The organism is Bacillus sp. UNC69MF, from assembly GCF_000746035.1.
GTDB classification, from domain to species: Bacteria; Bacillota; Bacilli; order Bacillales; family Bacillaceae; genus Bacillus; species Bacillus velezensis.
This window is the reverse complement of sequence record NZ_JQKM01000007.1, coordinates 1-169,219: the sequence shown is the minus strand read 5'-3', so window position 1 is coordinate 169,219 and position 169,219 is coordinate 1. Positions and strand designations below refer to the sequence as shown.

Annotated in this window: 151 protein-coding genes, 5 tRNA genes, 1 rRNA gene, 2 pseudogenes and 1 other annotated feature; of the genes and pseudogenes, 51 read left to right on the top strand and 108 right to left on the bottom strand. The window is 47.1% G+C overall.

What is annotated here, in order from left to right; all coding sequences use genetic code 11:
- Positions 1–8,109 (bottom strand): surfactin non-ribosomal peptide synthetase SrfAA (srfAA, locus tag BR62_RS0107295; protein ID WP_032870280.1); only part of this gene is annotated, 8,109 nt, incomplete at its 3' end.
- Positions 8,110–8,700: 591 nt separating this feature from the next.
- Positions 8,701–9,063, bottom strand: coding sequence for a transcriptional activator HxlR (locus BR62_RS0107285; RefSeq protein ID WP_012116770.1), 363 nt, complete (start codon positions 9,061–9,063; stop codon positions 8,701–8,703).
- 231 nt (positions 9,064–9,294) lie between these two features.
- Between BR62_RS0107285 and hxlA the strand changes: the two genes are divergently transcribed.
- From hxlA to BR62_RS0107265, 4 genes are all read left to right on the top strand, one after another.
- Positions 9,295–9,930, top strand: coding sequence for a 3-hexulose-6-phosphate synthase (gene hxlA, locus BR62_RS0107280; RefSeq protein ID WP_015239130.1), 636 nt, complete (start codon positions 9,295–9,297; stop codon positions 9,928–9,930).
- Positions 9,927–10,484: a 6-phospho-3-hexuloisomerase gene (gene hxlB, locus BR62_RS0107275; RefSeq protein WP_007409354.1), complete on the top strand. Its 558-nt coding sequence runs from the start codon at positions 9,927–9,929 to the stop codon at positions 10,482–10,484. Before hxlA ends, hxlB begins: the two co-directional genes overlap by 4 nt.
- A 358-nt stretch (positions 10,485–10,842) precedes the next feature.
- Positions 10,843–11,280, top strand: coding sequence for a NucA/NucB deoxyribonuclease domain-containing protein (locus BR62_RS0107270; protein WP_003156588.1), 438 nt, complete (start codon positions 10,843–10,845; stop codon positions 11,278–11,280).
- A gap of 20 nt (positions 11,281–11,300) precedes the next feature.
- Positions 11,301–11,699 carry a competence protein ComJ gene (locus tag BR62_RS0107265; protein ID WP_020955304.1) on the top strand — a complete coding sequence of 133 codons (399 nt, stop codon included), beginning with the start codon at positions 11,301–11,303 and terminating at the stop codon, positions 11,697–11,699.
- Positions 11,700–11,739: 40 nt separating this feature from the next.
- On the opposite strand, the gene BR62_RS0107260 is transcribed toward BR62_RS0107265, so the two are convergent.
- The 6 genes from BR62_RS0107260 to BR62_RS0107235 all read right to left on the bottom strand — a co-directional run bounded on the left by BR62_RS0107260 (position 11,740) and on the right by BR62_RS0107235 (position 17,921).
- Complete coding sequence (locus tag BR62_RS0107260) at positions 11,740–13,176, bottom strand: glycoside hydrolase family 1 protein (protein WP_007409356.1); 1,437 nt, start codon at positions 13,174–13,176, stop codon at positions 11,740–11,742.
- A gap of 103 nt (positions 13,177–13,279) precedes the next feature.
- Positions 13,280–13,558 carry a YckD family protein gene (locus BR62_RS0107255; RefSeq protein ID WP_263612330.1) on the bottom strand — a complete coding sequence of 93 codons (279 nt, stop codon included), beginning with the start codon at positions 13,556–13,558 and terminating at the stop codon, positions 13,280–13,282.
- A 116-nt stretch (positions 13,559–13,674) separates the two neighbouring features.
- A complete protein-coding gene (locus BR62_RS0107250) occupies positions 13,675–14,109 on the bottom strand; it encodes an RDD family protein (RefSeq protein WP_032870277.1) in 435 nt (144 codons plus the stop codon).
- A gap of 14 nt (positions 14,110–14,123) precedes the next feature.
- A complete protein-coding gene (locus BR62_RS0107245) occupies positions 14,124–15,260 on the bottom strand; it encodes a zinc-dependent alcohol dehydrogenase (protein WP_015239125.1) in 1,137 nt (378 codons plus the stop codon).
- 64 nt (positions 15,261–15,324) lie between these two features.
- A complete protein-coding gene (locus tag BR62_RS0107240) occupies positions 15,325–16,527 on the bottom strand; it encodes a GTP-binding protein (protein ID WP_032870274.1) in 1,203 nt (400 codons plus the stop codon).
- A 188-nt stretch (positions 16,528–16,715) separates the two neighbouring features.
- Positions 16,716–17,921, bottom strand: a complete 1,206-nt coding sequence (locus BR62_RS0107235) for an MFS transporter (RefSeq protein WP_014416869.1) — start codon at positions 17,919–17,921, stop codon at positions 16,716–16,718.
- 180 nt (positions 17,922–18,101) lie between these two features.
- Between BR62_RS0107235 and nirB the strand changes: the two genes are divergently transcribed.
- The 5 genes from nirB (at position 18,102) to cobA (ending at position 26,936) form a co-directional block, all read left to right on the top strand.
- Positions 18,102–20,429: a nitrite reductase large subunit NirB gene (gene nirB / locus BR62_RS0107230; protein WP_032870271.1), complete on the top strand. Its 2,328-nt coding sequence runs from the start codon at positions 18,102–18,104 to the stop codon at positions 20,427–20,429.
- A complete protein-coding gene (nasC, locus tag BR62_RS0107225) occupies positions 20,422–22,554 on the top strand; it encodes an assimilatory nitrate reductase catalytic subunit NasC (protein ID WP_032870269.1) in 2,133 nt (710 codons plus the stop codon). Before nirB ends, nasC begins: the two co-directional genes overlap by 8 nt.
- A gap of 119 nt (positions 22,555–22,673) precedes the next feature.
- Positions 22,674–25,091, top strand: a complete 2,418-nt coding sequence (gene nasD, locus BR62_RS0107220; protein WP_015239121.1) for an NADPH-nitrite reductase — start codon at positions 22,674–22,676, stop codon at positions 25,089–25,091.
- 20 nt (positions 25,092–25,111) lie between these two features.
- Entirely contained in the window at positions 25,112–25,432 is a 321-nt protein-coding gene (gene nirD / locus BR62_RS0107215) for a nitrite reductase small subunit NirD (protein WP_007409365.1), read from the top strand.
- A gap of 64 nt (positions 25,433–25,496) precedes the next feature.
- Complete coding sequence (gene cobA / locus BR62_RS0107210; RefSeq protein ID WP_032870267.1) at positions 25,497–26,936, top strand: uroporphyrinogen-III C-methyltransferase; 1,440 nt, start codon at positions 25,497–25,499, stop codon at positions 26,934–26,936.
- 55 nt (positions 26,937–26,991) lie between these two features.
- Here cobA and BR62_RS0107205 read toward each other — a convergent pair whose 3' ends face one another.
- The 9 genes from BR62_RS0107205 to BR62_RS0107165 form a co-directional block, all read right to left on the bottom strand.
- Complete coding sequence (locus tag BR62_RS0107205; RefSeq protein WP_032870266.1) at positions 26,992–28,002, bottom strand: NAD(P)/FAD-dependent oxidoreductase; 1,011 nt, start codon at positions 28,000–28,002, stop codon at positions 26,992–26,994.
- A 197-nt stretch (positions 28,003–28,199) separates the two neighbouring features.
- The gene (locus BR62_RS0107200) at positions 28,200–29,435 is read right to left on the bottom strand and encodes a proline utilization transcriptional regulator PutR (RefSeq protein ID WP_015416772.1); all 1,236 of its coding nucleotides are present in this window, start codon (positions 29,433–29,435) and stop codon (positions 28,200–28,202) included.
- Between the two features lie 157 nt (positions 29,436–29,592).
- Entirely contained in the window at positions 29,593–31,047 is a 1,455-nt protein-coding gene (gene putP, locus BR62_RS0107195; protein ID WP_015239118.1) for a sodium/proline symporter PutP, read from the bottom strand.
- 91 nt (positions 31,048–31,138) lie between these two features.
- Positions 31,139–32,686 (bottom strand): L-glutamate gamma-semialdehyde dehydrogenase, encoded by a 1,548-nt coding sequence (pruA, locus tag BR62_RS0107190; RefSeq protein WP_011996302.1) that lies wholly within the window; start codon positions 32,684–32,686, stop codon positions 31,139–31,141.
- A 17-nt stretch (positions 32,687–32,703) separates the two neighbouring features.
- Positions 32,704–33,615: a proline dehydrogenase family protein gene (locus BR62_RS0107185; RefSeq protein WP_087920787.1), complete on the bottom strand. Its 912-nt coding sequence runs from the start codon at positions 33,613–33,615 to the stop codon at positions 32,704–32,706.
- Between the two features lie 187 nt (positions 33,616–33,802).
- Positions 33,803–34,588, bottom strand: coding sequence for a nucleotidyltransferase domain-containing protein (locus BR62_RS0107180; RefSeq protein ID WP_032870264.1), 786 nt, complete (start codon positions 34,586–34,588; stop codon positions 33,803–33,805).
- A gap of 65 nt (positions 34,589–34,653) precedes the next feature.
- Positions 34,654–35,610 (bottom strand): cephalosporin C deacetylase, encoded by a 957-nt coding sequence (gene cah, locus BR62_RS0107175; RefSeq protein ID WP_007409374.1) that lies wholly within the window; start codon positions 35,608–35,610, stop codon positions 34,654–34,656.
- Between the two features lie 140 nt (positions 35,611–35,750).
- Positions 35,751–36,311 (bottom strand): shikimate kinase, encoded by a 561-nt coding sequence (locus BR62_RS0107170; RefSeq protein WP_003156609.1) that lies wholly within the window; start codon positions 36,309–36,311, stop codon positions 35,751–35,753.
- Between the two features lie 125 nt (positions 36,312–36,436).
- The gene (locus BR62_RS0107165) at positions 36,437–37,747 is read right to left on the bottom strand and encodes an MFS transporter (protein WP_032870261.1); all 1,311 of its coding nucleotides are present in this window, start codon (positions 37,745–37,747) and stop codon (positions 36,437–36,439) included.
- 219 nt (positions 37,748–37,966) lie between these two features.
- Here BR62_RS0107165 and BR62_RS0107160 point away from each other — a divergent pair, with 219 nt between their 5' ends.
- The 3 genes from BR62_RS0107160 (at position 37,967) to BR62_RS0107150 (ending at position 39,867) form a co-directional block, all read left to right on the top strand.
- Positions 37,967–38,755, top strand: a complete 789-nt coding sequence (locus BR62_RS0107160) for a sugar phosphate isomerase/epimerase family protein (RefSeq protein ID WP_032870259.1) — start codon at positions 37,967–37,969, stop codon at positions 38,753–38,755.
- Between the two features lie 54 nt (positions 38,756–38,809).
- Complete coding sequence (gene tmrB, locus BR62_RS0107155) at positions 38,810–39,403, top strand: tunicamycin resistance ATP-binding TmrB (RefSeq protein ID WP_007409063.1); 594 nt, start codon at positions 38,810–38,812, stop codon at positions 39,401–39,403.
- 179 nt (positions 39,404–39,582) lie between these two features.
- Positions 39,583–39,867: an antimicrobial peptide LCI gene (locus BR62_RS0107150; RefSeq protein WP_032870257.1), complete on the top strand. Its 285-nt coding sequence runs from the start codon at positions 39,583–39,585 to the stop codon at positions 39,865–39,867.
- Between the two features lie 50 nt (positions 39,868–39,917).
- Here BR62_RS0107150 and nadE read toward each other — a convergent pair whose 3' ends face one another.
- Together nadE and BR62_RS0107140 are read right to left on the bottom strand one after the other, a co-directional pair.
- Complete coding sequence (gene nadE / locus BR62_RS0107145) at positions 39,918–40,736, bottom strand: ammonia-dependent NAD(+) synthetase (RefSeq protein WP_007409061.1); 819 nt, start codon at positions 40,734–40,736, stop codon at positions 39,918–39,920.
- Between the two features lie 134 nt (positions 40,737–40,870).
- A complete protein-coding gene (locus BR62_RS0107140; RefSeq protein WP_011996295.1) occupies positions 40,871–41,467 on the bottom strand; it encodes a DUF1989 domain-containing protein in 597 nt (198 codons plus the stop codon).
- A 124-nt stretch (positions 41,468–41,591) separates the two neighbouring features.
- Between BR62_RS0107140 and BR62_RS0107135 the strand changes: the two genes are divergently transcribed.
- Positions 41,592–42,920 carry an amino acid permease gene (locus BR62_RS0107135; protein WP_032870255.1) on the top strand — a complete coding sequence of 443 codons (1,329 nt, stop codon included), beginning with the start codon at positions 41,592–41,594 and terminating at the stop codon, positions 42,918–42,920.
- 1 nt (position 42,921) lies between these two features.
- Here the strand turns inward: BR62_RS0107135 and BR62_RS0107130 are convergent, their stop codons facing one another.
- From BR62_RS0107130 to BR62_RS0107120, 3 genes are all read right to left on the bottom strand, one after another.
- Complete coding sequence (locus BR62_RS0107130; RefSeq protein WP_032870252.1) at positions 42,922–43,683, bottom strand: YqcI/YcgG family protein; 762 nt, start codon at positions 43,681–43,683, stop codon at positions 42,922–42,924.
- Positions 43,684–43,747: 64 nt separating this feature from the next.
- Positions 43,748–44,377 carry a LysE family translocator gene (locus BR62_RS0107125; RefSeq protein ID WP_007409057.1) on the bottom strand — a complete coding sequence of 210 codons (630 nt, stop codon included), beginning with the start codon at positions 44,375–44,377 and terminating at the stop codon, positions 43,748–43,750.
- A 63-nt stretch (positions 44,378–44,440) separates the two neighbouring features.
- Positions 44,441–44,902, bottom strand: a complete 462-nt coding sequence (locus BR62_RS0107120) for a MarR family transcriptional regulator (protein ID WP_003156626.1) — start codon at positions 44,900–44,902, stop codon at positions 44,441–44,443.
- Between the two features lie 113 nt (positions 44,903–45,015).
- On the opposite strand from BR62_RS0107120, the gene BR62_RS0107115 reads away from it, so the two are divergent.
- Positions 45,016–46,548 (top strand): MDR family MFS transporter, encoded by a 1,533-nt coding sequence (locus tag BR62_RS0107115; protein ID WP_003156627.1) that lies wholly within the window; start codon positions 45,016–45,018, stop codon positions 46,546–46,548.
- A gap of 41 nt (positions 46,549–46,589) precedes the next feature.
- Here the strand turns inward: BR62_RS0107115 and BR62_RS0107110 are convergent, their stop codons facing one another.
- From BR62_RS0107110 to BR62_RS0107095, 4 genes are all read right to left on the bottom strand, one after another.
- Entirely contained in the window at positions 46,590–47,543 is a 954-nt protein-coding gene (locus BR62_RS0107110; RefSeq protein WP_020955286.1) for an L-lactate dehydrogenase, read from the bottom strand.
- A gap of 270 nt (positions 47,544–47,813) precedes the next feature.
- On the bottom strand, positions 47,814–49,793 hold the full coding sequence (amyE, locus tag BR62_RS0107105; protein ID WP_032870250.1) for an alpha-amylase: 1,980 nt from the start codon (positions 49,791–49,793) through the stop codon (positions 47,814–47,816).
- 229 nt (positions 49,794–50,022) lie between these two features.
- Positions 50,023–50,511: a DUF6773 family protein gene (locus BR62_RS0107100; RefSeq protein WP_007409054.1), complete on the bottom strand. Its 489-nt coding sequence runs from the start codon at positions 50,509–50,511 to the stop codon at positions 50,023–50,025.
- A gap of 91 nt (positions 50,512–50,602) precedes the next feature.
- Positions 50,603–52,036 carry a YfcC family protein gene (locus BR62_RS0107095; protein WP_007409053.1) on the bottom strand — a complete coding sequence of 478 codons (1,434 nt, stop codon included), beginning with the start codon at positions 52,034–52,036 and terminating at the stop codon, positions 50,603–50,605.
- Positions 52,037–52,169: 133 nt separating this feature from the next.
- On the opposite strand from BR62_RS0107095, the gene BR62_RS0107090 reads away from it, so the two are divergent.
- On the top strand, positions 52,170–53,291 hold the full coding sequence (locus BR62_RS0107090) for a M20 peptidase aminoacylase family protein (RefSeq protein ID WP_007409052.1): 1,122 nt from the start codon (positions 52,170–52,172) through the stop codon (positions 53,289–53,291).
- A 34-nt stretch (positions 53,292–53,325) separates the two neighbouring features.
- Here BR62_RS0107090 and BR62_RS0107085 read toward each other — a convergent pair whose 3' ends face one another.
- The 10 genes from BR62_RS0107085 to BR62_RS0107040 form a co-directional block, all read right to left on the bottom strand.
- Positions 53,326–54,207, bottom strand: a complete 882-nt coding sequence (locus BR62_RS0107085) for a glycine betaine ABC transporter substrate-binding protein (RefSeq protein ID WP_007409051.1) — start codon at positions 54,205–54,207, stop codon at positions 53,326–53,328.
- Positions 54,207–55,055 (bottom strand): glycine/proline betaine ABC transporter permease subunit OpuAB, encoded by an 849-nt coding sequence (opuAB, locus tag BR62_RS0107080; RefSeq protein WP_003156639.1) that lies wholly within the window; start codon positions 55,053–55,055, stop codon positions 54,207–54,209. Before opuAB ends, BR62_RS0107085 begins: the two co-directional genes overlap by 1 nt.
- Positions 55,056–56,312, bottom strand: coding sequence for a glycine/proline betaine ABC transporter ATP-binding protein OpuAA (gene opuAA, locus BR62_RS0107075; RefSeq protein WP_003156640.1), 1,257 nt, complete (start codon positions 56,310–56,312; stop codon positions 55,056–55,058).
- Between the two features lie 381 nt (positions 56,313–56,693).
- The gene (locus BR62_RS0107070; RefSeq protein ID WP_007409050.1) at positions 56,694–57,896 is read right to left on the bottom strand and encodes an MFS transporter; all 1,203 of its coding nucleotides are present in this window, start codon (positions 57,894–57,896) and stop codon (positions 56,694–56,696) included.
- Between the two features lie 115 nt (positions 57,897–58,011).
- Positions 58,012–59,100, bottom strand: coding sequence for a toxic anion resistance protein (locus BR62_RS0107065; RefSeq protein ID WP_007409049.1), 1,089 nt, complete (start codon positions 59,098–59,100; stop codon positions 58,012–58,014).
- Positions 59,101–59,106: 6 nt separating this feature from the next.
- Complete coding sequence (locus BR62_RS0107060) at positions 59,107–60,729, bottom strand: YceG family protein (protein ID WP_025284191.1); 1,623 nt, start codon at positions 60,727–60,729, stop codon at positions 59,107–59,109.
- A gap of 69 nt (positions 60,730–60,798) precedes the next feature.
- A complete protein-coding gene (locus BR62_RS0107055) occupies positions 60,799–61,572 on the bottom strand; it encodes a TerC family protein (protein ID WP_003156644.1) in 774 nt (257 codons plus the stop codon).
- A gap of 38 nt (positions 61,573–61,610) precedes the next feature.
- The gene (locus BR62_RS0107050) at positions 61,611–62,189 is read right to left on the bottom strand and encodes a TerD family protein (protein WP_003156645.1); all 579 of its coding nucleotides are present in this window, start codon (positions 62,187–62,189) and stop codon (positions 61,611–61,613) included.
- Between the two features lie 32 nt (positions 62,190–62,221).
- Positions 62,222–62,803 (bottom strand): TerD family protein, encoded by a 582-nt coding sequence (locus BR62_RS0107045; protein ID WP_007409047.1) that lies wholly within the window; start codon positions 62,801–62,803, stop codon positions 62,222–62,224.
- Positions 62,804–62,826: 23 nt separating this feature from the next.
- Complete coding sequence (locus BR62_RS0107040) at positions 62,827–63,423, bottom strand: TerD family protein (RefSeq protein WP_015239102.1); 597 nt, start codon at positions 63,421–63,423, stop codon at positions 62,827–62,829.
- 275 nt (positions 63,424–63,698) lie between these two features.
- Here BR62_RS0107040 and BR62_RS0107035 point away from each other — a divergent pair, with 275 nt between their 5' ends.
- Complete coding sequence (locus BR62_RS0107035; protein ID WP_029973930.1) at positions 63,699–64,694, top strand: LLM class flavin-dependent oxidoreductase; 996 nt, start codon at positions 63,699–63,701, stop codon at positions 64,692–64,694.
- Positions 64,695–64,738: 44 nt separating this feature from the next.
- Here BR62_RS0107035 and BR62_RS0107030 read toward each other — a convergent pair whose 3' ends face one another.
- The 6 genes from BR62_RS0107030 to BR62_RS0107005 all read right to left on the bottom strand — a co-directional run bounded on the left by BR62_RS0107030 (position 64,739) and on the right by BR62_RS0107005 (position 71,209).
- Positions 64,739–65,578, bottom strand: coding sequence for a metal ABC transporter permease (locus tag BR62_RS0107030; RefSeq protein WP_007409044.1), 840 nt, complete (start codon positions 65,576–65,578; stop codon positions 64,739–64,741).
- Entirely contained in the window at positions 65,536–66,231 is a 696-nt protein-coding gene (locus BR62_RS0107025; protein ID WP_003156655.1) for a metal ABC transporter ATP-binding protein, read from the bottom strand. Before BR62_RS0107025 ends, BR62_RS0107030 begins: the two co-directional genes overlap by 43 nt.
- A gap of 54 nt (positions 66,232–66,285) precedes the next feature.
- Positions 66,286–67,245 (bottom strand): metal ABC transporter substrate-binding protein, encoded by a 960-nt coding sequence (locus BR62_RS0107020; protein WP_032867360.1) that lies wholly within the window; start codon positions 67,243–67,245, stop codon positions 66,286–66,288.
- 185 nt (positions 67,246–67,430) lie between these two features.
- A complete protein-coding gene (locus tag BR62_RS0107015) occupies positions 67,431–69,110 on the bottom strand; it encodes a glycoside hydrolase family 13 protein (RefSeq protein WP_032870246.1) in 1,680 nt (559 codons plus the stop codon).
- Between the two features lie 82 nt (positions 69,111–69,192).
- Positions 69,193–69,972 carry a glucose 1-dehydrogenase gene (locus BR62_RS0107010; RefSeq protein WP_020955275.1) on the bottom strand — a complete coding sequence of 260 codons (780 nt, stop codon included), beginning with the start codon at positions 69,970–69,972 and terminating at the stop codon, positions 69,193–69,195.
- 115 nt (positions 69,973–70,087) lie between these two features.
- Positions 70,088–71,209 carry a response regulator aspartate phosphatase gene (locus BR62_RS0107005; protein WP_007409040.1) on the bottom strand — a complete coding sequence of 374 codons (1,122 nt, stop codon included), beginning with the start codon at positions 71,207–71,209 and terminating at the stop codon, positions 70,088–70,090.
- 109 nt (positions 71,210–71,318) lie between these two features.
- Between BR62_RS0107005 and BR62_RS0107000 the strand changes: the two genes are divergently transcribed.
- Positions 71,319–71,822 carry a M15 family metallopeptidase gene (locus tag BR62_RS0107000; protein WP_007409039.1) on the top strand — a complete coding sequence of 168 codons (504 nt, stop codon included), beginning with the start codon at positions 71,319–71,321 and terminating at the stop codon, positions 71,820–71,822.
- On the opposite strand, the gene BR62_RS0106995 is transcribed toward BR62_RS0107000, so the two are convergent.
- Entirely contained in the window at positions 71,819–73,177 is a 1,359-nt protein-coding gene (locus BR62_RS0106995) for a YcdB/YcdC domain-containing protein (protein WP_015239098.1), read from the bottom strand. The two genes, BR62_RS0107000 and BR62_RS0106995, sit on opposite strands and share 4 nt — an antisense overlap.
- Before the next feature lie 200 nt (positions 73,178–73,377).
- A complete protein-coding gene (locus tag BR62_RS0106990) occupies positions 73,378–74,778 on the bottom strand; it encodes a YcdB/YcdC domain-containing protein (protein ID WP_032870244.1) in 1,401 nt (466 codons plus the stop codon).
- A 126-nt stretch (positions 74,779–74,904) separates the two neighbouring features.
- Between BR62_RS0106990 and BR62_RS0106985 the strand changes: the two genes are divergently transcribed.
- Complete coding sequence (locus BR62_RS0106985; RefSeq protein WP_032870241.1) at positions 74,905–75,900, top strand: DUF5105 domain-containing protein; 996 nt, start codon at positions 74,905–74,907, stop codon at positions 75,898–75,900.
- Positions 75,901–75,943: 43 nt separating this feature from the next.
- On the opposite strand, the gene BR62_RS0106980 is transcribed toward BR62_RS0106985, so the two are convergent.
- From BR62_RS0106980 to BR62_RS0106965, 4 genes are all read right to left on the bottom strand, one after another.
- Positions 75,944–76,876, bottom strand: coding sequence for an aldo/keto reductase (locus BR62_RS0106980; RefSeq protein ID WP_007409035.1), 933 nt, complete (start codon positions 76,874–76,876; stop codon positions 75,944–75,946).
- A gap of 130 nt (positions 76,877–77,006) precedes the next feature.
- Positions 77,007–78,077: a helix-turn-helix domain-containing protein gene (locus BR62_RS0106975; protein ID WP_032870239.1), complete on the bottom strand. Its 1,071-nt coding sequence runs from the start codon at positions 78,075–78,077 to the stop codon at positions 77,007–77,009.
- 136 nt (positions 78,078–78,213) lie between these two features.
- Positions 78,214–78,858, bottom strand: coding sequence for a lipase EstA (locus tag BR62_RS0106970; RefSeq protein WP_007409033.1), 645 nt, complete (start codon positions 78,856–78,858; stop codon positions 78,214–78,216).
- 196 nt (positions 78,859–79,054) lie between these two features.
- On the bottom strand, positions 79,055–80,170 hold the full coding sequence (locus BR62_RS0106965; protein WP_020955272.1) for a type II asparaginase: 1,116 nt from the start codon (positions 80,168–80,170) through the stop codon (positions 79,055–79,057).
- A gap of 177 nt (positions 80,171–80,347) precedes the next feature.
- Here BR62_RS0106965 and BR62_RS0106960 point away from each other — a divergent pair, with 177 nt between their 5' ends.
- Together BR62_RS0106960 and lmr(B) are read left to right on the top strand one after the other, a co-directional pair.
- On the top strand, positions 80,348–80,914 hold the full coding sequence (locus BR62_RS0106960; protein ID WP_007409030.1) for a transcriptional regulator LmrA: 567 nt from the start codon (positions 80,348–80,350) through the stop codon (positions 80,912–80,914).
- A gap of 36 nt (positions 80,915–80,950) precedes the next feature.
- On the top strand, positions 80,951–82,390 hold the full coding sequence (gene lmr(B), locus BR62_RS0106955) for a lincomycin efflux MFS transporter Lmr(B) (RefSeq protein WP_032870238.1): 1,440 nt from the start codon (positions 80,951–80,953) through the stop codon (positions 82,388–82,390).
- Between the two features lie 35 nt (positions 82,391–82,425).
- Here the strand turns inward: lmr(B) and BR62_RS0106950 are convergent, their stop codons facing one another.
- Entirely contained in the window at positions 82,426–83,553 is a 1,128-nt protein-coding gene (locus BR62_RS0106950) for an aminotransferase class V-fold PLP-dependent enzyme (protein WP_032870237.1), read from the bottom strand.
- Between the two features lie 71 nt (positions 83,554–83,624).
- Between BR62_RS0106950 and pcp the strand changes: the two genes are divergently transcribed.
- Complete coding sequence (gene pcp / locus BR62_RS0106945; RefSeq protein ID WP_007409027.1) at positions 83,625–84,272, top strand: pyroglutamyl-peptidase I; 648 nt, start codon at positions 83,625–83,627, stop codon at positions 84,270–84,272.
- Here the strand turns inward: pcp and tatC are convergent.
- The 4 genes from tatC to BR62_RS0106925 form a co-directional block, all read right to left on the bottom strand.
- The gene (tatC, locus tag BR62_RS0106940) at positions 84,269–84,994 is read right to left on the bottom strand and encodes a twin-arginine translocase subunit TatC (RefSeq protein WP_032870236.1); all 726 of its coding nucleotides are present in this window, start codon (positions 84,992–84,994) and stop codon (positions 84,269–84,271) included. The two genes, pcp and tatC, sit on opposite strands and share 4 nt — an antisense overlap.
- A 61-nt stretch (positions 84,995–85,055) precedes the next feature.
- A complete protein-coding gene (locus BR62_RS0106935; protein WP_003156681.1) occupies positions 85,056–85,253 on the bottom strand; it encodes a twin-arginine translocase TatA/TatE family subunit in 198 nt (65 codons plus the stop codon).
- A gap of 12 nt (positions 85,254–85,265) precedes the next feature.
- Positions 85,266–87,017 carry an alkaline phosphatase D family protein gene (locus tag BR62_RS0106930; RefSeq protein WP_032870235.1) on the bottom strand — a complete coding sequence of 584 codons (1,752 nt, stop codon included), beginning with the start codon at positions 87,015–87,017 and terminating at the stop codon, positions 85,266–85,268.
- Positions 87,018–87,280: 263 nt separating this feature from the next.
- Positions 87,281–87,709: a cell wall hydrolase gene (locus BR62_RS0106925; RefSeq protein WP_011996267.1), complete on the bottom strand. Its 429-nt coding sequence runs from the start codon at positions 87,707–87,709 to the stop codon at positions 87,281–87,283.
- A 153-nt stretch (positions 87,710–87,862) separates the two neighbouring features.
- Between BR62_RS0106925 and BR62_RS0106920 the strand changes: the two genes are divergently transcribed.
- On the top strand, positions 87,863–88,246 hold the full coding sequence (locus BR62_RS0106920; RefSeq protein WP_003156684.1) for a DUF2512 family protein: 384 nt from the start codon (positions 87,863–87,865) through the stop codon (positions 88,244–88,246).
- Between the two features lie 63 nt (positions 88,247–88,309).
- Here the strand turns inward: BR62_RS0106920 and BR62_RS0106915 are convergent, their stop codons facing one another.
- The 4 genes from BR62_RS0106915 to BR62_RS0106900 all read right to left on the bottom strand — a co-directional run bounded on the left by BR62_RS0106915 (position 88,310) and on the right by BR62_RS0106900 (position 90,926).
- Positions 88,310–88,648 (bottom strand): thioredoxin family protein, encoded by a 339-nt coding sequence (locus BR62_RS0106915; RefSeq protein ID WP_007409022.1) that lies wholly within the window; start codon positions 88,646–88,648, stop codon positions 88,310–88,312.
- Between the two features lie 178 nt (positions 88,649–88,826).
- A complete protein-coding gene (locus tag BR62_RS0106910; protein WP_032870233.1) occupies positions 88,827–89,216 on the bottom strand; it encodes a DoxX family protein in 390 nt (129 codons plus the stop codon).
- A gap of 126 nt (positions 89,217–89,342) precedes the next feature.
- Positions 89,343–90,281, bottom strand: a complete 939-nt coding sequence (locus BR62_RS0106905) for a ring-cleaving dioxygenase (protein WP_032870231.1) — start codon at positions 90,279–90,281, stop codon at positions 89,343–89,345.
- Positions 90,282–90,305: 24 nt separating this feature from the next.
- Positions 90,306–90,926 carry a nitroreductase family protein gene (locus BR62_RS0106900; RefSeq protein ID WP_007409019.1) on the bottom strand — a complete coding sequence of 207 codons (621 nt, stop codon included), beginning with the start codon at positions 90,924–90,926 and terminating at the stop codon, positions 90,306–90,308.
- Between the two features lie 428 nt (positions 90,927–91,354).
- Here BR62_RS0106900 and BR62_RS0106895 point away from each other — a divergent pair, with 428 nt between their 5' ends.
- Positions 91,355–92,248: a cation diffusion facilitator family transporter gene (locus tag BR62_RS0106895; protein ID WP_015239086.1), complete on the top strand. Its 894-nt coding sequence runs from the start codon at positions 91,355–91,357 to the stop codon at positions 92,246–92,248.
- Positions 92,249–92,392: 144 nt separating this feature from the next.
- On the opposite strand, the pseudogene BR62_RS19830 reads toward BR62_RS0106895, so the two are convergent.
- The 5 genes and pseudogenes from BR62_RS19830 to BR62_RS0106870 all read right to left on the bottom strand — a co-directional run.
- A pseudogene (locus BR62_RS19830) lies at positions 92,393–92,587 on the bottom strand (IS5/IS1182 family transposase); the annotation flags it as partial.
- A gap of 114 nt (positions 92,588–92,701) precedes the next feature.
- Positions 92,702–92,866, bottom strand: a complete 165-nt coding sequence (locus tag BR62_RS0106885; RefSeq protein WP_007409016.1) for a tryptophan RNA-binding attenuator protein inhibitory protein — start codon at positions 92,864–92,866, stop codon at positions 92,702–92,704.
- An 86-nt stretch (positions 92,867–92,952) separates the two neighbouring features.
- Positions 92,953–93,203: a binding site (T-box leader), on the bottom strand.
- Positions 93,204–93,251: 48 nt separating this feature from the next.
- Positions 93,252–93,547 (bottom strand): annotated as a pseudogene (locus BR62_RS0106880) (phosphotransferase); the annotation flags it as partial.
- Positions 93,548–93,555: 8 nt separating this feature from the next.
- The gene (locus tag BR62_RS0106875) at positions 93,556–94,503 is read right to left on the bottom strand and encodes a glutamine utilization two-component system response regulator GlnL (RefSeq protein WP_007409014.1); all 948 of its coding nucleotides are present in this window, start codon (positions 94,501–94,503) and stop codon (positions 93,556–93,558) included.
- 1 nt (position 94,504) lies between these two features.
- Complete coding sequence (locus tag BR62_RS0106870; RefSeq protein WP_032870225.1) at positions 94,505–95,797, bottom strand: two-component system sensor histidine kinase GlnK; 1,293 nt, start codon at positions 95,795–95,797, stop codon at positions 94,505–94,507.
- Between the two features lie 243 nt (positions 95,798–96,040).
- Here BR62_RS0106870 and BR62_RS0106865 point away from each other — a divergent pair, with 243 nt between their 5' ends.
- The 4 genes from BR62_RS0106865 (at position 96,041) to BR62_RS0106850 (ending at position 101,065) form a co-directional block, all read left to right on the top strand.
- A complete protein-coding gene (locus BR62_RS0106865) occupies positions 96,041–97,024 on the top strand; it encodes a glutaminase (RefSeq protein ID WP_007409011.1) in 984 nt (327 codons plus the stop codon).
- Between the two features lie 24 nt (positions 97,025–97,048).
- Positions 97,049–98,485 (top strand): alanine/glycine:cation symporter family protein, encoded by a 1,437-nt coding sequence (locus tag BR62_RS0106860; protein ID WP_032870223.1) that lies wholly within the window; start codon positions 97,049–97,051, stop codon positions 98,483–98,485.
- Between the two features lie 115 nt (positions 98,486–98,600).
- Positions 98,601–99,548: a homocysteine S-methyltransferase gene (gene mmuM, locus BR62_RS0106855; protein ID WP_032870222.1), complete on the top strand. Its 948-nt coding sequence runs from the start codon at positions 98,601–98,603 to the stop codon at positions 99,546–99,548.
- Positions 99,549–99,661: 113 nt separating this feature from the next.
- A complete protein-coding gene (locus BR62_RS0106850; RefSeq protein WP_162782339.1) occupies positions 99,662–101,065 on the top strand; it encodes an amino acid permease in 1,404 nt (467 codons plus the stop codon).
- A gap of 40 nt (positions 101,066–101,105) precedes the next feature.
- Here the strand turns inward: BR62_RS0106850 and BR62_RS0106845 are convergent, their stop codons facing one another.
- Positions 101,106–102,173, bottom strand: coding sequence for a branched-chain amino acid aminotransferase (locus BR62_RS0106845; RefSeq protein WP_032870220.1), 1,068 nt, complete (start codon positions 102,171–102,173; stop codon positions 101,106–101,108).
- Positions 102,174–102,542: 369 nt separating this feature from the next.
- Here BR62_RS0106845 and gltP point away from each other — a divergent pair, with 369 nt between their 5' ends.
- Positions 102,543–103,793 (top strand): glutamate-aspartate/proton symporter GltP, encoded by a 1,251-nt coding sequence (gene gltP, locus BR62_RS0106840; protein WP_007409006.1) that lies wholly within the window; start codon positions 102,543–102,545, stop codon positions 103,791–103,793.
- Between the two features lie 36 nt (positions 103,794–103,829).
- Here the strand turns inward: gltP and trhO are convergent, their stop codons facing one another.
- The 9 genes from trhO to BR62_RS0106795 form a co-directional block, all read right to left on the bottom strand.
- Positions 103,830–104,798, bottom strand: a complete 969-nt coding sequence (trhO, locus tag BR62_RS0106835; RefSeq protein ID WP_007409005.1) for an oxygen-dependent tRNA uridine(34) hydroxylase TrhO — start codon at positions 104,796–104,798, stop codon at positions 103,830–103,832.
- A gap of 104 nt (positions 104,799–104,902) precedes the next feature.
- Positions 104,903–105,178 (bottom strand): hypothetical protein, encoded by a 276-nt coding sequence (locus BR62_RS0106830; protein WP_007409004.1) that lies wholly within the window; start codon positions 105,176–105,178, stop codon positions 104,903–104,905.
- A 42-nt stretch (positions 105,179–105,220) separates the two neighbouring features.
- The gene (locus BR62_RS0106825; RefSeq protein ID WP_007409003.1) at positions 105,221–106,036 is read right to left on the bottom strand and encodes a phosphatidylserine decarboxylase; all 816 of its coding nucleotides are present in this window, start codon (positions 106,034–106,036) and stop codon (positions 105,221–105,223) included.
- Positions 106,029–106,517, bottom strand: a complete 489-nt coding sequence (locus tag BR62_RS0106820; RefSeq protein ID WP_003156711.1) for a DedA family protein — start codon at positions 106,515–106,517, stop codon at positions 106,029–106,031. The genes BR62_RS0106825 and BR62_RS0106820 overlap by 8 nt, the downstream gene beginning before the upstream one ends.
- Positions 106,508–107,041 carry a CDP-diacylglycerol--serine O-phosphatidyltransferase gene (gene pssA, locus BR62_RS0106815; protein WP_007409002.1) on the bottom strand — a complete coding sequence of 178 codons (534 nt, stop codon included), beginning with the start codon at positions 107,039–107,041 and terminating at the stop codon, positions 106,508–106,510. Before pssA ends, BR62_RS0106820 begins: the two co-directional genes overlap by 10 nt.
- A 476-nt stretch (positions 107,042–107,517) precedes the next feature.
- Positions 107,518–108,672, bottom strand: coding sequence for a phosphoribosylglycinamide formyltransferase 2 (gene purT / locus BR62_RS0106810; protein WP_032870218.1), 1,155 nt, complete (start codon positions 108,670–108,672; stop codon positions 107,518–107,520).
- 80 nt (positions 108,673–108,752) lie between these two features.
- Positions 108,753–109,823, bottom strand: coding sequence for an iron-containing alcohol dehydrogenase family protein (locus BR62_RS0106805; RefSeq protein ID WP_007409000.1), 1,071 nt, complete (start codon positions 109,821–109,823; stop codon positions 108,753–108,755).
- 71 nt (positions 109,824–109,894) lie between these two features.
- A complete protein-coding gene (locus tag BR62_RS0106800) occupies positions 109,895–110,365 on the bottom strand; it encodes a helix-turn-helix transcriptional regulator (protein ID WP_003156718.1) in 471 nt (156 codons plus the stop codon).
- 264 nt (positions 110,366–110,629) lie between these two features.
- Positions 110,630–111,073 carry a Ser-Thr-rich GPI-anchored membrane family protein gene (locus BR62_RS0106795; protein WP_007408999.1) on the bottom strand — a complete coding sequence of 148 codons (444 nt, stop codon included), beginning with the start codon at positions 111,071–111,073 and terminating at the stop codon, positions 110,630–110,632.
- A 373-nt stretch (positions 111,074–111,446) separates the two neighbouring features.
- Between BR62_RS0106795 and BR62_RS0106790 the strand changes: the two genes are divergently transcribed.
- The 3 genes from BR62_RS0106790 to hpaB all read left to right on the top strand — a co-directional run bounded on the left by BR62_RS0106790 (position 111,447) and on the right by hpaB (position 115,714).
- On the top strand, positions 111,447–113,621 hold the full coding sequence (locus BR62_RS0106790; protein WP_032870217.1) for a glycoside hydrolase domain-containing protein: 2,175 nt from the start codon (positions 111,447–111,449) through the stop codon (positions 113,619–113,621).
- Positions 113,622–113,693: 72 nt separating this feature from the next.
- A complete protein-coding gene (locus BR62_RS0106785; RefSeq protein WP_032870215.1) occupies positions 113,694–114,119 on the top strand; it encodes a hypothetical protein in 426 nt (141 codons plus the stop codon).
- A 149-nt stretch (positions 114,120–114,268) separates the two neighbouring features.
- Complete coding sequence (gene hpaB, locus BR62_RS0106780; protein WP_015239074.1) at positions 114,269–115,714, top strand: 4-hydroxyphenylacetate 3-monooxygenase, oxygenase component; 1,446 nt, start codon at positions 114,269–114,271, stop codon at positions 115,712–115,714.
- Positions 115,715–115,769: 55 nt separating this feature from the next.
- On the opposite strand, the gene BR62_RS0106775 is transcribed toward hpaB, so the two are convergent.
- Positions 115,770–116,012, bottom strand: coding sequence for a DUF2651 family protein (locus BR62_RS0106775; protein WP_007408994.1), 243 nt, complete (start codon positions 116,010–116,012; stop codon positions 115,770–115,772).
- A gap of 334 nt (positions 116,013–116,346) precedes the next feature.
- On the opposite strand from BR62_RS0106775, the gene glpT reads away from it, so the two are divergent.
- Both glpT and BR62_RS0106765 read left to right on the top strand, forming a co-directional pair.
- Entirely contained in the window at positions 116,347–117,681 is a 1,335-nt protein-coding gene (gene glpT / locus BR62_RS0106770) for a glycerol-3-phosphate transporter (protein ID WP_003156725.1), read from the top strand.
- Between the two features lie 95 nt (positions 117,682–117,776).
- On the top strand, positions 117,777–118,664 hold the full coding sequence (locus BR62_RS0106765; protein ID WP_015416714.1) for a glycerophosphodiester phosphodiesterase: 888 nt from the start codon (positions 117,777–117,779) through the stop codon (positions 118,662–118,664).
- 179 nt (positions 118,665–118,843) lie between these two features.
- On the opposite strand, the gene BR62_RS0106760 is transcribed toward BR62_RS0106765, so the two are convergent.
- From BR62_RS0106760 to BR62_RS0106745, 4 genes are all read right to left on the bottom strand, one after another.
- Positions 118,844–119,092 carry a DUF2651 family protein gene (locus BR62_RS0106760; RefSeq protein WP_032870213.1) on the bottom strand — a complete coding sequence of 83 codons (249 nt, stop codon included), beginning with the start codon at positions 119,090–119,092 and terminating at the stop codon, positions 118,844–118,846.
- A gap of 76 nt (positions 119,093–119,168) precedes the next feature.
- Positions 119,169–120,371: a hypothetical protein gene (locus tag BR62_RS0106755; RefSeq protein ID WP_032870210.1), complete on the bottom strand. Its 1,203-nt coding sequence runs from the start codon at positions 120,369–120,371 to the stop codon at positions 119,169–119,171.
- 61 nt (positions 120,372–120,432) lie between these two features.
- On the bottom strand, positions 120,433–121,059 hold the full coding sequence (locus BR62_RS0106750) for a hypothetical protein (protein WP_231559578.1): 627 nt from the start codon (positions 121,057–121,059) through the stop codon (positions 120,433–120,435).
- A gap of 447 nt (positions 121,060–121,506) precedes the next feature.
- Positions 121,507–123,126, bottom strand: a complete 1,620-nt coding sequence (locus tag BR62_RS0106745) for an APC family permease (RefSeq protein WP_015239073.1) — start codon at positions 123,124–123,126, stop codon at positions 121,507–121,509.
- A gap of 185 nt (positions 123,127–123,311) precedes the next feature.
- On the opposite strand from BR62_RS0106745, the gene BR62_RS0106740 reads away from it, so the two are divergent.
- Positions 123,312–123,572 carry a hypothetical protein gene (locus tag BR62_RS0106740; protein ID WP_003156732.1) on the top strand — a complete coding sequence of 87 codons (261 nt, stop codon included), beginning with the start codon at positions 123,312–123,314 and terminating at the stop codon, positions 123,570–123,572.
- 45 nt (positions 123,573–123,617) lie between these two features.
- Here BR62_RS0106740 and BR62_RS0106735 read toward each other — a convergent pair whose 3' ends face one another.
- The 12 genes from BR62_RS0106735 to BR62_RS0106680 all read right to left on the bottom strand — a co-directional run bounded on the left by BR62_RS0106735 (position 123,618) and on the right by BR62_RS0106680 (position 133,782).
- Complete coding sequence (locus BR62_RS0106735; RefSeq protein WP_032870205.1) at positions 123,618–124,316, bottom strand: YqeB family protein; 699 nt, start codon at positions 124,314–124,316, stop codon at positions 123,618–123,620.
- A gap of 109 nt (positions 124,317–124,425) precedes the next feature.
- Entirely contained in the window at positions 124,426–124,674 is a 249-nt protein-coding gene (locus BR62_RS0106730) for a sigma-G-dependent sporulation-specific acid-soluble spore protein CsgA (protein ID WP_031378862.1), read from the bottom strand.
- 80 nt (positions 124,675–124,754) lie between these two features.
- Complete coding sequence (locus BR62_RS0106725; protein WP_032870202.1) at positions 124,755–125,237, bottom strand: DUF4879 domain-containing protein; 483 nt, start codon at positions 125,235–125,237, stop codon at positions 124,755–124,757.
- 103 nt (positions 125,238–125,340) lie between these two features.
- A complete protein-coding gene (locus BR62_RS0106720) occupies positions 125,341–125,520 on the bottom strand; it encodes a hypothetical protein (protein ID WP_032865246.1) in 180 nt (59 codons plus the stop codon).
- Between the two features lie 13 nt (positions 125,521–125,533).
- Positions 125,534–126,676, bottom strand: a complete 1,143-nt coding sequence (locus BR62_RS0106715; RefSeq protein WP_020955253.1) for an ABC transporter permease — start codon at positions 126,674–126,676, stop codon at positions 125,534–125,536.
- Positions 126,673–127,860, bottom strand: coding sequence for an ABC transporter permease (locus tag BR62_RS0106710; RefSeq protein ID WP_032870199.1), 1,188 nt, complete (start codon positions 127,858–127,860; stop codon positions 126,673–126,675). The genes BR62_RS0106715 and BR62_RS0106710 overlap by 4 nt, the downstream gene beginning before the upstream one ends.
- Positions 127,861–127,868: 8 nt before the next feature.
- A complete protein-coding gene (locus tag BR62_RS0106705; RefSeq protein ID WP_032870197.1) occupies positions 127,869–128,804 on the bottom strand; it encodes an ABC transporter ATP-binding protein in 936 nt (311 codons plus the stop codon).
- A 141-nt stretch (positions 128,805–128,945) separates the two neighbouring features.
- The gene (locus BR62_RS0106700) at positions 128,946–129,590 is read right to left on the bottom strand and encodes a response regulator transcription factor (protein WP_032870195.1); all 645 of its coding nucleotides are present in this window, start codon (positions 129,588–129,590) and stop codon (positions 128,946–128,948) included.
- Between the two features lie 4 nt (positions 129,591–129,594).
- Complete coding sequence (locus BR62_RS0106695) at positions 129,595–130,725, bottom strand: sensor histidine kinase (RefSeq protein WP_032870194.1); 1,131 nt, start codon at positions 130,723–130,725, stop codon at positions 129,595–129,597.
- Positions 130,726–130,735: 10 nt separating this feature from the next.
- Positions 130,736–131,449, bottom strand: a complete 714-nt coding sequence (locus tag BR62_RS0106690; protein ID WP_007408981.1) for a YjjG family noncanonical pyrimidine nucleotidase — start codon at positions 131,447–131,449, stop codon at positions 130,736–130,738.
- 91 nt (positions 131,450–131,540) lie between these two features.
- Positions 131,541–132,926, bottom strand: coding sequence for an amino acid permease (locus BR62_RS0106685; protein ID WP_015416703.1), 1,386 nt, complete (start codon positions 132,924–132,926; stop codon positions 131,541–131,543).
- Between the two features lie 424 nt (positions 132,927–133,350).
- A complete protein-coding gene (locus BR62_RS0106680) occupies positions 133,351–133,782 on the bottom strand; it encodes a MarR family winged helix-turn-helix transcriptional regulator (protein ID WP_011996235.1) in 432 nt (143 codons plus the stop codon).
- 195 nt (positions 133,783–133,977) lie between these two features.
- On the opposite strand from BR62_RS0106680, the gene BR62_RS0106675 reads away from it, so the two are divergent.
- From BR62_RS0106675 to BR62_RS0106665, 3 genes are all read left to right on the top strand, one after another.
- The gene (locus BR62_RS0106675) at positions 133,978–134,382 is read left to right on the top strand and encodes a CidA/LrgA family holin-like protein (protein ID WP_032870192.1); all 405 of its coding nucleotides are present in this window, start codon (positions 133,978–133,980) and stop codon (positions 134,380–134,382) included.
- Positions 134,352–135,044 carry an LrgB family protein gene (locus BR62_RS0106670; protein WP_032870190.1) on the top strand — a complete coding sequence of 231 codons (693 nt, stop codon included), beginning with the start codon at positions 134,352–134,354 and terminating at the stop codon, positions 135,042–135,044. The genes BR62_RS0106675 and BR62_RS0106670 overlap by 31 nt, the downstream gene beginning before the upstream one ends.
- A 110-nt stretch (positions 135,045–135,154) precedes the next feature.
- On the top strand, positions 135,155–136,000 hold the full coding sequence (locus BR62_RS0106665) for an aldo/keto reductase (RefSeq protein ID WP_081111618.1): 846 nt from the start codon (positions 135,155–135,157) through the stop codon (positions 135,998–136,000).
- Between the two features lie 52 nt (positions 136,001–136,052).
- Here the strand turns inward: BR62_RS0106665 and BR62_RS0106660 are convergent, their stop codons facing one another.
- Positions 136,053–137,219, bottom strand: coding sequence for a DUF4885 family protein (locus BR62_RS0106660; protein ID WP_032870188.1), 1,167 nt, complete (start codon positions 137,217–137,219; stop codon positions 136,053–136,055).
- Between the two features lie 101 nt (positions 137,220–137,320).
- Between BR62_RS0106660 and BR62_RS0106655 the strand changes: the two genes are divergently transcribed.
- A complete protein-coding gene (locus BR62_RS0106655) occupies positions 137,321–138,235 on the top strand; it encodes a hypothetical protein (protein WP_050498176.1) in 915 nt (304 codons plus the stop codon).
- A 175-nt stretch (positions 138,236–138,410) separates the two neighbouring features.
- On the opposite strand, the gene BR62_RS0106650 is transcribed toward BR62_RS0106655, so the two are convergent.
- From BR62_RS0106650 to BR62_RS0106595, 12 genes are all read right to left on the bottom strand, one after another.
- Positions 138,411–139,310: a hypothetical protein gene (locus tag BR62_RS0106650; RefSeq protein ID WP_032870186.1), complete on the bottom strand. Its 900-nt coding sequence runs from the start codon at positions 139,308–139,310 to the stop codon at positions 138,411–138,413.
- Between the two features lie 697 nt (positions 139,311–140,007).
- Complete coding sequence (glmS, locus tag BR62_RS0106645; protein ID WP_007609074.1) at positions 140,008–141,810, bottom strand: glutamine--fructose-6-phosphate transaminase (isomerizing); 1,803 nt, start codon at positions 141,808–141,810, stop codon at positions 140,008–140,010.
- Between the two features lie 431 nt (positions 141,811–142,241).
- Positions 142,242–143,588 (bottom strand): phosphoglucosamine mutase, encoded by a 1,347-nt coding sequence (gene glmM / locus BR62_RS0106640; RefSeq protein ID WP_007408011.1) that lies wholly within the window; start codon positions 143,586–143,588, stop codon positions 142,242–142,244.
- 17 nt (positions 143,589–143,605) lie between these two features.
- Entirely contained in the window at positions 143,606–145,045 is a 1,440-nt protein-coding gene (locus tag BR62_RS0106635) for a CdaR family protein (protein WP_021495334.1), read from the bottom strand.
- Positions 145,038–145,859, bottom strand: coding sequence for a diadenylate cyclase CdaA (gene cdaA / locus BR62_RS0106630; protein ID WP_003156763.1), 822 nt, complete (start codon positions 145,857–145,859; stop codon positions 145,038–145,040). The genes BR62_RS0106635 and cdaA overlap by 8 nt, the downstream gene beginning before the upstream one ends.
- A gap of 166 nt (positions 145,860–146,025) precedes the next feature.
- Positions 146,026–146,652 carry an anti-sigma-W factor RsiW gene (rsiW, locus tag BR62_RS0106625; RefSeq protein WP_007408013.1) on the bottom strand — a complete coding sequence of 209 codons (627 nt, stop codon included), beginning with the start codon at positions 146,650–146,652 and terminating at the stop codon, positions 146,026–146,028.
- 13 nt (positions 146,653–146,665) lie between these two features.
- Entirely contained in the window at positions 146,666–147,229 is a 564-nt protein-coding gene (sigW, locus tag BR62_RS0106620) for an RNA polymerase sigma factor SigW (RefSeq protein WP_003156766.1), read from the bottom strand.
- 230 nt (positions 147,230–147,459) lie between these two features.
- Positions 147,460–147,531, bottom strand: a tRNA-Gln gene (locus BR62_RS0106615).
- A 4-nt stretch (positions 147,532–147,535) separates the two neighbouring features.
- Positions 147,536–147,620, bottom strand: a tRNA-Tyr gene (locus tag BR62_RS0106610).
- Positions 147,621–147,639: 19 nt separating this feature from the next.
- A tRNA-Thr gene (locus BR62_RS0106605) sits at positions 147,640–147,712 on the bottom strand.
- Positions 147,713–147,717: 5 nt separating this feature from the next.
- Positions 147,718–147,793, bottom strand: a tRNA-Val gene (locus tag BR62_RS0106600).
- A gap of 3 nt (positions 147,794–147,796) precedes the next feature.
- Positions 147,797–147,868 (bottom strand) — tRNA-Glu (locus BR62_RS0106595).
- A 180-nt stretch (positions 147,869–148,048) separates the two neighbouring features.
- Here BR62_RS0106595 and BR62_RS0106590 point away from each other — a divergent pair.
- The 12 genes from BR62_RS0106590 to BR62_RS0106535 all read left to right on the top strand — a co-directional run bounded on the left by BR62_RS0106590 (position 148,049) and on the right by BR62_RS0106535 (position 161,608).
- Positions 148,049–148,501 (top strand): 2-thiouracil desulfurase family protein, encoded by a 453-nt coding sequence (locus BR62_RS0106590; protein ID WP_007408014.1) that lies wholly within the window; start codon positions 148,049–148,051, stop codon positions 148,499–148,501.
- Positions 148,502–148,519: 18 nt separating this feature from the next.
- Entirely contained in the window at positions 148,520–148,996 is a 477-nt protein-coding gene (locus BR62_RS0106585; RefSeq protein ID WP_015239057.1) for a GNAT family N-acetyltransferase, read from the top strand.
- A 99-nt stretch (positions 148,997–149,095) separates the two neighbouring features.
- Entirely contained in the window at positions 149,096–150,025 is a 930-nt protein-coding gene (murQ, locus tag BR62_RS0106580; protein ID WP_032870183.1) for an N-acetylmuramic acid 6-phosphate etherase, read from the top strand.
- Between the two features lie 128 nt (positions 150,026–150,153).
- Positions 150,154–151,521 carry a PTS transporter subunit EIIC gene (locus BR62_RS0106575; RefSeq protein ID WP_032870181.1) on the top strand — a complete coding sequence of 456 codons (1,368 nt, stop codon included), beginning with the start codon at positions 150,154–150,156 and terminating at the stop codon, positions 151,519–151,521.
- An 18-nt stretch (positions 151,522–151,539) separates the two neighbouring features.
- Positions 151,540–152,823: a penicillin binding protein PBP4B gene (pbp4b, locus tag BR62_RS0106570; RefSeq protein ID WP_032867250.1), complete on the top strand. Its 1,284-nt coding sequence runs from the start codon at positions 151,540–151,542 to the stop codon at positions 152,821–152,823.
- Between the two features lie 46 nt (positions 152,824–152,869).
- On the top strand, positions 152,870–154,783 hold the full coding sequence (locus tag BR62_RS0106565; RefSeq protein WP_032870178.1) for a glycoside hydrolase family 3 protein: 1,914 nt from the start codon (positions 152,870–152,872) through the stop codon (positions 154,781–154,783).
- A 15-nt stretch (positions 154,784–154,798) separates the two neighbouring features.
- On the top strand, positions 154,799–156,043 hold the full coding sequence (locus BR62_RS0106560) for an exo-beta-N-acetylmuramidase NamZ family protein (protein WP_032870176.1): 1,245 nt from the start codon (positions 154,799–154,801) through the stop codon (positions 156,041–156,043).
- A gap of 137 nt (positions 156,044–156,180) precedes the next feature.
- Positions 156,181–157,776, top strand: coding sequence for a bacillibactin transport transcriptional regulator Btr (gene btr / locus BR62_RS0106555; protein ID WP_015239053.1), 1,596 nt, complete (start codon positions 156,181–156,183; stop codon positions 157,774–157,776).
- 87 nt (positions 157,777–157,863) lie between these two features.
- On the top strand, positions 157,864–158,820 hold the full coding sequence (locus BR62_RS0106550; RefSeq protein WP_003156778.1) for an ABC transporter substrate-binding protein: 957 nt from the start codon (positions 157,864–157,866) through the stop codon (positions 158,818–158,820).
- A 19-nt stretch (positions 158,821–158,839) separates the two neighbouring features.
- Positions 158,840–159,847 (top strand): FecCD family ABC transporter permease, encoded by a 1,008-nt coding sequence (locus tag BR62_RS0106545; protein WP_007408022.1) that lies wholly within the window; start codon positions 158,840–158,842, stop codon positions 159,845–159,847.
- 1 nt (position 159,848) lies between these two features.
- Complete coding sequence (feuC, locus tag BR62_RS0106540; RefSeq protein ID WP_032870282.1) at positions 159,849–160,859, top strand: iron ABC transporter permease FeuC; 1,011 nt, start codon at positions 159,849–159,851, stop codon at positions 160,857–160,859.
- A complete protein-coding gene (locus BR62_RS0106535) occupies positions 160,856–161,608 on the top strand; it encodes an alpha/beta hydrolase (protein ID WP_032870174.1) in 753 nt (250 codons plus the stop codon). Before feuC ends, BR62_RS0106535 begins: the two co-directional genes overlap by 4 nt.
- Here the strand turns inward: BR62_RS0106535 and BR62_RS0106530 are convergent.
- From BR62_RS0106530 to BR62_RS0106510, 5 genes are all read right to left on the bottom strand, one after another.
- Positions 161,597–162,538, bottom strand: a complete 942-nt coding sequence (locus BR62_RS0106530) for a bile acid:sodium symporter family protein (protein WP_094031904.1) — start codon at positions 162,536–162,538, stop codon at positions 161,597–161,599. The two genes, BR62_RS0106535 and BR62_RS0106530, sit on opposite strands and share 12 nt — an antisense overlap.
- Positions 162,539–162,688: 150 nt before the next feature.
- Entirely contained in the window at positions 162,689–164,122 is a 1,434-nt protein-coding gene (locus tag BR62_RS0106525; protein ID WP_014720647.1) for a SulP family inorganic anion transporter, read from the bottom strand.
- 231 nt (positions 164,123–164,353) lie between these two features.
- Positions 164,354–165,400: a zinc-dependent alcohol dehydrogenase gene (locus BR62_RS0106520; RefSeq protein ID WP_032870171.1), complete on the bottom strand. Its 1,047-nt coding sequence runs from the start codon at positions 165,398–165,400 to the stop codon at positions 164,354–164,356.
- Positions 165,375–166,325, bottom strand: coding sequence for an inositol monophosphatase family protein (locus BR62_RS0106515; RefSeq protein ID WP_032870169.1), 951 nt, complete (start codon positions 166,323–166,325; stop codon positions 165,375–165,377). The genes BR62_RS0106520 and BR62_RS0106515 overlap by 26 nt, the downstream gene beginning before the upstream one ends.
- Positions 166,322–167,590, bottom strand: coding sequence for an aspartate aminotransferase family protein (locus BR62_RS0106510; RefSeq protein ID WP_007408029.1), 1,269 nt, complete (start codon positions 167,588–167,590; stop codon positions 166,322–166,324). Before BR62_RS0106510 ends, BR62_RS0106515 begins: the two co-directional genes overlap by 4 nt.
- Positions 167,591–167,818: 228 nt before the next feature.
- Between BR62_RS0106510 and BR62_RS0106505 the strand changes: the two genes are divergently transcribed.
- Positions 167,819–169,030, top strand: coding sequence for an MFS transporter (locus BR62_RS0106505; RefSeq protein WP_170919562.1), 1,212 nt, complete (start codon positions 167,819–167,821; stop codon positions 169,028–169,030).
- A gap of 95 nt (positions 169,031–169,125) precedes the next feature.
- Here the strand turns inward: BR62_RS0106505 and rrf are convergent.
- Positions 169,126–169,219: ribosomal RNA gene (gene rrf, locus BR62_RS18885) — 5S ribosomal RNA — on the bottom strand; the annotation flags it as partial.

The following is a 169,219-nucleotide window of genomic DNA, read 5'->3' as shown; positions in this document are numbered from 1 at the left end:
GGTCGTTCCTGACGTGTAAATCATATAAGCGAGATGATCCGCCGTTGTTTCCGTCTGCGGGTTCGCTTCATCGTTTTCATCAAGCGGCAGGCTCAAAATGGAGCGGCTGCCGTCAAGCAGGATCGTTTCTCCGTTGTAGCTGTCCGGCACGCCCAGCGCTTCCTGTGTGAGAAGAAGCTTGGCGCCGCTGTCCTGCAGAATGTAGCTGATGCGCTCTTCCGGGTAGTCGGGATCAATCGGCACAAATGCCGCGCCCGCTTTCAGGACGCCGAGTACGCCCGCGGCCATTTCCAAGGACGGTTTCGTCAAAATGCCGACACGTTCGTCAGCCGTGACGCCGCAGTCCATGAGAATGCGCGCGATCCGGTTCGCCCTTGCGTTCAGCTCGCCGTACGTCCATTTCGCGCCGTTGTATGCCGCGGCCGGCCGGTTCGCGTAGCGGGCGGCCGTATCTTCAAAGAGACGGTGAACCGTTTTGTCCCGCGGCACAGAAATTGTTTTTCCCTTCCATGCGTTGAGGAGAGCTTGTTTTTCTGTTTTATTCACCAATGAAAGCCCAGAAAGCTTCGCAGCCGGATTTTCCGCTGCGGCTTCTAACAGTTGAAGCCAGTAATGCTTCCATGTCTCTGCCGTTTCCGGTTTAAACAGCGCGGTGTTATATTCAAGCACAAACGTTAAAGCTTCGTCTGTGTCCTCAGCCGTCATTGTCAGGTCAAACTTGGCTGTTTTTCTGTCAAACGGATGGTGCTTCAGCTCAATTCCTTCCATGACCAGATCTTCCGCATTTGCATTTTGCATTGAGAATACCGCATCAAACAGCGGATTTCTGCTCGTATCACGCTGCACCTCAACCTTTTGCAGAAGGTCTTCAAGCGGATAATCCTGCGCGTCAAATGCATGTAAAGCGGTTTGTTTTACTTCTTTAAGATAGTCCGTGAACGTTTTGTCCGCTTCCGGATACGTACGAAGCGCGAGTGTATTCACAAAAACACCGATGACGTTTGCGAGATCCGCATGTGACCGTCCCGCAACCGGCGAGCCGACAATGATGTCATGCTGTCCGCTCAGTTTTGATAGAAAGGCGCTGTATGTCGCCAGCAGCACCATGTACATGGTAGAATCCGTTTGTTTCGCAAGACTGCGAAGAGCCGACGTCTGTTCCTCAGTCAGAGAAAAGACCAGCTTGTCTCCTTCAAAGGTTTGCACGGCCGGACGGCTGTAATCAGCCGGCAGCGTCAATACCGGAAGCTCGCCGTCAAGCTCCCGAAGCCAATGCTCCTCCTGCTTGCGGTACTGCTCTGATTGAATAAATTTCTGCTGCCATACCGCATAGTCTTTATAATGAATCCGCAGCGGCTCAAGCGTTTCGCCGCCATACAAGCGGGACAGTTCATCTATCAGCACGCCGACTGAAGCGCCGTCCGAAATGATATGGTGCATGTCAAACAGCAGCAGGTGGTCATGTTCAGCCAGCTTGACCAGTCCCGTTCTGACGAGAGGAAGCTGATCCAGGCGGAACGGCCGGATAAAGCTCTGAATAATCCGTTCAGCATCTTCTTCAGAGGCTTCATAATATTCCATGTCGATATCAGCTTCCGTCCATATGCGCTGAACCGTTTCCCCATCCTTTATGTCAAATGTCGTTCTGAAGGCTTCATGGCGTTCTGTCAGCTGTTTCATGACGGATTTCAGCTTTTCTGCATCAAGCTTTCCTTTTAAGCGGAGCACAGACGGCATGTTATAGCTTGTTTCAGCGCCTTCCAGCTGCTGAAGCACGAACATCCGCTTCTGCGGTGAAGAAACCGGATACGTTTCCCGCTCGGCCGCCGGTGCGATGCTCTCAGCCGCCTTCCGCTCAGCCCCTTCAATCAGCTGCGCCAGCCCCGCGGCCGTCGGAGAAGTGAACAGATCCTTTAAGGTAAGCTGCGCGCCGAATGTCTTCTGGATAAGGGCCAGCAGTTTCATCCCCGCTAACGAGTGGCCCCCGATCTCAAAGAACTGGTCATGGACGCCGACCCGCTCCATTTGCAGCACCTCAGCCCAAATATCCGCCAGTTTTTGTTCTGTTTCATTGCGCGGCGCCGTATATGACACGGCATTCGCTGCGGTCACATCCGGCATCGGCAGCGCCCGCCTGTCGATTTTTCCGTTCCCTGTAAGAGGCAGTTCATCCAATTGAATAAAGACGGACGGAATCATATAAGCCGGAAGATCCTTCGCCGTATGCTCCCTGAGCTCCCGGGAAGAGATTTCCCTGAGGCCGACAACATACGCGCAAAGAAGTTTGTCACCCGCGCCCTGATCCACAGCGAGCACAATGCATTCCTGAATCTGGTCATGACTTTGAAGCTGATGCTCAATTTCGCCAAGCTCAATTCGCTGACCGCGGATTTTCACCTGATGGTCGATACGTCCGATAAACTCGATATCGCCATTCGGAAGCCATCTGGCCAAGTCGCCCGTTTTATACATCCGTTCACCTTCCTTAAACGGATGCTTTACAAATTTTTCTTCCGTCAGTTCAGGACGGTTGTAGTAGCCTTCTACGAGACCTTCCCCGCTGACGCACAGCTCTCCCGCGATACCCGCCGGCTGAATGCGTCCGGCTGAGTTCATGATGAAGACTTCCGTATTGCTGACCGGTTTCCCGATCGGAACGGAGAGCGTATCCTCTTCAATGACATCCACCGGATGGTATGTCGCAAACACCGTGCTTTCCGACGGACCGTACATATGAAGCAGTCTTCCTTTTCCGACTGCCGCAAGCGCCTTTTTGACATGTTCTACAGACGCTCTTTCGCCCCCGAACATGATTTTCCGAAGCGTCGTCAGACAGGACGGCTCCATATCAACAAGCAGGTGGAACAGGGCCGTCGTAATCATCAGAATGCTGACGTTCTCCCGTTTGATCACACGGGACAGGCGTGACATATCCAGCACGGTATCTTTCGGGACGATCACAAGCTTTGCACCGTTTAACAGCGAACCGAACATATCAAACATAAAAGCGTCAAAAACGTAGTTTGACAGACCGAGCACTGTGTCCTCTTCAGAAACAGTCAAATAGTTCGTGTTTTTTACCGTCCGCAAAATGTTGGCATGTGTGACGATGTTTCCTTTCGGCGTTCCCGTCGTGCCTGATGTATAAGTGAGATTGGCAATCGTTTTGGAATCAAACGGCAATGCTGGATTGTGAGAGTCCTTTTCATAGCTCGCCTCATCATCAGCAAGCACAATGACGCCTTGAAAACCGGCCTTTTCCGCAAGCGGCTTGAGGCTTTGCTGAGTCAGGAGCACATTCGCCCTGCTGTCGCGGAAGAAATGCTGAATCCGCTGAACCGGATGCTCAGGATCAATCGGCACATAGGCGGACCCCGCTTTTAACACAGCCATAATGGAAACAATCATATCCATTGACCGTTCACACAGAACAGCCGCGGTTTTTCCGCCGCCTCCGACCGAAAGAATATGCCGCGCAAGCATGTTGGCGCGTTCATTCAGCTGCTGATACGACAGGGTTTCCCCTTCGAACTGTAGAGCCGTCCGGTCAGGGTTCTTTCGGACTTGTTCTTCAAAGATCTGCACGATCGTTTGATCTTTCGGGTATACCGTGCGTTCCGGGTTGAACCGCTGTAACTGATTCAAAGCCTCCCGTTCAGAAAGCAGATCATATTCGCTGATTTTCGCATCCGGCTGAGCTGCCGCGCTCTCCAGCAGACGGACATAGTGCGCAAGCATGCGATCCGCAGTTGAGCGCTTAAACAGCTTCGTGCAATAATCCAAATCAAGCGCAATGCCTTCCGCTGTTTCCCGAGCCTGCATGGTCAGGTCGAATTTGGCGATATTGAAGTTTGTTTCATGAAGAGACAGCGTCAGATTACCGATCTCCGCAATTCCGTCCGAAGCATTTTGCAGACTGAACATCGTGTCAAATATCGGATGCCTGCTCATGTCCCGGGGCACGTTCAGTTCCTCGGTCAGCCACTCAAACGGATAATCCTGATGAGAAAACGCATCCAGCACCTGCTTGCGCACATGACCTAACAAGCCGGCAAATGTCTGATCCTGCTTCACGGAGCTTCGCAGCGCAAGAGTGTTGACAAACATCCCGATAAGCCCCTCGGTATCGGAGTGATTTCTTCCCGCTGACGGTGTTCCCACGATGATGTCTTCCTGTCCCGAATACTTAGAAAGCAGCGTATAGTATGCTGATAACAGCACCATGTAAAGGGTGGCTCCGTTTTTCTCGGCAAGCTTCTGCAGCCGTTCCCGCAGCATTTTCGGCAGCTTGGCGGACACGCGGTCACCTTCAAAGCTTTGCACTTGCGGCCGCGGATAATCAGGGAGCAGCTGAAGCACCGGCAGTTCGCCGCTGAAGACTTCTTTCCAGTACGCCCGCTCCTTTTTGTAGCCTTCTTTCGCCCGTTCCGCCTGCCATACGGCATAATCTTTATATTGAATGCGCAATTCAGGCAGCTGATTTCCGCCGTAGATGTCAGCCAGTTCCTTCAGCATGATGGAAATAGACACCCCGTCAGAAATCAGGTGATGCATATCAAACAGCAGCAGATGGTGATTGTGACCGAGCGTTTGCAGGCCGATTCTGAACAGCGGCGCCTCTGATAAATCAAAACGGCGCACAAAGTCCTTCATGACCTGTTCATTCGTTCTTCCGCGCGCTTCGATCATTTCAATATGAAACGGAACATGCTCGCCAATCACTTGTCTCGGCGTGCCGTCCTCTGATTGAAACGATGTTCTGAGCGCTTCATGCCTGCTGATTAAGGCAGAAAATGCACGCTCAAGCTTTTCACGGTCTAAAGCGCCCTCAATCATGGCCGCAGCCGGCATGTTATATCCGACTCCCGCGTCTTCAAATTGGCTTGCGATATAAGTCCGCTGCTGAGCGAGCGAAAGCGGATAGCTCGCCTGCTTCTCAGCCGGCTCAATTGCACTGAATGCCGGTCCTTCGTTTCGGTTTTCCGCATAATCGGCAAGCGCCGCAATCGTCGGATGCTCAAACAAGTATTGCAGCGGAATTTCAACGCCCATTTGCTTATGAATTTTCGTCAGAAGCGTCATTGCCTTTAATGAATGACCGCCTGACTCGAAGAAATGATCATAAATGCCCGCCTTGTCCATTCCGAGAACTTCCTGCCAGATGACGGCAAGTGTTTCCTCCGTTTCATTTCTTGGCGCGGCATATTCAGATGAGCTGACAGCCTGCACATCAAGCGCAAACAGCTTTTTGCGGTCCGCCTTCCCGCTCGGCGTGAGCGGAATTTCGTCCGTTTTTGTAAAGTAAGCGGGCACCATGTAATCAGGAAGGTGCTTGGACACATACTCCCTGTACTCGGCAGGGTGAAATTCGGTTCCTTTTTCCTGAACGATATATGCGCAGACATCTAAGCTGCCCTGCTGATCCGGCCGTGCCAGCACGACGGCCTGCGCCGCGCCCGGGGCTTTTCTGAGCACCGTTTCAATTTCTCCCAGCTCAATGCGGTAGCCGCGGACTTTCACCTGATCATCTTCACGGCCGATATATTCGATCGTCCCGTCCGGCAGCCAGCGCGCCATATCACCCGTGCGGTACATGCGGCCGCTTCCGTTAAACGGGTCCTGCAAAAACTTCTCTGCGGTCAAATCCGGAAGATTTAAATAGCCGCGGCCTACACCGTCACCCGCGATATACAGCTCACCGGCCGTGCCGTCGGGCTGAAGCCGCTGGTGCTTATCCAATATATACAGACGGGCGTTGCCGAGCGGTTTTCCGATCGGAACGTACGCCGCCTGTTGATTCATTCCGTTATCCGCTGACATCTGATGCACGGACGCATCTACGCACGTTTCTGTCGGCCCGTAGACATTCGTCAGACGCGGCGTCCTGCCCGATTGATGAAAGAGCGTCATCAGCTGTTCAGCAACAGCGGCGGACAGACCCTCTCCCCCAATGAGCATGTGGCGCAATTCAATTCCGCTGACATCTCCCGCCGCAACCATCATCTGCAGATGCGCAGGAGTTCCGTCAGTGGCTTCAATCCGGTTTTGACGATAATAGTCCAGCAGTGCCGAGCCATTCGTTACAGTCGTTTTCGGCACGATATAAAGCGTCTGTCCCAAAAGAAGCGAGGCAAAAATCTGTTTGACGGACGCATCAAAATGAAACGGAGCCAAAAGCGCCATTCTTAATGTCTGCTCACCGCATTGATAAATCTCCTGCTGCAGTGATTGCACCAGATGATGAACTTGCCGGTGCTCAATCATCACGCCTTTCGGCCGCCCCGTTGTACCTGACGTGTAGATGATGTAAGCCAGCCGGTCTGATTGTGTGCTGACACCGTCCGCAGCCGTCTCATACTGAACAGCCTCGTCAAAATCAATCCGTTCGGCATCCGTTGCAGGCGCCTGTATTCCGGCCTCCGTCAGAACAGCCTTCGCTCCGCTGTCCTCCAAAATGTACTGAATCCGATCCGCCGGAAAGTCAGGATCTATCGGCACATAGGCGCCGCCCGCTTTCAAAATTCCTAATATTGCCGCAATGACACGCTCAGAACGGCCAAGCAGCACCGCGACAGGAGAATCGGCTGATATCCCGGCTTGAAGAAGGCGTCCGGCGATACGGCCTGACTGTTCATGCAATGTGCGATAGGACAATGTTCGGCCTTCATACACAACCGCGGGTTTGTCAGACAGTGACTTCACTTTCTCTTCAAACAGCCCCGGTATCGTCATCTCTCCGCGGTAATTCACCGGATTGCCGGAGGCCCGTTTCAGCAGCCGCTCTTTCTCGGATTCAGAAAGAAGAGTAAGTTCATCAATTATGCGATCAGGAGATGAAATCGCATCTTCAATCAGCGTGATCAAACGTTCAGAAACAGATTCAATCTCTTCCCCCTTGAAAATGTCGCTGCGATAGTCAAAATCAATCGTCAATTTCCCGGTGTCCCATCGTTCCTTCACATGAATTGAAATATCATTTGTACCGCTTCCGCTGAAAATAGGGTCTGTCAGGAAGGACAGATTCTCTTTTTTCTGCCACTGCATCACCTGGTACTCCAGAGCCACCGTAAACAATCTGCTCAGCGAACTTTTCGAAGCGCGCAAATCATTGACAAGCAGGTTATACGGATACTTTTGGTGGCGGAGAATTTTCATCAGATCCTTCATCCGGCCTTTAACGAATTCCAAGAACGACTGTCCTCCGTCAACACTTGTCCGCACAGGCACCGTAGATACGAACATCCCGAGCATCTGCTTTTCTTTCGCATTCGTCCGGTTTCCCATAAACGTACCCGTGACAACGTCATCCCGGCCGGTCACTTTGTAGAGATAAGTGATCAGAGCTGACTGGAACAGAGATAGTACGCTGACTTTATGCTCCTCGCAGAATGAATGAATGCGGCCATATAAGTCGTGAGGAATTTCTTGAGAAAACCGTTTCGCATCAAGACCCGCATCTGCCTGGCTCCGTTTCAGGGACACAAGCTCCGGCACGGTCTCAAACTGCCCGTTCCAAAAATCCCGATCCTTTTTAAACCGCTTCGACTGCACATATTCCTGCTCTGTCAGCACGTGCTCGATAAAAGAAGGAATCTCCGTCTGTTCCTCACTTGTCCCGCCTGAAAGCTCCAAATAAATATCAGTAATCGCATTGCCCAGAATCGTCATGGAAATCCCGTCTGAAATAATGTGATGCACATTAGCGTAAAACCAGACCTCATTTTCACTGATCGTGTGCACGGAAAAACGGAATAAATCCTGATCATATAACGCCAGAGGCTTGCCAGCTTCTTCACGCCCCCATTTTGACAGCTCGTCCGCAGAGCAGCCGGCTTGCCTGATATCTGTGTGCCCGATAGAGAGCGGACGGTATTCGCTCACATATTGAACGGGCTCCCCCTCATCATCAAGCCGCAGACGGATTCTCATCGATTCATACCGCCGGACGAATTCCTGTATCGCTTTCTCAACGTAATGAGCCTGTACGCCGTCTTCAGAAATGAGTTTCCCGAACCCAGCAAGATTTGAAATACTTGTGTTCGGATAGAATTTTTCTGTATACCAGATACGTTTTTGAGCATTTGTTAAAGGATAAAAAGTTATTTCCATATGTGTGCGCCTCCCCTTTTTAAGATAAAGATGTCAATTCTCCCTTAGAAACAGCCTCCCTCTATGTCCCTAACTCATTCTCAAGCCAAAAGAACCACTTACCTCTAAAAACGATCCCGATTCAATCACCGCCGAAATCCGTCATCCGTTCACCCGCGCAGTCCGAAATGCGGCATCAAATTTATGAGAAATCAAGACAAAAAGCCATTGATTGTAAGCACGAAAGGTTTACCTATTTCTGCATGTATTTCTATATATCTACTTACGTTCACTTTATATGAAAATATTGTTTTTATCACCGAAAAATGGGTGAAAAGTTTCATGCGGCACACCGAAAAAAATTCCGACAAATCCAGAGGGTATTTTGCGGCATCCCGCAATTTATTTTCAAAAATATTATTTACGTAAAATTAAAAATCTTTAAACTATAATGAAAACCTGTCGAATATCCAGTTATGGCAGAATGAAAAAAATTTACGTACGTAAGCTGACCCGGAAAAAACAGCGCAAGAACCGAAACAGACGGTCCGAATGTTCGCAATATGATTTCATTAAACCGCAAAAAAAGCACTCTATTTTACATAGAGCACTTCAAAAAGATTCCTTTATTGCAGTTTTATCAATGTTGATTAATTCCATATAATCTTTTCCCCACTTATACATGGCGTCCAGAATCGGCATAAGGCTTTCTCCTTGCGCCGTTAAAGAATACTCCACTTTCGGAGGGACGACAGGGTAAACTTCCCTGTGAACGATCAGATCCTGCTCCAGCTCCCTGAGCTGATTCACAAGAATTTTGTGCGTAATATCCGGAATTAAAGCTTTCAGCTCATTAAACCGCTTCGTCCCTTCTTTTCCCAAGTGCCACATAATCAGCATTTTCCACTTCCCGCCTATCACGGCAAGCGTCAATTCCTTTTCGCAATTAAACGTTTTCTTATCCATTCGGCTCACGGGCCATTCTCCTTCCTCTTACTTTTTGTACGGTCATCATCTATTCATACACGCTTACTTTTTCACACAACTTTCATCAGTTTATACTACCACGCAGTTTTGCTGAAACAAAGCGCATTGCCTGCGGGGACAGTATCCTCAAAGTAACTATTAGACTTCAAAGTGCGTACTTCTCAACATGCGGGGCACTCTATAGAATGAAAATACATAAAAAAGAGGAGTGGATATAAAGTGGAATTACAGCTGGCATTAGACTTAGTGAATATCCCGGAAGCAATTGAACTTGTGAAAGAGGTCGAACCATATATAGATGTTGTAGAAATCGGCACTCCCGTTGTCATTAATGAAGGACTGAAAGCCGTGCAGGAAATGAAAACAGCCTTTCCTCACTTGAAAGTGCTTGCCGATCTTAAAATCATGGATGCAGGCGGTTACGAGATTATGAAAGCGGCAGAAGCGGGAGCCGACATCATCACCGTTTTAGGAGCGACAGACGACTCAACAATCAAAGGGGCGGTTGCCGAAGCAAAAAAACAGCAGAAAAAAATTCTCGTCGACATGATTAACGTAAAAAACCTTGAAACACGGGCAAAAGAAATTGACCAGCTCGGTGTTGATTATATTTGTGTTCACACAGGTTATGATCTTCAAGCAGAAGGAAAAAATTCATTCGAGGAACTGACGGCGATTAAAAAAGCGGTCAAGAGCGCTAAAACCGCAATTGCCGGAGGCATTAAACTTGATACGCTTCCTGAAGCCATCAAACAAAACCCAGATTTAATCATTGTCGGCGGAGGCATTACGGGAGCTGACAATAAAGCGGATGCTGCTGCTAAAATGAAACAGCTGATCACACAAGGATCATGAAAACGACTGAATACTTACATGAAATACTAAATGAAATATCCCGCACCGCAGCATTAATATCCGACAGTGAAGCTGACAAGCTTGCGGATCAGATTTTATCGGCAGATCAAATCTTCACGTCCGGAGCGGGACGTTCCGGCTTTATGGCTAAAGCGTTCGCCATGAGGATGATGCACATCGGTCTGAACGCTTACATCGTCGGTGAGACGCTTACCCCTCCCCTCCAAGAAGGCGGTCTCGTCATCATCGGCTCAGGCTCAGGCGAAACAAAAAGTCTGCTTCATACGGCTGAAAAAGCCAAAAGCCTTAACGGCATCATCACTGCATTAACGATTAACCCCGACTCAAGTCTCGGCAAACTTGCGGATCTTACAATAACGATTCCCGGCTCTCCTAAGGAAGAGACCGGCGGAGACAGAAAGACGATTCAGCCGATGGGTTCTTTATTCGAACAAACTCTTCTGCTGTTTTACGATGCGGTTATTCTAAAAATCATGGAGAAAAAAGAATTGAATTCAGCAGACATGTTTACAAAGCATGCGAATCTGGAATGATTTGCTGACGGCCTTCTTATCAGATGGCCGTCTTTTTATCGTCCTGTTGCGCACGGTGACAAGACGGCCAAGTTTTTCGGGTCGGACACTCGCAGACAAAGATATCCTGCGGTGAGCTTATCGCTATAATAATTCAATTGACGATACACCCGCAACTATTCATTTCTGAATAGGGAAACGGCAAAAAACACTTTCTGATCGAATTTTTAATGAATAAAGTTGATTTGTGCGGATGGTTTTACAGATATTCAGCTGAATTGCGGCTGAGAAATATATTTTAACAGCTTTACAGCCGGCCGATTCTGCTTTATTCTTGGACCAGCTTTACAGCAATTAAAACTGGAGGTGATTGATACTCTTGAAAACATTAAAAGCACTGCTGCTTGTTCTTATCATCATTGCCGGAGCAGTCGCGGCCCTGATCAAGGGTGATCTTTTCTCAGATAACGAGCAGACCGTTCAGAAGAGTGATTACGACAAAGTAATCTTATTTCCGTCCGATCGATATCCGGAAACAGCAAAGCATATTAAGGACGCGATAAAAGAAGGACATTCCAGCATATGCACCATTGACAGAGACGGAGTACATAAGCGGCGTGAGCAATCTCTTAAACATGTGCCCGTCAAAACGGGATACGATAGGGATGAATGGCCGATGGCGGTTTGTAAACAGGGCGGAAATAATGCCTCCGTAGAATATATTTCTCCGGCAGACAACCGCGGAGCCGGCTCTTGGGTCGGACACCAGCTTACCAATGATCCCGACGGAACGAGAGTATTATTTAAAATCAAGTAAAAAACAGGAGGAACAGCGCATTGAATAAATCATGGAAACCGCAAGAACTGGCCATTTCTTATCATCAATTTACAATCTTCCAAAAAGATTCAGAACCGCCTGTTATCGATTGGACCGATGAAGCCATTGAAAAAGGATATGCGGAAGCTGACGGAGCTGTTTCATTTGAGGCAAGGAGAAATACGAGGGCATTTATCGTCCTCAGGCTTAACACAAGTGAACCGGTACCATCCTATGAGAAAAAAGCGACTGTTCCCTTTGAGGCTGTAAAAGATGGAATTGAGATTGAAAGCGTGATGTCAAAGCGGCTTTTCTTTCATATTCCGAAAGGCCGATACAGCCTTACCTGTTATTCAGTGCCTGCCGAAATATCCGATCTTCATGCGGATACGTATATTATTGATGCAGCCGCAATGTAAAAGAAAGCCCTGAGAGAATCTTATTTCTCTCAGGGAACTTTTATAAACTTTTACCGTTTGTTTCAATTACATTCTGGTACCAATAAAAACTTTTTTTCCTGATCCGTTTCAAATCCTTTTCATCTTCTTCATCTCGATTGATATAGACAAAACCGTAGCGTTTTTGATAGCCGTTCAGCCAGCTTAACAGATCCGTGAATGACCAGCTGCAGTAGCCGATGAGATGAACTCCGTCACTAATGGCCTCTCTGCACTGTTCAAGATGGGAGCGTAAATAGTCAATTCTGTAATCATCCTGAATTGAGCCGTCTTCTTCTATTTTATCGAATTCCCCCAGCCCGTTTTCTGTTATAAAAACCGGCAGCTCATAGCGGCTCGTTATACGCCGGAGGCCGATGCGCAGACCTATCGGGTCAATCGTCCAATCCCAATTACTCGTCACGAGGTTAGGATTCTTTTTCGTTTTAAACAGCCCCGGTATACCAGTATCCTGGTTTGTCCCTTTCTGACCAGTCGTGTTCATTTTCCCCTCCGATACACCGTCAAGAGGATTTCTTTCGTACGTAATCGTCTGATAATAATTAACACCGATAAAATCCGGCTTGCCTTTTGCAAGCAATTCCATATCCCCGGCTTCAATGGCGGGCGCCCAGCCCTTTTCCTTTAAATAATTGAAAGGAATTTGCGGATAAGTCCCCCGGCAATACATATCAAGCCACCAATGATTCATAAATTCCTCTGCGTTTTCAAATGCAGTTATGTCTTCAGGATGACTTGTAAGCGGATAAGCCGGTGAATAAGCGAAGCTCGGGCCGATCATGCCGCCAGGAACATATTGTCTGAAGGATTCAATCGCTTTGGCATTAGCTAAAAATGCGATATGATTGGCTTCATAAAATCGTTTTCTGTCCTTTACGCCGGGCGGATGTGCAGCTGTAATAAACCCGTTATGAAAATTATAATTCTGCTCATTTAACGTGACCCAGTATTTCACCTTGCCGGCAAATCTTTTGTATAACGCAATGCAGTAATTATTAAAATCATCAATAATTTTTCTTGATTCAAAGCCGCCGTATTCATCCATCAGCGCCTGAGGCAAGTCCCAATGATAAAGAGTCAGCACCGGCTCAATATCGTTAGAAATCAATTCATCGATCAGGTCTTCGTAAAATGCGATCCCTGATTCGTTGATTTCCCCTCTGCCATTCGGAAAAATTCTCGGCCAGCTGACAGAAAAGCGGTAAGCTTTCAAACCCATTTCTGCCATCAAGGCGATATCTTCTTTATAACGCTCATAATGGCCGACTGCTGTATCGCCATTTGAGCCTTTAAACGTTTTACCCGGTATTTTCGTGAATAAGTCCCATACTGAAGGTCCTTTACCGTCTTTATTCCAGGCTCCTTCAACCTGATAGGCAGCCGAGGCTGACCCCCATAGAAATGTATCAGGGAACAGGCCCTGTTTTTTATGTATCATGTGTCTCATCCTCCTGATGCGTATGATATTGATATCATACGTTATGAAACGCGTTTCAGAGCAATCCCGATAAAAACAAAAAAGCATCCGGCTTGCCGGATGCTTAAGAATGATGATGCCGCTTTTCCAATTTATGAGGCGGAGGCTTCGGGACAAACCCATTTTGTTTCATCATGTTAAAGCGCCTGTCCATATGCTGTTTAATATGTTCTGCTTTTTCTTTCGGCAGGACCCCGTACTCAACATATTTGGATATGACATGTTTTCGTTTTTCGAGCACTTCTTTTTCAAGTGATTCAATTTCTTTTTTCTGCTGTTCCGTGAGTGACATGGTTGAAGGCATTTTTGTTCCGGCGGCGTGTGCCGGCATTGTGAAAACCATTGTTGTAATGAAAAACGCAGCTAAAGACAATGCAGCTTTTTTCATGACTCTTTCCTCCTTTAACGTTTGTTATATGTTGCTCCCTCATCCATTTTTTATGCAAAAAAAGAGCGAAATTATTCGCTCTTTTCAATCGATTCGTCCGGCAGCGCGTATGTGACATACGTTCCCGCTACAAAATCGTGGATTGACCGTCTGTCTTCTCTCATTCCGACCATGAATACGCTCACGATCACGCCGATTCCAAACGTCACCCCATATATCAGGCCGCCCACAAGCACTCTCAAAATCATAGTGAGAAAGCCTACCTGAGTGCCGTCTTTTTTGACGATGCGGATACCGCAGATCTTTTTGCCGATAACATAACCGTTCCAGTATACAGGGAGCAAAATAGCATAAAGAGTCAAAATGATGCTGATCATTGTGCTCTCATTCGGATCTTTTCCTGTTGCCAGCATAAAAATAATCGCCAAAGGCACTGAAGTAATTAAATAGTCGAGTACCACGGCTCCCAATCTGATCCAAAATCCCGCCGGTCTGTAAATATTCATCGTGTTTCTCCTCGCTATGGCTTTAAAATCACTTTAATGTTGCCATCTTCTTTTTTGTCAAATATATCATATGCAGCAGGAGCTTCCGCAAGACTCATTTTGTGTGTAATGATATCCGTCGGATCAATTTCATTTTGTTCGATCATTTGATACAGCATCGGCATCAGATGAATAACGGGTGCCTGGCCCATTTTCAAAGAAACGTTGCGTGTGAAAAAATCACCGAGCGGAAAGCCGTCCGCTTCAGTAATGTATGCGCCCGTGAGCTGCACGGTTCCGAACTTTTTAACGGCTTCTGATGCTGTAAGAATCGGACTGATCGTTCCGAACTGATTCGGTTTTTGCTCTGCTTTTTCTTTTGAAAGCGGCGTGCCGTCCATTCCGACACAATCAATCACTACATCCGCGCCCCCTGACGTTTGTTCATGCAGCAGTTTCCCGATCTCATCATGTTCTGAAAAATTGAAGGTCTCTGCTCCGTTTATGCGTCTCGCATGTTCAAGGCGGTGCGGGACTTGATCAACTGCGATAACCCGTTTAGCTCCTTTTTTCCACGCGAATTTTTGCGCCATTAAGCCGATCGGACCTGATCCCAGAATCACGACTGTATCTCCTTTTTTCACTCCGCTGTGCTGGACGCTCCAAAAGGCGGTCGGCATGACATCTGACAGAAACAGCACCTGCTCATCTTCAAGCTCACTGTCTGCCGGAACCAGAAAAGAAGAGAAATCAGCATAAGGAACACGTAAATATTCAGCCTGCCCGCCGGGATAATTACCGTTAAACTCCGAAAAACCGAATAAGCCGCCGGCATCTGTATGAGGATTTGGATTAGATTCATCACACTGGCTTTCCATCTGGTGCTTGCAATAATGACATTCTCCGCAGCCGATGTTAAAAGGAATCACGACCCGGTCGCCTTTTTTCAGCTTTTTGACTTGACTGCCCGTTTCTTCAACGATTCCCATCGGCTCATGCCCGACGATATAACCCGGATCGGCGGGTATTCCGTTTTTATATAAATGAAGGTCTGAACCGCATATCCCGGTTGCGGTGATTCGAACGATGACATCTCTCTCATCTTGAATGGCGGGTGCCGGGACTTCTTTCACTTCCATATGTTCTTTTCCTTGGTATGTCAGTGCTTTCACACTTGGTCAGCTCCTTTTTCATCACTCCTTCCCTTTTCACCTGCTTCTAAACTTGGCCGGTATGTTATTCGGCCCGCTGAATATCCCATTGAAAAGGATCTTCAAGCTGCGACCAATCGGAATCAAACTCAGACGGCGTGAGCAGGCACTGATCCAATTCCTTTGTAATGGCTGCTTCATCTAAATCTGTTCCGATAAACACCAGGTTCGTATGGCGATCTCCGAATTGGTCGTCCCAATCTTCCAGAATCTCCGGTTCCTGCTGTTTGATCTGCTCCTGCTCAAGTTTCGGCATTGCCGCCACCCAATAAGAAACAGGCTCAATCGAAACCGCCGGACCCGCCTGAGACATCAGCAGCGCAAGGCTGTTGCGGGTTGCACACCAAGCAATTCCTTTTGCGCGCACAATGCTGTCAGGCATTGATTGATGCAGCCAGCTGTCAAAACGAGCGGTATGAAACGGCAGACGCCGCGAGTACACAAACGAAGTGATGCCGTACTCTTCCGTTTCGGGAGTGTGCTCTTCATGACCTGCCGTCAGTTCCTTTATCCATCCTGCTGATGAACTCGCTTCCTCAAACTCAAATAAACCGGTATTCAATATGTATTCGGCGGGCACTTCTCCGCGGACGGACCGGATCAGTCTGGCGCGGGGCTGTAATGCGCGAAGGACCGTTTCCAGCTGTTCAAGCTCTTTTTCGCCCACCATGTCGCATTTATTTAAAATGAGTACATCACAAAACTCGATTTGGTCAATTAATAAATCGGCAATCACCCGCTCATCCTCTTCTCCTACCGCTTCCTTCCGGTCAAGAAGGCTGTCACCGGACTGGAAATCATGCCAGAAGCGGTTTGCATCCACCACGGTCACCATTGTGTCCAGCCTGCAGAATGTTGTCAGATCAATGCCCATTTCTTCATCTATATAAGAAAATGTCTGGGCAACGGGAATCGGTTCGCTGATCCCTGTTGATTCAATCACAATATAATCAAATCTGCCGTCTTTCGCGAGTTTCTCAACTTCGACTAATAAATCTTCACGCAGCGTGCAGCAGATACAGCCGTTGGATAATTCTACGAGTTTCTCATCCGTCCTTGACAAGCCGCCTCCCTGCTTCACCAAGCCCGCGTCTATATTTACTTCGCTCATGTCATTGACGATGACGGCAATTTTTAAACCGTTGCGGTTTTGTAAAATATGATTCAAAACGGTCGTCTTTCCGGCACCAAGATAGCCGCTCAATACTGTAACCGGAATTTTTTTCATAAAATAGCCCCCTGACAAAATAGAATGATTACGATTTATACCCCGCACCTGCCTTATTATCACCATGATGTACATTATTATAAATCGTAATCGTTACTATTTATTCTGATGTATTCTCCGTTTAAAATCAAGTGAAAAATAATCAATCATAAAAAAGACACGCTGTCATACGTGTCTTCCGCCCAAACTTAAACATCCGCAGGACTGTTTTCAGTGCCATAGCTTTTTCTCCAAAAATAGCCTGCGGCCAGAACAAGCACAAATGCGAGCAATGCGATACATGAAAAAGAGATAAAACCGATCGCATAAGTTCCCGTCATCTGCTTCAATGATCCTAAAATATTCGGAAGGAAAAAACCCCCTATGCCGCCGGCTGCTCCGACGATTCCCGTCACCATTCCGATTTCTTTTGCAAAGTGCTGAGGGACAAGCTGAAATACCGCTCCGTTGCCCATACCGAGCGCCATCATTCCGATAAACAGCAGAACGATCACCGTTGAAAGCGGAGGCAGGCTGCTGACTCCCGCCATACACAGAGCCGCGATGACAAACAGTACAGCCAGAACTTTCGCACCTCCCGCACGGTCTGAAATCCAGCCTCCTGCAGGGCGAAAAAAACTGCCCGCTGCGACACATATTGTGACGAAATCACCGGCATGGATTTTTGACAATTGATATTGATCAACGAAAAAAATCGCCAAAAAACTTGATAATCCCACAAAACCTCCGAAAGTGACGCCGTACAGAAGACAGAAACACCATGTTTCCTTCTGCCTGAACACGTGAAGGTAGTTTTTAAGCGGCTGCGGTGCGGGCTGTGCAGGAGAGTCCTTCGCCATGACGATAAACAGTATAAAAACGATCATCAACGGAAGAAGCGCAATTCCCATTACACTGTGCCACCCAAACTGTTCCGCAAGGCGGGGACCGAACAATGTCGCAAACAAAGTGCCGCTGTTGCCGGCACCTGCTATCCCCATCGCAAGCCCCTGCAAGTGAGGCGGATACCACCGGCTCGCCATCGGAAGCGCAACAGCAAAACTTGCGCCCGCTACGCCCAGCAGAATGCCGATCGCATACAGCTCAGTCAAAGAACGGCCGCCGAATGCCCCCCAAAGCAGCGGGATCATCGTGATCAGCATCCCGATCACGGCTGTTTTCTTCGGCCCGATCCTGTCCGTTAACACACCTAAAATGATCCGAAACACAGATCCTGATAAGATCGGCAGAGCCACGACAAACCCTTTTTCAAAAGAAGATAACCCGAAATCCTGAGAAATATAAACGCCGAGCGCCCCCAGCATTACCCAAATCATAAAACTCACATCAAAATATAAGAAGGAACAGAGCAGAGTGAGCGGATGACCGCTTGTTTTTAATTCCGACAGCTTCATAACATTCTCCTTTCCGGTCTTCTATCATTTCAAATTGCTGAATCAAGAATATATGACCGGCATTCACCGGAAAAGACATGTGTAAGATAATGCGACACATTTAATGCGTTAATCAGGCAATGTGCCATAATTTCTCATAGAGAAGCAATCTTACAGGCAGCTGCAAAGGAGGTTTGGCGAATGAAGAAACAACGATTAATTGCAGCAGGGAACGGAATGGCCGGAATCCGCTGTATTGAGCACATTTTAAAGATGAACCGTGACATGTTTGAGATTGTCATTTTCGGAAGCGAACCTCATCCCAATTACAATCGCATTCTCTTATCCTCCGTTTTACAAGGTGAGGTTTCGCTTGATGACATTACGCTGAATAGCCGCGAATGGTACGAAAAAAACGGAATTACGCTTTACACGGGAGAAACGGTTGTACACATTGATACAGAACGGCAGGTTGTCACAACGGATCGGAAGCGCAGCATGACTTACGATCAAATCATCCTTGCAACGGGCTCCTCTCCTTATATTCTCCCCATACCCGGAGCAGATAAAGAAGGTGTGTACGGCTTTCGGACAATAGAAGACTGCCAATCCCTTATCAATGCGGCCGGCCGGTATCAAAAGGCGGCGGTCATCGGCGCCGGTTTATTAGGTCTTGAAGCGGCCGTCGGCTTACGGCAGCTCGGCATGGACGTCAGCGTCATTCACCACTCTTCCGCCATTATGCAAAAACAGCTTGATCAAACGGCATCCCGCCTGCTGCAGAAAGAGCTGGAACGAAAAGGCTTAGTCTTTCTTTTAGAGAAAGGCACGGCATCCATTACAGGGAACTCACGGGCGGAAGGCATTCGTTTCAAAGACGGTTCTTCCATAGAAGCAGACCTGATTGTCATGGCCGCCGGTGTGAGGCCCAATATCCGATTGGCTCCATCTGCCGGACTTTCAGTGAACAGAGGAATCATCGTCAATCAATTCATGCAGACGAACAAACCGAATGTGTATGCCGTCGGTGAATGCGCGGAGCATGACGGGATTGTATACGGATTGGCGCCGCCGCTTTATGAACAGGGAAAAGTGCTCGCGCAGCATCTATGCGGCGTCCCGTGCGAAGGGTTTCAAGGCTTTGCACAATCTGCAGCCTTAAAAATAGCCGGTATTGATGTATGGTCGGCAGGAAAGGTGCACGAGGATGAGCACACAGCCGGCATATTGTTCCATGATGAGCATGCAGGCATCTACAAAAAAGCGCTCTTTGAGGACGATAAACCGGCCGGCTTTATTTTATTCGGGGACACGCGCGGTAAACAGCGGCTTCTCGACAGTCTTGTGAAGCAAAGAGATATTTCCATCGTGAAAAAACAGCTCATGGAACCGGATCAAGGCGGTATATCCTTTGAATCCATGCCTCCCCATGAAACCATTTGCCAATGCAGCTCAGTGACCAAGGGCTCCATTGAAGAAGCGGTGAACAAATATGGCTTAAAAACCGCGGAGGAAGTGAAGCACATGACAAAAGCGTCCGGATCTTGCGGAGGATGCAGGCCGCTCGTTGAAGACTTGCTGAAGTATATGGCAAGCGATGATTACACAAAACCCTCCCGCCAGCCTTCGTTTTGCGGCTGCACCGATTTGACAGAAGAAGAAGTCATCGCCGAACTTCGGCGCCGTCCGTTCACTGATGCCGCCGAGGTGATGGAAGTGATCGGCTGGAAAACAGAAAACGGCTGCCGCATTTGTATTCCGGCGCTTCACTATTACTTGAAAAGGACGCGGCCTGATTTTATGCAGTTCAATGAAATATCGGCAGAAGAGACATGCACCCTGATTCCGCAAATGTACGGCGGACTGACAAGTGCGGCAGAGCTCAAAAACATCGCAGACGTCATCGAAGCATACGGCATCCCCGAGGTTTCGATGACTGACAGTCACCGGCTGAGGCTTTCCGGAATAAGGCCAAATGACCTTGCAAGCATCAGAAAAGCACTGAACATGCCGGTTTTCTCCCCCCGGCACCGCTGGACGATGCAAATCAAAGCATGTACGTGCGGACAGCATCGCTCCTTTCAAGAGCTGGCAAGCAGGATTGAACGAGATACCGACACGCTTGCCGTACCCGCTTATGTATCCGTCAGCTTGTCATGTGAAAACAATTGCACCGATGCTTACATTCAGGATATCGGCGCGCTTCAGACACAAACTTGCTGGGAGATTTATATCGGGGGCGTCCGCGGAAAACAAGCCCGCGCCGGCAGCCTTTTTTGTGTGACGGATAACGAAGACAGTACCGCCGCTATGATGAAAGGCCTTATTCAATATTATCGCGAAACGGCTCACTACAACGAAGCGATTTATCAATGGGTTGACAGACTCGGCCTCGTCCATATCAGAGAAATGCTGTTTGAAGAAGATATGCGGACACAGCTTCTGAAAAATCTCCGTTCAGACATATCCCTGCTGCAAAACCTGTCTGCCGGGAAAACGCCATACGAAAGGATGAAGCTTTTTGACTGAACCGATGCTCCGTTATTTCCGTGACAAACTGCAAGATATTCAATCGGAAAAAACATATGAGACGCAATGCCCGTTCTGCAGCATGCAATGCAAAATGCAGCTTACGGAACAAACCTTCGCGGCACGGAAGAAATACACTGCAATCGGCATTGATAATCCGACGACACATGGCCGTTTATGTACAAAAGGCATGAATGCCCATCAGCATGCCGTGCACTCTTCCCGCATTACACGCCCCCTGCTTAAAAAAAACGGTGAATTTGTGCCTGTCTCTTGGGCTGAAGCACTGAATCGCATAAAGGAACAAATCAATCTGATCCAAACCGAACACGGCAATGATGCGATGGCCGTCTATGGGAGCGCCTCAATTACAAATGAAGAAGCCTATCTGCTTGGAAAGTTCGCACGGGTCGGCTTACAGACGAAATACATCGATTACAACGGGCGGCTCTGTATGTCTGCCGCAGCAACGGCGGCCGGCCAGACATTCGGCGCGGACAGGGGCCTGACGAATCCATTATCGGACATTCCGCATACACGTGTCATCATCCTGGCAGGCACCAATATCGCCGAATGCCAGCCGACGATCATGCCGTATTTTGATAAAGCGAAAGAAAACGGGGCTTACATTATCGCCATTGATCCCCGGGAAACGGCGACGACCAAAATAGCCGATCTTCACCTGAAAATCAAGCCCGGTACAGACGCCGCCTTGGCAAACGGACTCGTCAAAATCTGCATTGACGAACAGCTTACAGACAAAGACTTTATCCGCACACGAACAAACGGATTCGATAAGCTCAAACGGCATACCGACGCTTTGGATCTGAAAGAGATCTCCGAGCAGACAAGTGTTCCTTTGGAGCATATACGAAAGGCCGCCGTGAAGTTTGCCAAGGAAACATCCGGCATGCTGTTTACAGCGCGGGGGATCGAACAGCAGACTGACGGTACCGCGGCAGTGAAAGCTTTCTTAAATATGGTGCTGATCACGGGAAAAATCGGCAAGCCCTTCTCAGGTTACGGGGCGATTACCGGTCAAGGCAACGGACAAGGCGCGAGAGAACACGGCCAAAAAGCGGATCAGCTTCCGGGCTACCGTTCTATCGAAATTGAAGAACACCGGGCGCATATTGCGAAGGTGTGGGGGATTCATCAGGATGAGCTGCCGCGAAAAGGCGTCTCAGCCTATGAAATGATAGAAAAAATAGATAGCGGCGACATCAAAGGATTGTTTCTCATGTGTTCCAATCCGGCTGTTTCCGGCCCAAATGCGAATTTCGTCAAGCAGGCAATCAAGAAACTGAGATTTTTTGTCGCAGTTGACTTATTTATTTCTGAGACCGCGGCATTCGCGGATGTGATTTTACCCGCCTCCTCTTATTTGGAAGACGAAGGCACGATGACAAATGTAGAAGGCCGCGTGACATTAAGAGAAGCGAGCCGCACCTGTCCCGGAGAAGCGAAACATGATTGGCAGATCATCTGTGACATTGCCTCGGCTCTTGGTAAAGGGCATTATTTTCCCTATACCTCGTCGGAGGAAATCTTTAACGAACTGAGAGAAGCGAGCCGCGGCGGAATTGCTGATTACGCAGGCATCACCTATGACAGGCTCAGGCGGGAAGGCGGCATTCAGTGGCCATGTCCTGAAGCGGATCACCCCGGAACCGGGCGATTGTTTGAGCACTCATTTGCCCATCCCGATCACAGAGCTGAATTAAGCGTGATTCCAAATGAACCGGCCGTCCCGAAAGAGAAACCGAGCGCCGGCTATCCGCTTTATTTAACCACAGGAAGGGTGATGTCTCATTACTTAACGGGTGTCCAAACGAGAAAAAGCTCTGCCTTGGCTGCAAGACATTTCGAATCCTTTGTGGAAATCCACCCAAAAACGGCGGCCGACTATCATATCGAAGACCGTGTTCTCGTGAAAGTAGAATCCCCCCGGGGCAGCATCACGGTCCGGAGCAGATGGTCGGAGAAAGTACGAAAAGACACGTTGTTTGTTCCCATCCATTGGTCTGACACGCAAAACGTCAACGATTTAATTGGTGAAGCCTTGGACCCGGACTGTAAAATGCCCGGTTTTAAGATGTGCGCGGTACGAATCAGCCCTATATAATTTTTCATAAAATTTTTAGATTTTTTAGTATTTTTTGTTACATTTCATAACATGCATCTTAAATATTTGTTTTTGCTGTGCTACGCTAAAAAAAACAAAGATAAGGAGCGGATCATCTGATGGGAAAAAAACAGCTAGTTCTTGTTGGAAATGGAATGGCCGGGGTAAGAGCGATTGAAGAAATACTGCGTGTTTCAAAAGACGAATTCGAGATTACAATATTCGGGGCCGAACCTCATCCCAACTATAACCGAATCCTTCTGTCAAAAGTGCTGCAAGGCGATACCGACATTCAAGACATTACGTTAAACGATTGGAACTGGTACAAAGAAAACAACATTCAGCTGTATACCGGTGAAACAGTCATCAAAGTCGACACGGAAAACAAAACCGTCATCACCGATGCAGACAGAATCCAGCCTTACGATGAACTCATCCTGGCGACAGGCTCTGTCCCTTTTATCCTTCCGATTCCGGGCGCAGACAAACAAGGCGTCACGGCATTCCGGGATATAAAAGATACAGACACGATGCTCGCCGCGTCAAAACAATATAAAAAAGCAGCCGTCATCGGCGGAGGACTGCTTGGTTTGGAAGCCGCACGCGGACTGCTGAATCTCGGAATGGACGTGTCTGTCATCCACCTCGCCCCATTCCTGATGGAGCGCCAGCTTGACGCAGCGGCGGGACGCCTGCTGCAAAACGAATTAGAAAAACAAGGCATGACCTTTTTCCTTGAAAAGCAAACCGAAGAAATTCTCGGTACTGACCGTGTCGAAGGCGTACGCTTCAAAGACGGCACAAGCATCGAAGCTGACCTGGTCGTCATGGCGGTCGGCATCCGCCCGAATACACAGCTTGGCACAGAAAGCGGCATTCCGGTAAACCGCGGAATCATTGTCAACGATTATATGCAGACTGACATTCCGCACATTTACGCGGTCGGTGAATGTGCCGAGCACCGCGGAATCGCATACGGTCTTGTGGCGCCGCTCTATGAACAGGCAAAAGTGCTGGCCAAACATATTTGCGGCATTGACACAAAACCGTATGAAGGCTCCGTTCTCTCCACTCAATTAAAGGTATCAGGCGTCGAAGTCTTCTCTGCCGGTGACTTTAACGAATCAGAGGACAAAAAAGCGATTAAAGTGTTCGATGAGCAGGACGGCATTTATAAAAAAATCGTCCTGAGGGGCAATCAAATTGTCGGCGCTGTTTTGTTCGGCGACAGCAGCGAGGGCGGCCGCCTGTTTTCTATGATTCAAAAAGAAGCCGATATCTCCGAAACTTCCAAAATATCAATCTTACAGCCTCTTGATCAGGAAGCAGGCGCAAGCATGACCGCGGCGATGAGCGACGATGAAATCATCTGCGGATGCAACGGCGTTTCAAAAGGCGCGATTATTCAAGCCATTCAGGAAAAAGGCTGCACATCTACGGACGAAATCAAAGCATGCACCGGGGCATCCCGTTCCTGCGGAGGCTGTAAACCGCTCGTGGAAGACATTCTTCAATATACACTGGGCTCAGAATTTGACGCGTCCGCGCAAAAAGAAGCGATTTGCGGCTGCACATCACTGTCGAGAGATGAAGTCGTAGAAGAAATCAAAGCCAAAGGGCTGTCCCATACAAGAGAAATCATGAACGTGCTCGGTTGGAAAACGCCGGAGGGATGCTCCAAATGCCGTCCTGCCCTCAACTACTACTTAGGCATGATTAATCCGGCTACATACGAGGATGACAGAACATCCCGTTTTGTGAACGAACGGATGCACGCCAATATTCAAAAAGACGGAACATACTCAGTCGTTCCCCGGATGTACGGCGGCGTGACCAACTCTCAGGATCTCCGCAAGATCGCCGATGTCGTCGACAAATATGAGATCCCGCTCGTTAAAATGACAGGCGGCCAGCGAATTGATCTCATCGGCGTCAAAAAAGAAGACCTGCCGAAAGTATGGGCCGAGCTTGATATGCCGTCAGGCTACGCGTACGGAAAAACACTCCGCACGGTAAAAACGTGCGTAGGCGAACAATTCTGCCGCTTCGGCACGCAAGACTCCATGGCACTGGGCATTGCGCTTGAGAAAAAATTCGAAGGGCTCAATACGCCTCATAAGGTCAAAATGGCCGTGTCCGCCTGCCCTCGGAACTGTGCGGAATCAGGCATTAAGGACCTTGGCGTTGTCGGCATCGACGGAGGCTGGGAGCTTTATGTCGGCGGAAACGGCGGAACCCATTTGCGCGCCGGTGATTTGCTGATGAAAGTAAAAACGAATGAAGAAGTCTTAGAATATGCGGGGGCTTACCTTCAGTACTACAGAGAAACGGCAAACTATCTGGAGCGGACATCCGCATGGCTTGAGCGCGTCAGTTTATCTCATGTCCAATCCGTATTAAACGATCCGGAAAAACGGCAGGAGCTCAACGACAGAATGAATGAGACACTCTCTGTCCACAAAGACCCGTGGCAATACTTCCTTAAAGATAAAAAAGCATCTAAAGATCTATTCGAAAATGTCGTCACGACTTCATAAAACATTAAGGGGGAACGGACATGGTTAATAAAGATATGACAAAGGTTTGCATAGGCAAAGTAAACGAATTACCCGAGGAGTTAGGAAAAACCGTATATATAGAAGATAAAGAGCTTGCCGTATTTAAACTTTCTGACGGGAGCGTCCGCGCCGTCGAAAACCGCTGTCCCCATAAAGGGGGCGTCTTGGCTGAAGGCATCGTCAGCGGAGAATACGTCTTCTGCCCGATGCATGACTGGAAAATCTCCTTAGAAGACGGAAAAGTCCAAGAGCCGGATCATGGCTGTGTCAAAACATACGAAACACTGATCGAAGGAGAGAATGTATACCTCCTGTATTGATCAGACCGGATCACTTTTTCAAGTGGTCCTTCATTTTTTAAATTGCTGAAGGGATGACGCCATCATGAAAAACGGAATCGTATATTTTGTCGGTGCCGGACCAGGAGACCCGGGGCTGATCACCGTAAAAGGAAAACAGGCTCTGGAGAAAGCGGATATTATTTTGTATGACCGGCTCGCAAACCCAAAGTTTCTTGAGTATGCCTCACCGGACTGCCGGTTCATTTATTGCGGAAAGCTGCCCGACCGCCATTTTATGAAACAGTCTGAGATAAATGCCCTGCTGATTGAAAAAGCGGCGGAGGGCTACACCGTAGTCCGCTTGAAAGGCGGAGACCCAAGTGTGTTCGGCAGAGTCGGCGAAGAAGCAGAGGCGCTTCATCAGCACGGCATCCGCTACGAAATGGTGCCCGGCATCACCTCGGGAATCGCAGCGCCGCTGTATGCGGGAGTCCCCGTCACCCATCGTGATTTCGCTTCGTCCTTCGCGATGATCACCGCTCATGATACATCATTGCATGGCAGGCCGAATCTCGACTGGGAAGGGCTTGCCCGAAGCGTTCAAACGCTTGTGTTTTATATGGGCGTTAAAAATCTGTCATTTATATGCCGTAAGCTTACGGAGTACGGAAAATCCCCTTCCGTCCCCGTACTCGTCATTCAATGGGGGACGTGGGGGCGGCAGCGGAGCGTTAAAGGAACGCTTCAGGATATCCATGAAAAAGTTCAAAGCCAAAACATCACCAACCCTGCCATTATCGTCATCGGTGATATTGTCAATTTTCAAACACACAGCTGGTTTGAAAGCAAACCGTTCATCGGGCGGCATATCATGGTTGTCACTCATGGCGATGAAGAACATACATTGACAGACAAGCTGCGCGAGTATGGCGCCGATGTTATTGAGTGGCCGAAGCGGATCGTTAAAAAAATGCCCGCAAACGAAAATATCCTGAAACAGATCAGCACCTTTGAACAACTATTTTTCACATCACGCCTTGCGGTATGCGAATTCTTTGACACACTGGCTTTCAAGCAGATCGACATCCGCCGGGTGACCGCAAGCCTGAATGCAGCGACTGAGGCCGCAAAGACGGAACTGACAAAACGGGGCTTTCTCCTATCCGAATGTCAAATTGATTCTCCGCATTCACTCATTGTAGGAAGCCGTCAAGCAGCAGAAAACTTGTCAGACTCAAAATCATGCCCGTTTTATATCACCCATGAACATATCGCAGATGAGCGGTTCACTTCCATGATCGAACGCACGATCAGCGAGTCTCCTCTGCAAATGATTATCTGTATGGGCAAAGAATCCGCTCAGCATTTGATCAGCGCCGGAAAACAAATCGGCATATCACCGGATCCGTCAGCAAACCGCCCTCCCGTCATCTGCATGGGCGAAGACGTCCCCGCCGGCTGCGGGTTTACCGCCGTGAAAAATCAGGAACAGTTATTTGCGTTTATACGAAATGAAATGAAAGACATGCTCGTTCACAGCTGATACGCCGGAATGCTTTTCTGACCCCCCAGACTCAACATCGGGGGTCAGCCCTTTTTTATTGTGTCACCAATTTTTTATGGTGAGTCGAATACATCGCCATCTGATCCGCCTGCGGGTCCAAATAGGCTTTGGCGCTGTTCACGGCGGTCGGCCCCTCCGTGAAACCGCCGGCAATTAACCTTAGCTTGCTTTCATAATGGGCGGCGTCACCGGCGACAAACACGCCCGGAAGATTCGTCCGCATATGTCTGTCAGCTTTAATCCTGCCTTCTTCAATCTCAAGCCCCCAGTCCTTCATCGGACCGAGATCAATTTTAAACCCGTGGTTGATAATGAGCTCATCAAGCTTGATGACTTCAGAAAGTCCGGACTCAGTTTGGCAAATGGTAGCGCTCTCGATCCGTTCTCCGGTGCCGTTGAGATGCTTCAGACAATACGGCGCAAGCACCCGCACGGAAGACCGCTTCATTTTCGCGACGCTGCTTTCCAAACCGCCGAACTCCTCCCTGCGGTGCAAGACGGTAACAGACGCCGCAATCGGTTCCAGCTCATTCGCCCAGTCAACCGCGGTATCTCCCCCTCCGGAAATCACGACATGCTTATCTCGAAACGCATCAAGCTTCTCCACCTTATAATGAAGGTTCTTTCCCGAATAACGGCTCGCATCCGCGCTGTCAAGTTCATTGACCTCAAGCGTCCCCATGCCGACGGCCAAAATCACCGTGCGCGTATAGTGCTTTTCCCCTTTGGAACTTTCCAGCACAATGGTTCCGTCTTCCAGCCGTTCAAATCCGGTCACCCGCTGATTCAACACGATATCCGGCTTAAATGTCGCAGCCTGTTCCTTCAGCTGCTTAATCAGCTGTTCTCCGGCAATCCCGGGTATTCCGCCGATATCACGGATGATTTTTTCAGGGAAAAACATAGACACTTTCCCTCCGAGCCGCGGCAAAAACTCGATCACTTTCGTTTTCAGCTCGCGCATCCCGCAATAAAAAGCCGCAAACAGGCCGATCGGGCCTCCGCCTATAATCGTGACGTCATACACCTCATGATTTTCCGCCATCGTTCTGCCTCCCGTTTATATCTATACTTCAAACATTTTTAATTGAGAATCAATATCAATGAAAGTATAACACATATTGAGGAGAAGTGTTTATTCATTTCTCTCTTGCGGAAAAGGAGTGATTCAGAAGTGAGGTTCTGAGATTGATAAGCGGGAAGGTATTAAAACTGAAACCAGTACGGCGACTGGTTTCTTTTTTATCTCTTTTTCATCAGCATGATATCGAGATACAGCTGGCACCTTGTCCTGAAGTCGTTTAAATTAATTGATGTCATGTCAAGAATCTGTTTGATACGGTAGTTCAATGTGTTTTGATGAATAAAAAGCTGTTCTGCGGCTGGTTTTGTTTTGCAGTTATTGAGGAGATAGATTTCTAACGTTTTCAGCAGTTCGGTACTGCTTTCTCTGTCTTTGGCTTTTAATAACGCTAAATCTTCGTTTACATATTCCAGTGAGGCGTTTTTTTCTTCGATGCTTTCAAGATAGCGGTAAATCCCGAGCTTACTGTATTCGTACGGGATATTTTCCTGGTTTCCGGTAATTTCGGCGGCCTTTATGACTTCAAGGGCCTCTATATAACTTTTGCCAAGCTTCAGGATGCTGCTGTATTCATTGCCGATTCCGATATAGATGGGAGTGGGGATCTTCTGAAAGTGAAAATGAGTCAGCAGTTTGTGGATAAATTCAGATGCTGCCGAAGTGCCGGAGCTTTTTTGCGAGAAGCTTGCGACGACGATGACAATATTGGAATCAATGGTTAAGACGTGACTGACTTTATCCCGCAAATTCAAGTACGATTTGATGTTTTCCTTCACATCTTCGACTGCCTCCCCATCCCCATTTGCGGCGTGCAGGACGACTACCGAAAAAACCGACGGCAGCACGGCGTTCATCTTTTCCGCTTCCCGCCTGAACTCCTTTTCAGAGGAGAATTGCTGAAAGATCGCCCGTTTCACCAGGTCTTCCGCTCTCTCTTCTTTTTCCTGTTTCAGCCGGTTCGTTTTATAGATGATTTTTCCGACATGGAATGAAGTTTCATATAAAAAATCGAGCTCCTCGTCCGTCAAGTTTCGGTCGAGCTCCTGAATCCAGATGTAGCCCATCACTTCGCCTTTATGTTTTGCGCTTACAACCACTCTCTGATTCAGTCCGATACTGTCTATTTTTTCGACACGGAACGGTTCAGGAACGGTTTTCAGCTTTTCGATCACCCCGTCCTTCAGAAACCTTTCAAAAATCTGCACGGGGCATTTTTTTGAAAATATCGTCTGCTGGTTGGCGGAGTCGAAGTGATTAATGTAATAAGAATTATAGGCAAGCAAAAAGAAATCCGCGCTTTCCAGAATAACGGGCTTCTGCAATTCATAACTGATGAAATCAATTAATTTATCAATGTCCGTAAATGAAAAAACTCTCTCTAAAAGCTCTTCCATACCTATTTCTCCTATGCTCTTTTTATCTTTATCATACTCTGCGGGGTGACTTTTTGTATAGAAAAAAATTCACATATTCCCAAAACGGCATAATCCGGAATTCTGTATCGTGAAAAGAGGAAAAAGGGCGGTCCCTTCTTCCTCTCGTTCCTTGCTTTTATTGAGAAAGTGTATCACGGTACTCATGAAACTGATCTGTGACATCTTTTGACGGAGCCTGTGTCAATAAGCTGACGACAAATACAGCGGCAAGGCTTACAGCAAAGCCCGGAATGATTTCGTACAAAAAGTCTGAAAGACCGGCATTCGCCCAAATGATTACGGTAATCGCTCCCGCAATCATGCCGGCGAGTGCCCCCCATTTCGTCATCCGTTTCCAAAATAAACTGAGCAGTACGACCGGCCCGAATGAAGCGCCGAATCCCGCCCATGCATAGCTGACAAGACCAAGTATCGTGTTGTTTTTCTCCCAGGCGAGCACCAAAGCGATGATTGACACCGCAAGCACTGCCATTCTCCCCAGAAATACGAGTTCCTTATCAGAAGCCGAACGCCTGAACATGGACTTATACAAGTCCTCCACTAAAGAACTGGACGTAACGAGCAGCTGAGACGAAATCGTACTCATAATGGCCGCTAAAATCGCAGAAATGAGAAATCCCGTAATAATCGGGTGGAACAGAATGTTGCCGAGCTGAATAAAAATGGTTTCCGGATCAGCCAGCTTCAGTCCGTTCTGGTGGTAATACGCGATTCCCGCAAGACCCGTAAACAGCGCGCCTAGTGCAGACAAAATCATCCATCCCATTCCGATCCGTCTGGCTCGTTTGATTTCTTTCACAGACGTGATCGCCATAAAGCGCACAATAATATGCGGCTGCCCGAAATAGCCGAGCCCCCACGCAAATAAAGAAATAATGCCAAGGACGGTCGTCCCTTTGAACATGTTAAACAGTTCCGGGTTGACGGAACGGATATCGGCAACGGTTTCCCCCGGGCCGCCCGTATGGAAAATCGTCACAATCGGCACAAGAATAAGCGCCACAAACATAATGATCCCTTGAACAAAGTCCGTCCAGCTTACCGCCAAAAAGCCCCCGAACAAGGTGTAGGCGACAACGACGCCTGTCACGACCCACAGTCCCGTGTGGTAATTCAACCCTAAAATGCTGTTGAATAAGACACCTCCGGATACCATGCCGGATGATACGTAAAATGTGAAAAAGACGAGAATGACAAGACCCGAAAACAGTCTGAGAAGCTTCGTATGATCACCGAAACGGTTTTCAAGGAAACCCGGAATGGTGATGGAATTCCCCGCTTTTTCGGTATACGTTCTCAGTCTCGGCGCCACGAAAAGCCAGTTCGCCCACGCCCCGAGCACAAGCCCGAGCACAATCCAAGCGCCGCTTAATCCTGTCGAGAACATAGCACCCGGAAGCCCCATCAAGAGCCATCCGCTCATATCCGCCGCTCCCGCGCTGAGCGCTGTGACGGCAGGGCCTAAAGAACGTCCCCCGAGCATGTAATCCGTCAGATTTGACGTTCGTCTGTAGGCGAAATAACCGATAAACAGCATACCCGCCATATAAATACAAATGGAAATAATCAACTGAATGTTTGCTATGGCATTTCCTCCTCCGCTTTATATGTTTATGGTGAAATGGACACCCCCCGCGAGGAGGATGCCCATTCAGTCCCTCTTAAAACATTTCACTGATTGTTTTCGCCTGCATGTGGAGGGCCAAATAATCCGGGCCGCCCGCTTTTGAATCAGTGCCGGACATTTTGAAGCCTCCGAACGGATGGTAGCCGACAATCGCTCCCGTACAATTGCGGTTGAAGTACAGGTTGCCGACATGGAATTCCTGTTTCGCCCGTTCAATATGTTTGCGGTTATTTGTAATGACCGCGCCTGTCAAACCGTATTCAGTATTGTTGGCCACTTCTAAAGCTTCATCAAAGTTTGACACTTTAGAAAACGCCACGACAGGTCCGAAAATTTCTTCCTGCATGAGTCTGGCTTTCGGATCAAGGTCAGCGAAGATCGTCGGCTTGATAAAGTAGCCTTTTGAATCATCTCCGGTGCCGCCGCTTACTAAACGGCCTTCTTCTTTTCCGATTTCAATGTAGCTCATGATCTTGTCGTAAGAACCTTGGTCAATGACAGGCCCCATATAAACATCTGCACTGTCAGGTTTAGCAGTTACTTTTGATTCCGTAATTTCAATGACACGCTCTAATACTTGATCATACACTTTTTCATGGACAACTGCACGTGAACCTGCAGAACATTTTTGTCCCGCGAAGCCGAATGCTGATGTAAAGATGGATTGAGCCGCCAATTCAATGTCCGCATCTTCGTCAACGACAACCGTATCTTTACCGCCCATTTCTGCAATGACGCGTTTCAGATGCTGCTGGCCCGGCTGCACTTTCGCCGCGCGTTCGAAAATTCTCGTACCGACTTCACGTGATCCTGTAAATGTGATAAGGCTTGTTTTCGGATGGTCAACAAGATAATCGCCTACTTCTGCTCCGCTTCCCGGCACAAAGTTGACTACGCCTTTTGGCAATCCGGACTCTTCAAGCACCTCAACAAATTTTGCTGCAATAACAGGTGTAGCACTCGCAGGTTTTAGAACCACTGTGTTTCCAGTAACGATCGGCGCCACTGTTGTTCCTGCCATGATCGCAAACAAGAAGTTCCACGGCGGAATAACAACTGTCACTCCAGTCGGCGTGTACACATATTGGTTTTTCTCGCCCTCACGGCTGTTGACCGGTTTGCCTTTTGCCAGTTCGATCATTTGGCGTGCATAATACTCCATGAAGTCAATCGCTTCAGCCGTATCTGCATCAGCTTCGTTCCAAGGTTTTCCCGCTTCCTTGACGAGCAGGGCGGAGAATTCGTGCTTTCTGCGGCGGACTTTGGCAGCTGCGCGGAACAAAACGGCCGCTCTTTCTTCAGGGGATGTGTATCTCCACTCTTCGAACGCTTTCGCAGCAGCTTCAATCGCTTGCTCAGCGTGCTCCTGGGACGCCTTTGACACTTTTCCGACGACTTCTTCTTTATCAGCCGGATTGATTGAAACGATTTTCGCTTCCGTCTCTACCTTTTCACCGTTGATGACGAGCGGATAATCTTTTCCCAGATACTCATTTACCGTCGCAAGCGCTTTCTTAAATTCTTCAACGTTCGATTGATCTTGGAAATTCGTGAATGGTTCGTGTTTATAAGGTGTAGTCATTGTCATCTCTCCCTTTTTTACTTCTTAGTCATTCCTTTAAAGGCGAATGCGATGTTTGAGGGGCGTTCAGCGAGCCGTCTCATGAAATAGCCGTACCAGTCATCCCCGTAAGGCAGGTAGACTCTCATGCGGTATCCTTCTTCCACCAGGCTGAGCTGGGTTTGCGAGCGCATGCCGTACAGCATCTGAAACTCAAAACGGTCGTTTGGAATGCCGTGCTCTTTGGCAAGCTGTTTTGTAAACTCGATCATTTTGTCATCATGCGTGGCAACTGCCGTATAATGTCCTTTTAAAAGCTGTTTGCGGATGAGTCTTTTATAATTTTCATCGACGTCGCTTTTTTCAGGATAGGCCACCTTTTCCGATTCTTTATAGGCCCCTTTGACAAGCCGCAGAAACGGATTCAGCGGGCTGAGGTCATCAAGATCCTTCTCCGTTCTGTACAGATAGGCCTGCACCACGGTGCTTACATATTCATACCGGCTTCGGAAGTCTTTAAAGATATCCAGCGTCTTCTGGCATCTCGTTTCATCTTCCATGTCAATCGTCACCATGACTTTATGTTTTTCAGCCGTCTGGAGGATTTTCGTCATATTTTCATAGACGAGATCGAGATCTATATCAAGACCTAAAGACGTCATTTTTAATGACACTTGGGAATTCAGCTGTTCATCAGCGATTAAGGCGATGGTCTGCATGCACTCCTCGGTGCGTTCTTTCGCGACATCACCGCTGTTGACAAATTCCCCCAAATGATCGACAGTAACTGACAGCCCCTGGCTGTTCAAATGTCGGATTGTCGGGATAGAACTGCGGAAATCCATTCCTCCGATGATTTTGCCGGCTGCCACACGGCTTCCCCAGCTTCGCGCCATCTTATTGAGAAAGCTGCTCTTGGATAAAAATAAGAAAAAATCTCTTGTAATCACTTCCAACCTTAACACCCCGCAATCTAAGAAGTATTTGTATGAGTCTATTGTAAATGGACAAAACATCCTCTCACAATATTCTAAAAATACAAAGATTCTGATAAATTTTTGTGGTTTTACCACAATCAGCTTCTTAGATAGCAGGCGGATTATGCCGAAAAAAGGCGGACGGAAATGACGGCAATCGTCAATTTCCGCCTTTTTCCCCCCACGCCTCTTCGACGGTCTGAATCAATAGCCGATTCAGTTCCTCCGTTATGTCAGGTTTCGGCGTTTTGATCGTTTTGACATAGTGCCCGATGCGTTCTATTTCTTCTTCTATAAATGCATGAATGATCGTATTTCTCGGTTCCGGAGCCAGCTCCTGACCGCTTTTTTTCCTTGTAAGCAGTGTATTGATTTCAGAAATGAGCGCTTCATCCGTCAATAAGGCATCGGCCAGTACGGGAAATGACATCGGCGGTACGGAGCCGAACGTTTCAATCCAACTGCAGGCAAGGAGAGGACGCAGAACATAAAAATACTTTTTAATCTTCACTTCACTGCCCCGCAATTCCGTTTTTTCATTCCGTTTTGCCATATTGAGATAATGATAGATGCCGGCTTCAGGCGAAAAGGCGCGGATTTTCAGTTTTCGAAGCTTTTCAGCCGCTGAGAAAGCTTCATAATAGATCATCTCAGAAGAGAGCCATTCCAAAAGAGGCGGATTTGATTTTTTAAAAAGCCGCAGCGCTTTTCTCAGTTCCCAGCCGCTGATGTCAAGCATTTCATGAATCGGCTCTTCTATGACATCCCTATGCAGTTCGATCGAAAAGTACCATTCTTTTTTCGGCACATAGAGAAACCGTACATCGTAGTCGCTGTCGCTTGACGGAAATCCCCATGCGCGGCTCCCTGATTCTACGGCGTAAAGCACCTTGACGCCGTGCTGTGCTTCAATTCGTTTTAATTCTTCGATGATCCTTTGTTCCATCTGTATCCGTCCTTTTCCGTGATCATTCCTGAAAAAAGCCCAAGTACTTGGGCTTTTCGCTATCGTCAGCCTTTCAGATGCGCTTTCAGAAAGGCCAGCTTTTCCGTATGGAAAGAAGGTATGTATTCATGTCCGAAATACCGGTAAACCTTCAATTCTTTTTCCGTTTCCAGATGATTGTACGCAGCAAACACCGTCGACGGCGGAGTCACGCGGTCAATCAGCCCGATGGACATGAGCACCGGAACTTTTACGCGGTCCGCCAGATTCATGATATCAAAATAGGCCAGTGTATTCATCGCGGCCTTCTCCGTTTCAGGGCTGCCGTTCTTTCTGAAAAAGGAGTTAATCTCAAGATACGGCTCATCAAGAGCGACATCAATGGCCCGCTCAAAATTGCTTAAATAAGGATAATCGGCCGCAACCGCTCTCGGAATGTCAGATAGTGCCGCCGCGGCGATTGAAAGCCCGCCTCCCTGGCTCCCGCCGATGACGGCGATCCTCGTTTCATCCACTTCATCAAAGCCGCTGATGACTTCCAAAGCCCGGACGGCGTCTAAGTACACGCCGCGGTAATAATATGTATCTTTATCTAAAATCCCTTTCGTCATCCAGCCGGGAACGTGTCCGTGCGGTGAGACGCTTGTATCTGTGCTGCTGTGCTGGCCGCGGACAAGCATGCCGAACGCGGCATATCCGTGAAGCGCCCAATTTACGATGTCATGTATATCCCCGTCATAGCTCGCATTATAGCCGTGATATTTCACGATGGCCGGATGCGGTCCTTGCCGGTCGGGAACGGCGTACCATCCCTCAATTTCCGCCTTGCCGAAGCTTCGGTATGTCAGCCGGAATACTTTCACGCCGTCAGCCGGGTAGCTTTCAGCCTTCAATTCAGGCTTTGCCTCTTCCTTTGCAAGCTCATGTAATGATGATGCCCAAAAATCCGAAAAGTCATGAGGAGCGGTTTTATTTGGTTTATAGGTTTGCAGTTGGTCGAGCGGCAAGTCGTATAATTGCATATCCGATTATTCTCCTTTGTTTTATAAGATTTAATTTTCTGACTCTATCTTAACACGATTTTACACTCATTTTCTAAACATTTTAATAAACGTTTGTTTAAAAACAAAAAAGCCGTGCGCTCACAGCGTCACGGCTCTTTTTACATCGGCTGATACAAGTCCCAGCCGATTTTTAACGTTTCTACGATATAATCGGCTATTTCTTCTGGTTCCAGATTATCCGTCGCCACTTTTGAATTATGTTTATCATAGATGCTTTGGCGCTCGTTAAAGAGCTGCTGCATTTCATCCATGGAACGGTTATGCAGAACGGGACGGCTTTCAATCAGCAGATCAGCCCGCTGCTTCCAATTCTCCCATGATAAATCAAGATGGAGCACGAGGCAGTTTTCAAGGCAGCACTGTCTGATTTCCTCTTGTTTAAACGAACCGCCCCCAAGCGACACGATCTTGAATTTCGTATTGCGGCAGATATCTAATATATAGTCCTTTTCAGTCTGACGGAAAAAGGCTTCACCTTTTTTCTCAAACATTTCAGGGATGGACATATTGAAATCTTTCTCAATCTGCAAATCAATATCAATAAAGTCTCTGTATAGTTTCTTAGCGACCAGCTGGCCGATTGTTGTCTTTCCGACACCCATGAATCCGATCAGTACGATATTTCTTTCTCTTACGGGAATGGCACGTTTTGCGTTCATCTTCGGCGAAATCCTCCTAAGAAATGAAAAAGTTATGTTTATTATATGATAACTCAATATTGAAATATAGAGATAATGCAATGAAAGAAAACCCATCCTTTATAAGAAGAGATGAGTTTTTCTTTCTATCGGAGCGTAATGCGTTCCACCTTTCCGACAATGAAAATATAAGAAAATGCCCCGATAAATGCGACAGCGCCGACAAACAGAATCGCTCCGTTATATGAACCGGTCGCAGAAACGATAAACCCGATGATAAGCGGGGTGATAATACCGGCCATATTGGCGAAAAAGCTAAAGACGCCCCCTGCCAATCCGATTGTTTCGCTTGGCGCGACCTCACTCAGCATCGTCCAGGATATATTGGACATGCCCTGCGCAAAAGAAGCAATGGATAAGATCGTCAAAACCGCGGGAGCAGAATCCGTAACATTCGCAAGCACGATGGAGCCTGTCAGCAGAAGACCGAGGATGACGGGCGTTTTCCGGGCAACGTTCACCGACACCCCCCGTTTCATCATGCCGTCAGACCAAAATCCGCCGAACAATACGCCGAAAAAAGCGGCGATATACGGGATTGATGCGGCGAAGCCGACTTTTAAGAAAGCCATGTGCTTTGCCTCCGCCAGATAAGTCGGAAACCATGTCAAAAAGAAGAACAGCGTGGAGGCTACGGCGAATTGGCCGATATACAATCCGACAAGCTTGCGGTATTTTAGAAGCTGGACGAAATCCGCCCACGATATCCTGCCGGCTGAATCAGACACCTCAGTCAGTCCGCCGCCTTCTTTAATATAATCAAGCTCCTCACGATTCACTTTCCGATACCCGTTCGGCTCGTGATACATTTTAAACCAGAAAATGGAGAAAACAATTCCGAGCACCCCTGAGGAAATAAATACGGCGCGCCAGTCAAATGCCGTTAACACCCAGAATAAAACCGGTGTGGCAAACGCCAGCCCGACATATTCCCCCGCCGTATAAACACCCGTCGCAAAGGCGCGTTCCCGCCTTGGAAACCATGTCGTGACAATCCGGTTGTTTGCCGGAAACGCCGGCGATTCAGCTATGCCGATGAGCAGGCGGCAGCCGAATAGAAACCCGAAACTTGTCGCAAAAGCTTGTACTCCGGTAAAAACCGACCACACAAATAAAGAAATTCCGTATGTCCGTTTTGACCCGAATTTATCCAAAATGAGCCCGCCTGGAATCTGCATCCCCGTATAGGTCCAGCTGAACGCAGAAAAAACGATGCCCAAAAGCGCGGGGCTTAGGTTCAGCGAATGTTGAATGGATGGGCCGACAATAGATACACTGGCTCGGTCTATATAATTAATCGCAGTGATAAAAAACAAAAGAACCAATATCACATAACGAGCGCGAGTCGGTTTATTGCGGACGGGACTGAAGGCCCTCAGCTCCGTTTCTTTTTTCAATGGCTTCTCCCCCCTTACTCGAATGAAATTAATTGTACAACACTTCGGTTAATTATTTAATACTTTGACGCAAAAAAGCGTTAAACAATTTGTGTGCCGCACTGACCTGATGCAGACACACCCCGCTTATAAAAAAGTGTCTGCCCTTTTCACCTGTTTATCCGTATCGCACCCGGGGAAAAAGTACACATATGATAGACAGTTACGGGAGGATTACCGATGAAACTGAGTTTTTGCACGACAGGATTTAAGAAAAAGCATATTTTCGACACCATTTCTTTCGCGAAGGAGCACTCCTTTGAGGGAATCGAACTGTGGTACGGACACGCTAAACAATATATAGAGGAAATCGGCCCGCTCGACAGGCTTTATCAGCAGCTTCAGGAGGAAGGCATCAGGGTGCCTGCCGTCAGTTTGTACACTGACTTCGCCACTCAGGATGAAAGGCAGGCGTTAAAGGATGTTCAAAGGGCATTAAGCGCGGCACGACAGCTGCACAGTCCCTTGATCAGAGTCTTTGCCGGCAATCTTCCTTCGCACCGGACGTCACCGGAAAAGTGGCAACGTGCGGTTGATCAATTTCAGCAGGCGGCACGGCTCGCAGATGACTATGAAGTCGATATCGGGCTTGAGATTCATTACGATACGTACGCGGATACATCGGAGGCGGCGCTGGCATTTTTGGAGGATGTCGGACATCCGCGGGTCCGCACCATTTTTGACGGCTCCAACCTACATGTCAATCACGTTGACCAAATGTCCGCTTTGGAAAAACTGTATCATACCGTCAGCCACATTCATCTGAAAAACTATCACTGGGATTTTGCCAACTGGTATCTCAGCAAGCCAACTCCGATTTTTCAAGGAGATATCGATCAAAAAGCATTTTTAAAAGAGCTGATGAACAGACAATATGACGGTTTTGTTTCTCTTGAGTATTTTGGAGAACATGCCTTTACGCATATAAAGGAATCGCTCCGCGAATATACGTCTGTTTTTTCCCGCTGACTCTTCGATCGAAGGGTCTTTTTTTGTATCATATAAAAAAAGGGGGATATCATGATGATCATTTGGATAAATGGGGCTTTCGGTTCCGGAAAAACACAAACAGCGTTTGAACTGCACAGAAGACTGAAACCGTCTTACATATATGATCCTGAAAAGATGGGGTTTGCGATGCGTTCGATGATACCGCCGGATATCGCTGAAGATGACTTTCAAAGCTACCCTCTGTGGCGGGAATTCAATTACAGCATGCTTTCCTATTTGTCAGATACATATCAGGGCATCATCATTGTGCCCATGACCATTACGAACGATCAATACTTCCATGACATTATCAGCAGGCTGAGACAGGATGGCCGGACCATTCACCACTTTACTCTGCTGGCTTCAAAGGAAACATTGCTGAAACGCCTGCGCACCAGAGCGGAAGGAAAAAACTCCTGGGCCGCAAAACAAATCGACCGCTGCATCAACAGCCTGTCTGATAGCCTCTTCACAGAACATCTCCATACAGACCAAATGTCTATTCAGCAGGTCGCAGAAACGATCGCTGCCCAAGCAAATCTGCCTCTTGAGCCTGATTCGAGAGGAAGCCTTCGAAGATTCACCGACAGATTGATGGTGAAGCTGAATCATATCCGTATCAAATAAAAAAATGTTTTGAAAACATGTCCCTGATCCATGCAAATGGATCAATAAATAAAAAGCCCCTCTGAAGGGATGTTTTTTCAAATTAAGAAAAAAATTTTAGAAATAAAGAAGGAATTTTATGGATAATTATCTAATTATTAACACCGTAACACATTTCATTTGAAAAGGGAGTGCTCGAAATGAAATTCAAAAAAGTGTTAACCGGTTCTGCGCTGTCTCTTGCCTTACTGATGTCTGCCGCTCCTGCCTTTGCCGCATCACCAACAGCATCCGCATCCGCGGAAAATAGCCCAATCTCAACGAAAGCAGATGCCGGCATTAATGCCATCAAACTCGTTCAAAGCCCTAACGGCAACTTCGCTGCTTCTTTCGTTTTAGATGGAATAAAATGGATTTTCAAAAGCAAATACTATGACAGCAGCAAAGGGTATTGGGTAGGGATTTATGAAAGTGTAGATAAATAAAAATGAGATAAACAAAAAACCTCCCTTTCAAAAGGGAGGTTTTTTTCATTCTATTTCCACCAATCATCAAACATTGATGCCGGCACCTGGCGCTTATGCTCCGTACTGAGATAGCGTTTTTCCAGCGCCTCAATCACTTCGGAAGATACGTCCTTGCCTTCTAAATAATCATCAATGTCATTGTATGTGATGCCGAGTTCGGTCTCATCAGTCTGCTGCGGTTTTTCATCGAGCAGATCGGCCGTCGGTAATTTCAAATACAGGCGTTCCGGCGCGCCGAGCTCTTCTAATAAACGTCTGCCCTGGCGTTTCGTTAATCCGGTCAGCGGCAGCAGATCAGCTCCGCCGTCACCGTATTTCGTGAAGAAACCGGTCACCGCCTCGGCCGCATGGTCGGTTCCGATGACAAGCAGCCCCTCTTGTCCGCCGATGGCATATTGAGCGATCATTCTCATTCTGGCCTTTACATTTCCTTTGTTAAAGTCAGACAGCTGATCGCCCGTGTCTTTCTTATACTGATCAGCGAACGCGCTGACAGCGGACTTAATATCAAATGTCCATGATTTATCAGGTTTAATGAATTTGAGCGCCAATTGGGCGTCATCCTCATCCTGCTGTGTGCCGTGCGGAAGACGGACGGCGATAAATTCAGCGTTTCCGCCTTCTTCTCTGATGCTTTCAGCCGCCAATTGGGCGAGGCGTCCCGCAAGCGTGGAATCCTGCCCCCCGCTGATGCCGAGCACAAAGCCTTTGGCACCTGTTTTTTTCAAATATTGTTTCAGAAAGTTCACTCTGTCCTCAATTTCTTGTTTCGGATCAATTGAGGGCTTTACATGGAGATCATTCATAATTTGTTTCTGGATGCTCATCCCAATCACTCCTCCTGCATTGTTTCTTTATGATCCATTTCCCGTTCATGCTGAAAATGAATCATGCCACTATGTACGACTCTCTGTTAAATATAGCACAGGTGCAGATTTTAAGTGAATCAAATACACCGGGATCAGCTGATTTCCACCCGCAGCGCCGTGATGCTGTCTCCGTTGCATTTTCCTTTTTCAATCGGACAGGATGAAAACGCGACGACGAGATCCATTTCCGCACGGAGCCGTACATAATCACCCGCGTCAGAAAGAGGCGTTTCGACTGATAAGTTCCCCTTCTCATCGAGCACCGTGTTCATAAAGATGGCAAATGGGTAATGCATATGCGGCCGCGGCACCCCGAACGGTTCAAGCGCCCCGCTCATATTGTCATAGCACGTATCCTGGAGCTCGTCTTTATGCTTTCCGTATAAAAGCCTGTTCATATCCGGACGGCAGGCGGGAAGCAGCAGGTCATGCTTGCCGACTGTATCCTCAATCAGCGTCAGCATCGGCTTGTATAAATTCGAATAAATATGATCACCCGTTTTTACATGAATGGACTGGTTGGCATCAATCGTCGCGCCCTGATCAAGATGTTCATAAAAGTCCTTGGCATGATACGCCGTAAAATCAGCCACCTGCTGCCCTTCCACATCGACTACTTTTATAATCTGCCCTTTGTGAACCTTCAGGCCGAGCCCTTTTTTCGGCGGTACGATAAATTGCTGTGTCATCAGACTGCTCCTTTTTTTCTTCTATTATGAACTCCGGCCGTTTGTTTCATGTAAAGCAATTTATTGGATGTATATTCCCCTTCTGACGGCTGCAATCTAAGCTTTGATAAAGGGGTTGAACTTCATGGGTAAATCACAGGACCAGCCTAAAGGGAATCTCGCTTGGTGGCAGCTCTCCTTAATCGGCGTCGGCTGCACAATCGGGACGGGCTTTTTTCTCGGGTCCAGCATCGCTATTGTCAAAAGCGGATATTCCGCGCTGATCTCATTTCTTATTGCCGGGCTTGGCACCTATTTTGTCTTTGAGCAGCTCGCGAAGCTTTCGGCCAAACAGCCCGAAAAGGGGTCTTTTTGCGCTTATGCGAGAAAGGCTTTCGGCACTTGGGCCGGTTTCAGCAACGGATGGGTGTACTGGTCGTCCGAGATGCTGATCACTGGAAGCCAGCTGACAGCGATCTCGCTGTTTACAAAGCATTGGTTTCCGAATGTGCCGCTGTGGATTTTCGCCTCCATCTATGCGGTGCTCGGTCTTTTGATTATATTTACGGGGCTGTCCGTTTTTCAAAAAACGGAAAATGTGCTCGCTGTTGTCAAGACGGCGGCGATTTTTATGTTTATCGTGATCGCCATATTGGCGCTGTGCGGTATATTTTCTCATAAACCGGATGTGCAGGTGCCGAACGAATCAAAGGATTTGTTCCCGCACGGAGCGATGGGGTTATGGACGGGACTGATTTATGCGTTTTACGCCTTCGGAGGAATTGAAGTCTTGGGGCTGATGACCGTACACTTGAAAAAACCGGAGGAAGCCTCAAAATCAGGCCGGCTGATGCTTGCCGTTCTTGCGGTGATTTACGTCATTTCTCTCGGCCTGGCGCTGCTGTTAGTGCCGCTGGGCAAATTCACCGAACAGGACAGCCCGTTTATTACATCGCTGAAGGGTTTTCATTTAGATATCATTCTTGATATTTTTAACGGGATTTTTATTATTGCGGGATTTTCCACGCTCGTCGCCTCGCTGTTTGCCGTGACGACATTGCTTTGTACGATGGCAGATGACGGAGATGCGCCGAAATGCTTCAGATTAAAGGAAAACAAAAAAATCTGCTGGCCTGCGCTCGGATTGACGTTTGCCGGACTCATCGTCTCCATCATCCTGTCATTGGTGCTGCCGAAAAATATATATGAACACATGACAACCGCGGCGGGCCTGATGCTTCTTTATACGTGGCTGTTCATTTTGTTCTCGGGCAAGAAACTGCTTGAAACGACAAAGATGGGAACCGTACAGATTGTTATCGCCCTTGTGCTGATTGTCGCGGCCGTCTCCGGGACGCTGCTTGAGAAATCGAGCCGGCCCGGTTTTCTGGTCAGCCTTTGTTTTCTCGCCGTCATTGCGATCGTGACATGGATCGTACAAAAAAAGCAGGGGCACAGCCCTGCCGGATCATAGCTTATTTCGTCGGTTTAAACAGTCTCTTCAAATAAGAAAAGGGACACTTTGACACTTGCGTCTCATCATCACGGAGGAAATATTGCTTCCATTCTAAATTGTCTTTTCCTCCGTACCACCCCAATCGGGGATGAAGAGGGGCTTCATCATACGCCTCTAAGCGTTTTCTGATCAGCCGGCTCATGTTTCGTCCGAACGCGGTTGAATCATTTAATCCTTCGAAAACCCATCTCGGCTGAAACGCCAGCATAAAAAACGGGAAGCTTCTGCTTTGTCTCGCTTCATGCGCAGGCGTCGCGCACAGAATAAAATACGGCTCGCCGTCAAAGCAGAACTCCCATTTATAATGTTCAGGGTCTTCCGGCATGTCTTCCGGCCAGTCATTCGGGTCGCAGCCGCTCAGCCGGTTTAAAAAAGACCAGAACAGCTCTTCATACGCCTCAACGGAATAATGCTCAGCTAAATCCTCAGGCGTATCAAAAATCACAAGCAGCGACGCGTATCTTCCGGTATCCCTTGAGATCTTTCCGTACTCGGACAGCAGCATCCCCACTTCCTCCGGGGTTCCCTCTTCGCGGGGGTCACCCGCAAAGGATATCCGGAGCTGATCTGTCAAAAATCCCTGACGTCCCGGAATGCACGGAAACGCGTCCGCTTTATCGCCTACTTTTTCTGATAGAAGCTCAAAAGCGACTCTCTGCCAATTTGGCAGATCCAATAACTTTTCCTCAAGGCAACTTTTTGTGTACAGCCCGCTTGCCATCGGCCCACCTCCAGTATCGTCATGATACGTTATGATGGAGATAGGCGATGGGTGACTCTTCTATTTATGAGATGAGCATTTGAATCCCCTGCCATCCGAAATAAAACCCGAAAACGATCAAAGACACACCCGCCGCTCCCGTCAGCCAGCGGAGCGCTTTTTCATGAAGGAGATTTCTGAAAGTGCTCGCGGCGACCGCCATGCAGAAATCCCAGATCAAAATGCCGAGAAGAATGCCGGAGCTGTAAATCAAAAGCTGATTTGCATCGAAGGATTCAGCGGTTTTAGCGAGAATGCTCCCGTATATGCCGAGCCAGAATAAAATACTCAGCGGATTGGAAAGAGAAATAAAAAATCCCGCGCCGAATGTTTTGTAAAAAGCCGGTTTTCCTTTTCCGCTTCTGACATTCATGGCTTCCCTTATATTTTTTAACGTTTCGACTCCCGTATAGGTCAGCACAAAAAAACCGAAGAGCCACAAAAACGTTTTAACGAAAGGCGCCGTCAAAAATTGAGACAGCCCGAAATAGATCAGAATCATATACAGCCCGTCCGCGGCCATGGCGCCAAGACCGAAAATCCATGCATGCCAAAAGCCGTTTTTGATGCCTTTGTCAATTTGCGCCGCATTGACCGGTCCGACAGGTGCTGACAATGACAGCCCGAGAACGATGTAGCTTAAAAAGATGTTCATTGGCTTCCCCCTCATTCATGCAACTTGTACAAGTTATTCATGAATGGGCCGTGCTATGATATATTATTTTAATTTCTCAAGCTCGTCTTCCATCATGTCCGTCGCTTTTCCTAAAAAATCGAATATCAGCCGCAGTTCTTCTTCTTTATATTGTCGGCAAAGGCTGATCGTGGACTGGGATAAGGAGCTGAACAATTGCTTCACATTCGCCTTTCCGGCTGTCAGCGGCACGATAATCACCCGACGTTTGTCTTCGGGGTCTTTTTTCCTCATGACATATCCCGCTTTTTCGAGCCGGTCAATGAGCGCCGTTACCGAACCTGTGCTGAGGCCGGTTTTTTTCCCAAGCTCGCCTGCGGTCATCGGGCCTGCTTCATTTAAGATATCAGCTGATTTTAAATCGGTCGGAAACAGACCGAGAGATTGAGCGGCCGCCTGATGAAAAAGGATCGTCCTTGTGGCCATCTTCCGGAATAACTGTATCGCGGTTTCCTCCGTCTCGCTCCTGGTATTTCTTGTTGACAACTGACAGGCCTCCCTATAAAATCAATTTATCTTGACGATCAAGATAATTTTCGGCAAATCTAATATGATCATAGCAAATTTAATGATCAAAAGTAAGTATGGGAGGAAAAAGCATGGAACAAACAGCCGCTAAGGACGCCTCGACGAAGTTTGTCGTCATCGGTCTTTTACTGGGCATTTTAATGTCGGCTATGGATAATACAATCGTTGCCACTGCGATGGGAAATATCGTGGCGGACCTCGGAAGTTTCGATAAGTTCGCGTGGGTGACGGCATCATACATGGTAGCCGTTATGGCCGGTATGCCGATTTACGGAAAACTGTCCGATATGTACGGACGCAAGCGTTTCTTTTTATTCGGTCTTATTCTTTTCTTAATCGGATCTGCATTATGCGGAATCGCCCAAACAATGGATCAGCTCATTATTTACCGCGTCATTCAGGGAATCGGCGGAGGCGCGCTGATGCCGATCGCCTTCACGATCATTTTTGATTTATTTCCGCCGGAAAAACGCGGAAAAATGTCGGGCATGTTCGGTGCCGTTTTCGGCCTGTCCAGCGTTCTCGGGCCGCTTTTAGGCGCGCTCATTACCGACTCCATCAGCTGGCACTGGGTGTTTTACATCAACGTGCCGATCGGTATTTTATCATTGTTTTTCATTCTTCGTTATTATAAAGAATCCCTTGAACACAAGAAGCAGAAAATCGACTGGGCCGGCGCAATCACGCTGGTGGTTTCCATTGTCGGTCTGATGTTCGCTCTTGAGCTCGGCGGAAAAACATATGATTGGAACTCCGTGCAGATCATCGGTCTGTTCGCTGTGTTCGCCGTGTTCTTTATCGCCTTTTTTATTGTGGAAAGAAAAGCGGAAGAACCGATTATCTCATTTTGGATGTTTAAAAACCGTTTATTTGCTACGGCACAGATTCTAGCGTTCCTTTACGGAGCCACGTTCGTCATTTTAGCGGTGTTTATCCCGATCTTCGTTCAGGCTGTGTACGGAAGCACCGCGACAAGCGCGGGCTTTATTTTGACGCCGATGATGATCGGTTCTGTTATCGGAAGTATGATCGGCGGAATTTTCCAGACAAAAGTGCGGTTCCGCAATTTAATGCTGATTTCCGTGGTCGCTTTCTTTATCGGAATGCTGCTGCTTTCCAATATGACACCGGATACGGCGCGTACGATGCTGACGGTATTCATGCTGATCTCCGGATTCGGCGTCGGCTTCAACTTCTCACTGCTGCCGGCTGCGTCCATGAACGATCTGGAGCCGCGTTACCGCGGAAGCGCCAACTCAACAAACTCGTTTTTGAGATCATTCGGTATGACGCTCGGTGTGACGATTTTCGGAACCATCCAGACGAATGTGTTTACTAACAAGCTCACAGATTCATTCAGCGGCATGAAAGGAGCGGGCGGCGCGATGCAGAACATCGGAAATCCGCAGGAGATTTTCCAGGCCGGCACGCGCGCTCATATTCCGCCGCACATTCTGGATCGCATTATTGACGCCATGTCGCAAAGCATCACATATGTATTTACGCTTGCGCTGGCGCCGATCGTCATTGCGGCCGTTACCATTTTGTTTATGGGAAAAGCGAGAGTAAAAACCTCTCAGGAAATGGCGAAAAAAGCGAATTAAAAAAAGCAGTACATGGCGTTTGTCATGTACTGCTTTTTTGTTTACTCTGCGAAATGCGGAGCGAGAATATCTTTCAGCACGTTTGCGCTGCGGCTGAATTGAGCCTGTTCTGTTTCATTCAGCTCAAGTTCCGTCACACCTGCAATGCCGTTCCGATTGACGACGGCCGGAACGCCGATAAAGACGTCGTTTACACCGTATTGGCCGTCCAGATATGTGCTGACGGTTAAAATGCTGTTTTCATTACGCAAAATCGCTTTTGTGATACGGGCGAGGCTCATCGCCACTCCGTAATATGTCGCGCCTTTTTTCTCGATAATATGGTAGGCCGCGTTTTTCACATCGTCAACAATCTGATCCAGCTCGTCCTGCTTGTAAGCTGTATTTTTCTCCAGCAATTGCTGCACCGGCACTCCGCCGATATTGGCGTGACTCCATACAGGAAGCTCGGTATCGCCGTGCTCGCCGATAATGTGGGCGTGTACGTTTTGCGGAGCGGCTCCGAAGTATTCACTCAGCATATAACGGAATCGCGCAGAATCCAGTGTCGTGCCGCTGCCGATAACGCGTTCTTTCGGCAGCCCGCTGAATGTCCATGTCGCATAAGTGAGAATGTCGACCGGGTTTGTGGCAACGAGGAAGATGCCGTCAAATCCGCTTGCCATTACTTCACCGACAATGCTTTTAAAAATGGCGAGATTTTTTTCGACCAGCTCAAGTCTCGTTTCGCCCGGTTTTTGATTGGCCCCTGCACAGATGCACACGATATCGGCATCCTTGCAATCCTCATATGTGCCGTAAGACGTTTTGACCGGATGAGGCGCAAATGCCTTTCCGTGATTTAAATCCATGACATCTCCCATGGCTTTTTCTCTATTTACATCAATGATCACAAGCTCATCTGTGATCCCTTGGTTAATTAACGCAAATGCATAACTGCTTCCAACAAAACCTGCTCCGATTAATGCTACTTTGTTCACTCGTTCGTTCATCATATATGCTCATCCTCCAGTGTTTCGTGGTGTCTGTTTTTATCTTGTGAAGTATTTCACATTTATATTGTGCAATACTTCACAAACTTTTGCAAGAGAAAAGTTTGATTTTTGGACAAAAAAATATCGGTGATGGTTTCCGGATTGTTGACAACATCCTAAAACGGAACCGTTTTAGGATGCTGTCATATTTTCAGCGTGATTGAAGACGCGCTGTCCCTTTCCCAGAAGCGGGGGTTTGCCGGCACGCTGATGTGATGATGGCCCTATCCATTAATGCGGAAGATAACCGTTTAAACCGGAGTTGTTATACAAACCATTCTGCACATAATCAAAGCCGGGCTGGTTCTGTCCGGGCACTTGGGCGCTGCCATTGTTAAAAATCACTTTGGCGTTGGCCGTATCCGCATTCTCAGGCAGCGTCAGCGTGTACATTCCATCTGCATTCTTAGTCATGGCTTTCCCCGGCCACGATCCGGTTAATTCTATGGCCCTGCCTCCATCATGTTTATAGATATAAGCATTTACCTGGCCCCACTGGTCCGGATTTTGATAGCCAATGATGTTGGTTTGGGACGGGTCTTTTTTGACAAACGTGTATTCTTGGGTTCTCGCTGCACCCTCGCCGTTCGTTCCGGTTAATTTGATGTTGTATGTCGTGCCGATTGGATCTCCTTTCCCGATCGTTAGTCGGTCTCCATCCTTAAATGCTGTCTGCTGCCCATTATTGATTTGGTAAACGGCTTTTGTTGTTTTCGCATTTGCACGCAGGGTGACCGTCAGCTGATCATTGAAAGAATGGACTGCCCCCGTTTGGTAATTCTCAAGAAAGACATGAGGCGCATTTCCAATGTTGTCAGGATAAAGAACAGCCGCGGATCTGGCATTGATCGTACCTGTCAGTTTGCCGTTCGCTACTTGAAATGAACCGGCGCCGGCCCTATTATCATACCTGCCGTCAGGTAATTTCGCTGAAGTATTGATGGTGACAGAAGACGATCCTGCATTTGCCAGCACAACGCCTTTTGAGCCGCGCTGATTCATAAAGATTTGGTTGTTCCCATTCGGATTCGAGAGTTCCTCGGGCTGCCCGGCCATTACATTGTGAAATTGATTGACCGCAGTGATCGCCTGATCTTTAAATAAGGCGCTCCCGCGATCTCCTATTTGACTTTTTCCGGGAAATCTTACACCATTTCCTCCGCCCTCAGGTCTGGAAAAGAAAAGAGGCGTGCTTCCTGAGCGGGAACCAATCACTGCCCAGCCTAAACGAATATCGTCCTCACTCATCCATGTGGACTCTTCATCATCATTGGCATACGTATCATGTGATTCCACCCATGTGACTAACTTGTCCGCAGACACGTCAGATGCATAATGGGAGATATTCGACACACTCAGATTACGGTTCTTTAAAGCGGATCTGATGGAATGCCCGTAGTTAGAAGCCGTCACATTCATATAATTCGCATAAGCTGTATCTCTGGACGCGCTGTCTTGCAGGATTTCTCCGTATTGGAACTCCGCTGATGTATTTGCGATATTCGGCCAAAATTGGCTGCCGTAATTCCCATCATCCGGAAGCTCTATATGCTTGGCGGCATCATAGCGGAACCCGTCTGCTCCGTCATTCAATGCTCTTTCCAAGAAACGTTTCAGATATGCCTGCACCTCAGTATTCTGTGTATTCCAATCATACAGCCCAAGCAATGAATTTTGAGTGACGTCCCATCGATCCGACCAATTTTTAATTTGTGTGTTTCCATGGGTCCAGTTTGGAATACGCTTAATCTCGTCAGAAATCGCGCCATAATCGCTGGTAGTATGATTGATAACCGCATCGACAATGACTTTTACGCCATATTTTTCCGCGGCTGCACACATGTCCTTAAATTCTTGTTCAGTGCCTAAGTAACGGTTGCCGATTTGGTACGATGTCGGCTGATACAGCCAGTACCAGTTCCTCATGCTTTTATCTCCTTGGTTCCCTTCCTTTACTTGGTTAATCGGAGACGTCTGAATGGCTGCATAGCCCGCATCACGAATATCTTTCATATTTTGTGTTAACGTATTGAACGACCAATTCCATGCATGAAGGATGGTCCCGTTTTTGACCGATGACGCGGTCACCTTATTCGATTTGTTTGCAGTTTCAGCGTTTGCAGCCGCCGGGCCTGACAAAACCAAATAAAACAGCAATAAAAATCCGGCGAATAACGGCAGTAAAGAGGTTTTGAATCGTTTTTCAAACATTTTTGACACTCCTTATTTGATTTTTGAAGACTGACTGCGGAGTCAAAAATTCCTCTTACTCTTTCTTCAGCTCCTTTCAACTGTTGTGAAGACTGGAGAATTCTGTTAACGCTTACATTTCAACTTATCACACACTCTCTATCAAAGCAACGTGACAGAGTGAATTCAAATCTATATTCCTATCAATTAAAAAGACTTCCCGCTTTCAAACAAAAAAAGAAACCACCTGTCAAGATGATTTCTTTTTTATTTCTTTTATCGCTCTTCTGTAAGACAGCTTCACAATGACATACCGAAGCAGAAACAGAATGCCTCCGCAGACGATAAAAAGAAAGATCATTTTCAGCCAAGCAAAGAATGTATGGGGAAACCCCCTGTCGTACATCGTAATCGCCGCTACCGCAAAAGTGACCGCAATTGAATCTATCCGCTGCTGCTTCACCCGCTTTTGCAGTTCTTCTTTGGTGTCTATTCTCGGCATGAGCATTCCCGACGCCCCCGCCCTGATGCAATAATAAACAATTATAATGAAGAAAACCGCCAAGCTTCCGGCCCATTCCCTAAACGGACAGTTCAGAACAAGTCCGCGTACGATGATGTCAAGCAAAGACAGTGTGCCCACAAGCATTCCGACTTCTGACCAAATCATTCGTTCTTTCTCTTTCACACTCTCACTCTTTCCATTCACGTTTGAAAGTCCGTTCCGACGCTGATTCATGACTTCCTCCCGTACTATTAAGAATGGCTTACAACTCCCATTATATCTTGCCGATTCATAATGATAAACCGAAATATCATTGACAAAAATGTTAATAAGGACCCCAATTGATCAGGACGCCTATGCAGATAAACACGAGACCGATGACAAACCAAATCAGCGCCAGCGGAATCATGAAGCGAAGCCACTTTACGTACGGAATGCCGCTGGCAGCCAGTACGGCCATCAGCACACCGGAAGTCGGATTGACACAGTTTACGACGCCTTCTCCGAGCATGACCGCTTCAACCGCGACCTGTCTCGTGATGCCCATCAGATCGGCAAGCGGCGCCAAGATCGGAATAAATACGACCGCCTCCCCTGAGCCCGACGAAATCAGAAAATGAAGCAGGGCGCTGGAAATATACATTCCGATTGCGCCTGCCATCGGGCTGAAACCGTGCAGCAGTGACGCAAGTCCATTGACTACCGTATCAAGCAGCTTTCCATGTTCCAGGATAACGGAAATGCTTCTCGCCATTCCGACGATCAGCGCACCGTAAACGAGCCCCTGACAGCCTGTAATAAACGTTTTTGCGATATCATTTGCCGCCATTCCCGCAATCAGGCCGGACACGATTGAGATAAAAATGAACACGGCGGCCATCTCAGAATCAGACCAGCCAAGAGTAAGCGCGCCGTATAAAAAGCCGGCAAGCGACAAAGCCGCAACAGCCAGAATCAATTTATGGCGGACGGTAAACGGGACATGCTTGTCCTCCGGCTCAGAAACCTGCGGGAATGAACCTGCCGCCGGAAACCAATCGTTCCCCAGCAGACTGGCGTCCTTTGCTTTTCTGAGTTTTCTCGTATACCGATAAATATATAAAATAGATGATAACAGAAAACAAATGTAGACGGCAATCCGCAGGCCGATACCGGAAAACAGCGGCAGCTCCGCGATGCTTTGTGATAACCCGAGCGGTGAAGGTGATAAAATCGTCGCGTTAAACCCGGCATAGCAGCCGATATAAATGACGGCCGCTCCGGCCACGGCGTCCCATTTCAGCGAGCGGGCGACGATCAGGCCGATCGGAATAAAACCGATCACGGAATTAACGACGATGCCGGTTGTGCCGAGGATCGAAAATAGAGATCCGACAATCGCAATAAACAGCAGCTGTTTTGTGCGGAACGTACTGATGACATTACTGATCAATCCATTGATGGCGCCCGTTTTCTCCAAAATCGCAATGGTGCCGCCCGTAAACAGGATTAAAAAAATAATCGGCGCGGAACTTGTCATCCCTTCCTGAATCGCGGTAAAAAAAGCGATCGGGCTGACAGGAGACCGGTCTAAAGAATGATAGCTTCCCGGGACGGCGGACGTCACACTGCCCTTTGTCACCCTGTCAAATTCCCCCGCGGGAACGATGTACGACGCTATCGCGCATAGTAAAGCGACAATGAACAGCAGCACATAAGCATCAGGCATCACAAACAATTTCTTCTTTTTCAATACAGGTTCGGCCTTCGGCACAGCCATAACATCACCATCCCGCTTTAAATTTATAAACTATTCAGAAAATACAGATATGTGCTATATTATATACAGACCGATTGCCTGTTTTCAATATCAAAAATAAAAAACAGACAGCTTTTGAAGGAGGACTTACGGCATGAACAGACTCACAGCGCATGAAAAGCAAGTCATTATGGATATTTTTGACCACCTGCACGCCAATCCCGAAGTAAGCTGGAAAGAATATCAAACAACTGAATATCTGACTGAAAAACTGAAAGAGGCCGGCTGCCGAACCCGCACGTTTGATGATTGTACCGGTGTTGTCGGCGAAATCGGAGAAGGCTCGCCCGTTGTGGCTGTCCGGGCGGATATTGACGCGCTGTGGCAGGAAGTGGACGGTGTCTTTCAGGCGAACCATTCATGCGGACATGATTCACATATGACGATGGCGCTCGGCACGATGATGCTTTTAAAGAGTCAGCCGAAACTTCCGAAGGGCACCATCCGCTTTATTTTTCAGCCGGCTGAAGAAAAAGGAGGCGGAGCGCTGAAAATGATTGAAAAAGGCGTACTTGATGATGTTAATTTCTTATACGGCGTGCACGTGCGCCCCGTACAGGAAACGGCAAACGGCCGATGCGCACCGTCCATTCTGCATGGCTCAAGCCAGCATATAGAAGGCCTGATTATCGGAGAAGAAGCCCACGGCGCGAGACCGCATCTCGGCCTTAACAGTATCGAAATCGCCGCCCTTCTCGTCCAAAAACTCAGCTTCATTCATCTTGATCCCGGCATCCCGCATTCCGTGAAGATGACAAAGCTTCAGGCAGGCGGTGAGAGTTCCAATATCATTCCGGGAAAAGCATCGTTCAGCCTTGATCTCCGCGCACAAACCAATGCCGCCATGGAGAAATTAACCGCCGAAACCGAAAGAGCCTGTGAGGCGGCGGCTGCCGCATTCGGCGCAAAAATCGAACTGCAAAAAGAACACAGCCTCCCGGCAGCCGAGCGAAACAAGGAGGCGGAAGCCATCATGGCATCTGCGATAAGCGGCATTCTCGGAGAAGAACATGTGGATGAACCTCTTGTGACAACCGGAGGAGAGGATTTTCACTTTTACGGGTTAAAGGTGCCGAACTTAAAAACGACGATGCTCGGCCTAGGATGCGGTCTGCAGCCGGGGCTTCACCATCCCCAAATGACATTTGACCGAAGCGCCATCTTTACAGGCGTTGAGATATTAACGGCTGCCGTCCTCAAATCGTTTGAAGCATAAAAAAAGCAGCCCGTTACAGGGCTGCTTTTCTTCGTTATTTCTTCAAATCTTCAATTGAATTGACGTTTTTCATATACTGAGGAACGACCAGACCCATCTTGACGCCTGTCAGACTCGTTCCTACATCTTCATATTTGCCTTTATATTTAGACGCATATGCCTTATGGGTATTCGGAAGCCAAGCAGACAATGACGCATCCGCGCTGCCTGTCGCAATCGCAGTCCACATCGGTCCTGCCTCCACTTGCGTCAGCTTCACGTCATAGCCGAGGTCTTGAAATACTTTTCCGATTACATTCGTACTTGCGATTTCACTGTCCCATGCCACATAAGCCAGGTTAATTTTATCCCCTTTAACTTTATGGGCGCCTTTTGTCCATTGAGCCACTTGGTCTTTGTGTTTTTTCACATATTCAGCAGCGGCTTTGGCCGGCTTTTCGCCTTCTTCAACGGCAATCATGACTTCTCCCATATCGTCCTGCGTCCATTTGAACTGGCTGAGAACTTTGGCCGCGTTAGGCTGTTCCTTACTGAAGCCGGTTCTTGTAATTGTATGAATCTGCTCGGCAGTTCCGTACGTTTTTTTCGGATCATCAAGGAACTTCAGCTTGTATCTGGAGAACATCCAGTGCGGCGTCCAGCCCGTTACGATGATCGGCTTTTTCCGGTCATATGATTTCTTCAATGTCGCCGTCATGGCGGCACTTGACGCCGTGACGACATTCCAGTCTTTCAATCCGTAATCCTTCACGGCCTCATCCGTCAGGGCCATGATCCCCGATCCCGGATCAATACCGATAATGGTTTTGTTCACCTGGTCCGCAGCCGTTGCCTTACCATCAGTCTGCGAACCGCAGGCAGCCAAAGAAAGAGCCAGCGCAGCGGTAACGCCGACACCGATGATTTTCTTAAGCATCAGGCATTCCCCCTGCTCTTCTTCTTCACTTTAATGTTTTGCGTGATACGGTCGAGTGTAATCGCTACGATAACGATCGCGATACCCGCTTCCACTCCGACACCGGTTTTCAACTGTGTCACGGCGCTGTATACTTCAGAACCGAGACCCGGCGCACCGACCATGGCCGCGATAACGACCATTGACAAAGCAAGCATGATGCTTTGGTTAATACCGGCAAGAATTGTTTTTGTGGCAAGCGGAAGCTGCACCTTGAACAGACGCTGAGACGTCGTTGAACCGAATGCTTCCGTCGCTTCGATCAAATCAGCCGGAACTTGTTTAATACCGAGAACCGTCATGCGGATCGTCGGAGGCATCGCGAAAATAACAGATGCCACGACGCCTGGCACAACCCCGATATTAAAGAAGAAAATTGCAGGCAGCAGATATACGAAAGCCGGCATGGTCTGCATTAAATCCAGAATCGGTGTAACAATGCGGCGGACCGTTTCTTTCTGAGACGCCCATATGCCGATCGGAACCCCGATAATAATGGAAATCAAAACAGATGTGACGACAAGCGCCAACGTTTGCAGCATCGGCGACCAATAGCCCAAATAATCAATAACAAGGAATCCGATTAACGTAAAGAGTGCAATTCCTCTCGTACTGATCCACCAAGCGAGAGCTGCAAAAATAACAGTCAATAAAATAGACGGGATGAAACCCAAACCGCTCACAATCGCGTTTACGAAAGCGGCCAAACCGTTTGAGATTCCGTCAAAGAAACCCCCGAACGTCATGGTAAGCCAGTCAACAAACCGGTCAACGATATCTGCTAACGGAATTCTAGGCAATCTGTCCATTTACTTCACCCCCTGAACAGAAGAATCCTGAGCTTGTTCAGCAGAATCTTCAACATTTATATAATCGTTATTTCCTGAAAGCGCGCCGATTAATGCGCCTTTTACGACAATGCCTTTCATGCGGTCCTTATCATCCGTGACGGCGATCGGAATATTCGCATCAGACACGACATCGAAAATTTCCGTCAAGTATGTGCTTTCATGCACAGTCGTAAATTCAGTATTTAAAATATCCTGAAGCGATAAGTCGGATTCCACCGCTTTTTTCGCATCCGCCGCGTGAATGACGCCGAGAAGCTGTTTCTGTTTATCAACGGCGTAAATAGAAGAAATACCGAGATTCTTCATGAGCTGCAGCGCTACACGAGGCCCTTTGTCAATCCGCACGGTTTCAGCGCGCTTCATGATGTGACCCGCTGTCAGAACTTTGGATAAATCAACGTCCTCAACGAATTTCTCAACGTATTCATTGGACGGGCTCATCAGAATTTCTTCAGGCGTCCCGATCTGAACGATGTTACCATCTTTCATCAGCACGATTCTGTCGCCGATGCGCAATGCTTCATCAAGATCATGCGTGATAAAGATGATCGTCTTGCCGACAGAGTCATGAAGGTCTAAAAGCTCATCCTGCATGTCTTTGCGGATCAGCGGATCAAGCGCACTGAAAGCTTCATCCATCAGAAGAATGTCAGGATCATTCGTCAATGCGCGCGCAAGTCCGACACGCTGCTGCATTCCTCCGCTGAGCTGATCAGGGAATTGGTGTTCAAAGCCTTCAAGACCGACAAGTTTAAGCGAATCAAGCGCTTTTTGCTCACGCTCTTTTTTGTCGACGCCTTGGAGCTCCAAACCGTATTCCGTATTTTCAAGAATCGTTCTGTGCGGAAACAGTGCAAATTTTTGAAAGACCATGCTGATTTTTTTCCGGCGCACTTCCCGGAGCTGGTCTTTTGACATATTTGTTATCATGTCACCATCAATATAAATATTTCCGGCAGTCGGTTCAATAAGCCGGTTTAACAGCCGAACTAAAGTTGATTTACCGCTCCCCGATAGACCCATGATGACAAATATCTCCCCATCATATACATCAAAGTTTGCTTGATTGACACCAACGGTTGATCCGGTAGCTTTCAGGATCTCTTTTTTGTTTTTTCCGCTGGACAGCATCTGAATGGCTTTTTTTGTCTGTTTTCCGAAAACCTTAGATACATTTTCGACTTTTATCTTAATTGGTTTCTCATCCAAATTCATATTTTCCCTCCATTATAAGCAATCTTTAATACCGTAACACGTTTGTAATAAGTCAAACAAACATCATAATCCCTTTTATTTTGTATCATTACTTTAAAAACATCCCTGTGTCTTATTTTCCTCTGGTATGCTTCTAAATACTCTCTAATCCTCCTTATTGAGGATAAATTATAAAGGAAATCGGGCTTTTATCAGGCTTGAGAACGTTTCCATCGAATGTGCTGCAAACTGATTTCCTATCCTTTTTTTACAAATACAAGAATTTTTTTGCGACATTGTCCCGGAAAAAGAAGTTTTCGCCTCCTGAAAATAAGGAATATTAAGGAAAAATATAGGTCTGCCAACAGACAGCTCACTAAAAAAAGCACCCCAAAAGGGTGCTCATTGCGCAAGCTCTGTCTGTTTCGTTTCTTTTCCGAGAATAAGAATGGTGATGACGGCAATCAGGATGGCTGCACAAAAGACGGCGAAAATCACTGTAAACGAAACGTTCCGGGCTGCAAGCGATCCGACGAGAAGCGGACCGAAAATGCCGCCGATTCTGCCGACGGCCGCCGTTGTGCCGGAACCGGTCGCACGAATCGCCGCAGGATACTGCTCCGGTGTATAGGCGTAAAGCACGCCCCATGCGCCGAGATTGAAGAAGGACAGCAGCATGCCCGCTGTGAGCAGCATGGCCAATGAATCCGCGGCACCGAAGAAATAAGCGCTGCCCGCCGTTCCGAGCAAATAGATGACTAAGATGGTCTTCCGCCCCGCTTTTTCGATCAGCCACGCCGCAGAGAAATATCCGGGAAGCTGGGCAAGTGTCATCAGAAGGACGTATTCGAAGCTCTCAATCATGCTGTAGCCTTTCATCAGCATCACGCTCGGCAGCCATAAAAACATGCCGTAATATGAAAAGACGACGCAGAACCAAACGACAGACAGCAGCACCGTCGGCCGGATATACGGTTTCGTCCAGACACTTCCCGCCTGCCCGCGTATGCTTTTTTTCTGCGGCAATGCCTGATGCGCCGGTGATTCCGGAAGGCTTCTCCGCAAGTACAGCGCATAAAATGCGGCCAGCGCCGTTAAGAGCAGCGCGGCCTGCCAGCCGAATGACGGTATGACAAAGTAGGAAATCACCGCCGCAAGAAGCCAGCCCGCGGCCCAAAAGCTCTCAAGCAGCACGATGATCCGTCCCCGCTTTTCGGGAGGGGACGCTTCTGACACGAGCGTCGAGGCGACAGGCAGTTCCCCGCCAAGCCCCATTCCGATCAGAAAACGCAATATGAGAAAAACCGTCAATCCCGTTGCGAAAGCGGATATGCCGCTTCCGACAGAAAAGAATAACAGCGTGATCATAAACACTTTTTTCCGGCCGATCCTGTCGGCCAGCATTCCGAATACAAAGGCGCCCGCTGCCATACCGATGGAATTGACGCTTCCGATCCATTTCATTTGATCGGGTGTTAAATTCCAATCAGTGTGAAGCGCGGCGATAATAAACGATAAAATTCCGACATCCATCGCATCAAACAGCCAGCCCATTCCGGCAATCGCCAGAAGTTTTCGCGGAGTGACGGCAGGTTGTTTATTCATAAGCAGCACCTCAAATCGAAAATGATTACCGTATAAGTTTACACCTGTCTTTACACATTGTCATTATCTTTTTTCGCAAAAAAATCCCGCTTGCCGTAAGCAAGCGGGGTGTGTGTTAATTCTTTAAGACTGCGGTTTTAATATTATCCTGAAGCTGTTGAATCCGTTTCGCGCCGTCTTCTCTGATACGTCTGTTCTCTTCCTCGATCTGTTTCGTTTCCTGCATACCGCTGACAATCGTATTCCAAGACGTTTCAATCGTCTCAATGTCAATGCTCGGACGGCCTGCCATACGGGCAATTTCCACGCTTTGATTTGAGATATTTTCAGCGTTTCGCTTCAGCATTTCATTCGTGCGGCGGTCCAGCTCGCTCATTGAATCAGCCACAAGCTTTTGCCGTTTGACTGTGACAGCCTGAATGATGCCGTTTTTGAAAATCGGAATCGTAATGACGAAAGCGGAATTGATTTTCCCGATGAGCTTCGTATTTCCGCGCTGAAGGAGGCGGATCTGCGGCGCCGTTTGCAGCGCCACCATCCGCGCCATATCTAAATCATAGACACGTTCCTCAAGCGCCTGAAGCCCGTCACGCAGCGTATCAAGCTGCATTTGCGCAAGCTGGTTTCCGCCGGCCGCTTTTTCTTCATAAGAAGGAATGAGCGCCTGCATTTCCTCAAGCTTCATCTGCCCGGCAACGACATACTTTTCAAGCTCCATGTAGTAGTTAATGTTGTTTTCATACATCTCTTCAAGCGTATGGTTCGTCTTTGCCATTTCATCTTTGTATTTTGAAATTTCGACGTGGATTTTTTCAATTTCTCCGCCCAGGGTGCGGTACTTTTGAAAAATCTTTTCAATCATGCTGTTGCCGCGTTTGAACATTTTAGCGAGAAATCCTTTTGGTTCATCGAAATCATTTTTGTCAAAACGGTCCATGATTTTTCCGAGCTGCGTCAGCATTGTGCCTGAATCCGTGACACTTGTTGTTTTCATCATATTTAAGATGCGGTCGGAGAACTTCGAGATTTCAACTGCCGGTTCTTTTCCGTACTCAAGCAGCTCCATTTGGTTTTTCACGTCAATCTGCTGTGAAATGCGCTGCACCTCAGGGTCTTGGCGCAGCTGCACCCTGATGTCATCTGCTTTTTGTTCAGAAATCTCTTCATTTTTATCAAGAACAAGCGGATTTTGATTTTCTGTCATGTTTATTTACTCTCCCTGCTTTTGCGTAATGGTTCTAAACAGCTTTCTTACGAGTGACGGCTCCTTATATTCCTGCCGAAATACCATGTCCTCCAGCCAATGGACATCAAATTGGCTTTCTTCAATATAATGCTCAATGTCTTGATGCCCCGGCGGATTATACAAGATGATATCGACGCCGAATTTATTTAAAAACAACAGAGCGGCGGCGTCAGAACGTGTGAGTTCGCCATTTTGTTCCGTATGATATAAAACGAGTTTCGGAACGGTTTGGGCGTAATCAAACGTCTGAATCAATTGCAGCAGCGAAGCGGGCAGGTTCGTCGCCTGGCGGAACAAATAGATTGCGGCATCCCTTGCCTGCTCCCCGGGCAAAGCCTTCAGCCCTGGGTTTCTGCACATGTCAGAAATCACATTGGCGATGGCGTTCTGCACGCCTGACGGGAGATGCTTGTACTGCCAGATGTTGCTTCTTTTCAGCCTGTCCGCGTCAATCGCTCCTTCTTCGTTCAAAACCTGACTGTAGTGATACTGGTAGTTGGCTTTCAGCTCTTCCGTAAACGGAAAACTGCGGATCATGTGTGTCTCCTGATAGTCTGCGGCGGTATGGAGTCTATTCCAATATTCTTTCGTATCTTTGGAAACCCCCATCACTTTCGCAAAAAGGTTCGGAACGGCCACCCGCTCCCTGTCCGCTTTAAATTGCGGCCGGATAAACGCCCGCTCCTTCGCAATGAGAAATAACTCATCATACGTCGTTTTTAATGTCACGGACTGCGGGGTATGATCCCTGAACTGCCAAGGCTTATACATCATAGATTCCTCATGGTTCAGCACATGCTCAATTTCTTTCGTTGACCGGTAGGCCGTCGTGGACGTTCTGTCCGGCTTTTCTTTCGGGAATGGCTCAAGGCCGCCTGTTGCGGGGAGCTTTATCACAAAGCTGAGTTCCTCATCCGGATCAATCAAGCTGAACGGATCTTCCGCAGCCGGATGAAACAATAGGACGTCACAGCCGATCAGCATGAGATAATAGAGAAAATAAAGCTGGCTTTTGGTAGCGTCTCCATACCACACCACCTTCGGCATCTCACGCTCTATATCGGCTTGTTCGAGCCATGGATTCAGGTGGTTCAGCGAAAACTTTGACACATCCAAGAGCACACGCCGGAAATCGGGATGATTCAGCCCATTTTCATGCCGGTCCGCAAAGGTTTCCAAAAGCGTCATAAACGCGGTTCTCAGCCGGCGGTGCATAAGCGGATCAGCGTGTTTGGCAAGCAGCCTGCCCCCATCGAGAAACGCGACAAATCTGGAAACCGAAAGCCCTTTCTCTTTTTGATTGACCGAATGGATGTGCTGGAGCGCCTGAAACGTTTCAGGCGCGATGGTCTTATCCAGCGTCTCGCTTAACACATGGATGTTTTCATGAGAAGACAGCTCGAAAAGCTTATTGTAATACTCCGTCTCATCATAAGGAGTGCCCAAAATCCGGACGGCAAGCCGGGTAAACGCCAGCCCGTTTTCCCGCTCGTAACCGGGACGTTCCGGCAGCGGCCGCAGCAGAAACGTTTCCCAGTCATCGTTTTCCGGCTCTGCCTTTCGGATCACCAATTCTTCCTGCCTCATCATTTTCCTCCTTTCTCTTCATGATCGGTACAAAAAAGGAAGGAAATGAACTCTCCCTCCTTTTTTGTTTTATTCTTCTTTAGATGCAGCCGTTTGCTCCTGAACCTGCTTTTGTTTGTTGAAATAGTGGATAATAAACGTTACCACAAACGCAGCGATGATGATTCCGAAGAACACCACGTGCGGCATTTCATAATCAAAGGCGCTCGCCGCCATTTTCACGGCGATAATCCCGATCAGCACAAAAGCCGTATTTTCAAGCTCAGGGATTTTATCAATTAAAACAAGGAATACTTTTGCGACTGTACGCATCATGAGAATGCCAAGCATACCGCCGATCAAGAGCACCCACACTTTTTCCGATACCGCAAACGCGGCCAGAATGCTGTCAACAGAGAAGGCCAAATCCATTAACTCAACTGAAACGACAGTGGCCCAGAAAATTCCGAACGTACGGACCATCCATGAATTTTTCTTCATGCCTTCCGTATCGTCATCACCTTCTCCGATCCAGAAATGCTTAATGACGAGCCAAGCCAGGTACAGCGCGCCAAGCACTTTAATCCACCAGAACTTAATGAGCAGCATTCCGATCCCGATAAAGATAAAACGGAAAATATATGCCCCGAACAATCCGTATGTTAATGCTTTCTTCCGCTGTTTTTCAGGCAGATGCCTTACCATCACCGCAAGCACTAACGCATTGTCGGCCGACAGCAGCCCTTCCAGCAGAACCAAGGAACCGATCAGCCCCCATGATACAGGGTCAGTCAGCACCTCACCCCACATTTTCCAATCAAAAAAGGAAGCGTAGGTCGACATAATATGATGTAGAAAATCCAAGTTTTTTCCTCCTATTTAGTAAAACGGTAATTTCCTGCTTACACCTGCAAGCCGTAATTCCGGCAAAGTGATGCCAGACCGCCGGAAAACCCGCTGCCGATGGCGTTAAACTTCCACTCAGCCCCATGGCGGTAAAGCTCACAAACGACAACCGCCGTTTCAATCGAGAAGTCTTCCCCTAAATCGAAACGAAGCAGTTCATTCTGGCTGTTTTCATCGACGACGCGCACGAACGCGTTCGAAACTTGTCCGAAATTTTGGCCGCGCGCTTCCGCATCATGAATCGTGACGGTGATGCCGATCTTTTCAATATTTGCGGGTATTTTTGAGAAGTCGACGATAATTTGTTCATCGTCTCCCTCGCCCTCGCCCGTCCGGTTGTCTCCCGTATGGATGACGCCCCCGCTTGGGTGTTCCAGGTTATTGTAGAAAACAAAATCAAGATCATTTACACAGTTGTCATGGGCATCGACAAGAAAAGCCGACGCGTCAAGGTCAAAGTCATGCCCTCCGGAGTACTTGTTCGTATCCCAGCCTAAGCCGATCACCGCTTTTGTAAGGCCAGGGTTCGTTTTTGTCAGATCAACACGCTGTCCTTTCGCCAATTGAATAGCCATGTGCCGTCTCTCCCTTCTGTGTGTGATATGGTTCAGCCGATTTGCAGGCCGTAATCTGTCGCAATACGGGCCAGTCCGCCTTGGTAGCCTGAGCCGATCGCGGAAAATTTCCATTCGCCGTTATGTCTGTAAAGCTCCCCTGCGATAATGGCTGTTTCAATTGAGAAATCTTCAGCCAGATCATAGCGGATCAGCTCCTCATTTGTCTCTTCATTGACAATGCGCACGAACGCGTTGGAAACTTGTCCGAAGTTTTGGCCGCGCGCTTCCGCTTCATGAATCGTGATGACGAATGAAATTTTGTCAATAGCCGCGGGCACTGCGCTCAGGTTGACCCTTACGCTTTCGTCATCGCCCTCGCCCTGGCCTGTCAGGTTGTCGCCTGAATGTGCGACAGAGCCGTTTCCGCCTTCAAGCTGATTATAGAAAATGAAATCATCGGGCGACGCGCATTTTCCTGCTTCATTTAATAGAAAGACGCTGGAATCTAAATCAAAATCATGTCCGCCGTCGTATTTGTTTGTATCCCAGCCAAGGCCGACAACGACTTTAGAAAGACCCGGATTTGTTTTAGTCAAATCTACTTTTTGTCCTTTTGCCAATGAAATTGCCATGTGTGCACTCTCCTTTTTATCGTTTAGGCGTATCGGTTAACGATATCGCCGATTTTTGTATCGTTTGTGCCTTCTCCTACTGCGGCGAATTTCCACTCGCCGTCCTGGCGGTAGATTTCAGCCGCGATCAGGCTCGTTCTGCCTGAATAGTTATCTCTTAAATTGTAAGTCACCAGTTCTTCGCGGTTAGCCTGATCAACGACGCGGATGAACGCGTTTTGAATCATGCCGAAGTCCTGTTTTCGTCTGACGCAGTCGTAAATATTGACGACAAACACAAGTTTATTAATCTGAGCGGGCACTTTCGCCAAATCGATGAGGATTTGTTCATCATCGCCGTCGCCTTCACCCGTCAGGTTGTCACCCGTATGTACGACACCGCCGCACCGGCTTTTCAGATTGCCGAAATAGATGACGTTTTTGCTGTCTGTCATTTTATCATTTTCAAGCATCAGTACGGAAGCGTCACAGTCGATATTGGCACCGCCTCCGCCGAACAGCTTTCCGAAAAAGCCCCCGGATGATACAGGGTCCCAGCCGAGTCCGACCAGCAGTTTTGACAGGCCGGCTTTTCCTTTTGTTAAATCAATCCGCTGTCCTTTTTGTAAAGAGATCGCCATATGATTCACTCCTATTCTGTAAGGGTGCCGCTAAGCACGCCGCAAGTGCGCATTTTTACTAAATTCCGGGACAAGAATCCCGGTGTTTATTAAGATATACGTCTTTTATTATATCAAAGTTTCATAAAACATAAGAATTTTTGGCGAAAAACGGCGAAAAATTACTTCCTATATTCTCCTTCGTTCCGGAGAAAATAGAGAAAACAAAGAAATTGACGAAGACTGAACATTTTTCCTATCCTTGTATCAATACATGTCAGGAAAGGGGCAGACGAGTGATTGATTTAAGCATACTTGATCAGGCGCCCGTATCCAAAGGAAACGGGCCGCACGAGACGCTCCGCCGTTCAGCGGAGCTCGCCCGCCTCAGTGAAGGATGGGGCTATAAGCGGTACTGGTTTGCCGAGCATCACGGCACAAGAGGGCTCGCAAGCGTTTCGCCGGAAATTATGATCGCTCATACCGCCGCAGCTACAACATCCATCCGTGTCGGATCAGGCGGCGTGCTGCTGCCGCAGTACAGCCCCTATAAAGTCGCGGAAACTTTCCGTCAGCTTGAGGCGCTGCATCCGAACCGGATTGACCTTGGGGTCGGACGCTCACCGGGCGGCACGACGAAAATCCGGCTCGCCCTCACAGACGGAGTAAAGAAAAGCATGACCGAGTTTAACAGGCAGCTTCAGGATTTATCATCCTTTCTGACAGATTCGGTTCCCTCGGACCATGCTTATGCCGGAATAAAAACAGCGCCTTTGATTGAAACAGCCCCGCAGCTTTGGGTGCTCGGCCTCGGGGAAAACAGCGCCAGACGCGCCGCTCTTCAAGGTGCGGGCTATGTCTTCGGCCATTTCATTAATCCGGAACGCGGGGAAAAAGCTTTTCAGATCTATCGGGACCATTTCCGGGCCTCCGCCCATTTTTCCGCTCCCGCCTCGCTCTGTGCCATTTTCGTCATATGCGCGGCTACGGATGAGAAAGCGGAAGAACTCGCCTTAAGCCAGGATTTATGGCTTCTTCGTGTCGGAAAAGGCGCCGACAGCCGCGTGCCGAGTGTGGAAGAAGCGAAGGCTTATCCGTATTCGCCGGAGGATCGTAAACAGATAGAAGAAAACCGGAAGCGGATGGTGATCGGCTCTCCTGCCGCAGTGAAACGCCGTCTGCTTGAACTTTCTGCGCGGTATCAGACAAAAGAGATGATGGTGCTGTGCAACGTCTTTGATTTCGAAGCAAAAAAAGAGTCATATGAGCGTCTTGCTGATATATTTCTGTAAAAAAAAGCCGTCAAACGGAGCAGCAGATGAGACTGCTGCACCGCTTAACGGCGGTTTTTTCGTTCTTTTCCTTTTTTAAACGCATTCCAAATCCCCTGCAGCGTAAACCCGAGCAGAAGCAGAATGATTAACAGTAAAGTGATTGACGGCCCCGGAGGCGTTCCGAGCTGGTACGAAGACGTCAGCCCCATGAACACACTGAAAAGAGAAATAATAATGGCTGCCGCAAACACCCATTTAAACCCTTTGGCGATACGGATTGCAAAAGCCGCGGGCAGTACGAGGAGCGCGGAAACGAGCAGCACGCCGATAATCGGAATAATGACCGAAATCGCCAGCCCCGTCACGATGCTGAATGACATTGACAGGAGGTTTGTGTTAATGCCTGATGTCTTCGCCGTCGCCTCGTCAAAAGTAAGCAGATAGAGCGGTCTGTTTAATATAATGAAATAAAGCAAAATCAGCAGGGTAATGCCTCCGATAATATAGACCTGCTGCTGGCTGACCGTGACAAGCGATCCAAATAAATATTGATCGATGCTCATCGACGCGCCGCCTTTTGACAGGCTGATCAGAAACATCGCAAACGACAGCCCGGCCGCCATTAAGATTGCGATAGATACCTCGGAATATGTACGGTACGCCCGCCGCATGTATTCAATGCCGATCGCTCCGATCGTGACGACAACGATGCTCGCCGCCGTAATATTGGTACTGAGAAAAAAACCGATGGCCACGCCCGACAATGAAATATGAGACAGCGTATCCGCCATCAGCGCCTGTCTTCTCAGCACGAGATATACGCCTAATATCGGCGCCATAATTCCGATCATGCTTCCCGCTAGAAAAGCTCGTCGCATGAATTCCAAGTCAAACATTTCCATCCGCCTTTTTCCCCCCTTTCAAGCCGTATGACTTTATCCAGATACTGCTGTACTTCGTTTTGTTCGTGTGTCACCATGACGACAGTGCGGTTGTGATTTTTCACCTGATGGTGCATAAATTCGTAGAAACCCTGTCTGCTTTCATAATCAACCGCGGTTGTCGGCTCATCAAGCATCAGCAGATCCGGATTGCTCGCAAGCATTCTCGCAATGCAGATTTTCTGCTTCTGTCCGCCGGATAAATCGCCGATTTTCCGGTGGCGGAAATCCCACATTTCCACCATCTTCAGCGCGTTTTCCACCTCATGGTGATCCGTTTCGTTCAATCGTTTAAACCATTTTCCTTTCGTATAACGGCCTGATTGCACAAGCTCCAGAACCGTACTTGGGAATCCTGCGTTAAATGAAGAAATCTGCTGCGGAACATAGCCGATTGTCAGGCGTTTTCCGGCTGCGTTTTTTTTACTGATCTCGGCCGTTCCTTCCCAAGGTCTGAGCATGCCGAGCATGACTTTCATCAGCGTCGATTTTGACGCGCCGTTCGGTCCTGTAATGCCGACGAATTCGCCGCTTTTGATTTCCAGCGACACGCCGTCAAGCACGGGTGTATGCGAATAACCAAAAACGATATCCTGTAATGTAACGAGATTCATGCTGACCTTCCTTTCCCGCATAGAAATAGTGTGCACCCCGCGGCGCACACTATGTTATTTAACCAATAGCGAATCTTTCAGTGCATCAAGGTTTTTCTCCATAATGTCGATATAACCGATGCCTTTATCCCGTTCTTTTTGGCTTAAACCTTCCAGTGTATTGAGCACTTCCGTTTTCGCGCCGATTTCACCGGCAAGCGTATCTGCAACTTTAGGCGATGCAACTTCTTCAAAGTAGATGATCTTCACATCATGCTGTTTGGCAAACGTTTTGAGATCCGCCAGTTTGGCCGCACTCGGCTCTTCTTCAGGAGAAAGGCCTGCAATCGCAACTTGTTTTAAGCCGTATTCTTTGGCGAGATAGCTGAATGCCGCGTGCTGTGTGATCAATTCTTTTTTCGCCGCTTTATTTAATGTTGTACGGTATAGTTTATCAAGATCCTGCAGTTTTGCAATATATTCTTTACTATTTTTCTCATAGTATGCTTTATTCTTCGGGTCCTGTTTTACAATCTGCGCCGTAATGGTTTTGACCTCTTTTTGCGCAAGAACCGGGCTGAGCCACACGTGAGGGTCCATGCTGTGGCTGTGGTCATGACCGCCGTGTCCATGTTCCTCTTCCTCTTCATCCGAACCTTCGAGTAAGTCAATTCCTTTCGACGCCTTTACAAACTTCGCATGATCAGAGCCCATGCTTTTTTCCGCTGAAGGAACCCATGTCTCCATATATTCGCTGTTGTATACGAAAAGATCGGCGTTTTGAATGCCGGCGATATCCTTCGGCGTCGGCTCCCAATCATGGGGTTCGACCGAAGACGGGATGAGAATGTCTACATCGCCTTTGTCTTTGACAATTTGTTTCGTGAATTCGTACATAGGATAAAAGGTCGTCACGACGTGCAGTTTGCCGCTTTTTGAAGAACCTGACGAACCTTTTGAAGATGAATTGCCGCAGCCCGCCGCAATTAAAAAGCATGCCGCAATGACAATGATTCCGCTCCATTTTTTAAACAAGCCGTTTCCCCCTGTTCTGTAAATCAGAATGATGACGATTTCCAAAGCGTTCTTTCTCGTTCATTTGTTACCTATACCATAATAAAACGAAGTAATTACGTTTTGCAAGATATTTTTTTCTAAATTAATATCCAATTTACCTAAAAAGCCCCCGCCATGTATGGACGGGGGAGTCCTATCACATATCAGGCAAGCAGATAAACTCTTGTTTCGTATGGGCGGAATGTGATGCGGGATTCCGTGCCGCTGTCATTATCATAGTTGCTGAGAAGCAGCTCGGCCCTTTCAGGTTCGGAACCGTCCGGCCAATAAAAAGCGGCTTCTTCTTTCGATACGTTGCTGATGGACATGAGTTTTTGTCCGTTTGCCTGTCTTTCATACACGAACAGCTGCGGGTCATCAGGAAGCAGCAGCGTGTAGCTGCCTTTTATGATATCAGCATACTGTTTTCGCAGGCGGATCAGTTTTTTGTAAAAGTTCAATATAGAATCGGGATCATCCTGAGCCTCGGCCGCATTGACGGTTTTGTAATTGGAATTGACCGCGAGCCACGGTTCGCCCTCCGTAAATCCGGCATTCTTGCTGCCGTCCCACTGCATCGGTGTACGGGCATGGTCCCGGCTTTTCGCCATAATGGACGCCATGACTTCTTCCCTGTTCCGGCCCATTTCAAATACCCTTTTATGATACATATTGATGGTCTGAATATCTTGATAATCCTCTATTCTGTCAAACGGAGCGTTTGTCATGCCGATTTCTTCCCCCTGGTAAATGTACGGCGTGCCTTTCATGAAATAAAGCAGAGCGGCAAGCATTTTGGCGGATGCTTTGCGGTATGTGCCTTCGTCTCCGAAACGGGATACGATCCGGGGCTGGTCATGATTGCACCAATACAGCGTATTCCAGCCTCGATGTTCCAGTTTTTCCTGCCAATCTGTGAGCACTTTCTTCAAATCGGACAGCTCAAGCGGTTTTACATCCCAATGCTCTTGGCCCGGCTTTTGATCAAGCTCCATATGCTGAAAATGAAAAATCATATTCAGTTCATGCTCATCGGTTCCCGTGTAGACCAGCCCTTCCTCAGGCGTCACTGATCCGGCCTCGCCGACCGACATCACGTCATATTTGGAAAATACCTCTTTCGTCATTTCTTTTAAGTAATCATGTATCCGTGCTCCGTTTGGCCGGAAAGGCTTCGGATCGGCCCGGCGGGCGATGTAATCTTCATATGGCGGCAAGTATTCTTTTTTTGACAGAAGATGGAGCTGGTCTATTCGCAATCCGTCCACGCCTTTATCGAGCCAAAATCTCATCATCTCGTACACGGATTGCCGAACCTCGGGATTTTCCCAATTCAGGTCGGCTTGTTTGACGGCGTTCATATGCAGGTAATATTCGCCCGTATGTTCTTCGTACTGCCAGACGGATTGTCCGTAATCCGACACCCAATCGGTCGGCGGGCCGTCCGCGGTGCCCGGCCGCCAAATATAATAATCGCGGTATTTGCTGTCCGGATTCATTTCCGCCTCTTTGAACCAAGGATGCTCCGTGGAGGTATGATTTAAGACGAAATCCATCACAAGCTTTAATCCGCGGCTGCGGCATTCTGTAAGCAGATCGTGAAAGTCCTCCATCGTTCCGTAAGATTCCATAATCGCTTGATGATCCGTCACATCGTAGCCGTTATCGACGTTTGGCGACGGGTAAATCGGGCAGATCCATATCACATCAGCGCCAAGTTCTTTTATATAATCGAGACGCGCGATAATCCCCCGCAGGTCGCCTATACCGTCGCCGTTCGTATCTTGAAAGCTTCGCGGATAGATTTGATAGACAACGGCGTCTTTCCACCAGTCATTCGCCATCTTGCGGCCCTCCTGTTTTTTAGAGAACCATTTCCTTTATGATCCTTCCCTAAACAAAAAAGAGAAGGTTTCCCCTTCTCTTTTATCTGTCCAGCTGAGACGGATAAAGCGTCATGCCTCCGTCGACGAAAAGTGTCGTTCCGGTTACGTAACTCGCTTCTTCCGACACCATCCATGTGGCGGCCGCGGCGACTTCTTCCGGTTTTCCGAAGGCGTTCATCGGAATTTTTTTCAGCTGGGCCTGTTTATGTGTTTCATCTTCCAGATCCTTATTGGACTCCGTGGCGATCGTGCCGGGAGCGATGGCATTCACCCGGATGCCTTTGTCTGCGTAATTGAGCGCCATCGTTTCCGTCATCATTTTGATCCCGCCTTTGGATGCCGAGTACTGCACGTTTTCAGGACGGGGTATTTGCTGATGAACGCTCGATATGTTTAAGACCGTTCCTTTTTTGCCGCGCTCAAGCATATGTTTCAGTGCCGCTTTCGCCCCCAAAAAGGTGCCGGTCACGTTGACGTCGATGACCCTTTGCCAATCCTCCAGGCTCATTTCATGGGGCATCGCTTCGGCCCCGTTAAAGCCGGAATTGTTGACCATCACGTCCACACCCCCGAAATGCTCCTGGGCGGCATCAAACAGCGCCTGAATCCCTTCTTCTGAGGATACATCGGCTTTTACGGTGACGGCTCTGCCTCCCGCTTTCTCAATGATGTCCGCCGCTTCTTCCGCTCCGGCGGAATCACCGAGGTAGTTCACAACCACATTCATCCGCTCCTTGCCGAAGCGTTCGGCAATGGCTTTTCCGATTCCTTTCGAAGAACCTGTTACGATCGCTGTTTTTCCCTGTAAATCCTGATACATTGTCTCTTTTCCTCCCTGATGTTAATACAGAGCATGTACCCGGTTTTGATCGGCCGAAAACAAAAGAGATCATAAAAAGAACGATGAAGCCGAAGCTCCCTCGTTCTTTTTTTCATTATGCGTAGTTGTTCATTTGCAGCCTTTTTTGCACGCCGACAAGCCTGCTGAAAAAATAAGATGCCGCTTTGTAGTTCTCCCGTTTATGAAAGAAATGAGCCGCGTCCTGAAGCAGTTCCTCTGTGTCAGCCAACAGCTCTTTTGATTCCAGAATGTCAAAATACTCTTTGAGCGAATCCTGTCCGCCTTCCCCCTGATAAAGCTCTTTAATCAGACGGAATTTCGTCATATAGATCTCATCTTCCCACTCCGCCGCGCTTCTCATGCCCCGCGCGCAGCTGGCGGCGGCTTCACTGTATTTTTCCGTTTTAAAGTAGATATGCGTGAGTGAAAAAACAGCCTGGATGACCTGCCGGAAGCTGTGTGCTTCAAATCCGGCAGCCGCCCGTTCAAAATCCTCCGCCGCCTTGCAAAAGTCACCCAGACTGTACATACAGTGCCCGATATTATAATAGGCCGCAGCAATCATATATTGATCATCAAGCCGCTCCGCGTGTTCCAAGGCGCATTCGAGGTATTCCAGCGCTTTTTTATGCTGCTGGGCGTCCATCAGATTTCCGGCAATGATAAATTTGCACTGCACCCTTCTCATTCCGTATAATTCATATTTCTTGTAAATATCAAGCGCCTGTCCCGCGTAATTCATCGAAAAGAAAGTCTGCTTGATATGATAGTACACCTCAGAAATTTTATACAGAAACTCGGCTTTCTCTATGTCATCTTCCACATATTCAAGCTTTTCCTCAGCCCGCTTATAATGAGAAATCGCTGAGATGAAGTTTTTCTGCTTAAATTCATACATTCCCCTGAAATAGTAAAAATAATATTCCAGTAAGCCGGTCAGCTTTTGCTGGTTCATCTCAATCTCAGTGAGCATTTCAGAGAACGGAGGCTGGCAGTCGCCGTCTTTCATGGGTTTTAATTTATCCAGCATGATGCGGTGCCGAAATTCCATCAATGAAAAATACAACAATAAATCCTGGTTCTCTTCCATATCTTCGAGTTCATATTGAATCTCCCGCTTCAGCGCTTCAGCTTGATCGGCTTCAAACGCGCGGATCAGCTTATACCATTCATTCATCTTTACGGCCACTTCTTCAGATGGAATCTTGGATTTCATAGATTTGCCTCCTTCCTCCGGCTACTAATTATGTTATATTTTATCATAGCAAATTTATGGCAGTGAGCAAACAAAGATTTTAATCAATTAAAGAAAGAGAGAATTCACCATGAAACGACCAGTCAGAATTGCGCTGCTTTTGATCCTCTTCTTTTCCGCAGACCTATGTTTTTCCTATGTGCAGAAAGAATTGAGGCCGCAGACGGCATTACAAGACAGAGCCATTCCAAGCGCTCTTCATCCGCTCGTGAAACAGAATGCGGAGCTATTGCAGACGGCCGCTCTGAACAAAGGCATCACCGTCGTTATCACAGAGGGTTTCAGATCAATTGAGGAACAAAACGAATTGTACCGTCAAGGACGTTCAAAAAAAGGAAATATCGTCACCTACGCAAAAGGCGGGGAATCTTACCACAATTACGGCCTTGCGATCGACTTCGCCCTGCAAAAAAAGGATGGAAGCCTGATTTGGGATATGACGTACGACGGAAACCGAAACGGCACGCCCGATTGGCTTGAGGTCGTATCGATTGCCAAAACGCTCGGTTTTGATTGGGGAGGCGATTGGAGAGGCTTTAAAGATTATCCTCATTTACAAATGATCCCTGGCTAATAAAACCTTTTCTTTTTTCGCTTTTGCGCATCAATGTACGGAGGATAGACAGGCCTGTACACAAGCTTATATCCTTCATTGCCGGACGGCGTAAAATCGCGCTGCCACTCCAGCCGCAGATGGAAATCGGATAAAAAAGCGGCCTTTGCTTCTTCGGGAGTAACGGCCGGCACCGGATTGATCTTCTCCAGCTGCTCCGGGTCAATGTCAGGCGCCATGTAAGCTTCCACAAGCCCCGTTACGGGACTGACAAGTATTCTCGCAGCGCCGAACCGCAGCGGAATATCCTGATGCCATATGGAAAAATGGAAGCGGAACCTGCCCCTTCCGTCCGTTTTCACCGGGTTCATTTTAAAAAACTCGTCCGCTCTCGGATAAAGCTTGTATAAAAATTGAAGCGCGACGGCCTCACACTCTTCCGCAGAATAAAAGGCCGGGCCCTGGTGCTCAATAAAAGATTTAAAGGCTGTCATTTTCCCTGTCTTTTTGTCCGTTTTCATCTTCATTGTATTTTTGTTGCTGCTTTCAAAATAGCTTTCGATACTCAAATCTTTCCGTTCCGGAACCGATCCTTTCCGCCATGTCGTTCCGATCTCATCCCCGAGATCGCGCCGGCGCGTCTGAACCATATCCGAGGTAAACCCCATTAATTCATCCAGGCTGATTTCCCGTTTATGTTCAAACGCGGGAAGCGGTTTTGCCGGCTCATTCCTGTCTTCGCAAAGCTGCTGATCCGGCACGATATCATCTTCACCGGCCGGATAGCTGTAAGCCGGCAGAATCGGTTCATAGACGAGACGCGGTATTTTCTCAAAATTGACCACATCATAGACGAGACTGAATGTCAGCACACTCATATAATGCGAGACGACTTTTTCCCGATCGACGAATGTTTCCGGAACGGGCGCTTCACCCTTATCCCCGTAATAGATAAACTGCACGACGAAGCCGCTCCTGGTTACATCAACGAAAAAACCTGAATCGGGAAGCGGCCGGCCGAGCACTTTTTTTGTATAGATAAATCGGATGCACCCATTGCGTTCTTCCCTCGCCTGAAAGATGAAATTCATAAAAGTTAGCGGGCGGTGTCTCGCCGCAAACCGAAGAGCCGTCAGCTTTAATTCGGCGTCTGACAGCTGCATGTCTGAACTCGGACAGTCGTTGCGTGAATAGGTAAGCAAAGATCCGTCGTCGCCCAGCTCAATCGTGACCGTTTTATCCGGATGGTTACGATCTTTCCATATATAATAGGCTTTCGTTTTTTGTTTTTCATCATAATCTTCTATTTCAAGCTCATAGTCCGGCGGTATGTTCCCGATTTCCAGCGCTTTTTTTCTCAGATGTTCTTTCAGCAATGGGGTCATCCTTTCAGAAGAGTGTATAAAAAAGAACTGTTTTTTATTATATAAAAACGTCCTTATCCTTTTAAAGGGAAGAAAGTGCCTTTTATGTGTCTATTTTTAGCAAAGAGGGAAAAGAGCCGTATTCAGAGCGGCTCTTTTTCATACAAATGTCACATTCCCCGCGAAAGCCCCGGGACGAACGCCCATGACCTTCAGCCTATTAAACTCGTGATCGCTTCCCCTGTATGAGCCTCAATAAACAGCGGGAAAACCGGCTTGTATACGAGCCTGTACACTTTTCCGCAGCTGTCGTCATCGTAACAACGATCCCAAGCGAGCTCGGCTTTGATGGCCCGGCGGATCGCGTCTTTCGCCTCTTCCATTGTCAATGAAGGAACGGGATCGATTTCCTGGAGCTCTTTCGGATCAATTTCCGGCGGCATATATACAGTGACAAGACCCGTCTTTTTGCTGACACAGATTCTCCCCTCTCCGAATCGCAAATCAACGCCGCCCGAACAAGCCTTATATGTAAGTCCCACGTTTTCTCCTTCATCATCCGGCTCATCATATTGAACCCGGAAATACTGATCCGCTTCCGGAAACATGGCGAATAAAAAGCGAATGGCCATGTGATGGCATTCTTCCTCGGAAAACCTCGGTTCGCCTTCAACTTTTATAAATGACATCACCCCGGTGAGCCGGCCCGATTCTTTATCATGCATTGTTTTCAATACGTGTTCATTCCGTTCTTTAAACAGACTTTCAAAGCTTTTATCTTCCCGTACGGATTTTGTTTTTTCAGGACGCCAGGCAACGCCGATACAGCCCTCTCCAAGATCGCTTTCCCTCTCTTTATAAAAACCGTCGTGCAGCCCGATCATGTCATTGATGCTCAACTTTTCCGCTTCAGGTGCAGGGCGTGAAATCGGGACATACGGCCGCGTGTCGTCTTCCAGCTCTTCATATTCGTCTAATTCTACATTCTCTTCCTTCAGGTCGGCCGATATCGGCCGCGTCGGAGACACGATTTCATAGACGAGATGGGGCTTGTCATCCCCCTGCACATAGACGGACTGATGCAGGACGGTGAACAACAGCTCTGCTTCAATATGTTTGACAAAGTGAGCCAATGCTTCCCGCTTGTCCGCAATTGTCTCCGGTCTTAACAGATCATCGGCCTTCCCATGGTAAGAAAAGCCGGTTACTTCCCCTGTCACAGCCAGGTCGATGTAAAACCCGGTCAGCGGAAGCGGCAGACCGTCAGCCATCTGAACATAGGAATATCTCACATCGCCATCATTGGCGGAGCCGCTGTTTTCCAATTCAAACTCAGCCAATGCCCCCGGACGATGGGTTTCTAAAAACGCCCGCATCCGTTCTTCTATGTCCGATTCCGAAAGAGGCGGCAGATCAGTCTGGAAAGCCGGACGGGATAAGTATTTCAGTTTTCCGTCCCGGTCTAATTCGACCATGATGCCGGCTTCCGGATCATTCTTATCTTCCCACCAAAACAGAACCTCATCTTCCTGGTATTCTTCCACATTACTCTCGTAGCGGGCAGGTACGTCTCCGATTCGGAGAGCCAGCTGTTTCAACTCTTCTTTTTTCATCATAACACTTCCTTTTCTTCCAAAAAGATTGATGATTACCAAGACTCTTTTATACAAAACTAGTATAATTAACCTGTCCATCTTCATGACTATCGAATTAATCATTAACAACAGGGGGTAAACCAGATGTCCATCAAAAAAATGAGCGCCGTGTTTTTCATTCTGCTTCTCACGGCATTTACCGCCGCATGCAGCAGCGAAACGAGCGGCGGCCAGGAAAGCAGCACGGCGAAAGTGAAAATAAAAGAGACGGCATGGGCCGCTTCAAACGATACTGAACATCCGGCCGCGCTGAAAGTAACGGTCACCGTCAAAAATACGGGCAAAGACCCGCTTACCGTCAAAAGCAGCGACTTCTCGCTTTATCAGGATGACGTGAAAACAGCCAAGACCGATAAGGAAGACTTGATGCAGAGCGGCACGCTTCATGCGGGTAAGACAGTGACGGGCAATCTGTACTTCACGGCTGACGAAGGCAAATCCTATGAATTGGTATATCAGCCGCAGGCAAAAGACGCGAAGCCTTTATCTTATAAACTGAAAGTCAAAGGCACAGCCTCCAACGCAAAACCTGACCCAGCGGACGCATTATCCGCATACATTGATGTGATGCTGTACGGCAAGCACAATAAAGATTTCACCCGCCTGACCGGTGTAAATGAAAAAATGACGGCCGCCGCATATCAGGAATCGGCGAAAGCCAGCTTTATCGCTTCTGCAGGTATATCACAAGAACAGGCGGATTCAAAAGCCATTTCCGCTATTATTGACGCCATGTCATCAGCGCTTCGGGATAACACAGAGCTCAAGGTGCATACCAAGTCCATGTCAGGCAAAAAAGCCGTCCTTGAAGCAAAAGTGACGCCGCTTGATATGTCTCCGCTTGCGGGCCAGCTGCAAGACCGCGTGCAAGACTATGCCGGAAAGCACCCTGATGCTGATGAAAACGAAATTGTCAGCCACCTGCTTTCTGTCTATCCGGAAGAGTTTATGCGCCTCAAACCGGCTTCTTCTTCTGTTACAAGAGAAATCGAGATGAAGAAAAACGCCCGCGGCCAGTGGTATCTGGATACAGACGCCGATCTGGAAGGATTGACAGAAGCGTTTTTGAAAACGTCCTGACAACAAGAAAGGAAATAGCGCAGGCTATTTCCTTTTTTTATTTTCACTTAAAGATGTCACTGATATATTGAACCTCATCCTCGGTTAACTGCACATGAAGCGCGTCCAGATTGTGTTTCAGCTGGTCGGGGCGTTTGGCTCCGGGAATGATCGCATCCACCGCCGGCTGCGACAGAAGCCATGCGAGTGCGATATGCGCTGTCTGCGCCCCTTTTTCCTCCGCAACGGCCCGAAGCTTATCCACTCGCTCCAGATTTTGGTGAAAAGCTTCTCCCTGAAACGGCGGCCTGTTCTTTCGGTTGTCCTCAAAGACTGTGTCTTTTGTAAACTTTCCCGTCAGCAAGCCGGAAGCAAGCGGAAAATAAGGAATAAAGGAAATGCCGTTCTTTTCACAATAAGGCAGCAGATCATGCTCCGCCTCACGCTGAATCAGTGAATATTCCGATTGAAAAACCTCTAAATAGCCGTCGGCGTTAAACTCCTGCAATTGCCGGAAGCTGAGATTGGACGCGCCGATTGCTCTGATTTTCCCTTCGTCCTTCAGTTCTTTTAGCGTGCCCGCCACTTCGGAGAGCGGTGTTTTGCCGTCAGGGAAGTGGACGTAATACAAATCAATCACGTCTGTTTTCAGCCGCTTCAGGCTGTTTTCCGCCTCACTCCGGAGAAATTCACGGCTGTTGTCCAGCTCGATTTGTCCGTTGACTTCTTTATGCGCGCCTTTTGACGCAATCACGAGGCTGTCCCGCACGCCGCGCTCTGCGACAACTTCACCGATTAACTCTTCGGAACGCCCCAAACCGTATATAAACGCCGTATCAATAAAATTGACGCCGCCGTCCAATGCTGTGCGGATGAGTTCTTTTCCCGTTTCATCATTAAGATTCGGAAACAGATTATGTCCTCCGACCGCATTTGCGCCAAAACCGATACGCTTTACCCGTAAATCCGTCCTGCCCAGCGTACGTGTCTCATCCATGGCTCAGGCTCCCTTCCTTTTATCGCTCTGTTTAGTATTAGATAGACGGTAAGAATTATCCTGCCTGAGAGCCTATCTACAGAAAAAACCTTGAAAAGCGTTTGCCCTTCAAGGTTTTTTTGGCTGTGTATTAAGATGTCAGAGCTGCGGCGAAGCGTTCGGCTTCATCCGTGAGAGCACCCTCGATTTCCTTATAGCGGCTGGAAATCGTTGAGGCGCTGACGCCGTACTTCTTCGCCAGCTTGGCTTGAGAAACGGACGCGCCGTTCAGAGAAATGCTGTTTACGTAATATTCGACCGCCGCCGCGAAAGCTTCAGGCTTTCTGATCGTCGGTGTTTTTTTGATACAGAACGTTTTCCACAGATCAATTACGGCCGGAACCAGCTCAGCCGGGTATTCATCCCCGCTCAGGCCTTTTTCAATAGCGTCTGCCGTTTCCTTTTCCATGTCGTTGGCCCACTCTGTCTGTTTTTCTTCAGCAGCCTGCTCAGGCTCTGCCGCCGTTCCTAAAAGAGCGGCCAGCACAATGTCGAAGTTGTCCTGCATAAAGCGCTCAGGCGATTTTCCTTCCGCAAGAGCCGGGGCAGCCGCCTTTTTCACTTTGCTGATTAGAGCTTCGGTCCGCTTCACAGGGAAGATCGTAAATTGCATGAAGAACTCCGCTTTTTCCGCTTCGTGGATCGGATAGCCGAGAATCAGGCTTCCCGCCGGCGGAAGATCCTGCTGGCTGACGTCCATTTCCACTTTGAATTGTTTTTTCGTCATCACATCTTCAAAGTGAATCATTCCTTCTTTCACATCTTCAAGCACCATAACGGCAGGTGTCATGCTTTTCCATGATTCAACGATTTCCCGTGTTTTCGGGCGGTTGATGCCGCCGGCTTTTTTCTGAAGATATTCTTCAAAAATCGTCTTGCCGCCTGCCAGCGGACGGAAGAAAATTCCCCAGATGCCGAGGTTGAAGACTCCGATGTCTTTTGTCTGTCTGTCCAGCTCCGTAATGAACGCGTGCTGGTTAATAAATGATGATATGCCGTCTCTATGTGCTGTAAAGGCGTACTCCATTAGGCTTTCCTGAATCTGTTTCGCTTCTTTTGCCGCGATGTCTGCCGGAATGGCAGCTTCTTTGCTTCCGCAGCATTTTTTATATTTCTTCCCGCTGCCGCATGGGCAAGGGGCATTTCTTTTCACTTTTCCCACAATAAACCCTCCGAATTCTGATATAACTTTATTATTTTAACAAAAATAACTTCAGAGGGCTTGGTTTACGGCGAAAAAAGAATATGGAAGAAAAAAAGACCCCGGGATATTCTCATTCTCCGGGGCTTTGAAACTGTTAATTTGTATTTTGTCCGCCGCCGTTCAGACCTTCTTTAATCAGCCCGTTTACTTGGCTGTTCATCAAAAGTCCGATGTGTCCGACACCGTGAATCTGCACGTTTTTCCCGCCGATCAGCCGTGACAGCGGGTTCAGGACGATTAAGTCCGCTGAGCTGTAAATCGATGTATATAAAATCTTTTGGTTCGGATCAGTCCCCGGAAGCGCCCGGTTGGTCACAAGGCCGTTCGCTCCGCCGAGTGTGACGACGTTTGCGATTTTGTCTCCGCCGTCAAGATTTTTAATGTAATAGAGCGTGTTGGCGCCGCCCATGCTGTGCGCGACGATATCGACTTTTTTCGCACCTGTTTCGCTGAGCACTTTTTTCACGTAATTGGACAGTCTCGGTGCATTGTGTCTGTTGTTTCCGGTTTTGTCCAGAAAATCAATGGCGTACATCTCATTTCTTGACCAGCCTTGGGATGCCAAGTACGTTTTGATTCCCGCGAAGTTAAAGGACGCCCCGCCGATTCCGTGGACCATGACAACCGGGTTATGCTCTGAGGAGGCTTTCGATACGGTCGGCTGGAAGGCAAATACGGAAATGACGGAGAGCATGCAGACTGTAAGGATCGCTAGGATTTTGCTTTTGATTTGTTTCATGAACTTTCCTCCTGTTATGTAATTTTTTTGCAATTTTCATTTTATTAGAGAAGAAAAGGAAAAAATAGAGTATTTTTTACTGTTTTCAACAATTGAAAAAGAGGCGGAAAAATGAGAAAGACGCCCCTTTCCCGAAAGCACACTTATACTTTAATACGGCAAACAAAAAAAGGAGAGAACACCCGGTTCTCTTCTCCTAGTACTCATTGAAATAGGTTTGAATCCGCTTAGGGTCATGCGTTTTTGTCAGCGCGAGCATCAGCAGAATCCGCGCTTTTTGAGGGTTGAGAGAGTTTGAAGCTGTCAAATGGTCTTTTTCATACTCTCGATTAGGTGTTACCGTTCCGTTTCCCGTCCTTGTGGAGCGGACGACCGCCAGCCCGCTTTTGACCGACTTTACGGCGCCTTTATGCGCCGCATCAGACATTGAGCCGTTTCCCGGGCCTGCAAAAATAATGCCTTGCGCCCCTGATTTTACGGCAGCTTCAAAGAGATAGCTTCCGTCATTTTGATAGCCGTATATAATATCGACTTGCGGCAGTTTATCAAGTTTGTCTATCTTGAAATCTGTATCCTTCGTATGCTTTCGGGTCATGATGTTATTAAAATAGATGTCATCAGCAATTGTTCCGATATAACCCATTTCTTCCGATTTGAATGTGTCGGCCGCGGTTGTATTGGTTTTTGTCACATAGCGCGCCGAAGCGATTCTGTCATTTAATACGACAAGCGTCCCCTTACCTTTCGCATCAGGCGCAGCCGCTGTTTTTACAGCGTTATATAAGTTGGACGGCCCGTCTGCTCCGATCGCCGTGGACGGCCTCATTGACCCGGCGACAACAACGGGCTTGTCACTTTTGACCGTCAGATTGAGAAAGTAGGCGGTTTCCTCAAGTGTGTCTGTTCCATGTGTAATGACAATGCCGTCTGTATCATCAGACTTGAGCAGCTTGTTTACCCGTTTTGCAAGTTTCAGCAGTGTCTCGTTATTCATATTCTGGCTGCCGATATTCACAACCTGTTCTCCGCTCACATGCGCGACCTCTTTTATCTCCGGAACGGCCTGAATCAGGGCATCAACTCCGATTGCCCCCGCCGTGTACTCCGTAGCTGACGTCTTTGAAGGAGCAGCGCCTGCAATTGTGCCGCCGGTGGCAAGAATTTTAACATTCGGAAGTCCGTCTTTTTTCGCTGAGGCTGCGGCTGCCATCCGGGGCGGTGTTTCTTTCGCTTGAGGAGATTGGGAGCAGCCGGCCGCGATGAAGAGCAGAGCCGTGATAAATGTAATGAAGGGCATGAATTGTTTTTTCATTCTTTTCTCTCCTTTTCTTTATTTATGAAGATTTTCCTCTCACCGGTCAACGTGCTTGTCAGGCAACCTCCCGAAGAAAATAACCGTTAAAAAACCTTGACACCGTCATGTGAAATCAAGATAATAGACCAGTCACTATATTTTAAATTTGTCAAAAATCAGTAAGGTGGGAACATTATGAGCTATGGAGATTCTCGTGAAAAAATCCTCGCCGCGGCAACCAGGCTGTTTCAGCTTCAGGGGTATTACGGCACGGGGCTGAATCAGATTATTAAAGAAAGCGGTGCGCCGAAAGGTTCTCTTTACTATCATTTTCCGGACGGCAAAGAGCAGCTCGCCATTGAGGCTGTCAATGAAATGAGCCATTATATCCGTATGAAAATAAAAGAAAGCCTTGATGCCCATCCTGATCCTGCGGAAAGCATTCAAGCGTTTTTACAGGACTTATCAAGCCAATTCACATGTCCGGAGAACTTTGAAGGGTTTCCTGTCGGTTTACTGGCTGCCGAGACTGCTTTAAAGAGCGAAAAGCTCCAGCAGGCCTGTCAAAGCGCTTATCAGGAATGGGAGAATCTGTTCGCGGGCAAATTGAGATCAGCCGGTTTTTCTGATGAGAAAGCGGCGGAAATCAGCACTGTTTTAAATGCCATGATAGAAGGCGGCATCATTGTGTCCTTAGCCAAAAAAGACAAAATGCCGATCCTCCATATTTCTAAACAAATCCCGAACCTGCTGAAGACATAAAATACGAGAGACATGTACGTATAGAAAGAGAGGAGAATGATTTTGGAAAACACTCAGCCTTCCAAACAATATAAAGTCATGCCGATCATGATTTCTTTACTGACGGCAGGGTTTATCGGCATGTTCAGTGAAACGGCGCTGAATATCGCCCTGACCGACCTGATGAAGGAGTTGCATATCACTCCTGCGACCGTCCAGTGGCTGACGACGGGCTATCTGCTCGTTCTCGGTATTCTTGTGCCGGTATCGGGTCTGCTTTTGCAATGGTTTACGACGAGACAGCTGTTTATCGTTTCACTCGCTTTTTCCATTATCGGCACGCTGATTGCAGCGCTTGCACCGAGCTTTCCGTTTCTTTTGGCGGCAAGAATCGTGCAGGCTTTAGGAACCGGGCTGCTGCTGCCGCTGATGTTTAATACAATCCTCGTCATCTTCCCGCCGCATAAGCGCGGAGCGGCGATGGGGACGATCGGGCTTGTCATCATGTTCGCTCCTGCGATCGGTCCGACATTTTCAGGGCTTGTGTTAGAGCATTTGAACTGGCATTGGATTTTCTGGATTTCCCTGCCGTTTCTTGTGTTGGCTCTTTTATTCGGCATCGCCTACATGCAGAACGTGTCTGACATTACAAAACCGAAAATTGACGTGCTTTCCATTATTCTGTCTACGATCGGGTTTGGCGGCATCGTATTCGGATTCAGCAATGCGGGCGAAGGATCAGACGGCTGGTCAAGCCCGACGGTTATCGGTTCGCTCACTGTCGGTGCGATCGCGCTCATCTTATTTTCCATCAGGCAGCTGACAATGAAGCAGCCGATGATGAATCTGCGCGCTTTCCGCTATCCGATGTTTGTTCTCGGTGTCGTGATTGTATTTATCTGTATGATGGTTATCTTATCGACAATGCTTCTATTGCCAATGTATTTACAAAGCGGACTGATGCTGACGGCGTTTACGTCCGGACTCATCCTGCTGCCGGGCGGTATTTTAAACGGCTTTATGTCTCCTGTAACGGGGCGCCTGTTTGATAAATACGGACCGAAGTGGCTTGTCATTCCCGGGTTTGTCATCACGGCCGCCGTACTTTGGTTTTTCTCAAACATTACCGGCACTTCAACGGCCATTCTCATCGTCGTGCTCCACACATGCCTGATGATCGGCATTTCCATGATCATGATGCCGGCGCAAACGAACGGCTTAAACCAGCTGCCGCCGGAATTTTATCCGGACGGAACGGCCATTATGAATACGCTCCAGCAGATGGCCGGCGCAATCGGCACTGCGGTGGCGGTCAGCATCATGGCAGCCGGGCAGAAGAATTATATGAGCACCGTGAAAAACCCGAATGATCCTTCCGCATACTCTCACGCGCTGATTGCGGGCGTCCAGCACGCCTTTATCTTCGCGATGATTGTCGCTGTTATCGGCTTGATCAGCGCCTTGTTTATGAAACGGGTCAAAGTGAATCACTCATAAGAAAACAGCAGGCTCCCCGTGAGTCTGCTGTTTTTTTATATACCGCGCGCTTCAGCCAGTTCATCAATCGCATAGATCAGATCATCGGCCGTGTTATAGAAATGAGGCGCCAGCCGGATGATTTGTCCGCTGGTTGCGCATACGATGTTTTTCCGCCTCAACAGCGCAGCCGTTTCCGCCGCTTTTTCATCCCGTATGGAAATCATGCCGGGTCTGTCATCGGCAGACGGCGGCCCTGTGAGGTGCAACCCTTTTTCAAAAGCGTATTCATACGCAAATGCGCTGAGTTTTTTTACTTCCCGGTGAATGCGGTCTGTGCCGGCATCGTTTACTAGAGATAAAGCCGCCTGTGCCGCATATATGCTGATAAATGCCGGGGTTCCGGTCTCAAAGCGTTTGGCTCCGTCCGCATAAGAAAAACGGGTTAAATCCAGCATCGACGCCCGCTGCTGCCCGAACCACCCGGTGACTTTCGGCTTCAGCCGTTCGGCAAGTTCCTTTCTGACATAAAGAAACGCCGTTCCCGGTATGCCGAGCATATACTTTCTCGCACCCGCGGCCAGCATATCAACTCCCCATTCTTTTACATCAATCGGGATGTGCCCCGCCGATTGATAAGCATCGACAAAAAGAAGCGATCCCTTCTTTGCGGATATCTCGGCAATGCGCTTCATATCCTGGACAAAACCGGACGTATATGACACATGGGGCACACAGGTGAAAAGCGTCTGTTCCGATATGTACGTCTCATACCGCTCTAACGGGATCATTCCGTCTTCAGACGGCACGACTGAAAGCTCCATCTCAGTCTGTGCCTTCAAAATGTGGGCGATCGCCGGAAAATCCAATTCCGTATACACCGCCTGTTTCTTTCGGCAATCCGGTAAAGCGGAAACGACGGCAGAGACAGCAGCCGTTACTGAAGGTAAAACGGCGATTTCTTCAGGATGGGCGCCGATCAATTTCGCAAATTCACACCTTGCCTGCTCCGTTCGTCCAATGGCTTCTTCCCAGTTTCCGCCATGCTGAAGCAGGCTTTCCTGATAGTCATTGATCGCTTTTGAAACCGGCAGGGCAAGAGCGCTTTGAGAGCAGCTGGCGAGCATCGTATGTGTGCGGAGCGCCGGAAATAAAGATCGGTATTGCACCAGAGGCGAATTCAAGACATGTTTCCCCCTTCGGCAGGAATATATGTCCATTATAGAGTATGGTAAAAAGAAAAGGAGGGTTTTATATGGAGAAAAAAGTATTGCTGACAGGCTTTGACCCCTTCGGCGGGGAAACGGTCAATCCTTCATGGGAAGCGGTCAAACGGCTGAATGGTGCCGCTGAGGGCCCTGCCTCTATCGTATCTGAACAAGTGCCGACCGTTTTTTATAAGTCTCTTGCCGTGCTGCGCGAGGCGATCAAAAAGCATCAGCCTGACATTATCATCTGTGTCGGACAGGCAGGCGGCAGAATGCAGATCACGCCGGAACGGGTCGCGATCAATCTCAATGAGGCGCGCATACCGGATAACGAAGGAAACCAGCCTGTCGGGGAAAACATTTCTCAAGACGGTCCCGCGGCTTATTGGACCGGCCTTCCGATCAAACGGATCGTTGAGGAAATCAAAAAGGAAGGCATTCCCGCGGCTGTATCCTACACGGCGGGGACATTTGTATGCAATCACCTCTTTTACGGGCTGATGGATGAAATCAGCCGCCATCATCCGCACATCCGCGGCGGGTTTATACACATCCCGTACATTCCGGAGCAAACCTTGCAAAAGTCTGCGCCGAGCCTCAGCCTGGATCTCGTGACAAAAGCGCTCAAAATCGCCGCGGTGACCGCCGCGGCGCATGAGGACGATATTGAGACCGGCGGAGGCGAACTTCACTAAGCTGCAGACGCCGCCTCGGCCCATTTCTTCCGGTAAACGATGCGGGACAGCGTCACACTGATTTCATAGAGGACGAGCAGCGGAATCATGACGAGAAAGTCAGACATAAAATCCGGAGGCGTAATCAGCACCGAGACGACAATCAGCACAAAATACGAAAGCTTCCGCGCCTTTGCCAGCCGGGTTGGATTCACGATTCCGAGCCGTGTCAGAAACATGACGGCCAGAGGCATTTCAAACAAAAATCCGAACGGCAATGTAAGATTCAGCATAAAGGTAAAATACTTGTCCGCCGTAAATACCATGTCAAAATGGCCGGCGGATAATTGTGTTAAAAATCCGAGCACAATCGGAAACAGCACAAAATACCCGAAGGAAATTCCGATAATAAACAAAACCGAAAGCCCCGGAATGTAAAGCAAAGCGGCGCGGCGTTCAAACGGGGTCAAAGCCGGCGCCGTAAAACGCCAGAGCTGAAAAGCGGCAACCGGAATCGTTGCCGTAAGGGCGCATATTCCCACAATCATCATATATACCCATAAAATCTCGCTCGGCCCTAAAACGGCCAGCCTGCCATCCAAATCCTTGATCAGCCAGTCATAAATATCCTGCACAAACCAGCAGGCGCCGATAAAAAACACGAGAAAGGCGATAACGGTTTTAATGAGACGCTGCCGGATCTCCTCTAAATGCCCGATCAAGTGGGTTTCTTTTTTATCCAATCGTACATCCTCCTTATAGAGAAAGAGGCAGAAGCGGATTCGTCTGCCCCCATGTCAGGATTCAGCCTGCCGTTTTGTCTTTCTCAGCCGTCTGCTTGTCCGGCTCTTCATTTGAGACCAGTGTTTTTGCGGCGCTTTTAAATTCAAGCAGCGTGCGGCCGGCGGCACGGCCGATTTCCGGAAGCTTTGAAGGCCCGAAAATGATGAGAGCGATGACGAAAATCAGGATCAACCCGGGAATGCCGATATTTGAAAACATGAGTGTGCCTCCTTATTGTGAGATTTTGGCCCGTTTCTTTCTCATTTGCTTTTCATGCGCATTGTTATGGGCGAAGAAACGATCCTCTTCCACCTCGTTTGACTGCTTTAAACCGCCTGCAACCGCAGCTTGAGAGACCTTCCGAATCCCCGTCTGGTCTTTCTGATAAATGAATGAAGCCCGCGTGGATACCTCAGCCCCCGGCTCCGTCACGTACGGCACCACTCTGTAATCCGCTCTCCATTGGGCAGGGGTCACCGTACAGCGGACATAGCCGCGGTAATCGTTGAAAAACTTAATATGCGGGTTTTGTTTTAAGATCTGATCCGTATCGGCCCGTTTATCCGCCCCGTTTCCTCCAGATGTAATGGAGGTCCCGACGAATTCGGCTCCGAAAATCTTTGAATTCGTTTGATTAAAATCGGTATGCAGGTTTGACACCCAGCTTGCGTGAACATCACCCGTCAACACGATGACATTGTTCAGGTTTTTGCTTTTTATAAAATTGATGACCCGCTCCCGCTGAGCCGGGTAGCCGTCCCATGAATCCATGCTGTATATCGGATTGGCGGTTGTTCCGAAATTCCATTGCGCGAAAAAGATTTGCTGCGCCAGCACATTCCACTTCGCTTTTGAGGCAGCTAAATTTCCGAACAGCCATTGCTCCTGTTCTGTCCCCATCAATGTACGCTTCGGGTCTCTCCACTCATCAGAAGGCGGCTTATTCCCGTCGCCGTTGGCCTGATCATCTCTGTACTGTCTTGTATCAAGCACATTGAACGATGCCAAATTGCCATAAGAAAATTGCCTGTACAGCCGCATATCAGGACCGTTCGGCAATGACATGCGCCTGAGCGGCATGTGTTCATAATAAGCCTGATAAGCTGCGGCCCTCCTGAGCACAAACGCTTCAACGGATTGGCCTTTTTCAGGGATAATATTGGCATAATTGTTTTCCACCTCATGATCGTCCCACGTCACGACCCACGGAAATGCGGCGTGGGCGGCTTTCAGATTGGCATCAGAGCGGTATTGGGCATGACGGTTGCGGTAATCTGACAGTGTATACACTTCAGCGCTGCTGTGCGTCCTGACATTTCCCGTTTTTGACACATATTCGTTCGGTCCGTATTCATAAATGTAATCTCCGAGATGGAACACGAGATCAAGCTTTTCCTTCGCCATATGTTTATACGCCGTATAATAGCCGTGTTCATACTGCTGGCATGAGGCAAATGCAAACGTCATGGCGGATACGTCAGCACCGGGAGCGGGCAGCGTTTTCGTCCGGCCGACGGGACTGAGCTCATGCCCGCTTTTAAACCGGTAATAGTACACTTTATTGGGCTTGAGCCCGTCCGCCTCGACATGGACGGAGTGTCCGAGATTCGGCTTGGCCATTTCCGTTCCGCGTTTGACGATGTGACGAAAATGTTCATCAACGGCGATTTCCCATTTTACCGGCACGGCCTGCTTCGGCATGCCGCCCCCATTCAGCGGGTCAGGGGCAAGACGCGTCCAGAGAATGACGCTGTCAGACAGCGGGTCGCCGGAAGCTACGCCGAGGGTGAACGGATAGTTTGAAAATTTCGGAGCGGCATTCACTTCAAACGCGCCGATGGATTGCGCGACCGCTAACCCGAGGGAAAGACCGGCGATTTTCCCGGCGCCCTGTATAAATGCGCGGCGGTCAAACGTATTGTTCTGAAAGCTTTTGTTCTCCAATTCCTTGATCCATTCATCTAAACGGCCGTCATGTGTCATGTCAGTTCCCCTTTCGTCTCATTGATCGCCCTTATTATAAAAAAGAAATGTTAAACCGCTATGAAGAAGTGTGAAGGGTTTGTAAGGCTGAAAAATGGACGGCGGGAGACATTTTTCACATTGTTTCGACAAACCTTGCCCCGCCGGGAGAAAACCCCCTCTGTTTCTTTTTGGCTTGTCATCCGTCAAGCGAACTTTTTTCCTATTTTTCTTCACAAGAAATTAAAAAAACACCGTTCATTCTCAGAACGGTGCGCCCGGGATTAAAATGTATTGTACACGTTTTCGCACGTTTCACCTGTCGGCTGATAGAAGCAGTGGGATTTGAATCTCGCGACAAACGGCTGATCATACCAAGTCGGCGGGCAGTTTCCCGGCGGCTTAAAATACCACAGACTGAACTTAGCCGGCCAAAACCGTTCTCCGTTAATCGTCCGGCGGGCAAGCCTCCGCTCGGATTCACGCGGTCTCTGGTAAAAGTATCCGTGAGTCACCGCTTCAAACGCGTGCGGCTGAAACACCATCTGCCTGATGGTGCGCAGGCCTTTAAAATCAGAACAATTCGCCCGCACCCGATTGATTCCCACATTGCCGACCAAAAGCATTCCCTGCTTCCCTTCGCCTTCCGCTTCCGCCCTGAGCAGCCTTGCCATTAGATCCAGATCGGCGCTCGACGCTTTTACGACTGCCATCATGACACCTCCCGTATTTTCTCCCTTCATCATATTCAGCCGCGGCCCAGTGATGACAGACAAAAGCCAGAAAACAAATGTTCACGAAAAAAGGGTTTATATTTCACGTTATGAGGAAACATACTAACATGATTTCCATAAGGAGGAATTCGCATGGAACACATTAAAGCGCTTGCCATCAAAGGCATTATGACCATCATTATTCTGTATCTGATACTCGGCTTAGGTTTTCGCTTTACATTCGGCGACGTGCTGCTGATGACCATTGTGCTGGGAGCCGTTTCTTACTTTACGGGCGACCTGTACGTGCTGCCGAGATGGAATAACATCACGGCGGCGTCCGCTGATTTCGGAATCGCGTTTCTTGTTGTCTGGCTGATGGGAATGCCGCTGTCCATGGGCATTTCCGGAGGAAGACTGGCGTTTGCCGCTCTTATTTCCGCCGTCATCATCGCCGTCGGAGAATATTTTTTCCATATCTATCTGATGAGAAAAGACTTGGGCGGGTCCCGTTTTTTAGAACCCCGGTCCGAATAACGTAAAAAAGGCCGGATAAAAGCCCCTTTAAAGGGGGCTTTTTATTTGTAAAGTATAAACGCTTTATACATCTTGATATAACTGATAAACCCTTTTCAGCCTTTCTTCGAGCTGTTCAAAATGAACAAAGCGGGCTTCTCTCAGAAACTCAGTCCCATCAATGAACAAAAGAAGCACGGGAACAGTGAAGACTGAAAATCTGCCGGCCACCTCTTCTACCTCGTCAGCATTGATATGCCCCAATTTGATATTCGGAAACTGATCCAATACTTTTCTGAGCTGCGGCAGAACAGCGTGACATACTGTACAGGCGGGTCTTGAAATGTAGATAAAACTGAATTGATGCTGTTTAATAAAATTCTCGATAGAATCTAATGAATGTAATTCTGCCATCTCTTTCAACAAAACCCTCCTCCAATCGGCTCGTCTTTCATGACCAAGCTCATCAATACTTCTACATTCACTATACACATTTATATTGAACATATCCGCTTTTTTGCTATTCAGAGCACCTGAACGTTGTGCTTGAAAAATAAAAGAACAGTTACCGCTTTTCAGTAACTGTTCTTAGATACTTATATTAAAAATGCAAAGCGTACGCCCCTGAACCGATGAGTGCAACTCCGATGGAGACTGCAATCAGCACCAAGTTATATTCAAAACCGCCGGCACCGTTGGCAAATCCTTTCGCTCCATGGACTTTTACGATGGCACCTAACATAATAATCGTTATAATAGCAGCTCCGAGCGGGAGGAAAACACCTAAAATAAATAGAATTCCGCTTGCGAGTTCCCCGAGACCTGATAAAGCGGCCGCGGCATTACCTGGTTTAACTCCAATTGACTCGAACCATTGTCCGGTTCCTTTAATCCCGTATCCGCCAAACCAGCCGAATGATTTTTGTGATCCATAAAACAGAAACACCACACCAATCATGATTCGAATAAGTAATAGTCCTGCATCTTCCATTTTTATCTCTCCTTATTTTTCATATTATATGATGTCTGCAAGGCAGCTGTTTACCAACAGTCGCTTCCAGCAAACATCTGTTAAATGTATGTCTTTTTATTTTTCTTCATGCTTCACGTTCATCTATCAATCTAATTCTCTCACTTCAAACGGCAGCAGCCCTTGTTCAATTTGTGCCCGGTGCGGTTCATACTGCTCAGGGAGCATCAGTTTTCCGCCCATTGTTTCTTGTGACTCATCATGGGCAAAGCCCGGCGGATCAGTTGCGATCTCAAATAAGATTTCCCCATGTTCTCTGAAGTAAACCGCATTAAAATAGTTTCTATCCTGAACAGGAGTCACACCATATCCGTGCGCAGCAATGAACCTTTGCCAATCTAATTGATCTTCGTCATCCTGAGCCCGCCAAGCGATGTGATGGACCGTGCCGACACCCATTTGCCCGCGGCCGATAGGCGTTAACTTAAGGTCAATCACATTTCCGATATCACCGGCAGAACGATAACGAACGAAGTCTCCTTCTTTACCGACTTGCTCAAGCCCCATGATGTTTTCTAGCAGTTTACCTGTTTTTTCAGGCTGTGCTGATAACAGGGTCGCACCGCCAAAGCCTTTAATGGCAACATCCGGGGTTACATCTCCGAAAGTCCACGTATTGGCCTCCCCTGCTTCTCTTTCCACGATTTCTAAATGCAGGCCATGCGGGTCATCAAATTCTATATATTGTTCTCCAAAACGCTCGATTTTTGTGTATGGAATGTTGAACTTTTCAAGTCTCTTTTCCCAAAACGCCATGGCACCCTTCGGCACGGCGTAAGATGTCACGCCAACCTGTCCGTCTCCAATGATGCCTTGGCGGGCGCCCGCCCACGGAAAGAATGTGATGATTGTTCCCGGCTTCCCGCCTTCATCCCCAAAATAAAGGTGATACGTACCCGGATCATCAAAATTGACCGTTTGCTTGACCAATCGCAGCCCCAGCACTCCAGCGTAGAAATCAGCATTCTCTTGAGGGTGACCGACAATTGCTGTAATATGATGGATGCCCATCGTTTTTTTCGCCATTTTTATTTGCTCCTTTACAAATAGTTAAATATACTCCACAAACTCATTCACAGGCTTTCGGTAGCCGCGCGGCCTTCTGCTTTCTATTTTTTCTTTCCCGATTGTAATCATCATGACGACCTCAAATTGATCATCTATCTTCAAAATCTGTTTCACGGCTTCAGCATCAAACCCTATCATCGGACAGGTGTCCCAGCCTTTTTCCTTAGCACTCAGCATAAACATCATCGCAGAAAGTGAAGCATTTCTTATCGCCTCATCTCTCTTAAATGGTTCTCCCCTGTTTTCATAAAACGAAACGGTGTCTTGAACCATGTGATCATACTCTTGTTTATTTAATACCCCCAGCATCTTCAATCCTTCATAGATGTCAGCCGCTTGCTGATATGCCTGCTTATCCCCTAAAACCAAAAGAACAGCTGATGAGCTAAACACTTTATATTGTCCGTTTGCGGCCTGCTTCAGCTTTTCTTTTACATCCGGGTCAAGAACCGTCACATATTTTGTATGCTGCAAATTAAAAGCTGATGGAGCCAACGCAACCAATTCAAACATTTCGTTGAGTTCATCTCTTGTGATTGGATGTTCTGGAAGAAAGTTGCTTGCAGATCTTCTTTCATTCACTAGCTGTACAAATTCAGCCATTTCCCTCATACCCCCTTTATCTCGAATTCGAGATATTATAGTATAAAAAATCAAATAACATATGATCAAAAAACGAAACGTTCTCTTCACTGATCTTTTCGTGATTCAAACGATCAGCAGGTTCTTATCCTGCACTCTAATTAAATTATCTTGAATTAAAATATCTTGAATTCAAGATAATAATAAAAGATAAACACTCAAATGTCAACAGTTCTTTTTTTAATTCAGCCCCATTTTGTCTGTGTACTGTTTAGCCCTGCTCCAACTTTTTTTCTGTCACCTTATTTATTAGGAAACAGGAAACAACCTTGCTATAGACCCACTCGAAACTGAATTGGTACGATAAGCAAAGTGATTACACAAGAAAGGATACGGAGAGCGAATCAAAAGCGCCTCTATTTTTTTGTGCAGTTTTATAGGAGGAAAAAATGACAAGTGAAAGAGAACAAATAAGCAAAAAAGTTGCTTTGATTGCATTGATAGCCAATCTGATCTTAATGGCAGGAAAGATCTTTTTTGGACTGATAGGCGATAGTGAAGCAGTTTTTGCCGACGGTATACATTCTGCAGCGGATGTCGTGGCTTCAATTGCTGTCCTGGCCGTCATCGGCATTTCTAATAAGCCGCCCGATCAAGACCATCCTTTCGGGCATGGCAAAGCTGAGGTCATCAGCGAAGCGATTGTAGGAATCATATTAGTGCTCGTTTCCGTGTATATTCTGATAGAAGCGATTTCGTCCTTTGTTGAAGGTCCAAGCATCCCGCAATACAGCGCATTGTTTGCGGCTCTGATATCCTACGCGGCTAAGCAGATCTTATATCGTTATTCGATCAAACAAGGGGAAAAATGGAACAGTAAAGCGATTATAGCGATTGCATACGATCATAAAGGCGATATCGTTGCCTCTCTTGCCGCTTTTATCGGCGTCCTATTGGCGATTATCGGGAACACACGCGGATGGTCCTATCTGTTGTACGCCGATGCAATTGCCAGTGTCATCGTGGCGTACCTTATTTTTAAGATTTCAATGGAATTAATCAGGCCATCTGTTGACGTTCTCATGGAAAAAAGTGTTGATCCCGAACTGATAGAGGAATATAAAGCCGTTATTTTGCACTGCCCTCAAGTCAAACGGCTCGATAAAATCCGAGCAAGAGAACACGGCCACTATAAATTGCTTGATGTCCGGTTATCTTTGGATCATGATTTGACGATTAAGCAGGGACACGATATTGCCCGCGAAATCCGAAATGAAATCCAAAGACACTTTTCAGATGTTGAAGAAGTGCTCATCCATGTGAATCCTTATTTTGAAGAATGAAAAAGCAGCTTGTAGAGAAAATGATGTTTTTCTACAAGCTTTTTTGTTTTGTGCTGTTTCTTTACATATTCATTTGATTTCAGTTGCAGAAAAAGCACTCCCGCATGCCTAGCCTTGCTTGGCTGGGTATGTGGCAATCTTCAACATCATTTTGAATAAGATCAGCGGATCAAGTGAGGGATGGCCTTTATTTTCGCTGCAGTAAGGTGTGACCTTTTCAACGATGAAAGAGAAGTCTATGTATTTATCAATTTTTCGAAGAAGGTGATCCTCTTCGACGAGTTGGTCAAACAGAACGAATTCGGCTGTGTTTCGAGAAAAATTTCTTGTGTGGAACATGAGAAAGACACCGTTTTTTCAGTCTTTCTTTTATTTTATGACAAGGGAAACATAAAGGCTGTCGAGATTTTCTCGACAGCCTGAAGGCCGGATAACGGCCTTTTTCGTTTGATTTCACTGATCAATATGCTTTCTGATAAAATGCAGCAGCGTGTTTCCTTGAGCGGTCAATATGACGCCCTTCGCGCCGCACTTCGGACAGGGCGTCCCTTCTTTCTCCTCGCCGGTTCCTTCACAATGCGGACACGTGAGCTCAAGATCGTCGGTTGCGATCACCATGAATATCCCTCCTTTTTGATTGTCTGTCCGTCTCCAGTCACTTTCCATGGCCATCACCTCCTTAACAATACAAAAAACCCCGTCCATCAAAGGACGAGGTTTTCGCGGTGCCACCTTTATTAACGGCTGAAGAGCCATTCTCTCAAAAAGTACAGAAACACACGGTTTCAATACTCCTTTCTTGATAACGGGGAAAGAATCCCGGCACCGCCTACTGTCATTTCAGCGCAGCAATTCAGAAGCCCATTCGGCACCGGACGGGGATCGGTTCACAGCGGCCACCGACTCTCTGAACCCCGCGCGCTGATGCGTACTTACTCTTCCTCAGCATTGTTCATCCGTTCTTTTATTTTAAAATGTATCATACGCTGTCATCCGGCGGAAGTCAATAACCTTTCGGATCGGACAGGCCGAGCATGTCCCGCGCCATTTGCATATGCTCCTCTTGCCCCGTCTGAAGCGCGAACTTCGCCGTTTTGTTTCTTTTTCTCCTAATATCACTTGATAAAGGACAAAATCCTTGGCCGGATCAGCAACCTTTGCCTCCGTCCAATCGAGGAGACCCGTCACACGCTGATTTTCGCCGATCAAAATATGCGGAGGATGCAAGTCGCCATGGATCAGCACGGAAAAATCAGGCCAGTACGAGCTGTCATTTATCCACGTTTGCCATCTTTTCCAATGCCAGCTTACCGGCTGCCTCCGCTGACAAATTTTGATCCTTCGCGTAAATCTTTCGCCTCCAAAAAGAAGACGTGAATGAATTTTTTCATATTCACTTTAACCGGAGAAAGCGGCACGGTTTCCTTAGCCTGCATTTCTTTCATTCTCTTGCTGACAGCGGGGAAATCAAAGAATTTCGAGGCGTAATATTCAAATTTGGGGTTTGAAAAATCAGTTGTGCCCAATGAAGCGAAATGGTTTAACGAATGAATGACGGCCCTTCTGATCCGCTGTTCCGAGGCTTTGATTTCCCTGTTAACCTCGGCTTGTGCCGCCGCAGGCCCCAGCTTCCGGATGGCGACGTTTGTAAACATCTGCTTTAAAGACGGGATGTTTCTTTCCGCCTGTTCATCCTCAAATAAATAGTGAAGGACGGCCATGAGGTCATGCGCCCCGCTTTCTCCCACGATGCCTAATTCCGATAAAAGAAATTTTCCTGTTTCTTTGATTGATTTCTCGTGCATCCCCCCCGGCCCGCTTTTTTTCGGCTCATTCCGCTGAATAAGACGGCTTAACGAGTGTTGGATGTCGCCGATCGAGGTTTCCAGTTCAATCCGCTCTTTTACTTTTCGCAAAACGGTGACAATCTCGATTTTGTTGATCGGTTTGTGGATAAAGTATTCGATGCCGAGAGAATAAGCTTCTCCCACCATTTCCTTTGCCTCCACCTGCGATATCATCACCGCTTTTCCGTTGTACGATCCCTGAAGATGCCGGATCGTCTCAATCCCGTCCCGACCCGGCATCAGCAGATCAATTAATAAAATATCGACTTGTTTAAAATGGAGATAATGCCCTTCAATCTGGCTTCCGTCCTCTGCCTCACCGACGACTTCGCCTAAATCCTCGTCCTCGATCATCTGTTTTAAAATGGAACGGATTGCCCGGTCATCATCAGCTATAAAAAAACGCATATTATGAGTTCATCCTTTCTGCAATCAAATGCTTCACCGGCAGTTTAATCGTAAATATGACGCCTTTTGGCTTGTTATGAAAGGAAATGTCTCCGTCAAGTTCAGTTACGATTTCCTTCACGTAAGTAAGCCCGATGCCCGTTGAAGGTGTGCCGAATTCATCGTATTTGGATGTAAACCCGGGATCATAAACGACCTCTCCGATTTTTTCCGGAATGCCGGGACCGTCATCTTCCGCCTGAAATTCGGCCATCTCCCCCTCCGCCCTGCGCAGCGCGAGGCGGATCTCACCCCTGTCACCCATGGCTTCGACGGCATTGGCGGTCAGGTTATTTAAAATCGACAAGACGGTAAAGACGTGATAATCGGGATGCTCTCCTTCAATCACGCTCCGGAATTGAATGTCCTTTCCTAAAGATTCGGCGTATTTTTCATTGATTCGGATGACGATGCCGACCAGAGCGGCGGCATTCATGTAATCCCGGAATCTCTCATTGGAAATCAGCTTCGACAGGCCGGCGAATATTCGCTGATTGTCTTTTTTCACTTCATGAATTTCTCCCGCAAGTCGCAGCATTCGGCTCCCGAGCTCCCGGTCGTTCCCGCTCATTTCCCGATATAGCTGATAGGATTCTTTCGTCACATGCTCCGTCGTTTTCAGCGTTTTTTTCAAATGAATCGTTTCTTCATATAAGTTGGACACAATCATCAGCATGTGCTCATGCTGCTTTCTCGTTTGTTTTTCCCTGACCTGAGATTCGTGCAGCTTCATCACGTTGAAAAAACTCAGCACAATAAATGTGTGAGAAACAGCGATAACCGCAATATCCGCCAGCTTGTCCGGCATCATAATCTGCCGGCCGCCGGAAAACTGAACCGTCATTTCAACGGCATCGGACGCAATTTCAATGAGAAAACCGAGAAAACCGATCATAAGCGGCCGATCCCAAAAAAGCCTGACCTTCAGCACATAAAACAAGCAGGCATATGTAAAGTAAAAAAAGAAACTGGGATATTGGCTGAAAAAAGCCTCCGCAAAGCCGGCATGCTCTCCTCCCCAGCACTCCAGGCCGATCCGGAATGCCACAACGGCTGCACCTGTCAACAGCCCTGACAATACTGCCGGCACATGCCGAAGCAGCAGCAGAAAAAAGAAAAAAGCCGGGGCGCCGAAGCTGATCCGATATACCTCATTCAGGGGGTAAAATTTCAGTTCCCCCGCCAGCGGCACGGTGATCAGCATAAGGGCGAAAAGATAGCCGTCTTTTTTCAGTAAATAGTCGAGCCTGATCATAATCACTTCCTTCTTCTGTCTATTTTGAACAAGACCGACACAGTCCGCAAATTTCTTTAGACCCGAATGGCGGGACACTCCGGCTGATTTATAAATCTATCGGCTTATTTTAAGAATGATTTTGTCGTATTTTGTATGATTCTGTAGATGTCATTATACATTAACATGGAACACGCTATTTTTGAAAACGTTTTCCAAGACCGGTTTCCGCTTCGGACAGGCTTGCAATAGAGGAGGAATGTTATGAAAGATATGGTCAGAGAGCGCCTTGAAAAAGAGGAACTGGCTTCACTTTTACAAGATTGGGTCGAGCATTACCGACCGTTTTCCGTCAATGGAAAAAGCGCAAATTATATACCCGCCCTCGGAGAAATCAACGACTCTCAGCTGGGCATTTGCATATTAGAGCCGGATGGCTCAATGATTCATGCCGGTGAATGGAATGTCCCGTTCACATTGCAGAGCATCTCAAAAGTCATCAGCTTTATTGCCGCCTGCATGAACAGAGGCATTTCTTACGTGCTGGATCGTGTGGACGTGGAACCGACGGGTGATGCGTTTAATTCTATCATCCGGCTTGAAATCCATAAACCCGGGAAGCCCTTCAACCCGATGATCAATGCCGGCGCCATTACCGTCGCCTCGCTGCTTCCGGGTGAAACGGCGCATGATAAATTAGAATATCTCTTTTCCGTTTTTGAAAAATTAATAGGAAAACGCCCTCACATTCACGAGGAGGTCTTCCGTTCTGAATGGCAGACCGCGCATCGGAACCGAGCGCTCGCCTACTATTTAAAAGAAACGAACTTTCTCGAGGCGGATGTGGAAGAAACGCTTGAAGTGTATTTAAAGCAGTGCGCCATGGAGGGTACAACCGAGGACATCGCTTTAATCGGATTGATACTTGCGCATGACGGATACCATCCGATCCGACGGGAACAGGTCATTCCGAAAGATGTCGCAAAACTCGCCAAAGCCCTGATGCTGACGTGCGGAATGTACAATGCGTCAGGCAAATATGCGGCTTTCGTCGGCGTCCCGGCCAAAAGCGGGGTATCCGGCGGCATTATGGCATTGGTTCCCCCAAGCGCCAGAAGAGAACAGCCTTTTCATAACGGCTGCGGCATCGGCATTTACGGTCCGGCCATTGATGAATACGGCAACAGCCTGACCGGCGGCATGCTGCTGAAACATATCGCACAGGAGTGGGAGCTCAGTATTTTTTAATCAAACGAACCAAGAGGTGATTGGATGCAGGAATTCCTTGAAAATGTAATCGGCTCGGCAAATGATTTTTTATGGTCAAAACTGTTAATCGTACTGCTTCTTTCTCTGGGACTGTTTTTTACGTTCAGATCAAAGGGTCTGCAAGTCCGCATGCTGAAGGAAATGATCCGGGTTTTGAAGGAAGGCGCGGCCGCCCGGACAAAAAACACCATTTCCCCGTTTCAGGCATTTTGCATCAGTATGGCGGCGCGTGTCGGAACCGGGAATATTACCGGAATCGCCATTGCGATCGCACTCGGCGGTCCGGGCGCTATTTTCTGGATGTGGATTATCGCAGTCATCGGTTCGGCTTCAAGCTTTGTTGAAAGCACGCTGGCCCAAATTTATAAAGTAAAAGATCAAAACGGATTCCGCGGAGGCCCGGCCTATTACATGGAAAAGGGTCTGAAGAAACGCTGGATGGGCGCGCTGTTCGCCGTATTAATCACACTGTCATTCGGGGTTGTTTTTAATTCCGTTCAATCCAATACGATCAGCGTCGCCTTTCAAAACGCATTCGGCACCAGCCGGCTTACATTGGGCATTATTTTAATCGTGGTTTTCGGCGGCGTGATTTTCGGCGGCGTCAAACGAATTGCGAAAATGGCGGAATACATCGTAGTCGTCTTGGCCGTTTTATATATCGGTGTCGCTTTCTTTGTCATTCTGACGAACATCACCCAATTGCCCGGCGTTCTGTCGCTAATCGTAAAAAATGCGTTCGGCATTGATCAGGCAGCGGGCGGCGCTTTAGGTGCGGCCTTGATGCAAGGTGTAAGACGCGGGATTTTCTCAAATGAAGCGGGTATGGGAAGCGCTCCGAACGCGGCGGCGACAGCTACGACGAGCCACCCGGTGAAACAGGGGCTCATTCAGGCATTCGGCGTCCTGACGGATACGCTCGTCATTTGTACAAGCACGGCGCTTATCATTTTATTTTCAGACGCTTATCACCAGCCGGGACTGAGCGGCATCGCGCTTTCTCAGGCCGCCTTGAGCGATCATGTCGGCGCATGGGCGTCAGGTTTCCTTGCCGTCTTAATGCTTTTGTTCGGCTTCAGCGCTCTGATGGGCAACTATTATTACGGAGAAACCAATATCGGATTTTTAAGCCAGAACAAAAAATGGCTGTTCATTTACCGCATCTGCGTGCTCGGAATGGTACTGTTCGGCTGTATTTCCAAAGTCCAGCTTGTGTGGGATATGGCTGACTTATTCATGGGCTTAATGGTGGTCGTGAACTTAATCGCGATTTTCCTTCTGTCGAAAAAAGCGTTTGCCGCTTTGAGCGATTATGCCCGGCAAAAGAAAGCCGGAAAGGACCCCGTCTTTTACAGAGATGTACTCCCTGATGATGACGGGATCGACTGCTGGGAGTATTCAGACATCGCGAAAAGTGCGAAAGGCAAACACATTTCCTAAACAAAAGGTGTTCGGGCAGCGTCCTGAACACCTTTTTTCTGCCGGTTCATTGACAAAGAGAATAGCGTCCATTACCCTTTTTATATATTTTCAGTAAAGTCAGAAAGGAAGGCCTATGAATCCCATTACACAAATATTAAATGAATACCCGGTTATGATCATAGACGGCGCGATGGCAACCGAGCTTGAGCGGATGGGCTGTGATTTACATGATGATCTGTGGTCGGCCAAAATTCTTTTGGAGAGACCAGAACTGATCAAACAGGTGCATGCAGAATATTTTGCCGCCGGCGCTGATTGCGCGATCACCGCCAGTTATCAATCGACAATCGAAGGATTTGCAGCGCGCGGCATCCCGGAAACCGATGCGATACGTCTCATTCAGACATCTGTTGAACTTGCCGCACAAGCACGCGATGAATTTTGGGCGCATGAAGAAAACCGTTTACACCGGCCCAAACCTTTGATCGCCGCTTCTATCGGACCTTACGGCGCGAGCCTCGCTGACGGCTCTGAATATCGCGGGCATTACGGACTGACGGAGGATGAGCTGATCAGCTTTCACCGCCCCCGGATGAAAGCCCTCATAGAATCCGGCGCCGATCTTTTGGCCTGTGAGACCATTCCGTGCCTGTCAGAAGCAAAAGCGATCACAAGGCTGCTGGAGGAATTCCCCGGCACTTATGCATGGATCAGCTTCAGCGCCAAAGACGGGCGGCATATCAGCGAAGGCACGCCTATTTCCGAATGCGCGGCCCTGCTTGACTCCTGCAGCCAAATCGCAGCGATCGGCATCAACTGCACACCGATTGAACATATTCCGCCGTTGATAGAAGAAATCAAACGGTCAGCATCCAAACCGATTATCGCCTATCCGAACTCCGGCGAACAATATGACCCGGTGACAAAAACCTGGAAAGGCGCATTGTGCGAAAACCATTTCGGAAAAAGTGCGCAAGGCTGGTACGAAAACGGCGTGAGCCTGATCGGCGGCTGCTGTCGGACGAAACCCGCGGACATTCAGGCCATTGCTGATTGGGCCAAGACCTTAAAAACAACTTGACTAATCGGAATAGTTTGTATATTCTATTCAAAAAGCCGGTTCGCCGGAATCTCGTGCCGTTCGCCGGCATGAGATTTTTTATTAGAACGGCCTTCGCAGAAAGTTGGAAAACAATGAACAACAAGAACGAGACGAATTTTCAGAGAAGTATGAAAAGCAGACACCTCTTTATGCTATCACTTGGAGGTGTGATCGGAACGGGGCTGTTTTTAAGCTCTGGGTATACCATTCATCAGGCGGGTCCGGCGGGCACCATTTTCGCTTACCTTTTGGGCGCGGGCATCGTCTATCTTGTCATGCTTTGCCTTGGTGAACTGTCAGTGGCCATGCCGGTGACGGGCGCATTCCACACCTATGCGAAGACCTATATCGGGCCGGCGACAGGCTTTACGGTCGCATGGCTGTACTGGCTGACGTGGGCGGTGGCGCTGGGCTCTGAATTCACGGCGGCCGGGCTTTTCATGCAGCGTTGGTTCCCGCATACTTCGGTTTGGATGTGGAGTGCGGTATTCGCTCTTTTCATCTTTTTATTAAACGCCTTCTCCGTGAAATTTTTTGCTGAATCGGAGTTTTGGTTCTCAAGTATTAAAGTCTTAGCCATCTTACTGTTTATTTTATTGGGCGGAGCGGCGATGTTCGGCATCGTCCCGATGAAAAGCGGTGAGGCCGCACCTATGCTGTCGAACTTTACGGATGGCGGCAGCCTTTTTCCAAATGGCTTTTTCCCGATACTGATGACGATGCTTTCAGTAAACTTTGCTTTTTCAGGGACGGAGTTGATCGGAATCGCCGCAGGGGAAAGCGCCGATCCGGAAAAAACCGTTCCGCGCGCCATTAAGACTACAGTCTGGCGGCTGGCGCTTTTCTTTATCGGAACGATTTTTGTGCTGTCAGGGATGATCTCCAGCAAGGAAGCCGGTGTGATTGAAAGCCCGTTCGTCACGGTATTTGACAGAGTCGGCGTGCCTTATGCGGCCGATCTGATGAATTTCGTCATTTTAACGGCGCTTCTGTCTGCGGCCAATTCAGGGCTGTACGCGTCATCACGCATGCTGTGGTCCCTGTCTAAAGAAGGGGAGCTTCATCCCGCCTTTGCCAGGCTGACCTCTAAAGGCATTCCTTTTAACGCTCTGATCTTCAGTATGATCGGCGGCATTCTGTCGTTGTTGTCAAGCGTATTTGCAGCGGATACAGTCTATCTTGTTCTCGTCTCCGTCTCAGGATTTGCGGTAGTGGCTGTGTGGATGAGCATCGCCGCATCGCAATTTTTGTTCCGAAGACGGTTTCTTACAGAAGGGCACCAGCTTTCAGACTTGAAATACAGGACGCCGGGATATCCGGCCGTACCGATAGCGGCCTTTCTCCTGTGCCTCGCCTCCTGTATCGGCATCGCTTTTGATCCGAACCAGGCCATCGCCCTTTATTGCGGAATTGCATTTATGGCCGTTTGCTACACCGCTTATTACTTGAAAAACCGGAAAAGCAGAGCCCGCGTGCAAGCCGTAAAATCCCAATAACCAAAAAAAGAACCCTGCAGCGCAAGGGTTCTTTTTTCATTTATACTTCAACCACCCATCTGAACGAATCCCGCACCTTCCCGACTTGGATGCCGGCAATCGTTTCATAGAGCCTTTCTGACACTTCACCGATCAAACCGTTATTCAGTTCAATCGTTGCTCCGTGAATGTGCAGCGCGCCGACCGGCGAGATGACGGCCGCGGTTCCTGTACCGAATACCTCTGACACCTCGCCTCTCATCGCAGCCTCATAGATGTCATCAATGGCGACCTGTTCTTCCCTGACGCGGATGCCCCAGCTTTTTAACAGCTCTATCACAGATGCGCGTGTGATGCCCCCGAGAATGCTTCCGTTTAACGCCGGCGTTACGGCCTCTCCGTTTATGATGAAAAAGATATTCATACTCCCTACCTCTTCGGCATATTTCTTTTCCACCCCATCGAGCCAAAGCACCTGATCATACCCCAGTTCTTCGGCTTTCCGCTGAGCCTGTAAGCTGGCCGCATAATTTCCGGACGTTTTGACGTCGCCCACTCCGCCGGTGACGGCACGCACATACTCATCCTCCACATAAATCCGGATCGGTTTCAGCTGATCGCCGTAATACGAACCGACAGGCGTCAGAACAACCATGAACTTGTAACGCTTTGACGGCCGGACGCCTAAAGAAGGCTCAGTCGCAATTACAAACGGACGGATATATAAAGAGGTTCCTTTTTCTATCGGTATCCATTCCTGCTCCAGCTCCACCAATTGTATCAATGCCTCCAGCGCCAGCTTCTCGTCAAGAGGCGGCATGCTCATCCGCCGTAACGATTTATTCAGCCGTTTTATATTTTGGTCAGGACGGAACATCAACACCCGTCCGTCTTCTGACCTGTAAGCCTTCAGCCCTTCAAATACGGCCTGCCCGTAATGGAAAACCGATGCGGAAGGGTCAAGGCGGACCGGTTCATAAGGGGTGATTCTCGGATCATGCCACCCTCTCTCCTCTTCGTAATCCATGACAAACATGTAATCAGTGAAGTACTTGCCAAACCCCAATGAAGCGGAGTCCGGTTTTTCTTTTCTTGCTGTGACCTTACGTCTTTCAATCAGTTGATTCAACAAAAGCACACCTTTCTTTTAATTGTTCAAATTTTCAGTCTTTTATAAGCTGCCTGTTTTCTCTGCCTGAATCGTGTATGCACAGATATATGAGGATGCAGTTGACCGTATCATATCAAATATACCACTTATAAGAGGATAATTATCAAAATTTTTGATATTTTCAAGCGAAAATCTAACTTTATTTTATTCTGCTTGATTTTTTTCAATGAGGACTTTCTGTCATATTAAATGATTGCGCTTACATAATGTAAAGCAATCCTTTCTTTCGCACAGTCAATCATGTGACAAATTTATGGCGAATAGGAAGGTGGTTGCCGCCTGCTTCACGAATTACGTATGAAATGCGCAAGTAAAAGGGGGATTCGCTTGAAAAAATTTATCGCATTCCAGATTTTGATCGCTTTAGCCATCGGAGCATTGATCGGCCACTTCTTCCCGGATTTCGGGATGGCGCTGCGGCCCGTCGGAGACGGATTTATCCGCCTGATTAAAATGATTGTCGTGCCGATCGTGTTTTCGACCATTGTTATCGGAGCCGCCGGCAGCGGCAGTATGAAAAAGATGGGCAGTCTCGGCATCAAAACGATTATTTGGTTTGAAGTGATTACGACGCTTGTTCTGGCGCTCGGTCTGTTATTGGCGAACGTGCTGAAGCCGGGAGTCGGACTTAACCTCTCTCATCTTGCTAAAAAAGATATTCACGAGCTTTCCGGCTATACGGAAAAAGTAGTCGACCTGAAACAAATGCTTCTTGATATTATCCCCGTTAACATCATTGACGTCATGGCGAAAAACGATCTTCTCGCCGTCATTTTTTTCGCGATTTTATTCGGTGTTGCCGCAGCCGGCATCGGCAAAGCCTCCGCACCTGTCATGAGTTTCTTCGAATCCACGGCAAATATTATGTTCAAGCTGACGCAAATGGTAATGGTCACCGCTCCGATCGGCGTTCTCGCCCTGATGGCCGCCTCTGTCGGGCAATTCGGAATCGCGCTTTTGCTTCCGATGCTGAAGCTGATCGGCACTGTGTTCCTCGGGCTGTTCCTGATACTCTTCGTTCTGTTTCCGATCGTGGGGCTTATCTTTAAAATCAAATACTTTGAAGTGCTGAAAATGATTTGGGATCTGTTTTTGATCGCTTTCTCCACGACAAGCACAGAAACCATTCTGCCTCAGCTGATGGATCGGATGGAGAAATACGGCTGTCCGAAGCGGGTCGTCTCCTTTGTGGTTCCGTCAGGTTTATCGCTGAACTGTGACGGCTCAAGCCTCTATTTATCGGTGTCCTGTATTTTTCTGGCGCAGGCGTTTCATGTGGAAATGCCGCTTTCTCAGCAGCTTCTGATGATGCTTGTGCTCGTCATGACAAGCAAAGGCATTGCCGCCGTCCCGTCAGGCTCACTCGTCGTGCTTCTGGCGACAGCGAATGCCGTCGGTCTCCCCGCGGAAGGCGTCGCCATCATTGCCGGTGTCGACCGCGTCATGGACATGGCGAGAACCGGCGTTAACGTGCCCGGCCATGCGGTCGCCTGCATCGTCGTGTCCAAGTGGGAAAAAGCATTCAAATATAAAGGACCCGTCACGGCAGACCAGACCGCCCGGACAGAAAGTATGTAAACACAAAAAAGACCACCTTATTGGTGGTCTTTTCTATTAATCAATCGCCGCATGATCCTCTTGTTCAATCAAAGCAAGGCGTTCATTGATTTCTTCCTGAGTCATTTCGTGCTCTTTCACATACATGTTGCGTTCGTTCGTACGGCATTCGTGACTGCAGCTGCGCATGTATTTGTATTCATTCTCAGGTGTGCAGATCATTTTTTTATTACATGCCGGATTTGCGCAGTTCACATAACGCTCGCACGGCTCGCCCGTGAAATAATCTTTTCCGATGATAACGTGCTCTACACGGTTGACCGGTACGCTGATTCTTTCGTCAAACACGTAGCACTGTCCGTCCCACAGTTGCCCTTTCACTTCAGGATCTTTACCGTAAGTGACGATACCGCCGTCAAGCTGGGACACGTCTTCAAAGCCCTTCTTCAGCAGCCAGCCGGAAAATTTTTCACAGCGTACGCCGCCTGTGCAGTACGTGAGGATTTTTTTGCCTTCAAGCATGTCTTTATGCTCTTCAATCCAGTCCGGCAGCTCACGGAACGCCTCAATATCAGGTCTGACCGCTCCGCGGAAATGACCGAGGTCATACTCATAGTCGTTTCTGGCGTCGATCACGATCGTGTCAGGATCCTGCATTTGCTCATAAAAGTCTTTCGGTTTCAAATGCTTGCCCGTCGTGACATTCGGATCAACATCATCTTCGAGACGAAGCGTCACCAATTCTTTTTTATGGCGCACAAACATTTTGCGGAATGCATGTCCGTCAGCCTCGTCAATTTTGATCGGCATGTCGGCAAAGCGCGGATCAGCTTTCAGTGCATTCATGTATTGTTCCGTCTGTTCAACCGTTCCGGACACCGTACCGTTAATGCCTTCCTCAGAAATCAAAATACGGCCTAACAGACCGAGCTCCTTACAAAACTTCAAATGCTGAGCCGTGAACTCCTCAGGCTCATCAATCTTTACATATTTATAATAAAGTAAAACTCTATATTGTTTTTCCATGATTTATACACCCTGTTCAATTATATTAATGATCGCACACTCTACTATATCATACAGGAAAACGGGCGAAAGATGAACATTTCCGTCCGTACTCTTTCTTCCAGTCACGCTTCGCCTTTTAAAACCTGCTGAAAATAAAACCGATACGTATTGCGCAAAAAGGTCTCAAGCGAAAGGCCGGCCGCGGTCTGATACTTGCCGATAATAAACGGAAAACGGTCACGGCCTTTTGCCCGCAAAAGATCGGCGCTGTCTTCAGCCAGTTCTGAGATGAGCGCCTCAACGACAGGCCGGCATGCGTCCCGCACGGCTTCAAGAATTTGCTGATCCCCTGTATGCTGGTACTGCTCTATCAGCTTTGCCAAATCCTTTTCTTCCATAATATTCACTTCCTTACACCATATAAAAAAGAGGAGCAGCTTTTATAAAGCGGACGCCTCCTCCTGTGACTCCGCATAACCGATGATCTGACCGACCTGTAATTCACGGCCTTCAGTCAGGTTATCCGAAGGGGTAAACATATCTTTCTCGAATACTAAAATAACGGTCGATCCAAATGAAAAATAGCCCAGCTCTTCCCCCGTCTCAAGCCTGTTTCCGGTGTTTGTCTGAACGATCGAGTTAATATTCATCGCACCTACCGGAATCATGAGCATCTGCTGGTCAGCACGGGTCAGCTCGTACACATAACGGTAATTTTTTGAGAGCACATCTTTCCCGTACTTCAATCCCATCGTATTAACGGGATAGGAGCGTTTCCCCAACTCGGCCAGCTTCTGATACGTGCAGCTGACGGGAGAATGGAAGCGGTGGTAATGTCTCGGGCTCAGATAAAGCACGGCAAAACACCCGCCGTTATACTTGTGATCGGCGCTTTTAAACCCCGTCAGTTCGGCGAACGAATAATCCTTCCCTTTTACCATGAAAGTTTGATTGGGTTTAATCATGCCAACCGTCTGAACGACACCGTCCACCGGGCTGACGATGGCGTTCTTCTCTTTTGCCACGGGGCGGAGATTCAAATTAATATCACGAATGAAAAATGACGCCAATGAATCAAAGTCAGAAGCCGTGCGTTCCGTTTCATTCCAGTTGATGCGATAGTGTTTGGAAAACAGCGGAATCATCGGCTTGCTCAGTTTCGATTCACAGAAGTTTTTAATGAGATAAGACGTCAATCGATTATTAGTCAGTTCAATCAATGAACGGTAAAGAACTTTAGCGGCAGTATTAAACATTGATTACTCCTATGAATTTTCCTATAGTAATAAAAATAAAACACCATAAAAACGCTCCGATGGCGGCGAAGCATAAGTAGGTTTTGAATTCCATTCTGCCGATTCCGGAAAAGTAGCAGGTCACGTGTCTGATGCCGGGGATGAAATAACCTAAAATAATGGTGTAAGGCCCGTACTTCTTCATCCACCTGTCTACTTTCTCCATCCTCTTTTCCTTCAGGCCGACCCATTTCCCGAACTTATTAATAAACGGCCGGCCGGCTTTTCTGCCGATGAAGTAGCTGATAATCATCCCAAGGAGCGCTCCGATAAAGCTGATCAGAATGGAGAGCCCGTAATTCAGCACGTTTAAATGAGCGAAGTAGCCCACAAGCGTCATCATGACTTCATCCGGAATAGGCAATCCGATAATACCGAGTGTCAGCATGAGAAAAATCGCGATATATCCGTAATCGGATATTAATTGCTGAACTAATTCCATCTTCTGCTCTCCAGGTTTTCAGGCGCCTGTTTTTTAAAGTGCGGGAATTTAATGTTGCTGACCATTAAATAACCGAGCGCGATCGTTCCCGCCCCCAGAAGAAAAGCGTTATTGATAAAGCTCAAAATGACAAGACACATACCCGCAAACGGAATCGGCATCCCGATAAACGTCGGCAGCTTGCTTTGTTCAATATTAAATCTGGAAAGACGGATCATCCCGCAGATGCTGTAGGAAAGCGCGATTAAAATTCCGATGAACGGAATCGTATATAGTGAAACACTGTAAGCGAGCATGGACGGCGCTACGCCGAACGTCACGAGATCAGCAAAAGAGTCAAGCTCCCTTCCCATCTCCGATACCGCGTTCAGCTTACGGGCGGCCAAACCATCAAAGAAATCAAGAAACATCCCGGTGAAAATAAAGATCACCGCAGAGTGTATATTATGATACAAAAGGGAATGAATCGATAAGAGCCCGCAAATAAAATTTCCAATTGTAATCATACTAGGTATATAATTCACAGTTTACACAAACCTCCAATTAAAACCATATCAAATCGGACTGCGTATGCATAAAGGCTCCATTTTACGGAAACATAAAATGAAATTCTTTCAATGCTATCATTCAAATTCTTTTATTATACAGCATTTGGTGTTATTTGAACAATCTAATCTGGTGATTTTTGTTTTTTCGCCGTTCATATTAAGGTAAGCAATCATGGATTCCTCTATTCCGGATTACCCTGCTTCAATATTCCATGCCGCGATCCGGATTGTCCGTTCTTGATGAATGAAAAGCCGTATGATGTATTGTTATTTCCTTCTCCGTGAAATGAGAACATTACATATAACGATTGCGGACATAAAAAGTTTCATGAATTAAAAAGCCGGCACAAAACGGCCTCATACATTATCTCACAACCCCGTTTTCCAGTATATAGTCTGCCAAACAAAAAAGGCGCCTTACCATTACGGTAAAAACGCCTTTTAAGATCATTTTATGTAATTGATAAATGACTGAGTGCTTCGGCCGCTCTTTCTCTGGCTTCTTCAACGGTCTCAGCTGCAGAAAGCGCAACCGCCATACGGCGTCCAACTTTCGTGACGGGTTTACCGAATACGCGGACCTGAGTGCTTTTTACCCCCAAAGCCTTCTCCAAACCTTCAACCGCATAATCAGCAAGCTCTTTTGGCGCCTTCAGCGGACGGCTTGCCCCCGGCGACAGCTGAGTGATTTCCGGAATCGGGAATCCCAATACCGCGCGGACATGCAGCGCAAACTCTGACAAATTCTGCGTTACAAGCGTAACGAGCCCCGTATCATGCGGACGGGGAGACACCTCGCTGAAATATACTTTATCTTCAGTAAGGAAAAGCTCCACCCCGAACAAACCGTATCCGCCGAGCTCGTCCGTTATGCTTTTCGCAATGTGTTTCGCCTCTTTGATCTGCTGTTCCGTCATATGATGAGGCTGCCATGATTCAATATAGTCACCGTCTTTTTGTTCATGTCCGATCGGCGCGCAAAAGGACGTACCGTTCGCCGCGCGCACTGTCAGAAGAGTGATTTCTGATTCAAACGGAATGAATTCCTCAACGATGACCCGGCCGTTTTTCACCCGGCCGCCTTCCATCGCCATGTCCCAGCAGCTTTTCAGCCCGGAAGCCGAGCGGCACACGCTTTGCCCTTTTCCGGAAGAGCTCATCAGCGGTTTTACCACGCACGGAAAGCCGATTGTTTCCGCCGCTTCTTTAAATTCTTCATATGTATTCGCGAATTCATAGCCGGCAGTCGGAAGATGAAGCGTCTCTGCCGCAAGCCGTCTGATGCCTTCACGGTCCATCGTCAGCTTTGCCGCACGCGCATTCGGAATGACGTGAAAACCTTCTTCCTCAAGCTTCAGCAGCTCATCCGTCGCAATGGCTTCCACTTCCGGCACGATCAAGTCCGGTTTTTCTTTCTCAATGACTTCTCTGACCTGCGCTTTATCAAGCATATCAATCACATAGCTTTTGTGCGCGGCCTGCATGGCGGGAGCATGCTCATAGCTGTCAACGGCTACAGTGACAACCCCGAGCCGCTGCGCTTCAATGACGACTTCTTTCCCCAGCTCGCCTGATCCTAATAACAACATCTTCTTCGCCTGATACATGTCCTTTGGCCCTCCCTTTCTATACCCCACTCATTATAACGGAAATATTCAAAAAATAAAGACAAGATAGATAACAAGCTCTATCCTGTCTTTTGCGCTGATTCGAGCGATTCAATCGCAGCTGACACGTCCTTCTCGCGATATTGCCCCATTAAGCATAACGATTCTTCCGCCCGGCAGGCGTGAGAAGCAATGCGGCGCTTGGCTTCCTCATGGTTGTCAAGGATGCCGAGATCACAGAGACTGACGGGGAAACCGAGCCGGCGGTAAAACGGAAGCAGCTCTTCAATCTCAGGTCTTCGATTCTCAAGCGCGAGCTGCACCAATATGCCGTAAGCAACCTTCTGGCCATGCAGCACCTGATGTGTCTCCTGAAGAAAACTGAGTCCGTTGTGGACCGCATGCGCCCCTGCCATCCTGCACAAACGGCCGCCATACCCGCCGACCGTCCCCGCAAGCATAATGATCGTTTCCGCCGTATGGATGAACGGCACGGACAGCTCGCCTTTCTCCATGCTTCCGACGGCCGCTTCACTGTAACGCAATAACAGATTACGGATATATTCCGCCTGTCTCAGCCCCGCCTGCGCCATCAGCGGCGCCGCCTCCTCCGTATTTCTGATGACCGCCTCGGCCTCATACCATTTCGCCAGCGTATCACCGATCCCGCTTTTCATATATTCAATGGGAGAGGAAAGCAAAAACAGCGGATCAACAAGCGTCAAATAGCTTGAACGCTTATGATAATCAACTCTGATAAAATTGCCGCTCTCATCATATATGACACTCAACGGCGTACTTGCCGCACACGTCCCCGCAATGGAAGGAACCATCACAGCTTCAATATCAAGCCGGTCTGCCGCCGCTTTTGCCAAATCCAATATCGTGCCGCCTCCGATACCGATGATCACATCCGCGTCTTCCGCCTGCTCACAGACCTTACGCACCGCCTCAGGTGAACAGTATCCTTTATGCTGAATCACATCCCAGGAAGAACCGCCGCCGTAATCGGAGAACGCCTGATAGGATTTGATTCCGGTCACAATAACGGGTTTTCTGAATGTCTCCAGCAGCCCCGGAAGTTCTTTTGCGATTCCTTCCTTGCATATGTACTGATTCGGGCCGCTTCGGACGATATCTTCAGGCTTCATTCGAATCTCTCCTTTGGCTGGAATTTATATATATTTTCCCACTTGTCAGAAAATACATCAACCGGAGGTGCTTAGCGCTTCGCTTCTTCCGCCTCCAAAAACAGCTCATCAAGCCGCTCCAAAGCCTCTGCCTTTTCAAAACTGCTGAACCACAGATCATCATAAGAATCAAGGATGCGGTAATGGTGGGAAATCAAATGCTGCTGCAAGCGGAACTCGCCTTTTTTCTCGATGGCTTTCCACCACACCTTGCCGCCCATCGTCTTCCCCTTCGGCCTGTCAATTGTGCGGTGAGCAACCGTTTCAATGACCTCCAGCGGATCATCTCCTAATACGGATTGCAGTGTTTCACTTGATCTGAAAAGCGCGCAAACCGCCACAACATGCGGCCATTCCGCAAGCGCCCGCCCTTTCTCAATCTGCACCAGCGACTTTTTAGAAAGGCCGATCACATCCGCCATTTTCTCCTGTGTGTAGCCTCTCTCCGACCGGATTTTCTTCAGCTGGACTGAGACAAGCTCAGTCATATAATCTTGATCCATCTCAACCTCCATATTTATCAATATAGCCATTTTACACCGCGGCACGCCTTTTTTATATCAGAACATTTTCAAACGAATCAAAAGAACCCGGGATTGGCTTATCATTGAAGCGATGTACCTTTCCGCATAATCCAGAATGATGCGGTGAAATACAAACGTACGCCCGAAGAGACAGGTGCGGGCTCCCTGGCGGTTGAGCTCCGGACAAAATAAAAAGCTGCCGCAGCTGCAGCAGCTAAAACTTTATAGACCGGAAAATCAGCATTATGAAGCGAATACAATCCATCTTGCACTATAATTGACACGTTTTTTCGAACCCTGATTGACCATTTTAAATCTGTATGAATCTCCTTTTTTTAACGAAGGTGTTTCAAAATAAGTCGTTCCATTTTTCTTTGCATTGGCGGTTTTGATTGTTTTCCAGGCACCTTTGCCGTTGACTTGCTTTTGGACGTATATTTTATACGTGCCCTTCCCTTTACTGTTGGATTTAAAAGTCACGGCTCTCAAGGTGTACTTTTTTGTCGTTTTAGTGAATTTAGGGTGATATGTATTGATCACATAGTTAGTGAAATACCCGCTTTTATAAGTATGAAGCCAGTCTTTAGCCTCTGCTTTTTGCGGAGAAGAAAAACCCATAAAACCAATTCCGCTGATTAAAAGAGTAAAAATAATGATGAGCGACTTAAAAATCTTTTTGCTTTTCATCGAGAAAATCCTTCCTTCCTGTAACTATTTACCCTATTTATGTTAATGACAATATAGCCAATCATAAATCCGTCCAACTAACCATTTTGACCGCAGGAAGAGATGTGAACAGCCCTTAAAATGACTATATGACTACTACTTATGATTCTTGTCATTTTTGATTAAGTGATAAAGTTACTTTAAACCGCTATTCATTTTGTTGTTTTTGTATCAATTGTCATAGCGAGGTCTTTTCCTATCAATGCCTCTCTTTCGGCGTTTGTTCTGCTGCCGTGATGGGGCTCTCCTTGGATAAACCCCTGCACCCATGACAAACTGTCATACGTTTGCCACCTATGAATGAACGCACAATACACATAATGGAGGGATTGCAATGGACGAAATGGTCCTGGAAACACAACAATGGCTGAATGAGACGTACAAAGGCAGACACGGGTACAACAAAGTGCCGGAAAACGGAAAAACGGGCTGGGATACCATTTACGGTCTGACACGGGCGCTTCAAATTGAGCTTGGTATTTCAGAACCTGCCGATAACTTCGGACCGACGACACAAAGATTGTTTAAGCCGTTGAAAAAGCAGACTCCCGATTCTAAGCCGACAAACATGAATTACATTCTGCAGGGGGCGCTGTGGTGTAAAGGTTTTAACCCCGGCGGATTTTCAGGCGTTTTCTATGAAAATACCGAAAGCGCTGTAAAAGAGTTTCAAAAAGCGGCCGGGCTCACTAAGCAAGACGGCATCGTCACGGCACTCATTATGAAAGCCTTGCTGGATATGAGCGCTTTTCGGTTAGTAGCGGGAGGCGACAAAAAAATCCGCCAAATCCAGCAGAACCTGAACCGGGATTACAATGACTACATCGGCTTGATGCCTTGTGACGGCTTATATGCCCGCGATACAAACAAGGCTCTCATTTATGCCCTGCAAAAAGAAGAAGGCATGAGCACAAGCGTCGCCAATGGATTTTTCGGAAACGGAACGACCAGCTTATGTCCTACCTTGACTCCCGGCGATTCACGGACAGGCTTTGTTTTGATTGTTCAATACGCGCTTTACTGTAATGGGAAATCATTTGACCCCGGTGAATTCGACGGAAAATACGGCGTCGGCGTTGTATCGGCAGTGAAAGCTTTCCAAAAGTTTATGTGCCTGCCGCAGACCGGTTATGCGGACATGCCGACGATTAAAGCTTTATTATCAAGCTCAGGCGACACAACACGGGCTGCTTCAGCTTGTGACACCGCTGCCATTTTGACGGCAGATACAGCTAAAACTTTGCGTGAGAATGGCTATAAGATCGTGGGAAGATATCTGACCGGGAATGTGCGGACAAGCAGCGGACTGACATCGAAAGCGTTGACGTCAAAAGAACTTTCCGCGATTTTCAATGCCGGCTTAAGCGTGTTTCCGATTTATCAGGACGGCGGCTATGAATCTTCTTATTTTGTAAAAGACCAAGGAACGAGAGATGCGTACAGCGCTGCATCAGCCGCCCGAAGATTAGGTTTTCCGTCAGGAACGACCATTTACTTTGCGGTCGATTTCGATGCGTATGATTATGAAGTCACGGATAAAATCATCCCTTACTTTCAAGAAATCAAGTCAGCTTTTATGAAAATGCAGGCGTTCTCAACTGCGCCGAAATATGAAATCGGCGTATACGGACCGAGAAACATTTGTATCCGGACGTCAGAAGCAGGTCTGACCAAATATAGCTTTACGGCTAACATGTCGACCGGATTCAGCGGCAACCTCGGATACCCGATGCCGAAAAACTGGGCTTTTGATCAATTTTATGAAGGATCAATCGGAAGCGGAGCGGGAAAAGTCGCCATTGACAAAGACGGATACTCCGGAAAAGACTCGGGTGCAAGCAGCGTCCATCCGCCTTCTGATCCCGTGTATGATGCAAGACTGCGCACACTGACGGATATTTTAACAACCATTCCTGCTTTAGAAAATATATCGAATCTTGCGAATGCCATGTTTGAATTCGACAAGACAGAAACCATTTATGCATCACCTGAAATGGATATTCTTTTATCTACTTCACTTTTGGCAACAGTGCCAAGCGAAGGTTCTCCCAACACAGTTACCATTACAAATGGCAAACCGGGAGCTTATATTACCGGTCTGATGGGAGATTCACAAGTCTCTTTTACAGCATCACAAATTGATTCCTATCAAAACCTGCTTAACAGTCTGAGCTTGTCAGTCCGCAACGGTTATTTAGAAGTATATATCAATCCGTCTGCGGGATCGCTGAATATTCAATTTAAAATTTATACACCTGATATTCCGGTCGGTGACAGTGCTACAACTGGACTAACAACTACCATTACATTTAAAATAAAACAAAAGAGCTTCAGGTTGCCGGATTCCGAAGAAGTGTACTCTCCGGATTGGGATTCTGTCGTGAATACCATGGCTATTGCAGGCGCAGGAATTATTGTTATTGTAGGGATCGGTGCTTTAGTCGTTTTAGCACCTGAATTAGGAGGAGCGGCAGCCTTGTTCAGCACGGTTTTATCACTATTTCTATAATTGAACAGGCAGCTCCTTGCTCCAGGAATGCTCAATGAGTATTCTTGGAGTTATTTCTAAAGGAGGATTCGCATGAAGATTGATATGCAGACATACAAGGACACCGTTCAAAAAATAGAAACCGATTTGATTCCGCGAAGTCAAAATGACGAAGAACTGCTTACATACTTAATGAAACAAGATTCGCTCACACTGAATCAAATGAAAATGTGTTTCGCTGAACCGCCCCTCACCTTCCAACATACTGTCAAAATCGTATGTACAGTCACATTCATCACGTTATATATCTTTTTTTTCAGCACTCATTTTAATGATTTGATTGAAATGGCTCTGCAGATGGTTTTCGGCCTGGCCGGCCTTGTTTGGGTTATTGCTGTATTTCCGTTTTCAAGAAAAATCCAAGTGTCTGACCGTTTCAGACAAAAATCTGAAAACACCCGTATCACCGGAATGATAGACTTTGTCCTCGAACAACGATACAAAGACATGATCAGTTAAAAACCCCTCTGCTTAAGGGGTTTTTTTATTATGCAATCCCTTCACCCCCCTTATCAAAAAGGCTCTTCCCCTTTGGAAATAACCGGAACACCCAATTTCGTTTTCAATATAATGAGGTAGTGGATCTGCAAAGAAAGAAGGGCGACATGATGGGTATCATTAATGGCAAAATGTTCATTGACCGATTAAATCAGCTTGGAAATGAGATTTGGCTTGATGGTGAAAAGATCGAGGGACGGATTTCTGAACATCCCGCATTTAAGGGCCTTCTGGAAACGAAGCGCTCTCTTTATGATTTGCAAACGAAACCGGATATGAAAGATCAAATGACTTACAGTCTTCCCGGTAAAAAAGAACGGGCCGGGCTTTCATACCTGCAGCCGAAAACGAAAGAAGACGTAAAAAGAAGAAGAAACATGTTCGAACATTGGGCCAGACACACGCACGGAATGATGGGACGAAGCCCGGATTATATGAATACCGTGCTGATGAGCTTCGCCTCCTCTGCCGCGCTTTTGAAAGACCGCGAGCATTGTTTTCCGGAACATGTTCAAGCGCTGTACGAACGCGCTGCTGCACAGGATCTTTCTTTTACGCACACGTTTATCACCCCTCAGGTGAATCGTTCACAAATGGGTGTAAACGTATCGCCGACACCTATCTCGGCAAAAGTCGTCGATAAAAATGAAAAAGGCCTCATCATACACGGCGCCCGGATTTTAGCCACACAAGGCGGCCTGACGGATGAAGTGCTCGTGGTTTCTCTGCCTAAAATGTATTTTGAATCGGATGAAGCGTTCGCTTTTTCAATCCCTTCCAATACAAAGGGAGTAAAATTCATCTGCAGGGAATCTTTCGTACTCGGAAAATCATCGTTTGATTATCCGCTCAGCTCAAGATATGAAGAAATGGATTCTATCGTTGTATTTGATCACGTTTTGGTCCCTTGGGAACGCGTATTTTTTTATAATAATTACGAGGCGGCTTTTGATTTTAATATGAAAAGCTCTTTTAACGCCTTCTCATTTCATCAAGTCATCACGAGACAAATTGTAAAGACGGAGTTTCTCCTGGGCCTCGCCCAAACGCTTGTCGAAGCGATAGATGTGGGCGAATATCAGCATATTCAGGCTAAGATGGCTGAAATCATCACCGGTCTGGAAACGATGAAAGCCCTTTTGGAAAAGTCGGAGAATGATGCGGAAACAGATGAATGGGGTTATATGCGTCCGAGTGTCACTCCGCTTCGTGTGGTCAGCGCGATTTTTCCCGACATCTACCCGCGCTTCACGGAAATCATTCAGCTGATCGGGGCAAGCGGAATGGTGACTTTGCCGACTGAAAAAGCGTTCCGTTCTGACATCAGAGGAGACCTTGACCAATATTTGCAGGCGGCCGAATTGAACGCTGAGGACCGGGTAAAAGTGTTCCGCCTCGCATGGGATTTGACCATGAGCCCCTTTGGAACAAGACAGACACACTATGAGCGGTACTTCTTCGGTGACCCCGTCCGCTTAACCAGCCATCTGTACAGAAGCTATCCGAAAGAAGAACAGACCGCGGTCATCAAGGAATTCCTGCACATTCATAAATAAAACAAAGCAGAGAGCGCATCTCTGCTTATGATAGCTGGATCGGCTGCCGCCGATCCTATTTTTTATTTTGGCTGATCACCACCATCGTAATATGCGATAACGCGAAAGAGACAAGCGTATACACAACGGCCCACCCGATAAACGAGAAATTCAATACGGTAAAGGTGCATATAAGGCAAACGGCCAAAGCGGCAGCCGGCATAATGAACGCGTTTTTAAACAGGTACGTTCCGGCGACTGACAAGATGATGATACAAAGCGGCAGAACACCGAACGCAAAATCCAATTCATCAATCAACAGATGCACTCCCTTCGCTTTTCTTAGTCCGGCCTAACACATCTTATGCCTGAGTACAAAATCGAGTACTTCAAATCTTTCGCGCTCCGGCTGATTTTCCCTCCGGTTATTTATTCAAAAAAATGAAAACTTTCCTTAAAGCGTTTACATTCACGTCAGACTGTGATAATTTAAGAAAGCGCTATCATACACAAGTTAATGATTTTTGGATGGAGATGAGGAGAACCAGGAAACCCCGCCCTTTCACAAGGGTGATTTCTGGTTCTTTTTGTCATTTTCAAGGAAAGGAGTCATACATACATCATGATAGACGTTCAGCAAAGGGGAGGATATGATGTTTCAATTGTTTAAGCCGGCTCCGCATATTGAGAGATTGGATGATTCAAAGACGGATGCGGCCTATAAACGGCTCAGGCTGCAAGTATTTTTGGGGATTTTCATCGGGTATGCCGGGTATTATTTGCTTCGCAAAAACTTTGCCTTCGCTATTCCTTATTTTCAGGAACAAGGGTTTTCAAAAGGGGAACTTGGCTTGGTGCTTGCGGCCGTATCAATCGCTTACGGCTTCAGTAAATTTATTATGGGGATGGTGTCTGACCGCTGCAACCCGAGGTATTTCCTTGCGACGGGTCTGTTTTTGTCAGGTGTCGTAAACATTTTATTTGTTTCCATGCCGTGGGTCACGTCAAGCGTGACGATTATGTTTATTTTTATGTTTATTAACGGATGGTTTCAAGGAATGGGCTGGCCGCCTTGCGGACGGACGATGGCTCATTGGTTTTCCATCAGTGAACGCGGCACGAAAATGTCGATATGGAATGTCGCCCATAACATAGGCGGAGGTATTCTCGCCCCGCTCGTGACTCTCGGCATCGCCATGTTTGTTACTTGGAAAAGCGTGTTTTTCTTTCCGGCGATTATCGCCATCGTCATTTCATTTGTGATTGTTCTTCTCGTACGGGACACGCCGCAATCCTGCGGGCTTCCGCCGATTGAAGAATACCGGAATGACTATCCGAAACATGCGTTCAAAGACCAGGAAAAAGAGATGACGACCAAAGAAATTCTTTTTAAATACGTGCTGAATAATAAATTTCTGTGGTATATCGCATTTGCCAATGTCTTTGTTTACTTCGTACGGTACGGTGTCGTTGACTGGGCGCCGACTTATTTGACGGAAGCGAAAGGGTTCTCTCCTGAAGATTCCAGATGGTCTTATTTCCTTTATGAATATGCGGGAATTCCGGGAACGATTTTGTGCGGCTGGATCAGCGACCGGTTTTTCAAAAGCCGCCGCGCGCCGGCAGGCGTACTGTTCATGGCCGGCGTATTTATCGCTGTATTGGTCTACTGGCTTAACCCTGCCGGTCATCCGCTCATCGATAATATCGCGCTGATCAGCATCGGCTTCTTAATCTATGGACCTGTCATGCTGATCGGGCTTCAGGCCATTGACCTTGCGCCTAAAAAAGCGGCGGGAACGGCAGCCGGCTTAACCGGGTTTTTCGGCTACATCGGAGGCTCTGCTTTCGCCAACGCCATCATGGGTTATGTCGTAGACCGCTTTGACTGGAACGGCGGCTTTATCATGCTTATCTCCTCATGCGTGCTGTCCATCGTCTTCTTGGCTATGACGTGGAATACGGGCAAGCGGGCGGAGCATGTGTAAGAAAACAACATAAAAGATTAATATTTTTGCAGTACAGCATTTACAACGATTTTCTACACTAGAGACAGATATTGATTTTTAAGGGGGAAGAAAACATGCGGAAACATAAATTGTTTGCTTTGGTATTGCTTTCATTCGGTTTATTGTCATTCATCGTCACGCCTGTATCAGCGGCAGGAAAAGGAAACCTCTTGTCTCCTGACAGAATTTTGACCATTGCCCATCGCGGTGCTTCGGGATATGTCCCGGAGCACACGATCCTTTCTTATGAAACTGCGCAAAAAATGAAGGCTGACTATATTGAGCTGGATTTACAAATGACAAAAGACGGCAAGCTGATCGTCATGCATGATGAAAAACTGGACCGCACCACAAACGGACAAGGCTGGGTGAAGGATCATACATTAGCCGAGATTCAAAAGCTCGACGCCGGCTCTTGGTTCAATAAGGCCTATCCGGAAAAAGCAAAACCGAATTACGCCGGACTTCGCGTTCCCACACTTGATGACGTGTTAAAACGGTTCGGCAGACATGCAAACTATTATATTGAAACAAAGGCGCCCGAAACATATCCGGGTATGGAAGAAAAACTGATCGCTTCACTGAAAAAATACAAATTGGCAGGTAAGCATGCGAAACTTGGACAAGTTATCATTCAGTCTTTCAGCAGGGACAGCCTTCTGAAAATCAAACAGCTCGATCCGAAACTTCCCGCTGTCCAATTGCTTGAAGCGGAACAGATGACGTCAATGACTGACGCAGATTTAACGGACATTAAAACATATGCCGTCGGAATCGGACCGGATTACAAAGCGCTGAACGCTCAAAATGTCCGAAACATTCGCAGCCACGGGCTTCTGCTTCATCCTTACACCGTAAACAGCGAGGCGGACATGCGCCGTCTGCTGAATTGGGGCGTAACCGGTGTGTTTACCAACTATGCGGATATATTCCAAAAGGTTAAAAAAGAATACAAATCATAAAGCCACATGGGTTCGGAGATGATGCCGAACCCATTTTTTTTGCCCGATAATGCAAACGCCGTCATGGGTTATGTAGCGGGCGGAGCATATTATTAAAGCTTACATTCACCTTTATATTAATTAAAGGTATCACTGTAATTGTGAATTACCTATGATACCTTACAAACAAAAGGATATAATTATTTATTTCTATTATCTATTTTCTTTCTTATACTATTTGTAATAGACGATAATACAAGTGATACTAAACCATAGACAACCACCCATCCCCAGAAGGATAGATTAAAAACAGTGAACATTAATATGACTGAAACAACTATACTGACAAGCGGCATTATATACACTTTTTTGAAAATATAAGTGAATATAATCGATAAGATGATAATAGAAAGTGGTAAAATACCAAAAGCAATATCTAGCTCATCCATTATTATTCTCCTTTGTGAATTTAATTTCTCCCTTTAAATATACTCACTCAGCTATCTAGCGATTTAAAAAATGTATCTATCCACTCCATACTTCTTTGTTTTTCTTAATCATAAAAAAGTCATATTCAGAAACATGGGTATTGTTAATAATTTTTTCAAGTCCTCTGATAGGAGTAGATTTTAATTTTTTTCCGTTTTTATAAGAGTAAGAATTAATCACATATTTCCCACCCTTGCTTATTTCTAACAAGAAAATTTCAGACTCATCAAAATAAGTGAATTTTGCTTGGTTTTCAAATTTTGTCGACCTATTTAACGGAATTTTTTTTCCCGGCTTCATACTTTTCAAATCGAAAGTATAAAGTATTGAATTAGCTGCCAAATGATATAAAGTGTCATTTTTCACAAAAAAGTTATTAGTGGAAAGAGGAATTGCCAGTTGAGAAATTTCATCAGGGATATTATAACTGCCTAAAGGATATGCCCCTTTAAACTTTTTATGCTCTAAATCAATTTCTGCTACTTTGAATTGTACTTTGTTTGATTTATCCGTTTGGTTATATAGTATAAAAAAGGCTGAGCTTTTTTTAACTATTATTTGTGAATAAACACTCCAATTTTCTTCATTTAATATAGGAATTGTTGTTCCTTTCCCTACTGTAACTTTATCTTTATCTATTTTAATACCCTGAAAAGTCGGTGTTTTGATTGAAGAATCTTCATTTATCACGTAAATATATTCACCGTCATTACCAGTACTTGTATAGAAACCCGGAATAATCTTTTCATGAAATCCACTGCCGTTACCCCATCTAATTAAACTATTATAATGGTTTTCACCGACTCCTTGATTATTCAAAAAATAAAAGATATGTTCTTTTATTAAATGGCCTGATGATTGCCCATAACTTGTATGTACTTGATGTTGCATCGGGAATTTTTTAAAGTTATCACCTATCATATAAACTTCTTTTTTGTCCTGTCTAACTATGTTTTTTTCATCTTGTGCAATGGTTCCAACCTCAATAGCATCTCCTTTTACAGCTGTTGCTGCTCCTTTTTCATCAATGTATACAGTATAACTCCCATCTTTAGGATAATCTATTGTAGCTGAATAATATATAGCTGCAATTTTATCATTCAAGAAATACTTTTCCTTTTCTTTTTCAGTTTGTTTAACGTCAGAAACTGAATTAGTATATTTAAAAGTTCTAATACATATAAATATACCTATTAATACTATGACCGCAATTATAATAAGCCACTTAATCTTGTTCAAATATAATCTCTCTCCTTAAAATAATATGACTTCCTAAATAAACTTAGTGAGTGAAAATAATTCATCTAAATGTTTTAATAGTTTTTGTATAACTGGAATCTCTGATGTCTCTTGGATAGACGCCCATACCTTTATCTTTATCCATATCTATACCAGCCTTTAGCTTAAAAGCTGACCATAATAGTTTTGAACAGTTTTTATCACCATAATGACTCGATTTTCTATTTGTTGCAAAATTATATGAATAACCATCCTTCCCAACCCTGCTGTAACCCCAATTTACTGAATTATTTTTTTTAGAACTAGAAACTTTCACATTTTGAATTACAGCGTTTTTTTCGACCTTACGTTTCGATGAAGCTATTGCACGAACACCTTTTTTAGGGACCGATTCGACAATTTGATTTCCCTTATAGTACATACCGACATGTCCATGTGGAAGCCCAAAAGTAGATGCAGGTGTATAGTAAACATTACCTTTAGAGCTTGATCCTATAATTTTCGGCCCGCTATTCTTGCCCATTGTGCTCATTCTATTACTTTTATCTTCTTTATCTAGCTTTTCTTGCTTCTTTAATTCAGTTTTAATTTCCTCTAAGATCTCATTAGATGTTTTATTATCTTTTTTCGACAGATTCGGATTCATTTTCAATATGTAGTTTACTGTTTCTGAATTATACGAGTCCACAGCCTTAACACTCGTAAAACCTCCAAATACTAAGGGAGTAACGATGTATAATGTTGCAAAAAAATCTTCGCATTTTCATACTTATTATCCCCAACTATTTACTTTCCCATATTTTAATTTATTATACAATTATTTCAAACACAACTTACGTACTGTATTTTCTCTATGATTAATTATTTGTTTTGTCGCTAAAACTTTGACTTGAAGTACAGGAAAACGGATGAAGTTACGGAGAAGAAAGAAGTTGCCCAACATATCTTTTACATTCATTGTTTAATATGGAAGACAGTTATTGATAAGGCGGAGAAATCATGAGAAAAAAAGAATACTGTCCTTGGTTGCCTGTCGTTAGGCTTTCTCATTCATCGTCACGTCTGTATCGAACCCATGTTTTTTGCCCGATCAAAAAACCTTGCGGGAACGTTACCGCAAGGTTTTTATTAATCATTACTCTTTTCCGGCAGCGGCTTCCGCCTGTCCGCCTTTTAATTGATCGTTGATTGCTTTGGCGTCTTTCAAATACTCAGTCTTGAATCCGCTCTTCAGGGCCCACGCATAGAAGGCAAGGGCAACGATTGCGATCAGCCCCATATCCCAGCCGTACGGAATGATGTTCAGACCGCCGAATTTTTCACTTCCGAGCCATGAAATGACCATCATGCTGAGCAGATAGACAACCATCCAGACGCCGCCTTTAAAGTTTCTGCGGAATCCTTTCCACTTCGCTTTCGCTTGGTAGTAGAAATAAATCGGAAGGCCGATCAAAATGATAAACAGCACCTGCCCTGTTAACGGCCAGCGCGCCCAATACAGCACGAGAGACGCGAACACGAAGCCGAGCGGTGCAACCACGCTGAGGCCTTTCAGACGGAGAGGCCGGTACAAATCCGCCGCCGTCCGCCGCAGCGTCATCACCGTCACGGGACCCGTGATATAAGAAATCAGCGTCGCAACGGAAATGATTTCAGCAAGCACGCCCCATCCTCTGAATAAAAACAGAAAGATAAACGATACAATCAGGTTGAAAATCATCGCTTGGCGCGGCACGCCGTACAGCGGATGAAGCTTTCCGAAAATGCTCGGCATATATTTATTTTTTTCCATGCCGTAAATCATGCGTGACGTCGTAGCGGTATAAGTGATACCCGTTCCCGACGGAGATACGAACGCATCCGCATAAAGAATAATGACAAGCCAGTTGATATTCAATGCGATCGCCAAATCGGCAAATGGAGAGTTAAAGTTCAGGTGACTCCAGCCGTGAACGATCATGGAAGGTTCAACCGCACCGATAAATGCGATTTGCAATAGGACGTAAATGACGGTTGCGACCAGCAGCGAACCGACAACCGCAATCGGAATCGATTTGCCGGGATTTTTTGCTTCTCCGGCCATGTTAATCGGGCTTTGAAACCCGTTAAACGCAAATACGATACCTGATGTGGCCACCGCCGTCAGCACGCTCGCCCAGCCGTTCGGCGCAATGCTTGAACCGGATGTGAAGTTTCCGCCGTGAAAACCGGTAAACAGCAGCGCTCCGATTGTCAGCCCCGGAATAATAATTTTAAAGATGGTAATCAATGAATTCGCTTTTGAAAATAAGTTAACTGTCCAATAATTCAGTAAAAAGTAAATAATCAGTAATACGGATGCGAAGCCGAGCCCCTCTCCCGTAAGAGTGCCGTTGTGAACGAGATTGCTTGTCCATTTTGCCCATTCCCACGGCCATGAGCTCATGTATTGAACAGACGCAACCGCTTCCACCGGAATAACGGAAACAATCGCAATCCAGTTTGCCCATCCTGCGATAAATCCAATAAATGATCCATGAGAATATTGAGTATATTTTACCATTCCCCCGGCTTCCGGGAACATTGAACCCAATTCACTGTAAGAAAGTGCGATAAACAAAATAACGATCATACCGATAATCCAGGATATAATTGCGGCAGGTCCCGCAATCTGAGCTGCCCGCCACGCCCCGAATAACCAACCGGAGCCAATCATCGACCCAAGTCCGACCATCATGAGTGCAAACGTTCCCATTCTGCGATGTAATTGATTCATAAAGTTAACACCTTTCAATTAAAATATGACTCCAGCGCTATCATATATTTATAATATTATTCTGAAAATAGTTTTGTCAATCTTTATCGCATTAAAGCAGAAAGCCAAAATTACCCTTCCGATGTTTAAACAGCCGTTAAGCGGGAATAACTACTGCAAGCCAGAAATAGAAAGGAGTTTTTATCGTGAAACAAAAACTGCTCATTTCAGGACTTGCCGTGTCGACTGTCGGAGTGACTTCCTACCTGCTCAAAGATAAATCAAACCGCCAAAAGGTGATGAACTTTATCCGCAATATGAAAACATCGCTCTCCGGGAAGCAGGATATTGAATCATTCCCCGTCAACAAAGCAGGCAACCCGCATCCCGAAGATATTGAAGATAACAAAATGGTATCCGAAGGCTCCATGTACCCGGTTCAATATTATGATGACAAGAAGAAATAATCTGTTCCCGGGCTGCCCGGCCGTATCAAACGGCGGCAGCTTTTTTCATGCAGACGGCGTTTGATAGATCCGCCAATATTGGCGCGATCCTTTCTCCCGCACGGTAATGCCCAGTTTGGATATTTCCGCTTTCAGCTCTTTCGCATCAGCCTTTTCCTCCTCTTTCAGCGCCTTTTCTCTCGCTTTTAAAAGAGCATTTGCCCCTGGCTCCAAATCCGGCGTGTCCGGCACCCACCGTTTGTATTCTTCTTTAAAAGGATCTTCCGTCCCCATCCAGACATACCCATGCGCGCGAAACGCATCAGCCGCTTTTTCAACCGCGGGCTCAAGCTTCTCCCGAAAAAGCTCCTGCCCTTCAGTCCCCAATAAGACAAGATGCTTTTCATCCGTAAACACACCGGAAATGCTGTCTTTCGAAAACACGCTTTCTTCATTATATATGGTTAAGGACACCTCGCTGTCCGTCACGACCGCCGTAAGACATTCTTTAAAAACAGTCCGCGTCAGCCACATTCCCCCGATTAAGCCGATAACGGCGGTTGCAGCCGCAGCCTTCCATCCGTGAAAAGAAGCGATCATTTCCAGCGGCCCGATAACAGGCAGCCAATCCAATGTTACGGCCCACTTCGCAATGACCGGCAGAAACCATCCGATGACCAGCCCCAATAATGGCGGCACCAGAAAAACCAAAGCTTTTTCAACCGATGACAACTCAAGAACCGTCTGTTTTTTTATTTCGTTCATGTTTCTCCTCCGTCTGTGTTTTTCACAACTATCCATTATACAAAGGGTTGGATGATTCTGTAAACTGTTTCCGAAACAATAAAAAGCCTCCCGACCGCCGGGAGGCTTTTTAAAACAGGAGCTCATATACTTCATTCAATTCCATCGTGCGCTTCTCATCCTGCTCGTTCTCAGCATATTTGATTTCCTTTTCAAGCAGTTGATTCAGCGCGTCCATTTCCAAATCATTTAGATCTTTCACGAACTCGCCCTCATTTGCATAATGCTTCACCTGAAGCTTTTTATAAATCCCCCGGCACACATCATGCTCCAAGTGGTTCGAAAGCGACTCGCGCAAATATCCGAGTGTCCTGTCCATCATGTAAGCCCTCCCTTTTCTTTAGGAATAGCTTCCCGGAAAGAGAGAAAAACTATACATGAAAGCACCGGGCGGCTGTTTTAACTCTGTACCTGAATGGAGAAAAACCCGCTGCTTAACGGAGTGTACGGCCCGTTCAGCCCCGTTGCGGAGAAAGAGAATGTTCCTGAACTGACATAAGAAAGAGGAACACTGTAATATTTAATATAGCCTGTAACGATATTGCCGTTTTTCGTATATTCATCTTCCAGCGCTTTTGACGTAAGATTTGTAATATTCGTTCCGTTGTTAAACGCCTGGATCGTATTATTGTTCGGATACCCTTGGAAATATACGGCTAAATAACCCGTTGTACCCTTCATCGGTTTTGATGCGCTGATTTGGTTCGGCCCGATATTTTCCCATTGGTAACTCTGACCGTCAGACGTCACACCGATAATACGGATTTGTGTTAAAGCAGGAGCCGGCGCCGCAGACGCTGATGGAGCCCACAACCCGCTCACAAGCAACAAAACAGCGGCGGCCGCCGCGAATAGCATAACGAGTCTCTTTTTGTTTTTCATGTTTCTTCCCCCTCTTATTCTTTTCGTAGAATCCTATACTATTTTACACGATTTACAAGGAAAAAGATTACATTTTATAAAAGAGTCCGGAACACTTTGTGAACTAGATATGAAACGCTCTTGAAACGCCGTTGATCATGAGAAAGATGCCGCAGATTCTTAACACGACTCTCGAACTTCTGTCATCTTTACCGAAAAAGGTTTTTCCGAGCCGCCCGATCCATACGTTCATTGCAACTCCCGCGAGCAATTCTATGATTCCGATCATTTCTGCCATATACAAAGCAGCCACCCTTCTAACCGTTTTTTTTCATATGACGGCTTATCATATAAAGTGATAAGACCAATGACGCTGCACCGACAGCAAGAAACAGGCTCAGCGGCACGATCTGCATGCTGCCTCCGCCATTGTTTTGAAATGCGCCGATCGCCCATTTTTCAGGAGTAAACAACGACAGCATGCGCATGTACTCCGGAGCCGCGTCTAATGTGAAGAAAGCCCCTCCCAATAAACCCGTGACAGCTATAAAAACGGAAGCAAGCGACGTGAATTGCTTTTGGCTCTTCATGAACGGTATCACGGCCATCGTTACAGCAGTCAGCGCAAACGAGCAGGCCGCAAGCACCGCTCCCGCAGCAAAAACATGATCAGCAAAACGGATATGCAGCATGAATGTTCCGGCAGCGAGGATCACGATAATATGGAGAAGTCCGAAAAGATACGCCGCCGCAAACTTAGAGATTGCATATGCCGTATAGGAAACGGGCGTGCTCAGCAATCTGTCATATGTATGATTTTCTTGTTCATCTATAAATGATCGCAGGCTTTGGACTGCAACGAACCAGATAAACATCACTAAAAATCCGATAAGTCTGTCGGCTGCCTGTCCGCCTTCATAAACGTGATGGCGGTCAACATTGACGGCGGAATGACCCTGAATATCCTTCAAGAGATCAGCTGCCGCCTGCTTCCCGTCGGTGTGCAGCGTGCGGGATATCACTTTTGCATCGCGGACTATTTTTTTCAGCTCGCCCGCCTGCTGCGCAATCAGCTGCTCTGTCAAAACAGCATCACCCTTTTCTTCATTCTGAATAAATGAAACGTTCAATTCATCTCCGGAAAATAATGTCTCTTCAAAATGAGAGCCGATCAGCAATCCAAAGGATATATCCTGATGATGAACCTTTGTTTTTAATACATCCTCCGTGACCTTCGTGAATTTTATATGGCCGGCTTTCTGAATCATTTTCATAAATTGCGCTGAATAGGCGCTCTGATCCTCATCAGCTACATATACTTCCTTCTGCTGACTGCCATCCGCAGAAAAGGAAAAGAAATATGTGAGAAGGAGCGGGGCGGAAATCGTCGCAAAGATGGCAGCCCGATTTTGCAGCATCAGTTTCAGCTGATGTCTGATCATGAATAACAGCTGCGTCATGAAACAGCCTCCTTCCGTTTAAACACCCAGATGGTCAAACATAAAAACACGGCGCCGATGGCGGCAAGCTCTGCCAAATCCGTCGAAATACCGCTCAGACCGGCATGCTGCGTGACACTGACATAGCTGTTGATCGCTTTGCCGTTCGGTATCAGCTCCTGCACGATTCTCAAACTGTCAGGCAAGCTGTCTTTTGCGATAAAGCTTCCGCCTAAAAAACTGAATCCGTATAAAATGGGAGCCGCCATGCTTGAGACGGTCTCGTGGTTTTTTGCAGTAAACCCCCAAAGAAGCACGATACTGCCGATCGCAAATGAATAAACAATCGTAACCAGCAATATTTCAAACAAATTGCCCCATTTTACCTGATACAAGATGCTGCTTGCGATGATGACGGCAGCCATTTGCATAAGGATGGCAAGCATGATTCCCAAAAGCTTCCCCGCCACATACTGGATACGTAAAACAGGCATTGATTTGATTCTGAATAACGTGTGCTGCTGTCTCTCTTCCACTATCCCGTGAATGAGCGCAAACGCGGTCATAATGGAGAACATGACGACCATTGCGATTGAATAATACTGCATCGCATCAATCGGAGCCGCATGATTGCCGGCCGACTGTTTCGGAATGGTGACAGCCTGTTCACGTTCACCCGAAAGGCCGCTGATGATTTTGCTGGCATCTCCCTTTGACAGATGTCCCGACTTCTTCAGCACCGCTTTTTCTTCACCGATCTCCGCTTTTACTCTGGTGACAAACGAATCAGCCATCATTTCCACAATGTCTCCGTTTACAGAGCCTTGTTGGTCCGAGATGACTTTGATACTTGTTTTTTCATTGTGTTCTGCCGCTTTTGCAAAGCCTTTCGGCACGTATACAAAAACGGAGACTTTGCCGCTTTCGACAAGCTGTTTCCCTTCTTGGAAACTGCCTATGTCTTTTACACGGATGAGATCAGTTTGTTTCAGCACGTCATTCTTTAATACGTCGCCCAAAGAACTCTCCGCGTGATCCGCATTATAAAACGCGGTCTGAAACGGCTTCACTTTCGAATCGCCGTGAAAAACCGTTCCTAAAATAAAAATCATCAGTGCCGGAAACAGAATCAGTTTTATATAGAAAGACTTTGCTCCGGCCAATAACCGAAAATCTAATAAGATCAGCCTGAATAATATTTTCATGACGCCCCCTATGAATCCCGCAGCGTTTTGCCGGTGAGCCGGAGGAAAATGCTTTCCAGATTGGCTTCCTCGAAATGAATGCCTTTAATGGTGATACCGGTTTTCCTGATATCATCCGCAATATCAAGGATATTGCGATCTGCCGCAGAGACGAGCATCGTAATGGTCTGCTGGCTGACAGCAGCCTCGGCAACACCGGGAATGCGGCGAATTTTTTTAACGGCATCATCATTCAGCCCCTCTGCATTCACGATCAGGGTATCAGAGGCTTTAGCTGACTGCTTCAATTCATCTTTCGTCCCGCAGGCAATGATTGAGCCGTGATCCATGATCGCCGCTTTTTCACAGAGGTATTCGACCTCTTCCATGTAATGACTCGTGTAGATGACGGTCATCCCTTTTTCTTGATTTAACGTCTTCACGGTTTCAAGAATGTGGTGTCTGGATTGCGGATCAATTCCGACGGTCGGTTCATCTAAAATGAATAGTTTCGGTTCATTCATTAGCGCGGCCCCGATATTCACTCGTCTTTTCATGCCGCCTGAAAACTCAGATATCTTTTGATTTCGCTGTTCCTTTAATTCGATGATGTCCAGCACTTCATCAACCCGTTTCCAAAGTTCCTTACCGGAAAGTCCGTACAGACTCCCGAAAAAAGCCAAATTATCCTTTGCGCTTAACGCTTGATATAAAGCGATTTCCTGCGGGACGACTCCCATCACTTTTTTTATGGCCGCAGGCTGCTCCTGTAATGAGGTTCCGTCAATGCAGATTGTTCCGCCCGTCGGCGGGAGCACGGTGCTGATCATCGACACCGTTGTTGATTTACCGGCGCCGTTTGGTCCCAGGAGACCGAATATCTCTCCTTTTTCGACGCGCAGTGATATATGATTGACAGCGGTAAAATCGCCGTACTTCTTTGTCAAATCCGTTAATTCGAGCATTCGTGCAGCACTCCTTGTGTCATATCTGCACTTATTCTACTCTTGGCGATCCTTGTTTTCTATTCACTTTCGTACTCGATATGGGTATTACTTTCGTCATATGTTTAGTGATAAAAAGGGAGAGAGGAGGGTGAAGCGGGGTTATAGCAGTTTTTGCAAATATAAGGTAAGCTCGGTTCTGTTTGACACTTCAAGTTTATCGAGGATTCTGGATACATAGTTTTTCACAGTGCCTTCAGTCAGAAATAAGTCTGCGGCAATGCGTTTATTGCTTTTGCCTTCCATAATGTGTTTCGCCACATCAAGCTCTCTCGGCGTGAGAATCTCCTTCAGCTTTGACCGCGGCTCTTTCTGCACCGCAGGGATCTCCATATTGTTCAGCGCTTTTACGACGGAAACCGTGATTTTGGTATTCAGCATCATCTTCCCTTCATAAACGGCTTGAAGGGAGGCGGTAATTTCATCTGAATCAGCATCCTTCAAGAGATAGCCGTCGGCTCCGCTTTTCAGCCCGGCAAAAATATAGTGATCATCTTCAAACGTTGTCAGAATGATGACTTTTACGGACGGATATCGCGCTTTTACCGCTTTTGTCGTTTCGATTCCGTCCATACCGGGCATTCTGATATCCATCAAAATCACATCGGTTTCGGTTTGAGAAAGCAGTCGGAGAACCTCTTCGCCGCAAGAAGCCTCTCCCGATATTTGAATTCCTTCATGAAGACTCAGAATCATTTTCAGCCCCTCTCTCACAATGGACTGGTCGTCTGCAATCATGACATTCACTTGATTATTCCTCCTTGCATGGAATCCTTATTTTCACGTCAAAACCCGTTTCCTTCCCGGAAGAGAAAACAGCCTCTCCGCCAAGTGCGGCCGCTCTTTTCTCAATTCCTTTCAGACCATTTGATTTTATGATCGTTCCGCAGGCTGAGCCGTTATTATGAATATGCGCCAATATCATGTTTCGGTTTTTTTGAATCCGGACAGAAACATATGAAGCATGTCCATGTTTTATCGCATTCGTAATCGTTTCCTGAACGGATTGATAAAGACAATGCTTCACATCCGGCTGTTCCGCTTCTATGGCCGCGTCCATCTCCAGCTCGAAGCGTATGCCTCCCGCCTCTTGAAAATGGCTGAAAATGTCACGGAGCTCTTGCTCAAATCCCCGCCCCGGCAAAGAGCCCTGCAGCAGCATAACGGCCTGGCGAAGCTTTAAAATGGATTCTTTCGTAAGATCATGCGCCTTATGAATGATCTGCTTCACTTTGTCCGGCTGATGCCCGGCTGTCTTCCCGGCAAATTCCAAATTCATTTTCAGAGCAGCCAGATAATGACCGAGAGAATCATGCAGCTCCTGCGCAATTCTAGTTCTTTCTTTCGTAACGGCCAGTTCCTCAATCCGGTCTGAATATTCCTTCAGTGTGTCATTAGCGATCTTCAGCTCTCGGTTCAGCAATTCAACCTTCGACTTCTCCTGCAGGTTTTTCCGATATAAATAAATCACCGCAAACATGATGAAGTATGGCGGCACGATATCACTGACACCCGCTCCGCCGGCGTATAAAGCTGCGGCAAATGCGGCGGCATTCATCGTTAACAAAACAGCCGAAATCTCCTTATCAGTAATAAGCACCTCCGCCAATAAAAGCACCATTACGGCCTGTGCCCCCACACTATAGACATTGTACAAAAGTACTCCCGCGATAGCGTTGCTCAGGAGAAAAGAGCCTTGATATACAGCCGGCCTTCTCTTCATATATAGCGGCCGCAGGCAGTCATTAGCCGTCAGCATCATCACGAGCACAGACAAAAAAACCTTCAGCTCCCCCCGGCCGGGAGGAAGCTGAAGAATCGCATGAAAGATTGATAGTAATGCAAAACCCCTGATCAGTAACTTCGTATGTGCAATCTTCATCGAATTCTCCTTACAAATGAGCGGCGGCTTTCCGCTCCACGTTCAGCACATCATACAGCTCATCAAGCGAATGAATCTCGTACGTCGGGATGATTCCGGACTCATTTGCTTTCTTTCCGGGATTAAACCAGCACGTATCAATTCCCGCCATCTGACCGCCTTTTATGTCCGCGCTCAGTGAATCGCCGATAATAAGTCCGCCCTCGGCAGAAAAACCGGGAATTCTCGCAAACACGTAATCAAAGTATTCCTTCATCGGCTTTTGAAAACCCGTGTCCTCAGATACAAACACATCTTTAAAGAACGGATACAGACCGGAGTCGCCCAGCCGCTTATATTGTGATCTTGAGACGCCGTTCGTCACGATGTATAAATCAAATAAAGGACTCAGCCGTTCAATCAGCTCATAAGCTCCGTCTATCATCTGGTGCCCTTCTTCTAAGTATTGGCGGTACGCCTGATTCATCAGCACGCCGTCGGCTTCGAGGCCGTATTCTTTAAACAAAAGGGCAAACCGTGTATTGACCACTTCATCGCGGGTCATTTCCCCCTCTTCAAACGCCTTCCACAGCCCTTGATTTAACGCTTTATAACGGGCTTCCACCTCTGCCGTCAGCTCCAGCTTTGAACCTTGAAACAATTTTTGAAGAGCATCGGTTTCTGAAGCGGTAAAATCCAGCAGCGTATTGTCTATATCAAATAATAACGTACGGTAATGACTCATCGATGTTTCCCCCGGTTCTGCTTTTTTTAACCAGTATACCACTCGCGGACAAGCCGAAAAAGACACCCCTGTAAGAGAGTGTCTTTTTGAATTATACAGCGTCTTCTATTTTCGATTTTTCACCAGGCATGCGCTTGCCGATACCGAACGCATAATAGCTGACCGTCACAATCGCCAGGAAAATCACCCCGACAACCAAAGAAATCCGCGTATCTTTGTTAAACCACATGCCGATCAATACCATGAGTAAGAAAGCGATCGTCAAATAGTTTGTAAACGGCGCAAAAGGCATTTTAAATGGATGCTTATCAAGCTCAGCGCCCTTCGCTCTTCTGAAACCGAGATGGCTGATTAAAATGACGAACCACGGAATCATTCCCGGCAGCACACTCGCGCTGTACACATAGACAAAAATTTTCGGAGGCGCGATGTAGTTCAGCACGACACCGATCACAAGTCCGATTAATACGGCAAACGTACCGAATATCGGCACACCGCTCGAAGAAACTTTCTTAAAGAATTTCGGGGCCTGTCCATTCACGCCCAATGTATAAAGCATGCGTCCCGCACTGAATATCCCGCTGTTGCATCCGGACATCGCAGCGGTAATCACAACAAAGTTAATCAAACCGGCCGCCGCCGTAATCCCGACTTTCGCAAATGTCGAAACAAACGGACTGCCGAGTGAGTGAAGCTCATTCCACGGATATACGGTAACGATTACGAAAATCGCACCGATGTAGAAAATTAAAATCCGCCAAATAATACTCTGAATCGCGCTTCGCAGCGTTTTTTGCGGGTCCTTCGCTTCCCCTGCCGTAATCCCGATCAGTTCGACCCCTTGATAGGCCGCAACGACCAAAGACAAGGCAAAGAAAAATCCTGAAAAACCATTCGTAAAGAAACCGCCGTGCGACCATAAATTAGATAATCCGATTGCATGCCCTCCGTTACCGAAACCGAAGAAAATAATCCCGATTCCGGCCACAATCATCAGAATAATGGTGACGATTTTGATCATGGCAAACCAAAATTCAAACTCACCGAAAGATTTTACCGAAATTAAATTCGCCGCACCGAGAATGGCCATGGCGATAATGCCGGGAATCCATGCCGGCAGATCAGGAAACCAATATTTCATATACGAACCGACGGCGATAATTTCAGACATCCCGACGATCACCCATTGAAACCAGTTGCTCCACGCCGTCATATAGCCGGCTAACGGATGTATATACTTATGGCCGAATGTCGCAAACGACCCTGTACTCGGCTCTACATAGAGCATTTCGCCCATCGCACGCATGATAAAAAAGATAAAGATACCCGAGATCGCATAAGCCAGCAGGACAGACGGCCCGGTCCATCCGATCGTGCTGGATGACCCCATGAATAAACCGACACCGATCGTGCCGCCCAGCGCAATCATCTGTATATGACGCGCGCCTAAGCCTCTCTTTAATTCTTTGTTTGCCACTTCGCTTCCTCCTCTTAACAGCTCTGATATATGTGAAATAATGAAGCAGAAGGTGCACCTGTTGAACCTAACTCACTCTTCATTTCCCGCAATATTAGAAATATTCTATCTTTCTATTGTTATATAATCTCCAATTTCCTTATTCCATCATAATAAATTTTCGTGGAAAATACAATTGTTTTTTTCAGGTAAACACCTTACACCCTAAACCAATAGACTAAAAATAAAGCGCTTTCATTTTTAATGAATTATGAATATTGAGATAATAAATGCCGCAGCCTCCGAGAAACAGGATGTCCCTGGAGAAACATGTTCCGCCCCCTATTCAATATTATTTTTGCTAAGCAGAATGGCGTAAAGTCTTACTCTCTTCCATTCTCCCTTGTATACGCCATAATCCTGCTTAACCGGCAAAAATCATGCATTAATCGATAAATGCCTCATTCAGCCGCAGCAAAAGCCGGCCGAACTTTTCTTTTTCATCGCCTGACCAATCGTCAAGCATATGTCGGTATCGATCAAGACGCATCTTTTTATCAGCTTTTAACCTCTGTTTGCCAAGCTTCGTAATCGCAAACAGACTGACCCGCCCGTCAGAAGGATCGGAAAAACGCTGGATCAGCTCTTTCGACTCCAAGGCCGCGGCCTGGCGTGACAATGTGGAAATATCCAGCTTAAAAGATTCGGCTAATTCCTTTACACGCGCCGGTCCGAATTCATCCAGCTGCCGTAATAACAAATACGCAGCCCTTTCCAGATGTCCGATTTTACGGTCGGAGTTATCAAGATAAACAGCTCTCCTGATAAAAGTGGTGAGCTCATATTCAATTAATTCAATCGGATCTTGTTTTGACAACAGCCTCACTCCTTACAATTGACAACAGCAATATTAGTTGTATAATACAAACATATGCACATTTACTCAGAAAACATATAGAAAGATTTTGCATACATATATTTGTATAGTACAAATATATGCACAAAAAGTAAAGAAACATATCGAAGCAACAAGAAAGGGGGAAGCTGCTCTTCTCCAAAGAACAGCATTGTCGTGAAAGTCATACGCATCATCTTGCAAATCATTATTTTATTCGCATTTTCCTTTATCGGGGGAGCCGTTCAGCAGTGCTTTCACCTGCCCATTCCCGGAAGTATCATCGGTTTGATCCTGCTGATCATATGTTTATCGGTTAAGATCATTCCCGTCAAAATGATTGAAGACGGAGCCGGATTTTTGCTGTCTTTTCTTCCGCTGTTATTCATTCCGGCCATGACGGGCGTCATCAATTACCCGTCACTGTTTTCCGCCAGCGGGGCTGCTCTGTTTCTAATCATCGTGCTGAGCACCATCGTCACAATGATCGCCGCAGGGTACGCCAGCCAGCTGTTAGAGCACAAAGCCAATCAGAGAAAGGAGAAAAAGAAGTGCAGCAAGCATGTATCGCAATCCTTATAATTTTGTTCACGGCCGCCGCCTATCTGGCTATGGTGAAAATATATGTGCGCTTTCCATATCCCTTTCTCATACCGGTTTTGACGACTACGATTTTCATTATCGCCGTGCTGCTTGTTTTTCATATTTCGTATAAAGACTATATGATCGGCGGACAATGGATCAATTCACTGCTCGGCCCCGCCGTAGTGGCGTTGGCATACCCGCTTTATAAGCAGCGCCGGGTGTTAATCAAGTATATGTTTCCGATCATCGGCGGCGTGTTGGCCGGTTTATTCTCCGGAATGGTCAGCGGCCTGCTATTTGCAGAGCTGTTCGGCATCAGCCGGAGTTTGATTTTGTCAATTATCCCAAAATCAATTACGACGCCTGTCGCCATACAGATTGCGTCCGGTATTGGCGGTGTCCCTTCCATGACAGTCGTGTTCGTCATGATCGCAGGGTTTTCCGGCGTTATCTTAGGACCGCTGCTTCTCAAGTGGATCCGCATTCGCAGCTCACTCGGGAAAGGAATTGCATTCGGGAGCGCTTCCCATGCGCTCGGCACCTCAAAAGCAATGGAGTACGGAGAATTAACGGTCTCCATGAGCTCTGTTTCCATGACGCTCTGCGCCGTGTTAGGGTCGGTCTTCGGCCCCGTCGTAGCATGGATGTTTCAAATTTAAAGCTGGCGGTTCTCCGTCAGCTTTTTTCATGTGCGGATCATCTCATTTCCTTCCATTATTAAGTTTCATTTGAAAAAATAATGGTAAAGTAGAAAACAAGGAGGGATTTAATGATGACTGGAGCAATTCCGCAAAAGAAACTGCTGGATGGGACAAGCATTCCCGCGATCGGCTTCGGTACATACGCTCTTAACGGAAACAACGGCGTTCATGCCATTACCAGCGCCATTGATATCGGCTACCGTCTGATTGACACCGCTTATAACTATGAAAATGAAGGATCGGTCGGAGAAGCCATCAAGAGAAGCTCTGTTCCGAGAGAACAGCTATACGTGACGTCCAAGCTGCCCGGGCGCTACCATGACTATGACAAAGCTGTACAAACCATCCAAGAATCTTTATACCGCGCCGGTCTGGACTACTATGACCTGTATCTCGTCCATTGGCCGAATCCGAAACAAGACCGCTACACGGAAGCATGGCAGGCACTGATTGATGCAAAAGAATGGGGCCTGATCCGATCCATCGGCGTCTGCAATTTCCTGCCTGAGCATATCGAACGGCTCGAACGTGAAACCGGCGTAAAGCCAGGCATCAACCAAATTGAACTGCATCCCGCTTTTAATCAGCAGCAGCAGCGCCAATGGCACGAAGAACAGGGCATCGTGACAGAATCATGGAGTCCGTTATCCCGCGCCGGCGAAGTATTGAACGATCAAAAACTCGGACGGATTGCGGACAAATACGGCAAAACCATTTCTCAAGTCATTTTACGCTGGCATATCCAGCTGGGCGCCATCCCGATTCCAAAATCAGCATCGCCCGAGCGCCAGCTTGAAAACATCTCCGTTTTTGATTTCTCCCTTGATGAAAACGACATGAGCATTATCGACTCGCTTACCCGCCCCGACGGACGCATAAACGGCCAAGACCCGGCGGAGTATGAGGAGTTTTAAGTAAACGCATAAAGAAAAGCTGACGGCATCATTCGTCAGCTTTTTTCTCATTTTATATACGCACACCCAGCTCCCGTTTCCATTCAGAAAGCCAATCTGTATCCCCAGATCCGTATTGCCTGCTTTGGCCGACATCACGCAGAGATCCGTTTTTATACTCAATGGACAGAACCAAATCAGGAATTGCATCATAACCCGTTCTCGCAAGCTTCGTGAGCCCCTGTCCGTAATGGGCGGCCGCTTCTGCCGCCGTATGTCTCAACAAAGGATCTTGCTGCAGCGCTTCCTTATAGACGTCTAAAAGGTCGCGTCCGTCTTCTGTGACGTACTTTCCGTCCACGATCTGCAAGTCTTTCAGATGATAGCCGGTCACCTCATACATTTCCCGAACGACTTGATATTTCTCATATGTTTCCGGCGTAAACTGCGAGGAGTCATCACTCCGGCTGCGAATGATGTGCGCAAACAGCTCTTTGCTGTTTTCCCCGGAGTTTAAGACGGCTTCAATCTGCTGAGTGAGATCTTTATCGTCAGTCCCGCTCACTTTTAACAGATAATCAATCGGTGATATCGTAAATGTAAGATTCGCACCCTCCGGAATCTGAATATGATTCCGATGAAAAAGCATATCTATCTGCTGATTCACCTGCGCCCGCTGAAACACCCTTTCATTTTCGACTTGAATCTCTCCGTTGAGCGTTTCACCCCGAAACGCCGCATCACGGAAATCATAGCTTTGGGCTTTCCCCTTAAACAGCCATTCCGTTTCATTATGATAAGCGGCCTGACGCTCCGATTCTGATAAATCACTTCTGAAATAAGGTGAATCGGCACGCTGGTATTTGTCCTTAATATAATGCAAAGGATCTGGTTTTCGTTTATTGATTTCATTGATACGGCTGTATTTCTCATCAAGAATCTTGCTCGCAATATCACTCTCAGACTCATACGGATTATTAGCGTCTATTACCGTCTCATATCCATTATCCGTAATCGTTTTCTGATTTGCAGATTGATATAAACGGGACAGGCTGCTCCCTTTCTCAGTGACACCGCTCCTTGAATAATTCACCTGGCTCAGATCGCGGGTCCCGCCTGCCTGAATCAATAAGCTGTCCGGCCCTTTTGCCGCATCTTTCACATTTGTTTTGGAAGAATACCGCTGAAGCACTTGCTGAGCCATTACTTGATTTTTTATATAACGAGCGTTTAGGCGCATGTTTTTAACCTCCGCTTGAGATGATGTTCTAGTGTTTGTATCGGCTGTTTCCCAGTTGATTTTAACCTAAAATAACAAATGTTTACATCATGAGGGTTTTTATGTATGATGTAGTCAAAAAGGAGGAATTTTCCACGAAAAAGTATATATCTATACTATTTGTCAGTGCAATCTTATTATCAGACGTATTGTTTGCACCTTCAGCCTCAGCCTCTGCGTCTCAAAAGAACTCATCACAAATAAGCGCTATTACAGGAAATCACTCATTTGAAACTGCCAATCCAGTAGGCTACTGGAAATATAAAAATATTGATACAGCCATATTGCCAAAAGGGGAAAAGGATTCGTATTTCACTTTCACGGCAAATAAGGGAGAAAGACTTTATGTCAGGAGTTCAACAAGAAGTGAATACAAGGGAATGGACATTGAAATTTATAATAAAAATAAAGTACTGATCAGTAAAGGCACAGAAGTGATAAATCCTGATACGGCGCTACCTTTTATCTATGCAAATACAGATGCGAAAGAAAATAACGAGACGTTCTACGTGAAAGTGTCCCGCGGCTCCTACACTGACGATATGTACTTTACACTCTCTATTTACGACCGAATCAAATCCGGCAGTGAGACCTTCTCATTCAGCGGTACAGCTGAAAATAAAGGGAACACAAGCCTCAGTCCGAATGGATCAGATTCAACTGTTCTTAGACTCGACTTAACCAAACAGACAAGCATTCCAAGAGACGCCACAGTGAAAAGAATCAACACCACCGCAACCCAAACACCAAGCCAAGGAAATACAAGCCACTACATCATGTCGGAAGAAAATAAAGTGTGGCACCGTGCACTTGCAAACAGCTCCACTCAAGGGAATTACGGTATTACACTGGATGATAACCTCTCAGCGGCAAGCATCTGGAATTTTAAATACAACACACTTGCAACAGCTAAATCGACTATGAAAAATGTAAAATTGAAGATTGATTATAAGTACGATGTGACAACGCAGTTTTAATTAGAAGAACAGCCGCCCATTGGGCGGGCGGCTGTCCTTTTTGAATTAAAACGAGGTTTATTTATTAATTTGGACTTTATTAAACAAAAGTATAGACTCATAAGTGATTACAATAGTGACTCATGATTTTTCATTTCAAAAAAACCGTACTAGTTGATATTAATTTTATTCACATTTAATCAGCTTTCTCTGATTTAGACAATGATGACTGATATCCTTTTATAAAGGTATTCATCAGAATTATGGATTTACTAGCAAAATACTCATCATTTTCACCTTCAACTTTTAACTTATGCAATGTACCTAAAGCTCTGTAAAACATTAATATAAACAAATATATACATGTGTTCACCTCATGTATAGTTCTACTTGAATATCTAGTGATTTTACCAAATAAGCTTAATGCTAAATTCTCCTCGCCATTTATTCTTTTAACCATTGCTCCTAAAATCGGATATGGATAAGTGTTATGTAATATTTCTGAATAGAATTTATATATTTGTTTTCTATTTTTATTCAATTCATCTTTAATTGACTGAGGTAGCTCTGTAGCATTTTCAATTTCATTCAATTTATTCCTAATTTTGTATGGTCTAAAATATTTTTCATATTTGTCGTCTTGAATATACATCCGTAACCACTCTTCATCATATATTAAGACTAATGTTAACCATGACATCTCAGCTAAATTTCTAAAGAGTACCCTTGCTTGATAGTCTAAACCCCTTTCTATTAGTTTTGATATTCCTATCAGTCCATTCGTTAATTGTGTAAGTAAACCCTGAAATGTTTGATTTATTCTTTCATATTCTTCTTTTGTCCAGTTACCAGCAATAAAGTGGTCATGTTCACCAATCCAAAAAATTAAGGTTCCTATACACTTCATTCCTACATCTATCAAAGATAACTCTTCACTAAAAAAAACCTTTTCTTTATCAATCTCATCGTTAATTGATTTTAAATCAGCCTCTAGGTGTTCAAAGTCAACTAATTTAACATCTTTATTTAACTCTTTATTGAATTTTTTTATTTCATCCTCAAGAATATTTAATAATTTTTCGCTAACTAAGTTCATTACCTCACCTACCGCAAATTAATACTATTACCCTTTATTTCAAAGAATTAGCTGTATAAATTAACTTTATAAACTCGTCTGCTAACTTCCGCACACAACTTTGGTTACGTACAGTTGCCCACTTCATTTTTCGTTCAAGTATAGGAATCATATATTACAATCTTAAAATTAATTATCCAAAACTTATCTTGATGTCTATTTGATAACTTTTCACTTTTAAGTTTTATTTCACAACTTAAAAGTTATCTTCTAAATCCTTTATCAAAGCTTCATCGGATGTGACAATCGGTATATAATCCCTGCACTTTTACTCGTAATCCTTCAAATTACTAACTTTACTGCTACTCATATCACAGTATTAGCATTTCGAATACCTTGACTTGAATTGTTTCTACTATTATCCTATTTTTTTATCAAAAACAATGATTAAGTTTCAGTACATAGATCATCTCCAAGTTCAATTGATTTAGGTTTTATCCTTAATACCCCAATTTTTCCAGTCTTGAATTATCTGTCAGCACTATATATGCTACAGATGCAATTTTTTCTTACTTTTCAACATAGATATCGAGACCCTTGATCTTCATTGATATTCCGCTAATGCTGAAACAGAAGCACTTTTTATTTCATTGGAAAATATTGTTTTTCTTATGGACATAAAAACCCCTCTGGCTAATAACCAAAGGGGTTAAATATATTATTCCACAGTCACACTCTTCGCAAGGTTGCGCGGTTTATCAACGTCACAGCCGCGGTGCAGTGCAGCGTAGTAAGCGATCAGCTGCAATGGCACAACAGATACCAGCGGAGCAAGCGCAGGGTTGACTTCCGGCAGGATGAATCTGTCGTCTGCGTCTTCTAAGCCTTTCAGCGAGATGATGCAAGTGTTGGCGCCGCGGGCTGCGACTTCCTTCACGTTTCCGCGGATGCTCAGGTTGACGTGTTCTTGTGTCGCCAGTGCAAAGACCGGTGTTCCTTCTTCAATCAGAGCGATTGTTCCGTGCTTCAGCTCGCCGCCGGCGAAGCCTTCCGCCTGGATGTAAGAAATCTCTTTCAGCTTCAGGGCGCCTTCGACACACACGAAGTAGTCAAGGCCGCGGCCGATGAAGAAAGCGTTTCTTGAAACAGTCAGGTACTCACGCGCGATCATTTCCATTTCGTCCTTCTGGTCGCAGAGGGCTTCCATGGCGTTTGCCGCGATACCTAATTCTTTGACTAAATCAAAACCGATATCAACGCCGTTGCGTTCTGCTGCAACGGACGCAACGATCGCAAGCACGGCAATCTGAGCCGTATACGCTTTTGTTGATGCAACCGCGATCTCAGGGCCTGCGTGCAGAAGCAATGTGTAATCCGCTTCACGGGAAAGCGTTGATCCCGGAACGTTTGTGATTGTCAGCGCTTTGTGACCCAGCGCTTTGACTTGAACAAGCACGGCGCGGCTGTCCGCTGTTTCTCCGCTTTGAGAAAGGAAGATAAAGAGCGGCTTCTTAGACAGAAGCGGCATGTTGTAAGAGAATTCACTCGCTACATGCACTTCAACCGGTACGTTTGCCCACATTTCAATATATTGTTTCCCGACAAGACCGGCATGGTAGCTCGTTCCGCAAGCCACGATATAAATGCGGTCCGCTTCCGCCACGGCGTCAGCGACATCGCCGGCCACGGCCAGTCTGCCGTTTTCGTCCTGATACGTTTGGATGATTTTGCGCATAACAAGCGGCTGCTCATCCGTTTCTTTTAACATGTAGTGAGGGTATGTGCCTTTTTCGATATCACTGGCGTCAAGCTCAGCGATATAAGACGCACGTGTCATGACTTCACCGTCAAGGTTTTTAATCACGGCTTCGTCTTTTGTCACGATCACCATTTCTTTGTCCAAAAGCTCAACGTATTCATTCGTTACTTGAAGCATAGCCATCGCGTCAGATGCCACGACGTTAAACGTATCTCCAAGGCCGATTAACAGAGGGCTTTTGTTTTTTGCAACGTAAATGGTGTCTGTGTTTTCACCGTCAAATAATGCAATTGCGTAAGAGCCTTTTAACAGAGTCAGTGTTTTGCGGAACGCTTCTTCTGTGCTAAGTCCTCCCGCCACAAATTGCTCGATCATTTGAACGACTACTTCAGTGTCCGTGTCGCTTTTCAGTTCAACGTTTTCAAGATATTCGCGCTTCAGCTGAACATAGTTCTCGATCACACCGTTGTGAACAAGTGTAAAGCGGCCGAGTGCGCTTTGATGCGGGTGAGCGTTCAGGAAGCTTGGTTCGCCGTGAGTCGCCCAACGTGTATGGCCGATTCCCGCTTGAGATTCAACCGTGTGATCCACCACTTCACGAAGGTCGGCGATGCGGCCTTTTTCTTTGTACACATGCACGCCCTGCTCATTCGCCACAGCGATACCGGCAGAGTCATAACCGCGGTACTCAAGCTTCTCTAATCCTTTTAACAAAATCTCTTTCGCATCAAGCTGACCGATATAACCTACAATTCCACACATTTTTTCTTCCTCCTAAAGGTGCAAAAGGAGACGAAGAAAGTCAAATTACAAGGGGACTTTCAATCGTCCCCTCCCACATGTTTTTTTGGAAGATCATGTGATTTCTCTTTGTTCGGAGAGTCGCCCCTCCGGTTTGAAGAAATCCTTACGGCTGTGATCTAAATGAATCAGCCGGGAGGCATCCGCCGAAAATTCGATAACCTCCATCCTCGTCAACTAAGCCGTTTTTCGGGCGCTTAGTTCGGGCGCTGTAATTATAAAAGATGCAAACAATCCCGCCTTTCCTGCAAGTGAAAAACAAAGGCTGAACAAGCTTGATTTTACAGCATGTGCCAAGGACGGTCAATTATTTTTTGCCGCCCCGGCATCATGTTTACTATCATATTATGCTGATCGCACTTGTCTTGTTCGCTCTCTGCTTATAAACTTCGCTACTCCGCTCCCATTTCTGTCCGCACGACATCCACGATTTTTGTGACATATTCGTCACAAAGCTCTTTTGTTCTCGCTTCGGCCATCACGCGGACGAGCGGTTCGGTGCCTGATGGGCGCACTAAAATCCGGCCGTCTCCGTTCATTTCTTTTTCCACTTCAGAAATAACGGCCTTCACCTTAGCGTTTTCTTCTACCTTATATTTATCCGTCACTTTCACGTTCACTAAGAGCTGCGGGAATTTTTTCATTTCATCCGCAAGTTCTGAAAGAGTTTTGCCGGACGCCTTCAGCGTATTCACAAGCATGATCGCGGACAAAAGACCGTCGCCGGTAGTGTTGTAATCAAGGAAAATAAGGTGCCCTGACTGCTCGCCGCCGACATTATAGCCGTCTTTTTTCATCGCTTCTACGACATAGCGGTCGCCGACTGCCGTTTGAACGCTTTTGATTTCTTCTTTTTCAAGCGCTTTGTAAAAACCGAGGTTGCTCATCACAGTCGATACGACGGTATCATCCTTCAGACGGCCCTCTGATTTCAAATACTTCGCGCATATGTACATAATCTGATCACCGTCGACGATGTTTCCTTTTTCATCAACAGCAATGAGGCGGTCGCCGTCTCCGTCAAACGCAAGGCCGATATCGGCGTTTTTTTCTTTGACGAAAGCACTCAGCGCTTCCGGGTGTGTAGACCCGACGCCATCATTAATGTTTAATCCGTTCGGAGACGTCCCCATTGTAGATACGTCAGCATCGAGATCGGCAAAAAGGTGCGTCGCAATGGATGATGTCGCACCATGGGCGCAGTCAAGCGCTACATGAATGCCTGTGAAATCTTCGTCCGCCGTCTGCTTTAAAAATTGCAGATACTTTTGAACGCCTTCAAAATAATCGTTTACAAGCCCGAGGTCCGCGCCTGTCGGTCTCGGCAGCTTATCTTCCGGTTCATCCATGAGACGTTCAATCTCGGCCTCCTGCTCATCAGAAAGCTTAAAGCCGTCCCCTCCGAAAAATTTAATTCCGTTATCCTGTACGGGGTTGTGAGAAGCGGAGATCATGACGCCCGCCTCAGCATCCATGGCTTTCGTTAAATAGGATACCCCCGGCGTAGAAATAACGCCGAGGCGCATCACTTCAGCTCCGATCGATAAAAGTCCGGCGACAAGGGCTCCCTCCAGCATATGTCCGGAGATACGTGTATCACGGCCGATCAGCACTTTCGGGCGCTGCTTATCTTTGGTCAGGACATAACCGCCAAAACGCCCAACTTTAAAGGCCAGCTCTGGCGTAAGCTCGCTGTTGGCAACACCTCTTACACCATCTGTTCCAAAATACTTGCCCATTTTGTATCGCTCCTTTTTCATTCTGTTGAAGAAGAATCAGCGCTTGATCCGTCTTCATCCTGGTCTTGATTTTGATCCTGGTTTTGACTTTTATTCTGATCGCTGTCAGTGTCGTCTTCCCGGTTCTTGTTCTTGTCTTTGTCTGCGTCTCCGCTTGTGCCGTTCTTATTGCCGGAATCAGCGGAGCCGCCGTTATTTTTATTTGAACTTGTGTTTTTCTTAGAAGTCAGCTTGATCTTAACCGTGTCTTTTGACAGGGACCATGTGACGTTTTGCGGGCCGTTTACTTCAAGCTTTACAGAGTGCTCTCCGTCATCCAGGTCTGAGACATTGGCATACAGTTCAATGTCCGACTTTTTCAGCGCCTTAATGTTGGCGGGAGAGCCTTTGGCCGTAATATTTATCGCCTGCGATTCAGGATCGAGAAACTCAATCTGCTGTGAGCCTCCCAGTCCGACCGTCTTGATTCCGACATTGTCAAAATCCTTTTTGTCTTCACTGTCCACTTTAACATGAAGCGTGATTTTTTCCGGTGATACCTTGGTGACACCCTTAGGAAGCGGGATATCGGCATTGATATCGGTATCTTTATCAATTTTGCCTAAATCAAGAGATACGCCGTCAATAAATTCAAGTGAATCCAGCACATCCTGCGGGCCGTAAACCGTCACCTCACTCGGATTCGAGTCAATGCTCGCAACGCTCACCCCGTCCGGAAGACTTCCCTTCCTTTCGATTTTGAAAGGAAGCTTTTTGCTCGGACTGGCTACGGGAACCGTCACTTTAATGACTGACGGTTCAACATCAACAGGAAGTGCGTTGCCGTCTTTGTCATAGACGGTCACCTTCACTTCCTTTTCAATGGTCTCATTTGCATTTTCTAGGTTCACGGATGCTTTGACAAGTGAAATGTTATCAATCACATTTTTCGAACCTGTAATCTGCACGTTTTTCGGGCTGATAATCGGCTGCTGAGGGGTATATCCCTTTTTCATTTTGCTTTTATTGTAGTATTCAACTTCCACGGGAAAACTCTCAGCCGTTTTTTCCTGAATCGTAACCGTCGTGACTGACGGGTTAATGGAGATCGTCAGTCCGTCCGATACGTTTTTCGCCTTCAATTCGACCTTATGAGTCCCGGTCTTCAGCTTATTCATATCGGCGTATATCTCAAAATTCTTCGTCTGTCTCGCCTTTTTCACCGCGCTTGTCGAGCCTTTAATCGTGACATTTACGGTCTGGGGCACGCCGGTGACGACATAGTTCGCTTCATCATAGTATGCTTTTACAGGAATATCAGTAAGCGTAGCCTCGTCAGTCGTTGATGTCGGAAAAAAGGATTCCCCCGGCTTTTTCGGAGTCGGCGCCTGGTTGTTGTTAACCGCAACGTAAAGCAGCAGCGCAAAGAGCAATGCAATGATCTTTACAGCCCAGCGGTTGTTTAAGAATTTATCCATTTTTCTTGCCCCTCCAGTACCAGCGGTTAGAAGAAGTATCTCTGGCGTTCTTCTTAAACTCGGCTTCAAGCATTTCTTTCAGTGCTTCTTCCGTCAATTCTCTGTGAAGGTCTCCGTTTTTGGCCACACTGATGGCGCCCGTCTCTTCAGATACAATAATGGTTAAGCTGTCCGTCACTTCACTGATGCCGACAGCCGCTCTGTGACGCGTCCCCAGCTCCTTTGAAATAAACGGGCTTTCAGAAAGCGGCAGATAACAGGCAGCCGCCGCAATCTCGTTATTTTTCATAATGACCGCTCCATCATGCAGCGGTGTATTCGGGATGAAGATATTAATCAAAAGCTCCGAGCTGACCTGCGCATTAAGCGGGATGCCCGTCTCAATATAATCGCCCATTCCCGTATCGCGCTCAATGGCGATGAGTGCGCCGATGCGGCGTTTCGCCATGTAGCTGATCGATTTTGTAATCGCTTCAATTGTCTTATGCTGCGCTTCCTCCACGGGGGTTCCGCTCCTGGAAAAGAACCGGCCCCGTCCGAGCTGTTCAAGCGCCCGTCTCAGCTCAGGCTGGAATATAATGATGATCGCTAAAAATCCCCATGTTATCGCTTGGTCCATCAGCCACTGAAGCGTGCTGAGTCCCAAATATGAACTGGCCATCCGGACCAATACGATGACGACGATTCCTTTTAAAAGCTGAACCGCCTTCGTCCCGCGTATGACCATGATTAATTTATATATCACATACCAAACAAGGAGAATATCAACGGCATTGCCGAGGTATTGCAAAAATGGGATGTCCTCAAAAGCCATTTCCTCGTCCTCCAAGAATTCAGTCATTTCGTTTTTCTGTTATGAATTGTGCTGCATGAGCAATATGTACATCATATAGCGTGCTCATTATACCACATTTTGATTTCTCAAGTGAAATGAGCCAGCGCGGCGATGCACAAAAAAAAGAGTAAAGCGATTATACGCTTTACTCATCTTCACTCGGGTCCAAAGCGCTTACGACGCCCTGGCCCGCCGATTTCAGTTCGTACCAGACCCAGTCAAACAATTGGTTAATCTCTTCAATCTGCCCGGTGACTTGTCCGGCTGAGGCCATGTATTTTTCTCCGTTGACGACGGTCACATTGCCGTCGACTTTTCCTTCAATGAACAGCTTGCCGTTTTTTACTGTGACATCGCCCTTTACGGTCTCGCCTTCAGGGACGGTGACCGTGTGATTCTGCACGACAAGGTTCGGCTGTTTGGACACACTGAAATTGTGGTCATTATGCCAGCTGTTGAAAAAACCGCCGCCCATTAAAATCACAAAAACCGCTGCGGCTGCAATCATCGGATGAGTTTTGATCCATCGTTTTACAGAAGCGCGTTTTTTCTCTTTTGGAAGATTCGCCATAACTTTGGCAGTAAAATCAGCAGGGGCTGTGACATGCGATGTGCTTCGGACGAGTGCTATGGATTTCTCCATTTCATGAAAATGCCGTTTGCAATTCCCGCATGACTGCAAATGTTGTTTTAATACGTTTTCATCTTCAGGAAGGATATCTCCATCAAGATGCTTATGCATAAGCTGCACGATCTGTTCAGGACAGCTCATTTCATCACCCCACTTAAAGATCCCTCAATTGTTTTCTAAGAGCCTCTCTGCCTCTGTGTATCCTTGTCTTGACGGTGCCGACAGGGATATTCAGAATCTCCCCGATTTCAATTAAAGAGAGTTCGTCAATATACTTTAATACAATAACCGTTCTGTACTTGTCAGGCAGCTTTAAAATCTTTTTCTGAATTGTGTCCGACAGCTCCAATGACAATACGGCGTCTTCAGGGAGAACCCCGTCCGCGGCGATCTGCGAATACATCGTCAGCCCTTCTGCTCCCGCTACTTCTGCGTCCAGATAGTAATCAGGCTTTTTCTTGCGGATGCGGTCAATGGTCAGGTTGGTCGCAATTCTGTAAAGCCACGTCGAAAACTTTCTGTTGATATCGAAACTGTCGATATTGACATACGCTCTGATAAAAGCTTCCTGCGCAATATCTTCCGCTTCGTGAACATTGCCGAGCATGCGGTAGCAAAGCTGGTAAATCTTATCTTTATAAAGGTCAACGATTTCTGCAAACGCATTTTGATCGCCTTTTTTGACTTGCTTGATTCTTTTTTTAATCAGGTTTTCCATGTTTTATCTTACCTCTGCCCTTCACCGGTCTGTATCTATACGTTGATTGTTTTAAAAGGTTTCATTTTTTTTATACATTTATTTTACCAAATTTCAGGCAGGGTGTAGATGGAAAATACAGAATATACTGCCTTAACAGCAGCTTAAAAATAGTATATCTGATGAACAATCAGAAATCGAAACAAAATGCTGATAAAAAAAAGACACCTTTATGCAAAAGGTGTCTAAGACTGGGCTAGCTGGATTCGAACCAACGCATGACGGAGTCAAAGTCCGTTGCCTTACCGCTTGGCTATAGCCCAAAAATGGTGGAGGGGGGCAGATTCGAACTGCCGAACCCTGAGGGAGCGGATTTACAGTCCGCCGCGTTTAGCCACTTCGCTACCCCTCCGTATTTTTTTGAAAAACAGTGCCGGCCAGAGGACTTGAACCCCCAACCTACTGATTACAAGTCAGTTGCTCTACCAATTGAGCTAGGCCGGCAAATATGGTGGAGGATGACGGGCTCGAACCGCCGACCCTCTGCTTGTAAGGCAGATGCTCTCCCAGCTGAGCTAATCCTCCATATGACCCGTACGGGATTCGAACCCGTGTTACCGCCGTGAAAGGGCGGTGTCTTAACCGCTTGACCAACGGGCCGTTATGTCCGCGTCGAGCTGACAAAAGTTATTATATACAGGTTGTACCCCATTTGTAAAGAGGAAAATTATTTTTTTTATTTTCAAACTTTTTTACCCGTTTTTTAACTGAAAAACTCATCCCTCCTCTCTTATTTCATTTATGATGAAAGTATCAAAATATTGAAGGGAATGGACACAGATGATCTTAGTCAGCTCTTGTCTCGGCGGTATCGAATGCAGGTATAACGGCTCTCACGCCGCTTCGGAAAAAATCCGCAGACTCGTAGAAGAAAAGAAAGCTGTTATGGTCTGCCCCGAACTTTTGGGCGGCTTCACCACTCCCCGCGAACCGGCGGAAATCATCGGCGGCACGGGCGAAGACGTGCTGAACGGAACAGCAAGAATCGTAACGGCATCAGGCGAAGACGTTACGGCTTTATATATGGACGGCGCGGAAAAAACATTAGCATACGCAAAAGAAATAGGCGCCGCCACGGTCATCCTTAAAGAAAACAGTCCGTCCTGCGGCAGCAGCTTTATCTATGACGGCACTTTCTCAGGAAAAAAAATAATCGGAGACGGCATCACTTCCGCTCTTTTAAAACGGGCAGGCTGCCGTGTTCTATCAGAAGATGAATTGGATCAATTATAAAAAAGGAGAGTAGATATCATGGATGTAGCCCTGTCCTTTTATAAACCGGAGCATGCAGACGGGCTGAACGGGTTTGTGCTGAGTGAAGAAGATAAAAAGTTCACAGCTCTCCCGAAGGATGTACTGCCGCAGGCTCTTGTCATCCGGGATCGCTACCCGACAGTCATTTTAAAAGAAGACCGCCCCGTCGGTTTTTTTATTTTACATACCTCAAAAGAAACCATTGCCCCATATTCGAACAATGTGTCTGCCATTTTGCTGAGTGCGCTGTCCTTACATGCGCCGCATCAGGGAAAAGGTTATGCCAAACAAGCGATGCTGCAGCTCCCCGCTTTTGTCGCAAATTACTTTCCTTGGTGTGATGAAATCGTGCTTGCTGTAAACCATCGCAATCATCGTGCAAAGAACCTGTACCGGTCTTCCGGTTTTATTGATAAAGGTCGTCGCAGGATCGGCCCCATCGGCGAACAGCACATTCTGCATCATTTTTTGTGAAAGCGCTTGATTATCCATCTCATCCCTGCCGATTTTTCTTGAAACATCTATTCAGAAGCCCATATACTTCAAGTATTAACGACTTGGGAGGGTACAATCATGACAGACCGGCTTAACATTCACAGATTGACCACAGAAACCAGAAATCCGCAGACCGCTTCAATCCATCAAGCAAACACGATGGAAATTCTCCGCATCATTAACCAAGAGGATTTCAAAGTGGCTGAAGCCGTTCAGCAGGTGCTGCCCGATATTCAGATTGCCGTTCAATTCGCCCATCAGTCCTTACGGCGAAACGGCAGGCTGATTTATGCGGGAGCGGGCACAAGCGGCAGACTCGGTGTACTGGATGCGGTTGAATGCCCGCCTACATACAGCGTAAGTCCCGACACTGTCATCGGTCTGATGGCCGGAGGAGCAGACGCCTTTTTGCAAGCGGCTGAAGGTATAGAAGACAGCGAGGAAACCGGCGCTCTCGATCTCAAAACGATCGGGCTTACCGCAGAAGACACCGTGATCGCCATCGCGGCAAGCGGGCGCACGCCGTATGCGGCCGGTGCGCTGAAATACGCAAAAACAATCGGCGCCAAAACCGTCGCGCTCACATGCAATAAACACTCATTGATCAGCACTTATGCCGATCACAGCATTGAAGTCGTCGTCGGCCCCGAAGTGATTACAGGGTCAACACGAATGAAAGCGGCGACGGCACATAAAATGATTCTGAACATGATTTCCACGGCCGTGATGATCAAAAGCGGCAAAGTGTACGAAAATTTAATGGTGGACGTTCATGTCAGCAACGAAAAATTGAAAGAACGCGCAATCGGCATTATTCAAAGCATCACGGGCGTTCCGTACGACAAGGCAAAAGAAACGCTTGAGGCCGCAGGCAGCCATGTCAAAACGGCAATCGTCATGCTGAAGACGAATTCAGACGAAACACACGCGAAGGCACTGCTCAAAGAAGCAGACGGCTTCATTGACAAAGCCATTGAACAGCACGTTTCAAAAGAAAAAGAACGCTGATCGTTCTTTGGTGAAAAATAATGTGCTTTTATGAGCCCGCGCCGTTTTCATGATCGGCGCAGGCGCTTTTAGGACGCGTTTCAGGCACAGCTCTCCGGGAAAAATCATACGGACAAAGGAGGATCTCCATGAGCAAAGAGGCATTTTATCAGTCACTGGCCAAAGATATCCTGGACAATTGCGGCGGTTCATCGAATATTTCAGGCTTTACCCACTGTATGACACGCCTGAGGATTACACCTTTAGATCGGGACAAAACGGATATTGAGGCGCTGAAACGGCTTGACGGGGTAATAGGCGTCGTCGAAGCCGAAACACTGCAGATCATTCTCGGCACGGGTGTCGTCAATCATGTCGCCGACGCTTTCGCAAAACTTATGTCATCCGGAAAAAACATTGATTTAAAAGAAGCCGCCTCACGGAAAAAAGCCGATCTCAACAGAAAAAACACCACACCCATCAGACTGTTTCTGAGAAAAATATCAAGCATCTTCATCCCCCTTATTCCCGCACTCATTGCATCAGGTTTAATCACCGGTATTACGAAAGCCGTCATTCAGGCCGGCTGGCTCCCGAAAGAATCCCAAATCGCACTTATTTTAACGGTTATCGGTTCAGGCTTATTCGCATACCTCGGCGTCCTTGTCGGCATCAATGCGGCGAAGGAATTCGGCGGTACACCCGCGATGGGCGGCCTTGCGGGCATATTGATCCTTAACCCTGAGATCGCCAATATTAGTTTATTCGGAGAGAATCTGCTCCCTGGCAGGGGAGGATTAATCGGCGTTCTTTTCGCTGCGGTTTTTATCGCTTATACCGAACGGTTTATCAGAAAGTACGTCCATCAATCCATCGACATTATCGTCACGCCTACATTGTCTTTACTTATCACCGGGCTGGTGACATATGTCGTTTTTATCCCTGCAGGCGGTTTTATTTCTGATCTGATTACATCAGGTTTATTGTCGCTGCTGAATGTCGGGGGAGTGCTCTCAGGGTTTGTACTGGGAGCTGCCTTCCTGCCGCTTGTCGTCACCGGCCTGCATCAGGGCTTGACTCCCGTACATTTGGAGTTAATCCGATCAATCGGAGATGACCCGCTTCTTCCGATTCTCGCGATGGGAGGCGCGGGTCAGGTAGGGGCGGCGTTCGCCATCTTTATGAAAACAAAAAAAGCCTCATTGAAAAGAGCGATCGGCGGAGGACTTCCATCCGGTCTGCTCGGAATCGGAGAGCCGCTCATCTTCGGCGTCACGCTCCCGCTCGGCCGGCCGTTTTTGACGGCGTGTTTAGGGGCGGGAATCGGCGGCGCCTTTCAAGCCCATTTTCAGGTGGCTACTTTTTCAATCGGTGTCTCCGGCCTTCCGCTCTCGTTTCTCGTACAGCCGGCTCAAATCGTTTTGTATATCATCGGTCTCTTCATCTCTTACGCGGCGGGCTTTGTCTTCACTTATGCGTTCGGATTTAAGGATGACATGGCTGCTGAATTTGAATAAACCGGGAGGGATCTGAATATGAAAACACTGACAGCCGCCATACTCACAATGGTCATCAGCCTCTCTTTTCTGCCGCAGCACAAAGCCGAAGCCCAATCCAAATTATACGACGCAGCAAAGCTCAGAAAGGTTGATCAAATGATTGAAAAAGACATTGCAGCAGGATTCCCCGGAGCCGTCCTCGTCGTCGTAAAGGACGGACGGGTGATCAAAAAGAAAGCATACGGCTACAGCAAAAAATATGACGGGAACACCCTTTTATCCCGTCCGAAAAAAATGAAAACATCAACCATGTTTGATCTAGCTTCCAATACAAAAATGTACGCGGCGAATTTTGCATTACAGCGACTCGTCAGCCAGGGAAAGCTTGATGTGTATCAAAAAGTCTCGGCTTACCTTCCTGATTTCAAAGACAGAAAAAGCGATCCGATTCATGAAAAAGACCGCATTCGCGTCATCGATGTGCTCCAGCATCAATCCGGTCTGCCGGCAAGCTTTTATTTCTATCAGCCGGACACCGCAGGCCCTTTGTATTCACAAGAACGGGATAAAACGATCCGTTTTCTCACTCAAATCCCGCTTGCATACAAACCGGGAACAAAACACGTATACAGCGATATCGGTTACATGCTTCTCGGCTGCATCATTGAAAACATAACCGGAAAAACCCTTGATGCCTATGCGGAACAAGAACTGTACAAACCGCTGAAACTGACGCACACACTGTTCAATCCGCTGCAAAAAGGCTTTAAAGAAAAATCATTCGCAGCTACTGAACGTTTAGGCAACACACGTGACGGAGTCATCCATTTTCCTCACATCAGGACGTATACGCTGCAGGGGGAAGTTCACGATGAAAAAGCATTTTACTCAATGGGAGGGGTGTCCGGCCACGCCGGGCTGTTTTCCAGAGCTGATGACATGGCCGTCCTTCTTCAAGTCATGCTGAACGGCGGCAGTTATAAACACGTTTCTCTCTTCAATAAAAGAACGGCCGATTTGTTCACAACGGCGGCATCCTCTGATCCGACTTTCGCTCTCGGCTGGCGGAAAAACGGCAGCCCGGATATGGAGTGGATGTTCGGCCCTTATGCAAGCAGGCAGGCATACGGCCATACGGGATGGACCGGCACCGTCACGATTATTGATCCCGCTTATAAGCTGGGGATCGCACTTTTGACCAATAAAAAGCATTCCCCCGTCGTCAGTCCCGGTGAAAACCCGAATGTTTTTGAAGGGGATCGTTTTCCGACCGGAAGCTACGGCAGCGTCATAAAAACGATTTATGAAGCCATTGAATGACAACCCATGTCTTTTGTCCAAACTATGAAGGCAGGAGGGCACCATCATGAAACTTGGCATCTCAGCTGTATTACTGTTGTTCATTGTTTTCGGCACGCATCATGCATCGACAAAACCGGACATTCCGTCACAGGCGGAACAAGCGGTATCCCGTATGACATTAGATGAAAAATTAGGGCAGATGCTCATGCCTGATTTTCGCAATTGGCAAAAAAAGGGGCAGTCATCACCTGAGGCTCTTACCAAAATGAATGACGAAGTCGCAGGGCTTATTCAAAAGTACCGGTTCGGCGGCGTTATCTTATTTGCAGAAAATGTAAAAAGCACTGAGCAAACGGTACGCCTGACAGATGCCTTTCAAAAGGCGAGCCCTGACATTCCGCTATTATTAAGCATTGATCAGGAGGGCGGCATCGTAACTAGACTTGGTGAGGGCACTCATTTCCCAGGCAATATGGCGCTCGGAGCCGCTAGAAAAACAGCCTACGCGTCCCAGACCGGCGCCATTATCGGGAAAGAACTGAAAGCACTGGGCATTAATACGAACTTCGCTCCCGTTCTCGATATCAATAATAATCCCGGAAACCCTGTCATCGGCGTCAGGTCGTTCAGTTCAGACCGAGATCTGACAGCTTCACTCGGTCTTGCCTCAATGAAGGCTCAGCAAAAGCAGGATGTCGCTGCCGCCGTCAAACATTTCCCGGGACACGGCGACACGGATGTCGACAGCCACTACGGCCTTCCGCTTGTCACCCACAATCAAGAAAGGCTGCGTCAGATTGAACTTTATCCGTTCCGGAAGGCCATTCAGGCCGGAGCTGATATGATCATGACAGCCCATGTGCAATTTCCCGCGTTTGACGATACAACCTATAAAAGCAAGCTGGACGGTTCAGACATCCTCGTACCCGCCACGCTCTCGAAAAAAGTGATGACTCATCTTCTCCGTGAGGAAATGGGCTTTAACGGCGTCATCGTCACGGATGCATTAAATATGAAAGCCATTGCCGATCATTTCGGCCAGGAAGAGGCGGTCGTCATGGCCGTAAAAGCAGGCGTCGATATTGCCCTGATGCCGGCCCAAGTGACATCGCTGCAAACGGAAAACCGCTTTGCCCGGGTTCATTCCGCTTTAAAAAAGGCGGTACAAAAAGGGGATATTCCGCTGCAGCAAATTAACAAATCGGCGGAACGCATCATTTCCCTGAAAATAAAACGAGGGATATATCCCGCACCGAAAGAGACAAATCTGAAAAAGAAGATTGCAAAAGCAAAGAAAACCGTCGGCAGCAAAAATCACCTGAAAGCTGAAAAACAAATCGCGGAAAGGTCCGTCACCGTCTTACAAAACAAAAACCGCACCCTCCCATTCAAACCGAAAAAGAACAGCCGCGTTCTCATTGCCGCTCCATATGAAGATCAAACAGCGTCAATGGAACAAACCATTCGGCAGCTCATCAAAAAGAAAAAAATCCGGCCGGTAACCATCAGTAAAATGAACTTCGCCGAGCGTACATTTCATGATGAACACAAAAAGCAGATATCTGACTCTGATTACGTGATTACAGGCTCATATGTTGTGAAAAATGATCCTGTCGTAAACGACGGCGTGATTGACGATTCCGTCACAGATCCCGGCAAGTGGACGACTGCATTTCCGCGGGCCGTCATGAAAGCCGCACAATCGAACCAAAAACCCTTTGTGCTGATGAGCCTGCGTAATCCATATGACGCTGCGAACTTTGAAGAAGCTGAAGCCCTTATCGCAGTCTACGGCTTTAAAGGATATACAGACGGACAATTTCTCCAGCCAAACATTCCGGCAGGTATTGAAGCGATATTCGGACAGACAACACCGCAAGGCAGGCTGCCCGCTGACATTCCTTCCGTCACGCATCCGGGAACGACACTGTATCCTTATGGTTTCGGTATCAATCTGAAGACCGGAAAACCGCTTTAAACAGGAGGACTGATCATGAAAACACAAACGGCTGCGCTTCTTGCCGGATTAGTCGTCATCAGTGCCATGACGGCAGTCTCGGCGGCTTCTGACAGAAACCTTCATACCGCCAAGAAACCAAGCATCCAAACAGGTATCGACCGCCTGCTGAAAGATTATAAACAGGAACTGAAGGGAAAAAGGGTCGGGCTGATCACCAACCCGACCGGTGTGAACAATTCATTGAAAAGCAGTGTTGACGTGCTGTATGAGGCACCAGACATCCACTTGACGGCATTATTCGGACCGGAGCACGGTGTCCGCGGCGATGCTCAGGCCGGAGACAAAGTCACATCCTATATAGACGAAAAAACAGGGCTTCCCGTCTACAGCCTGTACGGGGAAAGGAGGAAACCGACGCCTGACATGCTGAAAGATACAGATGTGCTGATTTTCGATATTCAGGATGTCGGAACGCGATACTACACCTACATTTATACAATGGCCTATGCCATGGAAGCGGCAAAAGAAAAAGGCATTCCTTTTTATGTATTGGACCGGCCGAATCCGCAAGGCGGACGAAATCCGGATGGCCCGGTTCTTGAACCGGATTACGCTTCATTTGTCGGACTGTATCCGATCCCGCTGAAGCACGGCATGACGATCGGTGAGCTTGCTCTTTTATTCAATAAAGAGTTTCATATTGGCGCCGACCTAACCGTCGTAAAAATGAAGCGCTGGAAGCGGACGATGACGATTGAAGATACCGGTCTGCCGTTCGTCCTCCCTTCGCCTAATATCCCGACCCCGGACAGCATATTCGCATATTCGGCGACAGGACTAATCGAAGGCACAAACGTATCCGAAGGAAGGGGCACGACAAAGCCGTTTGAACTGATCGGCGCGCCTTATATGAAAAACACCGAGCTCGAAGAACGCCTGAACAGTCTCAAGCTTCCGGGTGTCACCTTCAGAGCCGCATCATTTATCCCCAGCTTTTCCAAGCACCAGGGCAAACTGTGCCACGGCGTACAAGTCTACGTAACAAACAGAAACACATTTGAAGCGGCAAAAACAGGGCTTTCCATTCTGAAAACCATGCATGACTTATATCCGAATGACTTTTCATTCTTGCCGACAGGCTCTTTTGACAAGTTGATCGGTAACGGCTGGGTACGCAAAAAAATAGAAAAAGGCGCTTCCATTGAAGACATCACCGGCACATATCAACGCCGGCTGGACCAATTCAAAACTATAAGAAAACAATACCTCATATACTGACAACATTCGTGTTACACGTGTAACATTTTGACGCATTTCACATTTCCGCTTTTTATAGGAAAACATTCATTTATTTGGTACAATTTAAATGATAACAGTTATCATTTAAATGAATGTTTCCTAAAAGGTGGTTTCTCATGAAAAACACATTATTCTTTCAGCCCATTGATATCATCTCCGTAAAAAAAACAGCCGACCTTCTGTCAGAGCATCAGCTCACTGATTCCCCCGTATTGATCTTTCATGTGAAAGGCGAGGGACAAATTGATATCGGAACAGACAGCTTTCCGCTGCAGAAGGAAACGCTCTACATCTGTCCTTGTGATGAGACATTCAATATTGCCCCTATACCGTCAGGCGGCATCCATTTGTATATCGTCAGACTCCGTGTTTTCTCCTATTCATCAGATGATGAAGCGATGCTTCCGGATAACGGGGAAGACATCTTCCACGGACTTCAGCAAATGAATTTACAAACGGTTGATCATTTGACAAGCCGGCTTCAGTCACTTTCTGAAAACGTGCGATCGGCAGATGCATTGCAGAAAATGAAATATACAGCCGACTTTCAGCAGCTGATGTACGACCTATATGCCGCAAAAGTATGCCATCAAAATAATACGAAAGCGGCGATCGAACAGACAAAACAATTCATACATGCTCAGTCCGACACAAAAATCACGCTCACCCAGCTCGCTCATATGGCGGGAATCAGTCCCAAGCATTACAGTGAAACCTTTAAAAAACTATACGGGCAGAGCGTAACTGAATATATCACAGACATCCGCATAACCAATGCGAAAAAACTGATGGCCAAGGCAAACTGCAAACTGCGGGAAATCGCTCATCAAATCGGCTACCAAGACGAATTTTATTTCAGCCGCATCTTTAAAAAACATACCGGCAGCTCACCTACAAGCTATATGAAAAAAAGGCGCACAAAAATGGCCGCGTACGGAAAAGAAACGATGGGGCATCTGATTCCTCTGCATCACGTGCCTTATGCTGCGGCGCTGCACCCGAAATGGACGGCCTATTATTACAAACAATTCTCTTCCGATATTCCGGTTCACCTGAGTGCTTACCGCTATAATGCAAATTGGGAAGAGAACCTGCACACGCTTTCCCAAGCTGCCCCGGACATCATTTTCAGTCTTGATTCTGTCAGTGAAGAAGAAAAACAGCGCCTGAATGACATCACTGAAGTTTTTTACCTTCCGGCTCAAGAGAATTGGAGAGACCAGTTTCTTCGCACAGCCGCATATTTGAATGAAGAGCAGGAAGCGCGGCACTGGCTTAAAGCTTATCAAAGTCTCGCCCATTCAGCGAAAGATGCTCTGAAACACGTGCGGCATCAGCGGTTCTTATTTGTCCGTGTATATAAAGAAAATATGTACATCGCCCATAACAACAGTATTGAGGATGTCTTCTTCGGTGATTTAGGCTTTGCCTCCGCAAAACCGGAATCTTTTGCTCCTGACGAAAAGATTTCCTTGGACATGCTGGCGGATTGCCAGGCTGACTGCATCATGCTTTTCACTTGTAAAGAACCGGAAACGCTTCGTTATTTTCAGCGGATTCAGCAGACCGGGATATGGCAGAACCTTAGAGCTGTCAGCAATAAACGCGTGTTTCCCATATCATCTGACCCGTGGATTGAATATTCTCCAAACGGACATCAGCGGATAATCGAGCAAAGCATTTCCATTTTATCCGAAGATCGTCCATGGTAATGCCGGAAATTATCCATGGTCTTATCCCTGTTCATTCTCTATAATTCCAATTGATAATAGTTATCAATTGAACAGGAGGAACAATAGATGAAGAAATTGGCATTCGCTTTCATGATTTTGCTTTTGGCTTTCACGGCCGCGGCTTGCGGAAGCTCAGAAACATCTGATACAGCAAGTAAAGGAAAGGACGCTTCTTCAGATAAAAAGAAAATCGAATATCTCGGAAAAACATATGAAGTCAAAGCGCCGACTGACAAAATCGCCATTACAGGCAGCGTAGAATCAATGGAAGACGCCAAATTGCTTGACGTTCATCCGGCAGGAGCAATTTCTTTCTCCGGCAAATTCCCGGAACTGTTTAAAGATATTACAGATAAATCCGTATCTACGGGAGAAAAAATGCAGCCGAATATGGAAAAAATTCTTGAGCTGCAGCCGGACGTCATTCTGGCATCAACCAAATTCCCGGAAAAAACGTTGAAAAAATTGAGCGGCACCGCTGAAACGATCCCTGTCTCTCATATCTCATCAAACTGGAAAGAAAACATGATGCTGCTCGCCCAGCTTACAGATAAAGAGAAAAAAGCGAAAAAAATCATCGCAGATTACGAACAGGACCTGAAAAAGACAAAAACAAAGATCAACAGCAAAGCGAAACAGTCAAACGCGCTGGTCATCAGAATCAGACAAGGCAATATTTATATTTATCCTGAACAAGTATATTTCAACTCCACGCTTTACGGTGATTTAGGCCTGAAGGCGCCGGACGAAGTCAAAGCGGCGAAAGCGCAGGAACTGATTTCTCTTGAAAAATTAAGCGAAATGAACCCTGACCATATCTTCGTACAATTCTCTGATGACGAAAACGCAGATAAGCCGGACGCTTTGAAAGACTTAGAGAAAAATCCGATCTGGAAGAGCCTGAAGGCAGTCAAAAAAGACCATGTATACGTCAATACGATTGATCCATTAGCCCAAGGCGGAACCGCGTGGAGTAAAATCAGCTTCTTACAGGTTGCGGCTGACAAATTGACTCAAGACTAATAAAGAGTAGGTTTTTCACATGTATGCAAAACGGCGGACACACATGATTATCATTGCTTCACCGATTGCCATTGTTCTGTCACTGCTGCTTTCCGTTTTATACGGCGCAAAGCAGCTTGACATCCATACCGTGTTCTCCGCATTGCTGCACTTTAATCCGGAGAATACCGACCATCAGATCATATGGCATTCAAGAATCCCGAGGGCTGCCGGCGCTATGTTTATCGGCGCCGCCCTTGCTGTTTCCGGAGCGCTCATGCAGGGAATCACACGGAACTATCTGGCCTCGCCTTCGATCATGGGTGTGTCGGACGGCTCCGCTTTTATCATCACCCTTTGCATGGTATTGCTCCCTCAATCGACATCCATTGAAATGATCATATACTCGTTTATCGGTTCCGCATTCGGCGCCGCTCTTGTTTTCGGGCTGGCCTCCATTCTTCCCGGCGGTTTTACCCCGGTGCAGCTTGCCATCATCGGAACGGTGACCAGTATGCTTCTCAGCAGTCTGTCGGCTGCGCTTTCGATTTATTTTCAAATTTCGCAGGATCTCAGTTTTTGGTACAGTGCGAGACTGCATCAAATGAACCCTGATTTTTTGAAACTGGCCGTCCCGTTTTTTGCGATCGGAATCATCACGGCCATGATTCTCAGCAAAAAGGTCACTGCCGTATCATTAGGAGACGACATTTCAAAAAGTCTGGGACAGCAGAAAAGAACCATCAAACTCATGGCGATGGCGGCCGTTGTCATATTGACCGGAAGCTCGGTGGCACTCGCCGGAAAAATTGCATTTGTCGGTTTGGTCGTTCCGCACATCACACGTTTTCTCGTCGGATCGGACTACAGCAGGCTGATCCCATGCGCGTGCATCATCGGCGGCGTCTTCCTGACCCTTTGCGATCTTGCCAGCCGATTCATCAATTATCCGTTTGAGACGCCTATTGAAGTTGTCACTTCTATCATCGGTGTTCCTTTCTTTCTTTATTTGATTAAAAGAAAAGGAGGGGATCAGCGTGGTGCGTAAAATGGCCGGAATTTATATCATTCTGATTGCTCTCATATTGCTCGTAAGCTATTTCAGCATGACAAGCGGTTCTTTTTCCGCAAAGCCGGGTGAACTGCTCAGTACCCTTTTCCGCATCCATCCGAATCCGCAATATGATATTTTGCTGTTTCAGCTGAGGCTGCCGCGCATTGTCATGGCTGCTGCCATCGGGCTCGGATTGGGGATAGCCGGAGCCGTTATTCAGGCCATTACCAAAAACGGTCTTGCCGATCCCGGTATTTTGGGCATTAATGCAGGAGCCGGAGCCGGAATCGTCACGTTTATGCTTCTGTTTCAGGGACAATCTGAAGCGACGGCACTTGCCTCTGCGATGGGTATGCCTGTCTTCGGCCTCATCGGAGGATTGATGGCGGCCGTGCTGATCTATATTTTCGCCTGGCACCGGGGGCATCTGGAATCGGGCAGAATTATTCTCGTCGGGATCGCCATGAATTCTGGATTCAGCGCGCTGTCTTTATTTCTTTCATTAAAAATGGACCCGCAGGATTATGAGATGGCGATGGTTTGGAAAAACGGCAGCATCTGGTCGGCAAACTGGATGACCATTACGGCGATCCTTCCGTGGCTGATCGTGTTCATTCCTCTGCTTATGGCGAAAACGTCATTGCTGGATACCATTCGTTTCGATGAGGACACGGTGAAAAGCCTCGGTGTTTCAACCAATAAAGAAAAAACGATTTTACTCATTGCCTGCATCGCTTTGATCAGCGCATGTGTAACCGCAGCGGGCAGCATGGCATTTGTCGGACTGATCGCGCCCCATATTTCCCGCAGGCTCGCCGGGATTGAGCACAGATACTCATTACCGGTCAGCGGATTGGTCGGTATGCTCCTCGTCATATCCGCCGACTTTGCGGGCAAATTGTTCTTTCAGCCTTCAGAAGTGCCGGCGGGAATTATTCTTGCGATTCTCGGCGTTCCTTATTTCTTTTTTCTTCTGTTTAAGCAAAAGAAGGGGCTGGATGCATGAGAGGCACCCTTACAGAACACCGGATAAACGGAAAGGAATGCACTGTGTATCTTCCTCCCTCCTATTCGGTTCAAACAGGGGCTTTACCCTGTGTGTACGTACTGGACGGGGGTTCTTTGTTTTTAGAACAGATGGATAAGCTTGAATCCCAATTTGCGAACGGAACACTTCCCGAATTGATTTTCATCGGCATCAAACCGGCTGACAGGCTCGATGAGTACACGCCGTGGCCCGCGCCTTCCCTGAGCCCTGCGTTTCATGATTTCGGCGGCAAAGGGAGGCTCTTTCTCGAGGAGCTGACAAATGTCATCATTCCCACTGTTGAAGATATGCATCACATTTCTGCACATCCGGAAACGAGAGGACTGATCGGCGCGTCATTAGGCGGACTGTTTTCGATATACGCGATGCTACAAAAGCCTGAAATATTCGGCAGAATCGGTTGTATTTCCGGTTCCTTCTGGTATGAAAAATCAGCAGATTATGTCCGCTCCGCATCTTTGCGTCCGGCACGGCGGCGTATCTATATGTCTGTCGGCAGCCGCGAAGCTGAGCATAAAAACAACATCCAAAACAACATGATCCGACAAAATAAAGACGTGCATGAAAGCCTGAGGGAAAAAGGCTTTTCTCAATCTCAGCTCTCTTTCACTGTTGAAGAGGACGCCGTGCACCATCAAGAAGCATTCAAACGACAATTCAATGCAGCACTAAGCTGGCTGTACGGAAAAAACCGCTCACGTAGCTGAGCGGTTTTTTTCATACTTCATCACGACCGGCTTAAGTTCAAAGCGTCTCAGCAAATAGCCGAACAAAGCTGCAAGGATTTGCTGAAAAAGCATCCCGATGACGACCGGAACCGCCACTTGAGACGGAAAAAAAGACACGGCGAGAACGGCTCCAGCGCTGATATTGCGCATGCCCCCCGTATAAATCAGAGACACAATTTCATCCTGGCTCCGCTTCATCAGCCTTCCGATCAGCCATGCCACGGCATAACCCGTCATGGCAATAAAAAATACCATGCCTGCGATGCCCGCAAATTTGATATCCACGTGCGTGACATACGGCGCGATTTCCGAACTGTTAATGGCAATGACAATCATCAGACAGATTTTTGAAAAAGGAGACAGCGACCGGCTTATTGCCTGAGTCCTTACCGGCGGGGAAAACTGGTTGACTATCATCCCTGCGATGGATGGAATCACCACCATCTCCGCCAGCCCTTTCATCATTCCCCACACATCCATCTGAACATTCGCCCCGGCCAGGACAGACAGGCTTAACGGTACGATAAAAGGAGAAAGCACGGTATCAACCAGGATAATAGACAGCGTCAATCCGACATTCCCCTTATACATCGCAGCCCAAATCAAACTCGTAATTCCCGTCGGAATCACCACACCCATAATCAGCCCCGTCACAGTTAAAGGGTCACCGCTGAAAATCAGATGACCGCTTCCCCATGCAAAAACAGGCATGAAAATATGCAGAACAAACAATGCCATGATCATCGGGAGCGGCTTCTCGATACTGCGCTTCAGCGAATGAAAATTGGCACTCAGACTGCCCGTAAATGTAATAAATGCAAATATCCACGGCACAGCGCCGGCCATCCAGCTGATATGCTGAGATAACAGCACACCCGCCGCCACACTTGACGGAGTCAAAAGCGGCATGATTCTCCCCAACACTTGGTTCAACTTCTGAAGCCACATCATATGCAAGTCTCCTATATACGGTTTTCAAGTCTCATTCATTATAACAATGCACCCCGGCAAATTTAACCGAAAAAAAGCCCGGATATATTCATCCGGACTTCACAAATTCTATGCCATTTGTTTCATTAAATCTCGGCTTTTCTGATTTAATCCCTTTAATTCAGCCTCAATTCCGTATTCTTTACATTTGGCGACAATTTTCTCAAGAGCCGCCGCTCCCGAATCATCCCACACGTGGGCGTCGGTCAAATCAATGACAATCCGCTTCACGTCTTCATCATAAACGATGGCATTCATGAGCTCAGACACGGAAGCAAAAAAGATCTGTCCCGTTACCTTATAAGTTCTGACATCTTTCTGTTCGGAATGTGACACAATCTTCAGCTTAGAAATTTTAGCCGTAAAGAAGATCGCGCTTAATAGCACACCCGCGAAGACACCCTTTGATAAATCATTTGTCAGGACGACCGTCACGACGGTAATAACCATAACGATCGAATCAGTAAGGGGCGCTTTCCGCAAACCTTTAATCGATGACCAGTCGAACGTGCCGATGGACACCATAACCATCACGGCCACCAGCGCAGCCATCGGAATTTTCACGACGATACCGCTTAATACGGCAATTAAAAACATTAAAAACGCGCCGGCCGTAAAAGCCGATAATCGGCCGCGTCCGCCGGCTTTCGTATTAATGACAGACTGGCCGATCATGGCGCATCCGGCCATGCCTCCGAAAAATCCGTTCACAATATTGGCGATGCCTTGTCCGCGGCTTTCTTTGTTCTTATCACTATCCGTATCCGTCATTTCATCAATGATCTGGGCTGTCAGCAATGACTCAAGCAATCCGACGAATGCAAGCGCCAGAGAATACGGGAAAATAATCCGCAATGTCTCAAACGTCCACGGAACATCCGGTATCAAGAAATGCGGAAGTGAACTTGTAATCCCGCCCATATCACCGACCGTGCGGACATCCGCATGGAAGACCACCGCAATGATCGTCATGACAATAATCGCCACCAGCGGAGACGGCACAGCCGTCGTAACCTTCGGCAATAGATATATGATAGCCAGTGATCCGGCAAGCATGGCGTACATGACCCATGAAGCTCCTTTGAACTGGGGCAGCTGCGCAGAAAAAATCAAGATCGCCAAAGCATTCACAAATCCGATCATGACCGAACGCGGAATAAATTTCATCAATTTCGCTATCTTACTGACACCAAGAATAAATTGAATAATACCTGTCAAAATGGTTGCCGCAAACAAATACTGCAGCCCGTAATCAGCCACCAATGTCACCATGACAACCGCCATTGAACCCGTAGCGGCTGAAATCATTCCCGGTCTGCCGCCGAAGATAGAAATAATAATCGCAATACAAAATGATGCATAAAGGCCGACCATCGGATCGACACCTGCAATAATTGAAAATCCGATCGCCTCAGGGATCAGAGCGAGGGCAACCAGAATACCGGCCAGAATGTCTTTACGGACATTCCCGAACCATTGCTGCTGTAACGTATAATCTTTCAAATGATAACGACTCCTTTTCACTATAAAAATCCGCACCCTATCAGTTGGAAACATTGATTTTCATCTGGGGAATATGAGGCAAGCTTACGGGGAAAAAGAGGACACGCTCAGAGTATAATGTCGTTGAGGAAAGGAATTGTGAACAAAGAGTATCATATTAAACTTTAAAGAAATGTGCAAGACCGTATAAATAAGAAAAGAAAACGGCTCTCACTGGAGCCGTTTCCGCTTTTATAAAAGTTCCGGATCAGACACAAGAATCGTTTTTATTGCGCTGATATCCTTTCTTTCTTTTGTCACCGGGTCGATGCCCATGAGATGATCAATGGCTTCTTCATAATTCTTCAGTTCCGTCTTTTCCGTAATAAAATCATAGAGCTGCGGAAGGTCGGACGCGCATGCTAACGCGGCTTCCATGATCTGGCGGGCTTCACCTGTGCCCACAATCGTTACGCCGTTTGACAGCAGCTGGTACGGCCTGACCGTCATCTCATACGTATCATCAAAGCCCATCGGCACGATTCTGCCTCCCTTTTCAATAAAAGGATAAGCCCAATCAAGCTGGTTGCCGATCGCGTCAAAAATCACATCAAATTTTCTTCCTTGATTAATCCGTTTCACTTCATCCGCGGTTAATGCTTCAGGGTGGTAGACATAATCCGATATCCGGCTCGCCGCCTCGCTTCGGAAACTGCCTATTTCAGTCGCAACCGTCAATCGCGCCAGTTTTTTCACCATCATTTGCACAAGCAGTCCGATCGGTCCGGATCCCAAAACCAAGACCGAGTCCTCCGGCTGAATCGAAGCCTTGTCCACAACATTCAGCACACAGGAGAGAGGCTCAACCAATGTGGCCCGCTCCCATTCCATTGAATCCGGAATTCTGTACATGAACCTGTCTTCCCCCACGTAATATTCCGCAAACGTTCCGTGCGCCCCGATTCCGAGCTGCCAATCCTCGAAGGTTTCGCAATAACATGTCAGCCCTCTCCGGCAATAATGACATTTCCCGCAAAACTGCGTAGGATCTATCACGACGCGGTCTCCGACTTTTACATTTGTCACGTCCGGTCCGATTTCCACGACCGCTCCCACCGATTCATGCCCCATAATCATATGATGGGTTGCATTCATTTTTCCTTTCAGCACATTTAAGTCCGTTCCGCAGATACCGGTGCCGAAAATTTTCACTTTCACATCATTGGATTTCCGAATTTGAGGCTCGTCCACCTCTTGATATTCAAGCTTATCATTAGGAGTCCAGACCAACGCCTTCATATTTCTCTTCCTTTCTGCCCCAGCGAATTTGGTCTAACAATGTTTGATGAAGCTCCTTCGTTGATGCCGCAATACATGATTGCTGATTCTGATAACTTAAATCTGTCAGAAGCGTTTCGTCCAAAGACCGGCCGTACGCATCCGTAATGACCACTCCCGCCTTCTTCGCCAAAAAGACGCTTGCGGCAATATCATAAGGAAACAAATGCAGCACCTGTCCGTTCCCGACCTGCTGAAAATCTGAAAGCAGCTTCGGATCATCTTTCAGCAGACGATTGCCGATATCCACATAAGCATCCATCTGCCCCGTGATAATTCGTGAAATCGAATAAGAAGCGCTGTTGAAAACAAAAACCCCGCCATTATTGGCCGACTGGTCAATCAGATGGCCGTATGCGTCCGTCATCAGCTGCGCCGGATGCCCGTTAAATTCAAGGCTCCAAAACATATTTTTAATATCCCGCACTCCGCTCAAATTCGGCAATTCTCCATGATACCCTTCAAAATGAATGGCATCGCTGTATATATCACCGTACATATAAGCGCCTGATTTCAATTCAAGTAAAAAAGCAAATTCGATATCCTTAATCTTTGCGTTTGGTTTATACGAAGCAAGCGCAATCGAAATACACGACATTTCAAGTCCCGCGGCAGCCGGGCGCGTTCCGTCTATCGGATCTACAATTAAAATATATTGCGCATCTTCTCCAATCAGCTTCAGGCCGCCATCCTCCGTGTAAAAAGCAACCGGATGGCCCTTTTCTTGAATATAATCCAGCACCGCCTCCTCAGCAGCGGCGTCTATGTTAAATTGGGCGTCGCCTCCCGGAGAATAGCCGTTTACGAGCCGGTTTTTCAGCGTGCCTTTTTGATTTTTCACCTTTTGATAAACAAATTGTCCAAGCTCAATGATATAGTCTCTCACTTGATTTCCTCCAATAGCTTGCGAAGTCTGTAGCAGAGCACTTCGGCTTCACTAAGTGTTATGGTTAAAGGCGGACGGATTTTAAATACATTTCCGAATCCGTAACGGGATGTCCGGAGAATCAGCCCGTAATCCATTGCCCGTTTAGCAATATAATTGGTCAGCTCCACATCCGGTTCATTGTTCTCTTTAACAATCTCCACACCGATCATAAGACCGACGCCTCTTACCTCAGAAATAAAAGCGAAATCCTCTTTCATCGTTTCTAAGCGATCCATAATATAATGACCGACCGTCGTTACATTTTCCAAAAATCCCGGTCGCTGCATGATATCTATGGTTTTACAAGCGGCAGCGGCGGCCATCACATTTGAGCCGTATGTGAAGGAGTGCGTATACCCCGGAAGCCCGGTATACTTGTCCTCCGTCAGAGTGGCGGCGACTTGGAAGCCTGTGCCCCCGAGCCCCTTTGCTACCGTCATCATATTAGGTTTCACATCGAAGTGGTCCGCGGCAAACATTTTGCCCGTCCGTCCGAACCCGGTCTGAATTTCATCAAAAATCAGAGCGATATCATGTTCATCACAAAGCTTTCTCAGCTGTTTAAAATACTCTTTAGGCGGAACGACGTTTCCACCGTTTCCGGATATCGGTTCAATAATCATGGCGGCAATTTTTCCATTGCTCGCATACTCAATAAAATCATTAATTCTTTCTACGCACAGCATACCGCATGAATCAGGTTTCTGATTATAAAAACAGCGGCTGCAATAGGGATCGGGGACTTGCAGGCCAAAAGAAATTTGCGGCGGGAAAGGTTCTTTTCTGAATGAGTTGCCGGACAAAGCGGAAGTCATATACGTTTGTCCGAGGTGGCTTCGAAATAAGGAGATGACATCGGTTTTTCCGGAGTAATACTGAGCCATTTTAATAGCTCCTTCATTTGCACCGGAACCGCTGCTGACTTTAGGGTGTACTTTTGTGAGATTATCGGGGGCGATTTCTACTAGTTTTTCTGCCAGTTTATTTACGGCGTCTGTTTGAAAAGATGATGTTACATGGATGAGCTTATCGGCTTGTTCTTTAACCGTATCAATGACCTCTTTGTTACCGTATCCTAAATTCAAGTTAAACGTGGCAGAGGCGCAATCAATGTACTCATTTCCCTCTTGATCGTACAGGTAAATCCCTTCTCCGCGCTCCATTACTACATCGTCAACACTGTAATACAAGCTGTCTGGATTCGTGATTTCCTTCGTTCCCACAAATACCACCCCTATGAAATTATTAGAATTTCGCTTTTTATCGTATAAATTATTGAAAATAATGTCAACGATCTTTCTTGTAAAAAATGTTAACAATTTGTTAACGTTACCATAATGGATGTACGAGAAAAAGTTATGTGATATAGTAACAATACTTGGATTTTTTGTAAAAACATCATGTCATACGAGTAGAGAGAAATATGATTTTACCAATAAGGAGATAAAATGATGAAAACTCGTCTGCTGTGGATAAGCTGTTTTTCTTATGGATCGATTGCTTTTACACTTGTTATTCTGGGAGCCGTACTGCCTGAGTTACTCACACATTATTCACAAAGCTACAGTAATGGCGGTGTATTAGTATTCTCTCAGTTCATGGGCTTTCTCATCGGAGTTATTGGCATGCCATACATGGTGAAAAAGCTTGGGCGCAAAAACGTCGTTATCTTTGGCCTGGCACTCATCAGCTGTGAAATGTTCATCACCTTCCTGCCGCCCTGGCCGCTGCTATTTCTTCTCGTCAGCATCGCGGGGCTTGGCGCCGGATTGGTGGAATCCTGTGTAGGCACGATCATCCTCACCGCTATTAAAGAAAGACAGGCTGTGGCCATGAGCAAGATGGAAGTGGCCTACGGATTAGGTGCGCTGTTCATGCCTCTGCTCTCAGGCTTTCTTATCAACAACCACATGTGGACAATTGCTTTTTTAGTATTAGGGTTATCCAGTTTTGCACTCTTAATCGCATGGAAGCAGATGAGTTTCGGCAGTATTGATCAGCTTCTCATCCGCAAAGAGGTCTCTTCCGATGACACTAAAAAAGAAAGCACCGGTTATCGGTCACACGGATTGCTGTTTATTGCCTTGGCGGGTGCTTATTTCTTCTTTTACGGCGGCAGTGAAGTTTCCATTGTACATTTTATCCCCTCCATCTTCGCTGAGAAATGGGATATCCCCAACTCTTTGGCAACGATAACAGTTACAGTGTATTGGACGGGGATGATTATCGGTAGGTTATTAACAGGCCCGGTATCAGAAAAGCTGACATATCACCGTTATCTCCGTCTCATAAGCATTGGCGGTCTGGCTGCACTTACCGTATTAGCATTAAGCAAAAACGTATGGTTCGGTTTTGCCCTTTGCTTCTTTTTAGGGCTGTTCATGGCAGGCATGTTTGCAATAGCCCTAATCATCACGAATCATTTTTATCCCGGAAAGACAGAAACAACTACCAGTATTCTGCTCGCTTCAAACGGATTAGGAGGTTCACTCCTTCCGATCGCCGTCGGCTGGAGCTTAGATGAATATCCCGTACAAACTGCGTTCTGGCTGTTTACTGCACTGATGCTCCTTATGCTGCTGATTGTGTTCAGTTTAAGAATGCTCGAGACAATAAAGTCAAACAATCTTCAACATCACAACAGCAAAGCAAAATCAATGTAAACAAAAAAGCTAATGCCTTTCAAAGGCATTAGCTTTATATATCTATACGATCTTTCATATAAAAAACCCAGTTCATCATGAACTGGGTTAAGACAGCTTGGCGGCGTCCTACTCTCACAGGGGGAAACCCCCGACTACCATCGGCGCTGAAGAGCTTAACTTCCGTGTTCGGCATGGGAACGGGTGTGA

What these genes read in the sequence shown, in the direction of transcription:
- hxlB (WP_007409354.1), top strand. Translation starts at nt 9,927, where the DNA reads ATGAAAACGACTGAATACTTACATGAAATACTAAATGAAATATCCCGC.
- BR62_RS0107260 (WP_007409356.1), bottom strand. Translation starts at nt 13,176, where the DNA reads ATGATACATAAAAAACAGGGCCTGTTCCCTGATACATTTCTATGGGGG.
- BR62_RS0107255 (WP_263612330.1), bottom strand. Translation starts at nt 13,558, where the DNA reads ATGGTTTTCACAATGCCGGCACACGCCGCCGGAACAAAAATGCCTTCA.
- BR62_RS0107250 (WP_032870277.1), bottom strand. Translation starts at nt 14,109, where the DNA reads ATGAATATTTACAGACCGGCGGGATTTTGGATCAGATTGGGAGCCGTG.
- BR62_RS0107240 (WP_032870274.1), bottom strand. Translation starts at nt 16,527, where the DNA reads ATGAAAAAAATTCCGGTTACAGTATTGAGCGGCTATCTTGGTGCCGGA.
- BR62_RS0107235 (WP_014416869.1), bottom strand. Translation starts at nt 17,921, where the DNA reads ATGAAGCTGTCGGAATTAAAAACAAGCGGTCATCCGCTCACTCTGCTC.
- nirB (WP_032870271.1), top strand. Translation starts at nt 18,102, where the DNA reads ATGAAGAAACAACGATTAATTGCAGCAGGGAACGGAATGGCCGGAATC.
- nasD (WP_015239121.1), top strand. Translation starts at nt 22,674, where the DNA reads ATGGGAAAAAAACAGCTAGTTCTTGTTGGAAATGGAATGGCCGGGGTA.
- nirD (WP_007409365.1), top strand. Translation starts at nt 25,112, where the DNA reads ATGGTTAATAAAGATATGACAAAGGTTTGCATAGGCAAAGTAAACGAA.
- cobA (WP_032870267.1), top strand. Translation starts at nt 25,497, where the DNA reads ATGAAAAACGGAATCGTATATTTTGTCGGTGCCGGACCAGGAGACCCG.
- BR62_RS0107205 (WP_032870266.1), bottom strand. Translation starts at nt 28,002, where the DNA reads ATGGCGGAAAATCATGAGGTGTATGACGTCACGATTATAGGCGGAGGC.
- BR62_RS0107200 (WP_015416772.1), bottom strand. Translation starts at nt 29,435, where the DNA reads ATGGAAGAGCTTTTAGAGAGAGTTTTTTCATTTACGGACATTGATAAA.
- pruA (WP_011996302.1), bottom strand. Translation starts at nt 32,686, where the DNA reads ATGACTACACCTTATAAACACGAACCATTCACGAATTTCCAAGATCAA.
- BR62_RS0107180 (WP_032870264.1), bottom strand. Translation starts at nt 34,588, where the DNA reads ATGGAACAAAGGATCATCGAAGAATTAAAACGAATTGAAGCACAGCAC.
- cah (WP_007409374.1), bottom strand. Translation starts at nt 35,610, where the DNA reads ATGCAATTATACGACTTGCCGCTCGACCAACTGCAAACCTATAAACCA.
- BR62_RS0107170 (WP_003156609.1), bottom strand. Translation starts at nt 36,311, where the DNA reads ATGAACGCAAAACGTGCCATTCCCGTAAGAGAAAGAAATATCGTACTG.
- BR62_RS0107160 (WP_032870259.1), top strand. Translation starts at nt 37,967, where the DNA reads ATGAAACTGAGTTTTTGCACGACAGGATTTAAGAAAAAGCATATTTTC.
- tmrB (WP_007409063.1), top strand. Translation starts at nt 38,810, where the DNA reads ATGATCATTTGGATAAATGGGGCTTTCGGTTCCGGAAAAACACAAACA.
- BR62_RS0107150 (WP_032870257.1), top strand. Translation starts at nt 39,583, where the DNA reads ATGAAATTCAAAAAAGTGTTAACCGGTTCTGCGCTGTCTCTTGCCTTA.
- nadE (WP_007409061.1), bottom strand. Translation starts at nt 40,736, where the DNA reads ATGAGCATCCAGAAACAAATTATGAATGATCTCCATGTAAAGCCCTCA.
- BR62_RS0107140 (WP_011996295.1), bottom strand. Translation starts at nt 41,467, where the DNA reads ATGACACAGCAATTTATCGTACCGCCGAAAAAAGGGCTCGGCCTGAAG.
- BR62_RS0107135 (WP_032870255.1), top strand. Translation starts at nt 41,592, where the DNA reads ATGGGTAAATCACAGGACCAGCCTAAAGGGAATCTCGCTTGGTGGCAG.
- BR62_RS0107130 (WP_032870252.1), bottom strand. Translation starts at nt 43,683, where the DNA reads ATGGCAAGCGGGCTGTACACAAAAAGTTGCCTTGAGGAAAAGTTATTG.
- BR62_RS0107125 (WP_007409057.1), bottom strand. Translation starts at nt 44,377, where the DNA reads ATGAACATCTTTTTAAGCTACATCGTTCTCGGGCTGTCATTGTCAGCA.
- BR62_RS0107115 (WP_003156627.1), top strand. Translation starts at nt 45,016, where the DNA reads ATGGAACAAACAGCCGCTAAGGACGCCTCGACGAAGTTTGTCGTCATC.
- BR62_RS0107110 (WP_020955286.1), bottom strand. Translation starts at nt 47,543, where the DNA reads ATGATGAACGAACGAGTGAACAAAGTAGCATTAATCGGAGCAGGTTTT.
- amyE (WP_032870250.1), bottom strand. Translation starts at nt 49,793, where the DNA reads ATGTTTGAAAAACGATTCAAAACCTCTTTACTGCCGTTATTCGCCGGA.
- BR62_RS0107100 (WP_007409054.1), bottom strand. Translation starts at nt 50,511, where the DNA reads ATGAATCAGCGTCGGAACGGACTTTCAAACGTGAATGGAAAGAGTGAG.
- BR62_RS0107095 (WP_007409053.1), bottom strand. Translation starts at nt 52,036, where the DNA reads ATGGCTGTGCCGAAGGCCGAACCTGTATTGAAAAAGAAGAAATTGTTT.
- BR62_RS0107090 (WP_007409052.1), top strand. Translation starts at nt 52,170, where the DNA reads ATGAACAGACTCACAGCGCATGAAAAGCAAGTCATTATGGATATTTTT.
- BR62_RS0107085 (WP_007409051.1), bottom strand. Translation starts at nt 54,207, where the DNA reads ATGCTTAAGAAAATCATCGGTGTCGGCGTTACCGCTGCGCTGGCTCTT.
- opuAB (WP_003156639.1), bottom strand. Translation starts at nt 55,055, where the DNA reads ATGGACAGATTGCCTAGAATTCCGTTAGCAGATATCGTTGACCGGTTT.
- opuAA (WP_003156640.1), bottom strand. Translation starts at nt 56,312, where the DNA reads ATGAATTTGGATGAGAAACCAATTAAGATAAAAGTCGAAAATGTATCT.
- BR62_RS0107070 (WP_007409050.1), bottom strand. Translation starts at nt 57,896, where the DNA reads ATGAATAAACAACCTGCCGTCACTCCGCGAAAACTTCTGGCGATTGCC.
- BR62_RS0107065 (WP_007409049.1), bottom strand. Translation starts at nt 59,100, where the DNA reads ATGACAGAAAATCAAAATCCGCTTGTTCTTGATAAAAATGAAGAGATT.
- BR62_RS0107060 (WP_025284191.1), bottom strand. Translation starts at nt 60,729, where the DNA reads ATGAGGCAGGAAGAATTGGTGATCCGAAAGGCAGAGCCGGAAAACGAT.
- BR62_RS0107050 (WP_003156645.1), bottom strand. Translation starts at nt 62,189, where the DNA reads ATGGCTATTCAATTGGCGAAAGGACAGCGTGTTGATCTGACAAAAACG.
- BR62_RS0107045 (WP_007409047.1), bottom strand. Translation starts at nt 62,803, where the DNA reads ATGGCAATTTCATTGGCAAAAGGACAAAAAGTAGATTTGACTAAAACA.
- BR62_RS0107040 (WP_015239102.1), bottom strand. Translation starts at nt 63,423, where the DNA reads ATGGCGATCTCTTTACAAAAAGGACAGCGGATTGATTTAACAAAAGGA.
- BR62_RS0107030 (WP_007409044.1), bottom strand. Translation starts at nt 65,578, where the DNA reads ATGGAAATGTTTGACTTGGAATTCATGCGACGAGCTTTTCTAGCGGGA.
- BR62_RS0107025 (WP_003156655.1), bottom strand. Translation starts at nt 66,231, where the DNA reads ATGAATCTCGTTACATTACAGGATATCGTTTTTGGTTATTCGCATACA.
- BR62_RS0107015 (WP_032870246.1), bottom strand. Translation starts at nt 69,110, where the DNA reads ATGGCGAATGACTGGTGGAAAGACGCCGTTGTCTATCAAATCTATCCG.
- BR62_RS0107010 (WP_020955275.1), bottom strand. Translation starts at nt 69,972, where the DNA reads ATGTATCAGGATTTACAGGGAAAAACAGCGATCGTAACAGGTTCTTCG.
- BR62_RS0107005 (WP_007409040.1), bottom strand. Translation starts at nt 71,209, where the DNA reads ATGAAATCCAAGATTCCATCTGAAGAAGTGGCCGTAAAGATGAATGAA.
- BR62_RS0107000 (WP_007409039.1), top strand. Translation starts at nt 71,319, where the DNA reads ATGAAACGACCAGTCAGAATTGCGCTGCTTTTGATCCTCTTCTTTTCC.
- BR62_RS0106990 (WP_032870244.1), bottom strand. Translation starts at nt 74,778, where the DNA reads ATGAAAAAAGAAGAGTTGAAACAGCTGGCTCTCCGAATCGGAGACGTA.
- BR62_RS0106985 (WP_032870241.1), top strand. Translation starts at nt 74,905, where the DNA reads ATGTCCATCAAAAAAATGAGCGCCGTGTTTTTCATTCTGCTTCTCACG.
- BR62_RS0106980 (WP_007409035.1), bottom strand. Translation starts at nt 76,876, where the DNA reads ATGGATGAGACACGTACGCTGGGCAGGACGGATTTACGGGTAAAGCGT.
- BR62_RS0106970 (WP_007409033.1), bottom strand. Translation starts at nt 78,858, where the DNA reads ATGAAACAAATCAAAAGCAAAATCCTAGCGATCCTTACAGTCTGCATG.
- BR62_RS0106965 (WP_020955272.1), bottom strand. Translation starts at nt 80,170, where the DNA reads ATGAAAAAACAATTCATGCCCTTCATTACATTTATCACGGCTCTGCTC.
- BR62_RS0106960 (WP_007409030.1), top strand. Translation starts at nt 80,348, where the DNA reads ATGAGCTATGGAGATTCTCGTGAAAAAATCCTCGCCGCGGCAACCAGG.
- pcp (WP_007409027.1), top strand. Translation starts at nt 83,625, where the DNA reads ATGGAGAAAAAAGTATTGCTGACAGGCTTTGACCCCTTCGGCGGGGAA.
- BR62_RS0106935 (WP_003156681.1), bottom strand. Translation starts at nt 85,253, where the DNA reads ATGTTTTCAAATATCGGCATTCCCGGGTTGATCCTGATTTTCGTCATC.
- BR62_RS0106930 (WP_032870235.1), bottom strand. Translation starts at nt 87,017, where the DNA reads ATGACACATGACGGCCGTTTAGATGAATGGATCAAGGAATTGGAGAAC.
- BR62_RS0106925 (WP_011996267.1), bottom strand. Translation starts at nt 87,709, where the DNA reads ATGGCAGTCGTAAAAGCGTCGAGCGCCGATCTGGATCTAATGGCAAGG.
- BR62_RS0106920 (WP_003156684.1), top strand. Translation starts at nt 87,863, where the DNA reads ATGGAACACATTAAAGCGCTTGCCATCAAAGGCATTATGACCATCATT.
- BR62_RS0106910 (WP_032870233.1), bottom strand. Translation starts at nt 89,216, where the DNA reads ATGGAAGATGCAGGACTATTACTTATTCGAATCATGATTGGTGTGGTG.
- BR62_RS0106905 (WP_032870231.1), bottom strand. Translation starts at nt 90,281, where the DNA reads ATGGCGAAAAAAACGATGGGCATCCATCATATTACAGCAATTGTCGGT.
- BR62_RS0106900 (WP_007409019.1), bottom strand. Translation starts at nt 90,926, where the DNA reads ATGGCTGAATTTGTACAGCTAGTGAATGAAAGAAGATCTGCAAGCAAC.
- BR62_RS0106895 (WP_015239086.1), top strand. Translation starts at nt 91,355, where the DNA reads ATGACAAGTGAAAGAGAACAAATAAGCAAAAAAGTTGCTTTGATTGCA.
- BR62_RS0106885 (WP_007409016.1), bottom strand. Translation starts at nt 92,866, where the DNA reads ATGGTGATCGCAACCGACGATCTTGAGCTCACGTGTCCGCATTGTGAA.
- BR62_RS0106875 (WP_007409014.1), bottom strand. Translation starts at nt 94,503, where the DNA reads ATGCGTTTTTTTATAGCTGATGATGACCGGGCAATCCGTTCCATTTTA.
- BR62_RS0106870 (WP_032870225.1), bottom strand. Translation starts at nt 95,797, where the DNA reads ATGATCAGGCTCGACTATTTACTGAAAAAAGACGGCTATCTTTTCGCC.
- BR62_RS0106865 (WP_007409011.1), top strand. Translation starts at nt 96,041, where the DNA reads ATGAAAGATATGGTCAGAGAGCGCCTTGAAAAAGAGGAACTGGCTTCA.
- BR62_RS0106860 (WP_032870223.1), top strand. Translation starts at nt 97,049, where the DNA reads ATGCAGGAATTCCTTGAAAATGTAATCGGCTCGGCAAATGATTTTTTA.
- mmuM (WP_032870222.1), top strand. Translation starts at nt 98,601, where the DNA reads ATGAATCCCATTACACAAATATTAAATGAATACCCGGTTATGATCATA.
- BR62_RS0106850 (WP_162782339.1), top strand. Translation starts at nt 99,662, where the DNA reads ATGAACAACAAGAACGAGACGAATTTTCAGAGAAGTATGAAAAGCAGA.
- trhO (WP_007409005.1), bottom strand. Translation starts at nt 104,798, where the DNA reads ATGGAAAAACAATATAGAGTTTTACTTTATTATAAATATGTAAAGATT.
- BR62_RS0106830 (WP_007409004.1), bottom strand. Translation starts at nt 105,178, where the DNA reads ATGGAAGAAAAGGATTTGGCAAAGCTGATAGAGCAGTACCAGCATACA.
- BR62_RS0106825 (WP_007409003.1), bottom strand. Translation starts at nt 106,036, where the DNA reads ATGTTTAATACTGCCGCTAAAGTTCTTTACCGTTCATTGATTGAACTG.
- BR62_RS0106820 (WP_003156711.1), bottom strand. Translation starts at nt 106,517, where the DNA reads ATGGAATTAGTTCAGCAATTAATATCCGATTACGGATATATCGCGATT.
- purT (WP_032870218.1), bottom strand. Translation starts at nt 108,672, where the DNA reads ATGTATCAGGCGAAGAAGATGTTGTTATTAGGATCAGGCGAGCTGGGG.
- BR62_RS0106805 (WP_007409000.1), bottom strand. Translation starts at nt 109,823, where the DNA reads ATGAAGCCTGAAGATATCGTCCGAAGCGGCCCGAATCAGTACATATGC.
- BR62_RS0106800 (WP_003156718.1), bottom strand. Translation starts at nt 110,365, where the DNA reads ATGGATCAAGATTATATGACTGAGCTTGTCTCAGTCCAGCTGAAGAAA.
- BR62_RS0106795 (WP_007408999.1), bottom strand. Translation starts at nt 111,073, where the DNA reads ATGAAAAGCAAAAAGATTTTTAAGTCGCTCATCATTATTTTTACTCTT.
- BR62_RS0106790 (WP_032870217.1), top strand. Translation starts at nt 111,447, where the DNA reads ATGGACGAAATGGTCCTGGAAACACAACAATGGCTGAATGAGACGTAC.
- BR62_RS0106785 (WP_032870215.1), top strand. Translation starts at nt 113,694, where the DNA reads ATGAAGATTGATATGCAGACATACAAGGACACCGTTCAAAAAATAGAA.
- hpaB (WP_015239074.1), top strand. Translation starts at nt 114,269, where the DNA reads ATGGGTATCATTAATGGCAAAATGTTCATTGACCGATTAAATCAGCTT.
- glpT (WP_003156725.1), top strand. Translation starts at nt 116,347, where the DNA reads ATGTTTCAATTGTTTAAGCCGGCTCCGCATATTGAGAGATTGGATGAT.
- BR62_RS0106765 (WP_015416714.1), top strand. Translation starts at nt 117,777, where the DNA reads ATGCGGAAACATAAATTGTTTGCTTTGGTATTGCTTTCATTCGGTTTA.
- BR62_RS0106760 (WP_032870213.1), bottom strand. Translation starts at nt 119,092, where the DNA reads ATGGATGAGCTAGATATTGCTTTTGGTATTTTACCACTTTCTATTATC.
- BR62_RS0106745 (WP_015239073.1), bottom strand. Translation starts at nt 123,126, where the DNA reads ATGAATCAATTACATCGCAGAATGGGAACGTTTGCACTCATGATGGTC.
- BR62_RS0106735 (WP_032870205.1), bottom strand. Translation starts at nt 124,316, where the DNA reads ATGAACGAAATAAAAAAACAGACGGTTCTTGAGTTGTCATCGGTTGAA.
- BR62_RS0106730 (WP_031378862.1), bottom strand. Translation starts at nt 124,674, where the DNA reads ATGGACAGGACACTCGGATATTTGCGCGAGTCGCTTTCGAACCACTTG.
- BR62_RS0106725 (WP_032870202.1), bottom strand. Translation starts at nt 125,237, where the DNA reads ATGAAAAACAAAAAGAGACTCGTTATGCTATTCGCGGCGGCCGCCGCT.
- BR62_RS0106715 (WP_020955253.1), bottom strand. Translation starts at nt 126,676, where the DNA reads ATGACGCAGCTGTTATTCATGATCAGACATCAGCTGAAACTGATGCTG.
- BR62_RS0106710 (WP_032870199.1), bottom strand. Translation starts at nt 127,860, where the DNA reads ATGAAAATATTATTCAGGCTGATCTTATTAGATTTTCGGTTATTGGCC.
- BR62_RS0106705 (WP_032870197.1), bottom strand. Translation starts at nt 128,804, where the DNA reads ATGCTCGAATTAACGGATTTGACAAAGAAGTACGGCGATTTTACCGCT.
- BR62_RS0106695 (WP_032870194.1), bottom strand. Translation starts at nt 130,725, where the DNA reads ATGAAGATTGCACATACGAAGTTACTGATCAGGGGTTTTGCATTACTA.
- BR62_RS0106690 (WP_007408981.1), bottom strand. Translation starts at nt 131,449, where the DNA reads ATGAGTCATTACCGTACGTTATTATTTGATATAGACAATACGCTGCTG.
- BR62_RS0106665 (WP_081111618.1), top strand. Translation starts at nt 135,155, where the DNA reads ATGATGACTGGAGCAATTCCGCAAAAGAAACTGCTGGATGGGACAAGC.
- BR62_RS0106660 (WP_032870188.1), bottom strand. Translation starts at nt 137,219, where the DNA reads ATGCGCCTAAACGCTCGTTATATAAAAAATCAAGTAATGGCTCAGCAA.
- BR62_RS0106655 (WP_050498176.1), top strand. Translation starts at nt 137,321, where the DNA reads ATGTATGATGTAGTCAAAAAGGAGGAATTTTCCACGAAAAAGTATATA.
- BR62_RS0106650 (WP_032870186.1), bottom strand. Translation starts at nt 139,310, where the DNA reads ATGAACTTAGTTAGCGAAAAATTATTAAATATTCTTGAGGATGAAATA.
- glmS (WP_007609074.1), bottom strand. Translation starts at nt 141,810, where the DNA reads ATGTGTGGAATTGTAGGTTATATCGGTCAGCTTGATGCGAAAGAGATT.
- glmM (WP_007408011.1), bottom strand. Translation starts at nt 143,588, where the DNA reads ATGGGCAAGTATTTTGGAACAGATGGTGTAAGAGGTGTTGCCAACAGC.
- BR62_RS0106635 (WP_021495334.1), bottom strand. Translation starts at nt 145,045, where the DNA reads ATGGATAAATTCTTAAACAACCGCTGGGCTGTAAAGATCATTGCATTG.
- cdaA (WP_003156763.1), bottom strand. Translation starts at nt 145,859, where the DNA reads ATGGCTTTTGAGGACATCCCATTTTTGCAATACCTCGGCAATGCCGTT.
- rsiW (WP_007408013.1), bottom strand. Translation starts at nt 146,652, where the DNA reads ATGAGCTGTCCTGAACAGATCGTGCAGCTTATGCATAAGCATCTTGAT.
- sigW (WP_003156766.1), bottom strand. Translation starts at nt 147,229, where the DNA reads ATGGAAAACCTGATTAAAAAAAGAATCAAGCAAGTCAAAAAAGGCGAT.
- BR62_RS0106590 (WP_007408014.1), top strand. Translation starts at nt 148,049, where the DNA reads ATGATCTTAGTCAGCTCTTGTCTCGGCGGTATCGAATGCAGGTATAAC.
- BR62_RS0106585 (WP_015239057.1), top strand. Translation starts at nt 148,520, where the DNA reads ATGGATGTAGCCCTGTCCTTTTATAAACCGGAGCATGCAGACGGGCTG.
- murQ (WP_032870183.1), top strand. Translation starts at nt 149,096, where the DNA reads ATGACAGACCGGCTTAACATTCACAGATTGACCACAGAAACCAGAAAT.
- BR62_RS0106575 (WP_032870181.1), top strand. Translation starts at nt 150,154, where the DNA reads ATGAGCAAAGAGGCATTTTATCAGTCACTGGCCAAAGATATCCTGGAC.
- pbp4b (WP_032867250.1), top strand. Translation starts at nt 151,540, where the DNA reads ATGAAAACACTGACAGCCGCCATACTCACAATGGTCATCAGCCTCTCT.
- BR62_RS0106565 (WP_032870178.1), top strand. Translation starts at nt 152,870, where the DNA reads ATGAAACTTGGCATCTCAGCTGTATTACTGTTGTTCATTGTTTTCGGC.
- BR62_RS0106560 (WP_032870176.1), top strand. Translation starts at nt 154,799, where the DNA reads ATGAAAACACAAACGGCTGCGCTTCTTGCCGGATTAGTCGTCATCAGT.
- btr (WP_015239053.1), top strand. Translation starts at nt 156,181, where the DNA reads ATGAAAAACACATTATTCTTTCAGCCCATTGATATCATCTCCGTAAAA.
- BR62_RS0106550 (WP_003156778.1), top strand. Translation starts at nt 157,864, where the DNA reads ATGAAGAAATTGGCATTCGCTTTCATGATTTTGCTTTTGGCTTTCACG.
- BR62_RS0106545 (WP_007408022.1), top strand. Translation starts at nt 158,840, where the DNA reads ATGTATGCAAAACGGCGGACACACATGATTATCATTGCTTCACCGATT.
- feuC (WP_032870282.1), top strand. Translation starts at nt 159,849, where the DNA reads ATGGCCGGAATTTATATCATTCTGATTGCTCTCATATTGCTCGTAAGC.
- BR62_RS0106535 (WP_032870174.1), top strand. Translation starts at nt 160,856, where the DNA reads ATGAGAGGCACCCTTACAGAACACCGGATAAACGGAAAGGAATGCACT.
- BR62_RS0106530 (WP_094031904.1), bottom strand. Translation starts at nt 162,538, where the DNA reads ATGCCGCTTTTGACTCCGTCAAGTGTGGCGGCGGGTGTGCTGTTATCT.
- BR62_RS0106520 (WP_032870171.1), bottom strand. Translation starts at nt 165,400, where the DNA reads ATGAAGGCGTTGGTCTGGACTCCTAATGATAAGCTTGAATATCAAGAG.
- BR62_RS0106505 (WP_170919562.1), top strand. Translation starts at nt 167,819, where the DNA reads ATGAAAACTCGTCTGCTGTGGATAAGCTGTTTTTCTTATGGATCGATT.